This window comes from Aeromicrobium erythreum (assembly GCF_001509405.1).
GTDB classification, from domain to species: domain Bacteria; phylum Actinomycetota; class Actinomycetes; order Propionibacteriales; family Nocardioidaceae; genus Aeromicrobium; species Aeromicrobium erythreum.
The window spans coordinates 2,596,748-2,821,278 of record NZ_CP011502.1 but is presented as its reverse complement, the minus strand read 5'-3'; the positions used below and the strand labels follow the sequence as shown (position 1 = coordinate 2,821,278).

General features: G+C 72.0%; 219 protein-coding genes, 4 tRNA genes, 3 rRNA genes and 2 pseudogenes (1 of these 228 cut by a window edge). 145 read left to right on the top strand and 83 right to left on the bottom strand.

Features of this window, described 5'->3' with window-relative positions:
- The 10 genes from Aeryth_RS13360 to Aeryth_RS13315 all read left to right on the top strand — a co-directional run.
- Positions 1–477, top strand: partial view of an ATP-binding cassette domain-containing protein gene (locus tag Aeryth_RS13360; protein WP_067859646.1) — the 3' portion only. It extends 471 nt beyond the left edge of the window; only the last 477 of its 948 coding nucleotides appear in the window; its start codon lies off the left edge, out of view; its stop codon occupies positions 475–477.
- Complete coding sequence (locus Aeryth_RS13355) at positions 474–1,292, top strand: ABC transporter permease (protein ID WP_067859644.1); 819 nt, start codon at positions 474–476, stop codon at positions 1,290–1,292. The genes Aeryth_RS13360 and Aeryth_RS13355 overlap by 4 nt, the downstream gene beginning before the upstream one ends.
- A gap of 66 nt (positions 1,293–1,358) precedes the next feature.
- A complete protein-coding gene (locus Aeryth_RS13350; RefSeq protein ID WP_202967671.1) occupies positions 1,359–2,672 on the top strand; it encodes a GAF domain-containing protein in 1,314 nt (437 codons plus the stop codon).
- A 1,142-nt stretch (positions 2,673–3,814) separates the two neighbouring features.
- Complete coding sequence (gene adh / locus Aeryth_RS13345) at positions 3,815–5,338, top strand: aldehyde dehydrogenase (protein ID WP_067859641.1); 1,524 nt, start codon at positions 3,815–3,817, stop codon at positions 5,336–5,338.
- Between the two features lie 97 nt (positions 5,339–5,435).
- Positions 5,436–5,849 (top strand): DUF779 domain-containing protein, encoded by a 414-nt coding sequence (locus Aeryth_RS13340; RefSeq protein WP_067859640.1) that lies wholly within the window; start codon positions 5,436–5,438, stop codon positions 5,847–5,849.
- A gap of 115 nt (positions 5,850–5,964) precedes the next feature.
- Positions 5,965–8,283, top strand: a complete 2,319-nt coding sequence (locus Aeryth_RS13335) for a fibrinogen-like YCDxxxxGGGW domain-containing protein (RefSeq protein ID WP_067859639.1) — start codon at positions 5,965–5,967, stop codon at positions 8,281–8,283.
- Between the two features lie 136 nt (positions 8,284–8,419).
- A complete protein-coding gene (locus Aeryth_RS13330; protein ID WP_067859638.1) occupies positions 8,420–11,245 on the top strand; it encodes a fibrinogen-like YCDxxxxGGGW domain-containing protein in 2,826 nt (941 codons plus the stop codon).
- Between the two features lie 10 nt (positions 11,246–11,255).
- Positions 11,256–11,960, top strand: coding sequence for a CDP-alcohol phosphatidyltransferase family protein (locus Aeryth_RS13325; RefSeq protein WP_067859637.1), 705 nt, complete (start codon positions 11,256–11,258; stop codon positions 11,958–11,960).
- Entirely contained in the window at positions 11,957–13,276 is a 1,320-nt protein-coding gene (locus Aeryth_RS13320; RefSeq protein WP_067859635.1) for an O-antigen ligase family protein, read from the top strand. The genes Aeryth_RS13325 and Aeryth_RS13320 overlap by 4 nt, the downstream gene beginning before the upstream one ends.
- Entirely contained in the window at positions 13,269–14,750 is a 1,482-nt protein-coding gene (locus Aeryth_RS13315) for a lipopolysaccharide biosynthesis protein (protein WP_083516448.1), read from the top strand. Before Aeryth_RS13320 ends, Aeryth_RS13315 begins: the two co-directional genes overlap by 8 nt.
- Positions 14,751–14,782: 32 nt before the next feature.
- Here the strand turns inward: Aeryth_RS13315 and Aeryth_RS13310 are convergent, their stop codons facing one another.
- Positions 14,783–16,027 carry a Wzz/FepE/Etk N-terminal domain-containing protein gene (locus tag Aeryth_RS13310; RefSeq protein ID WP_067859629.1) on the bottom strand — a complete coding sequence of 415 codons (1,245 nt, stop codon included), beginning with the start codon at positions 16,025–16,027 and terminating at the stop codon, positions 14,783–14,785.
- Between the two features lie 243 nt (positions 16,028–16,270).
- On the opposite strand from Aeryth_RS13310, the gene Aeryth_RS13305 reads away from it, so the two are divergent.
- The 11 genes from Aeryth_RS13305 (at position 16,271) to Aeryth_RS13255 (ending at position 27,888) form a co-directional block, all read left to right on the top strand.
- Positions 16,271–17,038 carry an RNA polymerase sigma factor gene (locus Aeryth_RS13305; protein ID WP_067859621.1) on the top strand — a complete coding sequence of 256 codons (768 nt, stop codon included), beginning with the start codon at positions 16,271–16,273 and terminating at the stop codon, positions 17,036–17,038.
- 17 nt (positions 17,039–17,055) lie between these two features.
- Positions 17,056–17,979: a glycoside hydrolase family 16 protein gene (locus tag Aeryth_RS13300; protein WP_067859618.1), complete on the top strand. Its 924-nt coding sequence runs from the start codon at positions 17,056–17,058 to the stop codon at positions 17,977–17,979.
- A gap of 117 nt (positions 17,980–18,096) precedes the next feature.
- Positions 18,097–18,546, top strand: coding sequence for an FAD synthase family protein (locus Aeryth_RS13295; RefSeq protein WP_236749743.1), 450 nt, complete (start codon positions 18,097–18,099; stop codon positions 18,544–18,546).
- Positions 18,543–19,502: a glycosyltransferase family 2 protein gene (locus Aeryth_RS13290; protein ID WP_067859615.1), complete on the top strand. Its 960-nt coding sequence runs from the start codon at positions 18,543–18,545 to the stop codon at positions 19,500–19,502. Before Aeryth_RS13295 ends, Aeryth_RS13290 begins: the two co-directional genes overlap by 4 nt.
- A 1-nt stretch (position 19,503) precedes the next feature.
- Positions 19,504–19,953, top strand: coding sequence for a glycosyltransferase family 28 protein (locus Aeryth_RS13285; protein WP_067859612.1), 450 nt, complete (start codon positions 19,504–19,506; stop codon positions 19,951–19,953).
- On the top strand, positions 19,950–21,890 hold the full coding sequence (locus tag Aeryth_RS13280; RefSeq protein ID WP_067859610.1) for an exopolysaccharide biosynthesis polyprenyl glycosylphosphotransferase: 1,941 nt from the start codon (positions 19,950–19,952) through the stop codon (positions 21,888–21,890). The genes Aeryth_RS13285 and Aeryth_RS13280 overlap by 4 nt, the downstream gene beginning before the upstream one ends.
- A gap of 74 nt (positions 21,891–21,964) precedes the next feature.
- Positions 21,965–23,557 (top strand): AMP-binding protein, encoded by a 1,593-nt coding sequence (locus Aeryth_RS13275; protein ID WP_067859607.1) that lies wholly within the window; start codon positions 21,965–21,967, stop codon positions 23,555–23,557.
- A 1,583-nt stretch (positions 23,558–25,140) separates the two neighbouring features.
- The gene (locus Aeryth_RS13270) at positions 25,141–25,524 is read left to right on the top strand and encodes a type II toxin-antitoxin system PemK/MazF family toxin (RefSeq protein ID WP_236749742.1); all 384 of its coding nucleotides are present in this window, start codon (positions 25,141–25,143) and stop codon (positions 25,522–25,524) included.
- The gene (locus Aeryth_RS13265) at positions 25,521–26,522 is read left to right on the top strand and encodes a YihY/virulence factor BrkB family protein (RefSeq protein ID WP_067859604.1); all 1,002 of its coding nucleotides are present in this window, start codon (positions 25,521–25,523) and stop codon (positions 26,520–26,522) included. Before Aeryth_RS13270 ends, Aeryth_RS13265 begins: the two co-directional genes overlap by 4 nt.
- Positions 26,523–26,567: 45 nt before the next feature.
- The gene (locus Aeryth_RS13260) at positions 26,568–26,963 is read left to right on the top strand and encodes a cold-shock protein (RefSeq protein WP_067859601.1); all 396 of its coding nucleotides are present in this window, start codon (positions 26,568–26,570) and stop codon (positions 26,961–26,963) included.
- A 79-nt stretch (positions 26,964–27,042) separates the two neighbouring features.
- On the top strand, positions 27,043–27,888 hold the full coding sequence (locus tag Aeryth_RS13255) for a dioxygenase family protein (RefSeq protein WP_083516446.1): 846 nt from the start codon (positions 27,043–27,045) through the stop codon (positions 27,886–27,888).
- Positions 27,889–27,890: 2 nt separating this feature from the next.
- Here Aeryth_RS13255 and Aeryth_RS13250 read toward each other — a convergent pair whose 3' ends face one another.
- The gene (locus Aeryth_RS13250; RefSeq protein WP_083516445.1) at positions 27,891–29,414 is read right to left on the bottom strand and encodes an MFS transporter; all 1,524 of its coding nucleotides are present in this window, start codon (positions 29,412–29,414) and stop codon (positions 27,891–27,893) included.
- Between the two features lie 103 nt (positions 29,415–29,517).
- On the opposite strand from Aeryth_RS13250, the gene Aeryth_RS13245 reads away from it, so the two are divergent.
- The gene (locus tag Aeryth_RS13245; protein ID WP_067859598.1) at positions 29,518–30,252 is read left to right on the top strand and encodes a DUF3027 domain-containing protein; all 735 of its coding nucleotides are present in this window, start codon (positions 29,518–29,520) and stop codon (positions 30,250–30,252) included.
- A gap of 18 nt (positions 30,253–30,270) precedes the next feature.
- Here the strand turns inward: Aeryth_RS13245 and Aeryth_RS18360 are convergent, their stop codons facing one another.
- Positions 30,271–30,675: a DUF2530 domain-containing protein gene (locus Aeryth_RS18360; protein ID WP_236749741.1), complete on the bottom strand. Its 405-nt coding sequence runs from the start codon at positions 30,673–30,675 to the stop codon at positions 30,271–30,273.
- Positions 30,676–30,767: 92 nt separating this feature from the next.
- On the opposite strand from Aeryth_RS18360, the gene Aeryth_RS13235 reads away from it, so the two are divergent.
- The 3 genes from Aeryth_RS13235 to Aeryth_RS13225 all read left to right on the top strand — a co-directional run bounded on the left by Aeryth_RS13235 (position 30,768) and on the right by Aeryth_RS13225 (position 33,923).
- Positions 30,768–31,859, top strand: coding sequence for a YncE family protein (locus Aeryth_RS13235; RefSeq protein WP_067859596.1), 1,092 nt, complete (start codon positions 30,768–30,770; stop codon positions 31,857–31,859).
- A gap of 77 nt (positions 31,860–31,936) precedes the next feature.
- Positions 31,937–33,376, top strand: coding sequence for an NCS2 family permease (locus Aeryth_RS13230; RefSeq protein ID WP_193786268.1), 1,440 nt, complete (start codon positions 31,937–31,939; stop codon positions 33,374–33,376).
- A 22-nt stretch (positions 33,377–33,398) separates the two neighbouring features.
- Positions 33,399–33,923, top strand: coding sequence for a gamma carbonic anhydrase family protein (locus Aeryth_RS13225; RefSeq protein WP_067859592.1), 525 nt, complete (start codon positions 33,399–33,401; stop codon positions 33,921–33,923).
- A 128-nt stretch (positions 33,924–34,051) separates the two neighbouring features.
- Here Aeryth_RS13225 and serC read toward each other — a convergent pair whose 3' ends face one another.
- Entirely contained in the window at positions 34,052–35,161 is a 1,110-nt protein-coding gene (gene serC / locus Aeryth_RS13220; RefSeq protein WP_083516444.1) for a phosphoserine transaminase, read from the bottom strand.
- A 101-nt stretch (positions 35,162–35,262) separates the two neighbouring features.
- Between serC and Aeryth_RS13215 the strand changes: the two genes are divergently transcribed.
- On the top strand, positions 35,263–37,131 hold the full coding sequence (locus Aeryth_RS13215) for a methylmalonyl-CoA mutase family protein (protein WP_067859587.1): 1,869 nt from the start codon (positions 35,263–35,265) through the stop codon (positions 37,129–37,131).
- A 62-nt stretch (positions 37,132–37,193) separates the two neighbouring features.
- Positions 37,194–39,311: pseudogene (gene scpA / locus Aeryth_RS13210) on the top strand (methylmalonyl-CoA mutase); the annotation flags it as partial.
- Positions 39,312–39,373: 62 nt separating this feature from the next.
- Here scpA and Aeryth_RS13205 read toward each other — a convergent pair.
- Entirely contained in the window at positions 39,374–39,661 is a 288-nt protein-coding gene (locus tag Aeryth_RS13205) for a hypothetical protein (protein WP_067859579.1), read from the bottom strand.
- A gap of 114 nt (positions 39,662–39,775) precedes the next feature.
- Between Aeryth_RS13205 and meaB the strand changes: the two genes are divergently transcribed.
- The 3 genes from meaB to Aeryth_RS13190 are packed head-to-tail and all read left to right on the top strand — an operon-like array spanning position 39,776 to position 42,063.
- Positions 39,776–40,747, top strand: coding sequence for a methylmalonyl Co-A mutase-associated GTPase MeaB (gene meaB, locus Aeryth_RS13200; RefSeq protein ID WP_067859577.1), 972 nt, complete (start codon positions 39,776–39,778; stop codon positions 40,745–40,747).
- 10 nt (positions 40,748–40,757) lie between these two features.
- Positions 40,758–41,453 (top strand): SurA N-terminal domain-containing protein, encoded by a 696-nt coding sequence (locus tag Aeryth_RS13195; protein WP_144433787.1) that lies wholly within the window; start codon positions 40,758–40,760, stop codon positions 41,451–41,453.
- 10 nt (positions 41,454–41,463) lie between these two features.
- A complete protein-coding gene (locus Aeryth_RS13190; RefSeq protein ID WP_067859572.1) occupies positions 41,464–42,063 on the top strand; it encodes a nucleoside triphosphate pyrophosphohydrolase in 600 nt (199 codons plus the stop codon).
- 8 nt (positions 42,064–42,071) lie between these two features.
- On the opposite strand, the gene Aeryth_RS13185 is transcribed toward Aeryth_RS13190, so the two are convergent.
- On the bottom strand, positions 42,072–42,743 hold the full coding sequence (locus tag Aeryth_RS13185; protein WP_144433786.1) for a hypothetical protein: 672 nt from the start codon (positions 42,741–42,743) through the stop codon (positions 42,072–42,074).
- A gap of 295 nt (positions 42,744–43,038) precedes the next feature.
- Here Aeryth_RS13185 and Aeryth_RS13180 point away from each other — a divergent pair, with 295 nt between their 5' ends.
- The 4 genes from Aeryth_RS13180 to Aeryth_RS13165 all read left to right on the top strand — a co-directional run bounded on the left by Aeryth_RS13180 (position 43,039) and on the right by Aeryth_RS13165 (position 46,342).
- Complete coding sequence (locus Aeryth_RS13180; protein WP_067859568.1) at positions 43,039–43,620, top strand: M23 family metallopeptidase; 582 nt, start codon at positions 43,039–43,041, stop codon at positions 43,618–43,620.
- 352 nt (positions 43,621–43,972) lie between these two features.
- A complete protein-coding gene (gene eno / locus Aeryth_RS13175) occupies positions 43,973–45,250 on the top strand; it encodes a phosphopyruvate hydratase (protein ID WP_067859566.1) in 1,278 nt (425 codons plus the stop codon).
- Between the two features lie 2 nt (positions 45,251–45,252).
- Complete coding sequence (locus Aeryth_RS13170; protein WP_067859564.1) at positions 45,253–45,819, top strand: FtsB family cell division protein; 567 nt, start codon at positions 45,253–45,255, stop codon at positions 45,817–45,819.
- Positions 45,812–46,342, top strand: coding sequence for a DUF501 domain-containing protein (locus Aeryth_RS13165; protein WP_067859559.1), 531 nt, complete (start codon positions 45,812–45,814; stop codon positions 46,340–46,342). The genes Aeryth_RS13170 and Aeryth_RS13165 overlap by 8 nt, the downstream gene beginning before the upstream one ends.
- Here the strand turns inward: Aeryth_RS13165 and Aeryth_RS13160 are convergent.
- Both Aeryth_RS13160 and Aeryth_RS13155 read right to left on the bottom strand, forming a co-directional pair.
- Complete coding sequence (locus Aeryth_RS13160) at positions 46,284–46,955, bottom strand: response regulator (protein WP_067859557.1); 672 nt, start codon at positions 46,953–46,955, stop codon at positions 46,284–46,286. The two genes, Aeryth_RS13165 and Aeryth_RS13160, sit on opposite strands and share 59 nt — an antisense overlap.
- Positions 46,952–48,538, bottom strand: coding sequence for a sensor histidine kinase (locus Aeryth_RS13155; RefSeq protein ID WP_144433785.1), 1,587 nt, complete (start codon positions 48,536–48,538; stop codon positions 46,952–46,954). The genes Aeryth_RS13160 and Aeryth_RS13155 overlap by 4 nt, the downstream gene beginning before the upstream one ends.
- Positions 48,539–48,658: 120 nt before the next feature.
- On the opposite strand from Aeryth_RS13155, the gene Aeryth_RS13150 reads away from it, so the two are divergent.
- A complete protein-coding gene (locus tag Aeryth_RS13150) occupies positions 48,659–50,014 on the top strand; it encodes a cation:dicarboxylate symporter family transporter (RefSeq protein WP_067859553.1) in 1,356 nt (451 codons plus the stop codon).
- A 67-nt stretch (positions 50,015–50,081) separates the two neighbouring features.
- Positions 50,082–51,002, top strand: coding sequence for a Ppx/GppA phosphatase family protein (locus Aeryth_RS13145; protein ID WP_067859551.1), 921 nt, complete (start codon positions 50,082–50,084; stop codon positions 51,000–51,002).
- On the opposite strand, the gene Aeryth_RS13140 is transcribed toward Aeryth_RS13145, so the two are convergent.
- Positions 50,999–51,532, bottom strand: a complete 534-nt coding sequence (locus Aeryth_RS13140) for a TetR/AcrR family transcriptional regulator (RefSeq protein ID WP_067859549.1) — start codon at positions 51,530–51,532, stop codon at positions 50,999–51,001. The genes Aeryth_RS13145 and Aeryth_RS13140 overlap by 4 nt on opposite strands.
- Positions 51,533–51,590: 58 nt before the next feature.
- Here Aeryth_RS13140 and Aeryth_RS13135 point away from each other — a divergent pair, with 58 nt between their 5' ends.
- Positions 51,591–52,052: a PaaI family thioesterase gene (locus tag Aeryth_RS13135; RefSeq protein WP_067859545.1), complete on the top strand. Its 462-nt coding sequence runs from the start codon at positions 51,591–51,593 to the stop codon at positions 52,050–52,052.
- Positions 52,053–52,098: 46 nt separating this feature from the next.
- Here the strand turns inward: Aeryth_RS13135 and Aeryth_RS13130 are convergent, their stop codons facing one another.
- The 3 genes from Aeryth_RS13130 to Aeryth_RS18480 form a co-directional block, all read right to left on the bottom strand.
- Positions 52,099–53,442: an HNH endonuclease signature motif containing protein gene (locus Aeryth_RS13130; protein ID WP_067859542.1), complete on the bottom strand. Its 1,344-nt coding sequence runs from the start codon at positions 53,440–53,442 to the stop codon at positions 52,099–52,101.
- 80 nt (positions 53,443–53,522) lie between these two features.
- Positions 53,523–53,870 carry a TraR/DksA family transcriptional regulator gene (locus tag Aeryth_RS13125; RefSeq protein ID WP_067859540.1) on the bottom strand — a complete coding sequence of 116 codons (348 nt, stop codon included), beginning with the start codon at positions 53,868–53,870 and terminating at the stop codon, positions 53,523–53,525.
- Positions 53,867–54,292, bottom strand: coding sequence for a DUF1232 domain-containing protein (locus Aeryth_RS18480; protein ID WP_067861783.1), 426 nt, complete (start codon positions 54,290–54,292; stop codon positions 53,867–53,869). Before Aeryth_RS18480 ends, Aeryth_RS13125 begins: the two co-directional genes overlap by 4 nt.
- Before the next feature lie 65 nt (positions 54,293–54,357).
- Here Aeryth_RS18480 and Aeryth_RS13115 point away from each other — a divergent pair, with 65 nt between their 5' ends.
- Positions 54,358–55,296 carry an NAD(P)-dependent oxidoreductase gene (locus Aeryth_RS13115; RefSeq protein ID WP_083516633.1) on the top strand — a complete coding sequence of 313 codons (939 nt, stop codon included), beginning with the start codon at positions 54,358–54,360 and terminating at the stop codon, positions 55,294–55,296.
- A gap of 85 nt (positions 55,297–55,381) precedes the next feature.
- Positions 55,382–56,248, top strand: a complete 867-nt coding sequence (locus Aeryth_RS13110) for an aldo/keto reductase (protein WP_067859531.1) — start codon at positions 55,382–55,384, stop codon at positions 56,246–56,248.
- 52 nt (positions 56,249–56,300) lie between these two features.
- Here the strand turns inward: Aeryth_RS13110 and Aeryth_RS13105 are convergent, their stop codons facing one another.
- The 3 genes from Aeryth_RS13105 to Aeryth_RS13095 all read right to left on the bottom strand — a co-directional run bounded on the left by Aeryth_RS13105 (position 56,301) and on the right by Aeryth_RS13095 (position 58,115).
- Positions 56,301–56,723 (bottom strand): hypothetical protein, encoded by a 423-nt coding sequence (locus Aeryth_RS13105; protein WP_067859529.1) that lies wholly within the window; start codon positions 56,721–56,723, stop codon positions 56,301–56,303.
- 101 nt (positions 56,724–56,824) lie between these two features.
- Positions 56,825–57,022 (bottom strand): hypothetical protein, encoded by a 198-nt coding sequence (locus Aeryth_RS13100; protein ID WP_067859527.1) that lies wholly within the window; start codon positions 57,020–57,022, stop codon positions 56,825–56,827.
- Positions 57,023–57,035: 13 nt separating this feature from the next.
- Entirely contained in the window at positions 57,036–58,115 is a 1,080-nt protein-coding gene (locus Aeryth_RS13095; RefSeq protein ID WP_144433783.1) for a hypothetical protein, read from the bottom strand.
- 187 nt (positions 58,116–58,302) lie between these two features.
- Here Aeryth_RS13095 and Aeryth_RS13090 point away from each other — a divergent pair, with 187 nt between their 5' ends.
- On the top strand, positions 58,303–60,684 hold the full coding sequence (locus tag Aeryth_RS13090) for an AAA family ATPase (protein ID WP_067859524.1): 2,382 nt from the start codon (positions 58,303–58,305) through the stop codon (positions 60,682–60,684).
- A 27-nt stretch (positions 60,685–60,711) separates the two neighbouring features.
- On the opposite strand, the gene Aeryth_RS13085 is transcribed toward Aeryth_RS13090, so the two are convergent.
- The 3 genes from Aeryth_RS13085 to Aeryth_RS13075 form a co-directional block, all read right to left on the bottom strand.
- Positions 60,712–60,912 carry a hypothetical protein gene (locus Aeryth_RS13085; RefSeq protein WP_067859521.1) on the bottom strand — a complete coding sequence of 67 codons (201 nt, stop codon included), beginning with the start codon at positions 60,910–60,912 and terminating at the stop codon, positions 60,712–60,714.
- The gene (locus tag Aeryth_RS13080) at positions 60,909–61,925 is read right to left on the bottom strand and encodes a hypothetical protein (protein WP_144433782.1); all 1,017 of its coding nucleotides are present in this window, start codon (positions 61,923–61,925) and stop codon (positions 60,909–60,911) included. Before Aeryth_RS13080 ends, Aeryth_RS13085 begins: the two co-directional genes overlap by 4 nt.
- Before the next feature lie 231 nt (positions 61,926–62,156).
- A complete protein-coding gene (locus tag Aeryth_RS13075; protein WP_067859518.1) occupies positions 62,157–62,567 on the bottom strand; it encodes a hypothetical protein in 411 nt (136 codons plus the stop codon).
- A gap of 140 nt (positions 62,568–62,707) precedes the next feature.
- Between Aeryth_RS13075 and Aeryth_RS13070 the strand changes: the two genes are divergently transcribed.
- From Aeryth_RS13070 to Aeryth_RS13060, 4 genes are all read left to right on the top strand, one after another.
- The gene (locus Aeryth_RS13070) at positions 62,708–63,205 is read left to right on the top strand and encodes an O-acetyl-ADP-ribose deacetylase (protein ID WP_067859515.1); all 498 of its coding nucleotides are present in this window, start codon (positions 62,708–62,710) and stop codon (positions 63,203–63,205) included.
- 22 nt (positions 63,206–63,227) lie between these two features.
- Positions 63,228–63,300: transfer RNA gene (locus Aeryth_RS13065), tRNA-Leu, on the top strand.
- 68 nt (positions 63,301–63,368) lie between these two features.
- A complete protein-coding gene (locus tag Aeryth_RS18560; protein ID WP_417864632.1) occupies positions 63,369–63,626 on the top strand; it encodes a WYL domain-containing protein in 258 nt (85 codons plus the stop codon).
- A gap of 12 nt (positions 63,627–63,638) precedes the next feature.
- Positions 63,639–65,531, top strand: coding sequence for an ATP-dependent nuclease (locus Aeryth_RS13060; protein WP_067859512.1), 1,893 nt, complete (start codon positions 63,639–63,641; stop codon positions 65,529–65,531).
- A 417-nt stretch (positions 65,532–65,948) separates the two neighbouring features.
- Here Aeryth_RS13060 and Aeryth_RS13055 read toward each other — a convergent pair whose 3' ends face one another.
- The 5 genes from Aeryth_RS13055 to Aeryth_RS13035 form a co-directional block, all read right to left on the bottom strand.
- Positions 65,949–67,583 carry an MFS transporter gene (locus Aeryth_RS13055; RefSeq protein WP_067859509.1) on the bottom strand — a complete coding sequence of 545 codons (1,635 nt, stop codon included), beginning with the start codon at positions 67,581–67,583 and terminating at the stop codon, positions 65,949–65,951.
- Positions 67,580–68,203, bottom strand: a complete 624-nt coding sequence (locus tag Aeryth_RS13050; protein WP_067859497.1) for a TetR/AcrR family transcriptional regulator — start codon at positions 68,201–68,203, stop codon at positions 67,580–67,582. The genes Aeryth_RS13055 and Aeryth_RS13050 overlap by 4 nt, the downstream gene beginning before the upstream one ends.
- Before the next feature lie 121 nt (positions 68,204–68,324).
- On the bottom strand, positions 68,325–70,853 hold the full coding sequence (hrpB, locus tag Aeryth_RS13045) for an ATP-dependent helicase HrpB (protein WP_067859495.1): 2,529 nt from the start codon (positions 70,851–70,853) through the stop codon (positions 68,325–68,327).
- Between the two features lie 48 nt (positions 70,854–70,901).
- Entirely contained in the window at positions 70,902–71,717 is an 816-nt protein-coding gene (locus Aeryth_RS13040) for a hypothetical protein (protein ID WP_067859488.1), read from the bottom strand.
- On the bottom strand, positions 71,704–72,390 hold the full coding sequence (locus tag Aeryth_RS13035; RefSeq protein WP_067859484.1) for a MerR family transcriptional regulator: 687 nt from the start codon (positions 72,388–72,390) through the stop codon (positions 71,704–71,706). Before Aeryth_RS13035 ends, Aeryth_RS13040 begins: the two co-directional genes overlap by 14 nt.
- Positions 72,391–72,535: 145 nt before the next feature.
- Between Aeryth_RS13035 and Aeryth_RS13030 the strand changes: the two genes are divergently transcribed.
- The 5 genes from Aeryth_RS13030 (at position 72,536) to Aeryth_RS13010 (ending at position 77,162) form a co-directional block, all read left to right on the top strand.
- On the top strand, positions 72,536–72,949 hold the full coding sequence (locus tag Aeryth_RS13030) for a hypothetical protein (RefSeq protein WP_144433781.1): 414 nt from the start codon (positions 72,536–72,538) through the stop codon (positions 72,947–72,949).
- Positions 72,950–73,026: 77 nt separating this feature from the next.
- A complete protein-coding gene (locus tag Aeryth_RS13025) occupies positions 73,027–73,587 on the top strand; it encodes a hypothetical protein (RefSeq protein WP_067859477.1) in 561 nt (186 codons plus the stop codon).
- Positions 73,588–73,596: 9 nt separating this feature from the next.
- Entirely contained in the window at positions 73,597–74,004 is a 408-nt protein-coding gene (locus Aeryth_RS13020) for a hypothetical protein (protein WP_144433780.1), read from the top strand.
- A 268-nt stretch (positions 74,005–74,272) separates the two neighbouring features.
- Positions 74,273–76,603, top strand: a complete 2,331-nt coding sequence (locus Aeryth_RS13015) for a transketolase-like TK C-terminal-containing protein (protein ID WP_067859471.1) — start codon at positions 74,273–74,275, stop codon at positions 76,601–76,603.
- A 70-nt stretch (positions 76,604–76,673) separates the two neighbouring features.
- Positions 76,674–77,162: an Lrp/AsnC family transcriptional regulator gene (locus tag Aeryth_RS13010; RefSeq protein WP_067859468.1), complete on the top strand. Its 489-nt coding sequence runs from the start codon at positions 76,674–76,676 to the stop codon at positions 77,160–77,162.
- A gap of 11 nt (positions 77,163–77,173) precedes the next feature.
- Here Aeryth_RS13010 and Aeryth_RS17700 read toward each other — a convergent pair whose 3' ends face one another.
- Entirely contained in the window at positions 77,174–77,782 is a 609-nt protein-coding gene (locus Aeryth_RS17700; protein ID WP_158509212.1) for a TetR/AcrR family transcriptional regulator, read from the bottom strand.
- Between the two features lie 109 nt (positions 77,783–77,891).
- Between Aeryth_RS17700 and Aeryth_RS13000 the strand changes: the two genes are divergently transcribed.
- The 5 genes from Aeryth_RS13000 to Aeryth_RS12980 all read left to right on the top strand — a co-directional run bounded on the left by Aeryth_RS13000 (position 77,892) and on the right by Aeryth_RS12980 (position 83,448).
- Complete coding sequence (locus Aeryth_RS13000) at positions 77,892–78,863, top strand: fumarylacetoacetate hydrolase family protein (protein ID WP_202967670.1); 972 nt, start codon at positions 77,892–77,894, stop codon at positions 78,861–78,863.
- Positions 78,864–78,881: 18 nt separating this feature from the next.
- A complete protein-coding gene (locus tag Aeryth_RS12995) occupies positions 78,882–79,529 on the top strand; it encodes a VOC family protein (RefSeq protein WP_067859459.1) in 648 nt (215 codons plus the stop codon).
- Complete coding sequence (locus Aeryth_RS12990; protein WP_236749740.1) at positions 79,514–81,340, top strand: FAD-dependent monooxygenase; 1,827 nt, start codon at positions 79,514–79,516, stop codon at positions 81,338–81,340. Before Aeryth_RS12995 ends, Aeryth_RS12990 begins: the two co-directional genes overlap by 16 nt.
- A 58-nt stretch (positions 81,341–81,398) precedes the next feature.
- Complete coding sequence (locus Aeryth_RS12985; protein ID WP_067859454.1) at positions 81,399–82,661, top strand: uracil-xanthine permease family protein; 1,263 nt, start codon at positions 81,399–81,401, stop codon at positions 82,659–82,661.
- Between the two features lie 94 nt (positions 82,662–82,755).
- The gene (locus tag Aeryth_RS12980; RefSeq protein WP_067859452.1) at positions 82,756–83,448 is read left to right on the top strand and encodes a VldE C-terminal domain-containing protein; all 693 of its coding nucleotides are present in this window, start codon (positions 82,756–82,758) and stop codon (positions 83,446–83,448) included.
- Positions 83,449–83,588: 140 nt separating this feature from the next.
- On the opposite strand, the gene Aeryth_RS12975 is transcribed toward Aeryth_RS12980, so the two are convergent.
- Both Aeryth_RS12975 and trmB read right to left on the bottom strand, forming a co-directional pair.
- Positions 83,589–83,951, bottom strand: a complete 363-nt coding sequence (locus Aeryth_RS12975; protein WP_067859449.1) for a DUF3052 family protein — start codon at positions 83,949–83,951, stop codon at positions 83,589–83,591.
- A 19-nt stretch (positions 83,952–83,970) separates the two neighbouring features.
- Positions 83,971–84,720: a tRNA (guanosine(46)-N7)-methyltransferase TrmB gene (gene trmB / locus Aeryth_RS12970; protein ID WP_067859446.1), complete on the bottom strand. Its 750-nt coding sequence runs from the start codon at positions 84,718–84,720 to the stop codon at positions 83,971–83,973.
- A 36-nt stretch (positions 84,721–84,756) separates the two neighbouring features.
- Between trmB and Aeryth_RS12965 the strand changes: the two genes are divergently transcribed.
- A complete protein-coding gene (locus Aeryth_RS12965) occupies positions 84,757–85,302 on the top strand; it encodes a DinB family protein (RefSeq protein ID WP_067859443.1) in 546 nt (181 codons plus the stop codon).
- A gap of 132 nt (positions 85,303–85,434) precedes the next feature.
- On the top strand, positions 85,435–86,286 hold the full coding sequence (locus tag Aeryth_RS12960; protein WP_067859440.1) for a Bax inhibitor-1/YccA family protein: 852 nt from the start codon (positions 85,435–85,437) through the stop codon (positions 86,284–86,286).
- Positions 86,287–87,878: 1,592 nt separating this feature from the next.
- Here Aeryth_RS12960 and Aeryth_RS12955 read toward each other — a convergent pair.
- On the bottom strand, positions 87,879–88,790 hold the full coding sequence (locus Aeryth_RS12955) for an SGNH/GDSL hydrolase family protein (RefSeq protein WP_067859437.1): 912 nt from the start codon (positions 88,788–88,790) through the stop codon (positions 87,879–87,881).
- A gap of 87 nt (positions 88,791–88,877) precedes the next feature.
- Here Aeryth_RS12955 and Aeryth_RS12950 point away from each other — a divergent pair, with 87 nt between their 5' ends.
- The gene (locus Aeryth_RS12950) at positions 88,878–89,570 is read left to right on the top strand and encodes a tyrosine-protein phosphatase (RefSeq protein ID WP_067859434.1); all 693 of its coding nucleotides are present in this window, start codon (positions 88,878–88,880) and stop codon (positions 89,568–89,570) included.
- Between the two features lie 16 nt (positions 89,571–89,586).
- On the opposite strand, the gene Aeryth_RS12945 is transcribed toward Aeryth_RS12950, so the two are convergent.
- On the bottom strand, positions 89,587–90,084 hold the full coding sequence (locus tag Aeryth_RS12945; RefSeq protein ID WP_236749739.1) for a GNAT family N-acetyltransferase: 498 nt from the start codon (positions 90,082–90,084) through the stop codon (positions 89,587–89,589).
- 128 nt (positions 90,085–90,212) lie between these two features.
- Here Aeryth_RS12945 and Aeryth_RS12940 point away from each other — a divergent pair, with 128 nt between their 5' ends.
- On the top strand, positions 90,213–91,031 hold the full coding sequence (locus tag Aeryth_RS12940; protein WP_067859425.1) for an SDR family NAD(P)-dependent oxidoreductase: 819 nt from the start codon (positions 90,213–90,215) through the stop codon (positions 91,029–91,031).
- 52 nt (positions 91,032–91,083) lie between these two features.
- Here the strand turns inward: Aeryth_RS12940 and Aeryth_RS12935 are convergent, their stop codons facing one another.
- The 8 genes from Aeryth_RS12935 to msrA all read right to left on the bottom strand — a co-directional run bounded on the left by Aeryth_RS12935 (position 91,084) and on the right by msrA (position 95,550).
- A complete protein-coding gene (locus Aeryth_RS12935) occupies positions 91,084–91,527 on the bottom strand; it encodes an Hsp20/alpha crystallin family protein (RefSeq protein WP_067859422.1) in 444 nt (147 codons plus the stop codon).
- A 122-nt stretch (positions 91,528–91,649) separates the two neighbouring features.
- Positions 91,650–92,210: a mismatch-specific DNA-glycosylase gene (locus tag Aeryth_RS12930; RefSeq protein WP_067859419.1), complete on the bottom strand. Its 561-nt coding sequence runs from the start codon at positions 92,208–92,210 to the stop codon at positions 91,650–91,652.
- Positions 92,207–93,427: an MFS transporter gene (locus Aeryth_RS12925; protein WP_067859416.1), complete on the bottom strand. Its 1,221-nt coding sequence runs from the start codon at positions 93,425–93,427 to the stop codon at positions 92,207–92,209. Before Aeryth_RS12925 ends, Aeryth_RS12930 begins: the two co-directional genes overlap by 4 nt.
- Positions 93,428–93,546: 119 nt before the next feature.
- On the bottom strand, positions 93,547–93,981 hold the full coding sequence (locus Aeryth_RS12920; protein ID WP_067859413.1) for a CBS domain-containing protein: 435 nt from the start codon (positions 93,979–93,981) through the stop codon (positions 93,547–93,549).
- A gap of 159 nt (positions 93,982–94,140) precedes the next feature.
- The gene (locus Aeryth_RS17975; protein WP_158509211.1) at positions 94,141–94,302 is read right to left on the bottom strand and encodes a hypothetical protein; all 162 of its coding nucleotides are present in this window, start codon (positions 94,300–94,302) and stop codon (positions 94,141–94,143) included.
- Between the two features lie 50 nt (positions 94,303–94,352).
- The gene (locus tag Aeryth_RS12915; RefSeq protein ID WP_144433777.1) at positions 94,353–94,604 is read right to left on the bottom strand and encodes a hypothetical protein; all 252 of its coding nucleotides are present in this window, start codon (positions 94,602–94,604) and stop codon (positions 94,353–94,355) included.
- A gap of 4 nt (positions 94,605–94,608) precedes the next feature.
- Positions 94,609–94,806: a hypothetical protein gene (locus Aeryth_RS12910; protein ID WP_067859407.1), complete on the bottom strand. Its 198-nt coding sequence runs from the start codon at positions 94,804–94,806 to the stop codon at positions 94,609–94,611.
- Between the two features lie 93 nt (positions 94,807–94,899).
- The gene (gene msrA, locus Aeryth_RS12905) at positions 94,900–95,550 is read right to left on the bottom strand and encodes a peptide-methionine (S)-S-oxide reductase MsrA (RefSeq protein WP_067859405.1); all 651 of its coding nucleotides are present in this window, start codon (positions 95,548–95,550) and stop codon (positions 94,900–94,902) included.
- Positions 95,551–95,639: 89 nt separating this feature from the next.
- Here msrA and Aeryth_RS12900 point away from each other — a divergent pair, with 89 nt between their 5' ends.
- Together Aeryth_RS12900 and ilvA are read left to right on the top strand one after the other, a co-directional pair.
- A complete protein-coding gene (locus tag Aeryth_RS12900) occupies positions 95,640–96,755 on the top strand; it encodes an AI-2E family transporter (protein ID WP_067861780.1) in 1,116 nt (371 codons plus the stop codon).
- Positions 96,756–96,806: 51 nt separating this feature from the next.
- Positions 96,807–98,000 (top strand): threonine ammonia-lyase, encoded by a 1,194-nt coding sequence (gene ilvA, locus Aeryth_RS12895; RefSeq protein WP_067859402.1) that lies wholly within the window; start codon positions 96,807–96,809, stop codon positions 97,998–98,000.
- Between the two features lie 22 nt (positions 98,001–98,022).
- On the opposite strand, the gene Aeryth_RS12890 is transcribed toward ilvA, so the two are convergent.
- The 3 genes from Aeryth_RS12890 to Aeryth_RS12880 form a co-directional block, all read right to left on the bottom strand.
- Positions 98,023–98,667 (bottom strand): TetR/AcrR family transcriptional regulator, encoded by a 645-nt coding sequence (locus Aeryth_RS12890; RefSeq protein WP_144433776.1) that lies wholly within the window; start codon positions 98,665–98,667, stop codon positions 98,023–98,025.
- Between the two features lie 76 nt (positions 98,668–98,743).
- Entirely contained in the window at positions 98,744–99,244 is a 501-nt protein-coding gene (gene greA, locus Aeryth_RS12885; protein ID WP_067859396.1) for a transcription elongation factor GreA, read from the bottom strand.
- A gap of 82 nt (positions 99,245–99,326) precedes the next feature.
- Positions 99,327–99,704, bottom strand: a complete 378-nt coding sequence (locus Aeryth_RS12880; RefSeq protein WP_067859394.1) for a DUF4307 domain-containing protein — start codon at positions 99,702–99,704, stop codon at positions 99,327–99,329.
- A 104-nt stretch (positions 99,705–99,808) separates the two neighbouring features.
- Here Aeryth_RS12880 and mca point away from each other — a divergent pair, with 104 nt between their 5' ends.
- Together mca and Aeryth_RS12870 are read left to right on the top strand one after the other, a co-directional pair.
- A complete protein-coding gene (gene mca / locus Aeryth_RS12875; RefSeq protein WP_067859391.1) occupies positions 99,809–100,681 on the top strand; it encodes a mycothiol conjugate amidase Mca in 873 nt (290 codons plus the stop codon).
- A 34-nt stretch (positions 100,682–100,715) separates the two neighbouring features.
- The gene (locus tag Aeryth_RS12870; RefSeq protein WP_067859388.1) at positions 100,716–100,964 is read left to right on the top strand and encodes a hypothetical protein; all 249 of its coding nucleotides are present in this window, start codon (positions 100,716–100,718) and stop codon (positions 100,962–100,964) included.
- Here the strand turns inward: Aeryth_RS12870 and Aeryth_RS12865 are convergent.
- Positions 100,951–101,391 (bottom strand): hypothetical protein, encoded by a 441-nt coding sequence (locus Aeryth_RS12865; protein ID WP_144433775.1) that lies wholly within the window; start codon positions 101,389–101,391, stop codon positions 100,951–100,953. The two genes, Aeryth_RS12870 and Aeryth_RS12865, sit on opposite strands and share 14 nt — an antisense overlap.
- Positions 101,392–101,565: 174 nt before the next feature.
- Between Aeryth_RS12865 and Aeryth_RS12860 the strand changes: the two genes are divergently transcribed.
- Positions 101,566–103,584: a thioredoxin domain-containing protein gene (locus tag Aeryth_RS12860; protein ID WP_067859382.1), complete on the top strand. Its 2,019-nt coding sequence runs from the start codon at positions 101,566–101,568 to the stop codon at positions 103,582–103,584.
- Between the two features lie 284 nt (positions 103,585–103,868).
- On the opposite strand, the gene Aeryth_RS12855 is transcribed toward Aeryth_RS12860, so the two are convergent.
- A complete protein-coding gene (locus Aeryth_RS12855; RefSeq protein WP_067859379.1) occupies positions 103,869–106,436 on the bottom strand; it encodes a DEAD/DEAH box helicase in 2,568 nt (855 codons plus the stop codon).
- On the bottom strand, positions 106,433–107,134 hold the full coding sequence (gene trhA / locus Aeryth_RS12850; RefSeq protein WP_083516439.1) for a PAQR family membrane homeostasis protein TrhA: 702 nt from the start codon (positions 107,132–107,134) through the stop codon (positions 106,433–106,435). Before trhA ends, Aeryth_RS12855 begins: the two co-directional genes overlap by 4 nt.
- A 44-nt stretch (positions 107,135–107,178) precedes the next feature.
- Here trhA and uppS point away from each other — a divergent pair, with 44 nt between their 5' ends.
- The 7 genes from uppS (at position 107,179) to Aeryth_RS12815 (ending at position 117,449) form a co-directional block, all read left to right on the top strand.
- The gene (gene uppS / locus Aeryth_RS12845; RefSeq protein WP_083516438.1) at positions 107,179–107,952 is read left to right on the top strand and encodes a polyprenyl diphosphate synthase; all 774 of its coding nucleotides are present in this window, start codon (positions 107,179–107,181) and stop codon (positions 107,950–107,952) included.
- A gap of 2,330 nt (positions 107,953–110,282) precedes the next feature.
- Positions 110,283–111,632, top strand: a complete 1,350-nt coding sequence (locus Aeryth_RS12840) for a PhoH family protein (RefSeq protein WP_067859375.1) — start codon at positions 110,283–110,285, stop codon at positions 111,630–111,632.
- 85 nt (positions 111,633–111,717) lie between these two features.
- Positions 111,718–112,956 carry a sugar ABC transporter substrate-binding protein gene (locus Aeryth_RS12835; protein WP_144433774.1) on the top strand — a complete coding sequence of 413 codons (1,239 nt, stop codon included), beginning with the start codon at positions 111,718–111,720 and terminating at the stop codon, positions 112,954–112,956.
- The gene (locus tag Aeryth_RS12830; RefSeq protein WP_158509210.1) at positions 112,953–113,933 is read left to right on the top strand and encodes an ABC transporter permease subunit; all 981 of its coding nucleotides are present in this window, start codon (positions 112,953–112,955) and stop codon (positions 113,931–113,933) included. Before Aeryth_RS12835 ends, Aeryth_RS12830 begins: the two co-directional genes overlap by 4 nt.
- Complete coding sequence (locus Aeryth_RS12825) at positions 113,930–114,898, top strand: ABC transporter permease subunit (protein ID WP_067859366.1); 969 nt, start codon at positions 113,930–113,932, stop codon at positions 114,896–114,898. Before Aeryth_RS12830 ends, Aeryth_RS12825 begins: the two co-directional genes overlap by 4 nt.
- Complete coding sequence (locus Aeryth_RS12820; protein WP_067859362.1) at positions 114,895–116,106, top strand: ABC transporter ATP-binding protein; 1,212 nt, start codon at positions 114,895–114,897, stop codon at positions 116,104–116,106. Before Aeryth_RS12825 ends, Aeryth_RS12820 begins: the two co-directional genes overlap by 4 nt.
- The gene (locus Aeryth_RS12815; RefSeq protein WP_067859359.1) at positions 116,103–117,449 is read left to right on the top strand and encodes a DUF2079 domain-containing protein; all 1,347 of its coding nucleotides are present in this window, start codon (positions 116,103–116,105) and stop codon (positions 117,447–117,449) included. The genes Aeryth_RS12820 and Aeryth_RS12815 overlap by 4 nt, the downstream gene beginning before the upstream one ends.
- A 1,255-nt stretch (positions 117,450–118,704) precedes the next feature.
- On the opposite strand, the gene Aeryth_RS12810 is transcribed toward Aeryth_RS12815, so the two are convergent.
- The 3 genes from Aeryth_RS12810 to Aeryth_RS12800 form a co-directional block, all read right to left on the bottom strand.
- Positions 118,705–120,102, bottom strand: a complete 1,398-nt coding sequence (locus tag Aeryth_RS12810; RefSeq protein WP_067859356.1) for a class II fumarate hydratase — start codon at positions 120,100–120,102, stop codon at positions 118,705–118,707.
- Between the two features lie 157 nt (positions 120,103–120,259).
- Positions 120,260–121,960 carry a fumarate hydratase gene (locus Aeryth_RS12805; protein WP_144433773.1) on the bottom strand — a complete coding sequence of 567 codons (1,701 nt, stop codon included), beginning with the start codon at positions 121,958–121,960 and terminating at the stop codon, positions 120,260–120,262.
- A gap of 22 nt (positions 121,961–121,982) precedes the next feature.
- The gene (locus Aeryth_RS12800) at positions 121,983–122,606 is read right to left on the bottom strand and encodes a polyamine aminopropyltransferase (RefSeq protein ID WP_067859351.1); all 624 of its coding nucleotides are present in this window, start codon (positions 122,604–122,606) and stop codon (positions 121,983–121,985) included.
- Positions 122,607–122,715: 109 nt separating this feature from the next.
- Between Aeryth_RS12800 and Aeryth_RS12795 the strand changes: the two genes are divergently transcribed.
- Positions 122,716–123,072, top strand: coding sequence for a VOC family protein (locus Aeryth_RS12795; protein ID WP_067859348.1), 357 nt, complete (start codon positions 122,716–122,718; stop codon positions 123,070–123,072).
- A 31-nt stretch (positions 123,073–123,103) separates the two neighbouring features.
- Here Aeryth_RS12795 and Aeryth_RS12790 read toward each other — a convergent pair whose 3' ends face one another.
- The gene (locus Aeryth_RS12790; RefSeq protein WP_067859345.1) at positions 123,104–124,003 is read right to left on the bottom strand and encodes an alpha/beta fold hydrolase; all 900 of its coding nucleotides are present in this window, start codon (positions 124,001–124,003) and stop codon (positions 123,104–123,106) included.
- 65 nt (positions 124,004–124,068) lie between these two features.
- Here Aeryth_RS12790 and Aeryth_RS12785 point away from each other — a divergent pair, with 65 nt between their 5' ends.
- Complete coding sequence (locus tag Aeryth_RS12785; protein WP_067859342.1) at positions 124,069–124,677, top strand: GrpB family protein; 609 nt, start codon at positions 124,069–124,071, stop codon at positions 124,675–124,677.
- A gap of 9 nt (positions 124,678–124,686) precedes the next feature.
- On the opposite strand, the gene Aeryth_RS12780 is transcribed toward Aeryth_RS12785, so the two are convergent.
- From Aeryth_RS12780 to Aeryth_RS12755, 6 genes are read right to left on the bottom strand one after another with little or no spacing between them, the layout of a single operon-like run.
- Complete coding sequence (locus tag Aeryth_RS12780) at positions 124,687–125,406, bottom strand: class I SAM-dependent methyltransferase (RefSeq protein WP_236749738.1); 720 nt, start codon at positions 125,404–125,406, stop codon at positions 124,687–124,689.
- A gap of 46 nt (positions 125,407–125,452) precedes the next feature.
- Positions 125,453–126,460, bottom strand: coding sequence for a class II fructose-bisphosphatase (glpX, locus tag Aeryth_RS12775; protein ID WP_144433772.1), 1,008 nt, complete (start codon positions 126,458–126,460; stop codon positions 125,453–125,455).
- 29 nt (positions 126,461–126,489) lie between these two features.
- Positions 126,490–127,545, bottom strand: coding sequence for a sulfate/molybdate ABC transporter ATP-binding protein (locus tag Aeryth_RS12770; protein WP_067859339.1), 1,056 nt, complete (start codon positions 127,543–127,545; stop codon positions 126,490–126,492).
- Positions 127,542–128,387, bottom strand: a complete 846-nt coding sequence (locus tag Aeryth_RS12765; protein ID WP_335338723.1) for an ABC transporter permease — start codon at positions 128,385–128,387, stop codon at positions 127,542–127,544. Before Aeryth_RS12765 ends, Aeryth_RS12770 begins: the two co-directional genes overlap by 4 nt.
- Positions 128,384–129,154: a molybdate ABC transporter substrate-binding protein gene (gene modA / locus Aeryth_RS12760; RefSeq protein WP_067859336.1), complete on the bottom strand. Its 771-nt coding sequence runs from the start codon at positions 129,152–129,154 to the stop codon at positions 128,384–128,386. Before modA ends, Aeryth_RS12765 begins: the two co-directional genes overlap by 4 nt.
- Positions 129,151–129,540: a TOBE domain-containing protein gene (locus Aeryth_RS12755; protein WP_067859333.1), complete on the bottom strand. Its 390-nt coding sequence runs from the start codon at positions 129,538–129,540 to the stop codon at positions 129,151–129,153. Before Aeryth_RS12755 ends, modA begins: the two co-directional genes overlap by 4 nt.
- Before the next feature lie 80 nt (positions 129,541–129,620).
- Between Aeryth_RS12755 and Aeryth_RS12750 the strand changes: the two genes are divergently transcribed.
- On the top strand, positions 129,621–130,151 hold the full coding sequence (locus tag Aeryth_RS12750) for a DUF4245 domain-containing protein (protein ID WP_067859331.1): 531 nt from the start codon (positions 129,621–129,623) through the stop codon (positions 130,149–130,151).
- Here the strand turns inward: Aeryth_RS12750 and Aeryth_RS12745 are convergent.
- A complete protein-coding gene (locus Aeryth_RS12745; RefSeq protein WP_067859329.1) occupies positions 130,130–130,372 on the bottom strand; it encodes an exodeoxyribonuclease VII small subunit in 243 nt (80 codons plus the stop codon). The genes Aeryth_RS12750 and Aeryth_RS12745 overlap by 22 nt on opposite strands.
- The gene (xseA, locus tag Aeryth_RS12740; RefSeq protein ID WP_067859327.1) at positions 130,362–131,576 is read right to left on the bottom strand and encodes an exodeoxyribonuclease VII large subunit; all 1,215 of its coding nucleotides are present in this window, start codon (positions 131,574–131,576) and stop codon (positions 130,362–130,364) included. The genes Aeryth_RS12745 and xseA overlap by 11 nt, the downstream gene beginning before the upstream one ends.
- A gap of 189 nt (positions 131,577–131,765) precedes the next feature.
- Between xseA and Aeryth_RS12735 the strand changes: the two genes are divergently transcribed.
- From Aeryth_RS12735 to Aeryth_RS12725, 3 genes are read left to right on the top strand one after another with little or no spacing between them, the layout of a single operon-like run.
- Complete coding sequence (locus Aeryth_RS12735; RefSeq protein WP_067859325.1) at positions 131,766–132,755, top strand: 4-hydroxy-3-methylbut-2-enyl diphosphate reductase; 990 nt, start codon at positions 131,766–131,768, stop codon at positions 132,753–132,755.
- A gap of 18 nt (positions 132,756–132,773) precedes the next feature.
- A complete protein-coding gene (locus tag Aeryth_RS12730) occupies positions 132,774–133,670 on the top strand; it encodes a serine hydrolase domain-containing protein (protein WP_067859323.1) in 897 nt (298 codons plus the stop codon).
- On the top strand, positions 133,667–134,131 hold the full coding sequence (locus Aeryth_RS12725) for a hypothetical protein (RefSeq protein WP_067859321.1): 465 nt from the start codon (positions 133,667–133,669) through the stop codon (positions 134,129–134,131). The genes Aeryth_RS12730 and Aeryth_RS12725 overlap by 4 nt, the downstream gene beginning before the upstream one ends.
- 27 nt (positions 134,132–134,158) lie before the next feature.
- Here the strand turns inward: Aeryth_RS12725 and ggt are convergent, their stop codons facing one another.
- Positions 134,159–135,988, bottom strand: a complete 1,830-nt coding sequence (gene ggt, locus Aeryth_RS12720; RefSeq protein WP_067859319.1) for a gamma-glutamyltransferase — start codon at positions 135,986–135,988, stop codon at positions 134,159–134,161.
- 135 nt (positions 135,989–136,123) lie between these two features.
- On the opposite strand from ggt, the gene Aeryth_RS12715 reads away from it, so the two are divergent.
- The gene (locus tag Aeryth_RS12715) at positions 136,124–136,564 is read left to right on the top strand and encodes a YdeI/OmpD-associated family protein (RefSeq protein ID WP_067859317.1); all 441 of its coding nucleotides are present in this window, start codon (positions 136,124–136,126) and stop codon (positions 136,562–136,564) included.
- Here Aeryth_RS12715 and Aeryth_RS12710 read toward each other — a convergent pair.
- The 3 genes from Aeryth_RS12710 to Aeryth_RS12700 are packed head-to-tail and all read right to left on the bottom strand — an operon-like array spanning position 136,554 to position 138,228.
- Positions 136,554–137,384 (bottom strand): class I SAM-dependent methyltransferase, encoded by an 831-nt coding sequence (locus Aeryth_RS12710; RefSeq protein ID WP_067859313.1) that lies wholly within the window; start codon positions 137,382–137,384, stop codon positions 136,554–136,556. The two genes, Aeryth_RS12715 and Aeryth_RS12710, sit on opposite strands and share 11 nt — an antisense overlap.
- A 1-nt stretch (position 137,385) precedes the next feature.
- Entirely contained in the window at positions 137,386–137,835 is a 450-nt protein-coding gene (locus Aeryth_RS12705; RefSeq protein ID WP_067859310.1) for a DUF6542 domain-containing protein, read from the bottom strand.
- Between the two features lie 60 nt (positions 137,836–137,895).
- Entirely contained in the window at positions 137,896–138,228 is a 333-nt protein-coding gene (locus Aeryth_RS12700) for an antibiotic biosynthesis monooxygenase family protein (protein ID WP_067859307.1), read from the bottom strand.
- 54 nt (positions 138,229–138,282) lie between these two features.
- Here Aeryth_RS12700 and Aeryth_RS12695 point away from each other — a divergent pair, with 54 nt between their 5' ends.
- From Aeryth_RS12695 to Aeryth_RS17695, 6 genes are all read left to right on the top strand, one after another.
- The gene (locus tag Aeryth_RS12695) at positions 138,283–138,852 is read left to right on the top strand and encodes a GNAT family N-acetyltransferase (protein ID WP_083516436.1); all 570 of its coding nucleotides are present in this window, start codon (positions 138,283–138,285) and stop codon (positions 138,850–138,852) included.
- Positions 138,853–138,863: 11 nt separating this feature from the next.
- A complete protein-coding gene (gene ychF / locus Aeryth_RS12690) occupies positions 138,864–139,952 on the top strand; it encodes a redox-regulated ATPase YchF (protein WP_067859303.1) in 1,089 nt (362 codons plus the stop codon).
- A gap of 107 nt (positions 139,953–140,059) precedes the next feature.
- Positions 140,060–140,293 (top strand): FitA-like ribbon-helix-helix domain-containing protein, encoded by a 234-nt coding sequence (locus Aeryth_RS12685; RefSeq protein ID WP_067861765.1) that lies wholly within the window; start codon positions 140,060–140,062, stop codon positions 140,291–140,293.
- Positions 140,290–140,709: a type II toxin-antitoxin system VapC family toxin gene (locus Aeryth_RS12680; RefSeq protein WP_067859301.1), complete on the top strand. Its 420-nt coding sequence runs from the start codon at positions 140,290–140,292 to the stop codon at positions 140,707–140,709. The genes Aeryth_RS12685 and Aeryth_RS12680 overlap by 4 nt, the downstream gene beginning before the upstream one ends.
- Before the next feature lie 23 nt (positions 140,710–140,732).
- Complete coding sequence (locus Aeryth_RS12675) at positions 140,733–141,071, top strand: glyoxalase superfamily protein (protein WP_067859298.1); 339 nt, start codon at positions 140,733–140,735, stop codon at positions 141,069–141,071.
- A 604-nt stretch (positions 141,072–141,675) separates the two neighbouring features.
- Positions 141,676–142,842 (top strand): hypothetical protein, encoded by a 1,167-nt coding sequence (locus tag Aeryth_RS17695; protein WP_144433770.1) that lies wholly within the window; start codon positions 141,676–141,678, stop codon positions 142,840–142,842.
- Positions 142,843–142,908: 66 nt separating this feature from the next.
- Here Aeryth_RS17695 and Aeryth_RS12665 read toward each other — a convergent pair whose 3' ends face one another.
- Positions 142,909–143,394, bottom strand: a complete 486-nt coding sequence (locus Aeryth_RS12665; protein ID WP_067859292.1) for a DinB family protein — start codon at positions 143,392–143,394, stop codon at positions 142,909–142,911.
- Positions 143,395–143,451: 57 nt separating this feature from the next.
- Here Aeryth_RS12665 and rnhA point away from each other — a divergent pair, with 57 nt between their 5' ends.
- Entirely contained in the window at positions 143,452–143,913 is a 462-nt protein-coding gene (rnhA, locus tag Aeryth_RS12660; protein WP_067861763.1) for a ribonuclease HI, read from the top strand.
- Between the two features lie 206 nt (positions 143,914–144,119).
- On the opposite strand, the gene Aeryth_RS12655 is transcribed toward rnhA, so the two are convergent.
- Complete coding sequence (locus Aeryth_RS12655; protein ID WP_067859289.1) at positions 144,120–144,440, bottom strand: hypothetical protein; 321 nt, start codon at positions 144,438–144,440, stop codon at positions 144,120–144,122.
- A gap of 47 nt (positions 144,441–144,487) precedes the next feature.
- Entirely contained in the window at positions 144,488–145,726 is a 1,239-nt protein-coding gene (locus Aeryth_RS12650; RefSeq protein WP_144433769.1) for a YibE/F family protein, read from the bottom strand.
- A gap of 27 nt (positions 145,727–145,753) precedes the next feature.
- Here Aeryth_RS12650 and Aeryth_RS12645 point away from each other — a divergent pair, with 27 nt between their 5' ends.
- Both Aeryth_RS12645 and Aeryth_RS12640 read left to right on the top strand, forming a co-directional pair.
- Positions 145,754–146,536 carry a phosphotransferase gene (locus tag Aeryth_RS12645; protein ID WP_236749737.1) on the top strand — a complete coding sequence of 261 codons (783 nt, stop codon included), beginning with the start codon at positions 145,754–145,756 and terminating at the stop codon, positions 146,534–146,536.
- A gap of 62 nt (positions 146,537–146,598) precedes the next feature.
- On the top strand, positions 146,599–147,489 hold the full coding sequence (locus tag Aeryth_RS12640) for a bile acid:sodium symporter family protein (protein ID WP_067859280.1): 891 nt from the start codon (positions 146,599–146,601) through the stop codon (positions 147,487–147,489).
- On the opposite strand, the gene Aeryth_RS12635 is transcribed toward Aeryth_RS12640, so the two are convergent.
- Together Aeryth_RS12635 and Aeryth_RS12630 are read right to left on the bottom strand one after the other, a co-directional pair.
- Positions 147,431–148,177 (bottom strand): YqjF family protein, encoded by a 747-nt coding sequence (locus tag Aeryth_RS12635; RefSeq protein WP_236749736.1) that lies wholly within the window; start codon positions 148,175–148,177, stop codon positions 147,431–147,433. The two genes, Aeryth_RS12640 and Aeryth_RS12635, sit on opposite strands and share 59 nt — an antisense overlap.
- Before the next feature lie 10 nt (positions 148,178–148,187).
- Positions 148,188–149,792: an ABC-F family ATP-binding cassette domain-containing protein gene (locus Aeryth_RS12630; RefSeq protein WP_067859277.1), complete on the bottom strand. Its 1,605-nt coding sequence runs from the start codon at positions 149,790–149,792 to the stop codon at positions 148,188–148,190.
- A 224-nt stretch (positions 149,793–150,016) separates the two neighbouring features.
- Between Aeryth_RS12630 and Aeryth_RS12625 the strand changes: the two genes are divergently transcribed.
- Together Aeryth_RS12625 and Aeryth_RS12620 are read left to right on the top strand one after the other, a co-directional pair.
- Positions 150,017–150,451, top strand: a complete 435-nt coding sequence (locus Aeryth_RS12625) for a cupin domain-containing protein (RefSeq protein ID WP_067859273.1) — start codon at positions 150,017–150,019, stop codon at positions 150,449–150,451.
- A gap of 24 nt (positions 150,452–150,475) precedes the next feature.
- A complete protein-coding gene (locus tag Aeryth_RS12620; RefSeq protein ID WP_067859270.1) occupies positions 150,476–150,760 on the top strand; it encodes a hypothetical protein in 285 nt (94 codons plus the stop codon).
- Between the two features lie 73 nt (positions 150,761–150,833).
- Here the strand turns inward: Aeryth_RS12620 and Aeryth_RS12615 are convergent, their stop codons facing one another.
- Complete coding sequence (locus Aeryth_RS12615) at positions 150,834–152,948, bottom strand: prolyl oligopeptidase family serine peptidase (protein ID WP_067859267.1); 2,115 nt, start codon at positions 152,946–152,948, stop codon at positions 150,834–150,836.
- Between the two features lie 93 nt (positions 152,949–153,041).
- On the opposite strand from Aeryth_RS12615, the gene mshB reads away from it, so the two are divergent.
- The 3 genes from mshB to Aeryth_RS12600 all read left to right on the top strand — a co-directional run bounded on the left by mshB (position 153,042) and on the right by Aeryth_RS12600 (position 156,578).
- Complete coding sequence (gene mshB / locus Aeryth_RS12610) at positions 153,042–153,956, top strand: N-acetyl-1-D-myo-inositol-2-amino-2-deoxy-alpha-D-glucopyranoside deacetylase (RefSeq protein ID WP_067859264.1); 915 nt, start codon at positions 153,042–153,044, stop codon at positions 153,954–153,956.
- A complete protein-coding gene (locus tag Aeryth_RS12605) occupies positions 153,953–154,306 on the top strand; it encodes a hypothetical protein (protein ID WP_067859261.1) in 354 nt (117 codons plus the stop codon). The genes mshB and Aeryth_RS12605 overlap by 4 nt, the downstream gene beginning before the upstream one ends.
- A gap of 160 nt (positions 154,307–154,466) precedes the next feature.
- The gene (locus Aeryth_RS12600) at positions 154,467–156,578 is read left to right on the top strand and encodes a VanW family protein (protein ID WP_067859258.1); all 2,112 of its coding nucleotides are present in this window, start codon (positions 154,467–154,469) and stop codon (positions 156,576–156,578) included.
- Between the two features lie 56 nt (positions 156,579–156,634).
- Here the strand turns inward: Aeryth_RS12600 and Aeryth_RS12595 are convergent, their stop codons facing one another.
- Together Aeryth_RS12595 and Aeryth_RS12590 are read right to left on the bottom strand one after the other, a co-directional pair.
- Positions 156,635–158,296 carry a phospho-sugar mutase gene (locus Aeryth_RS12595; protein WP_067859255.1) on the bottom strand — a complete coding sequence of 554 codons (1,662 nt, stop codon included), beginning with the start codon at positions 158,294–158,296 and terminating at the stop codon, positions 156,635–156,637.
- Positions 158,297–158,330: 34 nt separating this feature from the next.
- On the bottom strand, positions 158,331–159,122 hold the full coding sequence (locus Aeryth_RS12590; protein ID WP_067859252.1) for a purine-nucleoside phosphorylase: 792 nt from the start codon (positions 159,120–159,122) through the stop codon (positions 158,331–158,333).
- 201 nt (positions 159,123–159,323) lie between these two features.
- Here Aeryth_RS12590 and Aeryth_RS12585 point away from each other — a divergent pair, with 201 nt between their 5' ends.
- Positions 159,324–159,506, top strand: coding sequence for a hypothetical protein (locus tag Aeryth_RS12585; protein ID WP_158509209.1), 183 nt, complete (start codon positions 159,324–159,326; stop codon positions 159,504–159,506).
- A 119-nt stretch (positions 159,507–159,625) separates the two neighbouring features.
- On the opposite strand, the gene Aeryth_RS12580 is transcribed toward Aeryth_RS12585, so the two are convergent.
- Together Aeryth_RS12580 and Aeryth_RS12575 are read right to left on the bottom strand one after the other, a co-directional pair.
- Complete coding sequence (locus tag Aeryth_RS12580) at positions 159,626–160,444, bottom strand: aldo/keto reductase (RefSeq protein WP_067859247.1); 819 nt, start codon at positions 160,442–160,444, stop codon at positions 159,626–159,628.
- A 110-nt stretch (positions 160,445–160,554) separates the two neighbouring features.
- A complete protein-coding gene (locus tag Aeryth_RS12575) occupies positions 160,555–161,673 on the bottom strand; it encodes a citrate synthase 2 (RefSeq protein WP_067859244.1) in 1,119 nt (372 codons plus the stop codon).
- A gap of 80 nt (positions 161,674–161,753) precedes the next feature.
- Here Aeryth_RS12575 and pdxH point away from each other — a divergent pair, with 80 nt between their 5' ends.
- On the top strand, positions 161,754–162,410 hold the full coding sequence (gene pdxH / locus Aeryth_RS12570; protein ID WP_067859241.1) for a pyridoxamine 5'-phosphate oxidase: 657 nt from the start codon (positions 161,754–161,756) through the stop codon (positions 162,408–162,410).
- A gap of 3 nt (positions 162,411–162,413) precedes the next feature.
- On the opposite strand, the gene Aeryth_RS12565 is transcribed toward pdxH, so the two are convergent.
- Complete coding sequence (locus Aeryth_RS12565; RefSeq protein WP_067859238.1) at positions 162,414–162,692, bottom strand: hypothetical protein; 279 nt, start codon at positions 162,690–162,692, stop codon at positions 162,414–162,416.
- A gap of 50 nt (positions 162,693–162,742) precedes the next feature.
- Here Aeryth_RS12565 and Aeryth_RS12560 point away from each other — a divergent pair, with 50 nt between their 5' ends.
- Complete coding sequence (locus Aeryth_RS12560) at positions 162,743–163,999, top strand: MFS transporter (RefSeq protein WP_202967669.1); 1,257 nt, start codon at positions 162,743–162,745, stop codon at positions 163,997–163,999.
- A 72-nt stretch (positions 164,000–164,071) separates the two neighbouring features.
- Here the strand turns inward: Aeryth_RS12560 and Aeryth_RS12555 are convergent, their stop codons facing one another.
- A complete protein-coding gene (locus Aeryth_RS12555; protein ID WP_067859233.1) occupies positions 164,072–164,791 on the bottom strand; it encodes a hotdog family protein in 720 nt (239 codons plus the stop codon).
- Between the two features lie 66 nt (positions 164,792–164,857).
- Positions 164,858–166,213 carry a cryptochrome/photolyase family protein gene (locus tag Aeryth_RS12550; RefSeq protein ID WP_067859230.1) on the bottom strand — a complete coding sequence of 452 codons (1,356 nt, stop codon included), beginning with the start codon at positions 166,211–166,213 and terminating at the stop codon, positions 164,858–164,860.
- A gap of 46 nt (positions 166,214–166,259) precedes the next feature.
- Between Aeryth_RS12550 and Aeryth_RS12545 the strand changes: the two genes are divergently transcribed.
- The gene (locus tag Aeryth_RS12545; protein ID WP_067859227.1) at positions 166,260–166,949 is read left to right on the top strand and encodes an iron-dependent transcriptional repressor DtxR; all 690 of its coding nucleotides are present in this window, start codon (positions 166,260–166,262) and stop codon (positions 166,947–166,949) included.
- A gap of 48 nt (positions 166,950–166,997) precedes the next feature.
- On the opposite strand, the gene Aeryth_RS12540 is transcribed toward Aeryth_RS12545, so the two are convergent.
- From Aeryth_RS12540 to Aeryth_RS12530, 3 genes are read right to left on the bottom strand one after another with little or no spacing between them, the layout of a single operon-like run.
- Positions 166,998–167,903 (bottom strand): NAD(P)H-binding protein, encoded by a 906-nt coding sequence (locus Aeryth_RS12540; RefSeq protein WP_067859224.1) that lies wholly within the window; start codon positions 167,901–167,903, stop codon positions 166,998–167,000.
- A gap of 2 nt (positions 167,904–167,905) precedes the next feature.
- Complete coding sequence (locus Aeryth_RS12535; protein WP_067859221.1) at positions 167,906–168,712, bottom strand: DUF1295 domain-containing protein; 807 nt, start codon at positions 168,710–168,712, stop codon at positions 167,906–167,908.
- Entirely contained in the window at positions 168,709–170,016 is a 1,308-nt protein-coding gene (locus Aeryth_RS12530) for an SAM-dependent methyltransferase (RefSeq protein ID WP_067859217.1), read from the bottom strand. Before Aeryth_RS12530 ends, Aeryth_RS12535 begins: the two co-directional genes overlap by 4 nt.
- Positions 170,017–170,144: 128 nt before the next feature.
- On the opposite strand from Aeryth_RS12530, the gene Aeryth_RS12525 reads away from it, so the two are divergent.
- The 4 genes from Aeryth_RS12525 to Aeryth_RS12510 all read left to right on the top strand — a co-directional run bounded on the left by Aeryth_RS12525 (position 170,145) and on the right by Aeryth_RS12510 (position 174,222).
- Entirely contained in the window at positions 170,145–170,594 is a 450-nt protein-coding gene (locus Aeryth_RS12525; protein ID WP_067859214.1) for a PGPGW domain-containing protein, read from the top strand.
- Positions 170,595–170,604: 10 nt separating this feature from the next.
- Positions 170,605–171,810, top strand: coding sequence for a S8 family serine peptidase (locus tag Aeryth_RS12520; protein WP_067859211.1), 1,206 nt, complete (start codon positions 170,605–170,607; stop codon positions 171,808–171,810).
- Positions 171,807–172,769: a 1-aminocyclopropane-1-carboxylate deaminase/D-cysteine desulfhydrase gene (locus Aeryth_RS12515; RefSeq protein WP_067859208.1), complete on the top strand. Its 963-nt coding sequence runs from the start codon at positions 171,807–171,809 to the stop codon at positions 172,767–172,769. Before Aeryth_RS12520 ends, Aeryth_RS12515 begins: the two co-directional genes overlap by 4 nt.
- Before the next feature lie 88 nt (positions 172,770–172,857).
- Positions 172,858–174,222, top strand: a complete 1,365-nt coding sequence (locus Aeryth_RS12510; protein WP_067859206.1) for a dihydrolipoyl dehydrogenase family protein — start codon at positions 172,858–172,860, stop codon at positions 174,220–174,222.
- A gap of 3 nt (positions 174,223–174,225) precedes the next feature.
- On the opposite strand, the gene Aeryth_RS12505 is transcribed toward Aeryth_RS12510, so the two are convergent.
- Entirely contained in the window at positions 174,226–175,218 is a 993-nt protein-coding gene (locus tag Aeryth_RS12505; protein WP_067859203.1) for a DNA topoisomerase IB, read from the bottom strand.
- A gap of 84 nt (positions 175,219–175,302) precedes the next feature.
- On the opposite strand from Aeryth_RS12505, the gene Aeryth_RS12500 reads away from it, so the two are divergent.
- A complete protein-coding gene (locus Aeryth_RS12500) occupies positions 175,303–176,274 on the top strand; it encodes a CE1 family esterase (RefSeq protein WP_067859200.1) in 972 nt (323 codons plus the stop codon).
- 142 nt (positions 176,275–176,416) lie between these two features.
- Here Aeryth_RS12500 and Aeryth_RS12495 read toward each other — a convergent pair whose 3' ends face one another.
- Positions 176,417–177,817 (bottom strand): short-chain fatty acyl-CoA regulator family protein, encoded by a 1,401-nt coding sequence (locus Aeryth_RS12495; RefSeq protein ID WP_067859197.1) that lies wholly within the window; start codon positions 177,815–177,817, stop codon positions 176,417–176,419.
- A gap of 177 nt (positions 177,818–177,994) precedes the next feature.
- Between Aeryth_RS12495 and aceA the strand changes: the two genes are divergently transcribed.
- From aceA to Aeryth_RS12475, 4 genes are all read left to right on the top strand, one after another.
- Positions 177,995–179,287: an isocitrate lyase gene (gene aceA / locus Aeryth_RS12490; protein WP_067859194.1), complete on the top strand. Its 1,293-nt coding sequence runs from the start codon at positions 177,995–177,997 to the stop codon at positions 179,285–179,287.
- Positions 179,287–180,900: a malate synthase A gene (gene aceB / locus Aeryth_RS12485; protein ID WP_067859191.1), complete on the top strand. Its 1,614-nt coding sequence runs from the start codon at positions 179,287–179,289 to the stop codon at positions 180,898–180,900. Before aceA ends, aceB begins: the two co-directional genes overlap by 1 nt.
- Positions 180,897–181,148 (top strand): NAD(P)-binding protein, encoded by a 252-nt coding sequence (locus tag Aeryth_RS12480; protein WP_067859188.1) that lies wholly within the window; start codon positions 180,897–180,899, stop codon positions 181,146–181,148. Before aceB ends, Aeryth_RS12480 begins: the two co-directional genes overlap by 4 nt.
- 95 nt (positions 181,149–181,243) lie before the next feature.
- A tRNA-Arg gene (locus tag Aeryth_RS12475) sits at positions 181,244–181,316 on the top strand.
- Positions 181,317–181,476: 160 nt separating this feature from the next.
- Here Aeryth_RS12475 and Aeryth_RS12470 read toward each other — a convergent pair.
- Positions 181,477–182,655 (bottom strand): PQQ-dependent sugar dehydrogenase, encoded by a 1,179-nt coding sequence (locus tag Aeryth_RS12470; protein WP_083516434.1) that lies wholly within the window; start codon positions 182,653–182,655, stop codon positions 181,477–181,479.
- Positions 182,656–182,788: 133 nt separating this feature from the next.
- Here Aeryth_RS12470 and Aeryth_RS12465 point away from each other — a divergent pair, with 133 nt between their 5' ends.
- The 4 genes from Aeryth_RS12465 to Aeryth_RS12450 all read left to right on the top strand — a co-directional run bounded on the left by Aeryth_RS12465 (position 182,789) and on the right by Aeryth_RS12450 (position 185,159).
- Positions 182,789–183,073, top strand: a complete 285-nt coding sequence (locus Aeryth_RS12465; protein ID WP_067859182.1) for a gas vesicle protein GvpO — start codon at positions 182,789–182,791, stop codon at positions 183,071–183,073.
- A 131-nt stretch (positions 183,074–183,204) separates the two neighbouring features.
- On the top strand, positions 183,205–183,978 hold the full coding sequence (locus tag Aeryth_RS12460) for an HAD-IIA family hydrolase (protein ID WP_067861756.1): 774 nt from the start codon (positions 183,205–183,207) through the stop codon (positions 183,976–183,978).
- A gap of 100 nt (positions 183,979–184,078) precedes the next feature.
- A complete protein-coding gene (locus Aeryth_RS12455) occupies positions 184,079–184,975 on the top strand; it encodes an NAD-dependent epimerase/dehydratase family protein (RefSeq protein ID WP_257721378.1) in 897 nt (298 codons plus the stop codon).
- Positions 184,965–185,159: a hypothetical protein gene (locus tag Aeryth_RS12450; RefSeq protein WP_067859176.1), complete on the top strand. Its 195-nt coding sequence runs from the start codon at positions 184,965–184,967 to the stop codon at positions 185,157–185,159. Before Aeryth_RS12455 ends, Aeryth_RS12450 begins: the two co-directional genes overlap by 11 nt.
- 17 nt (positions 185,160–185,176) lie before the next feature.
- On the opposite strand, the gene mscL is transcribed toward Aeryth_RS12450, so the two are convergent.
- Both mscL and Aeryth_RS12440 read right to left on the bottom strand, forming a co-directional pair.
- A complete protein-coding gene (gene mscL / locus Aeryth_RS12445; protein ID WP_067859173.1) occupies positions 185,177–185,560 on the bottom strand; it encodes a large conductance mechanosensitive channel protein MscL in 384 nt (127 codons plus the stop codon).
- 91 nt (positions 185,561–185,651) lie between these two features.
- Positions 185,652–186,254, bottom strand: a complete 603-nt coding sequence (locus tag Aeryth_RS12440; protein WP_067859170.1) for an SAF domain-containing protein — start codon at positions 186,252–186,254, stop codon at positions 185,652–185,654.
- Positions 186,255–186,332: 78 nt separating this feature from the next.
- Here Aeryth_RS12440 and Aeryth_RS18350 point away from each other — a divergent pair, with 78 nt between their 5' ends.
- Positions 186,333–186,482 carry a hypothetical protein gene (locus Aeryth_RS18350; RefSeq protein ID WP_236749904.1) on the top strand — a complete coding sequence of 50 codons (150 nt, stop codon included), beginning with the start codon at positions 186,333–186,335 and terminating at the stop codon, positions 186,480–186,482.
- Positions 186,483–186,544: 62 nt separating this feature from the next.
- Here Aeryth_RS18350 and Aeryth_RS18555 read toward each other — a convergent pair.
- Positions 186,545–186,589: pseudogene (locus Aeryth_RS18555) on the bottom strand (hypothetical protein); the annotation flags it as partial.
- Positions 186,590–186,753: 164 nt separating this feature from the next.
- Here Aeryth_RS18555 and Aeryth_RS12435 point away from each other — a divergent pair.
- Positions 186,754–188,190 carry a hemolysin family protein gene (locus Aeryth_RS12435; protein ID WP_083516432.1) on the top strand — a complete coding sequence of 479 codons (1,437 nt, stop codon included), beginning with the start codon at positions 186,754–186,756 and terminating at the stop codon, positions 188,188–188,190.
- Entirely contained in the window at positions 188,183–189,226 is a 1,044-nt protein-coding gene (locus Aeryth_RS12430; RefSeq protein WP_067859168.1) for a hemolysin family protein, read from the top strand. Before Aeryth_RS12435 ends, Aeryth_RS12430 begins: the two co-directional genes overlap by 8 nt.
- Here the strand turns inward: Aeryth_RS12430 and Aeryth_RS12425 are convergent.
- On the bottom strand, positions 189,223–189,849 hold the full coding sequence (locus Aeryth_RS12425; protein WP_083516431.1) for a 5-formyltetrahydrofolate cyclo-ligase: 627 nt from the start codon (positions 189,847–189,849) through the stop codon (positions 189,223–189,225). The genes Aeryth_RS12430 and Aeryth_RS12425 overlap by 4 nt on opposite strands.
- 47 nt (positions 189,850–189,896) lie before the next feature.
- Here Aeryth_RS12425 and Aeryth_RS12420 point away from each other — a divergent pair, with 47 nt between their 5' ends.
- The 34 genes from Aeryth_RS12420 to Aeryth_RS12255 all read left to right on the top strand — a co-directional run bounded on the left by Aeryth_RS12420 (position 189,897) and on the right by Aeryth_RS12255 (position 222,676).
- Positions 189,897–191,237: a UTP--glucose-1-phosphate uridylyltransferase gene (locus tag Aeryth_RS12420; protein WP_067861750.1), complete on the top strand. Its 1,341-nt coding sequence runs from the start codon at positions 189,897–189,899 to the stop codon at positions 191,235–191,237.
- 80 nt (positions 191,238–191,317) lie between these two features.
- Positions 191,318–192,565, top strand: coding sequence for a molybdotransferase-like divisome protein Glp (gene glp / locus Aeryth_RS12415; protein ID WP_236749735.1), 1,248 nt, complete (start codon positions 191,318–191,320; stop codon positions 192,563–192,565).
- Between the two features lie 64 nt (positions 192,566–192,629).
- Entirely contained in the window at positions 192,630–193,058 is a 429-nt protein-coding gene (gene moaC, locus Aeryth_RS12410; RefSeq protein ID WP_083516627.1) for a cyclic pyranopterin monophosphate synthase MoaC, read from the top strand.
- On the top strand, positions 193,055–193,582 hold the full coding sequence (locus Aeryth_RS12405; RefSeq protein ID WP_067859162.1) for a MogA/MoaB family molybdenum cofactor biosynthesis protein: 528 nt from the start codon (positions 193,055–193,057) through the stop codon (positions 193,580–193,582). Before moaC ends, Aeryth_RS12405 begins: the two co-directional genes overlap by 4 nt.
- Positions 193,579–194,193, top strand: coding sequence for a GNAT family N-acetyltransferase (locus Aeryth_RS12400; protein WP_067859159.1), 615 nt, complete (start codon positions 193,579–193,581; stop codon positions 194,191–194,193). Before Aeryth_RS12405 ends, Aeryth_RS12400 begins: the two co-directional genes overlap by 4 nt.
- Before the next feature lie 87 nt (positions 194,194–194,280).
- Positions 194,281–195,219: a divisome protein SepX/GlpR gene (sepX, locus tag Aeryth_RS12395; RefSeq protein WP_067859156.1), complete on the top strand. Its 939-nt coding sequence runs from the start codon at positions 194,281–194,283 to the stop codon at positions 195,217–195,219.
- A 64-nt stretch (positions 195,220–195,283) separates the two neighbouring features.
- A tRNA-Ala gene (locus Aeryth_RS12390) sits at positions 195,284–195,356 on the top strand.
- 717 nt (positions 195,357–196,073) lie between these two features.
- A 16S ribosomal RNA gene (locus tag Aeryth_RS12385) occupies positions 196,074–197,592 on the top strand.
- Between the two features lie 351 nt (positions 197,593–197,943).
- Positions 197,944–201,049: ribosomal RNA gene (locus tag Aeryth_RS12380) — 23S ribosomal RNA — on the top strand.
- 75 nt (positions 201,050–201,124) lie between these two features.
- A 5S ribosomal RNA gene (gene rrf / locus Aeryth_RS12375) occupies positions 201,125–201,241 on the top strand.
- Together the 16S, 23S and 5S rRNA genes form the textbook arrangement of a ribosomal RNA operon.
- Before the next feature lie 66 nt (positions 201,242–201,307).
- The gene (locus Aeryth_RS12370) at positions 201,308–202,345 is read left to right on the top strand and encodes a tetratricopeptide repeat protein (RefSeq protein ID WP_144433768.1); all 1,038 of its coding nucleotides are present in this window, start codon (positions 201,308–201,310) and stop codon (positions 202,343–202,345) included.
- Positions 202,346–202,451: 106 nt separating this feature from the next.
- Positions 202,452–202,802 carry a single-stranded DNA-binding protein gene (locus tag Aeryth_RS12365; RefSeq protein WP_067859153.1) on the top strand — a complete coding sequence of 117 codons (351 nt, stop codon included), beginning with the start codon at positions 202,452–202,454 and terminating at the stop codon, positions 202,800–202,802.
- Between the two features lie 10 nt (positions 202,803–202,812).
- Positions 202,813–203,811, top strand: a complete 999-nt coding sequence (locus tag Aeryth_RS12360; protein WP_067859150.1) for an HAD-IIA family hydrolase — start codon at positions 202,813–202,815, stop codon at positions 203,809–203,811.
- A gap of 4 nt (positions 203,812–203,815) precedes the next feature.
- Positions 203,816–204,070: a hypothetical protein gene (locus tag Aeryth_RS12355; RefSeq protein WP_067859147.1), complete on the top strand. Its 255-nt coding sequence runs from the start codon at positions 203,816–203,818 to the stop codon at positions 204,068–204,070.
- On the top strand, positions 204,067–204,900 hold the full coding sequence (locus tag Aeryth_RS12350; protein WP_067859144.1) for a TlyA family RNA methyltransferase: 834 nt from the start codon (positions 204,067–204,069) through the stop codon (positions 204,898–204,900). Before Aeryth_RS12355 ends, Aeryth_RS12350 begins: the two co-directional genes overlap by 4 nt.
- Entirely contained in the window at positions 204,897–205,829 is a 933-nt protein-coding gene (locus Aeryth_RS12345) for an NAD kinase (protein WP_067859142.1), read from the top strand. The genes Aeryth_RS12350 and Aeryth_RS12345 overlap by 4 nt, the downstream gene beginning before the upstream one ends.
- Positions 205,829–207,514, top strand: coding sequence for a DNA repair protein RecN (recN, locus tag Aeryth_RS12340; protein ID WP_067859138.1), 1,686 nt, complete (start codon positions 205,829–205,831; stop codon positions 207,512–207,514). The genes Aeryth_RS12345 and recN overlap by 1 nt, the downstream gene beginning before the upstream one ends.
- A 79-nt stretch (positions 207,515–207,593) precedes the next feature.
- On the top strand, positions 207,594–208,763 hold the full coding sequence (gene steA / locus Aeryth_RS12335; RefSeq protein WP_067859135.1) for a putative cytokinetic ring protein SteA: 1,170 nt from the start codon (positions 207,594–207,596) through the stop codon (positions 208,761–208,763).
- Entirely contained in the window at positions 208,764–209,612 is an 849-nt protein-coding gene (locus tag Aeryth_RS12330; RefSeq protein WP_067859132.1) for a copper transporter, read from the top strand.
- Between the two features lie 146 nt (positions 209,613–209,758).
- Positions 209,759–211,465 carry a CTP synthase gene (locus tag Aeryth_RS12325; RefSeq protein ID WP_067859129.1) on the top strand — a complete coding sequence of 569 codons (1,707 nt, stop codon included), beginning with the start codon at positions 209,759–209,761 and terminating at the stop codon, positions 211,463–211,465.
- Positions 211,462–212,070 carry an NUDIX domain-containing protein gene (locus Aeryth_RS12320; protein WP_083516429.1) on the top strand — a complete coding sequence of 203 codons (609 nt, stop codon included), beginning with the start codon at positions 211,462–211,464 and terminating at the stop codon, positions 212,068–212,070. Before Aeryth_RS12325 ends, Aeryth_RS12320 begins: the two co-directional genes overlap by 4 nt.
- 10 nt (positions 212,071–212,080) lie before the next feature.
- A complete protein-coding gene (xerD, locus tag Aeryth_RS12315; RefSeq protein ID WP_067859127.1) occupies positions 212,081–213,016 on the top strand; it encodes a site-specific tyrosine recombinase XerD in 936 nt (311 codons plus the stop codon).
- Positions 213,017–213,135: 119 nt separating this feature from the next.
- The gene (locus Aeryth_RS12310; protein ID WP_067859124.1) at positions 213,136–213,984 is read left to right on the top strand and encodes a ParA family protein; all 849 of its coding nucleotides are present in this window, start codon (positions 213,136–213,138) and stop codon (positions 213,982–213,984) included.
- On the top strand, positions 213,969–214,337 hold the full coding sequence (locus tag Aeryth_RS12305) for a hypothetical protein (RefSeq protein ID WP_067859121.1): 369 nt from the start codon (positions 213,969–213,971) through the stop codon (positions 214,335–214,337). The genes Aeryth_RS12310 and Aeryth_RS12305 overlap by 16 nt, the downstream gene beginning before the upstream one ends.
- The gene (locus tag Aeryth_RS12300; RefSeq protein WP_067859118.1) at positions 214,334–215,194 is read left to right on the top strand and encodes a segregation and condensation protein A; all 861 of its coding nucleotides are present in this window, start codon (positions 214,334–214,336) and stop codon (positions 215,192–215,194) included. The genes Aeryth_RS12305 and Aeryth_RS12300 overlap by 4 nt, the downstream gene beginning before the upstream one ends.
- Positions 215,187–215,987, top strand: coding sequence for an SMC-Scp complex subunit ScpB (gene scpB, locus Aeryth_RS12295; RefSeq protein WP_083516428.1), 801 nt, complete (start codon positions 215,187–215,189; stop codon positions 215,985–215,987). The genes Aeryth_RS12300 and scpB overlap by 8 nt, the downstream gene beginning before the upstream one ends.
- Positions 215,984–216,718: a pseudouridine synthase gene (locus tag Aeryth_RS12290; protein WP_067859115.1), complete on the top strand. Its 735-nt coding sequence runs from the start codon at positions 215,984–215,986 to the stop codon at positions 216,716–216,718. The genes scpB and Aeryth_RS12290 overlap by 4 nt, the downstream gene beginning before the upstream one ends.
- Positions 216,715–217,767 (top strand): prephenate dehydrogenase, encoded by a 1,053-nt coding sequence (locus Aeryth_RS12285; RefSeq protein WP_067859112.1) that lies wholly within the window; start codon positions 216,715–216,717, stop codon positions 217,765–217,767. The genes Aeryth_RS12290 and Aeryth_RS12285 overlap by 4 nt, the downstream gene beginning before the upstream one ends.
- Before the next feature lie 36 nt (positions 217,768–217,803).
- Positions 217,804–218,475, top strand: a complete 672-nt coding sequence (cmk, locus tag Aeryth_RS12280; RefSeq protein ID WP_067859109.1) for a (d)CMP kinase — start codon at positions 217,804–217,806, stop codon at positions 218,473–218,475.
- The gene (locus Aeryth_RS12275) at positions 218,472–219,194 is read left to right on the top strand and encodes a lysophospholipid acyltransferase family protein (protein ID WP_067859106.1); all 723 of its coding nucleotides are present in this window, start codon (positions 218,472–218,474) and stop codon (positions 219,192–219,194) included. Before cmk ends, Aeryth_RS12275 begins: the two co-directional genes overlap by 4 nt.
- Positions 219,187–220,533, top strand: a complete 1,347-nt coding sequence (gene der, locus Aeryth_RS12270; protein ID WP_067859104.1) for a ribosome biogenesis GTPase Der — start codon at positions 219,187–219,189, stop codon at positions 220,531–220,533. Before Aeryth_RS12275 ends, der begins: the two co-directional genes overlap by 8 nt.
- A gap of 111 nt (positions 220,534–220,644) precedes the next feature.
- Entirely contained in the window at positions 220,645–221,466 is an 822-nt protein-coding gene (locus Aeryth_RS12265; RefSeq protein WP_083516626.1) for a pseudouridine synthase, read from the top strand.
- Positions 221,467–221,516: 50 nt separating this feature from the next.
- Positions 221,517–221,593 (top strand) — tRNA-Pro (locus Aeryth_RS12260).
- A gap of 528 nt (positions 221,594–222,121) precedes the next feature.
- On the top strand, positions 222,122–222,676 hold the full coding sequence (locus Aeryth_RS12255; protein ID WP_144433767.1) for an acid shock protein: 555 nt from the start codon (positions 222,122–222,124) through the stop codon (positions 222,674–222,676).
- Positions 222,677–222,781: 105 nt separating this feature from the next.
- On the opposite strand, the gene Aeryth_RS12250 is transcribed toward Aeryth_RS12255, so the two are convergent.
- Together Aeryth_RS12250 and Aeryth_RS12245 are read right to left on the bottom strand one after the other, a co-directional pair.
- The gene (locus Aeryth_RS12250) at positions 222,782–223,528 is read right to left on the bottom strand and encodes an NADPH-dependent F420 reductase (protein WP_417864628.1); all 747 of its coding nucleotides are present in this window, start codon (positions 223,526–223,528) and stop codon (positions 222,782–222,784) included.
- Positions 223,529–223,535: 7 nt separating this feature from the next.
- Positions 223,536–224,501 (bottom strand): MsnO8 family LLM class oxidoreductase, encoded by a 966-nt coding sequence (locus tag Aeryth_RS12245; protein WP_067859085.1) that lies wholly within the window; start codon positions 224,499–224,501, stop codon positions 223,536–223,538.
- Positions 224,502–224,531: the final 30 nt, after the last annotated feature.

Genomic DNA, 224,531 nt, shown 5'->3' with positions numbered 1-224,531 from the left:
GGGCTCGACCCGCAGGGCATCACCTGGCTGCGCCAGCTGTTGCGCCACCTCGCGGGGGAGGGGCGCTCGGTGTTCGTCTCGAGCCACCTGCTCCAGGAGATGGCGCAGCTCGCCGACGAGGTCGTCGTCGTGGGCCGCGGGCGCCTCCTCACGAGCGGTCCCGTCAAGGACTTCGTCGAGCACGGGGGGACCGCCGAGGTGCTGCTGCGCACTCCCGACCTCGGCGTCCTCGCGCCGGCCATCGTCGCCGCCGGCGGGACCCTCACCCCCGACGACGACGGTCTGCAGCGCGTCACCGGCCTCGACGCCGCCCGGGTGGGCGACCTCGCGCACCAGCACGGCGCCCGCGTGCACGAGCTGACGGTCCGGCGCGCCACCCTCGAGGAGGCGTTCCTCAACGCCACCGGCCTCGACGAGGAGTACCGCGGGGCGATCACCGCCGACCGTCCGGCCGGCGAGGCGGGGGGTGCCCGATGACCGACGCGCTCCGCTACGAGATCACCCGCCTGCGCACCATCCGGTCCACCTACTGGATCCTCGGCGTCGCCTTCGGGTTCCAGCTCCTGCTGACCGTGCTCATCGCCTGGAACCTGCCCGAGACGGGGCCGCTGTCGGGCGGCGACCAGACCTTCGCGATCCTCGTGACCGTCGGCGCCACCCTCGGCGTGGCGCCGCTGTTCATCGCCTACGTGATCGGCCTGCTCGGGGTCTTCTCCATGGGGCACGAGTACCGCCACGGCATGATCCGCGCGACGCTCACCGCCCTGCCCAGCCGTCTGCACGTCATGCTCGCCAAGGTGGTCACGACGGCCGTCCTCTCCCTCGTGGCGGCCCTGGTCTGCGTCGGCATCGCGCTGCTCAGCGCCGTGCTGTTCGGCGTCGGACTGCCGAGCGTCGGCGGGCTGCGCGACATCACCGTCGGCACCGTCCTCTACACGACCCTGTTCTCGCTCTCCGGCCTGGCGTTCGCGACCCTCACCCGCAACCAGACAGGTGCCGTCGCGCTGCTCCTGCTCGTCCCCTCGCTTGTCGAGGGCCTGGTCAAGGCGGTCGTGCTGGCCATCAAGGCGTCCTCGGGCGACCCGACGAGCCGCGGCGGCATCGTCGACATCCTCAAGTTCCTGCCGTACGACGCGGGCGGACAGATGTACACGCGGGTCTCGCTCAACGACGCGTTCCAGGTGTTCGGCTACAAGCCGTTCGGCGCGGTCGGCGGCGGCATCACGATGACGGTGTTCGTCGTCGTGCTCCTCGTGCTGGCCACCCTCGCGTTCCAGCGCCGCGACGCCTGAGCACCTGGCGGACGGAGTCCGTCGTCGTCCCTTCTGGGCGTGAGCCGCGTCACGTACACTCGCGGCATGGCACGCACCTCCGAGCCGCGCGCGAGGCACCACGGACGTGACCTCGCGATGCCACCGGGCTCGGACCCCGACGCACTCTCGCGCCGGCTGCGGCGGGCCCACGAGGAGTTCCTGGCCTCCGGCGCCACCGACGCACCGCTCCGCGACGTCGTGCGGGAGTCGTGGCAGCGCAGTCTCGCCGAGGGCCTCGACCCCGAGACCGACCTTCCGCGCATCACGCTCGACGACGACGCGCTGCGCGAGATCCGCGAGCACCACCCCCTCGCGGCCGGGCTCCCGGTCATCCGGCGGCTCCTGGTCGAGTCGGCGGGGGAGGCGGGCCTGCTCGTCGCCGTGAGCGACGCCGCCGGCCAGCTGCTGTGGGTGGAGGGCGCGGCGTCGCTGCGCTCGCGGGCGGAGTCGATGCACTTCGTGCCGGGCGCCGACTGGAGCGAGACGAGCGCCGGGACGAACGCGCCCGGCACGGCCCTGGCGATCGAACGGCCCGTGCAGATCTTCGGCCCCGAGCACCTCGGGCGCCAGGTGACGCCGTGGAGCTGCTCGGCGGCGCCCATCCACGACCCCGACACCGGCGCGGTGCTCGGCGTCCTCGACGTGACCGGAGGTCCCGAGGTCGCGACGGCCCAGGGACTCGGGTTCGTGCGGGCGACCGCCGCCGCGGTCGAGGCCGAGCTGCGCATCGCACGCCTGCAGCCGGCTACCGCACCGCTGCACGTGACGAGCGGATGGTCGGCACCACGCCTCGACGTCCTCGGCGTGCACGGCGCGACGTTGCAGGTCGGTCCGCTCACCTCGCGGCTGAGTCGCCGGCACAGCGAGCTCCTCCTGCTCCTGTCGCGGGCCCCCGACGGCATGACGGCCGCGGAGCTGGGCGTGGCGCTCAGCGACGACGACCAAGCGCCGGTGACGATCCGCGCGGAGCTGTCGAGGCTGCGCGGGGTCCTCGGACCGCTCGAGCTCGCGTCGCGGCCCTACCGCCTGCGCAGCGCGGTGCGCACCGACGTCGACGAGGTCCGCGACCTGCTGCGCGACGGACGTCTGCGCAGCGCCGTCGCCGCCTACCGCGGCCCGGTGCTGCCGTCGTCGACCGCTCCCGCCGTGGAGGAGCTGCGCGACGACCTGCACCTCGAGCTGGTCTCCGCTCTCCTGGCCTGCGACGACGCCGACGCGCTGCTGTCGTTCGCGGACACGCCCCACGGTCGCGAGGACCTCGGCGTGTGGTCGCGGGCGCTCGAGATCCTCCCCGTCTCCTCCCCACGCCACGCCCAGGTCGCGGCCCACGTCGACAAGCTCGACCGCGCCTTCGGCTGACCCCGGGCACCGCGTCCCGCTGGTCGAGTGCCTCCACGAGCGCCAGCGAGGGGAGGTGTATCGAGACCACTCCCAGCCGTCGCTGGGGGTTGGCTCGCGCTGGGCTGTTGCCGGGTGGTCTCGATACGCAGGGACCTCGCAAGCTCGTCCCTGCTACTCGACCAGCGGAATTCACCGCTGGTCGAGTGCCTCCACGAGCGCCAGCGAGGGGAGGTGTATCGAGACCACACCCAGCGGTCGCTGGGGGTTGGCCTGCGCTGGGCCGTTGCGGGGTGGTCTCGATACGCAGGGACCTCGCAAGCTCGTCCCTGCTGCTCGACCAGCGGAATCCACCGCTTGTCGAGTGCCTCCACGAGCGCCAGCGAGGGGAGGTGTATCGAGACCACTCCAGGCCGTCGCTGGGGGTTGGCCCGCGCTGGTCCGTTGCGGGGTGGTCTCGATACGCGGCCACGGCGCTCCTTCGTCGCGCGTGCCGCTACTCGACCAGCGGAATCCACCGCTGGTCGAGTGCCTCCACGAGCGCCAGCGAGGGGAGGTGTATCGAGACCACTCTGGGTGGTCGCTGGGGGTTGGCTCGCGCTGGGCTGTTGCCGGGTGGTCTCGATACGCAGGGACCTCGCAAGCTCGTCCCTGCTACTCGACCAGCGGAATCCTTTGCTGGTCGAGTAGTCGACGCTGCGACGGAGGAGCTGGCGGAGACGTATCGAGACCACTCTGGGCTGTCGCTGGGGGTTGGCTCGCGCTGGGCTGTTGCCGGGTGGTCTCGATACGCAGGGACCTCGCAAGCTCGTCCCTGCTACTCGACCAGCGGAATCCTTTGCTGGTCGAGTAGTCGACGCTGCGACGGAGGAGCTGGCGGAGACGTATCGAGACCACTCTGGGCTGTCGCTGGGGATTGGTTCGCGCTGGGCGGTTGCCGGGTGGTCTCGATACGCATTCAAGGCGCTCGTTCCGCCCCCGCAAGCGGGAGGTGCCCCCAGCGCGTGGCCGCTGCTCGACCAGCGGAGCGTGTCACTGGTCGGACGACTCGACCAGCGGTACTCCCGACGTTGCAGCGGGTGCAACGTCGGGACAACGTCGTTGCAACGAAGCTGTGACTAGCGTCACTCGCACCAGATCCCACCCCGCGAGGAGTCACTTCCATGAGCGTGTTCGCCCAGCCCGGGACCGACGGTTCCGTCGTCTCCTACAAGCCCCGCTACGACCACTGGATCGGCGGCGAGTACGTCGCCCCGTCCAGCGGCCAGTACTTCGAGAACGTCTCGCCCGTGAACGGGAAGGTCTTCACCGAGATCGCGCGGGGCAACGCCGACGACATCGAGAAGGCACTCGACGCCGCGCACGCTGCCGCCCCCGCGTGGGGCAAGACGTCGGTCGCCGAGCGCGCCAACATCCTCAACAAGATCGCCGACCGCATCGAGCAGAACCTCGAGATGCTCGCCGTCGGCGAGACCTGGGACAACGGCAAGCCGGTCCGCGAGACCCTGGCCGCCGACCTGCCCCTCGCCGTCGACCACTTCCGCTACTTCGCCGGCGCGATCCGCGCGCAGGAGGGGCACCTGTCGCAGATCGACGACGACACCGTCGCCTACCACTTCCACGAGCCGCTCGGCGTCGTCGGACAGATCATCCCGTGGAACTTCCCGCTCCTCATGGCCGTCTGGAAGCTCGCCCCGGCGCTGGCGGCCGGCAACGCCGTCGTCCTGAAGCCCGCCGAGCAGACGCCGGCGTCGATCATGCTGCTGATGGAGCTGGTCGCCGACCTGCTCCCGGCCGGTGTCGTCAACGTCGTCAACGGCTTCGGTGCCGAGGCCGGCGCGCCGCTGGCCTCCAGCAGCCGCATCCGCAAGATCGCGTTCACCGGCGAGACGACCACGGGCCGGCTGATCATGCAGATGGCCAGCCAGAACCTCATCCCCGTCACGCTCGAGCTCGGCGGCAAGAGCCCCAACATCTTCTTCGAGGACGTCGCCCGCACCGACGACGCGTTCTACGACAAGGCTCTCGAGGGCTTCACGATGTTCGCGCTCAACCAGGGCGAGGTGTGCACGTGCCCGAGCCGCGCGCTCATCCAGAACTCCATCCTCGAGCAGTTCCTGCCCGCCGCGACCGACCGCACCAAGCTGGTCAAGCAGGGCAACCCGCTCGACACCGACACGATGATCGGCGCGCAGGCCAGCAACGACCAGCTCGAGAAGATCCTGTCCTACATCGACATCGGCGTGCAGGAGGGTGCCCGAGTCATCACCGGCGGCGAGCGTGTCGACCTCGGCGGCGACCTCTCGGGCGGCTACTACGTGGCGCCGACGATCTTCCAGGGCCACAACAAGATGCGGATCTTCCAGGAGGAGATCTTCGGTCCGGTGGTCTCGGTCACCGGGTTCGAGGACTACGACGACGCCATGAGCATCGCCAACGACACGCTCTACGGGCTCGGCGCCGGCGTGTGGTCGCGCGACACGAACACCGCCTACCGCGCGGGCCGCGACATCCAGGCCGGCCGCGTGTGGACGAACTGCTACCACGCCTACCCGGCGCACGCCGCGTTCGGCGGTTACAAGTCGTCCGGCATCGGCCGCGAGAACCACTCGATGATGCTCGACCACTACCAGCAGACGAAGAACCTCCTCGTCTCGTACTCGCAGAACGCCCAGGGCTTCTTCTGAGCCCACGGTGACGTCGCGGCCCGGCCCCTCCACGAGGGGTCGGGCCCCCGGCGTTCCCGCACCCGACCTCGTCCGTCCCGCCCGAGAGGTGACCACCATGTCCGAGCAGCCGACCGCGGCCACCCGCGTCGACGTCAGCCCCGACGCCGCCGCGCTGCTGCGCACCCTGCGCGCCGAGCAGGCGAAGCCACTCATGTTCCACCAGTCCGGTGGGTGCTGCGACGGGTCGGCCCCCATGTGCTACACCCAGGGGTTCTTCCTGACGGGACCGTCCGACGTGCACCTCGGCGACCTCGACATCGGCGCGAGCGACGTCGACCCCGACGGTCTGGTGCCGGTGTGGATCTCGCGCGAGCAGTTCCGGTACTGGTCGCACACGCACATCACCATCGACGTCGTCCCGGGACGCGGTGCCGGCTTCTCGCTGGAGGGCCCCACGGGGCATCGCTTCATCATCCGGTCGCGGGTGTTCACGGAGGAGGAGACCGCCGCGCTCGCGCCCGTCGACTGAGCGCGACGCACGGACGTCCGCACCCGCGTCATGATCGGGGCGCTGATGGTTCCTACCCCGTGGAGCGCGGTCTCCCCCCATCCCCCCGACGACCGTGCCGCCGGAGAGGACCCCCATGCGTCGCCCCCGCACGTGCTCAGCCCTGCTCACCTGCACCCTCGTCGTCGCCAGCCTGGTGGCTGCGCCGTCGGTGGCGAGCGCGGCTCAGGGGGTGCCGGACGGGTCGAGCGCAGCGTCGGCGGCGGCGTCGTGCTGGGAGGTCAAGCAGGTGGCTCCGTCGTCTCCCGACGGGCTCTACTGGTTGCTGACGCCGCAGCTGCGGACGCCGACGCAGTTCTACTGCGACATGACGACCGACGGTGGTGGCTGGGTCCTGGTGGGGCGTGGTCGCGACGGGTGGACGTGGGACGGTGACGCGCAAGGCACGACCGCGCAGGTCGCCTCACCGATCAACGGCCAGGCCGCGTTCTCGCCGCGCAAGCTGTCCGCGGCGACCATCGACGCGCTGCTCGGCGGTCATCGGGTCGACCAGCTCACGGACGGGGTGCGTCTGCGTCGCGCGAAGGACGCCGGCGGCACGGCGTGGCAGGAGGTGCGGTGGCGGCTGCGGTCCATGGGGTCGTGGTCGTGGGCGTTCGGCGCCGGCCACCCGCTGACCGGCTCCTCCTTCGACGGGGTCCAGTTCTCGGGGCAGACCACCCGCGACGCCGGCACGACGTCGACGGCCGCGGCCGAGCGGCTGCGCCGCGTGTGGACCTTCGAGTCCGCCGACAACGGCTGGGTGCGCGGCTTCGGCTACGGGAGCGCGGTGACGGGCTCGACCTCGTCCAGCAGCGCGCTCTACGCGACCCGCTCGGGCTACGCGACGCCGTTCACGCAGGTCTTCGTGCGTCCGCGACTGCGCCAGGCGGACCTGTCGTTCGCGGCGGTGCCTGACAGCGGGACGGCGGCGGTCACGGCGCTGCCCGTGGCCCGCAGCAGGTCGCTGCCGCAGTCGTGGGGCGTGACGGGCACGGGTGCGGGCGGCACGGGCGAGCTGGCCACGGAGGTGCAGGCCTTCGCCCAGGTCGGCGACGTCATGTACGTGGGCGGCAACTTCACGACCGTGCGCAACCAGGACGGGTCGCGCAAGGTCGCCCAGGCGTACCTCGCCGCGTTCCGGGCCTCGACGGGGGAGTGGATCTCCTCGTTCAGGCCGAAGCTGGACGGCCAGGTGCGCGCGTTGAAGGCGCTGCCCGACGGCCGGCTCGCGCTCGGTGGCGACTTCACGCGCGTCGACGGCCAGCGTCGCTCCAGCCTGGCCGTCCTCACCGCGAAGCGGACCCTCGACCGCACGTGGACCACGGGCGTCGAGCGACGCGGCGGCGACCGTCGGGCCTCGGTGCGCACGCTCGACGTCGCCGGCGGCCGGCTCTACCTGGGCGGACGCTTCTCGCACGTCGTGCGTGGCACGGGTGCCGCGGCGCTGCCGTACGCCGCACGGGTCGTGCTGCCGAGCGGACGCGGCGACAGCCAGTGGCAGCCGCACCTGAACGGCACCGTGGCCGACCTCGACGTGTCCACCGATAGTCAGCGCGTCTACCTGGCCGGCTACATGACGCGCAAGGGCGGCGCGACCGTGCGCAACGCGGTGGCGGTCACGACCTCGGCGGCGCGGCTCGTCTCACCGGCGTGGAGCCCGACGTTCAGCACCAAGCGCTCCGCGACCTACCAGCAGGCGGTCCAGCAGGTCGGGTCGCTCGTGTGGCTCGGCGGCTCGCAGCACAGCATGTTCGCCTACGACGCCCGCACGCTCGCACTGCGCAGCCCCAGCATCACCAAGGCCGGTGGCGACCTGCAGGCGATCGGCAGCGACGGCCGGGTGGTCTACGGCGGGTGCCACTGCGGCGACTGGGTGTTCGAGGGCACGTCGAGCTGGGACTCGTGGTCCACCGGCCAGAACCCGGTGCCCTGGCGCCAGGCGGGCAAGATCTCGCTGCTCGGGGCGTGGGACGCGGCGTCGGGTGCGTTCGTGAGCACGTTCGCCCCGCGGTGGAAGTCGCGCGGCGGCTACGGCGTCTGGGCCGTCGAGGTGGCCAAGGACGGCACCCTCTGGGCCGGTGGCTCCATCCAGACGAGCATCCGCGAGGGCGGCTCCAACCAGTTCTCCGGCGGCTTCGCGCGGTTCGCGGCCCGGCCCTCCCGGGCCCCGGCAGCCCCCACGGCGCCGGCGGTGTCGCTGCAGGGCTCGACGGCCACGGTCTCGTGGTCGGCCTCGGCGGGCGACGGCGTCCGGTACGAGGTCCTGCGGGGCGACCGGGTCGTGGCCGTCTCCTGGGCGACGTCGGTGCGCGTGCCCGACTCGGGCCCCGACGACCGGTTCTTCGTGCGTGCGAGCGACGGCCAGGGCAACTGGTCGGCCTCCACCCGCGTGGTACGCGCCATCGGGTCCTGAACCGCCCCGTCGTGTGAGGCGACCCACCGCCGCCGGTGGGCACTGCCGCGTCATGAGGCCGGCTCCGCCCACTCTCCCTCCCCGTGAGCCCCTGGCCCACGCCCCTCTCGTCCCCTTCGATCCCGCGAGGACAGTCGTGCACCTCAAGACCTCCCTGACGGCCCTGGTCGTCTCCGCCACCACCGTCGCGAGCCTGGCGGGGGTGCCGTCGGCGGCAAGCGCGGCGCAGGGGGTGCCGGACGGGTCGAGCGCAGCGTCGGCGGCGGCGTCGTGCTGGGAGGTCAAGCAGGTGGCTCCGTCGTCTCCCGACGGGCTCTACTGGTTGCTGACGCCGCAGCTGCGGACGCCGACGCAGTTCTACTGCGACATGACGACCGATGGTGGTGGCTGGGTCCTGGTGGGGCGTGGTCGCGACGGGTGGACGTGGGACGGTGACGCGCAGGGCACGACCGCGCAGGTCGCCTCACCGGTCACCGGCCAGGCCGCCTTCCGGCCGCGCCGGCTCTCGTCGGCGACCATCGACGCGCTCCTGGACGGTGGCGCGGTCGACGCGCTGCCCGACGGCGTCCGCCTGCGACGCGCCAAGGACGCGCAGGGAAGCGCGTGGCAGGAGGTCCGCTTCTCCCTCCGCTCGCTCGCCTCGTGGTCGTGGGCGTTCGGCGCCGGCCACCCGCTCACCGGCTCCTCCTTCGACGGGGTCCGGTTCTCGGGCCAGACCACGCTCGACTTCGGCACGAACGACGGCGGTCGCCAGAACTTCCGCCGGGTCTGGACGAACGAGTACAGCGGGAACGGCTGGGTCCGCGGCTTCAACTACAACTCCGCGGTCCAGGGCACTACCGACGCCTCGAGCTACCTGTACTCCAAGGGCACGGGCGACGCCACGCCGTTCACGCAGGTCTACCTGCGGCCCCGGCTGCGTCAGGCCGACCTGTCGTTCGCCGCGGTGCCCGACAGCGGGACGGCAGCCGTCACCGCGCTCCCCGTCGCTCGCAGCGGCTCCCTGGCCCAGCCGTGGGGCGTCACCGGGACCGGCGCGGCCGGCACCGGCGAGCTCGCCACCGAGGTGCAGGCCTTCGCCCAGATCGGCAACGTCATGTACGTGGGCGGCAACTTCACCACCGTCCGCAACCAGGACGGGTCCCAGAGCGCGGCGCAGTCCTACCTCGCCGCGTTCGACGTCTCGACGGGCGCATGGATCTCCTCCTTCCGGCCGACGTTCGACAACCAGGTGCGCGCGCTGAAGGCGCTCCCGGACGGCCGGCTCGCCGTCGGCGGCGACTTCACCAGCGTCAACGGCCAGAGACGCACCGGCCTCGCCGTGCTCGACACCGCCGGCACGCTCTCCCCGTCCTGGAGCACCGTCGTCGAGAACCGTGGCAGCTCGGGCAAGGTCAGCGTGCGCAGCCTCGACGTGTCCGACGGGCGGCTCTACGTCGGCGGCAGCTTCACGCACCTCGTCAAGGGCACGTCGTCGTGGTTCGCGCGCAACGCCGGACGCATCACCCTGTCGACCGGGAACGGCGACGGGCAGTGGAACCCCAACCTCAACGGCGCGGTCGCGTCGCTCGACGTCGACGACGACGGCAGCCGCGTCTACCTCGCCGGGTACATGACCGCCTCGGGCTCCACGGCCGTCAAGAACGGTGTCGCGATCAGCACCGCGGCCGGGGCGCCCGTCACCGACCCGGCGTGGAACCCCACCTTCAGCACGTCCGGAGCCACGTACCAGCAGGCCGTCGAGCAGGTCGGCTCGAAGGTGTGGCTGGGTGGATCGCAGCACAGCATGTTCTCCTACGACCGCTCCACCCTGGCGCTGCAGGACACGAGCATCACGAAGTCCGGCGGCGACCTGCAGGCGATCGGGAGCAGCGGCCGGGTGGTCTACGGCGGGTGCCACTGCGGCGACTGGGTGTTCGAGGGCACGACGAGCTGGGACACCTGGGGCGTGGGGCAGAACCCCGTCCCCTGGCGCCAGGCCGGCAAGATCTCCCTGCTCGGGGCCTGGGACGCCGCGTCGGGTGCGTTCGTGAGCACGTTCGCCCCGCAGTGGAAGTCGCGCGGCGGCTACGGCGTCTGGGCCGTCGAGGTGGCCAGCGACGGCACCCTCTGGGCCGGCGGGTCGATCCAGACGAGCGTCCGCGAGAACGGCTCCAACCAGTTCTCCGGCGGGTTCGCGCGGTTCGCGCAGCGACCGTCGACGGCGCCTGCAGCACCGTCGGGCCCGGCGGTCTCGTTGGAGGGCTCGACGGCCACGGTCTCGTGGTCGCCGTCCTCCACCGCCGGGGTGCGCTACGAGGTCCTGCGCGACGACCGCGTGGTCGCCGTGACGTCGTCGACGTCCGTCCAGGTGCCCGGCTCCGACGTCGACGACCGGTTCTTCGTCCGCGCAAGCGACGGTCAGGGCAACTGGTCCGCCTCGACGTCGGTCGTGCGTCCGACGGTGAGCAGCACCGTGCTCCCCACCGGGGCCACGTGGGCCTACTGGTTCGACGACGCGAACGCCGTCGACCCGGCCTGGACGAGCGACGGCTTCGACAGCTCCGGCTGGCGGCGCGGAGCCGCGCCGCTCGGCTGGGGCGGGAGCTCGATCGCGACCGACGTCGACGTGCCCGCGGGCACCCGGCGGGCGGTCACCGCCTACTACCGGACCGGCTTCGACCTCACCGACGTCGACGCGTTCACCCGCTACGTGCTCACCACCCGCGCCGACGACGGCGTGCTCGTGCGCGTGAACGGGGTCGAGGTGGCGCGCGTCAACCTGCCCAGCGGGTCACTCACGTCGACCACCTACGCCACGTCGGCGCCCAGCACCACGGCGGCGACGGCCTCGCCCGTGCGCGTCGACCTGCCGTCGTCGGCGCTGCGCGACGGGACCAACGTCGTCACCGCCGAGGTTCACTCCAACTACCGGTCCACGCCGAACGCGAGCCTCGACGCGTCCGTCGTGGCGTCGCGCTGAGGTCCGCGCCGTGACCGCCCTCGACGTCCGCACCTCCTGGGACCGCCTTGCCGCGGCGCAGAAGGACGGTGCCGGCGTGCCCTTCTACATGCGGGTGGTCAACCGCAGGCTCGGCCGCGGGGTCGCGGCCCTCGCGCACCGCGTCGGCGCCTCGCCCGACCAGGTCACCGCCGTCAGCGCGGCTCTCGTGGTGGCGGCCCTCGTGCTGCTGGTCGTCGTCCCGCCGATGCTCCTGGCGGCCGTGGTCGTCGTGCTGCTGCTGCAGGCCGCGTTCGCCTTCGACGCCGCCGACGGCCAGCTGGCGCGGCTGCGTGGCGGCGGGTCGCGGGCGGGGGAGTGGCTCGACCACACCGTCGACGCCGCCCGCACCCTCGCCGTCCACCTCGTGGTGGCCGTGGCGCTCCTGCGGCACACCGACCTCGACCCCGCGTGGGCCCTGCTGCCGCTCGGCTACGCGTTCGTCGCGTCGGTGCGGTTCTTCGCGCAGATCCTGGCCGAGCAGCTCGTGCCCGACCGCGGGGCACGCGCCGCGGCCGCTGGACGCTGGTCGTCGGTGGTGCAGCTCCCCGCCGACGTCGGCGTGCAGAACCTCGTGTTCCTGCTGTGGCCGGTCACCCCCCTCTTCCTGCTCGGCTACGGCCTCCTGGCCGCGGCCAACCTCCTGCTGATGGTCATGACGTTGCAGCGGCGCCTGCGGGCGCTGCGGGCGCTGTGACCAGCGCGGCGGCCCCGCCCGTCGACGGAGCGGCCGGCGCCGCACCGAGCAGCCTTCCCGACGCCGTCCCCGCGCCGCGGCTGCCGCCCGACCCGCTCCCTGCCTGGCCGCTGCTGACCATGCTCTGGGGGTTCCCCGTCATGTGGCTGCTCGGCGTCACCGTCGTGCCCGGAGCCGTCACCCTGGCGCTCGTCATGCTCGGGTTCCTGCTGGCGCGCCGGTGCGCGATCTGGGTCCCCGGCGTCGGCGCGATCGTCGGGCTCTGCCTCTGGATGCTCGCGTCGTCGGTCATGATCGACACCGGACCGCGCCTGCTCGGCTTCGCGTTCCGCCTCGCGATCATGGCCTTCGTCGCGATCGCCTTCGTCTACGCCGTCGCGGCGCGCACGCGGCTCACCCGGGCCAGGATCGTCCACGGACTGACGTTCCTGTGGTTCTTCGTCATCGTCGGCGGGCTGCTCGGCATGCTGCTGCCCGAGACCCGCCTCACGACGCCGGTGGGGATGCTGCTGCCCGGGTCGATCGCCGAGAACTCCTACGTCCGCGACCTCTTCTTCCCGCCGTTCGCCGAGGTGCAGCACCCGTGGGGCGCCCCCGAGGCCTTCGTCCGCCCGTCCGCGCCGTTCCCGTACGCGAACAGCTGGGGCGTCGCGATCCTCGTCCTCACCCCGGTCGCGCTGGCCTGCTTCCTCTCCACCCGGTCGTTGCTGCTGCGCGCCGCGATCCTCGTGGGCGCGGGCGTCATGGTCGTGCCGGCCATGGCGACGTCGAACCGCGGCATGTTCGCGGCCCTCGCGCTCGCCGGGGTCTACGTGCTCGTCCGGTACGCCCTGCGCGACCGCGCGGCTCCCGTGGTCGCCCTGGCCGTGCTCGGGCTGCTCACCGGCGCGGTGCTGATGTGGCAGGGCCTCCTCACGCAGTTCGAGGTCCGGCAGGAGTACGGCCAGTCCAACGGTGCCCGGTTCACCCTGTACGCCGAGACCATCCAGCGGACGCTGCAGTCTCCGCTGCTCGGCTTCGGGGCCCCTCGCCCGTCGGCCGAGCAGGCGCTCTCGGTCGGCACCCAGGGATACGTGTGGACCCTCATGTTCAGCTTCGGCTTCGTCGGGCTCGGCCTGTTCCTGCTGTTCCTCTGGGGCTCGACGTGGCGCACCCGCGCCTGCCGCGACGACGTCGACGTGGCCCTGCACGCGACTCTCGTCGTCTCGAGCCTGGCCATCGTCGTCTACGGCCTCGACATCGTGCAGCTGCTCGCCATCGCCCTCGTCGCCGCCGTCCTGCTGCGTCGGCGCTACGGTCTCGACGCCGATGACTGAGGCGGTGGCAGGGCCGACGACGGCGGGAGCGCGCTCGGGCCTCGGCGCGGCCGCCGTCGCCAACCTGGTGGGTGGCGCGCTCGGCGCCGTCGTCAACCTCGTGCTCGCCGCCCTCGTCGGTCGCCACCTCGGCGTCGAGGGCTCGGGCGTGTACTTCCTGGTGGTCGCGGTGTTCGTCGTGGTGGCCAACACGGCCGAGCTCGGCGCCGACACCGGACTCGTCCGGTTCGTCGCGGCGACCCGGGCCCGGGGTCGGGCCGAGGACACCGGCTGGGTGGTACGCACCGCCGTCGGACCCGTGCTGGTCGGCGGTGCGCTCGTCGTGCTCGTGGGGGTCCCCCTCGCGCTCGCGACCGCGCCCGACGGCCTGGCCCCCGCGGTGGTCGTCGCCGCTGTCCCGCTCGCCGTCCTGGCCTCGCTGACCGCCCTCGCCCTCGGGGTCTCCCGCGGTGCCGGCGACACGCTGACCTACCCGCTGCTGCAGAACGTCCTGCTGCCCGCCGGTCGCGTGGTCGCGGTCGGGGTCGCCGTCCTGGCCGGGTGGGGAGTCAGCGAGGTTGTGGCGGCGTGGTTGCTGCCGGTGCCGCTCGTGCTCGTGGTCGCCATCGCGCTCGCCCTGCGGCACGTCCCACGCACGCGGACCCCGCGTCGCGCCTACCCGGGCTTCTGGGGATTCAGCGCGGCACGGGGGGCCACAGCGTGCGTCGAGGTCGTCCTCGAGTGGGCCGACGTCGTGGTCGTCGGCGTGCTCGCGTCGCCGGCCGAGGCCGGCGTGTACGCCGTGGTCACGCGCTGCGCCCGTGCGGGCGAGGTCGTGCAGCAGGCGGCGCGCATCGCCGTCGGGCCGGCGATCAGCAGCGCGTCGGCCCGCGGCGACACGGCGCTCGTGGGACGTCTGTACGGCGTCGTCACCGCCGCCATGGTGTGGGCGGCCTGGCCGTTCTACGCCGTGCTGGCGGTGTTCGCCGAGCCCGTGCTCTCGATCTTCGGCCCCGACTTCACCTCGGGCGCGACGTCGCTGCGCGTCCTCGCGGTTGCGATGGCGGTGGCCACCGCCGCGGGCGCCGTCCAGAGCGTGCTGCTCATGGCCGGGCGCAGCAGCTGGCAGCTCGCCGACAAGACCGGGGCGCTCGTGCTCGACCTCCTCCTGCTGGCGCTGCTCGTCCCGCACTGGGGCATCGAGGGCGCGGCCGTCGCCTGGGCGGCGACCATCGTCGTCGACACCCTCGTCGTGGGCTACCAGGTGCAGGTGTTGATGGGCGTGCGCCCGCCGTGGCGACCGATCCTCTGGGCGGCCGCCCTGCCCGTCGTGCTCGTCCTCGTCCCGAGCGCGCTCGCGCTGCTGCTGTGGGGCACGTCGTGGACGGTGGCCGTCACCACGACCGCCGTGGTCGCCATCGTCCACGTCGTCGTGGGCGTCGTGGCGCGCGAGCGGCTCGGCCTCGTCGCTTTGGCCAGGCTCCGGGCCGTCTGACCCACCGGGCCCGGGCCGCTCCCGGGTGCTGCTCAGCGGCGCGGGAGCAGGACCGTCAGGGCGACGTCGACGCCCTGCACGGCCAGCAGGCTGCGCACGCGACGTGCCGCGACCGCGTCGTCGTCGACCGACCGCGCCAGCACCACGTGGTCGACACGGGTGCCAAGGGTCGCGACGAGGGCGTCGGAGGCCAGCGCGGAGGAGTCGACGACCACGAGCTCGCCCGCCCAGGTCGCCTTCTTGCGGTCCGTGGGCCAGCCGCGCGCGATCTTGCTCTCGAGCAGGGCCGACGCGTCGACGTGCCGCACGGGCAGGCCGCGGCGGCGCAGCGCCTCGGCCAGGCCCTCTCCCGACTGGGTGCCGACGGACCCGTCGACGAGGAGCGTCACGGGACCGTCGGCCGGCGCGGTCGCTGGGAGGTCGAGCATGAGCGCGGCGACGTCCCAGGTGTCCTCCGGGCTGGCGTCGGCCGTGCCGTCGAGCACCGCCGAGCCCTGCCCCGTCCCGAGGTCCTGCGGGCTGGCGATGACGCCGGGATCCGGCGCGCGGTCCCGACGGGTCAGCGCGACCGGGACGGCCACGAGGAGACCGAGCGCGAGGCCGGCCACGCCGAGCGGCAGCACGCCGAGCGACGACGGAGCGGACGGGGTGGCCGGTGCGCCGAGCACCCGGCCGGGCGACGTGTCGACCGTCGCCAGCTCCGCGGCGCGGGTGCCCAGCGTCTTCGCCTCGGTGAGGATCGACTCACGGGCGGGGGAGTCCTTCGGGTAGCGGTCGGCCGAGTCCTCGAGCATGTCGATGCGGTCCCAGGTGGCCTCCTGCAGCTCCTGCACCGTCGTGGCCGCGGCCTCGCCGCGCACGGTGAGGAACGCCTCGGCCACCGCACGCGACCCGGCCGCCGCCGCCCGCGGCGTCGACGCCGTGTAGGCGATGTCGAGGACGGCCGTGTCGGGCGGGTTCGTCACCGACACCCCGCTCCTCAGGGCGCCCGCCGACGTGTCGAGGTCGTCGGCGGCGGCCGTCAGCACGTCGCCGGACGTCACCAGCTGGGCGTCGGTCGCGACGTCGAGCGTCGGGCTCGATCCGCTGGAGGGGCTGACGTCGACCGGCACGACCCGCACCGACGTGGTGGCGGTGTACGTCACGGGCAGCAGCACCCAGGCGAGGACGCCGAGCAGGACGCCGACCACCGCACCCAGCGCGAGCACGCGCCAGCGTCGGCGCAGGGTGCCGGCGAGCTCACTGAGCTGGGCGGGCTGAGGTGGTGCGGACTGCATGCAGGAGCTCCTCGGGTGCGGGACGTCATGCACTGGGAGCGACGACGGCCTCGTTCATGACGCCGCGGGCGGGCGTCCGTGCCTGTGAGTTGAGCCATTGACCCGCTGTCTCACCCGGTTACTATGGCCGAGTTGCAACTGCCTGTGTCACGAACGCGGGCAGTCCCGGCCGGAGACCGTCACCACGGTGGAGGGCGGGGAACGATCCAGGGGAAAGTTCAGATGTCCATCGATGAATCGCGCATGTCTGCGCGCGCGTCCGGCGTAGAGCTGGACGACGCGCACCTGCTGTCCCTCGCGCGGGACGGCGACGACGACGCCTATGCCGAGCTGTTCCGCCGGTACCGGCCCGTGGCCCTGCGCCTCGCCCGGCGCCTCGGCGCACCGACCGAGGCCGAAGACACCGTGTCCGAGGCGTTCGCCCAGGTGCTCGGCCAGCTCCGCCGCGGTCTCGGTCCCGAGCGTGCCTTCCGCGCGTACGTGCTGACCTCGGTCCGCCACGAGGCCGCCCGACGGGGACGGCTGCGCCAGCGCGTCCAGCCGACGGACGACCTCGCGACGATCGACACCGCGGTGCCGTTCGGGCACGGACAGCTCGACACGTTCGAGCGCGACCTCGTCCGGTCCGCCTTCGCGTCGCTGCCCGAGCGCTGGCGCACGGTGCTCTGGTACCTCGACGTCGAAGGACTCAAGCCGCACGAGGTCAGCGACCGGCTCGGTCTCACGGCCAACGGCGTCTCCGCGCTCGTGTACCGCGCCCGCGCCGGGCTCCGCGAGGCCTACCTCGCGCAGCACGTCGCCGCCGACGGCGTCGAGGCCAGCGACGAGTGCCGTCAGCTGCGTCCCCGGCTCGCGTCGCTCGTGCGGCGCACCGTCGGCATGCGCGAGCAGAAGCGCATCCACGTCCACCTCGAGGCTTGCCCGTCCTGCATGGCCAGCTACCTCGAGCTCGAGGACGTCAACGCCCGCGTCGTGGCCCCGCAGCAGGCCGTCGCCGGCGTCCGCGCCTGACGTCCGCAGGCCACCGGGTGCGTCGCAGGGTCCTGCTCGTCGTGGTGCTGCTCGCCCTCGCGGCGGGTCTGCTCGTGACGGTGCGGCTGGTCGGGCCGGGAGGCGGCCTTTCCGACGCACCGACCGCCGACGCGGTGCCCTGCCGGACCGGCGACGTCGACCGGCTCGACCTCTCCGACCCTGCGCAGGGTCGGCTCGCGTGGCACGACGAGTTCTCCGGCACCCGCGTCGACCCCGACCGCTGGACGGTCCGCGACGACACGACGCTGTCCTTCGACCAGGCCCGCATCCGGGCCGACGCCGTCGAGGTGCGCGGCGGGCGCCTGCGCATCACCGCCCGGTCCGACCCGGCCGGCGACACCTCCGGCGAGCGTCCCGTCAGCACGGGCTACCTCGACACGATCGGCCACTTCGCCCAGCAGCACGGACGGTGGGAGGTGCGGGCTCGGCTCCCCGTCGAGCCCGGCCGCTCGCGGGCGCTCTGGCCGGCCTTCTGGCTGCGGGCCTCCGACCTGCCCGGCGAGATCGACGTCGTCGAGGCGTGGGGCACCCCCACCTCCCGGCAGCGGAGCGCGATGTCCGAGCAGTACGCCTGGACCGTCCACGAGGACACCACCGCCCCTCCCGGGTACCGGCGGGTCGGCGGCTGGGGGCGGGCCGCGGAGCCGCTCGCCGACGGCTTCCACACCTACGCGGTCGACTGGACGCCCGGCTGCCTGCGGTTCTCGCTCGACGGCCGCACGACGGGCTTCGTCGACCTCGACCGCGAGCCGCGCCTGCGCCGAGCGCTCGACGGTCCGGTCGACATCCGGCTCAACCTGCAGGTCGGCAGCAGCTACTGGGGCCGCCTCGATCCCGAGCGCCCGGGCACCACCGGGCTCCCGGCCACCTTCGAGATCGACCACGTCCGGGTCTTCCGTCCTCGTCCCGCCCGGGACTGAAGTCCTGACTTCGCGTTCGTGACCTGAGACACGCCCGAATCGGCCTCGTCCTGCGTCACGCGCCCACGCTCCTCCGCTCTCCAGGCATGCACGAACGTCCAGGGGATCGGAGAACCGGTGAGCATCACGCGCACGACCTACGGGGTGGGATACGCCAGCGGCGTGTTCGACATGTTCCACGTCGGCCACCTCAACCTGCTGCGCCGGGCACGGCACCGCTGCCGCCACCTCGTGGTCGGCGTCGCGAGCGACGAGTACGTCGAGATCCTCAAGGGTCGCCAGCCCGTCGTGCCGTGCGACGAGCGCATCGACATCATCTCCGCCCTCGGCATCGTCGACGAGGTGGTCATCGACCGCTCCGAGGACAAGCGCATGGTGTGGGAGCAGCGGCCCTTCGACGTGATCTTCAAGGGCGACGACTGGCAGGGCACGCCCAAGGGCTACCGGCTCGAGCGCACGATGGGCGAGATCGGCGTCGACGTCGTCTACTACCCGTACACGCGGCAGACGTCGAGCACCATGCTCCGCGCCCATCTCACCGGTGCCGAGCTGGAGGGGCTCGCGTGAGCGTCGACAGCGCGGTCGAGGCGCTCGACGCCGCGACGACCCCGTACGCACCGCCCGTCACCGTCGTCGTGCCCACCCACGACCGCCCGACGCTGATGGCCGAGGCCGTGCGCAGCGTCCTGCTGCAGGAGTACGCCGGACCGGTCGAGGTCGTCGTGGTCTTCGACGCCTGCGAGCCGGTGCTGCCCGACGTCGCGCTGCTGCCGGGCCAGAGCCTGCGCGCCGTGGTCAACGACCGCGTCCGCGGCCTCGCCGGCGCCCGCAACACCGGCATCCTGGCCGCCAGCCACCCGTTCGTCGCCTTCCTGGACGACGACGACACCTGGCTACCGGGCAAGCTGGCCGCCCAGATGCCGCTCTTCCGCGACCACCCGGACGCCCGGCTGGTGGCCACCGCGATGCAGGTCGACGACGGCGAGCGCCTCACCGACCGGCTCGTCCCCGCCGACGTCGTCTCGCACGCCGAGCTCGTGCGCGAGCGGTTCGGGGGCCTGCACTCCAGCAGCTTCGTGTTCCGGCGCGACGCGCTCGTCGACGAGATCGGCATGATCGACGAGGACCTCCCGCGTGGCTACGCCGAGGACACCGACGTGCTCCTGGCGGCGTCGCGGCTCGCGCCCGTGCGACTCGTGAACGAGCCCCTCGTACGGGTGCGCTGGCAGGGCCAGTCCTACTTCTTCGGGCGCTGGGCCGACTACGCCGCCGCGCTCACCTACCTCCTCCACAAGCACCCGCAGTTCGCCGACGACGACGCGGCGCACGCGCGGATGCTCTCGCAGATCGCGTTCGGCGAGGTCTCCTCCGGTCAGCGTCGGGCCGGCCGCCGGCACGCCCGGCAGGCCCTGGCGCTGCGACCCACCACCCTGCGCGCCTGGCTGGCGCTCGCCGTCGGTCTGCGTCTGCTGACGCCCGGCGCCGTCGTCACCGTCGCGCGACGCTTCGGAAAGGGCATCTGACATGCGCATCCTCATCGCCTGCTCCTCCGGCGGACACCTCGCCCAGGCCCTCGCCCTCGAGCCCTGGTGGGGCGAGCACGAGCGGCTCTGGGTCACCGGGCCCACCGAGGACGCCCGGCTGAAGTTGCGCGACGAGCGCGTCATCGAGTGCGCGTGGCCGACGCAGCGCAACCTGCCGAACCTCGCCCGCAACATGGTGCTGGCCCGCCGGGTCATCGACGAGTGGCGTCCCGACGTGGTCTTCAGCACCGGCGCCGCCGTCGCCGTGCCGTTCCTGCGCCAGGCGCGCCGGGTCGGCGCCCGGTCGATCTTCCTGGAGACGATCGACCGCATCGACAAGCCGTCGCTGACCGGACGGCTGGTGTACCCGTTCGTCGACGAGTACCTGACGCAGTGGGACCAGCTCACCGAGAAGCTGCCGCGCGCGCAGACCGTCGGCCTGGTGCTGTGACCGAGCCGCTCAGCGTCGTCGCGAGCGTCGGCACCTACCACCACCCGTTCGACCGCTTCGTCGACTGGCTGGAGCCGTGGGCCGACGCGCAGGAGGCCGCCGTGGTCTTCCAGCACGGCTCGACCCGACCGCTGGGCAGGGCCGACAACCGCACCATGATGGCGCCCGACGAGCTGCTCGAGCACTACCGGCGCGCCGACGTCGTGGTGCTCCAGGGCGGTGCCGGCGGCGTCATGGACGCACGCCGCGCCGGTCGCATCCCGATCGTCGTGCCCCGCGTGCCGGTCGACGACGAGGTCGTCGACGACCACCAGGTCGTGCTCAGCCGACGGCTGGCCGAGATGGGGCTCGTGCACGTCGCGGAGTCGCGCGAGCAGCTGCACCGGCTGCTCGACGAGGTGGCCGCCGGCACGCTGCGCACCCGGTCGGAGGAGCTGCAGCCGACTGCCGGCGTCCTCGAGGCCACCCGGCTGCTCGGCGACCTGCCCGAGGCGCGCCGTGACGCCGAGGGGCGCACGCGCCTGGGCGTCCCGCGCAGCACCCGGGCCCCCGCAGGTGAGGAGTTCCTCGCCGCCCGCGCCCAACGTCGTCGCAGCGGCATGGTCCGGGCCGTCGCCGACGCCGTGCGGCAGGGACTGGTCGGCTACCTCCTGACCTTCACGACGGCCCTCGCGCTCGCCGTCCACTTCGGGCTGGACGGCGACGTCGGCCGCGCCGTCGTGGCCGGCGTCGGGGCGTGGCTCGTCTACAGCTGGCTCGCGCAGCCCGCGGCCGAGCGCGCCAGCTCGCTCACCCCGGTCGTCCGCCTGCTCGGCGTCGTCGGCGCGGCGGTCGTGGCCGGTCTGCTGCTCGGCGTCCAGAGCACGCCCGACCTGCGTCGCGGCCTGCTCGCGGTGCTGGCCGCCGCCCTCGTGTTCGTCGGCTACGGCGTCGCGCACCGTGTCGTCCGGCGTCGCACGCCCACGGTCCTGGTGGGCGAGGAGCGTCGGGTCCGCCGTCTGACGGACCACTGGGCCGGCCGGCGCGACGTCGACGTCGTGGCCTCGTGCGTCTGGCGCGGCGATGCGGAGTCCGTGCCCCTCGGCTCGCCGGGGTCGCTGTCGCGGATCGTGCCCGACGTCATGGCGACCGTCTACCGCCAGCGCGCCCGGTCCGTCGTCATCGCCTCCGACCACGCGCTCACCACGCCCGCGCTGCGCCACCTGGCCTGGGCGCTGCAGCGCGCCGACGTCGAGTGCCTGGTGCTCGCCGACATGGAGGACCACGTCGAGTACATGCGTCCGCGCATGGTGGCCGACCAGCTGGCGCTGACCATGCGGCCTCCCAACGAGCACCTGGTGTCGGTCGCGGTCAAGTCAGTCGTCGACCGCACGGCCGCGCTCGTCGGCCTGGTGGTCCTGTCGCCGGTGATGCTCGCCGTCGCCCTCGCAGTGCGGCTCACGTCGGCCGGACCGGTGATCTTCCGCCAGGAGCGCACCGGACGCGACGGGACACCGTTCACGATGCTGAAGTTCCGCACCATGGTCGTCGACGCCGAGGAGCGGCTCGACGAGCTCGTCGTCCGCAACGAGGGCGCCGGCCCCCTGTTCAAGCTCGACGACGACCCCCGGGTCACGCCCGTCGGACGCGTCCTGCGTCGCACGTCGCTCGACGAGCTCCCGCAGCTGGTCAACGTGCTGCTCGGCCACATGTCGCTCGTCGGCCCTCGGCCCGCCCTGCCGCGCGAGACGGCGCAGTACAGCCAGTGGGTCTGGCGACGGCTGCACGTGCGCCCCGGACTCACCGGCCTGTGGCAGGTCAGCGGTCGTTCGCAGCTGAGCTGGGAGGAGTCGATCCGGCTCGACCTGCAGTACGTCAACACCTGGAGCCTGCGCCTCGACGCCCGGATCCTGCTGCGCACCGTGCGCGCCGTGCTCGTACGTGACGGCGCTCTCTGAACCCGCCACGCGGTGTCACCCACTGTTACTGTGACGTTTCCTGACGTGACGAGACCGAGGAGCCGCCGGACCGCATGAGTGACATCGCCTACAAGCTGAAGGTCCTGCGACAGATCGGCCTCCTCAAGGTCCAGCCGCCCCACCGGCTCCTCAAGGCGGGCATCAAGCTCGCCACCTGGGGCCCCGGCTTCCCGTCGGCTGTGGCCGCGGCGGCCGCCCGCTTCCCGAACCAGACCGCGATCATCGACGACGCCGGCGAGATCACGTGGGCCGAGCTGCGCGACGAGATCAACCAGACGACGGCCGCGCTCAAGGCCCGCGGCGTGCAGGTCGGTGACGCGGTCGCGCTCATGGGACGCAACCACCGCTGGATGGTGGTCTCGATGGTCTCGATCATGCAGATCGGCGCGAAGGTGCTGCTGCTCAACACGATGGCCAGCGCCTCCCAGCTCGGCGAGCTCACGCGACGCGAGGGCGCCAAGTTCGCCATCGTCGACCAGGAGTTCCTCAAGGTCACGTCCGAGATCGACCGCGACCTCGTCGTCGTGGCGTGGGCCGACGACGACTCCCACGGCCTGCCGACCCTGTCGGGCCTCGCCGAGGGGCAGCCGACCGACGACCACAAGAAGCCGTCCAAGCCGGGCGGCATCGTCATCTTCACCTCCGGCACCACCGGGCTGCCGAAGGGCGCGAACCGCAAGGAGCCGGAGAACCTCGACCCGCTCCTCACCTTCTTCGGGTCCATCCCGTACCACGGCAACTCCACGGTCGTGCTGGCCGCGCCGCTGTTCCACTCGTGGGGCCTCATCAACTTCGGGTTCGGCCTCTCGACCGTCCCGACCTACGTCCTGCGCCGCAAGTTCGATCCCGCGCAGGTCCTCGAGGACATCGACCGGTACAAGGCCGAGGTGCTCGTCGTCGTGCCGCTGATGATGCAGCGTCTGGTGAACCTCGACCGCGAGGTGGCCGACCGCTACGACGTCTCCAGCCTGCGCATCACCGCCTCGAGCGGCTCGGCGCTCGCCGGTGACCTGGCGATCGACTTCATGGACCGCTTCACCGACTCGGTCTACAACTTCTACGGCGCCACCGAGACCGGCTGGGTGTCCATCGCCTCGCCGGAGGACCTGCGCGCGGCACCCGGCACCGCGGGTCGCGTGCCGTGGCGCACGGTCGCGAAGATCCTCGACACCGACGGCAACGAGCTGCCGCCGGGCGAGACGGGTGTCATCTACGTCGGCAACGAGATGCAGTTCGGCGGCTACACCGACGGCAACACCAAGGACTTCCGCGACGGACTCATGCACACGGGCGACCTCGGCTACTTCGACGAGGACGGCCGCCTGTTCGTGGCGGGCCGCGACGACGACATGATCATCTCCGGCGGCGAGAACGTGTTCCCCCGCGAGCTGGAGGACGCGCTCATCGGCCACCCGTCCATCACCGACGTCGTGGTCGTCGGCGTGCCCGACCCCGACTGGGGCCACTGCCTTGCCGCCTACGTGGTGGTCAAGGACGGCGCGTCGCTCGACGAGGACGAGGTCGTCTCCTACGCCAAGGAGCGGGTCGCCCGCTTCGCCGTGCCGCGTCGGACCAAGTTCCTCGACGAGCTGCCCCGCAACCCCACGGGCAAGGTCATGAAGCGCGAGCTCCCCGAGTTCGACTGACCCCGAGGGCGCTCCGCGCCCGAGCGGGTCAGTCGGGTCGAGTGGTGCACGCCGAAGGCGTCCCGCTGTATCGAGACCTGGCAAGCGTCCAGGCCCCGGTGCCTCCACCTGCCCCGCGCCGAGCCGTTGCCGAGTGGTCTCGATACGCAGGGACCTCGCAAGCTCGTCCCTGCTACTCGACCAGCGGAACGTTTCGCTGGTCGAGTAGCGCGGAGCCGCGAGGGACGAGCGTGCTCCGGGCGTATCGAGACCACTCTGGGCTGTCGCTGGGGGTGGGATCGCGCTGATCGGTTGCCGGGTGGTCTCGATACGTCAGGACTTCGCAAGCTCGTCCTGACTACTCGACCAGCGGTGGGTTTCGTTGGTCGAGTAGTCGACGCCGCGACGAAGGAGCTGGCGGAGGTCGAGACCACTCCACGCTGTCGCTGGGGGCTGGCCCGCGCTGGGCTGTTGCCGGGTGGTCTCGATATGCGGCCACGGCGCTCCTTCGCCGCGCGTGGTCGCTACTCGACCAGCGGAACGCTTCGCTGGTCGAGTAGCGCGGAGCCGCGAGGGACGAGCGTGCTCCGGGCGTATCGAGACCACTCCAAGCGGTCGCTGGGGGCTGGTCCGCGCTGAGCCATTGCCGGGTGCTCTCGATACGCACCGACGTGCTCGCTGGCGCTCGCCGTCGCCGCTACTCGACCAGCGATCGCGCTGGTCGAGTAGCGCGGAGCCGCGAGGGACGAGCGTGCTCCGGGCGTATCGAGACCACTCCAGGCGGTCGCTGGGGGTTGGCCCGCGCTGGGCTGTTGCCGGGTGGTCTCGATACGTCAGGACTTCGCAAGCTCGTCCTGACTACTCGACCAGCGGTGGGTTTCGTTGGTCGAGTAGTCGACGCCGCGACGGAGGAGCTGGCGGGGACGTATCGAGACCACTCCAAGCGTTCGCTGTGGGTTGGCCCGCGCTGGGCTGTTGCCGGGTGGTCTCGATACGCAGCCACGGCGCTCCTTCGTCGCGCGTGGGCGCTACTCGACCAGCGGAACGCTTCGCTGGTCGAGTAGCGCGGAGCCGCGAGGGACGAGCGTGCTCCGGGCGTATCGAGACCACTCTGGGGTGTCGCTGGGGGCTGGTTTGCGCTGATCTGTTGCCGGGTGGTCTCGATACGCGGCCACGGCGCTCCTTCGTCGCGCGTGGCCGCTCCTCGACCAGCGGAGGACTTCGCTGGTCGAGTAGCGCGGAGCCGCGAGGGACGAGCGTGCTCCGGGCGTATCGAGACCACTCTGGGGTGTCGCTGGGGGCTGGTTTGCGCTGATCTGTTGCCGGGTGGTCTCGATACGCGGCCACGGCGCTCCTTCGTCGCGCGTGCCGCTACTCGACCAGCGGAGGACTTCGCTGGTCGAGTAGTCGACGCCGCGACGTAGGAGCTGGCGGAGGCGTATCGAGACCACTCCAGGCAGTCGCCGGGGGTTGGCTCGCGCCGATCTGTTGCCGGGGGTCTCGACGTCAGGGCTTCGCAAGCTCGTCCTGACTACTCGACGAGCGGAACCGTCCGCGGATCCCGTCGTCAGGCCCGTGCCGCAGGCGTGTGGGAGGCTGTCGCCGTGGACCTGACGTATGCGCCGAAGCCCGACGGACGGCCCGATCCGGGGGAGATCGTGTGGACCTGGGTGCCGTACGAGGACGACCCCGCGCAGGGCAAGGACCGCCCGGTCCTGGTCGTCGGACGCGACGGCGCGCGGCTCGTCGGGCTGATGCTCACGTCGAAGGACCACGACCGCGACGCAGCCCAGGAGGCGCGTGACGGTCGCTTCTGGCTCGACATCGGGTCCGGGCCGTGGGACGCGCAGGGCCGACCCAGCGAGGTGCGGGTGAACCGGCTCATCGACGTCGACCCCGACGCGGTGCGTCGCGAGGGTGCCGTGCTCGACGAGCCCCGGTTCGCGGCGGTGCTCGCGGCCGCGGCAGAGCACCTCGAGCTGGCATGAGCGCCGTCGACAAGGTCGACCGCTTCCAGCGTCGGCACCGGTTCGTCGGGCTGCCGCTCGCGGTGATCTACAAGTACTTCGACGACCAGGGCCCCTACCTGGCGGCGATCGTCACCTACTACGCGTTCGTCGCGGTGTTCCCCCTGCTGCTCATCTCGACGTCGATCCTGGGCTTCGTGCTGCAGGGCGACCCGCAGCTGCGCGAGAGCCTGCTGAACACGGCGCTGAGCCAGTTCCCGATCGTCGGCGACCAGCTCGGCAGCGAGCAGGGCCTGCAGGGCAGCACGACGGCGATCGTCGTGGGTTCGATCGCGGCCCTCTACGGTGCGATGGGGCTCGGCCAGGCCGCGCAGAACGCCGCGAACATCGCGTGGTCGGTCCCGCGCAACAGTCGCGCCAACCCGTTCCTCATGCGGCTGCGGAGCCTGATCTTCCTCGCCATCGCCGGCATCGGCATCCTCGTGCTCGCCGTCGCGACGTCGGTGCTGGCCAACCCCGACGCGTTCGGGGGACTCGTCGGGCCCGCCACCGGGTGGATCGTGCGCGGTACCGGCTTCGTGCTCACCGCCGCGATCTTCGTCGGTCTCTTCCGCCTGGTGAGCGCGGGACGGGCGCACACCCGCTCGGTGCTGCCCGGCGCGATCTTCGCCGCCGTCGGCTGGCAGCTGCTGCAGCTGGCCGGCAACTCCTACGTGACGCGCGTGATCAACCGCGCGAGCCAGACGGTCAACCAGACGTTCGCGCTGGTCCTCGGGCTGCTCGCGTTCATCTTCGTCGCGGCCGTGCTCGTCGTCATGGCGCTGGAGCTCAACGTGGTGCTGCGCCGACACCTGTACCCCCGCGCGCTGCTGACGCCGTTCACCGACAACGTCGAGCTCACCGAGGCCGACGAGCGCGCCTACACGGCCTACGCGAAGGCGCAGCGGCACAAGGGCTTCCAGGTGATCGAGGCTCGTTTCGAGAAGGACGAGGACGAACCGCCGGGCACCACGCCCTAGGCTGGTCCCGCACCCCTCCGATCCCCCCGACAGAAGGACACGCGCATGCCCACGGGCAAGGTCAAGTGGTACGACACCGAGAAGGGCTTCGGCTTCATCAGCAGCGACGAGGGCGGCGACGTCTACGTCCGCTCCGACGCGCTGCCCGCCGACGTCACCGCCCTGAAGTCGGGCACGCGCGTGGAGTTCGGGGTGGCGCAGGGCCGGCGCGGCGACCAGGCGCTCCAGGTGCGCGTGATCGAGGGCTCGGCTCCCGTCTCGCGCACGCAGGCCCGCGCCCGGCGCAAGAAGCCGGAGGAGATGGTGACGATCGTCGAGGACCTCATCCGTCTGCTCGACGGGCTGGGGGAGGGGTACCGGCACGGCCGTCACCCCGACGCCCGCTCCGCCAAGCCGGTCGCCCAGCTGCTGCGCGCGCTGGCCACCGAGCTCGACGGGTAGTCCCGGGCCCTGGTGCGCGGGGCTCGCGCCGCGTACCCTGGTAGTTGAAGCATCTACTACCTGAGCACGGGAGCACCGCGTGACCACCATTCCCTCGGGCCCACGGGTCGAGCACCGCCTGAGCGACCTCGAGCAGCGGCTGCGGCCCAGCGAGCGCATGCCCGTGCTCTTCGTGGGCCACGGCAACCCGATGCACGCCATCCGCGAGAACCACTACACCCACACGTGGACGGTGGAGGGGCAGCGGCTCCCGGAGCCCCAGGCGATCGTCGTCGTGAGCGCGCACTGGCTGACGCCGGGGCGCACGCACGTGACCGACGCACCGCGCAACCGCGTCATCTACGACTTCGGCGGCTTCCCGGAGGAGCTCTCGCGCGTCCAGTACGACACGGTCGGCGACCACGAGGTCGCCCGCGTGCTCGCCCATCGCCTCGCGGAGTACGAGGCCGCCCTCGACAGCCAGTGGGGCCTGGACCACGGCACCTGGTCGGTGCTGAAGTACCTCGCTCCCGCACCCCAGGTCCCCGTCCTGCAGATCAGCATCGACGACACCCTGCCGCTGCCGCGGCTGCACGAGCTGTACGGCCGCCTGCGCCGCCTGCGCGACCAGGGCGTGCTGTTCATCGGCAGCGGCAACATCGTGCACGCGCTCGGCCGCGCCCGCTGGGAGCCGGAAGCGCCGGCGTGGGACTGGGCGGAGCAGTTCGACGCCGACACGGCCGCCGCCCTGACCGACCGTCGTCTCGACCAGCTGCTCGACCCGTACGGGACCTGGCGGGAGGCGCGGATCGCCGTGCCCACCGACGAGCACTACCGGCCGATGGTCGCGGCGCTCAGCCTGCTGCACCCCGAGGAGGAGGTCCGCTTCTTCAACGCCTCCATCGACATGGGCTCGATCGGGATGCGCAGCTTCGTCACCGTCTGACGTCAGGGCGCAGGCGGCGGCACCGGACCGACGGGCTCGGTCGGGAGACGTCGCGCCAGGTGCGCCTGGCGCAGCACGAACACGCCCCACGCCACCACGACGCCGGCCGTCACGAACATGGCGAGGGCCACGTCGGCGTCGAGCGTGAACAGGCCGATGCCGATGAGTCCGCCGATCACCCACGACAGCTGCAGCAGCGTCTCGGAGCGCGCGAACATGCTCGTGCGCACCTCCTCGCCGATGTCACGCTGGATGAGCGCGTCGAGGCTGAGCTTGCCGAGCGACTGGCAGAGTCCGACGGTCAGGCCCAGCAGCGCGGCCACCGGCCAGCGGAAGAACGCCGCCGCCACGACCAAGGCGACGATGTCGACGAGCAGCACGACCAGCACCACGCGGTGAGGGCTGCGGGAGCGGGTCCACGAGCCGATGACCACGCCGAGCGTGTTGCCGGCGCCGGCGGCCCCGATCACGAGGCCCATGAGGATCGTCGCGTTGCCCGTCCACCCCAGCGAGGCGGGCGGCTCGCGCAGCGTGAACGCCATGAAGATGGTGAGGAAGCCCGTGATGAGCCGGAGCCCGGCGTTGCTGCGCAGCGCGTCGACGACGTGGCGCGAGACCGTGATGCCACGCTTGGCGGGCCGGCCGCTGAGGTCGGACAGGTCGACCTGCTCCTCGCCCTCGCTGGAGTCGACGCGCGCGGGCAGCAGAATCGCGAGCACGGTGCCCACGACGAACAGGACGAACGCGTACCGCAGCGACCACTCGGCGCCGATCGCGGCGGCACCCACGGCGAGCGGTGCCGAGACAGCCGCGGCAGCCGTGCCGGTGAGCGAGATCCGGGAGTTGGCCTTGACCAGCGTGAACTCCTCGGGGAGCAGCCGGGGGACGGCCGACGCGCGGGTCACGCCGTAGGCCTTCGAGGCCACCAGGCAGCCGAGGGCAGCGAGGTAGAACGCGGGCGACTCCTCGGCCACGGCCCCGGCGAGCACCCAGCAGCAGAACGCGCGGATCGCGAGCGTGCCACCGATGGCCCACCGCCGGCCGCGACGGAACCGGTCGAGGAACGGGCCGATCAGCGGGGCCACGAACGCGAACGGCAGCATCGTCAGCACAAGGAAGAGCGCCACCTGGCCGCTGGCCTGCTCCGTCGGCACGGTGAAGAACAGGGTGCCCGCGAGCGAGACCGCGACGGCCGCGTCGCCGGCGGTGTTGAAGGCGTGCAGCTCGAGCAGACGCGACAGGCCCGACTCGCCCGCGCCACCGGCGTGGGTGAAGCGGCGCGCACCCGCGACGGCTCCGGCGCCACCACGGGCCACCGTGCGCCCGGTGCGTCGCAGGCCCGACGCGACCTTGGCGCCGCGACGAGGCGGAGGCGTGCCGGTGTCGGCCCCGGTCGGTGCCTCCTGGTCGGGGCCGAGGTCGTCGAGCGTGTCCCGGTCGCCGGCCGTGCCAGCGGCACGACTGCCGGAAGGACCCGGCCAGTCGGGGCCGGGCGTGCGATCGTCTCCGTCGCTCGTCGGGGCCATGACCACATCCTGCCCCACCCTGTCCCGCCCGACCGGGTGAGCCTCGTCCCGTGTCGGGCACGGGGGTTGGCGGCCGGCTGGACCCATGAGGGACAATCGAGCCATGAGGACCCACCCCGCCCTGGGCGCCGCCCACGACGTGGCCCGCGCCGCCCTGCTCGAGGCCACCGACGAGTCGGCCGTGGGCGAGCACCTGAGGGTCGTCGACGACGGCGAGCGGCTCGCCACGCACCTGTTCGCCTGCACCGGCCCCGGCTACCGCGGCTGGACCTGGGCGGTCAGCCTGTCCGCGGGTGTCGAGGACGACGCGGTCACGGTCAACGACGTCGTCCTGCTGCCCGGCGACGACGCCGTAGTCGCGCCCGCCTGGACGCCCTACCGCGACCGCATCAAGCCCGGCGACCTCAGCCCCGGCGACGTCCTGCCGCCCGAGGAGGACGACGCGCGCCTCGTGCCCGCCTGGTCGGCCGGCGACCACCTCGACACCGTCGACCGCGCCTTCGCACGCGAGGTCGGCCTGGGTCGTGCCTGGGTGCTCTCCCTCGAGGGGCGCGACCTCGCCGCGCAGCGCTGGAACGACGGTGAGCAGGGCCCCGACAACCCCATGACCAAGCAGGCCCCGGGCACGTGCGACTCCTGCGGCTTCCTCGTCAGCCTCGCCGGACCGCTCTCCGACCGGTTCGGCGTGTGCGCCAACGGCTCGGCGAACGACGACGGTCGCGTCGTCGCCCTCGACCACGGCTGCGGCGCGCACTCCGGCGCGCGGCTCAGCCGGTCCGCCGGTCCGCAGAAGCTGCCGCCGCCGGTGTGGGACACCGTCGACGTCGACGAGCTCTAGCCGCCCGTCGGGCTCTCGTCAGCCGTCGCGGCGTCGGCCGGGCTGGTGCCGCAGGGCGTTGCGACGCAGTCGGCAGTACTCGATGCCGAGCAGGCCGAGGCCGAAGCCGGCGATCGCGGTCCAGAGCCACCACGTGCGGCCCTGCTCCTCGAGCGTGCCCAGGAACGGGACCAGCGCCACGGCCACCACGCCCCAGAGGATCGTGCCGACCGTCATCGTGCGGACGCCGTCGAGGTCCATCGGCTCGACCTGGGCGACCTTGTGCGTCGTGCGGCCGATCTCGAGCTCGGTGACCTCCGGCCGGCCCAGCTCGTGGCGGCGTGCCGCGCGCTCCAGACGTTCGCGCTCGCGGTGCCCGAGCTTGCGCTCGACCGTCTCCGGGCCGTCGCCGTCGCGCAGCGTCCACTCCGACTCGTCGCTCACCGGACCAGGGTAGCGTTCCCGTCCGGGCGCCCGCCGGCCCGTGACGGACCGCACCCGTGCGTCCCCTGCGGGCCGCTGGGAGGATGGAGCCGATGAACCCCCGTCGTCGCCGGCTGCTGTTCCCGGCCCTCCTCGTGGTCCTGCTGGTCGTGGCCGCCGTCGTCTCGCTCGCGCGCGACGCCGACGCCCGCCCGCTGGATCCCTCCAGCCTGGGCGCCCTGCCGGCGCCCGCGACGCTGTCGCGCGCCGACGACGAGACCGCCGTGGCGGCCCGGGTGGTCAGCACCGTGCGCGACCCTCGCATCTCCGAGTCGAGCGGTCTCGCCGTCAGCGCCGTGCACGACGACCTCGCCTACACCATCAACGACTCGGGCAACGCCGACGTCGTCTACGCGGTGCGCATCTCCACGGGCGAGGTCGTCGGCACGACCACCGTCAGCGGGACGCCGTGGGTCGACACCGAGGCCATGACCCTGCACGACGGGAAGCTCTGGATCGGCGACGTCGGCGACAACTCCGCCCAGCGTCGCGACACCGCGATCTACGCCATCGACGAGCCTGGTCCGGGCACGCACGCCGCGCGCTCGACCCGCTACCCGGTGGGCTACTCCGACGGCCCGCACGACGTCGAGTCGCTCGCCGTCGACGGCGACGGCCGGTTCCTGCTCGTGACGAAGGACCTGCTGTCGGGCCAGGTGCTCCGCTTCCCGGACGCGCTCTCGACGCAGCGCACCAACGTGCCAGAGCCCGTCGGCGACCCGACCCTCCTCATGGCGACCGACGCCTCGACCAGCCCCGACGGCCGCTACGTCGTCGTCCGCAACTACATCGCCGCCGCCGTCCTGAACGCCTCGGACCTCTCCCTCGTGCGCACCGAGGCGCTGCCCGAGCAGCCCCAGGGCGAGACGCTCGCCTTCGAGCCGTCGGGTGGCTCCTACCTCATCGGCAGCGAGGGCAGCCCCTGGCAGCTGCAGCGCGTCGGCTTCTCGGCCGAGCGGGCCGGCGCCGCCGTGCCGTCGGCCACCCCGACCCCCACGGCGACGACGCCCGCCGCCGCGACGACGCCCAGTGCACCGGCGCCGACCGAGCTGGGCCGCCCCTGGTTCGCGGTGGCCGTCGGCGGTCTCGCGGTCCTGCTGCTCGCCGCGTTCGGCGTGTGGATCACGCGCCGCGACGACGACTGAGCCGGTCCCAGCGACCGGACGTCCACGAGACGGGGACGGCTCGGGGCCGGACGCCGCGGTCTGGCATGCTGCGGGCCATGACGACCGTGCTCGAGCGCCACTTCAAGATCGCCGCCCGCGGCTCCAGCGTCGGCCGGGAGGTGCGTGGCGGGGTCGTCACGTTCCTCACGATGGCCTACATCATCGTGCTGAACCCGATCATCCTGGCCGGGGTCCCGGACGCCGACGGGAACTTCCTCGGCGGCGGCAGCGAGCCGGGGTCGGGCTTCACGACCATCGCCGCGTGCACGGCCCTCGCCGCCGGCGTGCTGAGCATCCTCATGGGCGCGGTCGCGAACTTCCCGCTCGCGATCGCCACCGGCCTCGGCCTGAACGCCTTCGTCGCCTACTCCGTCGCGTCGCAGATGACGTGGGCCGACGCGATGGGCCTCGTCGTCATCGAGGGTCTCGTCATCCTCCTGCTCGTGCTGACCGGCTTCCGGAAGGCGGTCTTCGACGCCGTCCCCGCGCAGCTCAAGACGGCCATCGCCGTCGGCATCGGGCTCTTCATCACGCTCATCGGCCTCGTCGACGCCGGGTTCGTGCGCACCACCGGCAACGCCGCGCCGCCGATCGGGCTCGGCATCGGCGGCGAGCTGGCCGGTTGGCCCGTGCTCGTCTTCTGCCTTGGCCTGCTGCTCATGATCGCGCTCCACGCGCGCGGCGTGCCCGGCGCGATCCTCATCGGCATCCTCGCGACCACCGTGCTCGCCGGTGTCGTGCAGGCGATCACCGACACCCCCGGCGGCGGTGGCGATCCCACCTCCAAGGGCTGGAACCTCAACGTCCCGTCGCTGCCCGACACCATCGTCCAGACGCCCGACTTCAGCCTGCTGGGACAGTTCTCCCTGCTGGGCTCGTTCGAGCGCGTCGGCGTCGTCGCGGCGTCGCTGCTGGTCTTCACCCTCCTGCTCGCCGACTTCTTCGACACGATGGGCACGATGACGGCCATCGGCGCCGAGGCCGGCCTGAACGACGAGGGCGGCTCGCCCGAGGGCGCCCAGCGGATCCTCGTCGTCGACTCCATCGCGGCGGCCGCCGGCGGTGCGGCGGGCGTCTCGTCGAACACGTCCTACATCGAGTCAGCGGCGGGCGTCGGCGACGGTGCGCGCACCGGACTGGCGAGCATCGTCACCGGGGTGCTGTTCCTGCTGGCCACGTTCTTCGCGCCGCTCGTGCAGCACATCCCGAACGAGGCCGCCGTACCCGCCCTCGTGCTCGTCGGCTTCCTCATGATGTCGCAGGTGACGGGCATCAGCTGGGACGACCCCGACATCGCCATCCCGGCGTTCCTCACCATCGTCCTCATGCCGTTCACCTACTCCATCACCGCGGGCATCGGCGCCGGCTTCATCGCCTGGGTCGTGCTGCGGGTGACGCGTGGCCGGATCGCGTCCATCCATCCCCTCATGTGGGTCGTGACGGCGCTGTTCGTCATCTACTTCGCGATCGACCCGATCACCCGCTGGCTGACCTGACACGCTGGCTAGGGTCGGGGTCATGCTGATCGACCTGGGTGACGACCGACGTCCGCGCGTGGCCGAGACCGCCTTCGTAGCCCCGAACGCCACCCTGGTGGGCTCCGTGCTGCTCGAGGAGGGTGCGAGCGTCTGGTACGGCGCCGTGCTGCGGGCCGACAACGAACCGATCACGGTCGGCCCCCGCTCGAACGTGCAGGACGGCTGCGCCTTCCACGTCGACCGCGGTCATCCCGTGGTGCTCGGCGAGGGGGTGTCGGTCGGCCACAACGCCGTCGTGCACGGCGCCACGGTCGAGGATCACTGTCTCGTCGGCATGGGCGCCGTCGTCATGAACGGGGCCGTCATCGGCAGCGAGTCGCTGGTGGCTGCCGGAGCCCTCGTGACCGCCGGCATGCAGGTGCCGCCCCGTTCGCTCGTCGCGGGCGTACCCGCCAAGGTGCGCCGTGAGCTCAGCGACGCGGAGGTCGAAGGGTTGCACCGCAACGCCCGCATCTACGAGGAGCACCGCGAGCTGCACCGCGGCGCCACCGTCGTCACCCCCTGACCCACCCCTCCGTCCGGTGCGCGTTTGCGTGGGGCCCCACGCAAACACGCAGATGCGCGCGATGTTTGCGTGGGGCGGAGCTGGTTTGCGTGGGGCCCCACGCCAACAGGCTCGGGTGCGGGGGCTGGTCAGAGCCGCTCGACGACCCAGTCGATGCAGGCGGTGAGGGCGCTGACGTCGTCGGGCTCGACGGCGGGGAACATGCCGACGCGGAGCTGGTTGCGACCGAGGCCCCGGTAGCCGTCGAGGTCGACGACGCCGTTCTCGCGGAGGACGCCGGTGAGGTCCTTCTGCGGGACCGACGCGTCGAGGTCGATCGTGCCCACGACGAACGAGCGCTCGGTGGGGGCGGTGACGAACGGCGACGCGAACGTCGAGGCCTCGGCCCACTCGTACAGCCGCGCGCTGGAGTCGCGCACACGCCGTGCCGCGAAGTCCATGCCGCCCTGCTCGTTCAGCCAGCGCACCTGCTCGTCGAGCAGCACGAGCGTGGCGACGGCGGGCGTGTTGTACGTCTGGTCCTTGCGCGAGTTCTCGATCGCGGTGGGGAGGTCGAGAAAGGCGGGCACGTAGCGGCCCGAGGCGGCGATGCGCTCCGCACGCTCGACGGCGGCGGGCGACATGACCGCGATCCACAGCCCGCCGTCGGAGGCGAACGACTTCTGCGGCGCGAAGTAGTACACGTCGGTCTGCGCGACGTCGACCGACAGGCCACCGGCCGCCGACGTCGCGTCGACGAGGACGAGGGCGTCGGGGTCGGCGTCGGGCACGCGCTCCACCGGGACCATGACGCCGGTCGAGGTCTCGTTGTGGGCCCAGGCGTACACGTCGACGTCGGGGTTCGCGCGGGGGAGGGGGTGGGTCGACGGCGCCGACTCGAGCACGTCGGGCTCCTGCAGGAACGGGGCTCGCGCGGCGGCCGTCGCGAACTTGCGGCTGAACTCGCCGTGCACCAGGTGCTGGCTGCGACGCTCGACCAAGCCGTGCACGGCGGCGTCGAAGAAGGCGTGCGAGCCGCCGAGGCCGAGCACCACCTCGTAGCCGTCCGGCAGCTCGAGCAGGTCGCCCAGACCGCGTCGCACGGAGGCGACGACGTTCTTCACCGGTGCCGCCCGGTGCGACGTGCCGAGCAGCGACGACCCCGTCGCGGCGAGCGCCGCGAGGGCCTCGGGGCGGACCTTGGAGGGGCCCGAGCCGAATCGTCCGTCCTGGGGCAGCAACCTGGCGGGGATCTTCACCAGCCCATCCTCTCAGCCCTCCCAGGGCTGCTCCAGCCCCCCACCGTCGGGTTCGTCACATGAGGTGGCCGGGCTCACACGCCCGCCCTACGATGCCCCCTATGGCATCCGACCTCGGCTCCGGCGTGGGCCCCGAGGCAACGGTCGCTGTCCCCCTCGCCGACGGTGTCGCCCCCGACGTCGCCGCGTGGGAGAAGGCCACCGCTGCTGTCCTGCGCAAGACCAAGAAGCTCGCCGACGACGCCCCCGACGCCGACGTGTGGGGTCTGCTGACCCGTCGCACGCTCGACGGCATCGGCGTGACCCCGCTGGGCACCCCGGCCCTCACGGCCGACCTGCCGGAGACCGGGCTGCCGGGCCAGGCGCCGTTCACGCGCGGCAGTGCGGCGACCCGCGAGCTCGACGGCTGGGACGTGCGGGCCTGGTTCACCGACCCCGACCCCGACGTCACGGCCGAGCAGGTCGTGACCGACCTCGAGAACGGTGCCAACTCGCTGTGGCTCAGCGTGGGCGACGGCGCCATCCCGACCAGCGCGCTCGCCCGCGTCCTGGAGCCGGTCTTCGTCGACCTCGCGCCCGTCGTGGTGGAGGACCCGACCGACCCGCTCGCCGCCGCCCAGGCGCTCGACGCCGTGCTCGACGACAAGGCCGTGGCGCCCGCGCCCGGCACCAGCTACGGCGCCGACCCGCTCGGCGCGCACGCCCGCACCGTGCTGGGCATCGGCCTGGAGGGCGCGGTCACCGACCCCGCGGTGGCCGTCGAGGTGGCGCACCTCGCGCAGCGTCGCGGCGCGCGCGGCATCGTCGTCGACGCCACCGCCGTGCACGACGCCGGCGCGTCCGACGTGCAGGAGCTCGCCTACAGCCTGCTCGCCGGTGCCGCCTACCTGCGGCTGCTCGTGGAGGCCGGCCTCGACGTCGACGCCGCCGCCGACCAGCTCGACGTGCGGCTCGCCGCCACCGACGAGCAGTTCCCGACCATCGCGAAGCTGCGCGCCGCCCGCCGCACCTGGGCCCGGCTCCTCGAGCTGAGCGGTGTCGCAGAGACCGGACGCGGCCAGCGTCAGCACGTGGTCACGTCGCGGCCGATGATGGCCTCCTACGACCCGTACGTGAACATGCTGCGCACCTGCGTGGCGACGTTCGCCGCCGGCGTCGGCGGTGCCACGAGCGTGACCGTGCTGCCGTTCGACGAGCCGCTCGGCCTGCCCGAGGCGTTCAGCCGGCGCATCGCGCGCAACACGTCCAGCCTGCTCATCAGCGAGTCGCACGTGGCGCGGGTGACCGACCCCGCCGGCGGCTCGCACGCCGTCGAGAAGCTCACCGACGACCTCGCCCGCTCCGCCTGGGAGCTGTTCGGCGAGCTCGACGCCGCCGCGTCCGACGGTGGTCTCGTCGCGGCGCTGGAGGTCCTGCGGCCCAAGGTCGAGCAGACGGTCTCCGACCGCGCCCTCGACATCGCCCGCCGCAAGCGTCCCGTCACGGGCGTCTCGGAGTTCCCGAACCTGCACGAGGAGCTGCCGCAGCGGCGCCCGTACGGCCGCACCCAGCCGGTGCTGCGGTACGCCCGCGAGTTCGAGGCCATGCGCGACGACCGCGCCGCGCAGCCCGTCTTCCTCGCGACCCTCGGCCGCGTCGCGCAGCACACCGCGCGCGCGACCTTCGCCGCGAACCTGTTCGCCGCCGGCGGCATCGACACCGTCACCGCCGGCGCGACCGACGGCGTCGAGGCCGTCGTCGAGGCCTACCGGCAGGCCGACGCCCCCGCCGTCGTCTGCCTCGCGGGCCCCGACCCGCTGTACGCCGAGTGGGGTGGCGACCTCGTCGCGGCCCTGCGCGAGGCCGGCGCGCGCCACGTGGTGCTCGCCGGCAAGCCCGAGAGCGTCGACGCCGACGTGGACGACTCCTGCGCGGCCGGGCTCGACGCCCTGGCCTTCCTGCGCCGCACCCGAGAGGAAGTGACGGCATGACGATCCCCGCCTCGTTCGCCGGACTGCCGCTGGACCCCGACGAGCCCACCACGCCCGACCCCGCCGCGTACGCGGCCGCGGTCGACGGCGCCGAGCCGTGGGACGCCCCCGAGGGCATCGCGGTCAAGAACCTCTACACCGCCGACGACCTCGCCGACGTCGACGCGCTCGACACCTACCCGGGCCTCGCGCCGTTCCTGCGCGGTCCCTACCCGGCCATGTACACGACCCAGCCGTGGACGATCCGCCAGTACGCCGGGTTCTCGACCGCCGAGGAGTCGAACGCGTTCTACCGCCGCAACCTCGCCGCCGGCCAAAAGGGCCTCTCGGTCGCCTTCGACCTCGCGACGCACCGCGGCTACGACTCCGACCACCCGCGCGTGAAGGGCGACGTCGGCATGGCCGGCGTCGCGATCGACTCGATCTACGACGCCCGCCAGCTCTTCGACGGCATCCCGCTCGACGAGATGAGCGTCTCGATGACCATGAACGGCGCGGTGCTCCCGGTGCTCGCGCTCTACATCGTGGCGGCCGAGGAGCAGGGGGTGACGCCGGAGCAGCTCTCGGGGACCATCCAGAACGACATCCTCAAGGAGTTCATGGTCCGCAACACCTACATCTACCCGCCGGCGCCGTCGATGCGGATCATCTCCGACATCTTCGCGTACACGGCGGCGAAGATGCCGCGGTTCAACTCCATCTCCATCTCCGGGTACCACATCCAAGAGGCCGGGGCGACGAACGACCTCGAGCTCGCCTACACGCTCGCCGACGGTGTGGAGTACATCCGCGCCGGGCTCGACGTCGGCCTCGACATCGACGCGTTCGCGCCGCGGCTCAGCTTCTTCTGGGCCATCGGCATGAACTTCTACATGGAGATCGCGAAGATGCGCGCCGCCCGTGCCCTGTGGGCCCGGCTCGTGCGCGACTTCGACCCGAAGAACCCCAAGAGCCTCAGCCTGCGCACGCACAGCCAGACATCGGGCTGGAGCCTCACCGCGCAGGACGTGTTCAACAACGTCCAGCGCACCTGCATCGAGGCGATGGCCGCCACGCAGGGCCACACCCAGAGCCTGCACACGAACGCGCTCGACGAGGCGATCGCGCTGCCGACGGACTTCAGCGCGCGGATCGCCCGCAACACGCAGCTGCTGCTGCAGCAGGAGTCGGGCACCACCGGCGTCATCGACCCGTGGGGCGGCTCCTACTACGTCGAGAAGCTGACGCACGACCTCGCGAACCGCGCCTGGGCGCACATCCAGGAGGTCGAGAAGGCCGGCGGCATGGCCAAGGCCATCGAGGCGGGCATCCCCAAGATGCGCGTCGAGGAGGCGGCCGCCCGCACGCAGGCACGCATCGACTCCGGCCAGCAGGCCGTCATCGGCGTCAACACCTACCGCCTCGCCGACGAGGACCCGCTCGACGTGCTCAAGGTCGACAACGCGTCGGTCTACGCCCAGCAGGTGGCGAAGCTCGAGCGACTGCGCGCCGAGCGCGACCCGCAGGAGGTCGAGCGCGCGCTCGACGCCCTGACGGCCAGCGCCGAGCGTGGCGCCAGCCGCGACGGCTCGCTCGACGGCAACCTGCTCGCCCTGGCCGTCGACGCGGCCCGCGCGAAGGCGACGGTCGGCGAGATCTCCTACGCGCTCGAGAAGGTCTACGGGCGCCACCAGGCCGTCATCCGTACGATCTCCGGTGTGTACCGGACCGAGGCGGGCCAGGGCGGCAACGTCCAGAAGGTCATCGACGCCACCGAGGCGTTCGAGAAGGCCGAGGGTCGACGCCCGCGCATCCTCGTGGCCAAGATGGGCCAGGACGGCCACGACCGCGGCCAGAAGGTCATCGTCACGGCGTTCGCCGACATGGGCTTCGACGTCGACGTCGGACCGCTGTTCTCCACGCCCGAGGAGGTCGCGCAGCAGGCCGTGGACGCCGACGTGCACATCGTCGGCGTCTCGAGCCTCGCGGCGGGCCACCTGACGCTCCTGCCGGAGCTGAAGAAGGCGTTGGCCGAGCTCGGCGGCGAGGACGTCATGGTCGTCATGGGTGGCGTCATCCCGCCCGACGACGTGCCGACGCTGAAGGAGATGGGCGCTGCCGAGGTGTTCCTGCCCGGCACGGTCATCGCCGACTCCGCGCTCAGCCTGCTCGAGCGGCTCCGCGCGAGCCTGCAGCACTAGATGGTCGGTTCGTCCGAGGTAAGGCTGGCGCCGCGTCTCATCGCGAGACGCGGTGCTCGCCGTCAGGCCGCGCCGTCGCCGAACACTCGCTTCGTGAGGACCTGCACGTCACGATCGAGGTACCTGATCTCGGTACGCACCGAGGCGAACTCGGCCTGCATCTCCGTGCGCAGCGAGCCGATCTCGGTCCGGACAGAGCCGATCTCGGTCCGGACAGAGCCGATCTCGGTCCGGACGGACCCGATCTCGGTGCGGATGATGCGCACGAACATGGTCGACATGAGCGTCAGCATCCCGAACAGGGAGGTGCCCAGGATGCCGATCGCCGTCCAGACCTGCGGCTCGTTCACATGGATCACTCCTCCAGTGTCGTCGGTCGACTGCGATGCTTCCAGTGCGATGGAGGTCGGTCCAGGCGATCTCCACGATCTGCGTGGAGCGCTTGACGCCGAAAGGAGCATCTGATGGTCGACGTCGAGAAGCTCGCCGCCGACGTCCTCGACGGACGTCGTGCGGGGGTATCGCGCGCCATCACCTTGGTCGAGTCGAGCCGCGCCGACCACCGCGCCGCGGCCCGGGAGCTGCTCGCCGCGCTCGCGCCGCACGCCGGGGGAGCGGTGCGGGTCGGCATCTCGGGCGTGCCCGGTGTCGGCAAGAGCACGTTCATCGAGGCGCTCGGCACGCACCTCGTGGAGCAGGGCAACCGGGTCGGGGTGCTCGCCGTCGACCCGTCGAGCGTGCGCACCGGCGGCTCCGTCCTCGGCGACAAGACCCGCATGGCACAGCTCGCCGTCAGCCCGCAGGCCTACATCCGCCCGTCGCCGAGCGCGGGCACGCTCGGCGGAGTCGCCCGCGCGACCTCCCAGGCGATGACCGTCCTCGAGGCCGCCGGCTACGACGTCGTCCTCGTCGAGACCGTCGGGGTCGGCCAGTCCGAGATCACCGTCGCGGGCATGGTCGACACGTTCCTGTTCCTCACCATCGCCCGCACGGGCGACCAGCTGCAGGGCATCAAGAAGGGCATCCTCGAGATCGCCGACGTCATCGCCGTCAACAAGGCCGACGGCGAGCGTGCCCGGGAGGCCGAGGTGACCGCCAAGGACCTCGCGGGAGCCCTGCGCCTCGTGTACGCAGGCACCCAGGGCTGGGTGCCACCGGTCGTCACCTGCTCGGCGCTCGAGCACCAGGGCATCGACACCGTCTGGAACCGGCTCGTGCGGCACCGCGAGTTCCTCGGCCAGCGCGGCCTGCGCGAGAAGCGCGCCCAGCAGCAGCTCGACTTCACGTGGGCGCTCGTGCGCGACGAGCTCGACCAGCGCCTGCGCACCGACGAGGGCGTCGCGCGGGTACGCGACGAGGTGCGCGAGGCGGTGCTCTCGGGAGAGCTGCCCGCGGCCAGCGCCGCGGACCTCATCCTCGAGGCGTACGACCAGTAGTCTGGCCGCCATGAGGTCGCGCCCTGTGATGCCCGTCACCCGTCGACGGTCCCGGTCCGCCGGGGCCCTGGTCCCGCCGCTCACGCTGTCGGCCGTCCTGCTCGCCGGCTGCGGCGGGTCGATCAGCCCGGGCGCCGCCGCCACCGTCGACGGCACCACCATCACGATGGCCCAGGCCGACCGCACCGCCGACGTCCTCTGCGAGGTGTCGCTGTTCTCCGCCGCCCAGTCCGGCGGCGGGAGCACGATCGACAACGCCGACGTACGACGCCAGGCCGTCAGCGAGCTGGTGAGCGGCGTCGTCGCCCGCGAGGTGGCGGCCCGCGAGGGCATCCGCGTGCCCCGCAGCGCGTACGTGTTCACCGGCGAGCAACGCGCCCAGGTCGAGCAGGCCCTCCCCGACGTCGACGTCGACGAGGCGGTGCGGGTGCTCGAGGCCGGGCAGCGCACCTACGCGATCGCCGAGAAGCTCGGCGAGGCCGCCACCGGCCAGCGCGCCGACGACACCAACGCCCAGCAGCTGCAGCAGGCCGGGCGCAGCGTGCTCGCCGACGCCCTGCGCAAGGCCGACGTCAGCATCGACCCCCGGTTCGGTCTCGGCGACGACGGCCAGCAGGTGGCGGCCACCGGCTCGCTGTCGGTCCCTGCCGCTGCCGACACCCGCGACCGTCCGCTGATCGCGCCGGCCACGCAGCGGTGCTCGTGAGCAGCCGCCCGTGAGCGACCCGCGCCCCGGCGAGCGGCTGCTCGACCTCGTCGCCGTCATGGCCCGGCTGCGCGCCGAGTGCGCCTGGACGGGGCAGCAGACCCACGAGAGCCTGAGCCGCTACCTGCTCGAGGAGACCTACGAGACCCTCGAGGCGCTCGACGACGGCGACACCGACCTGCTCCGCGAGGAGCTCGGCGACCTCCTCATGCAGGTCGTCTTCCACGCCGCCGTCGCCGCCGACACGGGGGAGGGGTGGGACGTCGACGACGTCGCCGCGGGGATCACCGACAAGCTCGTGCGGCGCAACCCGCACGTCTTCGCCGACGGCACTGCCCGCACTCCCGAGGAAATCGACGCCGCCTGGCAGGCGGTCAAGGCGCAGGAGAAGGCGGCATCGGGAGCGCGTGAGGCGCACCCGCTCGACGGCATCGCCCGCGACCTGCCGGCCCTCGCCACGGCCCGCAAGGCCCTCGACCGCGTCCCTGACCTCGACACCAGCGGCGACGACCTCGGCTCCCGGCTCCTGCGTCTCGTCGCCGAGGCCCGCGAGCAGGGCGTCGACGCCGAGGAGGCGCTGCGCCGCGCCGTCCGCGACCGGCTGGCGTGACGTCCTGCTCAGCACATGAGCGAAGGCACGAACCAGGTCGCCAGCGTGAGGTCGGAGTCGAGGGAGCTCCGCCAGCCCAGGGTCGACACCTCGATCTCGGGACGTTGGCGGGAGACGAACTGTCCCCCGCTCCGACAGACCCCGTGGCGACGCTGGAAGTCCATCTCCACGCGAGCGAAGTCTCCGGCGCCCAGCGTCTCGTCGACCACGTACGCGGCGTCCTGGCGCTCCTCGCCCACGGCTCGCACGGCGGCGCCGGTCCCCTCGTCCGAGACCACCCAGTCGTCCCTCGTCGAGGGCTCGTCCGCCCATCCGTAGAACCTGACGGCGCGGACCTTCACCGGGATCGACCCCCTGTTGGTCACGTCGAGGACCATGGTGCACTGCATGTCTCGCGTGTCGACGGTGAGGAAGAAGCCGGGATCACGCGGCTCGCCCCGCTCCGCGAACGCAGCCGTCGAGGTGGCGTCCTTGCCGGGGATCTGCGTGGTGTCGACCACCCAGGGCATCGGTCGGTACGCGTCGTCCGATGGTCTGATGCACTGGAGCGACGCCGGCGTCACGCGGACGTCGACAGCGGCGCGCGTCGACAGGACGTAGGTGACGCCGACACCCACGAGCAGCAGCACTGACAGAGCGGCGCAGGCAACGCCGACGAGTCGTCCACGGGTCCAGGTCATGCTGGATGCTCCCACGCGCGTCGGGACCGCGTCCGCGATATCGATTCTCTCCGCGCAAGCTCGCCGCGCTTGTCCACGACGAGTCCTCCTACCTGGCAAAGCAGTGGCGACTCCGGGCCCTCTCGAAGGGGCAGACCTGCTCATCGACACCGTGCTCATCGACAGGGATCGACCAAGTCCTCCAACGTCTTCGCTACTCGTCCAGGCGACGAGGATCTCGCAGCAGTTTCGCAGCGCTCGTCGCAACGATCGTGACCACAGACGACGCTTCTACTCAGACGAGGATGGAATCCCCATGCGCAAGATCACCACGGTGCGAACGGCTGCAGCGACACTGGCGCTCTGCGCCGCCGCCGGGCTCACGACCGCAGCCACCGCCGCTGCAGCGCCCGCGAGCGGCTCCAACGACCCGGGCGCCAACCGTCCGGCCCTCGAGGTCCCTTTCCCCTGCGGCGACGTGTGGAGCGGCCAGACGCGGGGCGCTGACGACCCCCACCCCCACAATCCGCTCTTGGCCATCGACTTCAACCTTCCAACCGGAGGTGACAGCGACTTGGGCCGGTGGGTCCAGGCCAGCAATGCCGGCACAGTCACCTTCGCCGGCAACAAGGGCCCGGGCTACGGCAACACGGTCGACATCTACCACAAGGGAGGCTGGTCGACGCGGTACGCGCACCTGAAGGAGATCGCCGTGGACAAGGGCCAGGTCGTGACAGCAAGGACCGGCATCGGCCGCGTCGGCAAGAGCGGGGGCCAGCCGTCCGCACACCTGCACTACGAACAGCGCTGGAACAACGACGACCAGGTCATCTACTTCGGCAACACCAAGGCGAAGTACTGGGGCACGACGAACTACACGCGCAAGACTCTCTGCTGATACCACCCTCCCGCGCGCGGCCCGAGATGACGCCTGTCGCGTGCGGGAGACCGGCCACGACCGACGTCTCGACCGCGACAGCACACGCCCACCGTGCCCGTCGTGGCCGACATCGTCGAACGAGAGCGTCCTCCCGCGCTGGGAGGACGCTCTCGTCGGCCGCGTCGACATCAGAGCCGCGGGCAACAGCCCACGACGACGAGACCACCCCCGGCTGTCCCGAGGATGGCAAGTACAACGATGCCGAACCCGTCGACTATCCCAAGGATGTCGACCGCCTCGCCTGTCACGGACGGACGGCCACCGGCACTAGGCTGGGCACCGACCGCACCACCACAGCAGCAGGAGCAGCATGGCCAGCATCGAAGCCGTCGGAGCACGCGAGATCCTCGACTCGCGCGGCAACCCCACCGTCGAGGTCGAGGTCGCCCTCGACGACGGGACCATCGGACGCGCCGCCGTCCCCTCCGGTGCCTCCACCGGCCAGTTCGAGGCCGTCGAGCTGCGTGACGGTGGCGACCGCTACCTCGGCAAGGGCGTCCGCAAGGCCGTCGAGGCCGTCAACACGACCATCGCCGCCGAGATCGTCGGCTTCGACGCCGACGACCAGCGCGCCGTCGACGCCGCCATGATCGCCCTCGACGGCACGCCCAACAAGGCGAAGCTCGGCGCCAACGCCATCCTCGGCGTCTCCCTCGCGCTCTCCAAGGCCGCCGCCGACTCCGCCGGCCTCCCGCTGTTCCGCTACGTCGGCGGCCCCAACGCCCACGTGCTGCCCGTCCCGATGATGAACATCCTGAACGGTGGCGCCCACGCCGACTCCAACGTCGACGTCCAGGAGTTCATGATCGCGCCGATCGGCGCGCCCACGTTCGCCGAGGCGCTGCGCCAGGGCACCGAGGTCTACCACGCGCTCAAGTCGGTCCTGAAGAAGGACGGCCTGTCGACCGGCCTCGGCGACGAGGGCGGTTTCGCCCCGAGCCTGCCGTCCAACCGCGCCGCGCTCGACCTCATCGCCACGGCCGTCGAGAAGACCGGCCTCACGCTCGGCACGGACATCGCGCTCGCGCTCGACGTCGCCAGCTCGGAGTTCTTCGAGAACGGCAGCTACACCTTCGAGGCCGCGCCCAAGACCTCCGGGGAGATGGCCGACTACTACGCCGAGCTCGTCGCCGCCTACCCGATCGTGTCCATCGAGGACCCGCTCGACGAGGAGGACTGGGACGGCTGGGTCGCGCTCACCGAGCGCATCGGCGACCAGGTCCAGCTCGTCGGCGACGACCTGTTCGTCACCAACGTCGAGCGGCTCACGCGTGGCCTCGAGCAGGGCGCCGCGAACGCGATGCTCGTCAAGGTGAACCAGATCGGCTCGCTCACCGAGACGCTCGACGCTGTCGAGCTCGCCCACCGCCACGGCTTCAGCAACATGATGAGCCACCGCTCGGGCGAGACCGAGGACGTCACGATCGCCGACCTCGCCGTCGCCACCAACTGCGGCCAGATCAAGACCGGCGCCCCCGCCCGCTCCGACCGGGTCGCCAAGTACAACCAGCTCCTGCGCATCGAGGAGGCCCTCGGGTCCGCCGCGGTGTACGCCGGCGCGTCGGCCTTCCCGCGCCTCGCGCTCTGAGCATGGCCGGCTCCCGCGGACCCGGACGACCCACCCCCAGGACACGACGTCCTGCGGGGCGGCCGTCCGGTGCCGCGGGGGCCAGCCGCCCCGGCCCGACCCGACCCCGGTCGGGCACGACCACCGCCCGCGGCGTCGGGTCGCGGTTCACCACCCGCGCTGTCCTGCTGCTCGCGGTGCTGCTCCTGCTGCTCGCGTCGTACACGTCGGCGCTGCACGCGTGGTGGCAGCAGCGCGGCGAGGTGCAGCAGCTGAAGGCCGAGATCGCCACCCGGCAGGCGTCCATCGAGGACCTCGGCGACACCAAGGCGCGCTGGAACGACGACGCCTACGTCCGCCAGCAGGCGCGTGAACGGTTCGGCTGGGTCATGCCCGGCGAGGTCGGCTACCGCGTCATCGGCGCCGACGGCACCGTCGAGGGCGACGCGCCCCGGCTCGACGACCCGCCGGACCCCACCCAGAAGCAGTGGTACGACACGCTGTGGGGCAGCGTCGAGGCGTCCGGACGCACCTCGTCGGCCCAGCAGCCCGTCCCCGACCCCGACGAGGTGCTGAAGAACCGTGACTGACCCGAGCCCGAGCGACCTGCAGATCGTCGCCGAGCAGCTCGGGCGGCCCGCCCGCGGTGTCCTCGGCATCGCCGCGCGCTGCCCGTCCGGCCACCCCAACGTGGTGCGCACCGAGCCGCGGCTGCCCGACGGCACGCCGTTCCCGACGCTCTACTACGTGACCTGCCCGAGGCTCGCCGGCGCCATCGGCACCCTCGAGGCGTCCGGCCTGATGGCCGAGATGAGCGAGCGGCTCACCCACGACGCCGACCTCGCCGACCACTACGCACGGGCCCATGCCGAGTACCTCGCCGAGCGGGAGGCCGTCGCCCACGTGCCCGAGATCGACGGCATCAGCGCCGGCGGCATGCCCACGCGGGTCAAGTGCCTGCACGTGCTCGTCGGCCACGCCCTCGCCAAGGGCCCTGGCGTCAACCCGCTCGGCGACGAGGCCGTCGAGCTGCTCGGCGACTACTGGGGCAGCTCTAGCTGCGCCCCGGCCGGTACTCGACCTCAGGACGACCAGCCCGACCCAGGCGCGTGACCCGCGCGACCTCGCCGGTCTCGGCGAGGTGCTCCAGGTAGCGGCGCGCCGTCACCCGTGACGAGCCCAGGTGCTCGCCGACCTCGCTCGCCGACGACGGACCGTGCTCGGCCAGGACCGCGCGTACCTGCTCCAGCGTCTCCGCGCCCAGCCCCTTCGGCAGGGCGGGTCGGGACGTGTGCCGCAGCGACTCGAGCATCCGGTCGACCGCAATCTGGTCGAGGTCGTCCGAGCCCTGCAGGCCCTCGTGGAAGGTCCGGTAGGCGAGCAGCCGCTCGCGCAGCGCGCCGAACGCGAAGGGCTTGATGAGGTAGCCGACCACGCCCTGCGCCACCGCGTCGCGCACCACCTCCGCGTCGCGCGCCGACGTCACGGCGATCACGTCGACCCGGCTGCCGGCCGCCCTCAGCCGGCGCAGCAGCTGCAGGCCGTGACCGTCGGGCAGGTGCATGTCGAGCAGCACCAGGTCGACCGGCTCCTCCCGCAGCACCCGCGCCGCGTCCTGCGCCGACATCGCGACGGCGACGAGCTCGAAGCCCGGCACGTCGCGCACGTACTGCGCGTGCGCCTGCGCCGCGACCCTCTCGTCCTCGACGACCAGCGTGCGGATCACGCGTCCTCCCCGATCTCCACCTCGACCATGGCCCCGCCGAGCGCACCCGAGCCGACGCGCACGCTACCGCCGTGGCGGCGCACCACCTGACCCACCAGCGCCAGACCCAGGCCTCGGCCGTGCAGACGGTCGTCGACCTTCGTCGACCAGCCCCGCTCGAAGACCTGCTCGCGCGCGTCCTCGGGGATGCCGGGGCCGGAGTCCTCGACCACGACATCGAGGTGCGTGTCGCTGGCGTGCAGGTGCACCGCCACGGTCGCGTCCGCCGTGCCCTGCGCCGCGTCGATCGCGTTGTCGAGCAGGTTGCCCAGCACCGTCACCGCGTCGTGCGGGCCGAGCGGGAGCCCCGTGACGGCGGAGCCCGGGTCGACGTCGAGCCGCACGCCGCGCTCGTGCGCCTGCGCCGACTTGCCCAGCAGCAGCGCCGACACCACGGGCTCCTCGACCGCAGCCACCATCTGGTCGGTCAGCCCCTGCGCCAGGCGCATCTCGTGCGTCGCGAACTCGACCGCCTCCTGCGTGCGGCCCATCTCGACGAGGGAGACCATCGTGTGCAGCCGGTTCGCCGTCTCGTGGCTCTGCGACCGCAGCGAGTCGGCCAGGCTGCGCACGGTGTCGAGCTCGGCCGTCACGCCCTGCAGCTCCGTGCGGTCGCGCACCGTGAGCACCGTGCCGACGTCGCGACCCTCCCAGCGGGCGCGCGCCGCGTTGACGATGAGCACGCGGTCGGCGAGCGCCACCACGACGTCGGAGAGCGGTCCGCCCGCGCGCACCGCGTCGGTCAGCGTGGGTTCCAGGCCGAGCTCCGCGACGTCGCGGCCTACCGCCCGCGACGCCTCCACGTCGAGCAGACGCTCGGCCTCGCGGTTCACGAGGCTCACCCGGCCGCCGGAGTCGACCAGCACGAGTCCCTCGCGCACCGCCCGCAGCACCGCGTCGTAGTACTCGTACATGCGGGTGATCTCCTGCTCGCCGAGCCCGTGCGTCTGGCGGCGCAGGCGCCGGTGGATGAGCCACGCGCCGAGGATGCCCACGAGCGCGGCCAGCGCGGCGGCGCCGAGGATCCGGGGGAGCGCGTCGACGACCTCGTCGCGCTGCTTCGCCGTGCGGATCCCGACCGACACGAGCGCCACGACGTCGTCGTCGCCGGCCCCCGCGCGCACCGGCACGACGGCCCGCACCGACGGTCCGAGCGTGCCGACGTACTCCTCGCTGTACGTCCGGCCCGCCTGGGCCTGGGTGATCGACCCGAGGAAGCGCTTGCCGATGTTGGCCGGGTCGGGGTGGGAGTAGCGGATGCCGTCGCGCGACATGATGACGACGAAGTCGGTGCCGCTGTCGCGACGCACCTGCTCGGCGAACGGCTGGAGCGTCGTCGACGGGTCCGTCGTGCGGACGGCCTCGCGCACCGTCGGGGAGTCGGCGACCGCGACCGCGAGGTCGAGCGCGCGCTGGCGTGCCGAGGCCGTCGCGTCGGCGCGGGCGTCGAACCAGGCGGCGGCCACGCCACCGAGCACCAGCACGCACACGACGACGACCTGCCAGAGCAGGATCTGGCGCGCGACGGACGACGGGCGGGGCACGACCGCATCGTCCCACCTCGACGAAGCCGCTGTGACCGCGGTCACCGAACTCTATGTACGCAACGGTGACCCGGGTCACGTGACCGGGCACGGTGGGCAGGTCGTCCCAGAGGAGGAACCATGACCAGCACCACCCCGCAGGCGCGCACCCGGCGCGACCGCACGCACTACCTCTACATCGCGGTCATCGCCGCGGTGCTCGCCGGCATCGCCGTCGGCTTCGCGGCGCCCGACTTCGCGAAGGAGCTCAAGCCGCTCGGCGAGGGCTTCGTCAAGCTGATCAAGATGATGATCGGCCCCGTCATCTTCTGCACCATCGTGCTCGGCGTCGGCTCGGTCCGCAGCGCCGCGCAGGTGGGCAAGGTCGGCGGCATGGCGCTCGGCTACTTCATCACGATGTCGACGTTCGCCCTGGCCATCGGCCTGGCCGTCGGCAACATCCTGCACCCGGGCGAGGGCCTGCAGATCACCCCGGAGGGCGCGGCGAAGGCGGCCGAGTCCGCGGGTGGTGAGAAGCAGACGACCGCCGAGTTCATCCTGCACATGATCCCCGACACGATGGTCTCCTCCCTCACGTCCGGCGACGTGCTGCAGGCGCTGTTCGTCGCCCTGCTCGTCGGCTTCGCGCTGCAGGCCATGGGTCGCGCCGGCGAGCCGATCCTCGTCGGCGTCGGCTACCTGCAGAAGCTCGTCTTCCGCGTGCTCGCCATGATCATGTGGCTGGCCCCCATCGGCGCCTTCGGCGCGATCGCCGCCGTGGTCGGCGAGACCGGCATGGACGCCCTGCGCAGCCTCGCCGTCCTCATGGTCGGCTTCTACATCACGTGCTTCCTGTTCGTCTTCGGCATCCTCGGCGCGCTGCTCAAGGCCGTCACCGGCATCAACATCTTCAGCCTGCTGAAGTACCTGGGTCGTGAGTTCCTGCTCATCGTGTCGACGTCGTCGTCGGAGTCGGCCCTGCCGCGCCTCATCGCCAAGATGGAGCACGCGGGCGTGCACCAGTCGACCGTCGGCGTCGTGGTGCCGACCGGCTACTCCTTCAACCTCGACGGCACGGCAATCTACCTGACGATGGCGACCCTGTTCGTCGCGTCGGCCACCGGCGACCCGCTGAGCTTCGGCGAGCAGCTCTCCCTGCTGCTGTTCATGATGATCGCCTCCAAGGGTGCGGCAGGCGTGACCGGTGCCGGTCTCGCGACGCTGGCCGGCGGCCTGCAGTCGCACCGCCCCGACCTCGTCGACGGCGTCGGTCTCATCGTCGGCATCGACCGCTTCATGTCCGAGGCGCGTGCGCTGACGAACTTCGCCGGCAACGCGGTCGCGACGGTGCTCATCGGCACCTGGACCCACTCGATCGACCGGCAGAAGCTCGACGCCGTCCTGGCCGGCGACGACCCGTTCGACGAGACGACGATGGTCGACGACGACCACGGCTACACGCCCCGCAAGGACGAGGAGCTCGACGTCGCACGCTGACGCGACGTGGGACGACCCACAGGGCCCGGACACCGTCCGGGCCCTGTGTCGTCGGTAGGGTCGGGCCATGCCGGATGCCCTCCGCGTGGCCGCGATGGACTGTGGGACGAACTCGTTGCGCCTGCTCGTCACCGACGTGCGTGGCGACCAGAAGCGCGACGTCGTGCGCGAGATGCGGGTCGTCCGCCTCGGGCAGGGCGTCGACGAGACCGGTCGCTTCCACCCCGACGCGCTGGAGCGCACGCTCGCCGTCACCCGCGAGTTCGGCGAGCTGACCACCGTGCTGGGCGCCGAGCGGGTGCGCTTCTGCGCGACGTCGGCCGCCCGTGACGCGTCGAACGCCGAGGAGCTGAGCGACGGCGTGCGTTCGGTGCTGGGCATCGACCTCGAGGTGCTGTCGGGCGAGGAGGAGGCCCGCGCCTCGTTCCTCGGGGCGACGCGCTCGCTGGCGGGACCGGCCCTCGTCGTCGACATCGGCGGCGGCTCGACGGAGCTGGTGGTCGGTGCCGACGGCGACGTCGGCTGGTCGCACTCCTTCGACGTCGGATCGGTGCGGCTGACCGAGCGGTTCCTGCGCAGCGACCCCGCCTCGATCGACGAGGTGACCGCACTCGAGTCCTACCTCGACGACGTGCTGACACCCCGGCTGTCAGGGCTCGACCCGGTGAGCACCCTCGTGGGGGTGGCGGGGACCATCACGACGGTCGCCGCCCACGCCCTGGAGCTCCCGTCGTACGACTCGTCGCAGATCCACGGCGCCCGCATCTCCGTCGACGACGTCCGCACCGCCTGCCTGTCGCTGCTGCGCATGTCGGTGGCGGACCGTCGCGCCCTGCCGTTCATGCACCCGGGTCGCGCCGACGTGATCGGCGCCGGCGCGATGATCCTCGACGCCGTCCTTGGCTCCGTCCCCCTCGCCACCGACGAGGTGCTGGTGAGCGAGCACGACATCCTCGACGGCATCGCCTGGGGCGCGGCAGCCTCCTAGGCAAGCAGGCGCCGCACCTGGTGGCGTGCCTCCTCGAGCGCCGCCGGGTCCTGCGCCGCGCGCGAGCGCAGCACCGCCCCCTCCACGGCGCTCAGCACGAAGCCGGCGAGCCCGGCGTCGCCCACCTCGTCGGCCAGGCGTCGGTGCAGGCGCGCGAACACCCCGTCGGCTGCGGCGCGGACGAGCGGGTCGGCGTCGACGGCCGCAGCGGCCACCGGGCAGCCGCGCTCGCCGCCGTGCCGGGTGATCTCGCGCGACCACCAGTCGAGCAGGGCCTCGACCATGGCGGCTCCCCGCGTCGAGGCGCCCGCGTCCGGGCCGCGGTCCGCCACGCGCTCGAGGTGGTCGCCGGCCACCCGCACGGCCTCGGCGACCAGCTGGCCCTTGCCGCCGGGGAAGTGCTGGTAGATCGACGCTCGGGCCGTCCCGCTGCGCTCGAGCACGTCAGCCAGCCCGGTGCCGTGCACGCCCCGCTCGCGGACCAGGTCGATGGTCGCGGCAACGAGCCGGTCTCGAGGTCCTGGGGGCATGCATCCATCATAGACCGATCGGTCTATATGCTGGTGGTTCCCGATCGAAGGAGTCGTCATGTCCGCTCTCTCCGCGGAGCAGCTCGAGCACCTCCAGCGTCTGAGCGGCCTGGAGTTCCTGCGCACCGCCTTCGCGGCGGAGGACCGTCCGCCGTTCATCGGTGACCTGCTGGGCCTGGAGGTGGAGTCGTTGGAGGAGGGTGCGGTGGCGTTCTCGGTGCCGACGAAGGCGACGTTCGCGAACCCGCTCGGCTCCTTGCACGGCGGCATCTGTGCGACGCTGCTGGACTCGGTGATGGGGTGCGCCGTCCACTCGACCCTCGAGGCCGGGGTGGGCTACGGCACGCTCGAGCTGAAGGTGAACTACATCCGGACGGTGCCGGTGGACGGCGCGCGTCTCGTGGGCACGGGCCGGACGATCCACGTGGGCCGCCAGGTGGCGACGGCGGAAGGCTCGATCGTCGACGCCTCCGGCCGTCTGGTCGCCCACGGCACGACCACCTGCATGATCTACCGCTGACCGGCGACGTATCGAGACCACTCGGCGGGGTCGTGTGGTGGTGAGGTCAGGGTCGGTAGCGGTGGTTGCGGTGCCAGGTGCTCGACCCGGGCAGGCGCCACTCGACGACTCCGTCGGTCGGGTTGATGCGTCCGGCCCAGCCTTGGTCGTGGACGCGGTGGTGGTGGAAGGTGCACAGCAGTGCGCCGTCCCTGATGTCGGTGGTTCTCGATATCGCATGGGGTGTGAGGTGGTGGCTCTCGCACCACCTCGGGTCCCGGTCACACCCCGGGGCCGTGCAGCCACCGTCCCTGCGTTCGAGCGCTCTTCGTGACGACTGGTTGAAGTACCGGTTCGCCGACCCGAGGTCGAGGGGGAGCGAGCGTCCGTTGAGGACCATGGGGACGAGCTGGGCGGTGCACGCGAGCCGGCGGGCCTGCTCGGCGGAGATGCGGGTGCCGTCCGAGAGTCCGGCGGCCTTGAGGCCACCCATCAGCGTGTTCAGGTCGAGGTTGACGGTGACCACGGCGGAGACGCCGCCGTTGGAGGGCAGCCGGTCGGCGGGCAGCAGCTCGACGAGGGAGGCGAACGCGTGGCCGAGGCGCTGGGGGTAGGACTGGCCGAATCCCACCTCGTCGTGCTCGCCGGTGGCGGCGTTGACGGTGCCGACCTTCTGGTGGGGTGCGGCGAGGGCGTCGAGGGCGGTCTTGAGCATGACGGCCTGAGCCTCGGGGAGGGTGAAGCGACCGGTGTACGTGCCGTCGCGGTTGTCCCACATCGAGAAGCTGGTCTTCGCGCGGGCCTGCTCTTCCTGCTGGCGCAGGAGCGTGTCCTCGTCGGCGTCGACCTCATCCTCAGAGGTCTTGTAGGCGTCGGTGATGCGTCGGGCCCGTGCTCGCAGGTCCTTCAGGGTGAGCTTCTGCGCGTCCTTCAGCAGCGTGCGTTCGCAGGTGTCGCGCTGGGCGTCGAGCACGTCGTCAGGCAGTGAGGCCAGCGCCCGGGCGATGACGTCGGCCTGCTTGGCCGTGATGTCACCGGCCGCGAGGGCGGCCTCGGTGTGCGTGGTCTGCTCCTCGATCCGGTTCGCGGTGTTGACCAGGTCGGACGCGCCGTGCCGGTCACCGCCAAAGTCGATCGAGATCGTCGCGCCGGTGGAGGTCCCGGTCCCGGTACCGGGACTGTCGTTGCCGGAGTCGTTCCGTGCTGTCTGCCGCGCCTTCTCGAGGACTCGGGCGGCGGCCATCGTGTGGGCGCTGATCCGCGCCTCGACCCTGGCCAGCCGGGTGAGCAGGTCACGCGCGACCGCGGGGTCCGTGCCGGCCCAGCTCGACGTGGGCGTGGCGTCCAGCGTGCCCTCCAGGGCCCGCACGCACGCCTCGATCATGCCGGTCTCGAGTGCGGTGACGGCCATGCTTCCCCCTGATGTCTCCTGCCATTCTATCGAGCAGGATCACGAACAAGCAAGTACCTGTTCGATAAAACATCGAGAATCTATCGGTCGCCTCGTGCCGCGCACCGCACGCACCGCGCAGTCGCCGGGAGGGCCTCGAGCCGGCCCTCCCCGATCGGGCGACCGCACACCTCGCAGACGCCGTAGGTGCCGTCCTCCACCCGGCGCAGGGCCGACTCGACGGCGGCCAGGCGGCGGCGGGCGCTGTCGGCAGCGTGGTCGGCCTGCGACCGCTCGAAGGCGATCGTGGCTCCCTCCGGGTCGTGCTCGTCGTCGACGTTGGACCCCTCGCGGGCGGCGACGATGCCGGCGACGTCGGCGTCGCGCGACGTGATCGACGCGAGCAGGCGTCGACGCTCGTCCTCCAGACGTGCGGCCGCGTCGGTCACGACGCAGCCCCCGACGTGACGCCGGCGAGGCGCAGGACGGCGGCGAGGCCGACGTCGGTGCCCGGCCAGTGGCGCTCGATGGCCTCGGGCCCGGCGAGCCGCACCACCGACCTCAGCACCAGCGCGACCACGACCACGTCGTCGGCGTACCCGACCACCGGGATGACGTCGGGCACGAGGTCGATCGGCAGCGCCAAGTAGAGGAGCAGCGCGCCCAGCCGCACCCGGACGCCGCGCGGTAGGGACGGGTCGCGGGCGAGGCGGTGCGTGAGGCGGACGAGGTCGGGCACGAGGCGCAGCAGGTCGCGCAGGTCGACCCGCTGCGACGTGCGTCGTGCCGCGACCCACAGCAGCCCGACGAGGACAGCCCAGAGCAGCACGAGGCCGCCGACCACGGCCGCGACGACGCTCCAGGTGCTCATGCAGCCACGGTAGGTGGGCGCACCGACGGCGTGCACGTCGGCGAGGGACCGGCATGATCGGACCCATGCCCGTGCAGCTGAGCCTCCCCGACGACGAGACCCGCGACCTGTTCACCGACCTGGAGTCCGACGGGACGGCCGAGCTCCACGTGTGGGACTTCGCCGGACCACCCCCGGCCGACGTGGTGCTCGACCTCGCCGTCCGTCCGTACGTGCTCACCGGCGACCTCTCCGTCCTCGACGCCGACCGCATCAAGGCCGTGCAGGCGCAGTCGCTCGGCTACGACGACGCGATCGGCCACGTGCCCGACGGCATCACCTGGTGCAACGCGGTCGACGTGCACGAGGAGCCGACCGCCGAGCTGGCCGTCGCGCTCACCCTGGCGTCGCTGCGCGGGCTCGACGACTTCGTGCGCAACGCCGCCCGCGACGACGACCGGTGGGACAAGGGCACGGCCCGACCCGGCCTGCTGGGCAAGCGGGTGCTTCTGCTCGGCGTCGGCGGCATCGGCCACCAGGTCGAGCGCCGCCTCGACGGGTTCGGCGTCGACCTCGTGCGGGTCGCGTCGTCGGCGCGTGACGACGAGCGCGGCCACGTGCACGGCATCGACGAGGTGCACGACCTCCTGGCCGATGTCGACGTCGTGGTCGTCGCGGTGCCCTACGGCGAGTCGACGCACCACCTCGTCGACGACGCCTTCCTCGCCGCGATGCAGGACGGCGCCCTGCTGGTGAACGTCGCGCGCGGCAAGGTCGCCGACACCGACGCGCTCGTGCGGCACGCCACGTCGGGCCACGTGCGCCTCGCGCTCGACGTCGTCGACCCCGAGCCGCTGCCCGACGACCACCCGCTGTGGACCATCCCGGGCGTGCTCGTCGCGCCCCACGTCGGGGGAGCGGTGGCGACGCGGCTCGAGCGCATCGAGCCCCTCGTGCGGGAGCAGGTGCGACGGATCGCGGCGGGGGAGCCACTGCTCAACGTCGTCGACGTGTCAGGTTCCTGACGGCGCTCGGCTGGCGCGCTCGCGCACGAGGCGTACGGTCGAAGGTGAAGGTTCAACGACGTCCATCGACCCTCAGGAGGACCCAGTGCAGCAGTGCACCATCGGCACCGCGACCGTCAGCGCGATCGGACTCGGCGGCATGCCGATGTCGATCGAGGGGCGGCCTGACCGTGAGCGCTCGATCGCCACGATCCACGCCTCGCTCGACGCCGGCGTGACCTTCATCGACACCGCCGACGCGTACCACCGCGACGCGAACGAGGTCGGTCACAACGAGGAGCTCATCGCGGAGGCGCTGAAGGGCCACGCGGCCGGCAAGGACGTGCTCGTCGCGACGAAGGGCGGCCACCTGCGTCCCGGCGACGGCTCGTGGACGCAGAACGGCCACCCCGACTACCTCAAGGACGCTGCGAAGGCGTCGGCGAAGCGGCTCGGCGTCGAGTCGATCGGGCTCTACCAGTTCCACCGTCCCGACCCGGAGGTGCCGTACGCGGAGTCGATCGGCGCGCTGAAGGAGCTGCTCGACGAGGGCGTCATCCAGCAGGCGGGCATCTCCAACGCCACGGTCGCGCAGATCGACGAGGCCAACGAGGTGCTCGACGGCCGGCTCGTGTCGGTGCAGAACCAGTTCAGCCCGGCGTTCCTGTCGAGCCGCGACGAGCTGCGGCACTGCGCCGAGATCGGCGTCGCGTTCCTGCCCTGGAGCCCGTTCGGCGGCATCAAGAAGGCCGGTGACTTCGGCTCCGACCACTCGGCGTTCCAGGAGGTGGCCGACGCGCGTGGCGTCAGCCCGCACCAGGTCGCGCTCGCCTGGCACCTCGCCCAGGCGCCCGTCGTGGTCCCGATCCCCGGCGCCTCGCGTCCGGAGTCGGCGAAGAACTCGGCCGAGGCGGCCGACCTCGAGCTCACCGACGACGAGCTCACGACGATCGAGTCCGGCCTCGACGCCTGACGTAGTCCCTAGCGCGGCCCTGTCCTCCCTGGGGGGCGGGGCCGCGGTGCGTTCAGGCGCCGGCGCAGCGCGAGATGTCGTGACGTGCGCCGTCGCGCTGCCGCTGGTCGAGGCAGCGGCGCAGGCGAGAGAACGCGACCGTCCGGGGGTCGCAGACCTGGAGCGCGTCGAGGACCCTCGTCCGCGCCGGCTCCTCGTCGAGGACGCCGTGCCAGGTGGCCCACTGCTGCTCGTCGAGCAGGTCGATGGCCGCGACGGCGAGCTCGTCCTCCAGCAGCTGCAGGTAGCGAGGGTCCGCGCGGATCTCGAGCGGGTCGCTGCCAGCCCGATGGATGTCGTCGGCGATCTGCCAGTACCGCCGCACGTACACGCCGCTCGCGGAGGCCCTCGACGCCCGCTTGATGTCGACCAGCTGCTTGAGGCCGACGGAGGCCACGAGGAGGAGGCCGAGCAGGAGCAGCGTCGCAGTGTCCACGCGCCGAGCGTAGTGGGTGGGACGTCCAGGTCCTCGGCTCCTCCACGACGCCCGGCGGCCCCGCCCTCGGGGGAGGACGGGGCCGTCGGGGGAGTCGAGCGCTACGTCGCGGGCGGCTCGTCGGCCGGCCGACGGGCGCGCAGTCGACGCACCACGTAGACGACCAGCAGGTAGATCGCGATGACGCAGCCGAGCGTGTAGGCGCCCGACGCCGCCTCGTCGCTGTCGACGTAGCCGATCACGACGCACGTGACCGCGGTGACGGCGAGCACGCCGATGTAGTCGTCGATGGTCTTCATGACGCGGTGCCCCTTAGAAACAGTTGTCGATGACGCCCTGGACGGACGCGATCTCGAGCAGGACGGCCTGCGCCTCCTTGCCCACGCCGTCGCGCTTGAACACCTTCCGGAAGGCGTACTTGGCCGACGACGACCGGCCGTAGCCCGCCTTGCGGTAGGCCTTGTACGCCTTGCGCAGGGCGCGGTAGGCCTTCTTCGCACCGCCCACGGCCTTGATCGCCGCCTTCACCTTCGCCAGCTTGGCGACGAGGAAGATGTTGCTGATGACGGCGATGACGATCGAGCGGACGCACGCGGCCGCGCCGGTCGCGAGGGCCGAGCGGTCGGTGCGCGGGTCGAAGACCGCGGGGCTCGCCTCGGTGGAGTCCGCGTCGGACACGGACTCCTCGCGGGCCAGGCCCTGGTCGGCGAGCCAGGCGTCGATGTCGTCCTGCGTGGTGGTCTCGGCGTCGGGGATCTGCTCGATCAGCGCGAAGCCGTCCTCGACGCCCGCGCCGACGTCGCTCTGCGGGTCGGGGTCGGCGTACCAGCCGAGCACCTCGACCTTGACGTCGATGTCGGTGCGCGAGGAGTTCTGGATCTCGATCGTGCCGTCCTGCGAGAGGGTCGTCGCGAAGGTCTCGGTCGAGACGTAGCTCGACGCGGGGGGACGTTCGATCCACATGACGTCGCCGGCCAGCTCGGGGTCGCGGACCGCGAGCACGCCGGCGTCCTTCTTGGTCAGCCAGCGGCCGCTGATCTTGAGCCGCGCGCCGAAGGCGTCGGCGGGCACGGTGCCGACCCCGCCGATGGTGATCTGCTGCGTGGTCGAGCGACGGATCGGTTCCCAGCCCGAGCCGCCCGGGTAGACCGGCGCCGGTGTGGGGGTGGTGGAGGTCAGGTCGCCGTTGAGAGGGAGTCGCTCGTCGGACGGGTCGGTCGTGTCGACGGTGCGGGTGGACCCGTCGTCGATGCGCTGCGTGGTGGGTCCGACGGAGGTGTCGGACGCGCCGTGCAGGACGGGGGGACGGGTGGACGGGGCCGCGAGCAGGCTGGCGAGCACCGCGGTGGCGGTGACCGTCGTGACCGCGGTCAAGGGGGCGGAAGGGGGCATGGGGGCCGCTCTCTCGTGATCGGGCGCCACCGGGTGAGCGGCGCTGCGATCGCGACACTCGCAGGGCCGACAGCCCTGGCGCGCCCTTCTCTCGATCTCCTGAAGAAGCCTTCCCAAACGGCGCGACATCCGGTATCGACACCCGTTCCCTCGCCCTCACCGACGCCCAACGTGGCACCCTGGCCCCGTGCCCGACCTGACCATCACGCCGGAGATCGAGCGGGCGCTGGAGCTCCTCGAGTCGGGCAGCCACCTGTTCCTCACGGGCAAGGCGGGCACGGGCAAGTCGACGCTCGTGCGGCACTTCCTGGAGACGACGGAGCGCCGTGTGGTGGTGGCCGCGCCGACCGGCATCGCCGCGCTGAACGTCGACGGCTACACGATCCACCGGCTGTTCGGCTTCCGCCCGACCACGACGCTCGACGACGTCCGCTCCGGCACCTACCGGCCGGGCCGTTTCACGAAGGCGATCCGCGGGCTGCAGACGCTGGTGGTCGACGAGGCGTCGATGGTGCGGGCCGACGTGCTCGACATGGTCGAGGCTGCGCTGCGTCGCTTCGGGCCGCGGGAGGGCGAGCCGTTCGGCGGAGTGCAGGTGGTGCTCGTCGGCGACCTGCTGCAGCTGCCGCCGATCGTCGGCGAACGGGAGACCGAGTTCTTCCGCACCCACTACGACACCGAGTACTTCTACTCCGCGCACTGCTTCGACCGCGACGCGTTCCCGACCGTGGCGCTCACGACCGTGTTCCGTCAGCTGGGCGACGACACGCTCACCGGGCTGCTCAACGCGGTGCGCGAGGGGGTGCTGCTGGAGCAGGCGCGCGAGGAGCTGAACAGCCGCGTCGACCGCGACTTCGAGCCGCCGGAGGACGAGCTGTGGCTGACGCTCGCGCCGTCGAACTCGATCGTCACGGCCCGCAACCGGGAGCGGCTGGAGCGGCTGCCCGGCGACGTCGTCACGAGCGTCGCGCGGGAGAGCGGCGACCTCGGCGGCTTCGACCCGCCCACCGACACGGTGCTGCGGCTGAAGGTCGGAGCGCAGGTCATGATGCTCACCAACGACCCGAGCGACCGGTGGGTCAACGGCTCGCTCGCGCGCGTCGTGGACATCGAGGCCGACGACGTCTCGGGCGACGTCGAGCTGGAGGTGGAGCTGGCCGACGGCTCGGTCGTCACGGTCGATGAGTACACGTGGGAGGTGACGCGGCCGGTCGTCGAGGGCGGCACGCTGACCCGCGAGGTGGTGGGCACGTACCGGCAGCTGCCGTGCCGGCTGGCGTGGGCGATCACGATCCACAAGAGCCAGGGGCAGACGCTCGACCGGCTCGTCGTCGACCTGACGGGCGGGGTGTTCGCGACCGGCCAGGTGTACGTGGCGCTGAGCCGGGCGACGTCGATGGCGGGGCTGGTGCTGAAGCGGCCGATCGAGCCGCGGCACCTTCGCACCGACCGTCGGGTCACGCGGTTCCTGTCGGGCGAGGTGGCGCGCACGGCGCCGGACCGCTTCGCGTCGCTCGGGGTCTGCTTCGTCGGCGACGAGGGCACGTTCTCGCGGCCCCGTCCGGTGGAGCTGGCGGTCGCGTTCGACGACGGCACCGCGGTGAGCACGCTCGTGAATCCCGAGCGCGACCTCGCCGACGCGCGCGCCCGGTTCGGCATCTCCGCCGACGACGTGCTGCTGGCGCCGACCCTGCCGGAGGCGTGGGCCGTGCTCGCGCCGCTGCTCGAGGGGGTCACGCTCGTCGGCTCGCGCGTGGACGACGCGCTCGGCAAGGTCGACTTCGAGCTCAAGCGCCTGCAGCACGTGGTGCCGATGGGCTTCGGCGTCGAGCTGCCGTTCGGCGGGCTGTCGTCGGCGGAGCGGATGGCGATGTCGTCGGGCCGTGCGGCCGACCAGGCGAGTGCGGCACTGTCGGCGTTCACGCGGATGCGCGACGAGGGTCTCGCCGTGGCTGCCAGCACGCCGTTCGAGCCGGCCGAGGGCCTCCCCGACCCGAGCTACCTGCTCACCCGCGACCCCGACCTCCCGCCCCCGTCGACCGACCGCCTGCCCACCCTCTCCGCCCTGGTGGAGGCCAGCGTCGGGGTGAGCGCGGCGCTGCTCGGCGGTGCTCCGGCCCAGTCGGGGGAGCGCCCTCCGCGGGTGGTGGCCGACGCCGTGGTGGCGCGGCTGGCCAACGTCGCGACGAAGGCGTCACGCCTCTCGCCCCAGCTCGTCGAGCGCCTGCGCATGGTCGAGGACCTGCTCGACGAGCGGTTCGTCGACGACCTGGTCGAGACCGTCGCGGCAGCCACCCCGTCGGCGTCCGACGTCCTGCAGCCCGGCGCGCGGGTGTGCTTCACGGGCACGGCGACGTCGCCGTCGGGCCGGACGTACGGGCGCGACGAGATGGAGCGCCTCGCCCGCGACGCCGGCCTCGTCCCCGCCGCCAACGTCACCAAGACGAAGTGCGACCTCCTCGTCGTCGCCGAGGTCGGCACCCAGTCCGGCAAGGCGCGCAAGGCCCGCGAGTACGGCAAGCCGGTGATCTCCGCCGACGAGTTCTTCGCCTGGCTCGGCGTGGTCTGACGACCCCGTCGGGATGGTGCGGTCGGCTCAACCTGGGGGGCGCTTGTCCATCCGCGCCTGGATGACGAGCCCGATGAACGATCCGACCACCATCGTCGCGACGATCAGCCAGAAGTCGTCGGTCAGGAACATCGCGACCAGGCCGGGCCCGACGATCGCTGCCACGAGGATCATGGAGGCGCCGAAGAACGTGGTGGTGGCGTCGTGGTGCGGGGGTGTCTTGGTCACAGGAGCTCCTTGATGATTCCTCCGCCGCAGTACACCGCGCCGAACAGGCCGAGACGGCGGACCATGAACTTCGCTGCCTTGTTCGGCGAGCTGACCAGCTGCAGGAGCGCCTCGGTGCTGAGTGTGAGACCCAGGCACACCTTGAAGAGCTTCTTGAACTTCTTGATCCACTTCTTGCTCCATTTCGGGTCTGCCGTGATCCCGTAGCTGAAGTCGCCCGCCTTGTGCTCCACGACCTGGGTGAGCGTGGTGCCGCTGACCTCGTAGTGGGTGGGGACGGTCCTGCCGGCCGCGTCGTAGGCCCAGGGAGACTCGAAGCGGCCGAGCGGTTCCTTGCCGTTCCCGAACACCCAGACGCTGCCGTCCTGCTCGTCCAGCACGAGCCGTTCGGCGTCGCCGCCCAGCTCGAACGGGTAGCGCTCAGGAGCATCGGCGGAGTCGATCGCGATGGCTGCGCGTACTCCGTCGGCGGTGGGCTGGACGGCGACGCGGCTGTCGTCGAGCTGTCCGCTGTAGACGCGGGTGAGCTCGTCGTCGGCGACGTGCCCGTGGCCCTTCGCTGGCGTGTCGATCGTGACGGTCCCGCCGACGCCGGCCGCGACGATCTCACTCTCGCCCGACGTCGGGATGTCAACCTCAGTGTTGTGCTTCGCGGCAGTCGAGCCCGCCCTCGTCGTGCCGTCGGAGATCGCATGCGTGAACGACTCCGTCGCGTCCTCTCTCAATGCGGCACCCGCACTCACCCCGGTGACGCACACGAGCGCCAGGGTCGTCCCGGTTACGACACCACTCGTGAGAACAGGTTTCGACCTCTCGATCCTGGCGTCTGGTCGCGTGATCTTCACGGTTCGGTTTCGGGACCATTTGGATCGGTCGGCAACGCTCCATGCGACCCACAGCGTGACGGCAGCGGCCGCTGCGACGGCTTCAGCGGTTCCGTTCGACGGCCACAGTCCGATGCTGGCGGCGACGGTGACGGCGGCGACCATCGCGCGACTCTTGGTGACGCTCATGCAGCTCTCCCTCGACTCTCGTGCTCGCCGATCACGCTGCCGGAGGGACCACCGCTCGCGCGAGCGCGCGGCCCCGTCTTCTCGAGTTAGTGAAGAACTCTTCCGATACGGGGCTTCATCAGGTAATGGCGGAGTGAATCGTGTGCTGCTCGGGCCGCCAAGGCGCGCAGGGCCTGTCGGAAGGGCACCTCGGCCGACGAGTTCTTCGCGTGCGTCGGCGGCTTCTGACCGTCAGGAGTCGACTGAGGGCGCGGGCACCGACCGGCGCCTGAGGCGAGGGCGTCCGTAGAAGGCCCAGACGAGGTAGGCGGCGACCGCGGTGCCGACCCAGAGGGCGCCGTCCGCCGCAGCCTCGGCGCGCGCGACGTAGCGCAGGAGGGGCTGGCACATGACCACGACGAAGAGGATGTTCAGGCAGTCGTCGACACTCAGGTCGTCGCGTCGGGCAGCTGAGCCGTCCGCGGGTGCGCGTCGCGCGTCCCGTCGAGGTCGACCGACGACCACCCAGGCCGCCCAGGCGGCGACGGCCGCGGTAGTGACGGCCGCCCCGAGACCTTCGGCGCGTCCGGCGACGGCCCACACGGTGGCCGCGCTGGCGGCAGCCGCCACGATGACCGCGCCGTGCGCTCGCTTGACGTCCACGAATCTCCCTCCGGGCACGCGTCGGTCGGTGCTCCTCGGCAAGACTGCCACTCTCCGCCGACGCCGGCGGTGACCCCGGCCGCACCTCTCGAACTCGTGAACGACGCTTCCTCCACCGCCGTGGGTGATGTAGTAGGGGGATGGAACTCGAGGTGGTCCAGGGCGACATCACGGCCCAGGACGTCGACGCCGTGGTCAACGCGGCGAACCGTGCCATGCGTGGCGGGGGAGGGGTGGACGGCGCGATCCACCGCGCGGGCGGCCCGGAGGTGCTGGAGGACTGTCGCCGCCGCTTCCCCCACGGACTCGAGACGGGTCGCGCCCGCTGGACGACGGCAGGCCGCATGCCGGCGAGGTGGGTGATCCACGTCGTCGGACCGAACCACAACCGCGGCGAGCGGGACAGCACGCTCCTGACCTCCTGCTACGCCAACGCGCTGACCGTGGCCGACGAGCTCGGCGCCACGTCGATCGCGTTTCCGCTGATCAGTGCGGGCTCCTACGGCTGGCCGTTCGACGACGCCGTCGCGGCAGCCGTCGACACGCTCCGAGCCACCCCCACGCAGGTCGCGTCAGCCCGCCTCATCGCCTACGACGCTCGCGCGCACGACGCGATCGCGCAACGCCTCTCAGCCTGACCACCACCTAGGCTGGCCCAGCGCTCCCGTAGCCCAATGGCAGAGGCAGGCGGCTTAAACCCGCCCCAGTGTGGGTTCGACCCCCACCGGGAGCACGTATGTACTGGACCGCGCGCCTCAGCAAGATCGCACGGGTGATCCTTGGAAAGTGCACAATCGGCAGATGACCCCATTTGAAACGATTACTCAAGAAGCTCGAGCATCGCGGACTGTGCTGATTGAAGCCTACGAGTCGGACGGCACCGTCGAAACCCGAGAGATCGAGCCTTACAGTCTTCGACCGGGCGCACCGGGGAAGTCCGAGCGACTGTACGGCTTCTGTTTGAAGCGCGAGGCGGTGAGGTCCTGGACTGTAGATAACATCGTGCGCGCCGAGCCGACAGGCAACGAGTTCGCTCCGCGTTGGCCCGTCGAGTTGTAGAGCGCGCTGGTCATGCGGATCGAGTCCGTCACTATCAAGGCTTTCAGATGTCTCGAAGACGTCACGGTCGAGTTCGACGACGTGACTACCCTGGTGGGGCCGAACGGGGCCGGAAAATCGACCGTGCTGCGCGCACTCGACTGGTTCTTCAACGGGGCCAGCGCTGCTGCCATTGGCATCGAAGATTGGAGCCACGGTCGGGAGGATCAAACGTTATCTGTGCGCGTGACGTTCTCCGATATTCAAGATGCGGACCGCGCTGTCCTGGGTCGTTATGCTCCGGAGGCGGCAGCGCGCTTTACTGCCTGGAAAGAACGTCGGCCTGACGGAGTCGAGAAGATGTCTGCGAACCTCAAGGCCTACCCGCCATTCGATCGCATCCGCTTGATCGCCAACAAACTCCAGCAACGAAGCGCCTTCAACGAGCTGGCTGGAGGACTGGGTTTGGAGCGTGCATCGAATGCTCAACAGGTCAATGATCGGATGCGCGTTTGGGAGAGCGAACATCTAGATCAGTTGGAAGATGCTGCGGAGGAGCTTCAGACGAACTTTTTCGGATTCAATGGGGCGAGCAAGATGGCTGGCATCTTCGATTTTGTGCTGATCACGGCCGATCTTCGGGCCGCCGATGAGGTGCATGATGCCCGCGGAACGATTCTAGGTCGGATCTTGGAACGTAAACTCGATCGAACGGTCGCCGACGAAGAACTTGAAGCTCTTGCAATCGAGACAGCCGCAAAGCAGGATGAAATTTACCAACGGCACTTCGAGACAGACCTGGAAGACATCTCTGCGCGACTAACGAATGCCGTCGGACAATTCTCTTCAGGTCACGAGGTGCGTGTGGAGCGCACGGCCTTCGATTCCCCATCTGTTCGAGCGAGGTTCAGTGTGGCTATCTCCGAACAAGATCTGGTAACCACGGTCGACCGTCAGGGCCACGGTTTTCAGCGCACACTCCTTATATCCGCGCTCAAGATGCTCGCCGAGTTCGGGTCTGATTTCACGGATAAGGGTGTGATATGTCTTGCCATCGAGGAACCGGAGCTTTTCCAGCACCCATCGCAGGCCATGGCCTTCGCTTCGGTCCTTCGGAAGTTGGCGGAGGACCCCGGCCAGGGAGTCCAAGTTTCTTATGCGACCCATAGCCCACACTTCATCAAGGCCGGACGGTTCTATCAGGTCCGCAGGCTCACAAGGCCTGTCGATCCTGAGACTCGCGCGCTTCGTGGCACTCGCGTCAGTGCAACGTCGGTCGACGATGTGGTGGCGCGCCTCGACGGACTCGTCGGACGAGATATGGTTGAGCGGCAACTCGACTCGATCGCTACCTACCGGCTTCCGGACGCACTCTTCGCTAACGCTGTCGTCCTGGTGGAGGGGGCAACGGACCGAGCCGTGTTGCAGGGTGTGGGTGACCGAGTAGGTGAGGTCCCACTTTCGACTGATGGCGTGGTCATCGCAGAGGTCGGAGGAAAGGACTCGATCTTGATTCCTCTCGCGGTGCTGCAGGCCCTGGAAATTCCTGCGTACGTGATGTTCGACGGGGATGGGGACTTAGAAGAGCGGATGCTCAAACACGGTCGCTCCGACGATGATCGTGCCATAGCAGTCGATCGAAATCGACAAACCAACGAGAGGCTTCTCAGCTACCTGGGCGAGGACGAACGGCAGTTTTCTGGAGACGATCTTGTACGCGAATCCTGTGCTGTCTTCGGCTCAACTCTCGAGGGGGTTCTTCAGACCTGGCCTGAGTGGCTCATGGAGGTTGAGAGGATGCAAGACGAAGGCGTTGCCACGAAGAAGAACAACGTGGCATACCGATTCGCGACTGCAACATGCGGCGGCGAAGTGCCCGACATTCTGCAGGAGATCATTGAGAGAGTTCGTCGACATACTCTTTAGCGCGTGAGGGTGCGGCTCTGCCGAGAGCGAGCAGCGGTCGAGGGCGTCTTCGCTTGTGCGGGGCACGGACTGGGTCAGGACGTCTTCGAGTACGATGCGGTGTTCCGCAGCGATCGAGGCTCCAGGTGACCACCTTCTCGCAGCGACGCTCGTACGGCGACTGACCTCCTCATGCTGCCAAGTCGCGACGGACCGTCCGCCGCGGGGCCACCGGGTTCCCGTCAGGATCGAGTGAGGTCGCGGGAATGTCAGCGGCGCGATGAACTTCAGATGCGGTCGACGGCGTCGCACATCCGCCGGGCCCGTCGGTGCGTGCATCTCCTTTGAGCTCGCACACCTAAGACCGCTCCCCATGACGGCTCTCTACTCAGCACCCGGCTGCGACATCGGGTCGGGGCCGACTCTGACCTTTCGAGATCAGATCGCGACGCCCTCCGGCCCGTCCGTCGCGAGCTCGTCGTGCTTGACGTTGAGCAGGACCCAGATGATCGCCGAGGCGGTCCAGATCATGAAGGCGCCGACGAGGAACGCGTGGGTCGCGCCCTCGGTGAAGGCGGCCTGGCCGATGAGGGCGCTCAGGCGGTCGGCGGCGTCGGGGGAGGGTGCGGCACCCGACCCGGACGCGGCCTGGAGGGCGCCGCCGATCTCCTCGCCGCGGTTGGTGGAGAAGTGCAGGGCGACGGTCGAGAGGGCGGCTAGACCGATGGCGCCACCGACCTGCTGCATGGTGTTGAGCACGCCCGAGCCGATGCCGGACTCCTCCGAGGGGATGCCGTGCACGGCTACCAGGGTCATTGTCACGAATACCAGGCCCATGCCGAACGCCATCAGGATGATGAACGGCGCGATGGCGGTCCAGTAGTTCACGTCGTCGCTCAGCGAGCCGCTGCCGCCGGCGATGCGCAGCAGGTGGGCGGGGCTGTCGTCGACACTGATCCGCGAGAAGCCGAACAGGGCGATGCCGGCCAGGATCGTGCCGGTCCCGGCGATGAACCGCGGGTCCATGCGGGCGATCAGCTTCGACGACAGGGTCGCGCCCATGACGATGCCGACCGTGAACGGCAGGAACGCGAAGCCGGTGTGCAGCGGGCTGTAGCCGAGCACGTTCTGGACGAACAGCGACAGGAAGAAGAACATCGCGAACATGGCCGCCGGCGTGATCATCATCGAGGCGAACGCGACTGACCGCGCGCGGCTGGCGAAGATGTTGAGGGGAAGCAGCGGGCTCTTGACCGAGCGCTCGATCACGATGAAGCCGACGAGCAGCACCGCCGCGACGACCAGCGGCACGATGGTCGAGGTGTCGCCCCAGCCGTAGCGCTCGTCGCCGGCGCGGGACAGGCCGAAGACCAGTGCGGCCAGACCGAGGGTCCCGCTCAGGGCGCCGGGGATGTCCAGCGGCAGGCGCTGCGGCTTGCTCTCGGGCAGGAAGCGCGGCGCCAGGAACGCCGCCACGAGGCCGATCGGCACGTTGATGAGGAACGTCAGCCGCCAGCCCTCGAGGCCACCGAGCTGAAGCCCGGTGAGCCAGCCGCCGAGGATCAGGCCGATGGCGGCGCCCACGCCCGACAGGGCGGCGTAGACGCTGAAGGCGCGGTTGCGCAGGGGGCCCGCGGGGAAGGTCGTCGTGATGAGCGCCAGGGCGGCGGGAGCGGCCAGCGCCGCGCCGATGCCCTGCAGCCCGCGCGACGCGAGCAGCATCGGCTCGTTCTGCGCCAGGCCGCCGAGGGACGAGGCGACGGCGAACACGACGAGTCCGGTCATGAAGATCCGGCGGCGACCGTAGAGGTCGGCCAGCCGTCCGCCGAGGAGCAGCAGGCCGCCGAACGCGAGGGCGTAGCCCGTGACGATCCACTGCAGGTTCGCCTGGCCGATCTTCAGGTCGGTCGCGATGTAGGGCAGGGCGATGTTGGCGATCGTCGCGTCGAGCACGACCATCAGCTGCGCGATGCAGATGATGACCAGCGCCCAGCCCAGCCGGCGGTTGGTCTCGGGCGTGAGGTCCTCCGGCTCGGTGAGGTGCCTCCCGGCGTCGGGGGTGGTGTCGGTCATGAGGGGTCCTTGGGGGTCTGGTCGGGGGAGTGGCGCAGGACGGCGGGGAGGATCACCTGGTCGATGACGGCGGTGATCTTCTCGGGGGTGGGCACTTCGCCCAGGACGAACTCGCGGTGCAGCACGATGCCGGCCAGGGCCGACCCGACGATGTCGACATCGACGTCGTCGCGGATCTCACCACGCTCGCGGGCCCGGTCGAACAGCTCCCGGGCCGCCTCGATCTTGGGTCCGAGGAACCGGGCGCGGAAGCCCTCGGCGAACTCGGTGTCGCGGCCGAGGGCCGTGAGCACGCCGCTGAAGATCGAGATCTGGCGCTCGTCGGTCAGGCCGCCACGGCCGCAGTGCGAGGCGATGAGATCGCCCCGCAGGGTGCCGGTGTCGGGCAGGGCTGCGAGGGGGCCCTTCTGGGCGAGGACGGCCTCGAGGACGAGGCTGGCCTTGGTGTCCCAGCGGCGGTACAACGTGGCCTTCGACGCTCGCGCGGCCGAGGCCACGGCGTCCATCGTCAGGCGGTCGTAGCCGACGTCGGCCAGGACGTCGAGCGCAGCCTCGAGGATCTCGTGCTCACGCTCGCCCTCCACGCGAGGACGGGCGGCTGCGGCTTCGGCCGGGGTCATGGTGCTCCTGGTGCGACGAACGCGGATGAAACGAAACGGTATCGTTCTGTCCGATGGTACGGACCTGTTTCATCGGAGCGCAAGTCCGGAGCGGCGACCTACGTCGACGCGCGGCCGGGCGTCAGCGCTGGTCGCGCGTCGGCTTCGTCCGTCGGGTCGCGGGTGCACTGCGGGGATCGTCGGGCCAGGCGTGCTTCGGGTACCGGCCGCGCAGGTCGGCCCGGACGCCCGGGTAGCCGTTGTCCCAGAAGGAGTCGAGGTCGGCGGTGACCGCGGCCGGGCGACGCGCGGGGGAGAGCAGGTGCAGCAGCACGGGGACCCTGCCGTCCGCGAGTGTCGGCGTCGTGGTCCAGCCGAAGACCTCCTGCAGCCGGACGGCCAGCACGGGCTGCTCCTGGGCGTAGTCGATCCGCACGCTCGATCCGCTGGGAACCTCTACCCGCTCGGGTGCCAGCTCGTCGAGCCGGCTCGCCTCGGGCCAGGGGAGGACGGCGCGGAGGGCCGAGGTGACGTCGATGCGGCGGAGGTCCTGGGCGGAGCGGACGCGCGCGAGCTGCGGCCCGAGCCACGACTCGAGGGTCTCGGTCAGCGCGTCGTCGCTGACGTCGGGCCACGGGGCGCCGATCGCGCGGTGGAGGAAGTCGAGACGGGCGCGGAGGGTGGTGGCCGACTCCGACCAGGTGAGCAGGTCGATGCCCTCGGTCTCCAACGCCTCCCGGATGGCTGCGGTCACCGCGTCGGCGGGCGGGTCCTTGACCGGGACCGACGAGAGCTCGATCGCGCCGAGCAGCGTGCGGCGGCGCGCCCGCACCCGACCGTCGGCCCAGGTGACGTCGTCGACCTCGGTCCACGACGAGCCCGCGGCCTCTAACGCCAGATCTTCGGTGAGGGGCGCGGCCGAGCGGATGCGGGCCTCGCGCTCCCCGGACCGTCGGTTGGCGTCGGCGACGGCCAACCACTCCAGGCCCGCCAGCGGGCTGGGGTCGCGGGGGTCGAAGGCGGCGCCGGTGCCGCCGGTCATCAGGTACGCCGAGCCGCCCCGGCGCTTGCGGGCGATGCGGTCCGGGTGGGCGAGAGCCACGACCAGGCCGACGGCGACGTCGTCGGTGAGCGACCGCGCGCCGGTCGCCTCGTTTGCGTGCTCCTTCGCGATGGCCTCGAGCCGTTTCACCTGCTCGCGCCACGGCCCCGACCGATGTGCTGACCGCAGCGAGCGGAGCGCGGCGACGAGGTCGCCGCCGGGTGCGCGGACGTCCTCGCCCAGCATCGCCACCACCTCGGCCGCGCGCCGGGCCCCGACGAGCGGCGACCCGTCGATGAGCGCTCGCGCCAGGCGCGGGTCGACGGGCACGCCCGCCATCACGCGGCCGCGGGCGGTGGCTCGTCCGTCGTCGGTGGTCGCGCCGAGCTCGATGAGCGTCTGCCGTGCCGTGGCCAGGGCGTGCTCGGGTGGCGGGTCGAGCAGGGCCAGGTCGCGCACGTCGTCGTTGCCCCAGCAGGCGACCTCCAGCGCGAACGCGGTGAGGTCGGCGGTGGCGATCTCGGGCTCCGGGTGGTCGGCCAGGCGGGCGTGCTCCTCCTTCGACCAGCAGCGCAGCACGGCACCTGGTCCGAGGCGTCCGGCGCGTCCCGCCCGCTGCTCCGCTGCGGCCTTGCTCACCGCGACGGTCACGAGCGACGACAACCCGCGACGGTGGTCGGTGCGCGGCTCCCGCGAGAATCCGGCGTCGACGACGACCCGCACGCCCGGCACGGTCAGTGACGACTCCGCGACCGCGGTCGAGACGACGACCCTGCGACGTGGACCCTCGCTGAGCGCACGGTCCTGCTCCGCGCCCGGCAGGCGTCCGTGCAGGGGGTGCACGTCGGCGTCGACGTCGTGCAGCCGTCGCATGGCCGCGTCGACCTCCGCGACACCTGGCACGAAGACGAGGACGTCCCCGTCGTGCTCGGCGAGCGCGCGGCGGACGGTCGCGGCGACGTGGTCGTGGAAGGCCGGGTTGATGCCGCGGTCGTCGGTGCGACGCACGCCAGGAGGCGCTGGACTCCAGACGGACTGCACGGGGTGCAGCGCGCCCGGGATGTCGACCACCGGCGCAGGCTCCTTCTCGGCGGAGGCGAGCAACGCCGCGGTCCGCTCGGCCTCGACGGTGGCCGACATCGCGACGAGGACGAGGTCGTCGCGCAGGTTGGCGCGCACGTCGACGAGCAGCGCGAGGGTCAGGTCGGCGTCGAGGTGGCGCTCGTGCACCTCGTCGAGCACGACCGCCCCGACGCCGGCCAGCTCGGGGTCGTGCTGGATGCGTCGCAGCAGGAGCCCGGTGGTGACGACCTCGACCCGCGTGCGCCGACTCGACTTCCGGTCGCCGCGGACGGCGTACCCGACGGTCTCGCCCACCGGCTCGCCGAGCAGGTGCGCCAGCCGTCGCGCGGCGGCGCGGGCCGCGATCCGGCTCGGCTGCGTGACGACCACGCGACCCTCGACGGCCACCGCGACGGCAGGCGGGACGAGCGTCGTCTTGCCGGTCCCGGGAGGAGCGTGGACCACTGCGACGCCCCGACCTCGCACCGCCTCGTCCAGCGCACCCAGCCCCGTGACGACCGGCAGGTCGGGCGGTGCGGCGAGGAGGCTGTGGAGCGGGTCGGACACAGTCGCAGTCTGCCTGAGCTCGAGCCTCTGACGGCGGCCTGATCCAGGTCAGGCTTCCTCCGTCAGGATCTCCAGCGCCGTCTCGGCGTCGATGCGGTGCCTGCCGGTGACGACAGTCCACGCAGCGCTGCTGGCGTCGAGGTGGGCGCGAAGCCTCAAGAGCCGAGACCGGTCCGAGCCGGCGAACGTGTCACGTTCAGCGAACGGATCGTCGAGGCACGCGAGCAGCGATACTGCGTCGCGTAGGTGGCGCTCCGGGTCGCGAGAGTCGGCTGTGTAGGCAGCGGCCTTCAGGATGAGTGCGCCGAAGACGCTCGGCACCGAGACGGTCGTGATGGTGCCGGGCTCGATCTCCATCCGCGCGTTCACGGTTCGGCGTAGCGCCTGCGTGCCGCCTTCGATGCGGATCATCTCGCGTCCCGCGAGACGTTCGGTGACACGGGGAGCGTGGTGGTCGGAGAGCAGGACGTCCACGACTTCCTCGCTGTCCTCGCCCTGACGGCTGGAGACCAGGTCGATCGCGGTGTTGTCTCTGACGAACCGATGAGCCGTGTTGTGCCGGGGGTCGACGGCTGGGCGCAGCTCGTATCCGAGGGAGCGCAGCGCCGCCGCGGTCTCGGACGCCACCCCGCGGGTGGTCTCGACGTGCAGCACGATGTCGACGTCGTTGGTGGGTCTGACGACGCCCAAGCCGTGATGGATGCAGTGCAGCTGCGTCATGAGTCCACCGATCAACGTCCACCGGTCCGGCGGCAGCACCGAGGCGATCTCGGCGACGTTCGGCCATGGATCCGGCCAGCCGCCCGTCGAGGCGGCGACGTCGATGGAGGCGCGCTGGACGCCTCCGTCCTCACCGGCCGGCATTTTCTCGGAAGAGCTCGAGTCGCTGGGTCAGGTGCTGTTCCCCGACGCCGCGTTCGCGCGGGTCGAGGGAGGTGGCGGCATCGGCTGCGGCGAGCGTCCTGTTGAATCGAGCGAGGTACGCGACGAAGTCGAGGTCCATCGAAGTGCAGCGCAGGGTGATGGGTCCTGCAGGGTCCCTTCGGAGCCTGAGGCGCTGGACCACGCTGGTGAGCGCTTCGGTTCCCAGGTATCCGTCGACGACGTCGTCGCTCTCGACGAGCCCGAGCCGTCGTCGTCCCGGGACGACGATCTGCTCGCGCACGCGGTCTGAGACGGAGCGATGACCGGACCACGTGGTGACGGCGGCACGGTCGCGCAACCTGAGCGCCAGCTCGCCCGGGTCGGTGATGCCGATCAGAGTGGCGCGCAGCCGGTACCTCTGCGTGTCGCCGAGACCGAGTGGTGCTGCTCCGGAGAGGAGTGCGATGGCTCCCCATGCGGTGTGTTCTGCCCAGGTCCGCGTGCGGCCGCTGCCTCGCTCGGCTCTGTAGCGTTCCACCGACGTCCGGTCGAAGATGCCGCGGGCTACACGGGTGATCTCGCCCTTCTCCGCGATGAGCCGGACCTGACGCGCCTCGACCCCCAGGAGCTCTGACACCTCCTGGACCGTCAGGAGCTCGTCGCGAGTGGACATGACAGAATAGTGCCGCTTCCGGTGATGATCTGTAAAGACTCCGATGACTTCAAGCGCTTGACGCGTCGTCGAGGTGCCTGCGCTTGTGCCGCCGCTGATGTGCTGGCGAACCGTTCCGGGGCTTGGCAGGACTAGCGTGAGACGCATGGGTCGAGGTCGATACATCCCGCCGATGGATCCGAGCGTCGGGCCGGTGGAGGAGCTGCTCGACGCGGCAGCGTCGCGGACGACGGGCGAGGTGGAGCGGCGGGCGGGGCGTGTCGTTGCCTCGCACGCGCTCTGGCTGTGCGCCTGCGAGACCTTCGACGACGCTCCGACGTGGTTGATCTACGCCGTCGGCGACGACGGGGTCGGGTGGCAGCGCGTCCCGGAGCAGGTGGACGTCGAGGACGTGGTCGACGCGGAGCACCTGACCGGCTGCCACCCTGATCCTGAGGGAGTGCTCGTCTGGCTCCGCAGCGAGCGGCCCAGGCCCTGGCGTCGCGGTCGGGGCGACTTCCCGGAGGACTCGTACGTGTACGACGAGCTGAACCGCAGGATCTTCCGCGGTGAGGTCTAGCTGATCGAGCAGATGGGGCAGGTGTGCGGCGTGTCCGAGGCGGAGGCCTGCAGGTCGCCGGCAGCGATACTGGCCCGATGAAGCCCCAGAAGGTGCGCCGACGTCTCGAGCAGGCCGTCAGCAGTGGGCGCGTGATGAACCTGGCGCGTGACGAGCTCGGCCAGGACGACAGGGGCTTCATCCTGAGTCTCTCGGACCACTGGGTTGCCCTGCAGGTGCTCGCGGACGGTGTCTTCGTCGACGGTGTGGTCCTCCTGCGCGTCCAAGACATCTCTGCCGTGCGCGACGCACACAGCGCCTACGTCGCGCGAGCGCTGGAGCGCCTCGAGCAGTCTTCTGCCTCGTTCGCGATCCCGACCGGGGCCGACGCTCGCGATCTCGTCGTCCTGGCCGCGGAGCTGCACCCCTTCAGCGCCTTCGCGCTCGCGGACGACGGCGACGAGGCGCTGATGATCGGCCGCCTCGTGAAGGCCGGCAGGCGACGGGCGAGGCACCGGTTCATCGACGTCGACGGCACCTGGGCCGACGCCGACGACCGGTGGAGGTACGACGAGATCGTGATCATCCACGTCGGTGGTCGCTACATCGACGCGCTCGCGGGATTCGGCGATCCTGGTCTCGCCGACCTCGCCCCCTAGCCTGAGCGCATGCCCTCCCGCCGACGCGTCCCGCCGATGGACCCCAGCGTCGGGCCGGTGGAGGAGCTGCTCGACGCGGCAGCGTCGCGGTCGACGCACGAGACCGACCGGCGGGCGGGTCGTCTCGTGGTCTCGCACGCGGTGTGGCTCTGTCCCTGCGACGCAGTCGACGAAGCGCCGACGTGGCTGGTCTACGCCCGCGGTGACGACGGCATCGGATGGCAGCGGATCGACGATGGGGTCGACCTCGGCGACGTCGTGGAGGCCCAGTACCTCTCCGGCTGCCACCTCGACCCGGACGCGGTGCTCCTGTGGTTGCGTGGCGAGTGGCCGAGGCCGTGGGGTCGAGGCGTCGGCGACGACCCGAAGGGAGCGGACGTCTTCGACGAGCTGCAGCGCAGGATCCTCGCCCCGTAGGACCGCACCGTGTCACTGAGCCTACGCCAGTGATCCGTGCACGTCGCGTGTGAATCAGTCTCTCTCGACGCGTGAGCGAGCAACGATCGGTCGTCCCAAGAAGCATCCGCCCTCGATCATGGCGCGCCGCCGCGCAGTCACCCCACCCTGGACCTCCGGGCGATCCCCGGACGCCGTCGCGGTACGCCACGTGGTCGTGGACGCGGGCCCAGAAGGCTCGCGGCGACCCGCTGGGCGACCGCCCGTCCTGCGACCGAGCGAGGCCCCGATGACCGAGCTGCTCCCTGCCCCCACGTCCGCCGACACCTCCGCGACCCTGCGGGAGGTGGCCGAGCGCGTGCGGTGGATCGCCACCGCCATCGTCGACGCCGCCAACCACGGGCGGCCCAACGCGTCGGGCGTGAAGGTCGGCGGGCACCAGGCGTCGAGCGCGTCGATGGTCGACATCATGACCGCCCTGTGGTTCTCCGAGCTGGAGCGCGACGACAGGGTGTCGGTCAAGCCGCACGCGTCGCCGGTGCTGCACGCCGTCAACTACCTCCTCGGCGACCTCGACGCCTCCTACCTCAGTCGGCTGCGGGAGAAGGGCGGGCTGCAGAGCTACCCCAGCCGGCTCAAGGACCCCGACACCGTCGACTTCTCCACCGGCTCCGTCGGCATCGGCGCGACCGCTGCGATCTGGGCCGCGCTCGCGCACCGCTACCTCGACTCGCGCGTCCCCGACGTCGCCCCCGCGGGACGATTCATCAGCCTCGTCGGCGACGCGGAGCTCGACGAGGGTGCCGTGTGGGAGGCCGTCGCCGACCCTGCCGTCGCCGGGCTCGGCGAGGTGCTGTGGGTGGTCGACGTCAACCGCCAGTCGCTCGACCGTGTCGTGCCCGACGTTCAGGTCCACCGCCTCGAGGGGATGTTCGAGGCCGCGGGCTGGCAGGTGCTCACCCTGGCGTGGGGCCGGACGATCACGTCCCTCTTCGAGCGCCCCGGAGGCGCCGACCTGCGCCGCCGGCTCGAGTCGATGCCCAACGAGGAGTACCAGCGGATGCTGCGCGCCGACCCGGCCGAGCTGCCCGACCGCATCCTCGGCGACGACGCCAGCGCGGAGCTGACGGCGCTCGTCGGGTCGCTGTCCGTCGCCACCCTCGCCGAGGCCGTGCGCGACCTGGGCGGGCACGACCTCGACCTCCTCGTCGACACGTTCCGCCACGTCGACACGCACCGACCGACGGTCGTCCTCGCCTACACGATCAAGGGCCGCGGGCTGCCGATCGAGGGCCACCCGGCCAACCACTCCGCGCTGCTCACCGAGGAGCAGATGGACGCCTACGCTGCGGAGGTCGGTGCCGACCGCGCCGACCCGTGGCGGGCGTTCGAGCCCGGCTCCGCCGCCGACCAGCTCTGCCGCCGACGGGGTGAGGCGCTGCGCCGCGAGCCCGTCGCCACACCGACCGTCGACGCCCTGCCCGTGGCCCTGGGCCGGTCGCACCGCGCCCCGGTGTCGACGCAGGCCGCACTCGGCCGGTTCCTCGTCGACCTCACGCGCGAGGCGCCCCAGGTCGCGGGGAAGGTCGTCACCTGCAGCCCCGACGTCGCCTCCTCCACCAACCTCGGCGGCTGGATCAATAAGACCGGTGTCTGGTCGGCGCAGGACCGACGCGACTGGTTCGCCGACGACGCGCAGCGCACGCTGCGCTGGGCCGAGGGCACCGGAGGTCAGCACATCGAGCTCGGCATCGCCGAGGTCAACCTGGTGGGCCTGCTCGGCGAGCTCGGCACCACCTGGAGCCGGTGGGGCGAGCGGCTCATCCCGCTCGCGACGCTCTACGACCCCTTCGTCGCCCGGGCGCTCGAGCCGTGGTCGTACGGCATGTACTCCGGCGGCCAGTCGATCCTGGTCGGCACGCCCTCGGGCGTCACGCTCGCGCCCGAGGGCGGCGCGCACCAGTCGATCACCACCCCGTCGATCGGGCTCGAGCAGCCCGGCTGCGTCGCGTGGGAGCCGGCGTTCGCGCAGGACCTCGAGTGGTGCCTGCTCGCGGCGATGGGCCAGGTGGGCCGGCCCGACGGCACGTCGGCGTACTTCCGACTGTCGACCCGTCCGCTCGACCAGACGGCAGCCCGCCTCCCCGACGACCCCGACCTGCTCGAGCGACGTCGACGGCACGCCGTCGCGGGCGGCTACCGGCTGGGCGACCAGGCGGGAGGCGACGACGTGACCCTCGTCGGCGTCGGCGCGATCATGCCCGAGGTGCTGGCCGCCGCCGACCGGCTCGCGTCCGTCGGCGTCCGGGCGGGCGTGGTGTGCCTCACCAGCCCCGACCTCGTCTACCGCTCCTACGACGCGCGCGGTCGCGTGGGCGCGCACCACGCGAGCGACATCGCCGAGGTGCTCTTCCCGGCCGCGCACCCCGCGCCGCTCGTCACCGTGATGGACGGCCACCCGCACACGCTGTCGTTCCTCGCCGGCCTGCGAGGCGACCGGCTGGTCGGGCTGGGTGTGCGCGAGTTCGGCCAGTCGAGCGACCTCGACGACGCGTACCGCCTGCACGGCATCGACACCGCCTCCATCGTCGATGCCGCGCTGACCCTCGCCGGACGGTGACCGTCCGCCGGCACCCGTGGTCGGGCGCGGGCCTGCCCTACCCTGGGTGCCTCCGACAGGGAGGTGCGTGATGGCGCAGGCCGGTGACGGGTCGCGGGCGACCCCACGGGCGGCACGTCTCGACGACGTCGACCGCCGTCTGCTCGACCTGCTGCGCCGCGACGCGAGGGCGCCGGTCAGCGAGCTGGCGCGGGCGGTGAACCTGTCGCCCGGCCCGGTCAGCCGCCGGATCGACCGCCTTGAGCGGATCGGCGTGATCAAGGGCTACGTCACCGTCGTCGACGACCGGGCCGCCGGCGACCTCGACGCGTTCACCGAGATCCGGCTCACCGGCGACACCGAGACCGGCGAGCTCGAGCAGCTCCTACGCGGGATCGAGGAGGTGCAGAACGTCTTCACCATCGCGGGCGACCCCGACGTGCTCGTTCGGCTGCGCGTGCACGACGTCGACCACCTGCAGCGGGTGGTCAACCGCATCCGCCGCACCGGACGCACCACGCACACGAAGACGCTCATCGTCATGCGCGACTGGGCGCGCGGCGAGGACCTCGACGACTGACCGAGGAGCCGTCAGGCCGGCGGCTCGGGGAGCACGTCGAGGCTGGTGAGCAGCACGTCGACCGCCCACGTGGTGAGCGTGCCGACGTCGAGCGTGTCGTCGGCCGCCACCTCCTCGGCGCACGTGTCGAGCACGGCCACCCAGCTGCTCATCGCCACCCGGTGCAGGGGGGAGAGCGGCTGGGGCAGGCCGACGACGTCGGCCACGGTGGCCGCGCCCTCCAGGCGCGCCTCGCGCAGCAGCTGCCGCACCTCCGGCTGCGCCGCGGCCGCACCGTGCAGGAGTGCGAGGTACCCCTCGCGGTAGGTGGCGAGGAACTCCAGGTGGCGTCCGACGAAGCCCTCGAGCCGCTCCCGGACGGTGGTCTCCTCGGGGCGGGGCGCCTGGTACGCGCTCACCTCGGCGAGCACCTGACGCAGCGCCTCGGCCGCGATGCCGCGCTTGCCGCCGAAGTAGTACGACACGAGCCCGTGCGCCACGCCCGCCCGCGCCGCGACGTCGCCGACGCCCACGTCGTCGTAGCCGCGCTCCACGAACAGGGCGATGGCGGCGTCGAGGAGGGCCTGGCGCCGGTCCACGCGAGGAGGTCGCGGCGTCCGTCCCTGCTCCTGCGTCGTCACGCCACCACAGTAGGCCACCCGCCTCGAGATTGACGAGTGGTCAAGTTCTTGACTCGTGATCAAAATACGTCGTATGGTCGGGAGGAGAGCCGCCGACGAAGGAGCACCTGTGGCGACCAACCTGCTGCGATACCGGACGGGGCCGTCCGCCGGCGCGACCTGGGGCGTGCTCGACGGCGACGGCTTCGTCGCGCCGCTCGACGGTGCCTACGCCACCACCGGCGACCTCGTCGAGCACGGCGAGGACGACTGGCGCGCCCGCGCCACCGAGGCCGGCTCGGTCGCGCTCGACGACGTCGAGGTGCTCTCGCCGGTCACCACCCCGTGCCGCGTGATGTGCCAGGGCGTGAACTATCGCGAGCACGCGATCGAGTCGGGGATGGACCCCGACGCCCTCGACTTCAACCTGTTCTTCGACAAGACCGACGCGTCGGTCACCGGACCGTTCGACGACGTCGTGCGGCCGGCCCACGTACGCCTGCTCGACTACGAGATCGAGATGGCCCTGGTGCTGCGCAGCCGCGTGCGCGGGCCGGTCACCGTCACGCGCGAGAACCTCGCCGACCACGTCTTCGCCGTGACCGTCGCCAACGACCTCTCCGCCCGCGACGTCCAGCTGCCGCAGGGCCAGTTCCTCAAGGGCAAGAGCTACCGCGGGTTCTGCCCGGTGGGTCCGTACCTCACCGTCCTCGAGCGCGACGAGATCGGCCTCGTCGACGAGCTCGACCTGACGCTCGCGGTCAACGGCGAGGTGCGCCAGCACGACAGCACGCGTCACCTGCTCCACAAGCCGGCCGAGACCCTCACCGAGCTGAGCACCTTCTGCGACCTCGACCCCGGCGACCTGCTGCTCACCGGCACGCCGTCCGGGATCACGGCGGGGTCGCCGCCCGCCGTCGTGCGCCGGCTGGCCACCGCCATCCTCGGCGAGCGTCGGCTCTGGCAGGCGTTCGTGCGCACCAACCTGAAGAAGCCGTACCTGGTGCCGGGCGACGTCGTCACGGCGTCCATCAGCCACCCGCTGGGAGCCGCCGACCTCGGCACCCAACGCACCGCCATCGTCGCCCCGCGCGACGTCTGACGCCCCGAGAGGACGACCATGGCACCACAGGACGAGCGCACCGCCGAGCGCACCCCCGGTCCCTGGGACGAGGCACCCGACTTCGTCGCCCACTGGGTGGTCAAGACGGCGCGGCGGCGCGAGATGACCGAGTGGTACGCCACCGTCTTCGGCGCGCGCGTCGTGCACGAGGACTCCGAGCTCACGTTCCTGAGCTGGGACCACGAGCACCACCGGCTGGCACTGATCGGCGTGCCGGGCTTCGTGCGGTTCCTGTTCCCGTTCGCGCGGTACCGCCGCAAGGTCTACGGCGTCGACCACCTCGCCGTGCAGTTCCTCTCCATCGAGAAGCTGCTCGACACCTACGAGCGGCTGAAGGGTCGCGGGATCGATCCCGTCTGGGCCATCAACCACGGTCCGACGACGTCGCTCTACTACGAGGACCCCGACGGCATCCGCCTGGAGTTCCAGGTCGACAACTTCCCGACGATCGAGGAGACGGCCGCCTTCTTCGGCACCGAGGCGTTCGAGAAGAACCCGATCGGCACGATGTTCGACCCCGACTACCTGCTCGCGCGGCTGCGCCGGGGCGACGACCCCGCCGACCTCCTGGTGCCGGGCGCGGGCACCCCGCCGGGGCAGAAGCCGCGGACCAACAAGAAGACGATCACGTGGAAGACGCTCTGACGGTGCCCGGCCCGCCCGTGACGATCGTCGGTGCGGGCGCGGCCGGCTCGACCCTCGCCCTGCTGCTGGCCCGCCACGGCATCGCCACCACCGTCCTCGAGCGTCGACGTCAGCCGCTGACGCACCCCGCGGCCCACGTCGTGAACGCGACGTCGCTGGAGATCTGGGAGAAGGCCGACCCCCTGCTCGCGTCGACCGTGGCCGCGCTGAGCCCGCCGCTGTCCGAGCTCGGCACGATCCGCTGGGCGTCGGACCTGCACGACCCGATCGCCGACCTCAACTTCCTCGACGACGCCGACGAGGTGGCTGCCGTCCGGACGTACAGCCCGTACCTGCGATCGCACGTGGGCCAGCACCAGCTGATGCGCGAGCTGTGGGCCGCGCTCGACCGTGCGCCGCTCGTGACGTTCGTGCGCGGTGTGGAGGTCGAGGACCTGAGCGTCCTGCCCGACGGCACGCAGCGCGTCGGGCTGACGTCCGAGCTCGGTCACGAGGACGTCGACAGCGCGTTCGTCGTGGCGGCCGACGGTGCCAACAGCCGACTCCGCGACGTCGCCCGTCTCCGGCTCGAGGGGCCCGTGCTCGCGCGCATGGGCAGCGCGTTCTTCCGCGCCCCTGGTCTCTACCCGGCCGGTGCGACCCGACCGTTGCTCACCTGGATCTACCGGCCCGACTTCGCCGGCGTGATGATCGCCCACGCCGACGACTGCTACGTGCTCATGACGGTCTACCTGCACCCGGGGCAGGAGGTCGCGCAGTCGAGCCGGACGTACTGGGAGCGGATGGTGCCCACCATCCTCGGCCGCGACCACGACGTCGAGATCCGCTCCACCGGCACGTGGGAGATGACCTCGCAGGTCGCCACCTCGTTCCGGCGTGGGCGCCTGCTGCTCGTCGGCGACGCGGCGCACCGCTTCCCGCACACGGGCGGCTTCGGGCTCAACAGCGGCGTGCAGGACGCCGACAACCTGGCCTGGAAGCTCGACGCCGTGCTGAGCGGCGAGGCGAGCACGTCGCTGCTCGACACGTACGAGCAGGAGCGGCGACCGGTCGTCGAGCGGTTCGCGGAGTACAGCGTCGCGAACCACCTGCGGCTCGACGAGGTGACGAAGGTCGTGGGGGTGACCAACCGCTCGCTCCGGCAGGCCACGCGTGCCGTCAGCAGCCCGCCGCTCTCGTGGTTGCCGGCCCGCGTCATGGCGCCTCTCGCCGAGCGCGCCACGCGCCTGCAGCTCGGACGCACGGCGGCCCTGCGGGGCACCACGGCGGCCGGCGAGCGAGCACGTCAGCACGTCGTCGACGCGGTGCCGGGCCAGATCGAGCACTTCGTGGCCACCGGGCTGGAGTTCGGCTACGCCTACGGGGGTCGGCTGGTGGACCGCGAGCCCGGCGAGCAGCCCGTGGTCGACGAGGGCGTCCTGCGGCACCGCCCCACCACCTGGCCGGGCTGCCGCCTGCCGTACCTGCCGCTCGACGACGGACGCTCCGTCCACACGCTCGTCGAGGACCGCGGGCTCACCCTGCTGACGTTCGACCCCGACGCATGGGAGTCGTGGGTCGAGGCAGTGGGGGAGCGCCTGCCCGTCCCGGTCGTGGTGCGGGAGGTGCGACCGGCCGGCCCGCGCCCCGACGCGGTCCGGCTCCTCGAGGTGGGGGAGCGCGGCGCCGTCGTGGTGCGCCCCGACGGCCACGTCGTCTGGCGCTCCGGTCAGCCTCCCCTGCAGTCGGGCGTGCGGCTGGCGCTGTTCCTGCACCGGTCGTGGGGGCCCGTCTGGTCGGGCTCCGCGGCGCGCGCCACGGCGGCCCGCTGACCTCACGGGACGCCAGGGCGGTGCGCGACGAGACCCGTCGTTCCGCCAGAATCCCTCCATGCCCCTGAACTGGACCCTGCACCACGACGGCAAGACGATCCCCGACGGCGAGATCGTCCGGCCTGGCGAGCGGCTGACGTGGCCGCGGACCATCGGGCTCGGTGCGCAGCACGTGGTGGCGATGTTCGGCGCGACGTTCCTGGTGCCGACGATCACCGGGTTCCCGGTCACGGCCACGCTGTTCTTCTCCGGCCTCGGCACGATCCTGTTCCTCGTCCTCACGCAGAACCGGCTGCCCAGCTACCTCGGGTCGTCGTTCGCGTTCCTCGCGCCGATCGGCGCGGTCGCCGCGTCGGGTGCGTCGATCGAGGTGGCCATGTTCGGGATCCTCGTCACGGGCGTGCTCCTCGCCGTGGTGGGGGCGATCGTCGTCCGGACCGGCATCGGCTGGATCAACGCCCTCATGCCGCCCGTCGTGGCAGGCTCGATCGTGGCGCTCATCGGCTTCAACCTCGCGCCCACGGCGATCAAGAACGCCCAGGCCGGGCCGTGGATGGCGGTCGTCACCCTCGTCGTCCTCGTGCTCACCGTCGTCGTGTTCAAGGGGCTCGTCGGACGGCTGTCGATCATCGTCGGCGTGCTCGCCGGCTACGTCTACGCAGCCGTCACGGGTGCGCTCGACTTCCAGCCCGTCCGTGACGCGAAGCTGTTCGGGCTGCCCGACTTCAGCACCCCCGAGGTCAGCTGGGTCTTCATCCCCGCGTTCCTCCCGGTGGTGCTGGTGCTCATCGCCGAGAACGTCGGCCACGTGCGCAGCGTCGCGCAGCTCACCGGCGACGACACGATCAACGAGCGCACAGGCCGCGCGCTGCTGGCCGACGGCATCGCGACCACCATCGCCGGTGCCGGCGGCGGGTCGGGCACGACGACCTACGGCGAGAACATCGGCGTCATGGCCGCCACGCGCGTCTACTCGACCGCGGCCTACTGGGTGGCCGGCGCCATCGCGATCCTGCTGTCGTTCTCGCCGAAGATCGGGGCGCTCATCAACACCATCCCGACGGGCGTGCTCGGCGGTGTCACCATCGCGCTCTACGGCCTCATCGGCATCGTCGGCATCAAGATCTGGATCGACAACCACGTCGACTTCTCGGTGCCGGTCAACCAGCTCACCGCCGGCGTCGCCCTCGTCATCGGCATCGGCAACCCCGAGCTGAAGGTCGGCGACATGGTCTTCAACGGCATCGCCCTCGGCACCATCGCCGCGCTCGTCGTGTTCCACGTGATGACGGCCATCGAGAAGCAGCGCCAGCGGGCCTGACGCCTGGTTCGCAGTCGCGTCGCAGCGGTCTCGCAGCCACGGCGACGAACCTCTGGCGGGTGGGCGGACGGACCGGCCACGCGAAGGAGGACCGATGTCCACGTTCCGACAGAAGCTGCTCACGACCCTTGCCGCGGTCGTCGCGCCCCTGGCCCTCGTGGCCGCCCCGGCTGCGTCGTCGCAGGCTGCCGAGACCGATGCCGCCAGCGGCCGGTGGGTGACGGTGAAGCCCGGCTACGACCCGAGCCAGATCGGCCCCGGAGACAACCGCGTCACCCGTGGGGGGATCGACGGACTCGGGAGCAACAGGTCGACCTACTGCGCGGGCAAGACACAGCCCGGCACGATCCGACTCAAGAACTACCTGCAGCACTACTTCCCGACGACCCGCGCCAGCGGCCTCTACAACTGCCGCAAGATCGCCAACAGCAACGAGTGGAGCCTCCACGCCGAAGGTCGCGCGGTCGACCACTTCCTCAACGTGAACAACGCGGCGCAGAAGAAGGCCGGCGACGCGATCCTCTACGCGTTCACCAAGAAGGACAAGAACGCGGTGCCCGCCGGCCTGGCGCAACGGTGGGGCGTGCAGGAGATCATCTGGAACTGCAAGATCTGGACGGCGGCCCGCGCCGACGAGGGTGTGCGCGCCTACGGACCGTGCAGCACCAGCTCGAGCCCCACGATCCGCCACGAGGACCACGTGCACATCGCGCAGCACCGCGTGGGTGCGGCCGAGGGCACGACCGCGTACACCGGCTACCAGGTGTGGCTGCCCGACGCCGTGTAGGACGGGCCTGGCCGGAGGAACGTCGACGTCGTGCTCCGGGAGTCTCAGCGGTGGCTGGCGCGCGTCATCGAGCCCGCGTGACGCGCGCCGGCCACCGCCACGACGCGCCCCGCGACCTCTCTGCCGCCGTCGGGGCGCCGTCAGTCCTGCGCGAGCCGCATCGCGGCATGGGTCTCGTCGAGCAGGAGGGGTGCGGTGGCTCCCCAGCCGTGGTCGTGCACCGCCTCCGCGACGGCCTCCGGCGACACCGTGGCCATCGGGAAGCAGGCCCACACGAGCGGAACGGTGGACAGCCGCGGCAGCGCGTCGTCGAGCTGGTCGGTCAGGACGTCGAGGTCGTCGGCGAGCAGCACGGTCGCGTCGAGGTCGTCGGCGTCGTGGTCGAAGACCTCCACGCCCTCGGGCAGCGGACGCAGCAGCGACGTCACCGCCGTCGTCCCGCCCACGGCCCACACGCGGAAGCCGTCGCCGATGCCGAGCAGGTCGGCGGTCGTCTCGCTCATCGCGCCAGTCTAGGGTCGCTCAGCGCGTCGGCCGGGCCGCGAGGTCGTGGATCACGCGCCCCTTCGCGAGGCCCTTCTGCTCGAACTTCGTCAGCACCCGCCCCTCGAACCGCTCGACCGGACCGCCCTCGACGTGCGGGCTCTCCGCCACCACCTCGGCCATCTGCTCGCCGTAGTCGGCCCAGTCGGTCGCGAGTCGCCACGTGCCCTCCGGCTCCAGCACGCGCGCGACGAGCTCGGTGAAGGGGACGGTCACGAGGCGCCGCTTGTGGTGCCGCTTCTTGTGCCACGGGTCGGGGAACCAGGTCCACAGCTCGTGCACCGACCCCGGCTCCAGCGCGGTCGCCAGCGTCTCGGTGGCGTTCGCGACGGCCAGCCGCACGTTCGTCACGCCGGTCGCACGGGCCTGCACGAGGGTCTGCGCGACGCCGGGCGCCCACACCTCCAGTGCCAGGAAGTTCCAGTCGGGGTGGCGCTCCGCGGCTGCCACGACGTTCTCGCCGCGTCCGCTGCCGATCTCGACGACGAGCGGGGCGTCGCGCCCGAACGTCGACGCAGGGTCGATCCGCCAGTCGGGGTCGACCGACGTGCTCGGGCCGGCGCGGGGCACGTCGAGCACGTAGGCCTCGGCCAGCTGGTCCCACGCCGCCTGCTGCTTCTCCGTCAGACGCCCTCCGCGTCGCGTGAACGACACCGGCTCGCGGCGGTAGCGGGGCGCCTCGTCGGCGGAGGTGGCGGGATCTTGCGGCAGGTCGGCAGCGTCGGGCATGGCTCGAACCCTAGGACGTCCGCCACGATCGTCGGCATGAGCACCACCGACGCCTCGCGCGACCCCGCCATCGTCCCTGACGACAAGGACTGGACGTGGGTGCTCCGTGAGCCCTGCCCCGAGTGCGGGCTCGTGACGGGTGAGGTCGAGGCCGCCGCCGTCGGCACGCTCGTGCGCGACTCGCTGTCCCGCTGGCGGCGGGTGCTCGACCGGGCCGACGTCGCTCGGCGTCGTCGCCCGGACGTCTGGTCCGACCTGGAGTACGCGTGCCACGTGCGCGACGTTCTCTCGGTCATGCACGACCGGCTCCGCCTCATGCTCCTCGAGGACGACGCACGCTTCGCGAACTGGGACCAGGACGCCACGGCCGTCGACGACGACTACGCCGGCCAGGTCCCTGGCGACGTCGCGCGCGCGCTCACGTCGGCGGGGGAGCGGCTCGCGGCAGCGGTCGACGCCGTGCCGGCGGACGCCTGGGGCCGCACCGGGCAGCGGAGCAACGGCTCGACCTTCACCGTGGAGACCCTCCTGCAGTACCTCTGGCACGACGTCGCGCACCACCTCGTCGACGTCGACGCGTGACCTCGCCCTCCCTTTGGTTTCAGGAAGAAACCAGTCCGGATCGGGATAGATTCGCGCATCTCCCTCGTTATGTAGGGTGAGGTCACATCGACCTCCTCAGAAGTGCTGAGTACTGATTCCCTGGAGGGAACCATGCAGAGCAACAACCCCGTGTTCAACCGATCCGAGGGGTTCAACGGCCGTGGTGCGGCCACGACCCGCTCGGCAGATCCGTCACAGTGGAAGATCGACCTCGACGGCTCGGCCTCGCAGCCCAGCCCGACCCACACCACGGGCCGCGGCACGGGCTTCATGACCATCGAGTCCACGGTCGAGAAGACCGCGCTCACGCTCGGTGTCGTCGTCGCCACGGCCGCAGCGGCCTGGTTCCTCATCGGCGACATCTCCACCGACCAGGCTGCGGTGCAGAAGGCGTTCGGCTTCGCGTTCGCCGGCGCGATCGTCGGCTTCGGCCTCTCGCTGGTCAACTCGTTCAAGAAGATCATCAGCCCGGCGCTCGTCCTCGCGTACGCCGCCGCCGAGGGTGTCTTCGTCGGCGCCTTCTCCAAGGTCGTCTCCGGCTACGTCGGCGACCCGACGATCGTGTTCCAGGCCGTCCTGGCCACCATGGTCGCCTTCTTCGCCACGCTCGGTGCCTACAAGTTCTTCAACATCCAGGTCACCGACAAGTTCCGCAAGGTCGTCACGATCTCCATGTTCGCCTTCGTCGGCGTCATGCTGGTCAACTTCGTCCTCAGCATCACGGGCGTCCTCGAGTCGGGCGGCCTGCGCGGCATGACCGGCCTCGGCCTCGTCGTCTCGGCGATCGCCGTCGTGCTGGCCGTCTTCATGCTGATCATGGACTTCGACTTCGTCGAGCGCGGCGTCGAGGCCGGTCTCCCGGAGCGCGAGTCCTGGCGTGCGGCCTTCGGCCTCACGGTCACGCTGGTCTGGCTCTACATCGAGATCCTGCGCATCCTCGCCATCCTGCGCGGACAGGACTGACACCCGCAGCACCCGACCGACGGCCGGTCACCCCTCGGGGTGGCCGGCCGTCGGCGTTCCCGCGGTCGACCAGCGATCACGCTGGTCGAGTGCCGCCACGAGCGCCAGCGAGGGGAGGTGTATCGAGACCACTCTGGGCTGTCGCTGGGGGGCGGTTCGCGCTGGGCGGTTGCGGGGTGGTCTCGATACGCAGGGACTTCGCAAGCTCGTCCCTGCTACTCGACCAGCGGAACCTGCCGCTGGTCGAGTGCCTCCACGAGCGCTAGCGAGGGGAGGTGTATCGAGACCACTCTGGGCTGTCGCTGGGGGCTGGGTCGCGCTGAGCTCTTGCCGGGTGGTCTCGATACGTCCGAGCCTCGCAAGCTCGCTCGGACTACTCGACCAGCGAGAACCTCCGCTGGTCGAGTGCCTCCACGAGCGCTAGCGAGGGGAGGTGTATCGAGACCACTCTGAGCTGTCGCTGGGGGTCGGTTCGCGCTGGGCGGTTGCGGGGTGGTCTCGATACGCAGGGACTTCGCAAGCTCGTCCCTGCTACTCGACCAGCGGAACCTGCCGCTGGTCGAGTGCCTCCACGAGCGCTAGCGAGGGGAGGTGTATCGAGACCACTCTGGGCTGTCGCTGGGGGCTGGGTCGCGCTGAGCTCTTGCCGGGTGGTCTCGATACGTCCGAGCCTCGCAAGCTCGCTCGGACTACTCGACCAGCGAGAACCTACGCTGGTCGAGTGCCTTCACGAGCGCTAGCGAGGGGAGGTGTATCGAGACCACTCTGAGCTGTCGCTGGGGGTTGGGTTGCGCTGAGCCGTTGCCGGGTGGTCTCGATACGCGGCCACGGCGCTCCTTCGTCGCGCGTGCCGCTACTCGACCAGCGGAACGCTGCGCTGGTCGAGTGCCTCCACGAGCGCCAGCGAGGGGAGGTGTATCGAGACCACTCCAAGCGGTCGCTGGGAGCCGGTTCGCGCTGGGCCGTTGCCGGGTGGTCTCGATACGCAGGGACCTCGCAAGCTCGTCCCTGCTACTCGACCAGCGGAACGTGCCGCTGGTCGAGTAGTCGACGCCGCGACGAAGGAGCTGGCGGAGGCGTATCGAGACCACTCCACGCCGACGCTGGGAGCCGGTTCGCGCTGGGCTGTTGCCGGGTGGTCTCGATACGCAGGGACCTCGCAAGCTCGTCCCTGCTACTCGACCAGCGGAATCCTTTGCTGGTCGAGTAGTCGACGCTGCGACGGAGGAGCTGGCGGAGACGTATCGAGACCACTCCACGCCGACGCTGGGAGCCGGTTCGCGCTGGGCTGTTGCCGGGTGGTCTCGATACGCAGCACGACGCTCCTTCGTCGCGCGTGCCGCTACTCGACCAGCGGAACGCTGCGCTGGTCGAGTGCCTCCACGAGCGCCAGCGAGGGGAGGCGTATCGAGACCACTCCAAGCGGTCGCTGGGGGTCGGTTCGCGCTGGGCCGTTGCCGGGTGGTCTCGATACGCAGGGACTTCGCAAGCTCGTCCCTGCTACTCGACCAGCGGAACCTGCCGCTGGTCGAGTGCCTCCACGAGCGCCAGCGAGGGGGCGTATCGAGACCACTCCAGGCGGTCGCTGGGGGTCAGCGGCGGCGGAGGATGCGGGCCCAGCGGCCGTCGCGGGTGACCTCGGTGCCCTCGCGCTCGCCGGCGCGCTCCGCGGCGTCGGTGAGCGACATCGTGCCGGGGGAGCCGCCGAAGTGGGCGACGGCGAAGTCGCGGTCGCGCTCGCGCCAGGCCGCGGCGAGCGACGGCACCAGCACCGACACCATGTTGGCGTAGCCCGTCTCCGACGGGTGGAAGCGGTCCTCGCCGAACATCACGTCGTACTTCTCGGTGAACAGGACGCCCAGCAGACTGCCCAGCGAGACCGCGCGACCACCGGCCCGCACCACGGCGACCGTCTGCTTGCGGGCGAGCGCACGGCTCTTGCGGCGGGCGATCCAGCGCAGCGGCTGCGGGATCGGGCGCACCGTCCCGAGGTCGGGACACGTGCCCACGACCACCTGCGCGCCACCGTCGACCAGGCGCCGCACGGCCGAGCCGAGCAGCCGTGTCGACTGGTACGCGGGCACGCGGTGGGTCACGTCGTTCGTGCCGATGATGATCACGACGAGGTCGGGGTCGAAGTCGCCGGCCGCCTCGATCTGGTCGCGCAGGTCCGACGTCACAGCACCGACCACGGCCTCGGAGCGGATCTCGACCTGCGCGTCGAGGACGTGCGCCAGACCGATGCCGAGCATCGCCGGCGGGGTCGCGTCGGCACGGCTCATGCCGTACCCGACGGCGGCCGAGTCGCCCAGCACCAGGCAGCGGACGGGATCGCGGGGGAGGTCCTCGCCGTACACGCCGTCGGCGCGCGGGGGCCGGGCGTCGGTGACGCCGATCGCCCGCTTGGCGACGACGATCTCGCCGAAGACGACGCCCCAGTAGCCGGCGACGGCGGCGAGCCCTCCGACCGCGACCTGGGACGCGATCTTGTTCGGGGCTCTCACGTCGCCATGCTAGAGGTCCGCGCGACGGCGGGCGCCCCCAGGCGCCGCCCGACGGGGGTGTGGGTGCTCACACCTACGATGAGCCGCGTGAGCGTCACCCTCCCGAACTTCCGCGACGTGGGCGGCGTGGTCGGCCACGACGGCGCCACCGTGCGCACCGGTCTGCTGCTGCGCAGCGGCGTCCCCGAGCCCACCGACACCGTGCCCGACGGCACGCCCTGGCCGCCCGCCCTCGTCGTCGACCTGCGCTCCTCGATGGAGCACGGCGGGCCGCACCCGCTCGCGCCCCTTGGCCCGCGGGTCGTCACCCTGTCGCTGCTGTCGTCGCTCGCTCCCGGCTGGCACGAGGACACGCCGACGCTGACGCACCTCTACGGCAAGGTCCTCGACACCGCGGGCCCGTTGCTCGTCCAGCTGGTCGACGAGGTCGCGAGCACGGCGGCCGAGGGCGGAGCGTCCCTGGTGCACTGCGCGGCAGGCAAGGACCGCACCGGCATCTCCGTGGCCCTGCTGCTGCGGCTGCTTGGCGTCCCGCGCGACGACGTCGCCGCCGACTACATGCTGACCGAGCACGCCACCGCCGCGATCGACGCGCGGCTGCGCGCCCCGGGCTCGGACCACCCGCCGGTGCCTGCGGCCTTCCTCACCGTGCCGCGCGAGGCGATCGAGCACGTCCTCGACCGCTGGCAGCAGCACCCCGGCGGTGTCGACGCGTGGTTCGCCGCGGTGGGTGGCGACGCCGGCACCGTCGAGCGGTTGCGCACCGCGTTCCTCGCCTGAGGCGGGCGTCCCGAGCTCAGGACTCTGCGAGGCGCGCGATCGTCTTGCCGGTCAGCCGGTACGCCAGCCACTCCTCCTGCGGCACGGCCTCCAGCGACTCGTAGAACCGGATCGCGGGGGAGTTCCAGCGCAGCACGTCCCACTCCACGCGCGAGTAGCCACGCTCGGTCGCGATCCGCGCGAGCGCGGTGAGCAGGCCACGTCCGATGCCGCTGCCGCGCCGGGTGGGCCGCACGTAGAGGTCCTCGAGGTGGATGCCGGGCACGCCGTCCCAGGTCGAGAACGTCCGGTACCAGAGGGCGAAGCCGACGACCCGGCCCTCTCCGGACTGCGCGACGAGGGCGTGGGCCGGCGGGTCGGCACCGAACAGCGCCTCGTAGAGCTGCACCGACGTCATCCGTGCCTGGTCGACGGCCTTCTCGTAGTCGGCGAGCTCACGCACCATGGCGACGATGTCGGCCACGTCCTCGGGGCGGGCCTCCCGCACTCCGGGCGGCATCAGCAACGTCGTCACGCGACGAGCGTAGGGCCGAAAGACCCAGGCCGTGCGGTGAACGAGTCGCGAGGGTTGCCTCGTGCGGGCGGCGTGCCCTACGCTCATTTCGGATACCGACGGTATCTGGACTCGAGAGGACGCAGCGCATGACCCACTACAGCCACAAGGTCGCCGTCGTGACGGGGGCCGCCTCCGGCATCGGGCGTGCGCTCGCGGTCGAGCTCGGCCGACGCGGCGCCACGGTCGCCGTCTGCGACGTCGACGCCGCCGGACTGGCCGAGACGCAGCGCCTCGTGGAGGCCACCGGCGCGCGCGTGCGCGGCGACCTCGTCGACGTCGCCGAGCGTGAGCGCGTCGAGGAGTACGCCCGCGACGTCGTCGCCGACCTCGGTCGCGTGAACCTGGTCTTCAACAACGCAGGCATCGCCTACTCCGGCACCGTCGAGGAGATGTCGTACAAGGACGTCGAGAAGATCATGGACGTCGACTTCTGGGGCGTCGTCCACGGCACGAAGGCCTTCCTGCCGCACCTCGTGGAGTCCGGCGACGGTCACGTCGTCAACATCTCCAGCATCTTCGGCATGTTCTCGATGCCGTCGCAGAGCGCCTACAACGCCGCCAAGTTCGCGGTGCGCGGGTTCACCGAGTCGCTGCGCCAGGAGATGGCGCTGGCCCAGCGACCGGTCAAGGTCACGTGCGTGCACCCCGGCGGCATCGCCACGAACATCGCCCGCAACGCCGACCAGGCCGAGGGGCGCGACCACGACGAGCTCGCGCGGTCCTTCGACAAGGTGGCCCGCACGTCGCCGGAGAAGGCGGCGCAGGTCATCCTCGCGGGCGTGGAGAAGGGCAAGGCGCGCGTGCTCGTGGGCGCCGACGCCCACGTCCTCGACCTCTCGGTGCGACTGCTCGGCTCGCGCTACCAGAGCGTGTTCGCGGCCGCCGGGCGCCGACTCGGCCTCTGACGTGCAGCGCCCCCGCCACCAGGGGTGACGGGGGCGCTGTGCGCGGATGGGATCAGCCCTGCGTGATCTCGATCCGGGTCGGCTCGGTGCCGGCGAACACACCGGCCACGCGGACCGACAGGATGCCGGCGTCGTAGGAGGCGCTAATGGCGTCGGCCGTGACGTGGCCGGGGAGCCCGAAGGTGCGCTCGAACGAGCCGTAGCGGATCTCGCTGATCCGGCGGCTGTTCTCGCCGTCCTCCTCGGTGCGCTGGTCGCGACGCTCGCCCTTGACGACCAGGCGTCCGCCGGTCACCTCGACGGAGACGTCGTTCGAGACGTCGATGCCGGGAAGCTCGAGCCGCACGACGACGTCGTCGCCGTCACGGACGGTCTCGACGGCGGGCGTGAAGTCGAGGCGGGCTGCCGAGCCCTGGGTCGGGCTGAACGCGCTGCGGACCAGCGAGTCGAACTCGGCGAAGGGGTCACGGCGGGTGAAGACGGAGACGTTGCTCATGATGGTCCTCCTGGTGGGTCGTTCGGTCCGGCCACCGCGACCGGACATCCAGTTCAACTTGAGTCTAGTCGACTCAATTCCCCTGACAAGGACCGTGTGCGTTCGCCGATGGCGAACGACGGTCAGGGCAACGTCGGGACGTCGTCGAGCGGCACGCCGGCGGCCTCCGCGACCTCGCGGTAGTCGCGGGCGAGGGAGTCGATCGTCGCGTGCGCGTTGAGTCCGCTGGGGTTGGGCACGACCCAGAGCTCGGCCCCCTCGAGGTCGTGCGCCTGGCGGCCGAGCCGGGCCCGCCGGTCGGCGAACGCGACCCGGTAGCTCGTGACGCCGGCCACGGCGACCACCCGCGGACCGTGCGCGCGGACGGCAGCGGTGACGCGCTCACGACCGGCGCGCACCTCCTCGTCGTCCAGCTCGTCGGCCCGTGCCGTGGGTCGGGGCGAGAGGTTGGTGATCCCGACGCCCCGCTCGACGAGGACGGGCGCCGCCAGCTCGGGCGTCCTCGCCGCCTCGGGCAGGACACCGGCGCGGCGCAGGGCTGGGTAGAAGCGGTTGCCCGGGTGCGCGAAGTGGTACCCGGTGCGGGCGGTCAGCGGACTGGGGTTGATGCCGACCAGCAGCAGGCGCATGCCCGGGCCGGCGAGGTCGGCCACCTCGGGCAGGTCGTCGAGCGACTCGCTCACGACGCGACGGCCACCGGGGCCTCGACCTCGGCGGCGCGCTGCTCGGCGCGCGAGCGCAGCCCCATCACGGCCGCCGCCGTGCAGGCGACGGCGACCGTGACCATGAACGGCGCGAAGATCGTCCGCGGGGTCCAGATCGTGGCGGCCCAGCCGGCGAGCACCGTCGGCACGGCCATGGCGCTGTAGGCGAGCACGTAGAACGCCGACATGACCTCCCCACGGTGGGCCGACGGCACGTGCTGGGTCAGGTGGCGCAGCGACCCGCCGAACGCGAGGCCGAAGAACAGGCCGACGAGCGTCGAGGCCGCGGCGATGCCCCAGGCATGGCCCCATGCGACCGCGGGCACGCAGAGCACGAGGGAGGCGGCGGTGCCGAAGTCGCCGACGATGGCGCTCGTGCGGGCGGGCCAGCGCGCCCCGACCGCCTGGCTGAGGGCCGACGCCGCGGCCGACGCGGCGACGACCGCCCCGCCGAACAGCACCGACGTGGCACCGATGGCCTCCGACGCGATCCGCGGGTAGAGCGACAGGAGCACGCCCAGCACCGACCACGACGCCATCACGCCCAGGGCCGAGAACCGGAAGTGCGCGGCGATCTCGCGCGGGACGCGAGGCCGTGCCACGTGCAGGCGGACGGCGCGCTCCTCCGTGTGCGGCTCGCGCATGACGAGCAGCCCCAGCAGGAGCACTGCGACGATGCCGGCGAGGATCGCGTAGGGCAGCACCGTGGGAGCGGGCCCACGGTCGACGATGAGCGACACGGCGACGAGCACGACCGCGATGCCGCTGTTGAACACGACGCCGGTGATCCGGCCGGTGCGGTCGCCCTCGTCGGGCCGCAGGTCGAGCAGGGCGGCCGAGGCGACGACCACCACCGCACCGACGCCCAGGCCGTGCAGGATGCGGGCGCCCAGCAGCCACACCACGGAGTCGGCCGCCATGAACAGGCCGAGGCCGGCGAGGATCAGCAGCGCGGCGACCATGAGCACCGGACGTCGGCCGTAGCGGTCGGAGATCGACCCGGTGACGAGCACGGCAGCGAGCGCTGCGACGGCGTAGACCGCGAACACGATGGTCGTCGTGAGCGGCGCGAAGCCCCACTCCTGCGCGTAGAGCGCGTAGAGGGGCGCGGGCGCACCGGAGACGCCGAGCGAGACGGCGACGAGGGCCAGGAGCATGCCGAACGCCCACCGCTGGACGGGCCGGGTGGTGGTCATGGGTCTCCTCGGAGCAGGTCGACGGCGGGCGGGCGGCCGACGCGTCGGGCCCGAACGGCGACAACGTCGACGCAGGTCGTTGCATTCCCGAACCAGTGGGCCGTCGTGCGGAGTCCCTCCTAGACGGGGCGCTCGCTCGCGCGGGACGCGCGCCGGGCCTCGACGCCCGCGTCGGAGCAGAATCCCCGACCGTGCCGCTTCAGGCACAGCAGCCCGACGAGGGCGCCTGCGGCGTCGACGACGGCGAGCCGGCGCGACCGGGACTGCTCGAGGAGCTCGCGGGCCTCGTCCAGCGTGGTGCCGACCCGCACGGTGCGACCCTCCAGCCGGGCATGGACGAGGGCAGGCTGGTCGTTCCTGGCGTCGTCCGGGACGTCGCCCTCCACGATCACGCCGCGCAGCAGCGCCCCCTCGACGACGAGGATCGCGTGCAGGTGGTCGTCGCCGAGCACCTCACGGGCGTCGCCGACGGTCAGGCTCATCGGCCACGACTTCGGCCGGCGCAGCATCGCGTCCTCGACGACGGGGGAGGGGCGCCCGACGGCTGCGGTCACGTCAGACCCCGTCAAGGGCTGGGGCAGGTGTCGACAGGTGTGGCACGGTCCCTCCCTCGACTCGGGTACCCCCATCTCATCCCATCTGCGCGCGCATCACATCTCGACGAGGCGATCGCGCCCAGTCGGGCATGCGCCGATCCTCGTGAGCACAGGCCGTCAGCGGCGGATCCAGTGCGACGCCTGCAGGAACACGATGGTCGGGAACGCGACCACGATGGCGCCGAGCCAGGCGTTCTCGCCGAGGAAGAAGGAGACGACGAACAGGACCAGCAGCAGGACGGACGCGACGTCGGCGCGGTTCGGGCGGTCGGGGCTCATGGCCATGTTCTACACCGACCGGCGTCGGATCGGAACGTCCGTCCCACTCCTCAGCGCAGCCGGTGGCGCTCGTGGGGAGGGAGATCGTCGATCCACCGCTGGAGCGCCCGCAGGCCGAGACGGGCCCCGACGAGCAGGATGGCCGTGACCAGCAGGTGGAGCGTGACGAGGCCCGCGACGACACCGATCAGGATGGACAGCCACCCGGCGGTGGTGACGACCCCGGCCCACAGGGCGACGGCGACGACCAGCTCGACCGCGAGGGCCAGGACGCCCTCGCGCACCGCTGCCCGGTCCCGCATCGACTCACAGCCCGTCGCTCGTGTGCAAGGCGGCGGTGAAGACCAGGGCGACGGTGGTGAGCGCGAGCACGAGGGTCAGGGCGAGGAGCAGGAAGCCGTTCGCCGCACGTCGCCCGAGCGCGGCGTCGAGGACCCGGTACGCAGCCAGGCCGGCCACGAAGGTGGCGAGCACGCCGAGGAGGATCAGGATGCCGATGTCCACGGCGCGAGCGTAGGGCAGGCGCTCGCCGTCGCGGTGCAGAAACGACGAGGTCCCGCCACGCGTGGGCGTGACGGGACCTCGCTCCGGCAGCTCTCAGGCGTACGAGACGCCCGTGGCGTGCAGCGGGCAGTAGCCGAACGGGTTCTTCGCGAGGTACTGCTGGTGCAGCTCCTCGGCGTAGTAGTAGTCCTGCAGCGGCTGGATGGCCGTGGTGATGCGGCCGTAGCCGGCCTTGGTCATCTGCTCCTGGTAGCGCTCGCGCGACTCCTCGGCCTGGCGCTGCTGCTCCTCGCTCGTGGTGAGCAGGACGGAGCGGTACTGGGTGCCGCGGTCGTTGCCCTGACGCATCCCCTGCGTGGGGTCGTGGTTCTCCCAGAACACCTTGAGCAGGTCGGCGTAGCTCACCTTCGCGGGGTCGAACACGATGCGCACGACCTCGGCGTGACCGGTGCGGCCGGTGCACACCTCCTCGTAGGTGGGGTTCGGGGTCAGGCCGCCGGCGTAGCCGACCGACGTCGACCAGACACCGGGAACCTCCCAGAACGTCTTCTCCTCGCCCCAGAAGCAGCCTAGCCCGACGACCGCGACCTCGAAGCCGTCCGGCACGACGCCGGAGTCGAGCGGGGTCTCGATCGGGGTGCCGAGCACACGGTGCGTGGTGCCGACGGCGAACGGACGCTCGGAGCGTCCGGGCAGGGCGTTTTGCGCGTCGGGGAGCTCGGTCTTGCGGGTTCCGAAGATCATCGGATCACTCTCCTTGGGTCCACCGGGGTCAACGACACTGCGCGGCTGGCTGTTCCCGCTAGTGTCGGTCCTGTGACGGGAGCATGCAGGTGAGCACGCGGCCGGAGATCCCTGTCGGCGTGGAGATCGCGACGGCGTGGGCGTGGCGTCTCCTCGTCCTCGGCGTCGCCGGCTACGCGCTCTACTGGCTGCTGAGCTTCTTCTCCGAGGTGACCGTCCCCATCGCGGTGGCGCTGCTCGGCACGGCGCTCACGATCGGTGCCGTCGACTGGCTCGACCGTCGCGGGCTGCCGCGTCTCCTGGCCACGGCGATCGTCGTCCTCGTCATGCTCGGCGGGTTCTTCGGGCTGCTCACTCTGGTCGGGCAGCAGCTGTCGACCCAGTTCTACGACCTCAAGGCGCAGGTCATCGCGGGCATCGCCCAGGTGCAGGACTGGGCCCAGAACGGACCCCTCGGGCTGAGCGAGACCCAGCTCGACCGCTACGTCGACCAGGTCGAGGACGCCATCCGCACCTTCGGGGAGCGGGCCGCGGTCGACCAGCTGGCCGCCGTGGGCACCACGCTGACGCACTTCGTCGCCGGCTTCTTCATCGCGCTGTTCGCGTCGTTCTTCTTCCTCTACGAGGGCAACCGCATCTGGGCGTTCGCCGTCGCGCTCTTCCCGCGGTCGGCGCGTGCGAAGGTGCACAGCTCCGGCGAGACGGCCTGGGCCAGCCTCACCAGCTTCGTCCGAGCCACCGTGCTGGTCGCCCTCACCGACGCCATCGGCATCGCGGTCTCCGCGTGGCTGCTCGGTGTGCCGCTGGCGTTCGCCATCGGTGTCCTCGTCTTCCTCGGCGCGTTCGTCCCGATCGTCGGAGCGCTCGTGTCCGGCATGGTCGCCGTGCTCGTGGCGCTGGTGGCGCAGGGCCCGATCGTCGCGCTGATCATGCTGGCCGCGGTGGTGGCGGTGCAGCAGTTCGAGTCGCACGTGCTGCAGCCGTTCCTCATGGGCCGCTTCGTCGCGGTGCACCCGCTGGCGATCATCATCGCCATCGCCGCCGGCATCACCGTGTCCGGCATCGTCGGCGCGCTGGTGGCCGTGCCGCTCGTCGCCTGCCTGAACGGCATCGTGCGCCACCTCGTCGAGGAGTCGGGCACACCCGTCGCCGACGACGGACTCCCCGAGGACGACCCGCCCGAGGTCAGGGCCGAGCAGGCCTGACGCCTGCCGTCGCCTGTCGGGGGACCGGACGTGAGCGCCTAGGCTGACGTCATGGTCGACCTGAGGGACGTCGAGGCCGCGCGCGACCTGCTCGCGCCGGTGGTGGAGCGCACGCCGATGGCGCACTCGCGGTGGCTCAGCCAGCGGGTGGGCACCGACGTGCACCTCAAGTGCGAGAACCTGCAGCGCACCGGATCGTTCAAAATTCGCGGCGCCTACGTGCGCATCGCCGGACTGTCCGACGCGGAGCGTGCCCGTGGCGTCGTCGCGGCGAGCGCCGGCAACCACGCGCAGGGCGTCGCCCTGGCGGCGCAGCTCCTCGGCACCCGCGCCACGATCTTCATGCCTGACGGCGCGGCCCTGCCGAAGGTGGCCGCGACCCGCGGCTACGGGGCCGACGTCGAGTTCGCCGGCACGGGCGTCACCGAGGCGCTGGTGCACGCCAAGGCGTTCGCCGAGCGCACGGGTGCCGTGCTGATCCACCCCTTCGACCACGAGGACGTGCTCGCCGGCCAGGGCACCGTCGGGCTCGAGATCATCGAGCAGCTGCCGGAGGTCAGCACCGTCCTCGTGCCGCTCGGGGGCGGGGGACTCGCCGCGGGCATCGCGCTGCTGCGCGAGCGCCGACCCGACGTGTCGGTCGTCGGCGTGCAGGCGGCCGACGCCGCCGCCTACCCGGGCTCGCTCGCCGAGGGCCACCCGGTCGCGGGCGTGATGGGCCCGACGATGGCCGACGGGATCGCCGTCGCCGAGCCGGGGCTCATCCCCTTCGAGGTGATCGCCAAGGAGCTCGACGACGTCGTCACCGTCAGCGAGGACGCGATGAGCGCCGCGCTCATCGGCCTGCTCGAGCGCGCCAAGATGCTGGTCGAGCCGTCCGGCGCCGCAGGCGTGGCGGCGCTGCTCGACGACCCCGACCGGTTCGCCGGCCCCGTCGTGCCGGTCCTGTCGGGCGGCAACATCGACGCCCTGCTCCTGCTCGACGTCATCCGGCACGGTCTCGCGGCAGCGGGCCGGTTCATGCAGCTGCGGGTCAGGTTCTCCGACCGTCCTGGCGAGCTCATGCGCCTGCTGACCGACCTGGCGGCGCTGCAGGTGAACGTGCTCGACGTCGCGCACGACCGGGCGGCGGATTCCCTCGGCGTGCGCGAGGTCGAGGTGGCCGTGCAGGTCGCCACCCGCGGGCCCGACCACGCGGCCGGCGCGCTGCAGCGGCTCGCCGGGCTCGGGCACCGGCTCGTCTGAGCCCCGTCGTCGAACCCCGTCGTCAGGGACGCACGACGGGCAGGGTGCGGCGCAGCCAGGCGCGGTACTGCTCGTCGGTGTACCCGTAGTCGCGCACGAGGGTCGTGTACGTCTCCGCGGCCGACACCAGGTTGACCTGCACCGTCAGCGCCCACACCTCGGCCTCGTCGACGGGCGGGAGGATGCCGAGGTCGAGCATCCACCGGGTCGTGACCTCGAACGACTCACCCTTCAGGCGCACGAGCTCGGCGAGACCCTCGGCGACGACCGGCTCGAACTGCGCCGTCGCGCGCAGCGCGGTCCAGAGGTCGGCCGAGCGGGCGTGCCCGTCGGCGAGGAAGGCGATCATCCCTTCGAGACCCTCGTCGCGGTCGGTGAGAGCCAGGACGTCCTGGGCGGTCGAGGCGTCGAGCAGCGACACCCAGTCGCCCGTCCCGGCGTACCGGGTGCGGAACGCCTCCAGCAGCAGGTAGGCCTTGCTGCCCACCGCGACGACCGAGTCGACCGACACTCCGGCCTGCGCCGCGATGCTTGCGAGCGTCGTGCCCACGAAGCCGCGCTCGGCGAAGCCGGCCGCGGCCGCCTCGATCACCCGACGTCGCGTCTCGGCAGCGCGCCGGGCACGCAGGGGTGAGGAGTAGCCCCGTTTCCCCGCGTCGACGCTCATGCCCTGGAACCTACCCTCGCCGCCGAGGATGACGAAAGGCCGGCTCCACGACGGGAGCCGGCCTTCGGTCAGGTGCTCAGAACGGCTTGGCCTCGACGATCGAGACCGTCAGCGTCTTGCCGTTGGGCGCCTCGTAGGAGGCGTCGTCGCCCACCTTCTTGCCGAGGATGGCGGCGCCGAGCGGCGAGGTGGGGGAGTAGACGTCGAGGTCGACGGCGGAGTCGAGGCTGAGCAGCTCACGCGAGCCGAGCAGGAAGCGCTCGACCTCGTCGTCACCGGCGAAGGTGACACCCACGACCATGCCGGCCTCGACGATGCCGTCGTCGGCCGGCTTCTCGCCGACCTCGGCGCGACGCAGCATGTCCTCGAGCTGCTGGATGCGGGCGTTGGCCTTGCCCTGCTCCTCGCGGGCGGCGTGGTACCCGCCGTTCTCCTTGAGGTCGCCCTCGTCGCGTGCGGCCGCGATCTTCTCGGTGATGTCGGGCATGACGACCTCCTTGAGGTTCGCCAGCTCGCCCTTCAACCGGTCGTACGCCTCCTGGGTGACCCAGATGGTCTCGGTGCTGGACTGCGACATGATGCAACCTCCTGGCGACATGCAGGTGAAGACAAGCGGAACCCCAGGCGTCGAGCCCGGGGTTGAACGACCACCCTAGCAGTCAGTCCAAGACTTGGCACGTCCTCACGACGGCGGTGACCGCCTCGCGCTCGGTGGTGATCGGCACCGTCACACGGGTGCGCTCGCGCCGGCCGGCGGGGACGTCGATGGTCCGCTCGCCGACGACGGAGTGGTCGAGCGCCTGCGCGTAGAGCGTGCAGCGAGCGGCCACGGGGTCGGGCCGACGCACGTCGAGCGTGGCCACCACCCGGGTGGGCGACTCGACCGTGTACCCGTGGATCTCGCCGGAGACCGGGTCGGTGTCGAGCGCGACCCACGCCGCCCACGCGACGCCGACGAGCACACCGACGGCCGCGACCGTGGGCCACAGCCAGCGGCCGCGGGTGCGTCGGCCGTAGCGTGCGTCGAGGGTGCTCACCCCTCGATTGTTCCAGGCGCCCCCACGGCGCCGGGTGCCGCCGTCGTCGCTCCAACGACGGGCCCCGCGCCGCATCGTGCTCCGTCCGATGGAAGACTGGCCGGGTGACCGAGAAGCTGCGCCTCATGCACGTGCACGCGCACCCCGACGACGAGTCGAGCAAGGGTGCGGCGTCGACCGCCCGCTACGTCGCCGAAGGGATCGACGTGCACGTCGTCACCTGCACGGGTGGCGAGCGCGGCAGCATCTTGAACCCGCAGTTCAAGCACCCGGGCATCGAGGACAACCCCGAGCTCATCACGGAGATCCGTCGCGAGGAGATGGACCGTGCGCGCGAGATCCTCGGCGTGAAGCAGGACTGGCTCGGCTTCGTCGACTCGGGGTGGCCCGAGGGCGACCCGAAGCCGCCCCTGCCGGAGGGCTGCTTCGGGCTGGTCCCGGTCGAGGAGGCGGCGGTCCCGCTGGTGCGCCTGGTGCGCTCGTTCCGTCCGCACGTGCTCACGACGTACGACGAGAACGGCGGCTATCCCCACCCCGACCACATCAAGTGCCACGAGATCAGCGTCTTCGCCTACGAGAAGGCGGCCGACCCGACCTGGCACCCCGAGCTCGGCGAGGCCTGGCAGGTCAGCAAGCTGTACTACCACCTCGGTTGGAACTGGCAGAAGCTCACGGCCATCTCCGAGGCGCTCGAGCGGCACGGCCTGGAGAACCCGTACGCGGAGCGGATGAAGGAGTGGGAGCGCAAGCCCGAGGACGAGGCCCGGCTCACCACGCGGGTCGAGTGCGCCGAGTACTTCCCGGTGCGCGACGCCGCACTGCTCGCCCACGCCACGCAGATCGACCCGGACGGCTGGTTCTTCTCGGTCCCCAACGAGGTGCAGGCCGAGGCGTGGCCCACGGAGGACTACCAGCTCGTCGACTCCAAGGTCGAGACGACGGTGCCGGAGGACGACCTCTTCGCCGGACTGCGCTGACGTCGCCGGCGCCGCTGCCCCGTAGGATGACGGCATGAACGAGCTCGTGACGTACCTGGTGACGGCCGAGCGGCCGCGTGGTCTCGACCCGAACATCGTGCGTCCCGGCTGGCTCGCCCTCGGGATCGTCGCGCTGCTCGCCGTGGCCGTGTTCTTCCTGGCCAAGTCGTTCGCGAAGCACACCAAGCGTGCGGCGCAGCCCTGGGAGGGCGACGCCGACGAGACGACGTCGTCGACCTCGCGCGGCCGCTCGACGGACGAGGGCCCGGTCAGCCGAGACTGACGCGCGGCCGGCCGGCGCGCACGAGAGCGCGTGCGCCGACGGCGATGACGACGAGGCACAGCCCGATCAGGGCGACGAACGGCAGGCTCGGCTGGTCGGCCGTCACCGAGCCTTGGTCCTCGTTCGCGAAGCTGACGACCGTACCGACGGCCAGAGCGGTGGCGTAGGTGGCCGCGGTCGCGGCATCCACCACGACTCCCGCAGCCCAAGGCTGCCCCGTCGCCGCCGCGCACACGACCCACGCGATCCCGGTCGTGACGCCCGCCGCCACGAGCACACCAGCGAGGAAGACGGCGTGCTGCCCGACTCCGATCGGGTCCTGGAAGGCGTAGGCGAAGAAGAACGCCACGGGGAGCAGGATGCCCCCGAGGACGACGGACAGCGCCGCCGCTCCCACAGTCGTCGACCAGACCTGGGTGGGTGTCATGGGCGAACGGTACCGGGACGAGGCGGATCATCGACCGCTCTGGGCGCTGGCGATCGAACGCTTCTGCGTTGATGCCGGGATCCCGTAGCAAACGCAGCATCCTCGACCCTCCCGCGTCGCCGCCCCTCACCCGCGTCGCGCGCGAGGTGGGCGCGTGCCTGGCAGGGTTGAGGTGTGCCGAACCGACTCAGCGCCGCGACCAGCCCGTACCTGCTGCAGCACGCCGACAATCCCGTCGACTGGTGGGAGTGGGGGGAGGAGGCGCTCGCGCTCGCCGCGTCGCTCGACCGCCCGATCCTGCTGAGCGTCGGCTACGCCGCGTGCCACTGGTGCCACGTGATGGCGCACGAGTCGTTCGAGGACCCGGCGACGGCGCAGTTCATGAACGACCACTTCGTGAACGTGAAGGTCGACCGCGAGGAGCGGCCCGACGTCGACGCGGTGTACATGCGCGCCACGCAGGCCATGACCGGCCAGGGTGGCTGGCCCATGACGGTCGTGCTGGCGCCGTCGGGCGAGCCGTTCTTCGCCGGCACCTACTTCCCGCCGGAGCCGCGCCAGGGGCACCCGGCGTTCACGCAGGTGCTGCAGGCCCTGGCCGACGCGTGGGAGAACCGCCGCGACGAGGTGATGCAGGTGGGTGCCGACGTGCTCGCGCACCTGCGTGAGACCGTCGACGCGGGTGGCTCGGCCCTGGACGCCGAGACGCTCGACGCCGCGCAGGCGGTGCTGTCGAGCCAGCACGACGACGAGGCAGGCGGCTACGCCGGCAGCCCCAAGTTCCCGCCGTCGATGGTGCTGGAGGCGTGCCTGCGTCACTGGGCGCGCACGGGGACCGAGCGCTCGCTGGAGATGGTGCGCACGACGTGCGAGGCGATGGCGCGCAGCGGCACGTACGACCAGCTCGGCGGCGGGTTCGCCCGCTACGGCGTCGACCGGTACTGGCAGGTGCCGCACTTCGAGAAGATGCTCTACGACAACGCGCAGCTGCTGCGGGTCTACCTCCACTGGTGGCGCGCCGAGCTGGCCTCCGGCGACGAGCGACGTCAGGGGTTCGCGCGCCGGGTGGCCGCCGAGACCGCCGGCTTCCTGCTCGCCGAGCTGGGCACGCCCGAGGGCGGCTTCGCGTCGGCGCTCGACGCCGACAGCGCCGACCCGAGCGGCGCGGTCCACGAGGGCGCCTACTACGCCTGGAACCCGAACCAGCTGATGCGGCTGCTCGGCGCCTCCGACGGCGCGTGGACGGCGCGGCTCCTCGGCGTCACGGGCGCGGGGACGTTCGAGCGCGGCTTCTCGACCCTGCAGCTGCTGGAGGACCCCGACGACCCGGACCGGTGGACGACGATCCGGGCGCGGCTGCTCGACGCGCGCTCCCAGCGGACCCGACCGGCGCGCGACGACAAGGTCGTGGCCGCGTGGAACGGCCTGGCCGTGATCGCCCTCGCCGAGGCGGGCGTGCTGCTGGAGGACGAGCGGTACACCGAGGCAGCCGTGCAGGCCGCGACCCTGTTGGCCGACGTGCACCTGCGCGACGGCGGCCACGTCCTGCGCGCGTCGCGCGACGGGGTCGCAGGTGAGCACGCCGGGGTCCTCGAGGACCACGCGACCGTCGCCGAGGCGTTCGTGGCGACTCTGGGTGTCACGGGCGACGCGGTCTGGCTGGAGCGGGCGCAGGTCGTGCTCGACCGCGTGCTCGACCACTTCGGCGCCCCCGACGGCGGCTTCTTCGACACCGCCGACGACGCCTCCGACCTCGTCGTGCGGCCGCAGGACGCCTCCGACAACGCCTACCCGTCCGGCACGTCGGCCGCGGCGCACGCCTTCGTCGCGCTGGCCGCCGTCACGGGCGAGCCGCGTTACCGCGAGGCCGCCGAGCGCGCGGTGCGCGCTGCGGCGCAGCTGGGGGAGAAGGTGCCCCGGTTCGCGGGCTGGACGCTGGCCGCGGCAGAGGCCCTGCTGGCGGGCCCGGACGAGATCGCCGTGGTCGGACCCGACGCCGGGGAGCGCGAGGTCGTGCACCGGGCCGCGCTGCTGCGCACGTCGCCGGCCGTGGTCGTGGCCGCGGAGACGGCGACGCCTGCCGTGCCGCTGCTCGCGGAGAGGGTCGCGGTCGACGGTCGGGCCACCGCCTACGTGTGCCGCGACCACGTGTGCGCGCTGCCCGTCACCGACCCGGCGGCGCTGCTGCCGTAGTGGCTGCGGCGGTCCGCGTCAACCCTTCTTCAGGTTCCGTGAACGACGCTACCGGTGGTCGGCGCCCACCCGTACGGTCGAGGCACGAGACGGATACGTAGCGCGGCCCGCACGGGCCACGCCGCGTCCTTGAGCTCCGGCGTCGGCCTGCCCCACCCCCGAGGGGCCCGGCGCCGGACCTGTGCCTCGAACCTCGGTGTTGAGGTGCTCCAGGGGAGTGGCACGGGCACGGGGCCGTCGGCGACGCCCTGCCGAGCGTCGCCGACGGTGCCCGCTGACGAGCCTCAGGCGGGGCCGACGTCGGTGATCGTCACGACGGCCTCGCCGGCCGCGTCGCTGGCGTCGAGGTCGACCTCAGCGGAGATGCCCCAGTCGCGGTGACCCTCGGGGTCGTCGAACGTCTGCCGCACCCGCCAGCGCCGTCCGTCCGGCCCGTGCGCGACGGTGATGTCGAGGAGCTTCGGGCCCCGCGCCTCGGGCCCGGTGCCGAGGTGGTCGTACTCGGCCCGGTAGGCGGTGAGCGCCTCGCGCCACGCGTCGGCGTCCCACCCGGCCTCGCCATCGAGGTCGCCGAGCGCGTCCCAGCGGCCGAGCGCCGCGAGCTCCACCCTCCGGAACAGCGCGTTGCGCACCAGCACCCGGAACGCGCGCTCGTTCGCCGTGACCGGACGGATCGTCTGCTCGCCGTCGGCCACCGCGTGCGCGCGGTCGAGGCTCTCGGGGTCGGCGGGGTTCACCAACGCCTCCCACTCGTCGAGCAGGCTCGAGTCGGTCTGGCGCACCAGCTCGCCGAGCCAGGCCGTCAGGTCGGTCAGCTCCTCCGTGCGCGCCGCCGCGGGGACCGTCCGCTCGAGCGCCTTGTATGCGTCGGACAGGTAGCGCAGCACCATGCCCTCCGACCGCGCGAGACCGTAGTCGGACACCAACTCGGAGAACGTCATGGCGCGCTCGGCCATCTCGCGCACGACCGACTTCGGTCGCAGCGGGTGGTCGGCCACCCACGGGTGACCCTGGCGGTAGGTCTCGTACGCCGCCTCCAGCAGGTCCTGCAGCGGCTTCGGGTGCTCGACCTCCTCGAGCAGCTCCATCCGTTCGTCGTACTCGACGCCGTCGGCCTTCATCTGCGCCACGGCCTCGCCCCGCGCCCGGTGCACCTGGGCGGCGATGATCGGGCGCGGGTCCTCCAACGTCGCCTCGATGACCGACACCACGTCGAGCGCGTACTCGGGCGACTCGACGTCGAGCAGCTCGAGCGTGGCCACCGCGAACGGCGAGAGGGGCTGGTTGAGCGCGAAGTCGCGCTGCAGGTCGACGGTGAGGCGCAGCGTGCGTCCCTGGTCGTCCGGAGCGTCGGTGCCTTCTGCCGCCCCGGGCCCGGCACCCCCGCCGATCCGCTCGACGACCCCGCCGGCCACCAGCGCCTCCACGATCTCGCGCACCCGACCCTGCAGCCGCTCGACCTCGTCGGGGCGCACCACGCTCTCCTCGATGAGGTGGTCGAGCGCAGCGACCGCGTCGCCCGGACGCTGCACGACGTCGAGCACCATCGCGTGGGTGATCTGCATGCGTGGGACGAGGGGCTCGGGCGTGCCGTTCACGAGCTTGTCGAACGTGGCCTCGTTCCACGACACGTGCCCCTCGGGCGCCTTCTTGCGCTGCACCTTGCGCAGCTTCTTCGGGTCGTCGCCGGCCTTCGCGATGGCCTTCGCGTTCTCGATGTCGTGCTCGGGCGCGAGCACCACCACGTGGCCGACGGTGTCGTACCCGGCGCGCCCGGCCCGGCCCGCGATCTGCGCGAACTCCCGCACCTGCAGCTGCCGCTGGCGTCGACCGTCGTACTTCGTCAGCCCGCTGAACAGCACCGTGCGGATCGGCACGTTGATGCCGACGCCGAGCGTGTCCGTGCCGCACACGACCTTGAGCAGACCCTGCTGCGCGAGCCGCTCCACCAGGCGTCGGTAGCGCGGCAGCATGCCCGCGTGGTGCACGCCGATACCCATGCGCACCAGGCGCGACAGGGTCTTCCCGAACGCCGACGTGAAGCGGAAGCTGCCGATCGCCTCGGCGATCTCGTCGCGCTCCGCCCGCGTCGCGAGGGCGACGCTGCTGAGCGCCTGCGCACGCTCCAGCGCTGACGCCTGCGTGAAGTGCACGATGTAGACGGGCGCCTGTCCGGTCTGCACGAGCTCGGTCACGACGTCCTGCACCGGCGAGATCACGTACTCGTTCACCAGGGGGACGGGCCGTTCTGACGACGCCACGAGCGCGGTGTCGCGACCGGTGCGGCGGGTGAGGTCCTCGCGCAACGCGGTGGTGTCGCCGAGCGTCGCCGACATCAGCAGCGCCTGCGCCCGCGGCAGCTCCACGAGCGGCACCTGCCAGGCCCATCCGCGGTCGGGGTCGGCGTAGAAGTGGAACTCGTCCATCACCACCAAGCCGATGTCGGCGGCGGCACCCTCGCGCAGCGCCAGGTTCGCCAGCACCTCCGCCGTCGCCACGACCACGGGCGCGTCGGCGTTGACGGAGGCGTCGCCCGTGAGCATGCCGACGTCCTCGGCGCCGAACACCTCGCAGAGGTCGAAGAACTTCTCGCTCACCAGCGCCTTGATCGGAGCCGTGTACACGGCGCACTCGCCACGGGCGAGGGCGCCCGCGATCGCCGCCGTCGCCACCAGGCTCTTGCCGGAGCCCGTCGGCGTGGCGAGCACGACGTTCGAGCCCGACAGCAGCTCGAGGACCGCTTCCTCCTGCGCCGGGTACATGCTCATCCCGCGCGCGTCGACCCACGCCTCGACGGCGTCGAACACGTCGTCGGGGGTGGCGGCGTCCGGGACGTGGAGCGCGGGGCTCACCGCTGCTGGTAGGCGAGCAGGCTCACGCCGATGTAGTGCACGATGAACGCGGCGATCGTGAGCGTGTGGAACACCTCGTGGAAGCCGTACCAGCGCGGGAACGGGTCGGGCCACTTGAAGCCGTAGACCAGCGCGCCCAGCGTGTACAGACCGCCGCCGACGATCATGAGGACCAGCACCGCGGTCGAGGCCTGGTCGACGAACTCACCCCAGTACAGCACCGCGGCCCAGCCGAGCAGCACGTACAGCGGCACGTAGATCCAGCGCGGCGCGCCCACCCAGAACACGCGGAACGCGACACCGAGCAGCGCCCCGCCCCACACGAGCGACAGCATGATCACGGCCTGCCGGGTGTCGAGCAGCAGCAGGCTGAACGGCGTGTACGAGCCGGCGATGAGCAGGAAGATGTTGGCGTGGTCGATGCGCTTCCACACGATGCGAGCCTCGTCGGACCAGGTGCGCGTGTGGTACAGCGCCGAGCAGCCGAACAGCAGCAGCGCGCTCACCATGAAGATCGCGACGCCGGCCCGCACGAGCGTGTCGTCGGCGATCACCATCATCACGAGGAAGGAGATGAAGGCGAGGGGTGCGGTCCCCGCGTGGAGCCAGCCGCGCAGCCTCGGCTTGATCTCCTCCAGGTTGTCCCGGATGCGGTCGGACACCTCGTCGGTCGTGGCTTCGAGATCGGTCCGTGGCATAGAGGGAAGAGTAGCCCCTCGGCCTGAGCATCCGATGTGATGAGATGAGGTCCATGGGTCTGAGCCAGGTCGCCTACGGCGCGTACGAGCGGCGGCTCCTCAGACGCCTCGATCCCGATCGCCTGCCACGCCACGTCGGCGCGATCGTCGACGGCAACCGACGCTGGGCGAAGGACGCCCGCATGGGCCTCGACCAGGGCTACCGGGCGGGTGCGGCGAAGGTCGATGAGTTCCTCGACTGGTGCCACGAGCTGGGCGTCGGGACGGTCACGTTCTGGGTGCTGTCGACCGACAACCTGCAACGCCCCGAGGCGGAGCTGGCGAGCATCCTCGACGCGGTCGAGGACCTCGTCGGACGGCTCGCCGAGGACGGACGCTGGCACGTGCGGCTCATCGGCAACCTCCAGCTACTGCCCGCCGACTCCTCCGCGCGTCTGCAGCGCGCCGCCGCGGCGTCGCCGTCGGGCGAGGGCCTGATGCACGTCAACGTGTGCGTCGGCTACGGCGGACGGCAGGAGCTGACCGACGCCATGCGTGCCCTCCTGCTCGCGGAGGCGGCCAAGGGTCGCACGCTGGAGGAGGTCGCGGCGACGCTCGAGGTCGACCACATCGCCGACCACCTGTACACGAAGGGCCAGCCCGACCCCGACCTCGTCATCCGCACGTCGGGCGAGCAGCGGCTGTCGGGCTTCCTGCTGTGGCAGAGCGTGCACAGCGAGTTCTACTTCTCCGACGTCCTCTGGCCCGCCTTCCGCCGCGTCGACCTCCTCCGCGCGATGCGCTCCTACGCCGCCCGCGAGCGCCGCTTCGGCGCCTGAGCTGTCGCTGGTCGAGTAGTCGACGTCGCGACGACGGAGCTGGCGGCGGCGTATCGAGACCACTCCAAGCGGGCGCTGGGGGGTTGGTTCGCGCTGGGCTGTTGCCGGGTGGTCTCGATACGTCCGACCGGGGCTCCTTCGTCGCCGGTCGGACTACTCGACCAGCGGACCCCACCGCTGGTCGAGTGCCTCCACGAGCGCCAGCGAGGGGAGATGTATCGAGACCACTCTGGGCTGTCGCTGGGGGTCGGTTCGCGCTGGGCTGTTGCCGGGTGGTCTCGGTACGCAGCGACGTGCTCGCTGGCGCTCGCCGTCGCCGCTACTCGACCAGCGATACCGCTGGTCGAGTAGCGCGGAGCCGCGAGGGACGAGCGTGCTCCGGGCGTATCGAGACCACTCTGAGCTGTCGCTGGGGGTTGGTTCGCGCTGGGCTGTTGCCGGGTGGTCTCGATACGTGGCGACGTGCTCGCTGGCGCTCGCCGTCGCCGCTACTCGACCAGCGGTGGGTGTCGCTGGTCGAGTAGCCGACGTCGCGACGAAGGAGCAGGCGGCGGCGTATCGAGACCACTCTGGGCTGTCGCTGGGGGCCGGTCCGCGCTGGGCCGTTGCCGGGTGGTCTCGATACGTCCGACCGGGGCTCCTTCGTCGCCGGTCGGACTACTCGACCAGCGGACCCCACCGCTGGTCGAGTGCCTCCACGAGCGCCAGCGAGGGGAGATGTATCGAGACCACTCTGGGCTGTCGCTGGGGGTTGGTTCGCGCTGGGCTGTTGCCGGGTGGTCTCGATACGCAGCGACGAGCTCGCTGGCGCTCGCCGTCGCCGCTACTCGACCAGCGGTGGGGTCCGCTGGTCGAGTAGTCGACGCCGCGACGGAGGAGCTGGCGGCGGCGTATCGAGACCACTCTGGGCTGTCGCTGGGGGTTGGTTCGCGCTGGGCTGTTGCCAGGTGGTCTCGATACGCAGCGACGTGCTCGCTGGCGCTCGCCGTCGCCGCTACTCGACCAGCGGTGGGTGTCGCTGGTCGAGTAGTCGACGTCGCGACGGAGGAGCTGGCGGCGGCGTATCGAGACCACTCCAAGCGGGCGCTGGCGGTTGGTTCGCGCTGGGCTGTTGCCGGGTGGTCTCGATACGCAGCGACGTGCTCGCTGGCGCTCGCCGTCGCCGCTACTCGACCAGCGGTGGGTGTTGCTGGTCGAGTAGTCGCCTCCGCCGAGGGACGAGGCGTGAGGTGACGTATCGAGACCACTGCACGCCGACGCTGGCGGTCGGTTCGCGCTGGGCTGTTGCCGGGTGGTCTCGATACGCAGCGACGTGCTCGCTGGCGCTCGCCGTCGCCGCTACTCGACCAGCGGAACCTTCCGCTGGTCGAGTGCCTCCACGAGCGCCAGCGAGGGGAGGTGTATCGAGACCACTCTGGGCTGTCGCTGGGGGTTGGTTCGCGCTGGGCTGTTGCCGGGTGGTCTCGATACGCAGCGACGAGTTCGCTGGCGCTCGCCGTCGCCGCTACTCGACCAGCGGTGGGTGTCGTTGGTCGAGTAGTCGACGTCGCGACGGAGGAGCTGGCGGCGGCGTATCGAGACCACTCCAAGCGGGCGCTGGGGGGTTGGTTCGCGCTGGGCTGTTGCCGGGTGGTCTCGATACGCAGCGACGAGTTCGCTGGCGCTCGCCGTCGCCGCTACTCGACCAGCGGTGGGTGTCGTTGGTCGAGTAGTCGACGTCGCGACGGAGGAGCTGGCGGCGGCGTATCGAGACCACTCCAAGCGGGCGCTGGGGGGTTGGTTCGCGCTGGGCTGTTGCCGGGTGGTCTCGATACGCGGCGACGTGCTCGCTGGCGCTCGCCGTCGCCGCTACTCGACCAGCGGAACGTTTCGCTGGTCGAGTAGCCGACGTCGCGACGGAGGAGCTGGCGGCGGCGTATCGAGACCACTCCAAGCGGGCGCTGGGGGGTTGGTTCGCGCTGGGCTGTTGCCGGGTGGTCTCGATACGCGGCCACGGCGCTCGTTCCTCGCGCGTGGCCACTACTCGACCAGCGGAACATTCCGGTGGTCGAGTAGCGCGGAGCCGCGAGGGACGAGCGTGCTCCGGGCGTATCGAGACCACTCCACGCCGACGCTGGGGCTGGGCCCGCGCTGGCGGGATGCGCGGAGTGGTGGGTGCGCAGAGTTCATCTCGGCGTTACATGACGCGCAGCGTGTCGCCGCGCCCGGGCACGGGGGCGGACGTACGTTGCGAGGGTGTTGATGCTCGCCCCGGAGCCCAGCCGCCCCACACCCACCGAGTAGGGAAGGGCCGGCGCAGGGGCGCGCGGGTTCTTCGCAGGGAGTCAGACATGACTGTCAAGCAGCCCGTCAGCGCCGCCGCCACCTCCGCCGAGGCAGTCCGCACCTACGTCCTCGACACCAGCGTCCTGCTGGCCGACCCAGGGGCGGTGCATCGCTTCCACGAGCACGAGGTCGTCATCCCGGTCGTCGTCATCACCGAGCTCGAGGGCAAGCGCCACCACCCCGAGCTCGGCTACTTCGCCCGCACGGCACTGCGCTTCCTCGACGACCTGCGCGTCCAGCACGGCATGCTCGACGTCCCCCTGCCCATCGGCACGGAGGGCGGCACGATCCGCGTCGAGCTGAACCACACCAACCCCGAGGCCCTGCCCGCCGGCTTCCGCCTCGGCGACAACGACACGCGCATCCTCGCCGTCGCGAAGAACCTCGCCGACGAGGGGCGCCACGTCACGCTCGTCTCCAAGGACCTGCCGATGCGGGTCAAGGCGTCGGCGGTCGGCCTGTCGGCGGAGGAGTACCGCGCCGAGCTGGCCCTCGAGTCCGGCTGGACCGGCATGCGCGAGCTCGAGGTCGACTCCGCCGACCTCGACGCGCTGTATGAGGAGGGCAGCCTCGACGTCGCCCTCCTGGACGACGAGACCGCGCGCGACCTCCCGTGCCACACGGGGTTGGTGCTGCTGTCGGACAAGGGCAGCGGGCTCGGCCGGATCACGCCCGACAAGCGGGTGCAGCTGGTCCGCGGCGACCGCGACGCGTTCGGCCTGCACGGCCGCTCGGCCGAGCAGCGCGTCGCGCTCGACCTGCTCCTCGACCCCGAGGTCGGGATCGTGTCGCTCGGTGGCCGCGCCGGCACCGGCAAGTCGGCGCTCGCGATCTGCGCGGGCCTCGAGGCGGTCATGGAGCGCCGTCAGCACAAGAAGGTCGTCGTGTTCCGTCCGCTGTATGCGGTCGGCGGGCAGGAGCTCGGCTACCTGCCGGGCAGCTCCGACGAGAAGATGGGGCCCTGGGCGCAGGCCGTGTTCGACACCCTCGGCGCCGTCGCGTCGCCGCACGTCGTCGACGAGATTCTCGACCGCGGGATGCTCGAGGTCCTGCCGCTGACCCACATCCGGGGTCGGTCGCTGCACGACGCGTACGTCATCGTCGACGAGGCGCAGTCGCTGGAGCGCAACGTGCTCCTCACGGTGCTCTCGCGCATCGGCGCGAACTCCAAGGTGGTCCTGACCCACGACGTCGCGCAGCGCGACAACCTGCGCGTCGGACGCCACGACGGCGTCGTCGCGGTGGTCGAGAAGCTCAAGGGCCACCCGCTGTTCGCGCACGTCACCCTCACCCGGTCCGAGCGGTCGCCTGTCGCCGCGCTGGTCACCGAGATGCTGGAGGACATCGGCATCTGACGCCCTCCTGGAGGCGGATGCGGACACCGCGTGCCGGACGTCGCAACGACGTCCGGCACGCGGTCTGCTGTGGCAGAGTGACCCCGTGACCAGGAGGGGCGTGTCCGCGGCGTTCGTCGCTGCCTCCATGCTGCTCGCGGCCGCCTGCGGCGGCTCACCCGACGAGGACGCCGTCGACGACGTGCCCGTGCTGCACTGGTACGTGGGCCCCGAGCGCGCCGACGTCGACGCGCTCGCGCAGACCTGCAGCGAGGGCTCCGGCGGCGACTACCGCATCGAGGTCGAGCGGCTGCCCGACGACGTCGAGGAGCGGCACGCGACGCTGATGCGCCGGCTGCTCGCGAAGGACGACTCGATCGACCTGTTCAGCATGGACACCGCGTGGAGCGCGGAGATGGCGGCCGCGCAGGTGCTCGCGCCCGTCCCGGAGGACCTCAAGACCCCGTTCGCGCAGGACGTCGCACCGGCCGCGCTGCGCTCGGTGACGGTCGACGGGCTGGTCGTCGCCGCGCCCTGGACCTTCGACCCGTGGCTGCTGTGGTGGCGGGGCAACACGGCCGAACGGGCCGGGCTCGACACGACCAAGCCGGTCTCGTGGGACGACCTGCTGACGGGTGCCGAGCGCACCGGTCGCCAGGTGCTCGTCGACGACCCCGACGGCGAGGGCCTCGCGGCGTGGGTGGACGCGCTCGTCGCCGGCGCCGGTGGCACGCTGCTGAAGGGCGCCGGACGCAGTCCTGAGGTGGGTCTGGACTCCGCGGCCGGCCGCACGGCCGCCCGCATCGTGAGCCGGCTGGGCCGGTCCGGTCTCGGCGCCGATCCGTCGGTCGACGCCGCTGAGGGGCTCGCGCGCCGCGGGGGGTTCGTGCTCGCGCCCAGCTCGTTCGTCTCCGACCCTGCCGTCGCACCCGTGGCCAGCGACCTGCAGTGGGCGGCGTTCCCCGAGGTCGACGGCACGCCGGCCGCGCCCAGCACGGGGGTCGCGCTCGCCGTGCCGTTGTTCGCGCCCGACACGTCGCTGTCGTACGAGGCGATCTCGTGCCTGACCTCCGACGACCTCCTCGCCTCGGTCATGACCGGCTCGGGGCACAGCGCGGCGCGTGTGAGCACCTACGACCTCGATGCCGTGAAGGCCGGGTATCCGCTCGCCGACGTCACCCGTCCGGCCGTCGACAGCGCGGTCACGCTGCCGTCCACCCCGTACTGGATGCAGGCGCGGGCGGCGCTCGTGAAGACGTGGACGCCGATCTCCTCGGTCGGGTCGGCCACCCCGCGCCGTTCCCAGGCGGCGGTCCGCGACGCCGTCGCCGGGAGGCTGCCGTGAGCACCGAGCAGCCCGTCCAGCCCCAGCAGCCGGAGCCGGCCGACGTGGTCGAGACGTCGACGGCCGTGACCGCGGACGAGGAGCACGACCTCGCCCCGATCGGTCCGGCGCCCACGCGGCGACGACGCCGTCGTCGTGCAGCGGCGTCGCCCCGACGCCGACGCTCGGGCTGGCCGCTGCTGGCGCCGACGGCGCTGGTCCTCGCGGCCCTGACGCTCTGGCCGCTCGGCCTCCTGCTCTGGACCTCCCTGCGGCGCTCGTCGAGCACCGTCGGCGACGACACTTTCGTGGGGCTCGACAACCTGACCGGCCTGCTCGGCGACCGCTCCTGGTGGCTCGCCGTGTCGGTGACGCTGCTGCTCGTCGTCGTGGCCGTCGGCGTGCAGCTCGTGCTCGCCTCCGTCGTGGCCGCGAGCATCCGTCGGCTGCGCCTGCCGCTGGCCGTGGTGTCGGTGCTGCTGCTCGCACCGTTCGCGCTGCTGCCCGTCGTGACGGCCTCGGTGTGGCGCGACGCCGTCACCTCGGGCGTCGGTCCCGCGTGGTTCGGCTACGACGGCGGGTCGAGCGCTGCGGCGGCGTTCGCCGTGGTGGCGGGCGAGGTCTGGCGCGGCACGGGCGTGACGGCGGTGATCCTGCTCGTCGGACTCACGCGCGTCGACCGTCGGCTCATCGACTCGGCCGTGGCCGACGGCGCCACCTCGTGGCAGCGGCTCCTGCGCGTCACGTGGCCCGCCGCCGCGCCGGCCGTGGCGGTGGCCGTCCTCTACCGCGCGACGGACGCGCTCCGCGCGCTGGAGGGTCCGCTGCTCGCGGCGCCCTCCGGCGGGGTGCGCACCGTGCCCGTGCTGACGTGGGAGACGACCTTCGAGAGCTTCGAGCGAGGTCTCGGAGCAGCCTCCGGCGTCCTGCTGTTGGTGCTGGCGGGCCTGGTCGCAGCCGTCCTCGTCGCCGTCCTGCGACCCGGGAGGCGTGCGTGAACCCCACCGTCCGCTCCCGGCTGTGGGCCGCCGGCACCGCGTTCGTCGTCGGCTTCGTGCTCGCCAACGTCGGCGTCCTCGTCGTCACGGGCGCCGACCGCTGGCTCTGGGTCGCCGTCGCGGCCGTCCTCATGGGCACGGGCGCCGTCGGCGTGCTCGTCGCCGACACCCGCCGTCGGCTGTCGCTGTGGGCGGTGCTCGGTCTCGAGCTGGCCGTGGTGGGCACCGTCGCGCCCTTGTGGTGGACCGCAGCCGTCGCCCTCACCCCGTCGGGCACGGCGGCGACGTCGATGCTCCCGTCGAGCCCGCGCTGGTCCGTCCTCGGCGACGCGCTGCGGCGCGACGACGTGCGCGAGGCCGCGCTCACCAGCGTCGTCGTCGCCACCGCGGCCACCGTCGTCGCGATGCTCGTCGCCGTCCCGGCGGCCTACGCGCTGGCGCGTCGTCGGGTGCGCGGGGGTCGGGCCGTCCCCGTCGTCGTGGTGGGGGTCCTGCTGCTGCCGCTCGTCGCCTTCGCCGGACCGTGGTCGGACACGGCCGACGCCCTCGGCCTGCTCGGCTCCCGCTGGGCGGTCGCGCCGGTCCTGCTGCTCGTCGCCGTCCCGCTGGCCGTCTTCCTCAGCATCCCCGTCCTGCGCGACGCCCCGTGGTCGCTGCGCGACTCGATCCGCAGCGACGGCGCCGACCGCCGGCAGGAGCTGCGCGCGTTCGCCGTGCCGGTGCTGCTGCCCGACCTGCTCGTCGTCGCCGCCCTCGTGTGGGTGCTGTCGGCCCAGGACGTGGTGCTCGGCGCCGCCCTGGGACCCACGCCAGACGCCCGCACGCTGCCCGCCACCCTGCTCCTCGGGCAGGTGCCGCCCGCGCAGGCCGCGGCGGTCGGGCTGCTGTGGCTGCTGCCCGTCATCGTCCTCCTCGCGGTCGCGCCCCGCCGCGTCCGCCGCCTGATCGGAAGGGACCACCCATGACCTCGATGGAGCTGAGGGGCGTGCGCCTGGACGCCCTCGACGGCACGCCGCTGCTCGACGGGCTCGACCTCGTGGTGCCCGACGGCAGCACGACGGCGCTCTGCGGCCCGGCCGGCGCCGGCAAGTCGGCCGTGCTTCGCGTGCTCGTGGGCCTGGAGGAGCAGACCGAGGGCGACGTGCTGCTCGACGACATCGTCGTGAACGCGGTAGGCCCCCGCGACCGTGACCTCGCGCTCGTGCTCCAGGACTACGTGCTCCACCCCCATCTCGACGTCCACGACAACCTGGCCTTCGCGACCCGGCTGCGCCGCGGGTACGACAAGGTGGCGCTCGCGGAACGGATCGACGAGGTCGCCGCCTTCCTCGCCCTCGACTCGCTCCTCGACGCCAAGCCCGCCGAGCTCGAGCCGGCCCAGCGTCAGCGCGTCGCCATCGGCCGTGGGCTCGTGCGCGACGCCCTGGGCTACCTGTTCGACGACCCGTTCAGCGCGCAGGCCGACCGGGTCCGCACGCACGTCCGGTCGGTCACCCTGCAGTGGCAGCGCGACGAGGGTCGGACGTCGCTGTTCACCACGTCGCGCCCCGACGAGGCGCTCACCCTCGCCGACCGCGTGGCCGTCATGCACCGCGGCGTCGTGCACCAGACGGGGACGCCCGACGAGGTCTACGCCGACCCCGCCGACCTCTTCGTCGCCGCCTTCCTCGGGCAGCCCGCGATGAACCTGCTGCCGGCCACGGTCGAGGACGGCCGTCTCGTGACGCCGGTCCTGACCATCCCGCTCGACGCCGCGGCGCGGGACGCCCTCGGCGATCGCAGCCACGTCGTCGTGGGGGTGCGCCCCGAGCACTGCGAGGAGGCGGCACCCGCTGCCGACCCGGCCCCGACCGACGCCCCCCTGACCGCCGGCGCGATCGCGGCCCAGGCCGAGGCCGAGACCAAGGTCGAGGTCGTCGGCGAGGTCGACGACGTCGAGTGGCGCGGCGGCACGCAGCTCGTCTACGTCGGGTACGACCTCGACGACGACGTCCAGGCCATGCTCGAGGACGTCGAGGACGAGCTCGACTTCGACCTCTTCCAGAACTTCTTCGTCGCCGAGTTGCCGGCCGCCGACCGCCGCCGGGCGGGCGACACGGTCCGGCTGGCCGTGCCGCGCTCGCAGGTGCTGGTGTTCGACGTCGCGACCGGCGCGCGCCTGCGCGGGTCGTGAGCGCGCGCCTCGGGACCGTCGCACGGTCCCTGCCGTCCCTCTGGGCCCTGCTGTGCACGGCCGCCTACACGACGCTGTCGCTGCTGCGGTTCCGCCGCTTCGACCCCACCTCCTGGGACAACGCGATCTTCGAGCAGGCGATCCGCGGCTACGCGCACCTCGGACTGCCGATCGTCGACATCAAGGGCCCGGGCTTCAACATCCTCGGCGACCACTTCTCGCCGATCACGGCGCTCGTGGCGCCGTTCTACCGGCTGTGGCCGTCGGCCCAGACCCTGCTCGTCGCGCAGGCCGTGCTGATCGGGGTGTCGGTGCTGGTCGTCAGCCGGCTGGCGGTGCGGCACGCCGGTCCGTGGGCGGGCGCGATGCTCGCCGTCGCCTACGGCATCTCCTTCGGCATCTCCGCGGCCGTGCAGTCGGACTTCCACGAGGTCGCGTTCGGCGCCCCGCTGCTCGCGCTGGCAGGCTCGGCGTACCTCGACCGCCGCTGGAACGCCGTCGTGGGCTGGTCGCTGCCGCTCCTGCTCGTCAAGGAGGACATGGGCGCGACGGTGCTCGTCATCGGGCTCGTGCTCATGCTCGCCGGCGAGCGTCGTCGTGGCACGCTGCTCGCGGCGGCCGGCGTGGTGAGCGCGGCGCTCGTCGTGCTCGTCGTGCTGCCGTCGGTGAACCCCGGCGGCGTCTACGACTACGCGTCCAGCGTCGGGGGCGACCGCGGCGTGGTCGCGACCCTGCTCGACGAGCCGGGTCGCAAGGCCCTCACGGTGCTGGTGACGCTCGCGGTGACCGGTCTGGCGGCGCTCGGGTCGCCCTGGGTGCTGCTCGTGCTGCCGACGTTCGCGTGGCGCTTCGTCGGCGACAACCCGTACTACTGGGGCACCGACTGGCACTACTCGCTGCTCCTCATGCCGATCGTGTTCGTCGCGGCCGTCGACACCATGCGGCGCTACCCGCCCGTGCGGTGGACGGCGGTGCCCGCGCTCGTCGTGTCGCTCGCGCTGCTGCCGTCGACGCCGCTGTGGGCGCTGACCCGGGGGGAGACGTACGAGGTGCCCGACCGCGCGGCGGTCGCCCAGCGCGTGGTCGACATGGTGCCCGACGGCGCGTCGGTCGTGACCGACATCGGCGTCATCACGCACCTCGCCACGGACCACGACGTCTACTGGCTCGGCACGGTCGGCACCGCCCCGCTCCCCGACGGCGAGCCGGAGTACGTCCTGCTCGACCAGTGGGCCGGCGTCGGCTCGCCCCCGGACGCCCGCACCTGGGCCGAGCAGACCTTCGGCGGCACCTGGGTGACCGTCTGGGACGCCGACGGCTACCAGCTCGCCCGCCGCGCCTGAACGCGGTGCCGCTGGGATTGGCCTGCGCTGGGCCGTTGCCGGGTGGTCTCGATACGTCAGGACTTCGCACGTTCGTCCTGACTGCTCGACCGGCGGCGGGTTGCGCTGGTCGAGTGCCTCCACGAGCGCTAGCGAGGGGAGGTGTATCGAGACCACTCTGGGCTGTCGCTGGGGGTTGGGTCGCGCTGGGCCGTTGTCGGGTGGTCTCGATACGTCAGGACTTCGCAAGCTCGTCCTGACTACTCGACCAGCGGCGGGTTCCGCTGGTCGAGTAGCGCGGAGCCGCGAGGGACGAGCGTGCTCCGGGCGTATCGAGACCACTCTGGGCTGTCGCTGGGGGTTGGGTCGCGCTGGGCCGTTGCCGGGTGGTCTCGATACGCAGGACTTCGCAAGCTCGTCCTGACTACTCGACCAGCGGATCCTGCCGCTGGTCGAGTAGCGCGGAGCCGCGAGGGACGAGCGTGCTCCGGGCGTATCGAGACCATTCCAAGCAGACGCTGGTGGTTGGGTCGCGCTGAGCCGTTGTCGGGTGGTCTCGATACGTCAGGACTTCGCAAGCTCGTCCCTGCTACTCGACCAGCGGATCCTGCCGCTGGTCGAGTAGCGCGGAGCCGCGAGGGACGAGCGTGCTCCGGGCGTATCGAGACCACTCTGGGCTGTCGCTGGGGGTTGGCCCGCGCTGATCCGTTGTCGGGTGGTCTCGATACGCAGGACTTCGCAAGCTCGTCCCTGCTACTCGACCAGTGGATCCTGCCGCTGGTCGAGTGCCTCCACGAGCGCCAGCGAGGGGAGGTGTATCGAGACCACTCTGGGCTGTCGCTGGGGGTTGGGTCGCGCTGAGCCGTTGCCGGGTGGTCTCGATACGTCAGGACTTCGCAAGCTCGTCCTGACTACTCGACCGGCGGATCCTGCCGCTGGTCGAGTAGCGCGGAGCCGCGAGGTACGAGCGTGCTCCGGGCGTATCGAGACCATTCCAAGCAGACGCTGGTGGTTGGGTCACGCTGAGCCGTTGTCGGGTGGTCTCGATACGTCAGGACTTCGCAAGCTCGTCCTGACTACTCGACCAGCGGCGGGTTCCGCTGGTCGAGTAGCGCGGAGCCGCGAGGGACGAGCGTGCTCCGTGCGTATCGAGACCACTCTGGGCTGTCGCTGGGGGTTGGCCCGCGCTGAGCCGTTCGCGGGTGGTCTCGATACGGCGACGCGGCGTTCGTTCCTCACGCGCGGCGCCTGCTCGACCAGCGGAGCTGGACGCTGGTCAGGGGTGGGTCATGCTCATGACGTCGAGGGCGGCGTCGAGCTCGGCCTCGGTCAGGTCGCCGCGCTCGACGTAGCCGTCCTCGACCACGACCTCGCGGATCGTCTTGCGCTCCTTGACGGCCTTCTTCGCGACCTTCGCGGCGTTCTCGTAGCCGATGTGGCGGTTGAGGGGCGTCACGACCGAGGGGCTCGACTCCGCCAGCTCGAGGCAGCGCTCGACGTTGGCGGTGATGCCGTCGACGCACCGGTCGGCGAGCACGCGCGAGGTGTTGCCGAGCAGCCGGATCGACTCCAGGACGTTGCGTCCGATGACGGGCAGCTGCACGTTCAGCTCGAACGACCCCGACGCGCCGGCGTAGGTGATGGTCGCGTCGTTGCCGATGACCTGCGCGCAGACCATGAGCGTCGCCTCCGGCAGGACGGGGTTCACCTTGCCGGGCATGATGCTCGACCCGGGCTGCAGGTCGGGCAGGTTGATCTCGCCCAGGCCGGTGCGCGGGCCCGAGCCCATCCAGCGCAGGTCGTTGCAGATCTTCGTGAGGCTGACCGCGACCGTGCGCAGCGCGCCGGACAGCTCGACGATCCCGTCGCGCGCGCCCTGCGCCTCGAAGTGGTCGGTGGCCTCGGTGATCGGCAGGCCGGTGTCGGCGGCGAGGATCTCGATGACGCGCTGCGGGAAGCCGGCGGGGGTGTTGATGCCGGTGCCGACGGCGGTGCCGCCCAGCGGGACCTCGGCGGCCGACGGCAGCGCACGCTCGACGCGGGCGATGCCCTTGCGCACCTGCGCGGCGTAGCCGGCGAACTCCTGGCCGAGCGTCACGGGCGTGGCGTCCATCAGGTGCGTGCGACCCGACTTGACGACCTCGGCGAGCTCCTCGGCCTTGCGCTCGAGCGACTGCGCGAGGTGGTCGAGGTCGGGCAGCAGCTGGTTGACGGTCGACGCCGTCGCGGCCACGTGGATCGACGTCGGGAAGACGTCGTTGCTCGACTGCGACGCGTTGACGTGGTCGTTCGGGTGCACGTCGCGACCGAGCGAGCGGGTCGCGAGCGTGGCGATGACCTCGTTGGTGTTCATGTTGCTCGACGTGCCGGAGCCGGTCTGGAAGACGTCGATGGGGAAGTGCGCGTCGTGGGCGCCGCTGGCCACCTCCTGCGCGGCCGCGACGATCGCGTCCGCGAGGTCGCCGTCGAGGATGCCGAGCTCGGCGTTCGCCCGGGCGCACGCGGCCTTGATCTGCGCGAGCGCCTTGATCTGGGCCGGCTCGATCGGGGTGCCGGAGATCGGGAAGTTCTCGACCGCGCGCTGCGTCTGGGCCCGCCAGAGAGCGTCGGCGGGGACCCTCACCTCACCCATGGTGTCGTGCTCGATGCGCCAGGCCGTGTCGTTCTCGCTCATGCCCCCACGCTAGCGCGAGCCGTCCGGACGGCGACCCGGCCGCCCACCCGCTGAGCGTGACGTTCGCGGGCTGCATCCGCCCCATCCGCCCCGCGAACGTCACGCTCAGCGGGGTGGCGGACGTCGCGAAGGGGTGGGAGGGCGCGGGGGAGGCGGGTTACTGGGCCGAGCGCACCCGCAGGCCCGTGACGGGCACGGTCACCGTCCCCGACGGGTCGGTGAAGAAGTCGTTGCCCTTGTCGTCGACGACGATGAAGGCCGGGAAGTCCTCGACCTCGATCTTCCAGACCGCCTCCATGCCGAGCTCGGGGTACTCGATGACCTCCTGGCTGCGGATGCAGTCCTGCGCGAGCCGGGCGGCGGGTCCGCCGATGGAACCCAGGTAGAAGCCGCCGTAGGCGTCGCAGGCCTCGGTCACCTGCTTGCTGCGGTTGCCCTTGGCGAGCATGACCAGCGACCCGCCTGCCTCCTGGAAGCGTCGCACGTAGGAGTCCATGCGGCCTGCGGTGGTGGGGCCGAACGAGCCCGACGCCATGCCCTCGGGCGTCTTGGCCGGTCCGGCGTAGTAGACGGGGTGGTCCTTGAGGTACTGCGGCATCGGCTCGCCCGCGTCGAGCCGCTCGGCGATCTTCGCGTGGGCGATGTCGCGGGCGACGACGAGCGGGCCGGTGAGCGACAGGCGCGTCTTCACCGGGTACTGCGACAGCTGCGCCCGGATCTCGTCCATCGGCCGGGTCAGGTCGACCTGCACGACCTCACCGCCGCTGATGTCCTCGGCCACGCCGGCGTCGGGCATGTACTGCGCGGGGTCGGTCTCGAGCTGCTCGAGGAAGACGCCCTCGGGGGTGATCTTGGCGCGGGCCTGACGGTCGGCCGAGCACGAGACGGCGATGGCGACCGGGCACGACGCGCCGTGGCGCGGCAGGCGCACGACGCGGACGTCGTGGCAGAAGTACTTGCCGCCGAACTGGGCCCCGATGCCGAAGGACTGGGTGAGCTCGAAGACCTGCTGCTCGAGCTCGACGTCGCGGAACCCGTGCGCGCTCATCGAGCCTTCCGTGGGCAGCTCGTCGAGGTAGTGCGCGGAGGCGTACTTGGCCGTCTTGAGGGCGAACTCCGCCGACGTCCCGCCGATGACGACGGCCAGGTGGTAGGGCGGGCAGGCCGCGGTGCCGAGGCTCTTGATCTTCTCGTCGAGGAACTCCAGGAGCCGTGTGGGGTTCAGGATCGCCTTCGTCTCCTGGTAGAGGAAGGACTTGTTGGCCGAGCCGCCGCCCTTGGCCATGAACAGGAACGAGTACTCCGGCGTCGGCTTCGTGCCGGGGGAGGAGTAGAGCTCGATCTGGGCCGGCAGGTTGGTGCCGGTGTTCTTCTCCTCGTAGGTGGTGAGCGGTGCGAGCTGGCTGTAGCGCAGGTTGAGCTGCGTGTACGCGTCGTGCACGCCGCGGCTGATCGCCTCGGCGTCGTCGGCGCCGGTGAGCACGCCCTCGGACTTCTTGCCCATGACGATCGCGGTGCCGGTGTCCTGGCACATCGGCAGCACGCCGCCGGCGGAGATGTTGACGTTCTTCAGCAGGTCGAGCGCCACGAAGCGATCGTTGCCCGACGCCTCGGGATCGTCGATGATCTTCCGCAGCTGCGCGAGGTGCGCGGGCCGCAGGTAGTGGCTGATGTCGTGCATCGCCTCGGCCGTGAGCCGGCGCAGCGCCTCGGGCTCCACGTGCAGGAACGTGCGGGTGCTGCCGTCGGGGAGCACGACCTCGGAGGTCGAGACGCCCTCGGTCGTGACGAGGCGGTACGGGGTCTCGTCAGGACCCGTCGGGAGCAGGTCGGAGTACAGGAAGTCTGCGTCGGCCACGGGCAGACGATAGCGTCCGCGCTCAGCGCGCGCGGCCGGTCAGCACCCAGTAGTGCTCGGAGCGTCCCTGGAGGTCGACGGGGACGGCGACCGCCCCGACGTCGTCGAGCAGGGCCGCGAGCCGTGCGCGCAGGGGGGCAGAGTCGGCCATCGACCAGACGGCCAGGGTCCCGCCGGGCCGCAGCACGCGGGCGGCGTCGGCGAGACCGTCGGCCGCGTACACGGCGGCGTTCGTCTCGTGCACGAGGAAGTCGGGACCGTTGTCGACGTCGAGCAGGACGGCGTCGAGGGACGCGTCGGGCTGCGCGGCGACGACGTCGCGCACGTCACCGACCGCGACGGTGCAGCGCGGGTCGTCGAGGACGGCCGGGCCGGCCCCGGCGCCTGCGCGCACGGCCGCCACGACGTCGGCGTGCAGCTCGGCGACCACCAGACGCTCGACATCGCCGGCCAGGAGCGCCTGGGCCGTGTAGCCGAGGCCGAGCCCGCCGACGAGCACCTCGCGGGCGCCGAGGTCGAGCACGAGCTCGGCGAGCAGCCGTTCGCTGGACGTCTCGACGTCGTCCATGACGAACACGCCGTTGACCCGCAGCTCCGTGGCACCGTCGGCCCGGACCCGCACCACGACCTCGGCTGCTTCGTCCACGTCAGGGACCCTAGGCCAGACCCACGATGCGGAGCACCATCGCCCGGTCCGGGTGCAGATGACGGCGATGGCGTGCCGAAACGTCGGGGGAGGGGCCTAGCGTCGGGTCATGGCACACACCCACCACGGCATCGACTACATCGAGATCCCGGCGCCCGACCTCGCCGCCGCGCAGCAGTTCTACGGCGACGCGTTCGGCTGGCGCTTCACCGACTACGGACCCGACTACGTCGGCATCCAGCGCGTCGAGGGGGAGGGCGAGGCGGGCGGGTTCGACCCCACCGGCACGCCGTCGACCACCGGTCCTCTCGTCCAGCTCTGGTCGGCCGACCTCGAGGCGACCCGCGACGCAGTCGTCGAGGCCGGCGGCACGGTCGTCGACGACGTGTTCGCGTTCCCCGGCGGCCGCCGCTTCCACTTCACCGATCCCGCCGGCAACCGGCTCGGTGTCTGGAGCGACGTCTAGTCCGCTGGGTGTCCCGCGTCGGGGAGCGTGGTCAGGCGTGCTGGGCGCGCTCGACGGTGCGGACGATCGCCTCGACGATCTGGTCGTAGAGCTGGCTCGGGAGGTCGTGGGCCATGCCCTCGATCTCGACGTGCTCGGAGCCCCGCAGCGCCGCGGCCGTCGCCTTCCCGCCGGACCGGTGGACCAGCGGGTCGCGCGTGCCGTGGATGACGGTGGCGGGGACGTCGAGCCTGGCGAGGTCGGCCGTGCGGTCGGGCTGGGTCAGGATCGCCATCACCTGGCGCGTCACCCCGCTCGCCGACCAGCCGCGGTCGTAGGTCTCGTAGGCGCGGTCGCGCGCGAACTCGGGGTCGGTCGGGTAGTCCGGCGACGCGATCATCTGGGTGCCTCGCAGCGAGCGCTCCACGTACTCGTCGCGCGTGTGGCCGGCCTTGCTGAGCAGGGCGGGCAGCAGCTTGGGGTTCTGGTAGCCGACGGTGCGCCGGCCCGTGGTCGACATGATCGACACGAGCGAGCGCACCCGCTCGGGGTGCGCCACCGCCATCGTCTGGGCGATCATGCCGCCCATCGAGACGCCCACGACGTGCGCGGCCTCGACGTCGAGGTGGTCGAGCAGCCCGAAGGCGTCGTCGGCGAGGTCGCCGATCGTGTACGGCGGCGTGGTGAGGCCGACCAGCGCCTTCGCGAGGTCGATCCGGCTCACGCGGTGCTGGCGCAGCTTGGTGGAGCGGCCGGTGTCGCGGTTGTCGTAGCGCACGACGAACAGCCCGTGCGCGACGAGCTGCTCGCAGAACGCGACGTCCCACCACCCCATCGGGCCGCCGAGGCCCATGACCAGCAGCACGGGAGGGTCGGCGGGGTCGCCGAACGTCTCGTAGCAGAGGTCGATGCCCGACGGCAGGTGCGCGAACTGTTCTCCGGAGCCGGCCATGCAGGTGATGGTACGAGGAGTCGGGGGCTGGGGCAGGCCGGACGAGACCGGATACGGTCGTCGACGTGGCCACGCCCGAGGAGATCGTCCGCTTCGACGAGGTCGAGCCCCCGCCCGGGGCGTCACCGTGGGTCGAAGGGGCCGGGCCCGGACGCGACGTCGTCGTGGTCGAGCCCGACCCTGCCTGGACCGAGCAGGCTGCCCGGCTCGTCGACACCGTGGAGGCTGCGCTCGGCAGGACCGCCGTGAGCGTCGAGCACGTCGGGTCGACGTCGGTGCCGGGCCTCGCGGCCAAGCCGCTGCTCGACCTCCTCCTCGTGGTGCCCGACCCCGACGACGAGGACGCCTACGTGCCGGCGCTGGAGTCGCAGGGCTTCCGGCTCGTGGTCCGTGAGCCGTGGTGGCAGGGCCACCGTCTGCTGCGCCACCACGACACGCGCACCAACCTGCACGTCTTCCACGCGGACGGCGCGGAGGTCGCGCGCATGCGGATGTTCCGCGACTGGCTGCGCACCCACCCCGACGACCGCGACCTCTACGCCGACGCCAAGCGCGCCGCGTCGGCGGCGGCGCGCGACGCCGGCGAGCACGTCATGCAGTACAACGCCCGCAAGCAGGACGTGGTGCGCGCGATCCACGCCCGCATGTTCGCGGCGCACGGGTACCCCGTCTGACGCCGGTGCTCAGGAAGGTCTGCGGAACAGCGCGGTGAGCAGGAACGCCTCGCCGAAGCGACCCGTGCCCCGCTGCTCGCGCATGGGGCGGACCTCGACGGGCTCGAGGTCGTCGAAGATCCACCGCAGGTCGTCGGCGGTGAACGCGATCCCGCCCTCGAGCCCGCCGCGCAGGTAGAGCTGTTCGTCGGGCGCCCCCGTGCCCATGAAGCCGTCGTGGAAGCACACGACGCCGAACCAGCCGCCGGGAGCGAGCACGCGGTCGAGGAGGCGCCGGTAGGCGACGCGACGGTGGGGCGGCAGGTGGTGCAGGCAGCCGGAGTCGTACACGAGCTCGTAGGGCCCGGCGAGCACGTCGCCGACGCCGCCGAACGCGTCGCCCACGTGGTACCGCGGCGACGCGTTGGCGTGGTCCTCCTGCTCCCGCGCCCACGCGACCGCGGTCGCCGAGAGGTCGACGGCATCGACGGCGGCGCCGACGGACGTCAGGTAGCGGCTGTTGCGGCCCGTCCCGCAGCCGAGGTCGAGGGCGCGTCGGGGCCGCACCTCGCCCGCCTCGACCCAGGCGGCCAGGTTCTCGTCAGGGGCGTCGACGAAGAACGGCACGGGCCGGGACCGGTCGGTGTAGAAGTCGTCCCACCAGGCCGCGCCGGCGCCGTCGGTCCAGCGGTCGGCGGTCGACGTGAACAGGTCGTCCATGAGCGCGAGCACGTCGTCGACACTGCGCACGTGCCGCGCCCGTGGTCGCTCCTGCACCTCGACGCCCGACGTCGGCTCAGCGCTCGTAGTCGATGGCCGAGTAGGCCTTGAGCTTCGTCAGCTGGTGCTCGCTGGTGATCTTGCGGATCGTGCCGCTGCGCGAGCGCATCACGAGCGACTCGGTGAACGCCTTGCCCTTGGCGTAACGGACGCCGTCGAGCAGCTCGCCGTCGGTGATGCCGGTGGCGACGAAGAAGCAGTCGTCGGCGACGACGAGGTCGTCGGTGAGCAGCACCCGGTCGAGGTCGTGCCCGGCGTCGATCGCGCGCTGGCGCTCGTCGTCGTCGGTGGGCGCGAGCCGACCCTGGATGACACCGCCGATCGCCTTGATGGCGCAGGCCGTGATGATCCCCTCGGGCGTGCCGCCCGTGCCGACGAGCAGGTCGACGCCGGTGTCGGGGCGCGCCGCGACGATGGCACCGGCCACGTCGCCGTCGCTGATGAACTTGATGCGCGCACCCGCGTCGCGGATCTCCTGCACCAGGGCGGCGTGGCGGGGCCGGTCGAGCACGCAGACGGTGACGTCGCTGTTGCTGATGCCCTTGGCCTTGGCGACGAGGGCAATGTTCTTGGACACCGGGAGGCGGATGTCGACCTGGTCGGCGGCCTCCGGGCCGGCCACCAGCTTCTCCATGTAGAAGACGGCCGACGGGTCGTACATGGACCCGCGGGGCGCGACGGCCATGACCGAGATCGCGTTGGGCATGCCCTTCGCGCACAGGGTCGTGCCGTCGATCGGGTCGACCGCCACGTCGCACTCGGCGCCGGAGCCGTCGCCGACCTGCTCGCCGTTGAACAGCATGGGCGCCTCGTCCTTCTCGCCCTCGCCGATGACGACGACGCCGTCCATGGTGACGGTGTTGATGAGGCTCCGCATCGCGTTGACGGCGACGCCGTCGGCGCCGTTCTTGTCGCCGCGCCCGACCCAGCGACCGGCGGCCATGGCACCGGCCTCCGTGACACGGACGAGGTCCAGGGCGAGGTTGCGGTCCGGGGCTTGGGCGGCGGGCTGCAGGCTTTCCACGCTCCGCACCCTACCGGCGTCGGCGCCGGTCAGAGGCCGTGCACCTGCACTTCGCTCGCCTTGACCACCAGGTGGACGCGTCGACCGGGCTCCAGGAGCAGGTCGGCGACGGCGTCGACCGTCACGTCGGCACTGACGACGTCGGTGCGCACGAGTGCTCGCCGACCACGCGGCTCGACGGCCGTGACCGTGGCCGGCCAGACGTTGCGGGGGCTGCCGGCGGGCGCCTCCAGGTGCACGGCGACGGCGGCCGGGTCGAGCACGGCCACCGCGGGCGCCCCGGCCGGGGGCGTGGAGCCGGAGGCGTGGACGACGAGTCCCTCGGGCGTGTGCAGGCCCGGTGACGTCGCCGTGCCGCGCAGCAGGTTGAGCCCGGCGAGCTCGGCGGCGAAGACGCTGCGCGGCTGCTCGAGCACGCGCTGGGTGGGGCCGACGTCGACGACGCGGCCGTGCTCGACGACGGCCAGCGTGTCGGTGAGCAGCAGGGCGTCCAGCACGTCGTGGGTGACGAGCACGGCGGTGCGGCCGGCGTCGCGACGTCGACGCAGCACCTGCGCGAGGATCGTGCGCAGCTGCGGGACGACGGCGGCGTCGAGCGCGGCCATCGGCTCGTCGAGCAGCAGCACGCCAGGATCGGGGGCGAGAGCGCGCGCGAGGGCCACCCGCGCTGCCTGCCCGCCCGACAGCGTGCCGGGCCGCCGGTCGGCGAGGTCGGTGCACCCGAGCTCGGTCAGCCGGTCGTGGGCGATCCTCTCCGCCTCGGCGCGCGAGGCCCCACGGCTGCGCGGCCCGAAGGCGACGTTCGCGACGACGTCGAGGTGGGGGAACAGCAGCGGCTCCTGCGCGAGCAGCCCGACCCCGCGTGCGTACGGCGGCGTCCACCGACCCGTCGCGGTGTCGACGAGCACGTGGCCGTCGACCTCGAGGCGGGCGTGCGGGGGTCGCAGCGTGCCGGCGAGCGCCGCGAGCACGGTCGACTTGCCTGCGCCGTTGGGTCCGACCAGCCCCAGCGTGCTGCCGGCGGCGACGTCGAGCGCGAGGTCGACGTCGCGCTCGGGCACCTGCAGGCGCAGCGCGATGCTCATGAGCGACCCTCGCGGCCGCGCACGAGCACGATGACGAGCACGGCCACCACGACGAGCAGCAGGGAGAGCGCGACGGCGGCGTCGGGGTCGGTCTCGCGCTGCAGGTAGATCTCGAGCGGCAGCGTCCGCGTGACCCCCTGCAGGCTGCCCGCGAAGGTGATGGTGGCACCGAACTCCCCGAGCGCCCGCGCGAAGGCGAGGACCGCGCCCGACACAAGTCCGGGCAGGACGAGCGGCAGGCTGACCCGGCGCAGCACGGTCGAGGGCCGGGCCCCGAGCGTCGCCGCGACGGTCTCGTAGCGGTGCCCGGCGGTGCGCAGGCTGCCCTCGAGGCTGATGACCAGGAAGGGCAGCGCCACGAACGTCTGGGCGAGGACCACGGCCGTGGTCGAGAACGCGACTTGCACGCCGAGCACCTCGAGGCTCGACCCGAGCAGGCCGCGGCGCCCGAAGGTCGCGAGCAGGGCGATGCCGCCGACGACGGGCGGCAGGACGAGGGGCAGCAGGACGAACGCGCGCAGCAGGGCCTGCCCCGGGAACCGGGTGCGGGCGAGCACGAACGCCATCGGCACGCCCAGCAGCACGCAGAGCACGGTGGAGGCCGCGGCGGTGCGCAGGCTGAGCCACAGCGCCGCGCGCGACGACTCCGACGTCAGCAGCGCCGGGAGGTCCGACCAGTCGACGCGGGTGAGCAGCGCGACGACGGGCACGACCACGAGCGCGGCACCGAGCGCCGCGGGCAGCCAGACCCACCGGGGGAGGTCGCCGGCCGTGCGCTGGGTGCGTCGGGCCCCCGTGCCCCGCTGCACGTCGGGCGCGAGCGGCGCGCCCCCAGGGCTCACGGTCGGGCGAAGCCGGCCGCGCGCAGCACCTTCTGGCCCTGCGAGCCGGTCACCAGCTCGACCCAGTCGCGGGCCAGGCTGGGCTGCTTGGCGTCCGAGAGCACCGCGATCGGGTAGGTGTTGACGACCTGTGAGGCCTGCGGCACGTCGACGGTGCGGACGTCGTCGCCGGCGCCCTTCGCGTCGGTCACGTAGACGAGCCCGGCGTCGGCCTCGCCCGACGTCACCTTCGTGAGCACGTCGGTGACCGACTGCTCCTCGCTGTCGGGCGCCAGCGTGACGCCGGCGGCGGTGGCGAGCTTCTGCGCGGCGCTGCCGCAGGGCACCTGCGGCGCGCAGACCACGACGTCGAGGTCGGGGTCTGCGAGGTCGTCGAGCGACGTGACGTCGCCCGGGTTGTCCGGAGGCGTGACGATCACGAGCGTGTTCGACGCGAAGTCCTGGGGGTCGCCGGCCACGAGGTCGTCGCCGACGAGCGTGTCCATGTTCTTCTCGTCGGCGGAGGCGAAGACGTCCGCGGGCGCGCCCTCGCTGATCTGCGAGACGAGGTCGGAGGAGCCGCCGAAGCTCAGCTGCACGGTGACGCCCTCGTTCGCGGCCTCGAACTCCTTCGCCAGCTCGGTGAAGGTGCCCTTGAGCGACGCCGCGGCGTAGACGACGAGCGTGCTGTCGACGTCGGCCCGCGGGTCGACGGCGTCGTCGTTGCCGCACGCGGCGAGGGGGAGCAGCAGGGCAGCGGCGGCTGCGGCGGTCGCGAGCCTCTTCATGACGAGACCTCCAGGGAGACGTTGGTGGACTTGACGGTCGCCCAGGCGACGCTGCCGGGCTCGAGCCCGAGCGCCTCGACGGACTCACGGCTGACGAGGGAGACGACGCGGTACGGGCCGCAGACCAGCTCGACCTGCGCCATCACCGTGTCGGTGGTGATGCGGGTGACGATCCCGCGCAGATGGTTCCGGGCGCTCGTGTGCTCGGGCCCGTGGTCGGGCGTCGCCGCGTGCTCGGCGGCGAGACGCGCCAGCTCGGTGCCCTCGATGCCCGCCCGGCCGTCGACGTCGACCGGGCTGAACCGACCCTGCTGCTGCCAGCGACGTAGGGTGTCATCGCTGACGCCGATCAATGCTGCGGCGTCGGAGAGCTTGTGCACGACCATGCTGCGGAGCGTAGCCGCACTCGCGGCCGTGTGCCGATGAACGGGCCGCGTCTGCGGCGAGATCACTTCCTGGAGGACGCATGGCCGGCTCGAGTCGCGGCAACCCGAAGCTCGGCGACATCATCCGGTCGGTCGGCGTGCTCGGTGTCGGCCTGCTCGTCGTCTGGGGGGTGGCGCACCTCTTCTACGGCAACGCGCCGAAGGAGCCGCAGGTGCCGGCGGTCGACTACGCGGCGGTGCTGCCCGGGGCCGAGCGCGAGACGGGCGCCGACCTGCTCGCGCCCACGTCGCTGCCCGAGGGCTGGAAGGTGACGTCGTCGCGGGTGCGTGAGGAGGTGTGGAGCCTCGGCACGCTGACCGACGACCAGCGCTTCATCGGCATCCAGCAGGCGCCGGGCGCCGAGGAGGCCACGGTCGAGGAGCTGGTGCCGGGCAGCGAGCGCGTCGACGAGGTCGAGATCGGCGACCAGACCTGGACGCGCTGGTCGTCGCCCGACGACGAGACCACGTACTCGCGCGTGGTCCCGGGGCCGCGGGAGGACACGACCGCCGTCGTGACGAGCGACGTCGACCGCACGACGCTCGAGCGCTACGTCGCGTCGCTGTCCTGAGCCTCGTCGTCACCGCGGGCGGCGCGGTCGAGGCGCTCGCGCGCGCCGTCGAGCCAGCGCTGGCACACGGTGGCGAGCTGCTCGCCGCGCTCCCAGAGCGCGAGCGACTCCTCGAGGCCGACGCCGCCGGTCTCGAGGCGCTGCACCACGGACACCAGCTCCTCGCGAGCCTGCTCGTAGGAGAGGTCGAGGGTGGTGTCGGGCTCGGGCTCAGTCGGCATGCGGGGTCTCCTCGGTGCGGTCGGTCGTGACGTGGGCGCTGCCGTCGGCGAGGCGCACCACGAAGGCGGCGGGCACGTCGGCCACGGAGGTGAGCACGTGCCCGTCGGTGGTCTGCGCGACCGCGTAGCCGCGCTCGAGGGTGGCGAGCGGCGACAGCGCCCGCACGCGCGCGAGGTGGTGCCCGACGGTGTCGTGCTCACGGTCGAGCCGGTGCCGCAGGGCGCGGTCGGCGCGCTCGCGCAGGTGGGTGAGCGCGTCGTGCTGCGCGTCCACGAGCACGTGCGGCGCGGCGAGGACGGGGCGTGAGCGCAGCTGCGCCAGCCCGTGCGCCTCGCGGTCGACGAGGGTCGTGACCGCCCGACGCAGCCGCGAGCGGGCGTGGGCGAGCCGGTCCTGCTCCTCGGCGGCGTCGGGGACCACGCGCTTGGCGGCGTCGGTGGGCGTGGAGGCGCGGACGTCGGCGACGAGGTCGAGCAAGGGCGTGTCCTGCTCGTGGCCGATGGCGCTGACCACGGGCACCCGGCAGGCGTGCACCGCGCGCACGAGCGACTCGTCGGAGAACGGCAGGAGGTCCTCCAGCGACCCTCCGCCGCGGGCCACGACGAGCACGTCGACCTGGGGCGCGAGCTCCTGCACGGCGGCCACGACGTCGCGCGCCGAGCCGGCCCCCTGCATGAGGGCGTGCCGGACGACGAACCGGACGCCCGGCCACCGCAGGCGGGCGTTCTCGAGCACGTCGCGCTCGGCGGCCGAGGCGCGTCCGGTGACCAGCCCGACGGTGCCGGGCAGGAACGGCAGCGGCTTCTTGAGCCGGACGTCGAAGAGCCCCTCGGCGGCGAGCAGCTGCTTGCGTCGCTCGAGCTGGGCGAGCAGCTCGCCCTCGCCGGCGGGTCGGATCTCGCGCACCTGCAGGGTGAGCGAGCCGTTCGGCTCGTAGAACTCCGGCCGCGCGTGCACGACCACCCGCGCGCCCTCGGTGACGGGCGCGGCGGACGCGTCGAGGACGGACACGTGGCAGGTGGCGCGGATCGAGAGGGTGGCCCGCAGGTCGCGGAGGACGAGGAAGCAGACGCCGGGCCGTCGGGTCAGCTGCGCCACCTCGGCCTCGACCCAGATCGCCCCCAGCCGCCCCACCCATTGCCCGATCAGCGTCGACACCTGCCGCAGGGGCGCGGGGGAGTCCGCCGTCGTGTCGAGCGCCATGCGCCTCAGCCTAGGAGGTGGGAGATTCCCAGGTCGCCCTGGGAATCTCCACCGGGCACGGTTTCCTCAGCGGAGCACGGAATGCTCTCCGTGCTCCGCTGAGATTCCCGTGCCTCGACGAGGCGGTCGGCGGCTGGCGGGGTCGCGCCGACGGGCTCGCGGTCTGTCGCCGGTCGGTACGATGCACCTATGACGACCCACGTGGACCTCGGCATGCCCCCCGTCGGTGGGAGCGTGCTCCTCGCCGACCCGCGCGGCTACTGCGCCGGCGTGGACCGCGCGGTCATCACCGTCGAGAAGGCGCTCGACCTCTACGGGGCGCCGGTGTACGTCCGCAAGCAGATCGTCCACAACAAGCACGTCGTCAACACGCTGGCCGAGCGCGGAGCGGTGTTCGTCGAGGAGCTCGACGAGGTGCCCGAGGGCGCCACGGTCGTGTTCTCCGCCCACGGCGTGTCGCCGATGGTGCACGAGCAGGCCGCCGAGCGCGGTCTCAAGACGATCGACGCCACGTGCCCACTCGTCACCAAGGTCCACCACGAGGCCCGCCGTTTCGCCGCCGAGGACTACCGCATCCTGCTCATCGGACACGCGGGCCACGAGGAGGTCGAGGGCACTGCGGGCGAGGCGCCCGAGCACATCACCCTCGTCGAGAGCCCGGACGACGTCGACGCGCTCGAGTTCCCCGAGGGCACCCGGCTGTCGTGGCTCTCGCAGACCACCCTGAGCGTCGACGAGACGATGGAGACCGTCCGCCGGCTGCGCGAGAAGTTCCCGCAGCTGGAGGACCCGCCGTCCGACGACATCTGCTACGCCACCCAGAACCGCCAGGTCGCGGTCAAGGAGATCGCGAAGGACGCCGACCTCGTCATCGTCGTCGGGTCCTCGAACTCCTCGAACTCGGTGCGCCTGGTCGAGGTCGCGCTCGAGGCGGGCGCGTCGGCGTCCTACCGCATCGACGACGTCAGCGAGCTCCAGGAGGAGTGGCTCGACGGTGTCGAGACCGTCGGCGTGACGTCGGGAGCCTCGGTGCCCGACGACCTGGTCCAGGACGTCCTCACCTACCTCGCCGAGCACGGCCACCCCGACGCGGCCGCCGTGCGCACCGCCGACGAGACCCTCACCTTCGCCCTCCCGCCCGAGCTGCGCCGCGACATGAAGGCCGCCGGCAAGGTCTGAGACCGACGTGGTGGGCGGATGAGCAGACGGACCAGCACGGCCGCCCTGCTCCTCGCCGGCGACGAGGAGTACTGGCGGGCGTCCGGATGGCACCGCGGCGACGCGCCGGTCCGGTGGGGCTCGGTGTCGAAGGTCCTGACGGCCGGGCTGGCCCACGCGATGGTCGAGCGCGGCACGTGGGCCTGGGACACGAGGGTCGAGGAGGTGCTTGACTCGACGTCGCCGATCACCGTGGCCGAGCTCGTCCGGCATCGGTCGGGGCTGCCGCGCACTGCGCCAGGTCAGCGCCGCGAGCTCCTCGATCCCTACCGGCGGTGGACGCGAGAGCGGTTCGATCACGACGTGCTGCCCGAGCTCGACGCGCTCGTCGACCAGCGTCGTCGGGTGGTGGGCGAGTACTCCAACCTCGGCTACGCGGTGCTGACGCGGATGCTGAAGGAGGTCGGCGGACCGTGGCTGGAGCAGGTGCGGAGCACGCTCGTCGAGCCGGCCGGTCTCGACCCGACCGCGTTCGACGTCGCCCGGAGGACCGGTGAGCGTGACGACGTCGTCGAGGCGCTGAGCATCTGGGGCCGCCCCCTCGACGAGTGGGTGATCGGCGACGGCCCGTTCGTCGGGGCGGCGGGTCTCGTGGCCACCCTCGACGACATGGCGGCGCTCGTGCGGGCCTCGGCCGACGGCGGCCTGCTCGATCCCTCTCGGCAGCCCCACGCATGGCGGGTGGACGACGGCCTGGCCGTCCACCACGGCGCTCTCATGCGCTGCGGTGCGGTGGTGGCGTGGCGTCCCGCCACAGGGATCGTGGGGGTGGCCAGCGCCGTCGGCGGACGGGCGGCCTTCGCCGACCGAAGGGCGGCGGACGTGCTGGACCAGCTGGCGTCCGCAGCGGCGTCTGAGGAGGGGGAGATGTCATGAGCGAGCACCGCATGGCCTGGCTGGTGACCACCGACGACGCGGTGGCGGTCGGCGACCCGTGGCGCGATCACGTGCTGCTCACGACCGAGGGGCTCGTGCACCGACGGCTCGACGTCGATGCCGAGGCGATGGTCGACGAGGCGACGTGGTCGTGGGCCGACGTCACCGACCTGCTCGTGTCCGCGCCGACGAGTCGCACGTCGAAGCCCGGACTCTGGGCCTTTCTCAGGGCTGCGGCAGCTGAGGCCACAGGTTGGGGCAGCACCCTGTCGTCGGTCGAGGTGGCGGTGCGCATCGTTCATGCCGATGGCACCGACGCGCTGCTGCTCCTCGACGGCCACACGGGGGGCGGGTACCCCGCCGAGGACCAGGAGGAGGCGCACGCCATGTTGCGGCGCGTGCTGGAGGACCCCGGCACTCTCCCGCAGATTCGGAACCTCATCGCCCAGCCTGACGCGTGAGGTGGGCGATGAGGTTCCGAAACGGGGCTAGCGGCGGTCGGGTCGCACCACCAGCGCGGTGCCGCCACCGCGACGCTGCGGCTCGGCGACGGCGGTGAGGCGGCCGCGGCGGTCCTGCTCGATCGCAGCCACCGCGCCGATCTCCGCCTGCGACGTGAACGCGTCGCCCGACGGCGTCAGCTGCTGGCCGAAGGGGGCGAGCAGCCCGCCGTACTGCTCGATGAAGGCCGGCTCGGCGGGCGTGACGGCCGCGTTGCGCTGCGACGCGCGTGGCGCGGCGACCGCCTGCGGCAACGTCATGCCGAGGTCGATGCGGTTGAGCAGCACCTGCAGCACCGTCGTGATGATGGTGGCACCGCCCGGTGAGCCGACCACGTACTTCACCCGGCCGCGGTCGAGCACGATCGTCGGCGACATCGACGAGCGCGGCCGCTTGCCGGGCTCGATCCGGTTCGGGTCCTTCGGGTCGTACACGGCCGTGAAGTCGGTGAGCTCGTTGTTGAGCAGGAACCCGCGCCCCGGCACCGTGATCGCCGAGCCGCCGGTCTGCTCGATGGTCAACGTGTAGGACGCGGCGTTGCCCCAGCGGTCGACGACCGAGAGGTGGGTGGTGGAGATGTTCTCGGTGTCCGGCTTCTCCTCGGCGGCCCGGGTGGTGCAGGGGTCGCCGTCGAGCGCTCCCGCCGCCACCGGCCGCTGCGACGCCTGCGTGGGGTCGATGGAGCAGGCCCGCGAGTCGGCGAAGCGCTGGCTGAGCAGGGTGCGGACGGGGACGTCGGGGACGTCGCCCACGTACGCCGCGCGGTCGGCGAACGCCCGCGCCGACGCCTCGAGGAACAGGTGCAGCGACGAGCCGAGGCGGGCGCCGCCGCCCAGGCGGTAGCCCTCGAGGATGTTCAGCGCCTCGCCGACGGCGATGCCGCCCGACGACGACGGGGCCATGCCGTACACGTCGAGACCGCGGTACCGCGCGTGGGTCGGCGCCTGGCGGTCGACCCGGTACGTCGCGAGGTCACGCTCGGTCAGGGAGCCGGGAGGTGCCGGCAGGTCGGACGCGGGGTCCTTCGGCGGCGCCTGGACCGTGCGCGCGACGTCGCGGGCGACGGACCCGGTGTAGAAGGCGCGCGGCCCCTTCGCCGCGATCAGCGACAGCGTGCGGGCCAGCTCGGGGTTGCGGAAGGTGCTGCCGACCTGGGGCGCGTCGCCGCCGGGCAGGAACAGCCGGGCGGTGTCGGGGAAGGCCGCGAACCGGTCCTTGTTGTCGAGCGTCTGGCTGCGGAACGTCCGGTCGACCATGAACCCCCGCTCGGCGAGCTTGATGGACGGGGCGAGCGCCTGGCGCAACGACCAGCGACCGTGGTCGCGTAGGGCGGCCTCCCAGGTGGCGGGGGTGCCTGGCACGCCGACGGCTACGCCGGAGGAGACGAGCTCGGGCGTGAACCGGTACGGCTTGCCGGTGGAGGGGTCGATGAATGCGTCGCGCGTGATGCCGGCGGGCGCGGTCTCGCGACCGTCGATGGTGCTGACCTTCTTGCGCTTGGCGTCGTAGTAGACGAAGTAGCCGCCGCCCCCGATGCCCGCGCTGTACGGCTCCGTCACACCGAGCGCGGACGCGGTGGCGACCGCGGCGTCGGCCGCGTTGCCACCGCGACGCAGCACCTCCAGACCCACCTTCGAGGCCTCCGCGTCGACGGAGGCCACGGCACCGCCGGACCCGTAGGCGGTCGGCGACGCCACAGGTGGTCGCGACGGCCGCGGCCCGGCGTCGGCGGGTGTCGTGGTGGCGACGAGCGCGCTGGCCGCGAGAGCTCCTGCGGCGAGCCCGGTCACGGCGCGGACGGTCAGTCGTGCGGTCATGGTGCGGCCTCTTCCCCCGAGGACGGCCCGGTGCGGGCCCGGTCCGCCCCACGGTAGGCAGTAGGTCGGACACGGGCAACTGGTCCCCACGGTCCCGCATCGGTCCTACGCTGGGCCCGACCCCAGGAGGAGATCATGAACGAGCTGCACCTGACGACCACGCTGGAGCCGCGTGGGCCCGCCGCCGCGATCGTCCTGTCCGACGAGCAGGTCGCCGTGCTCGGTGACGCGAAGGCCTTCCCCGTGGTCGTGACGATCGGCGCCTCGACCGCGCGCCTGCGGCTCGCCCGCATGGGTGGCGAGAACCTCGTGGGCCTCAGCAAGGCGGCGCGCGCCGAGCTCGGTGTGGAGGTGGGGCAGGAGGTCGACGTCGTGCTGCGCCCCGACGACGCGCCGCGCGAGGTCGAGGTGCCTGCGGCCCTGGCCGAGGCGCTCGACGCTGCCGGTCTGCGGGCCGCTTTCGACGCCCTGGCCCCGTCGCGACGCAAGGAGCACGCTCGCAGCGTGGCCGACGCGAAGGGTGACGACACCCGCGCGCGCCGCGTGCAGAAGGTGCTCGACGCCCTCAGCGGCTGAGCATCGCGACGATCGTGAAGCTGGCCGCGAGCCGCTCCGGTCGGTCGGTGAGCCGGTGCTCGCCCGGGAGGTCGGGGTGCGGCGACATGAACCCGGGCAGCGGCACCCAGGGCACGGAGTCGTGCTCGAGGACGGTCTCCAGCGTCATCCCGTGGGCGAGCAGCGCGGTGAGGATCTCGGCGAGGCCGTGCGACCACTCGTGCGACGGCAGCCCCGGCAGCGAGTGGTCGTCGGGGTCGACGTAGGACGCGGTGTCGGTGAAGACCAACGGCCGCACGTGCTCGGCGTACGGGTAGACCATCTCGATCCGCCCGTCGACGACCTCGAGCGTGCCGAGCATCGGGTGGCAGTCGCGGAAGACCAGGCGTCCACCCGGGCGCAGCAGCGCCGCGACGGTGGCCGCCCAGCGGTCGATGCTCGGGAGCCAGCACACGGCGCCGATACCGGTGTAGACGACGTCGAAGGCGCCGCGTCCCAGGACGTCGGGCGCGGCGTGCACGTCGGACTCGACGTAGGTGATCTCGGCACCGACGTCGGCCGCGAGGCGTCGGGCCTCGTCGAGGGAGGCGGGGGAGAGGTCGAGGCCGGTGACGCGTCCGCCGAGCCGGTGCAGGCTGAGGGTGTCGGTGCCGATGTGGCACTGCAGGTGGACGACGTCGAGCCCGGTGATGTCGCCGAGCCGCGGCTGGTCGAAGCGGACGACGTCGCTGATGGCGTGCGGGTCGCGGCGGTACCGGTCGAGGTCGTAGGACGTCGAGGCGGCGTGTCGCGCGGCGCGGCTGTCCCACATGGCTCGGTTGAGCCGCTGGTACTCCTCCACGTCAACGCATCCGGCGGGTGCGGCGGGGGTGGTGCGGGTCGAGGAGGATGCGCGCGACGATGGTCAGCAGCGCGAGCCCGTGGCCCACGAGGAGCGTGACGCCCCGGTCGATCGTGCCGGTGAGCGTGCGACCGAACCAGCCGGTGCCCTCCGGCAGCCCCGCGACCTCGACCGCGTCGGGCGACAGCGCGGCCGCGAGCCCCACGCACACGACCAGCAGGATCGGTGGCAGCACGCCTGCGGGCAGCAGCGAGCGGACGTCGATCGCGAGCGGCACGGTGACCGCGGTGAGCACGAAGCCCACCGAGAACACCGCACCGAGCCGACCGTCGGTGCTGACGTCGAGCAGCGTGACGAGCAGCAGCGCCACGAACGCGAGCAGGATCGTCCGGCGGGCCCCGACGTCGTTGGGGGCCAGCCCGACGCGTGTGGTTGCCACGGTGGCGGCCATGGACCCGACGCTAGGCCATGACGCCGACAGAACCGTGGCAACGCGCTGGAACGGCGGGCGTCAGGCGTGTCCGGGCGAGCCGCCCGCGACGGTGTAGCTCCAGAGCTCGCTGTGCGAGGCGACCGGCTGGGGCTCCTCGCCGCCGGCACGCTCGGACTCCGACCGGTGCCCGTGCGCGAACGCCGGGGACTGCAGCCAGGCCTGGAACGACTCCTCGTCGCGCCAGCGGGTGACGACGAGCCACTGCTCGCGGTCGTCGGTCGGCTTCAGCAGCTCGAAGCCCTCGAAGCCCTCCGACCCGTCCACGGCACCGGCGCGGGCGGCGAACCGGTGCGCCAGCTCGTCGCCGTTCTCGGCGGGGACGGTGATCGCGTTGATCTTGATGACGGTCATGGGCCCATCGTCGCACCGGCGTCCACGCCCGCAGGGCGCGGATAGGCTCGGCGCATGCTTCCCGACCGCGTCGAGACGGAGCGGTTGCTGCTGCGGCCGTTCGAGCCGGACGACGCCGGTGCGCTGTTCGGCTGGTTCTCGCTGCCGGAGGTGGCTCGGTGGAGCGGCACCGGCGAGCCCATGCGCGACGTCGCGGAGGCAGAGGCGCGGATCGCGCGCATGCCGGAACGAGCCGGCTCGCACCCGGCGGCCGGGATCCTCGCGGTCTGTCCCGACGAGGCGCTGCCCCCGGTGGGCATGGTGATGCTCGTGCCGATCCCCGCCTCGGCAGGCCGGGAGCGCGGCCACGGTGCGGGCGACTGGGAGGTCGGCTGGCACCTGCACCCGCGCGCCTGGGGCAGGGGCTACGCGACCGAGGCGGCGTCGGCGCTCCTGGAGCGTGCCGCGTCGGCCGGGCTGCCCCGCGTGGTCGCGGTGACGCATCCGGACAACGCACCCTCGCAGGCGGTCTGCCGCCGGCTCGGCATGAGCGACCTCGGACTGCGCGACGACTGGTACGACCGCACGCTGCGTGCCTTCGCCCTGCCTCTCCCGGCGGTCGGGACCCCCGCCCCGCACCAGTAGGCTGGTGCCTCGTGGCACTCAGCATCGGCATCGTCGGACTCCCCAACGCGGGCAAGTCGACCCTCTTCAACGCCCTGACCAAGAACGACGTCCTCGCGGCGAACTACCCGTTCGCGACGATCGAGCCGAACGTCGGCGTGGTCGGCGTCCCCGACTCCCGGCTCGACAAGCTCGCGGAGATCTTCGGGTCGGCCAAGATCCTGCCCGCGACGGTCCAGTTCGTCGACATCGCCGGCATCGTGCGCGGTGCGTCGGAGGGCGAGGGCATGGGCAACGCGTTCCTGTCGCACATCCGCGAGTCCGACGCGATCTGCCAGGTCACCCGCGTGTTCCGCGACGAGGACGTCACGCACGTCGACGGCAAGGTCGACCCGGGCAGCGACATCGAGACCATCTCGACCGAGCTGATCCTCGCCGACCTGCAGACCGTCGAGAAGGCGGTGCCGCGCCTGGAGAAGGAGTCGCGCAAGGACAAGGAGCTCGTCGCGCAGCTGGAGGAGGCCCGCAAGGCCCAGACCGCGCTGGAGTCGGGCACGGGCGTGCTGAACGCGGGTCTCGACCTCGCGCTGCTGCGTGACCTGCACCTGCTGACCGCGAAGCGGTTCCTGTTCGTGTTCAACTGCGACGCCGACGAGCTGGCCGACGAGGCCCTCAAGCAGAAGATGCGCGACCTCGTCGCCCCCGCCGAGGCCGTGTTCCTCGACGCGAAGAGCGAGGCCGAGCTGGTCGAGCTCGGCGACGACGAGGAGGCCGAGGCGATGCGTGCGGAGATGCTCGCCGAGATGGGCGTGGAGGAGCCGGGCCTCGACGCGCTGGCCCGCGTCGGCTTCGCGACCCTCGGCCTGCAGACCTACCTGACGGCGGGCCCGAAGGAGGCGCGCGCCTGGACGATCAAGCAGGGCGCGACCGCCCCCGAGGCCGCCGGCGTCATCCACACCGACTTCCAGAAGGGCTTCATCAAGGCCGAGATCGTCTCCTTCGACGACCTCGTCGCCGCCGGGTCGATGAACGACGCCAAGGCAGCCGGCAAGGTCCGGATGGAGGGCAAGGACTACGTGATGGCCGACGGCGACGTGGTGGAGTTCCGCTTCAACGTGTGAGCCACGGATGGTCGAGGTCGAGCACGGCTGGCCGGCTCGCGTCGACGGATGGCAGGTCGCGTCTCGCTGCTATCATCGTTGATAGCAGCGAAGGGTAGGTGGTCGCGGTGACCTCGATCGTGGTCCGCGGGCTGGAGGAGTCCGTCAAGAAGCGTCTCGCCGAGCAGGCGCGGGAGAACGGCAGGTCGATGGAGGCGGAGGCCCGCGACATCCTCACGCGAGGCACACGTCGCCCCCACATCGGGCTCGCCCTGCTGCGGGCGGGGCAGGAGGCGGGCGGGTTCGACGACGTCGAGCTGCCGGGTCGCACCGACGAGGCCCGCGCGGCGGACCTCGAGTGATCGTCCTCGACACCAACGTCGTCTCCGAGGCCCTGCGGCGTCAGCCCGACGAGCGCGTGCTCGCGTGGCTGGAGTCGCTGACCGACGACGTCGCCATCACGGCGGTCACCCTCGCCGAGCTGCTGGCAGGCGTGCGCAGGCTGCCGGCCGGTCGGCGCCGCACGAGCCTCTCGGTCGCGATCGACGCCGCGGTCGAGCCGTACCGCGAGACGCGGGCGATCCTGCCGTTCGACGACGCCGCTGCCGGCGAGTACGCGGAGGTGCTGGCGACGCGCGAGCGCGACGGTCGCCCCATCCACACGGCGGATGCGCAGATCGCCGCGATCTGCCGCGTCGCGAGCGCCACCTGCGCGACGCGGAACGTCGCCGACTTCGACGGCACCGGAATCCGGCTCCTCGACCCCTGGACTGCCTGACTCAGCGGTGCGACGCTCGTCCCATGAGCCGCCCACCGGTCCAGGCCGTCCCGATCCTGCGCGTCCTCGACGTCGACGCGTCACTGCCCTGGTGGATGCGGCTCGGTTTCGCCGAGGAGTTCCGCCACGTCTTCGAGCCCGGCCTGCCGCGGTTCGTCGGCGTCGCGCGCGACGGGTGCCGGGTGTACCTGTCCGAGCACGCGGGTGACGCGCCCGGGCCGGCGCTGGTCTACCTGTGGGTGCCCGACGTCGACCGGATCGCCGCCGACCTGGGCGCCGACGTCGAGCAGGTTCCCTGGGCGCGGGAGTGCGAGGTCACCGACCCCGACGGCAACCGGGTCCGGGTGGCGACGGCGACCTGAACCCGGTGACGGACGCAAGGTTCTGCGCCTGTGCGCGCCGGTCCGAACGATGCTGCGTTCGCGGCTGTTTCCCTCTCGAGCAAGCGTGGCCTCTGACTCAACGCTGCATCAGCTCCTCGGGAGAGGACGCCGTCGCAGCAGGGCAGCGAGGAGGGTCGGATCGTCACACGTGAAGGTCTTGTGTCCGTTCCGGGCTGGCGAAGCCATGGATCGCTGCTTCGCCGGCCTGGCTGACGTTGGCAACTGATCACTCTATCCTCGCGCCATTGCTCCAAAGCCGCAGCGACGCAGTCGTTCTGTCTGTTGGAGGCGTAGACCGGGCTGCTTATCGACGCGCGGCAGTCGAGACGACAACAACCGCCACAACGAGTTGTGGCGGTTGTTTGAGAATAGCAACGCCCGTAGGACGCAAGCTTCTAGCCGCCTTGGAGGCGACCGGACTACTGTACCGGTCATGCCAGCAGTTAAGCAAAGGGACTCGCCCGATGCGAGTGAGTCATCTCGATCCGTATCTGACTCGGTCGTCTTCTGGCTCGTGACCGCGGCCTTGGTGCTTGCCGGTGGTACTTGCACGCTTCTAGCGCTTGTTCTGCCGGAGGCACAGGTGATCGCTCGTGCGGTCACGACTACGCTGGGCGTGCTGCTGACGGCGGTTGGAGGCATCTACGCGTCCTACGCGTTGACCAGATCCTCTACGGCGCGCGAAATCGAGGCCAGCTACAACGGCTACCTGACGAGTGCGGCTATCAGCATCGCGCATGTGTACTCGACCCTGCAGCACGCCACAGCCTCCAGAAGGTCAGGGGCATACGTACACGAAGAGACTTACCAAGAAGCAATCATCATGAGCGCGGAAGCACTGCTAACCCAGTTCGACGCGGTTACCCGCCTCAGTGGCTCGGTCGGCGACGGGTTGGTCGAGAAGAAGCAGGAGCTCGACTCTATGAGAGCCGGCCTCTTCGAGCGCACGTCTGGAACCGTGGAAGCTATGGTCTCACTGGACCTACGCGGCCGCACACCAACACCCGAGCCCGTCAACACCCGCTGCCCGCGGTGCTCCACCCGCGTGGCATCGCTGCTTGCCCTCCGAGCGGGCTGGACAAGCAAGACAACCTGCAGTCACTGTCGTGCCACTTTCAATGTCCACCGACGTAGCGACATGAGTGTTTACGCCGGCCGTGTCCATGGCGAAGCGCCGTCGTCCCGCTCGGTCTCTGAGGCCGAATCCGGCATGACTTGCGACGGGACAGTCGAGGGTCAAATGCCTGCGGCCAGAAAAGAGGTCCACGAAGGCGATCCTTCGAAGACGGTCGCTGAGCCCCGGAAGCAATCTTTCACGTGCCCTAGTTGCGGAACCGTCATTGCTGGCTCCTTCCAGCGTGCTTCAGGACGAAGAGAGTTTCTGCGTACCTGTCTTCGTTGCTTCCAGTTTATTGAGTTGGACGCTGCGACACTCGACGTAGTTGGATCCCAGCAGGTGTCGTTGCATGCAGGCGCAGTGGTTGGTCGCGAGGCTAGCTATGCTCTGACGCCTTGCCCAGAGGACGATTTTCAGTTGCGCGCCTCCTTCAGTGTGGAGAAAGATGAGCGCTGGTTCGCGGTGTGCGTTCCCCATCGGCGCATAGTGGCCATCGAGCGGTCCGACTATGCCTCTTGGCTGCATCGAGAGGATCCTGAGTACTACCAACAGCGATCGGCCTATGAGCAGAGCGGTGGCAAGCGGATCATCTCGCCGGCACTCATAGAGGACGACCAAGCTTACGCAGAGTAGTTTGCACCGCGCCTGCTTTCGAATTTCCCCAAGTGAAGGCCATCTCGAATCGACATCGGTCCGGCATCATTTGACGCCCTGCCTCCGCCGCGCGAGCAGCTGCTCGACGAGGATGTCGCCGTGCCCGGCGTGGCGAGCGAGCTCGGCGATCATGTGGGCGTAGACGTAGCGCAGCGAGACGGGTCCGTCGTGCCACGGCCAGGTCTCGTCGAGGTCGTGGGCGGCGGCGACGGCGCGGGAGATGTCGCACGCCTCGTCGAAGTCGGCGCGGACCGATGCGATGGTGTCGTCGTTGGTGAGCACGAAGCTGTCGGCCGGTGCGGCGGGGAGGCCGAGACGCTCGCGCGGGACGCCCGCCACCCGGGAGTGGAACCAGACGCGCTCGACGAACACCGCGTGCTTGACGAGCCCGAGCACCGTGGTCGCCGACGGCACCAGCCGGGTGCGCGCCTCGGTGTCGTCGACCTCGTCGAGCAGCAGCGCGATCTCCGCCCGCTGCACGTCGAGCAGCCCCTCGAGCACGGAACGTTCGTCGGCGGTGTGCAGGCTCATGGCGTCACGGTACGACCGGCGAGGGCTCGACGACCAGGTGCGAGGATGGTCGACGCCATGACGACCGCACCCTCCACCGTCCCCGTCCTCATCCACACCGACGGCGGCTGCAAGCCGAACCCGGGCCCGGGAGGCTGGGGTGCCGTGCTGCGCTACGGCTCGCACGTCCGGGAGATGTGCGGTGGCGAGCGCGAGAGCACGACCAACAACCGCATGGAGCTGATGGCACCGATCATGGCGCTGGAGACGCTCAACCGACCCTCCACGGTGCACCTGTTCACCGACAGCGCCTACGTGCGCGGCGGCATCACGTCGTGGATGACGGGCTGGGAGCGCAACGGGTGGCGCACCTCGACGAAGCAGCCGGTCAAGAACGTCGACCTCTGGAAGCGGCTCAAGCAGGCCTGCGAGCGGCACGAGCTGGAGTGGTTCTGGGTCAAGGGGCACTCGGGCGTCCCCGACAACGAGCTGGCCGACCAGCTCGCGACGCGCGGCCTGCGCGAGGCCATGCGCGTCTGAGGAGGGGCTGCGTCAGCGACGACGGCCGTTGGCGCGCAGCGCGTCCAACGCCTGCGCACCGACGAACACGTAGAAACCGAGCGTGCTGGCGACGATCGTGCGGGCGGTGGTCATGACTCGACGGTAGGCCGGTTTCGTGACGTGCGCCTCTCGAGCGCCTCGCGACGGGTGGAGCACCCCACGCGACGAGCCCTGCGTCGAGGGCCTCAGTCGTCCTCGGGCGGCCGGGTGAGCCGGATCGAGCGAGGGGATCCGTCGGGGTTGCGCCGCACCTGGCCGTGCCGCAGCTCGTCGTCCTCGTCGGGGGAGGGCATCACGTGGGCAGCACGCTTCTGACGTTCGAGCTCCTCGGCGGCGTCGGCGCGCGACGGGCTGAAGAAGTTGTCCATGACGCCCATGCCGTTGCCCATGGTGCCGAGACCGTCGCGACCGCCGGGCTGGTCGAGGGAGCGCTGGAACAGCCACAGCCCCACGACGAGCGCGACCAGCACGCCCACCCCGAACAGCACGACGCCGACCCACTCCATGGCGCGAGCCTACGCGGGGCCGGCGACCGCGGCAGGCGTGCCGACGGTCACGACGTCGCGCGACGTCGGCCGGCGGGTCGGGCCGGGGTCAGCGGCTCGTCCTCCGCAGGCGGGGCCAGGGCGACGGCGATGGCCGTGGTCACCGGGACGGCGAGGACAAGCCCGATCGCGCCGACGAGGGTGCGGACGATCTCCTGGCCGAGCTCCTCGGTGGTCGCCATCTCCCCGAGGGGTCGCGAGTAGGCGGAGATGAGCAGCAGCACCGTCATGGCCGAGCCGGCGTAGGCGAAGACGAGCGTGTAGACGCTCGAGGCGATGTGGTCGCGGCCGATCCGCATGGCCGACATGAACAGCTCCCGGGCGCGGGCGGTGGGCTGCAGGGCCCGCATCTCCCACACCGCGCTCGCCTGGGTGACGGTCACGTCGTTCAGGACGCCGAGCCCGGCGATCACCATGGTCGCGGCCACGACGCCGGACATGGAGAGGGTCGGCACGGTGGCCACGAGCGTGCGGTCGTCCTCGGAGCCGATGCCCGTGAGGCTGGCCCAGTCGGTCGCGAGCGCCCCCATCAGCGCGGTGCCGATGATGCCGAAGTAGGTGCCGAAGAGCGCGCTGGTCGTGCGGATGCTCACGCCATGGGCCAGGTAGAGCACGACCGTCATGATCACCGTCGAGCCGACGATGGCCACCGGGAGGGCCGACTTCCCCGCGAGCAGGGCGGGCAGGATGAACTGCATCAGCGCGACCAGCGTGACGCCGATGCCGACGAGCGCGAAGAGGCCGCGCCACCGCGCGACGGCCACCACGAGGACCGCGAACGCGATCGCCAGCGCCTGCAGCGGGAAGGTGCGCTGGAAGTCGTAGAACTCGAACGTCGCCGGCTGGCCCTGGGGTGCGATGCGCAGCACCTCGATCTCGTCGCCCGTGTCGATCCCGGCCTGGTAGCGCGCGGAGTCGAGGGTGAACGTGGCGTCGCCGTCGTCGGTCTCGGCGGTCACCTTGGCGCAGTCGCCGTCGACGGTGGGCTGGTTGTCCGGCCCCACGCCGCCGGACCCGCAGTCGAACGGCTTGACCGCGGTGACGGTGCCGTCGAGCAGGGTCACGCCCTCGCCGCTGAGGGGGTTGGGTGCCTTGGGCACCTGCGACGACGACGGCCAGAGCACGACCATCGCGACGATCGCGGCCACCGAGATGGCGCCGACCACGACGGCGAGCGTCGCGGCGAGGCCCTGACGGGGCGGTCCGACGTCGAGGTCGTCGTGGGAGTGTGCGTGTCCGTGAGCCACGGGGGATAGCGTGCCACGATGACCCACGTGGACGACGCACCAGACGCCGACGGCCCCGACGTCGAGCACCTCCCGGGCGCGGTCGGGGGCGCGCTGCGCATCGGCCGGACGGTCCGCAGGCCGACGGGTCCGTGGACGCCGGCCGTGCACCGCCTGCTCGCCTTCCTCGCCGACGAGGGCCTCGGCGGCGTGCCGAGGGTCGAGGGTCTCGACGACCAGGGCCGAGAGGTCCTGAGCTACGTCGAGGGTCGCGGCGTGCCGGTCGACGACGAGGTCGTGCTCGACACCGTGCTCGTCGAGGCGGTCACCTGGCTGCGCGGGTACCACGACGTCGTCGAGGGCTTCCGGCCCGAGGAGCCGTTGCGCTGGCGGGGGACGGGGGAGGAGCCGGTGACGCTCGCGCCCGACCAGGTCGTCTGCCACCACGACCCCGGCGCCTACAACTGGATCGTCCAGAGCGGCCACTTCGTGGCGATGATCGACTGGGACATGGCCGGGCCAGGGCGGGCCATCGACGACCTCGCGTTCCTCGCCTGGACGGGCGTCCCGCTCTACCGCGACATCGGCGTGGAGGAGACCGCCCGCCGTCTCGACCTCGTCGTGGAGGCCTACGGCGAGTGGGGTCCGATGACGTTGCTGGACGCGGTCGTCGAGCGCATGACGACGGCGAGCGAGCGGATCGCGGCCGGCATCGCCCGCGGCGACGCGGGCATCGCGAACCTGCAGAAGGTGGGCGAGCCGCAGCGCACCCGCGACCGCGTCGCCGCCTTCCGGGAGCGCGTCCCGGCCATCCTCGACGCCCTGCCGTAGCCGTCCGCCCGGCACGCGACGCGGAGGGTGGGAGAGTGACGTGCATCACTCTAGGGTGAGGCATGGACTCCGCACTCTCCACGGTCGGCCTACCCGTCGCCCTCGGCATCATCATGCTGGGGCTCGGCCTCTCGCTCACGCCCGAGGACTTCCGTCGGGTCGGGCGCCACGCGAAGGCGGTGGTGGTCGCGCTGGCGTGCCAGCTGCTCCTCCTGCCGCTGCTCTGCTTCGGCCTCGTCACCGCCTTCGACCTCGACCCCCTGCTCGCCGTGGGCATGCTGCTGCTGGCGGCGTCGCCCGGCGGGACGTCGGCGAACCTCTACAGCCACCTCTTCCGGGGCGACGTCGCGCTCAACGTGTCGCTGACGGCGATCAACTCCGTCGTCGCGATCGGCACGCTCCCGCTGATCACCAACCTCGCGATCGCGCACTACGGTCTCGACGACGAGGTCTCGCTGCAGTTCCGGAAGGTGTTCGAGGTCTTCGTGGTCGTCCTGGCGCCCGTGCTGCTCGGCATGCTGGTGCGGCGCCGACGGCCGGAGCTCGCGGCCCGTGCCGACCGTCCGGTGCGCACCGCGTCGGCCGTCATCCTGCTCGTGCTCGTCCTCGGGATCCTCGCGAGCACCGGCTCCGACGCGGGCGACTACCTGCGCCAGGTCGGGCTCCCCGCCGCGCTGTTCTGCGTGGTGAGCCTCGTGGTCGGGTTCGCGGTGCCCCGCCTCGTCGGGCTCGGCCCGGCGCAGGCGGTGGCCAGCTCGTTCGAGATCGGCGTGCACAACGCGACGCTGGCCATCTACGTCGCGGTCGAGGTGCTCGGCGAGACGGCGATCTCGGTGCCCGGCGCGGTCTACGGCGTGCTGATGTTCCCGCTCGCGGCGCTGTGGGGCGTGCTGCTCACCCGGCGGCTGCTGCCCGCGCCGGCACGCCACGGCGCGGGAGCCCGAACGTCGTGAACGTGCCGGGCGACCACAGCACCGACGCCGGCGCCGTGCCTGCCAGGCCGGGGAAGCCGGCGGCCTCCAGCAGCGTGTCGTCGAGCGAGGTCAGCTCGGCGCGGTGCAGCGGCCAGGCGGTGTGCGTGTTCGGCACCCACCACGTGCGTCCGAGCACCCGGGTGTGCAGCCCGAAGCGAGCCGTGACGAAGTGCTCGAGCTCGCTCGGCTCCTCCAGGCGTTCGCCGGGCCGCACCTCGATCCGACCGCCCGCGCCCCGTGGTCCGGGCCAGCGTCGCGACGTCGTGTAGCGGTGCACACCGTCGTGCTCCTCGACCCGCATCCGCGCCCAGGTGTACGGCGTGCCGAAGACGAGCCGGGCGAGTGCCGACACGACGAGCCGGGCCGACTCCAGCGACAGGAACACGACGCCGTGACGTCCGGTGTCGTCCACCGAGTACAGACGCACGTTCGTCTCGTGGAACGTGCCCAGCCACGGGACCGCCGGCCCGCGCCCGAAGCCCGCGTGCTGCATCCGGAACGGGATCAGGCCCACGTACGACCGACCGTCGAGCACGTCGGGCCGGACCCCTGCCGGCATGAACGGCGCGACGACGTCGGGGTCGACGGCCCAGTGGACGAAGGCGATGTCCGCCCACGTCTGTCGCATGAGCCGGGGTCCGTGCAGGGCAGGTCCGTCGGGGTCCACGGGTCCAGTGTCAGGCCAGCGGGACCACCTCGCCGGGTGAGGGAAGCTCCACGCGACGGTCGAGGCCGAGGTCGTCGAGGAACCGCTCGTCGTGGCTCACCACCAGCAGGGCGCCCTCGTAGCCGCGCAGCGCGTCGACCAGGTGCCCGACGCTGACCAGGTCGAGGTCGTTGGTGGGCTCGTCGAGCAGCAGGAGCTGCGGCGCGGGCTCCGCCAGCAGCACGCACGCCAGGGCGGCCCGCAGGCGTTCGCCACCGGACAGCGTGGCGACGACACGGTCGGCGTCGCGTCCACGGAACAGCAGCCGAGCGAGTTGGGCGCGGGCCGTCTGGGGCGGGACGTCGGGCGCTGCTCGGCGGACGTTGTCGACCACGCTGGCCTGCTCGTCGGGGAGCGCCGGGCGCTGCGCGAGGTGCCCCACGGGCACGCCGACGCGGACGCTGCCGGCCTTCGGGGCGAGCTCGCCGAGCAGCACCTGCAGCAGCGTCGACTTGCCGCTGCCGTTCGGGCCCACGAGGGCCACCCGCTCCGGACCTCGGAGATGCAGGTCGAGCGCCGTGCCGACGCGCGGCAGCACGAGGCCGTCCGCGACCACCACGTCGCGACTCCGGGGGACCGCGGTGGCGGGCAGCTCGAGTCGCACCTCGCGGTCGTCCCGGACCCGCTCCTGGGCGGCGTCGAGTCGCGCCCTGGCCTGCTCGACGTGGTCCTCGTGCGCGCCGCGGAGGCGTCCCGCCGAGACCTGCGCCTGCATCCGTCGACCGTGCGCGACGATCTTCGGCACCCGCTTCTCCGCCTCGGCCTTTGCGGCAGTGCGGGACCGGCGGTCGAGCTTCGTGCGAGCCTCCACGAGCTCGCGCTGCTGACGCCTGACGTCGGCGCGGGCATCGCGCACGGCGCGTCCGGCCGCGTCCTGCTCGGCGTCGAGCACCTCCTCGTAGACGGAGAACCCGCCGGTGACCGTACGGACGGTGCCGGCGTGCACCTCCACGATGCTGTCGACGTGCTCGAGGAGCTCGCGGTCGTGGCTCGCCACGAGGGCCACGCCACCGAATCCGTGCAGCGCCTCGGCCAGGTGTGCACGGGCGCGACGATCGAGATTGTTCGTCGGCTCGTCGAGCAGGAGCACGTCCGGGCGGCGCAGGAGCCGAGCGGCCAGCGCCAGCAGCACCAGCTCGCCGCCCGAGAGGCTCGCGGCGTCGCGGTCGAGCCCGACCCGGGGGAGCCCGAGCCGGTCGAGCCAGGCGCGCGCCCGCTCCTCGACGTCCCAGTCGTCGCCGACGGCGTCGAAGTCGCGGGGGTCGGTGCTCCCGGCCTCGACGGCTCGCAGGGCCGTGAGGGTGTCGGCGACGTCGAGCACGTGCGCGACGCTGAGTCCGCGTACCGAGGGCACGGGGTCCTGCGGCAACAGCTCGACGGTGCCGCCGACCGCGACGACCCCCTCGGTGGGCGTCAGGTCGCCGGTGAACAGCCGGAGCAGGGTCGACTTGCCGCTTCCGTTCGTGCCGACGAGGCCGTGGACGCCGGGTCCGAGGTCGAGGTCGACGTGGGCGAGCACGGTGGTGCCGTCGGGCCAGGTGTGGGTGAGGTGGTGCAGGGACAGGGTCGCGGACATGGGGCCTCCGGGGAGATCGCGGGCGGGCGGGGCTGCGTGAGCCGCGCGGGCGCGCGTCGTCAGGAGGTCACGACGGAAGGTCCTCGCAGGGACCGGGTGCTGCCGTGAAGGAGGTCGACGAGACGCGCTGACGTCGAAGGACGTGCGCTGGGCTCGGACCTCAGAGCTTCACGGTGGCGGATCACCTCGCGGGTAGGGGACCTCCAGGCTACTACCGTGCAGCCATGACCGCCAAGGCCTCCGACGTCCCCAGCACTGCCGCCCGCCTCGCGCTGGAGCCGCACCCGGAGGGCGGGTGGTACCGCCAGACGTGGCGCTCGCCGGTCGACGTGACGCTGCCCGACGGTCGCGTGAGACCCACCGCGACCCTGATCTGGTTCCTCCTGCCGGCCGGCGACTCCTCCGCCTGGCACCGGGTCGCGTCGGACGAGCTGTGGCTGGCCCACACGGGCGAGGTCGCCCTAGAGCTGGGCGGCTCCGGAGCCGTGCCGGAGGCCGTCGAGCGGCATGTGGTCGGGGTCGGCGCCACGCAGGTGTCGCAGCTGCTCGTGCCGGCGGGCGTCTGGCAGCGGACGCTTCCGGGCGAGCAGGAGGCGCTGGTGAGCTGCGTGGTCTCGCCCGGCTTCGACTTCGACGACTTCGCCCTGCACGAGGGCTGACCCGACGTCCTACGATCGGGGGCCATGGACGAGATCTGGTTCGACGAGCGCGACGACGCCGCGGAGCTCGTGAAGGCCCTCGAGGCCGAGGGCTACACGGTGACCGCCCGGGCCGAGGGCTTCGCGGGCGAGGACGACTCCGAGGACCGCGCCTGGGCGGTCGTCGTGGAGCCGTTCGACGAGCGCGTGGTCGACATGGTCGACGTGTACGGCGGCTGGCTCCCGGGCGACCCGCGTCGCGCCGACACCGCCCCGCCCGCGGTCCCCGACCTCCCCACCGCTCCCAAGCGCCTCAAGCGCGAGCAGTAGGACCGGCCCTTGCGTTCTGTGGACCTTCTGACGATCACCGCGGCGAGGACCGTCATCAGGTCCGCAGGACGCGTCAGGCGTCGAGGTGGGTGCGCAGGAAGTCGACCTGGAGCAGCTTGAGGTTCTCCGCGACGACCTCCTGCGGGGTCATGTGGGTGACGCCCGACAGCGGCAGCACCGTGTGCGCCCGACCTGCGGCGAGCAGCGCCGAGGAGAGCCGCAGGGTGTGCGCGGCGACCACGTTGTCGTCGGCCAGCCCGTGGATGAGCATGAGCGGTCGCTCGAGCCGCTCGGCGAGGGGCATCAGCGAGTTGCGGTCGTAGACGTCGGGCTGCTCGTCGGGGTGGCCCAGGTAGCGCTCGGTGTAGCAGGTGTCGTAGAGCCGCCACTCGGTCACGGGCGCGCCGGCGACGGCCGCGTGGAACACGTCGGGCCGGGCGAGCACCGCGAGCGCCGACAGGTAGCCGCCGTACGACCAGCCCGTGATGCCCACGCGCGAGGTGTCGACGTCGTCGGGCCAGCGCTCGGCGACGCCGGCGAGGGCGTCGACCTGGTCGTCGAGCGTCACCGTGGCGAAGGAGTCGAGCACCTCGCGCTCCCACGCCTTGCCGCGCCCGGGCGTGCCGCGACCGTCGGCGACGACGACGCAGAAGCCCTGGTCGGCCAGCCACTGGGCCTCGAGGAACATACGGGCCGACGCGAGCACGCGCTGGGCGTGCGGTCCGCCGTAGGGGTCCATGAGGACGGGCAGGCGACGCGACCCCGGCACGTGGTCGCGCGGGAACAGGACGGCGGCGCGCAGCTGCCGGGCGCCGACCGACACCATCGTCACCGCGGGGTCGAAGGGAGCGGGCTCGGCCACGACGCGCAGCTGCGACACGGCGTCGGAGCCGTCGCGGTGCACCGTGAACGTCGTGCCCACCGTGTCGAGCGCCGACCGGCTCACCACCGTGGTGCCACCGCCGACCGCGGCCCCGTGCACGGCCTGGCCCGACGTCAGCGGCTCGACGGAGCCGTCGAGGCCGACGCGCACGACCTGCACCTCGGTGGGCTCCTGCGACGCGGTCACGACGACGGCGTCGGGGTGGGTGCTGACGATGCCGCGCACCTGCCAGCCCCGCGGGCCGACCGGGGTCCCGTCGACGACGACCTGGCGCGCCTCCTCCCCCGGCGCCCCTGTCACGTCCTCGACGGAGACCAGCCGGCCACCGGCCGCGTACCGCGGCGCGCTCAGCACCTCGACCCACGCCTCGTCGGTGAGGGTGCGGAGGGTGCGCGTCGAGCCGTCGGCGATGTCGACCGCGAGCACCCCCGCGGTGCGCTGGTCGCGGGTGAGGACCTGCAGCACGGGTGCGCCGTGCTCGGTCCAGGTGACCGAGGCCAGGTACTCGAACCGCTCGTGGTCCCATCCGACCTCCGTGCGCTGACCGTCGAGCGTGACGTGCCAGAGGGTGACGTCGCTGTTGGCGGTGCCGGCGGCCGGGTAGCGCTGCTCGACCGGCGCGCGGTCGGGGTGCTCGGGGTCGGCCACGTGCCAGGTCGCGACCGGGGCGTCGTCGTACCGCTCGACGAGCAGCGACTCGCCGTCCGGCGCCCACCAGAACCCGCGGAAGCGGCCCATCTCCTCGGCGGCGATGAACTCGGCCTGCCCCCACACCTGCGTCGGGGTGTCCGGCGTGGCCAGGGCCGTGTCGGCCGGCTCGGTGCTCGACGCGCCTCCCGGCAGGTCGACGACGCGCAGTGCTCCGTCGGCCGCGTAGGCCACGCGTCGACCGGTCGGGTCGACCCGCGGGTCGATCACGCCGTCGACAGTCGGCAGCTCGTGCACCTCGCCGGACGCCAGCTCGACCGCCCAGGCGCGACCCGAGAGCGCGAACGACGCCCAGCGTCCCGCCGTGTCGGTCGCGTACCCGACGACGCCCGCACCCTGCTCGCGCGAGCGCTCCCGCCGGGCCCGCTCCGCCGCCGACAGCTGCTCGCCGTCGGCCAGCAGCGCCGCGGGGTCGACGAGCACGCGCTCCTCGCCCGTCGCGACGTCGTGCGCCCACAGCGCACCGGTGCGCGAGACGCCGTCGGCGGTGCGCACGAACCACACGGTCGAACCGTCCGGCGAGACGGTGAGGTCGCGCGGGATGCCGAGGGTGAACCGGGCGGTGCGGGCGGCGAGGCGAGGGTAGGAGACGCTCATGCGCCCATCCCATCATCCGGACCGTCGGGGGCCGGCATCACCCGCTCGCCTCGCCCGACCGTCGGGTGCCCGGCCCGCCGATACGCTGGCCCCATGGCCCTGCCCGACCGTCGTCTCCTGCTCGTCCACGCCCATCCCGACGACGAGACCATCAACAACGGCGCCACGATGGCGAAGTACGTGAGCGAGGGCGCGCACGTCACGCTGGTCACCTGCACGCTGGGCGAGATGGGCGAGATCCTCGTGCCCGAGCTCGAGCACCTGGCCGCCGACCGCGACGACGCGCTCGGCGAGCACCGGCTCACCGAGCTGACCGAGGCGATGCGGCTGCTGGGCGTCACGGACTTCCGGCGGCTCGGCGGCGACGGCCGGTTCCGCGACTCCGGCATGAAGTGGGGCGACGACGGCAACGCCACGGCCGCCGACGACATCCACGAGAACGCCTTCTGGCACGCCGACCTGCTCGAGGCGACGAACGAGCTGGTCGCCGTGATCCGCGAGGTCCGTCCCCAGGTGCTGGTGACCTACGACGACTTCGGCAACTACGGCCACCCCGACCACGTGCAGGCGCACCGCGTCGCGCACTACGCCGTCGCGCTCGCCGCGGCCCGCTCCTACCGCCACGACCTCGGCGACGCGTGGGACGTCGCCAAGGTCTACTGGACGGCGATGTCGGCCCGGGCGATGCGCGAGGGCATCAAGGAGATCCGCGAGGCCGGCGACCTGCAGTTCATGGAGGGGCTCGACCCCGACCACCTGCCACCCTTCGCCATCGACGACGACGACCTCGACGCCGAGATCGACGGCAGCCCGTGGGTCGACGCGAAGCTCGACGCCATGCGTGCCCACGCCACGCAGATCTCGGTCGACGGGCCGTTCTTCGCCCTCTCCAACGACGTGGCGTTCCGCGCGTGGGGCACCGAGCACTACCGCCTGGTCAAGGGTGTCGCGGCACCCGTGCCCGGCACGTCGTTCGAGGACGACCTCTTCGCCGGCACGGGCGTGTGAGCGTGCGGGCGGTCCTCGCCCGCGCCGGCGTGCTGCTGCTGGGCGCGTGGGTCGGTGCGCTCGGTGCCGTCGTGCACCGCATGACGGTGGACGTGGGCGGCCTCGACGTCCCGTGGGGGCTCGTGCTCGCGCTCGTGGCCACGCTGGCCACGGCCGTCGCGTGCGACGGCCTGGTGCGGGTCGGTGCGGCGTGGTTCGGCTTCGGCTGGACCCTCGTCCTGCTGCTCCAGCAGGTGCAGTCGACGGGCTCCTACCTGGTGGCCTCGGACACCCTGGGGTGGACCTTCACGATCGGCGGACTGGGGCTCTGCGCAGCCGCGGTCGTGGTCGCGCCTCGCCTCGCCAGGTGAGCGCGGTGCGGGGCCGCCGGGGTCGCTCCGTCATCATGGGAGGAATGCGACCAGCGCCGACGGGCGTGACGCAGGGGTCGATCCTCTGTTGTACTACCGGTCGCACGGGGCACGATCGCGCGATCGTCGCCGCAGAGCCGACCACCCGAGGGAGCCAGGCATGAACGACGAGCGACCGGAGTCGCCCGACGTGGAGGGTACCGACGAGGGACACCTCGACGAGACCGTCTCCGACGCCGATGTCGAGCCGGTGGTCGAGTCCGACGAGCTCGACCTCGACGACGCCCCGACCCAGAGCTGGTCGCTCGCCGACCACGACGCCCCCCGGGCTGGGGGCGAGCGGTCCGGGGACGAGGGGTCCGAGGGCGAGTGGACCGAGGACGAGGCGGAGGTCGCCGAGTCGTCAGCGCCGGCCGAGGCCTTCGAGGACGTCGACGACGCTACGCAGGACGACGCATCGCTCGCGGCGGCACCCCCGCCGCACGCGGTGGACCCCGACGGCTGGTCCGACGAGCCCCCGACCGGCGACGGCGACGCCGGCTACCCGGGCGACGAGGGATCCGGGCGGCACTGGGGACGCTGGGCGCTCGTCGCCGTCGTCGTCCTGCTGGGCGGTCTCTACGTCGGTGGCTACCTGCTCACCGGCAGCCGGCTCGCCGCCGGCACCACCATCGGCGGCGTCGACGTCGGCGGCATGTCGCCCGCCGGCGCACGCTCGACGCTGGAGAAGGAGCTGGGCCCGAAGCAGGACGACCCGGTCGTCCTGGTCCACGGCGACGAGCGCTTCGAGGTCACGCCGTCCGACGCCGGTCTCGCGCTCGACGTCGACGCCTCCGTCGACTCCGCAGGCGGTGCGCGCAGCTGGGACCCACGCGACATGGTCGCGCTCGTGGTCGGCAGCCGCAACCGCGCCCCCGTGCTCGACGTCGACGAGAAGGCGCTGCGGTCGGCCGTCCAGGGCATCGGCGAGGCCGTCGACGTGCCCGTCACCGAGGCCCTCATCACCTTCCCGAACGCCACGCCGCGGACGCGCCAGCCCAAGGACGGGCTCACCATCCGCACCGCCGACACGGCGCAGCTCATCCAGGACGAGTACCTGGTGCAGGACGAGCCGGCCAAGGTCCCGACGGCCGCGGTCGAGCCCGCCGTCGACGTCGCAGGCCTGCGCGAGGCGGTCTCCTCGATCGCCCGGCCGGCCGTCGCGGCACCGGTGACCATCCGGGTCGGCCGGCAGAAGGTCGAGCTGCCCGTGACCGCCTACGCGCCGGCCCTGCGCGTCGAGCCCGTCGACGGCGCGATGACCCCGGTCATCGACCCGGAGCGGCTCGCCGAGCCCCTCACCGACGCCACCACCGGCATCGGGCGCAAGGCGGTCGACGCCACGGTGGAGATCCGTGGCGAGCGCCCCGTGGTCGTGCCGGGCAAGGAGGGCATCGGCCTGCAGCCGAAGGAGATGGCCGAGAAGCTCGTGCCGGTGCTCACGCGCAGCGGAGCCGAGCGCGCCGTCACGGTCGAGGCCAAGGTCGTCGAGCCGGAGTTCACGACCGAGGACGCCAAGGCCCTGCGCATCACCGAGAAGGTCAGCGAGTTCACCACCGAGTACCCGCACGCCGAGTACCGCAACATCAACCAGGGCCGAGCCGCGCAGCTGCTGGACGGCACCATCGTCGAGCCGGGGGAGACGTTCTCCTTCAACGACACCGTGGGCGAGCGGACGGCGGCGAACGGCTTCACCAGCGGCTCGGTCATCAACGGCGGTCGCTTCCGCGACGAGCTCGGCGGTGGTGTGTCGCAGGTGGTCACCACCACCTACAACGCCGCCTTCTTCGCCGGGCTCGACGACGTGGAGCACCACCCGCACGCGTTCTACATCGACCGCTACCCGGTGGGCCGTGAGGCGACCGTCTACTTCGGGTCGCTCGACCTGCGTTTCCGCAACAACCTCAAGAGCGGCGTGCTCATCCGCTCGTTCGTGCAGCCGAGCTCGCCCGGCGGCGTCGGCCGCACGACGGTGCAGATCTGGGGCACGAAGGAGTTCGACGTCGAGGCGGGCCAGTCCGAGCGGCGCAACTTCCGCACCGGCCAGACGCGCTACGACGACTCGGCCTCCTGCGCACCCCAGGGTGCGTTGCCCGGCTTCGACATCGACATCTACCGCACCCTGCGCAAGGACGGTCGCGTCGTGAAGCGCGAGACCGACACCGCCGTCTACCAGGCGGCCGACCGCATCATCTGCGGCAAGAAGCCGGAGCCGAAGAAGGACGACGACTGAGACCCGCCTGACGGGTCGCGGCGACGCCCGAGCGAGAGGCGCCGCCGCCCGCTCGGTCAGGCAAGGCCGAGGGCCGTCGCGAGGTCGGAGCGCAGCGCCTCCAGGGTGGCGTCGGCCTGCTCGCGCGACACCTCGACGGAGTCCTGCACCGACACGACGACCTCGATGTAGCACTTGAGCTTGGGCTCAGTGCCCGACGGGCGGCAGATGATGCGCGCCGAGTCGATCGCGGGTCCGTGCGGGGCGGCCTCCGTCGCCGGCGGCAGAGCCAGGGCGAGGCGGATCCCGTCGGTGGGCGGGAGGCCCGCGTACCCGTCGGCGAGGTCGTCGACGGCCGTCACCTCCAGGCCGCCCAGCAGTCGCGGCGGCGTGGTGCGCAGCGTGCTCATGGCGTCGGCGATGATCGACAGGTCGTCGACGCGCACCGACAGCTGGCCGGTCGCGTGCAGACCGTGCTCGCGGTAGAGGTCGTCGAGCAGGTCGAGGAGCGTGCGCCCCTCGGCCTTCAGCTCCGCCGCCAGCTCGAGCACCGCGAGGATCGCGGACACGCCGTCCTTGTCGCGCGCGACGTGCGGGGCCACGCTGTAGCCCAGCGCCTCCTCGTAGCCGAACGCGAGGTCGCCGATCTTGCCGAGCCACTTGAAGCCGGTGAGGGTCTGCTGCCAGCGTCGGTCGTGCGCCTCGGCCTGGCGGCCGAGCATGTCGGAGGAGACGATCGACGAGCCGTACGTGCCGTCCACGCCGCGGCGCAGCAGCAGCTCGGCCAAGAGCACTCCCGTCTGGTCGCCCGTGAGCATCCGGAACGCCTCACCGTCCCTGACCCCCACGGCGCAGCGGTCGGCGTCGGGGTCGTTGGCGACGATGACGTCGGCCCCGACCTCCGCCGCGAGCTTGAGCGCGAGGTCCATCGCGCCCGGCTCCTCGGGGTTCGGGAACGCGACGGTGGGGAAGTCGGGATCGGGGTCGCCCTGCTCGGGCACGACGTGCAAGGCGGGGAACCCGGTGCGTCGCACGACCTCGACGAGGGTGTCGCGTCCGACGCCGTGCATCGGCGTGTACACGGCGACGACGTCGCGTGGGCCGTCGTGCGCGAGGTCGACGACGGCCTGCACGTAGGCCTCGGCCACGTCGGGGCCGCAGACGGTGTAGTCGTCGCTGCGGGGCAGCTCGTCGACCCGGCCGACCTCGTCGATGAGCGCGGAGATGTCGGTGTCGGCCGGCGGCACGATCTGGCTGGAGTCGCCAAGGTAGACCTTGTAGCCGTTGTCCTGCGGGGGGTTGTGCGACGCCGTCACCATGACGCCGGCCGAGCAGCCGAGGTGCAGGATGGCGTGGGCGAGCACCGGCGTCGGCAGGTGCACGGGCAGCAGGTAGGCGCGCACGCCCGCCGCCTGCATGATCTCGGCGGTGTCGCGGGCGAACACGTCGGAGTTGTGCCGCGCGTCGTACCCCACGACCACCGACGGCTCCCCGTCGACCTCACGGCGCAGGTACGCGGCGAGACCTGCGGCGGCCTTGGCGACGATGACGCGGTTCATCCGGTTCGGACCGCCGCCGAGGGCGCCGCGCAGCCCGGCGGTGCCGAACTGCAGACGGCTGCCGAAGCGGTCCTCGAGCGCCGCGGTGTCGTCGGCGTCGACGAGGGCCTGCAGCTCGGCTCGGGTCTGCGGGTCGGGGTCCTGGCTGATCCAGTCGAGTGCGAGGTCGACGACGGACATGGGTGCTCCTCGGGGCGTGGGTGGCCGGTCAGGCTCAGATGCGGGGGATGACGTCGGCGAGCAGGGCGCCCATGCGGCTCGCGGCCGCCTTCCCGGCCTCGAGCACCTCCTCGTGGTTCAGGGGTTCGCCGGAGATGCCCGCGGCGAGGTTGGTCACCAACGACAGGCCGAGCACCTCGAGGCCGGCCTCACGGGCCGCGATGGCCTCGAGCGTGGTCGACATGCCCACCAGGGTTCCCCCGATCGCGCGGACCATCCCGATCTCGGCCGGCGTCTCGTAGTGCGGTCCAGGGAACTGCACGTAGACCCCCTCGTCGAGCGACGGGTCGACCTCGCGGCAGAGGGCGCGCAGGCGGCTCGAGTACAGGTCGGTCAGGTCGACGAAGTTCGCGCCCTCGATGGGGGAGGTGGCCGTCAGGTTGATGTGGTCGCTGATCAGCACGGGGGTACCCGGGGCCCAGCGCGGGTCGAGCCCGCCGCAACCGTTGGTGAGCACGACCGTGCGCACGCCCGCGGCCGCTGCGGTGCGCACGCCGTGCACGACGGCGGCCACGCCCTTGCCCTCGTAGAAGTGGGTGCGGCCCAGGAACACCAGGGCGCGACGCTCGCCCACCTGCACCGAGCGGACGGTGCCGCCATGGCCCGCGACCGCGGGGGCGCTGAATCCGGGCAGGTCCGCGAGCGCGATCTCGTGGTCGGGGGTGCCGAGCGCGTCGGCGGCGGGCAGCCAGCCCGAGCCCATGACGAGGGCGACGTCGTGGGCCGCCCCTCCGGTGCGTTCGGACAGGGCATCCGCGGCGGCGCGGGCGAGGTCTGCGGTGGTCACCGTCCCACCCTACGAGACGTCGCGGTCGGGGCATCCGCAGCCGGCCGCGCACCGGACGCCCGGCGTTCCAGGCGCGAGCGACGTCCGCGCCACGAGAAAATGATGACTACGAGGGTCTAGTCCCAAAGGACTAGTTCGGTGTAGTCTCCTGCTACCAGGACGACGGAAGGAACCACGGTGTCGACGAACCGCACGCGCTCCATGATCGCCTCAGCCGGTGCCGCCGCCCTGTTCGCGATGGCTCCGGCCGCCGCGGACGCGACCGTCCAGGGAATCCAGCCGCTCGGCCAGGGCATCCAGCCCCTGGGCGAGGGCATCCAGCCGCTCGACGACACCGCCGGCATCCAGCCGCTGGTCGCGGGACTGGTGCCTGACGCCGGCTGACACGACGTCCGACCTGTCGGGGGACGGGTCGGCGGTGGAGCATCTCGGGGGGATGGTCCATCACACACGACGAGACCCTGGCCGTTCGGGGGGATGGCCAGGGTCTCGTCGCGTGCGGGTCAGTTGAACTCGGCCGGGTCCGGGCCGGTGCGCTCGTCGCGGTTGATCGCGCTGATGCGCTGCAGCTCCTCGTCGGAGAGCGTGAGCTCGGTGGCGGCGAAGTTCTCGGCGATGCGCGACGGCGTCACCGACTTCGGGAAGACCACGTTGTCGAGGGCGAGGTGCCACGCCAGCACGACCTGTCCAGGCGTCGCGTCGTGCGCCTGTGCGATCTCCACGACCGCGGACTCGTCGAGCACCTCGCCCTGGGCCAGCGGGCTCCACGCCTCGGTCACGATGTCGTGCTCGGCGTGGTAGGCGCGCAGCACGTCCTGGGTGAGGGCCGGGTGCAGCTCGATCTGGTTGACCACCGGGGTGGTGAGTCCCTCGTCGGCGAGGCGCTGCAGGTCCTGCACGCGGAAGTTCGAGACGCCGATCGAGTGCACGCGGCCGTCGGCCTTGAGCTGCTCGAAGGCCTTCCACGTGTCGACGGAGGTGTCGTGCGCGGGCGTCGGCCAGTGGATCAGGTAGAGGTCGAGCGTGTCGATGCCGAGGCGGCCCATGCTGGCGTCGAAGGCGCGCAGCGTGGACTCGTGGCCCTGGTCCTCGTTCCACAGCTTCGTGGTCACGTAGACCTCGTCGGCGAGGCCCGTGGCCTTCAGGGCGGCGCCGACACCCTCCTCGTTGCCGTAGATCCGGGCGGTGTCGATGTGGCGGTAGCCGACCTCGAGCGCCTGCTCGACGGCCGCCTGGGTGTCGGCGGGGTCGATCTGGAACACGCCGAAGCCGACCTGCGGGATCGTCGTGCCGTCGTTGAGTGCGATGTCGCGTACGGTCATGTCTTCCACCGTAGGGGCCTGCTGGTGATGCGCAGCCCGAGCCGCGACGACGACGGCGCCCGCCCCGACGTGGTCGGGACGGGCGCCGTGTGCTCGCGCGGGGCGTGGGGTCAGCGGTCGGCCCAGGCCGGGTTCCAGCCGTCGACCTCGTCGGCCTTGCGCTCCGCCGGACCGACGTAGATCGACGAGGGACGGATGAGCCGGCCCTTCTTGTACTGCTCGAGGATGTGCGCGCTCCAGCCGGCCGTGCGGGCCGACGTGAACATCGCGGTGAACATGTTCGGGGGCACCTCGGCGAAGTCGAGGACGATGGCCGCCCAGAACTCGACGTTGGTCTCGAGCACGCGGTCGGGGCGACGGGCGCGCAGCTCGGCCAGGGCGGCCTGCTCGAGAGCCTCGGCGACCTCGGCGCGCGGCGCGTTCAGCTCCTTGGCCGTGCGGCGCAGGGTGCGGGCACGGGGGTCCTCGGCGCGGTACACGCGGTGCCCGAAGCCCATGAGGCGCTCGCCGGAGTCGAGGAGCTGCTTGACGTAGCCCTCGGCGTCGCCGGACTTCTCGACCTGCTCGATCATGTGCAGCACGCGCGAGGGCGCGCCACCGTGCAGCGGTCCCGACATGGCGCCCACCGCGCCCGAGAGGGCGGCGGCGACGTCGGCGCCGGTGGAGGCGATCACGCGTGCGGTGAAGGTGGAGGCGTTCATGCCGTGCTCGGCAGCGGACACGAGGTAGGCGTCGATGGCCTTGGCGTGGTCGGGGTTGACCTCGCCGCGCCAGCGCATCAGCATGCGCTCGACGATCGTCTCCTGCTCGTCGATGACCGCCTGGGGCACCATCGGCAGGCCGACGCCGCGCGCCGCCTGGGCGACGTAGGACAGGATCATGACGGCGGTGCGGGAGAGGTCCTCGCGGACCTGCTCGGGGGTCTGGATGTCGTACAGCTGGCGCAGGCCCCAGGCCGGCGCGGTGAGCGCGATGGCGCTCTGCACGTCGGCGCGGATGTCGCCGGAGTGCACCGGGATGGGGAACGGCTCGGCGGGCGGCAGGCCCGGCTCGTAGTGGCCGTCGACGAGGAGTCCCCAGATCTTCTCGAACGGCACGCGGCCGACGAGGTCGTCGATGTCGACGCCGCGGTACCGCAGCGCGGACCCTTCCTTGTCGGGCTCGGCGATCTCGCTCTCGAACGCGACGACTCCCTCGAGCCCGTGGTGCACCTGTACGTCATCAACCATGTCTGCATTCTGCCCTGAGCCATGAGCACCCGGCACGGCGAGTCCTGCTGGCTGGTCCGGGCGGCGCTAGCGTGACCCGCATGGAGCGTCCGATCGACCACGACCGTCTGGCTGCGATGCGCAGCGAGTACGAGGAGGGCGGGCTCGACGAGGCGCAGGCGGGCGACGACCCGTTCGACCTGCTGGCCCGGTGGCTGCGGGACGCCGTCGACGCGGGGGTGCCGGAGCCGAACGCGATGGCGCTCGGCACGGCCACCCTCGACGGTCGCCCGTCGGTGCGGATCGTCCTCATGAAGGGCCTGGACGAGCGCGGCGTCACGTTCTTCACGCACTACACGTCGCGCAAGGGCAGCGAGCTCGAGGCGAACCCACGGGCGGCCGCCACCCTGCTGTGGCACCCCGTGCAGCGCCAGGTGCGGCTGGAGGGGTCCGTGCAGCGTCTGCCGGCGGCCGAGAGCGACGCCTACTTCGCCAGCCGACCGCACGGCGCCCAGGTCGGCGCCGTCGGCTCCCACCAGTCCCGACCCGTCACCGACCGGAGGGCCCTCGAGGCCCAGGTCCGGGCCGCGGAGGACGCGGCGGGCGACGGCGAGGTGCCGCGACCGTCGACGTGGGGCGGCTACCTCCTGGTCCCGGAGACGATCGAGTTCTGGCACGGTCGGCGCAACCGGGTGCACGACCGGCTGCTGTACCGCCGCGACGTGGGGGGCTGGGAGCGTGTGCGTCTCCAGCCGTAGGCGTCAGAGGTAGAGCGCCGCCGCGGCGAGGGCCGGGAGCAGGCCGAGCAGGGTCCACGGCGACACGGGGGAGAGGCGGTGGACGAGGCGCCCGGCGGACACCGCGGCGATGCCGAGGGCCGCCATCACGCCGACGAGCACCAGCGCCGCGTCGTGCCGCTCGTCGGCGAGCATCGCGACCGCGGCGGTGAGGGCACCGAGCGGGAAGCACGAGACGGCGAGCACCAGCAGGCTGATGATCCACTGCTGCACCTTCTGCGTCGACATCGGTGCGCGGGCCATGGGGGCATCCTGCCAACCGGCGGGTCCGGGCCATGCGTCAGGATCGTTGCGTGAGTCGACTGTCCGGGGTGCTGACCGACGTGCGTCCGCTGCGGGCCTCCCCGGCGTACCGACGGCTCTGGATCGGCCAGACCGTGTCCGCCTTCGGCCAGCAGATGACGATCGTCGCGATCGCCTTCGAGGTCTACTCGCTGACCCGCTCGTCGTTCTCCGTGGGCCTGATCGGGCTCGCCGGGCTGCTGCCGCTCGTGCTCGGCGGTCTGTACGGCGGTGCGCTCTCCGACGCCTTCGACCGACGCCGGGTGGCGCTCATCTCGGCGTTCGGGCTGTGGCTGTGCTCGATGGCACTCGTCGCGCACAGCCTCGCCGGCATCGACTCCGTGGGGTTCCTCTACGGGCTGGTGGCCGTGCAGTCGGCGCTGTTCGCGGTGAACCAGCCCGCTCGCTCGGCGATGCTGCCGCGGCTGCTCCCGGCCGAGCTGCTGCCGGCCGCGAACGCGCTGGGCATGGCAGCCACGAACCTCTCCTTCACGGCCGGGCCGCTGCTCGGCGGCGTCCTCATCGCGTGGAAGGGCGTCGACGCCGCCTACGTGGTCGACGTCGTGCTGTTCGTCGCCGCGCTGTACTCGCTGTCGCGGCTCCCGGCCATGCCCCCGACGTCGCAGCAGGGCTCGCCCGGCCTGCGGTCGGTGGTCGAGGGGCTGCGCTTCCTCGGCACCGCGCCGAACGTGCGCATGACGTTCGTCGTCGACCTCTTCGCCATGGTGCTGGCGCAGCCCCGGGCACTGTTCCCGGCGCTCGCCGTCACGGTGTTCGCCACGGGGCCGGAGACCTTGGGGCTGCTGCAGGCGGCGCCCGGGATCGGTGCCGTGGCCGCGTTCCTCGTCTCCGGCTGGGTCAGCCGGGTCCACCGCCACGGCGTGGCCGTCGTCGCGGCCGTGTGCGTGTACGGCACGGTCGTGGCCCTGGCCGGCGTCTCGGTGTTCTCCGGCGCCTCGCTGCTGTGGCTGTGCGTGCTGATGCTGGCCTGCTCCGGTGCGGCCGACATGGTCAGCGCGGCCTACCGGTCGACCATCCTGCAGACCGCCGCCCCCGACGAGATGCGAGGTCGGATGCAGGGGGTGTTCATCGTCGTCGTCGCCGGTGGACCGCGACTCGGCGACTTCGTGATGGGCTCGCTCGCCGGTCTGGCCGGCGAGGCGTGGGCGATGACCGTCGGCGGAGCGCTCTGCGTGGCCGCGACGGCCTGGTTCGGGCTGCGGTCGCGAGGCTTCCGCGCCTACGACGCGCGCAACCCCACCCCCTGACCAGCCCTCCCACCCCGCTGACCGTGACGATGTGGCCCTGGATCCGGGGGATCCGGGGCCACGTCGTCACGGTCAGGAGAAGCGGGCGAGGTCGATCTCGATCCACACCTGCTCGGCGCGGCCGAGCAGCTCGCCGTCGGTGGTGTGCAGGGCGGTGGCGGTGCGGAACTTGCGACCGTCGCGCTCGCGCAGCAGGCCGGACGCGACCAGCGGCTCGCCCGCGGCTGGGCGTCGCAGCACCTGCGCCGTCATGCGGCCGAGCACCATCGCCTGCGCGGTGAAGTCGGCGGCCCAGCCGCCCGGGCAGTCCAGCGCCGCCCAGGTGGTCGGCACGTCGAGGAGCCCGTCGTCGCCGGCCACGCCCGGGTCGGGCGTCCACGTGCCTGCCGTGCGCCGGCCGTCGCCCACCGGCCCCGTGAAGAGCCGGAGGCCGTCTCCGGCCTCGCGGGCCGTGCCGCAGGTGAAGCACCGGTCGAACGGGTGCAGCGTGAAGCCGGGGTAGGACGCCACGCCGGCCTCGGCCTCCTCGGCCGACGGCGCGGGCAGGGGGTCGTGCTCGAACGTGCCCGCGGCCGCCTCGCCGATGAGTGCGCCGCCGGCGGTCACCAGGCGCACCTCGTCGGGGTGCTCCTCCCACGTGAGCGGCACCTCCAGCGGCGGCGGCTGGCGCAGCGTGGCCGTCACGACCTCGTCGCCGTGCCGCTGGGTCTGCTCGTGGGCCAGCAGCCCGCTGACCCACCCGCCGTTGCCGGAGTGCTCGGGACCGTTGTACCTGCGCGGGATCGTCGTCACCGCCCCACCGTAACCACCGACCTGCCCGTGACCCAGGACCGTGAGCCCGGGACCGTGAGCCCAGGATCAGGAGCGCAGCTGCGCGTAGCGGCGCAGGGACTCCTCACGCTCCTCGGCGTGGTCGACGATGGGGGCGGGGTAGTCGGCCGGCGGCTCGTCCAGCTTCCACGGCTCGTGGACGAACTTCTTCGGCACGTCGCGCAGCTCCGGCACCCAGCGTCGGACGTAGGTCCCGTCGGGGTCGAACTTCTTGCCCTGCGACGTCGGGTTGAAGATGCGGAAGTACGGCGACGCGTCGGTGCCGCATCCCGCGACCCACTGCCAGCCGTGCTGGTTCGACGGCGGGTCGGCGTCGACGAGCAGGTCGAGGAAGTGGTCGGCGCCCACGGTCCACTCCAGGTGCAGGTCCTTCACGAGGAAGCTGGCGACGATCATGCGCACCCGGTTGTGCATCCAGCCCTCGGCGAGCAGCTGGCGCATGCCGGCGTCGACGATCGGGAACCCGGTGCGTCCGTCCTTCCACGCCTGCAGGTCCTCGCCCGGCTCGTCGTAGTCCATCGCCTCGAACCGCTTGTCGTAGTAGCCGGCGAGCGTGTCGGGGCGGTGGTGCACGACGTCGGCGTAGAACTCGCGGAACGCGAGCTCGCGCGCGTACGCCTCGGCCCCCTTGCTGCCTCGCTCGGCGAGGTCGGCGAGCATCGTGCGCGGGTGGATCGTGCCCCACTTCAGGTGCACCGACATGCGCGACGTCGCGTCGCGGCCGGGCAGGTCGCGCAGGTCGTCGTACTCGTCGACCTGGTCGAGGTACTCGCGCCAGCGACGCCGGGCGGCGTCCTCGCCCAGCGGCGGGAGCGTGACGCCCTCGGGCGGGTCGACGTCGGGGATCTGCTTGGTGCGCACGTCGGCGCGGATCCACGGCACCGACCGCACGCCGGGGGCCGGCGCGCGCCAGCCGTGCTGCTGCCAGGCGCGGTAGAAGGGCGTGAAGACGCGGTACGGGCTGCCGTCGTCCTTCGTGACCCGTCCCGGTGCGACGGCGTACGACGAGCCCGTGCGCACGAGGGCGACGTCGTCGTCGGCGAGGGCCTTCTCGACCCGGTCGTCACGGTCCTTCTCGTACGGGCCGTAGTCGGCGGCCACGTGCACGCTCGTCGCCCCGACCGCCCGGGCGACGCGGGGCACGACCTCCCACGGCTTGCCGTGCACGACCGTGAGCCCGCCGACGCGCTCGTCGAGGTCGCGCAGGAGCGCCATGAGGTAGGCCAGGCGGGTCCGACCGTTCGGTCCCCAGTAGTGGTCGTCGAGCACGAACATCGGCACGACCCCGTCCGGACCCGCCTCGATGGCCTCGCGGAGGGCGGGGTTGTCGTTCAGCCGGAAGTCGGAGCGGAAGCAGATCACGGAGGTCGACACGGTTCTCATCCTCACGCGTGCACGGGCTGTCTGCACGCCATGGAACAATGGGCGCGTGAGCGAGCTGATCGACACCACCGAGATGTACCTGCGCACCGTCTTCGAGCTGGAGGAGGAGGGCATCGTCCCCCTGCGCGCGCGCATCGCCGAGCGTCTGCACCAGAGCGGCCCGACGGTCAGCCAGACCGTCGCCCGCATGGAGCGCGACGGCCTGCTCACCGTCGAGGGCGACCGTCACCTCGAGCTGTCCGACAAGGGCCGCGCCCTCGCCACCCGCGTCATGCGCAAGCACCGCCTCGCGGAGCGCCTGCTCACCGACATCATCGGTCTGGAGATCGAGTTCGTGCACGAGGAGGCGTGCCGCTGGGAGCACGTCATGTCCGAGCAGGTCGAGCGCCGCCTGGTCGAGCTGCTCGAGCACCCCACGGAGTCGCCGTACGGCAACCCGATCCCCGGCCTCGACGAGCTCGGCGAGACCGTCGACCCCTCCCTGTTCCTGCACGGTGTCGAGCCGCTCACCCGGGCGGTCCGCGGTGGCGACGAGCCGGTCCGCCGGATCGTGCGTCGCATCGCCGAGGAGCTGCAGAAGGACACCGAGGTCATGTCGGTGCTGCGCCGGGTCGGCGCGCTGCCCGGCAACGACGTCCTCGTCTCGCGCGGTCACGACGGCGTCGTCGTCGCCCGCCAGGGCGAGACCGCCGAGGTCGACGCCGACGCCGCGGTGCACATCTTCGTCAGCGAGTAGCCGCTCCGGGCCTGGCCCGCACGGTCAAGCCCTACGACGACGCGACGCTCAGGCGTTCGCGCGCCGCAGGGCCTCCTCGACACCGGTCGGGCCGCCCACGGGCGGGCCCACCAGCGTCTCGAGGTCGCGCTCGGTGCACACCATGTCGAGACTGAGGCTGTGCACGAGGGCCGCGTTCAGCGAGCTCGACCCGGGCGCGAGCGTCCCGACGACCAGGCTGAACGTGTGCGGCAGCAGCACGGGGAACAGCAGCGCCGGAGGACGACGACGGCCCGACGCGTGCGCGTGCGCCTCCAGCAGCTCCCGGTAGCTCATGACGTCGGGACCGCCCACGTCGAAGCCGCGGTTCACGTCGTCGTCGAGGTCGGTGACGGCGACGAGGTAGTGCAGCAGGTCGTCGAGCGCGACCGGCTGCATGTGCCGGCGCAGCCACGTCGGCCCCACCACCACGGGCAGCAGCCGGGTCGCGACCTCCATGAGGTCGAACGACGCCGACCCACGTCCGATGACCATGCCCGCGCGCAGGACGACGGCGGGCACTGCACCGGCGAGGAGGATCTGTGCGACCTCGTCGCGCGACGCGAGGTGCTCGGTCGGCTCGCTGCCGGCCGGAGGGCGCAGGCCGCCCAGGTAGACGATGCGGCGCACGCCGGCCCGCTCGGCCGCGGCGGCGAACGTCTGTGCCATCTCGCGGTCGGCGGCTGCGTAGTCGTCGCCGTCGGACATCGCGTGCAGGAGGTAGTGAGCCACAGATACGCCGTCGAGCGCCCGCTCCAGCGACGCCGCGTCGGTCGCGTCGCCGCGCACGACCTCGACGTGCTCGACCCAGCCGGCGTCGGGCAGCCGGGCCGGGTCGCGCACGAGCACGCGCACCTCGCGGCCGAGCTCGACGAGTCGCGCGGCCAGGTGGGCGCCGACGAAGCCGGTGACCCCGGTGACGAGCACCGGCGCCATGCTCAGGCCTTCTTCGGGGGCAGGGGGATGAAGCCGCTCGTGCGACGCACGTAGTCGTCGTAGCCGGGCTTGCTCTTGCGCATGCCCTTCTCGTTGTTCGCGGCCCCGGTGACCTTGGTGAGGAAGATCGTCATGGCGATCGGGCTGACGACCGTGGCGACACCGGCCCACGACGACGCGGCGACCAGCCAGATGCCGGCCCACACGCAGGCGTCACCGAAGTAGTTCGGGTGCCGGGTGTAGCGCCAGAGCCCCTGGTCCATGATCTTCCCCTTGTTGTCGGGGTCCTTCTTGAACTGGGCGAGCTGCCAGTCGCCGACGGCCTCGAAGAACAGGCCGACCGCCCACACGACGACGCCGAGCCACCCGAGCCAGCCGACGACGCCGAGGTTGTTCATGCCGACCATGACCGGGGTGGCGACGAGGAACATCGCGATGCCCTGCGGCAGGAACACCCGGGTGAGCGCGACCTGCGCGAACGAGCGGCCGTCGGCCTCGGCCAGCTCGGCGTAGCGCGGGTCCTCGTCCTTGCCGCTGTTGCGGTGGTACAGGTGCGCGGCGAGGCGCAGGCCCCACAGCGTCACGAGGACCAGCAGGAGGAGCTGCGGCGCGGGCATGCCGTCGCCGGCGTTCGTCACGAAGACGGACACGACGGCGACGAGCACGAACCCGAGGGGCCAGGCGGTGTCGACGACGGTGAGCTTCTGCACGCGCACGGAGATGGCCATGCAGACGCCCATGAAGACGACGACGGTCGCCAGCCCGATCGCGAGCGTGAGCAGGCTGTGCGAGCCGTCGTTGGCGATCATGCGAGCCACTCCAGCGGAGTCAGCGGCATGTCGGAGCGTCCGGCCGGCGACGCCTTGACGGCGAGGATCTGGTCGACACCCATGCGGTTCTCCTCGAACGCGAGCGACCCGCCCGCCAGGTAGAGGCGCCACACGCGAGCGGTCTCCTCGCCGACGAGCGCGACCGCGGTGCCCCAGTTCTCCTCGAGGTTGCGGGCCCAGCCGGCGACGGTCATCGGGTAGTGCTCGCGCATCGCCTGCACGTCGCGGATCTCCAGGCCAGCCCCGGCGATGAGGCCGATGGTCTTGGCGATCGGCTTCATGTGCATGTCGGGGGCGATGTAGGTCTCGATGAACGGGCCGCCGCCGGGACGGTCGCCGACCTGGTCGTTGCTGCGCGACATCTGCTGGATCAGCACGCGGCCGCCGGGACGCAGGTAGCGGTGGATCGACTCGGTGAACACGACGTACTCCTCGTCGCCGACGTGCTCGCCCATCTCGATCGAGGCGATCGCGTCGATGGTGCCGTCGGCCACGCCAGCCCCCGCGAGGTCGCGGAAGTGGCGCAGGCTCACCTCGACGCGACCCTGCAGCCCGCGCTCCGCGGCGCGCTTCATGACGAAGTCGCGCTGCTCGTGCGACAGGGTGACGCCCGTGACGTGGACGCCGTAGTGCTCGGCGGCGTGCAGGCTGAGCGAGCCCCAGCCCGAGCCGATGTCGAGCATCCGCATGCCGGGGCGGAGGCCGAGCTTGCGGCACACGAGGTCGAGCTTGGCGGTCTGCGCCTGCTCCAGCGACCAGGTCGGGTCGGCGTGGAAGCCGCTCGAGTAGGCCATCTGCGGGTCGAGGACGAGCTCGTAGAAGTCGTTGGAGAGGTCGTAGTGGTGGCTGATGGCGGCGCGGTCGCGCTCGCGGCTGTGCAGCTCGCCCGTCAGGTTCGACTCGGCGGCCGGTGCCTTCGGACGTCGACCGATCGCGCCGAGCCGCACGGCCAGCCAGGCGCCGCGCAGCGCGTGCCGGGCCTTGATGCGCGGACGCGCGGCGTTCGCGTCGGCTGCGCGGGCGTCGCGGACGGCCTCCCACATGGTCCGCAGGCCGTCGGCAAGGTCGCCCTCGATGTCGAGGTCGCCCTGCACGTACGCGCGGGCGACGCCCAGCTCGCCGGGGGAGTACAGCACGTGGCGGACCGCGCGCTTGTCGCGCAGCACCAGGACGGGTGCGTCCTCGGGACCGGCCTCGCTGCCGTCCCACAGTCGCAGTCGGACGGGGAGGGTCATGCCGAGGGCGTCCTCGGCGAGGGAGTGCAGCGCAGCAGCCTTGTTCATGGGGTCAATCCTGGTCCGGTCGGGTCGGCCCCGCCAGCCGGGGTCCGCGAGGGTGGTTCGACGCCGTCGGCGTCGGGGATCGGTGGGCGTCGGGTGCCGCGGCTGGGGCCGTGCGGCATCCTGAGCGCATGGAAGGTCGGGCCCGCGATCAGGGCGTGGTGGAGCGGGTCGTCACGGAGGTGCTCGGCTGGGCGGTCGTCGTCATCGGCATCATCCTCTGGCCGTTGCCGGGTCCTGGTCTGCTCATCATCCTCGCGGGCATCACGATCCTGGCGCGGCAGCACGCGTGGGCGCGGCGGGTGCTGGACCCCCTGCGCGAGAAGGCGGTGGAGGCGGCCCGGTTCGGCGTGGCCACCTGGCCGCGCATCGTCCTGAGCGCGCTCGGCGGCGTCTGGCTCGCCGTGCTCGGTGTCGTGTGGTGGGTGAGCCCGACGATCCCGGAGTTCGAGGTGCTGGGCGTCGGCTTCGGTCCGCGGCTGCCCGCGGCGGGCTGGGCCACGGGTCTCGGCCTGGTCGCGTCGGCCTTCGCGGCGTGGGGTCTGCTCGTGTACAGCGTGCTGAGGTGGCGGGAGCGGTAGTCTCCGGCGCGTGACCTCACGCACACGCAGCGTCCGGACGACCGCACTGGCGGCGGTCGTCGCGGTCCTGGCGGGCACGGCCTTCGTGCCCGCGGCGGCCGCGCCGCAGGTGGACTCGACGCGGGGCGCGGCGGCGCGCATCGTCGCCTCCGCCCCGTCCGGGGGAGCGTTGCGGGTCGTCACGACCGTGACCGCACCCGACGGTCGACCCGTGGTGCGCACCGTGCGCGTGGCCGATCGCGCCCAGGCGCAGCGGGTGGTGGCCGCCCAGCTCGACGACCCGTCGACGGTCACGGTCTCGATGGCGCAGCCCGTCGGCGCGCTGCGCTCGAACGACACGCTGCGCGGTCGGCAGTGGGCGCTCGACCGGCTCCAGGCGGAGACGCTGTGGCGCCGGGCCGACGGTCGCGCCACCCGCTCCACCCCGCGCGCCGTGGTCGCCGTCGTCGACACGGGCGTCGACCGCACCCACCCCGACCTGCGCGGCAACGTCATGCGAGGCGTCGACGTGCTCAGGGGTGGGACCGTCAGCGGCGACCCCAACGGGCACGGCACGCACGTGGCGGGGATCGTGGCCGCGGTCGCCGGCAACCGTCGGGGCGTCGCCGGGCTGGCGCCGCGCGCGGCGGTCCTGCCGATCCGCGTGCTCGGTGCCGACGGGCGGGGCTCGAGCGACGACGTCGCGCGGGGCGTGCTGCTCGCCGTCGACCGCAAGGCGCAGGTGGTCAACCTCTCGCTCTCCGCCGGCACCGACGACCCTGCGCTCGCGCGCGCCGTGGCGTACGCGCAGCGCAAGGGCGTGCTCGTCGTCGCCGGCGCGGGCAACAGCGGCTGTGGGGTGCTGTTCCGTCCGGTCCAGTACCCGGCGGCCTACCCCGGCGTCGTGGGGGTCGGTTCGGTCGACGCCGACCTCAGGGGCTCGTCGTTCAGCAGCTGTGGCTCGTGGGTCGACGTGGTGGCTCCGGGTCGGGGCATCTGGTCGACCGTGCCGCGCGAGGACCGGCTGTCGTGCCGCGACGTCTACTGCGCCCTGAGCGGCACGTCGATGTCGTCGCCCTACGTCGCCGCGGCGGCCGCGCTCGCGATGAGCCGACGCGGGCTCATTGCGCAGCGGGTCGCGGCGCGGCTCGAGGAGACCGCCCGCGACCTGGGTCCCCGCGGCAAGGACCAGACGTTCGGCGCGGGCCTGCTCGACGCCCGGCGGCTGGTCGGATGAGCCTGCTCCTGCGCCGGTTCCCGGGCGCCGACCTGCCGTGGACGCGGCTGGGTCGCGGCCCGACGCCGGTGCGTGAGCTCGACGGCTTCTGGCTGAAGGACGAGTCGGTCTTCGGCGACGGCGGCTGGGGCGGCAACAAGGTCCGCAAGCTGGAGTGGATCCTGCCCGACGTGCGACGTCGCAAGCGCGGGACGCTGCTCACGGTCGGCGGTATCGGCACGCACTGGGGCCTCGCGGCGGCGCTCTACGGACGCGAGGAGGGCCTGCGCGTCGTGCTGGGGCTCGTCGACCAGCCGGTCGATGACCACGTGCGCGAGCAGACCCGCCGCCTCGACGCGTCCGGTGCCGTGGTGCACCGCTTCCGCTCCGTGGCCCGGCTGCGGGCCGCGGCCCCGTTCCTGCTGACCCGCTACGCCGACGGGCTGCGGACCCCCGCCTACCTGCCGGCCGGCGGGTCGTCGCCCGTCGGCACGCTGGGCTACGTGGAGACGGCGCTCGAGATCGCCGAGCAGGTGCGGTCAGGTCTGCTGCCCGAGCCGGCGACGGTGGTGACGGCGGTCGGGTCGGGCGGCACGGCAGCGGGCCTGACGCTCGGCCTGCGGATGGCGGGGCTGCGCTCGCGGGTGCTCGGCGTCGTCGTCAACGACTCCTTCCGCCTCGACGCGGTGACGGTCGCACGGCTGGCCGACGACACCGCGTCGTTGCTGCGCACCCGCGGCGCGCTCGTCGACGTCCGCGTCGGGCCCGACGACCTCGACGCCGACCACGCATGGCTCGGCGCGACCTACGGGGCGTCCACCCCGGAGAGCGAGGCCGCCCTCGCCTGGGCCGCGGAGCAGGGCCTGCACCTCGAGCCGGTCTACACGGCGAAGGCGCTCGCCGCCGTCCGGGCACGTTCGGCGGCCGGCCCGGTGCTCTTCCTGCAGACCCACGGACCTCGCCCCCAGTCGCGGTCCTAGCTGCGCCCCCAGTCGCGCCCCCAGTGCGCCACGACGGTGCACCGCCGGCCCGCTGGCCGGTGTCGTCGGTCTGGCCCAGGATGGGGGCATGACGACCTGCGACGTGGTGGTGATCGGACTCGGACCCGGCGGCGAGGCACTGGCGTCCCGGCTGGCGGGGGAGGGCCTCGACGTGGTCGCCGTCGAGTCCGGTCTGGTCGGCGGCGAGTGCCCCTACTGGGGCTGCATCCCCTCCAAGATGTTCATCCGTGCCGCCGGTGCGGTCGCGGAGACGCGACGTGCGGCCGAGCTGGCCGGCGCGGCCACCGTCGAGCCCGACTTCTCCGTCGTCGCGCGGCGCATCCGTGAGGAGGCCACCGACGACTGGGACGACACCGTCGCCGCGGAACGCCTCGAGAGGTCGGGTGCGCGCCTGCTGCGCGGGCACGGCCGGCTGGCGGGGCCGCGGGTCGTCGAGGTCGACCTGTCCGGCGGCGGCACCACGCGCGTCGAGGCGCGACGCGGCGTCGTGCTCAACCCGGGCACCCGTGCCTCGGTGCCGCCGATCGACGGCCTGGCCGACACGCCCTTCTGGACGAACCACGAGGCGCTGGAGGCGTCGGTGCTGCCGGCGACGCTCGCGGTCGTCGGGGGCGGTCCGATCGGGCTCGAGCTGGCCCAGGCGTTCGCTCGGTTCGGCAGCGAGGTCACGGTGGTCGAGGTGGGCCCGCGCATCCTCGGCCCCGAGGAGCCGGAGGCGGCCGACGTCCTGCGCGGCGCGTTCGAGCGCGACGGCATCGACGTCCGCGAGGGCGAGCGCATCGTCTCCGTGTCGCACGACGGACAGCAGTTCACGCTCGAGCTCGCGTCGGGCACGCTGCACGTGGAGCAGCTCCTCGTGGCTGCCGGACGCACGCCGCAGATCTCCGACATCGGCCTCGACACCGTCGGCCTCGACCCGACGGCCCGCTCGATCGACGTCGACGACGCGATGCAGGCGGCCGACGGCCTGTGGGTCGTGGGCGACGTGGCCGGCCGCGGCGCGTTCACCCACGTCTCGATGTACCAGTCCGACCGCGCGGCGCGAGCCGTGCTCGGCGAGACCCTCCCCGAGTACGACGCCTCGTTCCCGCGCGTCACGTTCACCGACCCCGAGGTCGGCGGGGTCGGACTCACCGAGAAGCAGGCCCGCGAGCAGGGGATCGACGTCAGGGTCGCGACCACCGACCTGGCGCAGAGCTCGCGCGGCTTCACGCACGGTCCGGGCGCCGAGGGCGTCGTGAAGCTGGTGCTCGACGCCGCGCGCGGCGTGCTGGTGGGCGCGACGGTCGTCGGTCCGACCGGCGGCGAGACCGTCTCGGGGCTCGCCGTGGCGGTGCGCGCCGAGGTGCCGGTGTCCACGCTGCGCAACTCCGTGTACGCCTACCCGACGTTCTGGCGCGCGGTCGAGAGCGCGCTCGGCGAGCTCGACTGAGCCTCAGGCCTTGCCGAGCAGCTCCAGCACCTGCTTCTCCAGGGTGCGGCTGACCGGCTCGCCGGGGGCGACCGGCCGGTGGCCGCCGGCGACCACGACCCCGTCGCCGAAGAGGTCGACGACGCGCGGGTCCACGTAGGACGAGCGGGCGACCGCGGGGGTGTTGCCGAGGTGCTCGGCGACCTCGCGCATCGCCGCGGCGACCGACTTCTTGCGGGCGGTCTTGGTCGACGCGTCCGACGACGACAGCGCGGCCGCGGCGATCACGGTGCCTCGCCAGGTGCGGAAGTCCTTGGCCGAGTACTCCTCGCCCAGCACCTCCTTGACGTAGTCGTTGACCGCCGTCGCGCCCAACGTCGACCACCCGTCGCCGCCCCGGTACGCCAGGAGGACGTCACCGCCGGTCCGTCGGCGACGCAGCGGCTCGAGGGCCGCGATGAGCCGTTCGTCGCGCAGCGAGACCTCCAGGTCCTGACCGCTCTTGGCGACGTACTCGAAGACGAGCGAGTCGCCGTCGCGGCGCACGTGCTGCTTCTCGATCGTCGTCAGCCCGTAGCTGCCGTTCTCGTCGGTGTAGCGGTCCGAGCCGACGCGGAAGATGCCGAGGTCGAGCAGGCAGAAGGCGAGCGCCGCGGTGCTCCGCAGGGTCGCGTCGTCGGCCACCTCCTCGCGCGCTGCGTCCCGCGCCTCGAGCAGGGCGGTGGCGAAGCCCTCCATGTGCTGGAACTTCTCGGCGTCGCGGCGCTCGCGCCAGGCCGGGTGGTACAGGTACTGGCGGCGTCCGGCGTCGTCGGTGCCGACGGCCTGGAGGTGACCGTTCTCGGCCGGACAGATCCACACCTTCGTCCAGGCGGGCGGGATCACGAGCTCCTTGCAGCGCGCCACGTCGATCTCCTCCAGCGGCGCGCCGTCCTGGTCGAGGTAGCGGAATCCGCGGCCGTGCTTGACGCGGGTCCAGCCGACCATGGACGGTGACGTGCGACGCAGGCGGACCATGCTCCGACCGTAGGCGGGGCGTCGCAGGGCCGCGAGCCGAGCGGTCGTGCGGTCGGGTTCGTGGCGAGCAGGCAGACTACGAGGGTGCGAGCTCTCGTCGCGGTCGTCGCGTTGTCCCTGACCCTGGCCGCCTGCACGCGCGACGGCGACGCCGGCCGCGCCGAGCCGTCCGCGTCCGCGACGCCGACGGCCTCCGCGTCCGTCGGCGACGCGAAGGGGTGCGGCAGCGTCCCCGACGACGTCACCGGAGGCACCCGCGACGTGACCCGCACGATTGACGTCGACGGCTCGGAGCGGTCGTACGTCGTGCACGTCCCGCCCGGCTACGACGGCCGACGGGCCCTGCCGGTGGTCTACCTCTTCCACGGGCTGGGCAGCAACGCCCCGCAGGTGCTCACCTACTCCGGCTTCCCGACCGTGGCCGACGAGCGCGACTTCATCGTCGTGGCGCCGCAGGCGCTCGAGCCCCGCCGGGAGTGGGACGTCATGGCCACGGCCGACCAGCCCCGCTCGGACGCGGCCTTCTGGCTGCAGCTGAGCGAGCAGCTCGGCGACGAGTGGTGCGTCGACGCCGACCGTCAGTTCGCCGCGGGCATGTCGAACGGGTCGGCAGTGGTCTTCGCGATGGCCTGCCGCGGCGTCTACCCGTTCCGCGCCTACGGCGGCGTCGCGGCGACCTTCTACGACCAGGCCGCGTGCGGCGACGCGCCGCCGACGTCGTTCATCTACTTCCACGGGACCGGCGACGAGGTGGTGCCGTACCAGGGCGGCGAGACCCCGATCTTCCCCGTCCGCGCGGTGCAGACGGTGCTCGGTGACTGGGCCGGCCACGACGGCTGCGCGCGCGAGCCGCGCCGTCAGGACGTCGCGTCCGACGTGGTCCGCGAGACCTGGCGGGGGTGCTCCGACGGCAGCCGGCTGCAGGCCTACGTGATCGACGACGGTGGTCACACCTGGCCCGGCGCGGGTTTCGAGGTCCCGGTGCTGGGCAAGACGACGTCGTCCATCGACGCCACGAGGCTCATGGCCGACTTCTTCGGGCTGAAGGCCCCCTGACCTCGACCGCGGCCGTCGCAGGCCTCGCCGTGGGAGGGTCGCGAGCACTACCGTGAGGAACGGCTTCCCCCGCGTCAACCCCTGGAGGGCCTCGGGCCCGGGCGCGGGGGAAGCTCGCCTCGACGGTGACGAGGCCGGGGGGTCAGGCCCGCCGGCCGACGCCGTAGGGGTCGAAGGAGCTGCGCCGCTCGTCGACCTGGAGCGGACGACCGATCGGCGGCGCCGCACGCTGCGGGCAGCGAGGGCGGTCGCACGTGCGGCAGCCGGGACCGATGGGCATGACGTCGGGCTCGGTGAGGTCTAGCCCCGCGCTGTAGACGAGCCGTCCCGCCTGGCGCAGCTCGCAGCCCAGCCCGATGACGAAGGTCTTGGCCGCGCTGCCGTAGCCGCCGCGTCGGCGGGTGACGGTCCGGGCCATCCACAGGTAGCGCTGCCCGTCGGGCATCTCCGCCACCTGCACGTCGACCTGCCCGGGCGAGGCGAAGGCGTCGTAGACGTTCCACAGCGGACAGGTCCCGCCGCTGCGCGAGAAGTGGAAGCCGGTGGCCGACACCCGCTTGGAGATGTTCCCCGCCTTGTCGACACGCACGAAGATGAACGGCACGCCGCGCAGCTCGGACCTCTGGAGCGTGCTGAGCCGGTGCGCCGCGGTCTCGTAGCCGACGCCGAAGTGCTCGGCCAGCACCTCGACGTCGTAGCGCAGCCGCTCGGCGGCGCGGAAGAACGGGCGGTAGGGCAGGATCAGCGCCCCGGCGAAGTAGTGCGCCAGGCCGATGCGCGCCAGGGCGCGGGTGGTGTCGTCGGGCCACGTCTCGGCGTCGATCACGGTGTCGAGGACGTCGCCCGCCTCGAGGTAGGCCAGCTGCGTGGCCATGCGGAACGCCTGCTGCCCCGGGCGGAGGTCCGGCGCGAGGCGCAGCGTCCGGGTCGCGTCGTCGTACTCGAGCGTGCTGCGCGCGTCGGGCTCGGTGGTCGCGACGGTGACGCCGTGCGCCGACTGCAGGTGACGTCGCAGGTGGTGACGCACCTCCAGACGTCGCGTCCCGATGGACCGTGCGAGGTCCTCCGCGGCGCGGTCGACAGGGTCGATGTAGTTCTGGTGGCGGTAGAAGAAGTCGCGGACGTGCTCGTGCGGCATCAGGGCCTGCGCCGCGGTGCGACGGTCCGTGACGGCCTCCAGGTGCGCGACGGCGTCGCGGTAGCGCCGGTGCAGCTGCACGATCGCCTCGGCCACCTCGGGCATGGACCCGGCGACCTGCTGCAGGTCCGACAGCGGCAGGCCGGTCGCGCCGCCGGCCTCGGGGAGCGCCTCCCGCAGCTCCGCGAGCTGGCGCGCGGTGTCGCGCGGGCTGAAGAACGCCGGGTCGACACCGAACACCTCGGTGAGCCGCACCAGCACGGTCACCGTCAGCGGGCGGGTGTCGTGCTCGATCTGGTTCAGGTAGCTGGCCGAGATCGCCAGGATCCGGGCGAGCTCGACCTGGCTGAGCCCGCGCTCCTCGCGCAGCCGACGCAGTCGCGCACCTGCGTAGAGCTTGTCCATGCGCTCACCGTAGGCGATCTGTGAAAGGTCGAGCCTTCGCAATCTTGGCAAAAGGGACGCTCTTGGTTGTCAGAACCTGGCGGCCTGCGTGCCTTCACCTCGACCGCCGCGGCCGCTGCACTGGATCGCGAGACGCCCCGGATCACCCGGACCGGGAGCACTGCACCAGGAGCGACGATGACGAACCAGAACCCCGCCCCGACCGCCGAGCAGCTCGACGCCGCCTGGGCGTCCGACCCGCGGTGGGCGACCGTGAAGCGTGACTACACCGGTGCCGACGTCGTGCGCCTGCGCGGCACCGTGCAAGAGGCGCACACGCTCGCCGACCTCGGCGCGCGCAAGCTGTGGGACTACGTGTCCGGCCAGGTCGAGGGCGTCGACTACGTGAACGCGCTCGGCGCCCTCACCGGCAACCAGGCGGTCCAGCAGGTCCGCGCCGGTCTGCGCGCCATCTACCTGTCGGGCTGGCAGGTCGCCGCCGACGCCAACCTCGCCGGACAGACCTACCCCGACCAGAGCCTGTACCCGGCCAACTCGGTGCCCGCCGTCGTGCGCCGCATCAACAACGCCCTGCAGCGCGCCGACCAGCTCGAGCACGCCGAGGGGCAGGTGACCCGCGACTGGTTCGCCCCGATCGTCGCTGACGCGGAGGCCGGGTTCGGTGGTCCGCTCAATGCCTACGAGCTGATGCGGGCGATGATCGCCGCCGGCGCCGCGGGGGTGCACTGGGAAGACCAGCTCGCGAGCGAGAAGAAGTGCGGACACCTGGGCGGGAAGGTCCTGGTCCCGACCCAGCAGCACGTCCGCACCCTCAACGCGGCGCGGCTCGCGGCCGACGTCGCCGGCGTGCCGACCGTCGTCATCGCCCGCACGGACGCCCAGGCCGCGACGCTCCTCACCAGCGACGTCGACGAGCGCGACCGTCGCTTCCTGACCGGTGGGCGCACGTCGGAGGGCTTCTTCGAGGTGTCGAACGGCATCGACCCGTGCATCGACCGTGGCATCGCCTACGCCGAGTACGCGGACCTGCTGTGGATGGAGACGTCCGAGCCGGACCTCGAGCTGGCGCGCCAGTACGCGGAGGCGATCAAGAAGGAGCACCCCGACCAGCTGCTCGCCTACAACTGCTCGCCGTCGTTCAACTGGAGGAAGCACCTCGACGACGCGACCATCGCGAAGTTCCAGCGCGAGCTCGGCGCGATGGGCTACACCTTCCAGTTCATCACCCTGGCCGGCTTCCACGCGCTCAACCACTCGATGTTCGACCTCGCCCACGGCTACGCGCGCACCGGCATGAGCGCCTACGTCGAGCTGCAGGAGCGCGAGTTCGGCGACGAGGTGCGCGGCTACACGGCCACGAAGCACCAGCGGGAGGCGGGCACGGGCTACTTCGACGCCCTCAGCACGACCATCAACCCGGCGTCGTCGACCACGGCGCTGACCGGGTCGACCGAGGAGGCGCAGTTCTGATGTGTGCACCCACGCGCAACGACATGCAGGTGCTCGGCCCGGTCGGGCCGCGCGACCACGAGGTGTTCAGCGACGGCGGGCTCGGCATCCTGCGCATGCTGCACGACCGGTTCGACGGACGTCGACGCGAGCTGCTGCGTCTGCGTCGCGACCGGGACTTCGCAGCCGCTCCGGGCGGAGGCCCCGACTTCCTGCCCGAGACCGCCGGCGTCCGCGAGGACCCGTCCTGGCGGGTGGCGGGAGCCGGTCCCGGCCTGGAGGACCGGCGGGTCGAGATCACCGGACCGGTCGACCGCAAGATGACGATCAACGCGCTGAACTCCGGCGCCCAGGGCTGGCTGGCGGACTTCGAGGACGCGACGAGCCCGTCGTGGCGCAACGTCGTCGACGGCCAGCTCAACCTGCACGACGCGGTCAGCCGGGTCATCGAGCACGAGGAGAACGGCAAGCGGTACGTGCTGGACGACGGTCCGCTGGCGACGATCATCGTGCGCCCGCGGGGCCTGCACCTCGACGAGGAGCACCTGCGGATCAAGGGTGCACCCATCGCCGGCGCGCTCTTCGACTTCGGTCTCTACGTCCACCACAACGCCAGGCGGCTCATCGAGCAGGGCACGGGTCCGTACTTCTACCTGCCGAAGCTCGAGAGCCACCTCGAGGCACGCTGGTGGGACGACGTGTTCACCCGCACCGAGCAGTGGCTGCGCATCCCGCACGGCACGATCCGCGCGACGGTGCTCATCGAGACGCTGCCCGCGGCCTTCGAGATGGAGGAGATCCTCTACGAGTTGCGCGACCACGCCGCCGGGCTCAACGCCGGCCGCTGGGACTACATCTTCAGCACGATCAAGAACCTCGGGGCCGACCCCGCCTACGTGCTGCCCGACCGAGCCGACGTGACGATGACCGTGCCGTTCATGCGCGCCTACACCGAGCTGCTCGTGAAGACGTGCCACCGCCGAGGCGCGCACGCCATCGGGGGCATGGCGGCCGTCATCCCGAGCAGGGACGAGGACCGCAACCGCGACGCCCTGGCCAAGGTCCGGGCCGACAAGGAGCGGGAGGCGGCCGCCGGCTACGACGGGTCGTGGGTGGCGCACCCCGGCCTGGTCGCGACGTGCCGCGACGCCTTCACGGAGGTGCTCGGCGACCGGCCGAACCAGGTCGACCGGCAGCGTGACGACGTCGAGGTGTCGGCCGCCGACCTGCTCGACGTCGCGGCCACGCCGGGCGAGGTCACGGCGCAGGGCCTGCGGGCGAACGTCTCGGTCCTCGTCCGCTACGTCGACGCGTGGCTCGACGGCCGCGGTGCGGTCGGGCTCGACGGGCTGATGGAGGATGCCGCGACGGCGGAGATCTCGCGCTGTCAGCTCTGGCAGTGGTGCCGGCACGCGACCCCCATCGACGGGGGTGGCGTCGTGACGCGCTTCCGCGTGGCGGCGCTGCTGGAGCAGGAGCTAGACGCGTTGGAGCGGGTGGGTCGACCGCCGGAGCGCATCGAGGCGCTGCGCCACGTCGTGCGGCGGGGTGCGCTCGGGGACGACCTCCCCGCGTTCCTCACCGACGACGCCTACCGACGTTTCCTCGTGACCCGCGAGGAGGCGGCGGCGTGAGCGACCTGCTCGCGACCGGCGTCCTCGGCGGCGACCTGACGGGTTCGGTCGCCGCCGAGGGGTGCGCCCGCGCCGGCCACGACGTGCTCCTCGTCGAGGCCGGCGCGAGCGCGCGGGACGGAGGCCGCGACCGGGTCGCGGCCTCCGTGACCCGTGCGGTGGAAGAGGAGGCCGACGGCGGGACCGACGTGCGCCTTCCTGGTCGCACGAGAAGCCGCCGACCCCGGCGCTCACCCTCCGCGTCCTGACGCCGGAACCGGAGCTCGGCTCACGCCCCGCGGCCCCGCGACGTCGGCCCGGTACGCTGCACTGGGCGCGTCGCGGTGATCGCACGCACCCGCGGGCCCCCGTAGCTCAGGGGATAGAGCAACGGTTTCCTAAACCGCAGGTCGCAGGTTCGAATCCTGCCGGGGGCACAGACGGTCGCGGAACGCTTTTGAGGGCCGGTGGCTGTGCGGAAGGTCGAAGGATGCTGCGTCGGTGTCGGGATCCCGTCGCGAACGCAGAAGCGTCCGACCTCCAGCGCACCGACGCAGAGTCCTGCGTGACCTTGGCTTCGGGCGAGACCCGCCGGCCTCACCCCCGCGGCGCCACCCGCAGGATCTTGTCGTCCGAGCCGTTCGAGGTGGTCACGTACAGCACCCCGCCCGGACCCCGCTGCACGCCGCGCAGCCGGCCGTAGGTGCCGGAGAGCTCCGACGGGGTGTACTGACGCACCAGGCGACGGCTGCTGTCGAAGGTCAGCAGGCGCAGGCTCGTGCCCTTGAGGGTCGCCACCGCGAGCGCGCCGTCGAGGCTTCCCCAGCCCGACCCGCTCACGAAGTCGGCGCCGCTGGTCGCGACCGTCGACGTGCCCGACCTCCACGCCGCCTGGCGCTGCGTGCCCGGGAGCGAGTCGTCGGTCATCGGGGAGTTCGCGCCCTCGTTGTAGTCGGGGTCGCCCGACGCGCGAGGGACCGGGTTCCACCCGTAGTTGCCGCCCTTGACCAGCACGTTCACCTCGTCGTCGCGGTAGGAGCCCTGCTCGACCGACCACATCTGGCCCGTCGACGGCTGACGCACGACGCCCTGCACGTTGCGGTGGCCGTACGTCCAGACCCGACGCTGCATCGCCGTGCGGGCCGACGCCCACGGGTTGTCGTCGTAGCCCCTGCCGGTCGTCGCCGAGACGCGCAGCACCTTGCCACCGCCGGACGTCAACGACTGCGGGATGCCGCCGCGGGCAGCGTCGCCCGTGCCGATGAACAGCGAGTCGGCCTTGCCCCGGCGCAGCGCGCAGCCGCCGTGGCGGCCCGTGCTCGACGGCAGGCCGACCACGACGTTGCGCACGAACGTCGCGCGGCCCGCGGACCGGTCCAGGCGCCACGCGACGACCCGGACGTCCCGCACGTCGCCCGAGCGGTAGCCGTGGCACGTGTAGAAGACGCCGCTGCGGGCGAAGTCGGCGGACTTCTCGATGCCCATGAGGCCGGTCTCACCGCCCGACCACATGCCGGCCGGACGCGACAGCACGACCGTCGAACGTCCCTGCGGGTCGCGCAGCGTGACCGACAGCCGGTCGCGCTGGGTGTAGAGCATCGACCCGTCGGGCAGGAAGGTGAGCGCCCAAGGATGCTGCAGACCTGCCTGCACCACGCGCACGTCGAGGGGTGGCGGGTCGGCTGCCGCGGTGGCGGCCGGTGCTCCTCCTGCGAGGGTGGCGGAGGCGCAGAGCGCCCCGCCGAGGACGGCCGTGACCACGCGTCGGGCTCTCATCGCCTCAGTATCCGCCTCCTGGCGCGATCTGCCAGCGCGCGAGCCGTTCACCCGTGCGTCGTCCGCTCGACGCGCGCCTGCGGCCGTGCCGTCGTACGCTCGCCGCACCTGCATCAGCACCCGTGGAGGGACCATGTCCCGTTCGACCGAGGACGCCTGGACCGTCGTCGTGTACGAGGTCAGCGGCGTGCCCGAGCAGCAGGACATCCTCGCCGACTTCCACACGGCTGCCATGAGCGGTGTCGTCGCCCTCGGCACCCAGGGCGACCTCGGGACCTACGTGGTCGTGGAGTGCCGCACCGACGACGACGCGTGGCTCGTCGAGGCCGTGGTGCACCAGATCGACCCGCACGCGCACCGACGCAGCGAGCACCCGCACCGGCCCGTCGTGGGTCCCGCCGTGCCTGCCGACGGCTGACGCTCCACGTGCGCCGGGCTGCGACGCCGCCCGCCTAGGATGGAGACCGACCCGTCGCCGGACGGGTCGCACCGACGATCCCGCCCGCAGGAGCTCCCTTGACCAAGCCCGTCGCCTCGTGGCTCACCGACATGGACGGCGTGCTCGTCCACGAGGAGCGCGCCATCCCGGGCGCGGCCGAGTTCATCGCGGCGCTGCGACGTCACGAGCGGCCCTTCCTCGTGCTCACCAACAACTCGATCTTCACCCCGCGCGACCTTCGTGCGCGCCTCCACGCGGCGGGCCTCGACATCCCGCAGGAGTCGATCTGGACCTCGGCGCTGGCCACCGCGAAGTTCCTCAGCGAGCAGCGTCCGGAGGGGACGGCCTACGTGATCGGCGAGGCTGGGCTGACCACCGCGCTGCACGACGTCGGGTACGTCATGACCACGCGGGACCCGGAGTACGTGGTGCTGGGCGAGACGCGCACCTACTCCTTCGAGGCGATCACCAAGGCCATCCAGCTCATCGAGAGCGGCGCGCGGTTCATCGCCACCAACCCCGACCCGACCGGCCCGTCGCCGTCGGGAAGCCTCCCTGCCACCGGCTCGGTCGCCGCGCTCATCACCAAGGCCACGGGGGTCGAGCCGTACTTCGTCGGCAAGCCCAACCCGCTCATGATGCGCACGGCGCTCAACCGGATCGAGGCGCACTCCGAGACGACGGTGATGATCGGCGACCGGATGGACACCGACGTGCTGTCCGGGCTCGAGGCGGGCCTGCGCTCCATCCTGGTCCTCACCGGCTCGACGGCGCCCGGACAGGTGGAGCGCTTCCCGTTCCGACCGACCCGCGTCGTCGACTCGATCGCCGACGTGGTCCCGCTCGTGACCGAGCTGGCAGAGGGCGACGCGGACGGAGCCTGACGGCTCGTCGGGTATTCTGGTCCGATCACGTCGCCCGATCGGCGGTCGTGAGAACGTCCACGCACGACGGAACATCACCCGACGTCACGGAGCCAGAACGTTGAAGGTCTTTCTCACCGGAGCCAGCGGAGTCATGGGGCGGTCCACCACGACCGCCCTCGTCGCCGCCGGCCACGAGGTCGTCGGGCTGGTGCGCTCCGAGCGTGCCGCCCGCGTCGCCGAGGCGCACGGGGCGAGACCGCACCGCGGCACCGTCTTCGACGTCGACGCCATGGCGACGGGCATGCAGGGCTGCGACGCCGTTGTGAACTTCGCGGGCCGCATGCCCGTGGGTCTCGCGATGCTGCGACCCGGTGCCTGGCGCCAGAACGACCGCATCCGCGCGGTCGGCTCGCGTCGGGTGGCCGAGGCCATGCTGGCCGCGGGTGTCCCGCGGCTCGTGCAGCAGAGCCGCTCGTCGATCTACGCCGACGGCGGTGACGCCTGGATCGACGAGCTGGCGCCCGTCGAGATCACCCGCGACACCGACACCGTGGCCGAGGCCGAGCAGCACGCCCGGGCCCTCGGACGTCGTGGCCGCGACGTGGTCGTGCTGCGCTTCGGCCAGATCGTCGGGCCCGATCCCGGCTCCCGATGGCTGCTGCGGCGCGCCCGGTCGGGTCGGCCCACCGGCTGGGGCGAGCCGTCGTCGTGGGTGCACCTGGTGCACGTCGACGACGTCGGCACGGCCGCCGAGGCCGCGCTGACCGCGCCGGCCGGGGTCTACAACGTGGGCGCGGAGCCGTGCCGTCGCGAGGACCTCGCCGAGCAGCTGGCGCTCGCCGGCGGACGACGCGGCGGTCGCTTCCACCACCGCGTCACGCAGCGACTGGCGGGGGTGCGGCTGGAGACCTTCGGACGCTCGCAGCGCATCACCTCCCAGCGCTTCGGCGACCGCGCCGGCTGGCACCCGATGTTCCCGAAGCTCACCCCGGACTGGTTCGACGGTGTCCTCTGACGACCTGACGTCCGACGCCGACCGTCAGGCGGCCGAGCAGGCCCGTCGGCGCCGCGCGGCCCTGCTGCTGGGCGACCTGCTGCCCGACACCACGCGCGACGAGCGCGGCGACGACGGGACGTCCGCCGGCTCGCGTCGCGACGACGAGCTGCTGCGGGACGTCCCGCCCCACCACGGCGGCTGAGCCCGGACCTGCCGGTCTCAGGGGGTCTGGCGCTGCAGCGCGTCGCGGATCTCCCGGAGCAGCTGGATGTCCTCGCTGACCCCGGCCGGCTCCTCCTCCTTGCCGCGCGCGAGCCGCTCGTTGATCGTCTTCATGGGCACCACGACGACGAAGTAGACGACCGCGGCAGTGAGCACGAAGGTGATGACGGCGGTGATGAAGGCGCCGTAGGTGAAGTTCTGGCCGTTGACGGTCAGCACGCCACCGGCCTTGCCGCCGCCGCTGACCAGCCCGATGAGCGGGTTGATGAACGACGTCGTGAACGCGGTGACCAGCGCGGTGAATGCGGTGCCGATGACGACGGCCACGGCGAGGTCGACGATGTTCCCGCGGAGCAGGAAGTCCTTGAATCCCTTGATCATGTGTCCCCCTAGGACGTCGGTGAAGGTCGTCCCCGAGCCTAGGGGTTCGCGACGACGTCGCGCGGCGTCCCACCCATCGGGCGAGGCGCGGTCAGTCGTCGCCCGCCTCGACCACGACGCTCAGCTGCGCCTCCACGCCCACGCGTGCGAGCTCCAGCGCGGTCCGGCGGGGGACGGTGAGCCAGAGGATCGGGGCGTCGGGGTCCTCGAGGTCGGGCACGGCGGCGACCACTGCGCCCGAGGCCGCCACGGACGCGCGCGGGCCGCCCGCTCCCGCCGCCACCGCCAGCACCTCGACCCGGTCGCCCACGCGCACGGCCTGGCCGCTCGTCGCGTCGGCCAGCCGCACGGCCGTCACGACGTGCCCCGGCGGCAGGCCGTCGACCGGTCCGGCCGCCAGGAGGCGGACGTCGGTGAACGCCTCGCCCCGACGCATCGGCCCGCCGACCCGTCGCCCCTCGAGGTCGTCGGACGACAGCAGGTGCTGGGGCGCCGCCCCTGCCGGCAGCAGCGAGGAGGTGACGTCGTCGGCGGAGAGCACCGTGCCGCTGGCGAGGTCGCGGGCGGCGACGGCCACCTCCACCTGGTCGGGCGGGCGGCGCACCGACGTGAGGGCCAGCAGCACCGCGAGGGCGGTGCACAGGGCGGCGAGCAGACGACGGTGCTCGAGCAGCGAGGAGCGCAGACGGTCCATCCGCGCACGCTAGGCAGCGGGCCGGACCCCGATCCAGCGCGTCTCCACAGGGGAGCGGGTCAGGCGGCGGAGCCGCCCGTGGACGACGAGCCGCTGCCCGAGGTCGACGTGCCGGACGACGTGCCCGAGGAGGAGCTCGACGACGTGCTCGACGACGAGGAGGAGCTCGAGGAGGACGAGCTGGAGGTGTCCGACGACGTCGTCGTGCTGCGGCTGTCGGTGCGGTAGAAGCCCGACCCCTTGAACACGACGCCCACCGCGTTGAACACCTTGCGGAGCCGGCCCTGGCACGCGGGGCACTCGGTCAGCGCATCGTCGGTGAACGACTGGTGCACCTCGAGCGCGTTGCCGCACTCGGTGCACTGGTACTGGTAGGTCGGCACGGTCTTCTCTCCTGGATGTCACCGGTCGGCGGGTGCCGCTCCGGCACGAGGTCTCCGACGTCAAAGGGTACAGTTCCCTGCATCGTGACCGACCCTGACTCATCCGGGACCCCGTGATGACCGAGCTCCTCCTCCTGGGACTCTCGTTCCTCCTCATGCTCGCGTGCGGCGTCTTCGTGGCGGCCGAGTTCTCGTTCGTGACGGTCGACCGCGCGACGGTCGAGCGCGACGCCGAGCGCGGCGACGCGGGCGCGGCCGGCACCCTCAAGGCGCTGCGCAGCCTGTCGACCCAGCTCAGCGGGGCGCAGCTGGGCATCACGATCACCAACCTGGCGATCGGGTTCCTCGCCGAGCCGGCCATCGGGCGGCTCGCGCGCGGACCGCTGGAGGACCTCGGCGTCACCGGCGGGGCGCAGAGCGCCGTCGCGTACGGGCTCGCGCTCTTCCTCAGCACCGTCGTCACGATGCTGGTCGGCGAGCTCATCCCGAAGAACCTGGCCCTCGCCCTGCCCCAGCGCGTGGCCGCCGTCGCCCAGCTGCCGCAGCGGGTGTTCACGCGCGTGATGGCCTGGCCGATCCGGTTCCTGAACGGCACGGCCAACCGCACCTTGCAGCGCATGGGCGTCGAGCCGCAGGAGGAGCTGCGCTCGGCCCGCTCGCCGGTGGAGCTGCGCTCGCTCGTGCTGCGCTCCGCCCGCGAGGGTGCCATCGACGACGAGACGGCCGACCTCGTGGCGCGCAGCATCGCGTTCGGTGACCGCACCGCCGCCGACGTCCGCACGCCCCGGGTCCGCGTGCACTTCCTCGACGCCCGCGACACCGCGCTCGACGTCATCGAGGCGGCCCGCCAGACCGGGCACTCACGGTTCCCGGTCACGGGCCGGTCGCCGGACGACGTCGTCGGCATCGTGCACGTGAAGCAGGCCGTCGCGGTCGACCCCGACCGACGTCGCGGCGTCCGTCTCGGCGACCTGGCCGGCCCCGTGACCACCGTGCCCGACAGCCTCGAGCTCGACCCGCTGCTGGCCCTGCTGCGCGAGCAGGGGATGCAGATGGCGGTCGTCGTCGACGAGTTCGGCGGGACCGACGGCATCGTCACCCTCGAGGACCTCGTCGAGGAGATCGTCGGCGAGGTGCTCGACGAGCACGACCGCGTCGCGAGCCGCAGCCGCCACCGTCCCGACGGCGCCTGGTCGCTCTCGGGTCTCCTGCGGCCCGACGAGGTGCTCGAGCAGACCGGGGTGGCCCTGCCCGAGAGCGAGGACTACGAGACGATCGCCGGCCTGCTGCACGCCGAGCTCGGTCGTCTCGGCGTGCGCGGCGACGTCGTCCACCTGCAGGTCGATCCGACCCCGGACGACGAGGACGACGACCCCGAGCCGCTGGACGTCTCGCTCACCGTCGAGCGCATGGAGGGCCGGCGGATCGACCGCGTGACCCTGACCGTGCAGGCCCCCGACGGTGCTGCTGCCGAGACCGGCTCGAGCAGGGCCGCCGAGCCGACCGCCGGCCCGGCAGCCGACCCGACCGGGGGCGGTGACGTCCGTGGGTGACTGGGTCGGGGTCGGGCTGACGTTCGTGCTGCTCGCCCTCAACGCACTGTTCGTGGCCGCGGAGTTCGCGCTCATCTCGGCCCGACGGACCCAGCTCGAGCCCCTGGCGCAGGCCGGGTCGCGCACGGCTCGGCTGGCGCTCAAGGCCGTGGAGAACGTCACGCTCGCCATGGCGGCCGCACAGCTCGGCATCACCATCTGCTCGCTCGGGCTCGGCGCCATCAGCGAGCCCGCGCTCGCGCACCTGATGGAGCCGGCCTTCGAGCTCGCCCACGTGCCCGAGAGCCTCGTGCACCCGATCTCGTTCGTGATCGCGCTGTCGGTGGTCGTGTTCCTGCACGTCGTGTTCGGCGAGATGGTGCCCAAGAACCTCGCGCTCGTGCAGCCCGACCGCGCCGCCCTCGTGCTGGGCCCGTTCATGCTGCTCGTCATCGCCGTGCTGCGGCCGCTCGTGGTGATGCTCAACGGCATCGCCAACCTGGCGGTCCGCCTGCTCGGCGTGCAGCCGGTGGAGGAGGTCGCCTCCACCTACTCCCACGACGAGGTCGCGGGCCTCGTCGACGAGTCGCGCCGCGAGGGTCTGCTCGACGACGACGAGTACGGTCTCGTGCAGGGTGCCCTGGAGTTCCACGACGGGCGGGTCGAGCAGGTGCTGCTGCCGCGCGACGGGCTCGTGACCGTCGCGCCGGAGGCGACGCCGGCCGACGTCGAGCGGGCCTGCGCCGACACCGGCTTCTCACGCTTCCCCGTCGTCGACGCCGACGGCGACCTCGCCGGCTACCTGCACATCAAGGACGTGCTGGAGACCGACGACGCCGCGCGCCGCGCCCCCATCGCCGACAAGTGGCTGCGGCCGCTGTCGACCGTCGGGGCGGGGTCGGGGCTCTACGAGGCCCTGCGGGTCATGCAGGCCAAGGGCTCCCACATGGCGCGGGTGGCCGACGGGTCCGGCCAGGTGCTCGGCGTGATCATGCTCGAGGACGTGCTGGAGGAGCTGGTGGGCGAGATCCGCGACACGGAGCGGCTCGGGAGCTAGGCCGGCGCCTCGGGCACGCGGAACACGCCGTTCTCGGTGACCACCACGTCGACCGGCAGGTCGTGCGGCTCGTGCGGCACCTCGGTCAGGAGCTCCTCGGCGTGCACGACGGCCACCAGCAGCGGCCGACGCCGGCGGGGGAGAACGGCGAGGGCGCGGTCGTAGTAGCCGGCGCCCCGGCCCAGACGACGTCCGGCGTGGTCGACGGCCAGCGCGGGCAGCACGACGACGTCGACGGAGGCGAGCGCGTCGTCGGGGAGCGTCGCGCCCACTGGCTCGTCGACGCCGAGCCGCGAGCGGGCGGTCGGGGCCGTGGGGTCGTGCGGCGCCCAGGCGAGGGAGCCGTCGCTCCGGCTGACCGGCACGAGGACCTCCACGCCACGCTCGAGCAGGCCCGCGAGCAGCGCCTCCGTGCCCGGCTCGCCGGGCATCGAGCGGTAGGCGGCGACCCGACGGGCGCGGGCCACCGAGGGCAGCGCCAGCAGGTGGGCGGCGACCGCGTCGTCGACGGCTCGGCGCTGCTCGAGGTCGCGACGGCGGCGCGCCTCCAGCAGTCGCGGACGCACCGCCCGCTTCTCCTCGGCGGCCGCGTCGTTCCGCTGGCGCGCGCCCGGACGGTCCATACGTCTAGCCTAGGCGCGTGGACGGACTCGAGCTCGCACGGAGCACCATGGAACGCGCCGGCGTGGCGGCACCCGCGATCGAGGTCTTCAGCGACTTCTACCGTCAGCTCGAGGGCGGTGCCACGGGCCTCGTCCGCGAGGCCGACGTCGACCCGCTGGTCGACGTCGACCGGGCCGCCGACGTCACCTTCGACCTCGACGCGCAGCGCGAGGCCGCCGCGGTGACGGCCGTCATCAAGCTCAACGGCGGGCTCGGGACCTCGATGGGCATGGACCGGGCCAAGAGCCTGCTGCCCGTCCGCTCCGACCTCACGTTCCTCGACATCATCGCCCGCCAGGTGCTCCAGGTCCGGCGCGACCTCGACGTCACGTTGCCCCTGCTGTTCATGCACAGCTTCCGCACGCAGGACGACTCGCTGGCACGGCTGCGGCAGCACGAGGGCCTCGAGGTCGAGGGCCTGCCGCTCGACTTCCTGCAGAACCGCGAGCCGAAGCTGCGCGCCGACGACCTCACCCCGGTGCAGTGGCCCGCCGACCCGGCGCTCGAGTGGTGCCCGCCGGGGCACGGCGACCTCTACACGGCGCTGCTCGTCTCGGGCGTGCTGGAGCAGCTCGTGGCCGCCGGCTACCGGTACGCCACCGTCTCCAACGCCGACAACCTCGGCGCGGCGCCCGACCCGTCGATGATGGCCTGGTTCGCCTCGACCGGAGCGCCGTACGCCGCCGAGGTGTGCCGGCGCACGCCCGCCGACGTCAAGGGCGGCCACCTCGTCGTCCGGCGCGCCGACGGACGCCTCGTGCTCCGCGAGACCGCGCAGACGGCCGACGACGACGCGGCGCTCGCCGCCGACGCGGACCGGCATCCTTTCTTCCACACGAACAACCTGTGGTTCGACCTGCCTCGACTGCTCGACACGCTCACCGAGCGCAACGGCGTGCTCGGCCTGCCGCTCATCCGCAACGAGAAGACCGTCGACCCCACCGACAAGACGTCGCCGAAGGTCGTGCAGATCGAGTCGGCCATGGGTGCCGCCGTCGAGGTCTTCGACGGCGCCACCGCCATCGAGGTCGAGCGCTCGCGGTTCCTGCCCGTGAAGACCACCAACGACCTCCTGCTGCTCCGCTCGGACGTGTTCGGCCTGGGCGACGACAGCCGCCTGCGCGCCACCGTCGACCCGCGGCCGCTCGTCGACCTCGACCGCCGCTTCTACACGACCATCGCCGACTTCGACGCCCGCATCCCGCACGCCCCGTCGCTCGCCGGGGCCTCGTCCCTGACGGTGCGCGGCGACTGGCACTTCGGGCGCGACGTGGTGGTCACCGGCGACGCGACCCTGGACGACGACGGCACGGCACGCAGCGTCCCGCAGGGTGCCCGGTTAGGCTGACGCCCATGTCTTCCGACGCAGGGAACGAGGCCGCTCCGCCCTCCGGCGACGCTGCTCCACCCCGGGGACCGCGTCCGCGCGTGCGTCCGGAGAGCGTGCCCGACGGCTTCCTGACCGTCGAGGACCACCTCGAGAAGATCCTGCGCGGCATCGGCCCGCTCGAGCCGTACGACCAGCCGGTCGTCGAGTCGCTCGGCCTGCCGCTGCACGCCGACGTGCACGCCCCGATCTCCCTGCCCCGCTTCGACAACTCCGCCATGGACGGGTACGCCGTCCGCGCCGAGGACCTCGCCCAGGCCACGTCGGCCACGCCCGTCGAGCTGCCGGTCGTGGCCGACATCTACGCCGGGTCGAGCCGGCCGTTCGCGATCTCCCCGGGCACGGCCGTCAAGATCATGACGGGTGCGCCGGTCCCGCGCGGTGCCGACGCCGTCGTGCCGTTCGAGGCCACCGACCGTGGCAACGCGCGGGTGCGGTTCACCGAGGCGGTGCGCGAGGGCCAGCACGTCCGTCGGGCCGGCAGCGACGTCGGCCAGGGCGACCTCGTCCTGCCGGCCGGCACCGTCGTCGGTCCGCGCGAGGCTGGCCTGCTGGCCTCGCTGGGCCTGGGAAGGGTCGCCGCCCGACCGCGACCGCGCGTCGTGGTGCTGTCCACCGGCAACGAGCTCCGCGAGCCGGGCGCCCACCTCGACTTCGACTCCATCTACGACGGCAACAGCTACATGCTCGCCGCCGCCGTGCGCGCGGCAGGCGCGATCGCCTACCGCGTGGGCGCCATCGGCGACGACCCGCGCACCTTCCGACGCACGCTGTCCGAGCAGCTCGTCCGCGCCGACCTCGTGGTCACGAGCGGCGGCATCAGCGAGGGCGAGAAGGACGTCGTCAAGGAGACGCTGTCGGCGCTCGGGACGGTCGCCTTCCCGAAGGTCGCCATGCAGCCGGGCAAGCCGCAGGGCTTCGGCACGATCTTCGACGAGCAGACCCCGATCATCACGCTGCCCGGCAACCCGGTCTCGGCCTACGTGTCCTTCGAGGTGTTCGTGCTCCCGGCCATCCGCCGGCTCATGGGCCTCACGCCGTACCGGCGGCCCATGGTGCACGCCGTGCTCACCCAGGACATCGCCTCCATCCCCGGACGCCGCCAGTACGTCCGCGGCGTCTTCGAGGTCACCCACCGCGGCGCCAAGGTGACTCCGCTCGGCGGCCACGGGTCGCACCTGCTCGGCTCCCTCGCCCAGGCGAACGCCCTGATCGTCGTGGGTGAGGACGAGACCGCCCTGAACCTGGGCGACACGGTCCGCACCCTCGTCCTCGACAGGCCGTTCTGACGTGACCGGTCCCGAGCCGTCCGCAGCGCGGCTGACGCACGTCGACGAGACCGGGGCGGCCCGGATGGTCGACGTCGGCGACAAGGACGTCAGCCGCCGCACGGCGACGGCGCGCGGGCGCGTCGAGGTGTCCGCCGAGGTCGTGGCCCTCCTGCGCGGCGAGGGCGTGCCGAAGGGCGACGCGCTCGGCGTCGCGCGGGTCGCCGGCATCATGGGCGCCAAGCGCACGCCCGACCTCGTCCCGCTCTGCCACCCGATCGCGATCAGCGGCGTCGAGGTCGACCTCCACGTCGCCGACGACGCCGTCGAGATCACGGCCAGCGTCCGCACCACCGACCGCACGGGCGTCGAGATGGAGGCGCTGACGTCGGTCACCGTCGCCGCCCTGACCGTCGTCGACATGGTCAAGGCCGTCGACAAGCGGGCGCGCATCACCGACGTCGAGGTCGTCGCCAAGGCCGGCGGCCGCAGCGGCGACTGGGACGTCCGATGAGCGCGCCCACCGACAGCCGACGCGGCGCCGTCGTCGTCGCGTCGAACCGCGCGGCCGCGGGCGTCTACGAGGACACGACCGGACCGCTGCTCGTCGATGCGCTCCGCTCCTGGGGCCTCGAGACCGCCGACGCCGCCGTCGTGCCCGACGGCGACCCGGTTGGACACGCCGTCGCCGACGCCGTGGCGTCGGGCGCGGCCGTGGTGCTGACCACCGGCGGAACCGGCATCAGCCCCACCGACCGCACGCCCGAGGTCACGCGGCCTCTGCTCGACCGCGAGCTGCCCGGCCTGGCCGAGGCGCTGCGTGCCGCGGGGGTCGCCAAGGGTGTCCCGACCGCGGTGCTCTCGCGAGGTCTGGCCGGCGTGGCCGGGAGCACCCTCGTCGTCAACCTGCCCGGCTCGCGTGGGGGCGTCAAGGACGCCATCCAGGTGCTCGCCGACGTCGTCACGCACGCCGTCGACCAGCTGGCCGGCGGCGACCACGCCGGCCCGGACCACCCGGGACCACGGGCGACGGCATGAAGGGCTGGCCCGTCGAGCTCACGCACGGCGACGTCGGCGTGCGGCCCTTGCGGCGCTCCGACGCCCGCGCCTGGGCACGGCTGCGGCGGGCCGACGTCGCGTGGCTGTCACCCTGGGAGGCCACGCTGCCGCCAGGCGGGGGAGCGGCACCGCTGTCGTACCGGGCGATGATCGTGACGCAGCGGCGTCGCGCGCGGCAGGGTCGGGCGATGCCCTTCGTCGTCACCTGGCGCGGCGAGATGGTCGGCCAGGTCACGGTCAACGGCATCTCGTGGGGCTCCGCCCGGTGGGCGAGCATCGGCTACTGGATCGCGCGACGTCACGCCGGCCGGGGGATCACGCCCGTCGCCGTCGCCCTCGTCGTCGACCACCTCCTCGACACCGTCGGTCTGCACCGGGTGGAGATCTCCATCCGGCCGGAGAACGAGGCCAGCCTGCGCGTCGTGCAGAAGCTCGGCCTCGACGAGGTCGGGCTGGCGCGCGGCTACCTGCACATCGACGGCGCCTGGCGCGACCACCGGGTCTTCCAGGTGCTCGCCGACGACCGTCCTGGCCGGCTGCTGGAGCGCGTGACCCGCGACGACGAGGCGCGACGTCGGTCGCCATCGTGAGTCACGCCTGCCACATCCGTCACAAACTTCACGCGACACACGACTGACCTGCGGAGATTCCCTCGGCGGGCGACCTACGGTTGATCCGTGGGTGCCAATGGACTGATCGTCGCGTTCGTCGTCGCCGTGTGGGCGGCGTACTTCGTGCCGCTCGTCCTGCGTCGGTACGACGAGGCGAGCTCCTCGGAGTCCCTGGAGTCGCTCAGCCCGTTGAGCCGCGTCATCTCCCGTCGCGGCCACGGCGAGCCGACCGAGGACGCCACCGACGAGGTGCCCCTCTCGGCGCCGGTCGACACTCCCACGAACGCCGCCGAGCCGACCCCGAAGGCCCCCACCGTGACCGAGACCCCGACCGCCCGCCGTGACGCGCCGACCCGCCGCGCCGCGGTCGTCGCCGCCCGTCGCCGCCGTCGCACGCTGCTGACCCTGCTGACCGCGCTCGCCGTGGTGGGTGGGCTCGCCGGCTTCTCCGTGGTCTCGCCGGTCTGGGTGGCCGCACCGGCCGCCCTGGTGGCGGCCTGGCTCGTCGCCTGTCGCGTGCAGGTCAGGGCCGAACGTGGCATCAGCCGCCCGGCGACCGAGCGTCGTCCGCTGTCCTCGCGGCTGCCGTCCGTCAAGCTTCCCGCGCGCGACACCACCGCGGAGCGCGCCTCGCGCCGCGCCGCGCCGCGCACGCCCGACGAGGAGCACACCGTCGTCGTCTCGCACCAGTTCGAGGACGTCGAGCCCGACCGCAAGCACGTCATGGAGAGGGCAGAGCTGCCGGCCGACGCCCTCGAGGAGAAGCTGCAGATCGCGGTGCCGTCGGTCAGCACCGCTGGCACCGCCCTCTGGGACCCGCTGCCGGTCACGCTGCCCACCTACGTCACCAAGCCGCGCGTCGGCCGCACCGTCCGCACCATCGACTTCGACGCCCCGGGTGCCTGGACGTCGGGTCACGTGGAGGGCGAGGACGTGGAGCTGCCGGGTCGCGCCCGGTCCGCGCAGGCGGCTCCCGAGACGTCGCGTCGCGCGTCGGGCGAGTAGCCGTCAGAGCCGTCCGGACCCCCTGCGGGACGAGACGGCACGGGTGCTAACCTGATCCAGACCTGGGGCATTGGCGCAGTTGGTAGCGCGCTTCGTTCGCATCGAAGAGGTCAGGAGTTCGAATCTCCTATGCTCCACCCGCATCACGAAGAGCCTCCCGGCATAGCCGGGAGGCTCTTCGTCGTTCCCGGCGACATCGCGCTCTCCTCCTCCGTCCATCGAGCGGGGTCATGCGGCTACGTGCGCGTCAGCGACGCTCGGCTCTCGCGACGTCACGCGCCGCGCGCGACCGAGACGGGGCCCGTGCAGCTCCTGCGTGGCGTGGTGCGTGCACCCGCTCGCAGCTCGATGCCGTCGTTCCAGGGTTTTCGGGACCTCCACGACCGAGCGGGACCCGCAAGGAGGGGGGTGGTTTGACGACCCCAGGAGGGGGTGTGTAATGTTCTTCTTGTTGCACCGCACGACGGGGCGCAAGGCCAGAAGGCCGGGTGTCCGGTGGGTGTGACCCGCTTGAACCGAAACGATCAATGCCAGGTTCGTCTGGAGACTGATCGCTGACAACGGCGAGCGAGGACTGGAAGACCGCGAGCTTGTCTCGCCCGAACCAGTCAGGTAGGTTTGACCAGCCCCTGGTGGGTGGGCCCTGATGTGGGTCTGTCTGGTGGGTGTGCGTCTGATGTTTGAGAACTCAACAGTGTGCTAAAAGTCGACGAGAAGTAATCAGTTTTACCCCCGTCGGCAGGTATGGTGCCTCTTTTTGGGGTGTTGTGTGTGTCGCGGTGGCAATTCCGACAATTTTGACTGTCAGCAGTCAGTTTGCCGGGTCATTTTGATGTTGGCCCCTTGTGGGGTTTTCAACGGAGAGTTTGATCCTGGCTCAGGACGAACGCTGGCGGCGTGCTTAACACATGCAAGTCGAGCGGTAAGGCCCTTTCGGGGGTACACGAGCGGCGAACGGGTGAGTAACACGTGAGCAACCTGCCCTTCTCTTTGGAATAAGCGTTGGAAACGACGTCTAATGCCGAATATGACCCCCTGTCGCATGGTGGGGGGTGGAAAGCTCTGGCGGAGAAGGATGGGCTCGCGGCCTATCAGCTTGTTGGTGTGGGTAATGGCCCACCAAGGCGACGACGGGTAGCCGGCCTGAGAGGGTGACCGGCCACACTGGGACTGAGACACGGCCCAGACTCCTACGGGAGGCAGCAGTGGGGAATATTGGACAATGGGCGAAAGCCTGATCCAGCAACGCCGCGTGAGGGATGACGGCCTTCGGGTTGTAAACCTCTTTCAGCAGGGACGAAGCGAGAGTGACGGTACCTGCAGAAGAAGGACCGGCCAACTACGTGCCAGCAGCCGCGGTAATACGTAGGGTCCGAGCGTTGTCCGGAATTATTGGGCGTAAAGGGCTCGTAGGCGGTTTGTCGCGTCGGGAGTGAAAACTCAGGGCTCAACCCTGAGCGTGCTTCCGATACGGGCAGACTAGAGGTATGCAGGGGAGAACGGAATTCCTGGTGTAGCGGTGGAATGCGCAGATATCAGGAGGAACACCGGTGGCGAAGGCGGTTCTCTGGGCATTACCTGACGCTGAGGAGCGAAAGCATGGGGAGCGAACAGGATTAGATACCCTGGTAGTCCATGCCGTAAACGTTGGGCGCTAGGTGTGGGGACCTTCCACGGTTTCCGTGCCGCAGCTAACGCATTAAGCGCCCCGCCTGGGGAGTACGGCCGCAAGGCTAAAACTCAAAGGAATTGACGGGGGCCCGCACAAGCGGCGGAGCATGCTGATTAATTCGATGCAACGCGAAGAACCTTACCTGGGTTTGACATATGCCGGAAAGCTGCAGAGATGTGGCCCCCCTTGTGGTCGGTATACAGGTGGTGCATGGCTGTCGTCAGCTCGTGTCGTGAGATGTTGGGTTAAGTCCCGCAACGAGCGCAACCCTCGTCCTATGTTGCCAGCACGTGATGGTGGGGACTCATAGGAGACTGCCGGGGTCAACTCGGAGGAAGGTGGGGATGACGTCAAGTCTTCATGCCCCTTATGTCCAGGGCTTCAAGCATGCTACAATGGCCGGTACAAAGGGCTGCGAAACCGTAAGGTGGAGCGAATCCCAAAAAGCCGGTCTCAGTTCGGATTGGGGTCTGCAACTCGACCCCATGAAGTCGGAGTCGCTAGTAATCGCAGATCAGCAACGCTGCGGTGAATACGTTCCCGGGCCTTGTACACACCGCCCGTCACGTCATGAAAGTCGGCAACACCCGAAGCCGGTGGCCCAACCCTTGTGGAGGGAGCCGTCGAAGGTGGGGCTGGCGATTGGGACGAAGTCGTAACAAGGTAGCCGTACCGGAAGGTGCGGCTGGATCACCTCCTTTCTAAGGAGCTTTTGGCTCGCCGCAGTGTCGGTGGGTCCATATGTGCTGGTCGTGGGCGAATGTCCTGCGCAGTGCAGCTCACTAGTGGACGTCGATTAGTTGGCCGGTCGTTGACTGGTGCTTGTCAGTACACCTCTTCCTTCGGGTGGGGGCAGGAACCTCGAGTATCTGGTGGCGGTCGCGCTTAGCACACTGTTGGGTCCTGAAGGATCAGCCGTTGGTTGGGTCTTCTTGGACCGTTCTTCCCGGTGAACCGCCCGCGTGTTGGTGGGTAGGCGTCGGATCGGAGTGCGGGACCGGACGTATCTTGAGAACTTCACAGTGGACGCGAGCATCTTGTAGCAATGTATGTAACAAGCTACTAAGTGCACATGGTGGATGCCTTGGCATCGAGAGCCGATGAAGGACGTTGGAGTCTGCGAAAAGCCCCGGGGAGGTGACAACCGACCTGTGATCCGGGGATGTCCGAATGGGGAAACCCACCTGGAGGAAAGTCCAGGTACCTGCGCCTGAACACATAGGGCGTGTGGAGGGAACGCGGGGAAGTGAAACATCTCAGTACCCGCAGGAAGAGAAAACAACCGTGATTCCGGAAGTAGTGGCGAGCGAAACCGGAAGAGGCTAAACCCTAGTGATGTGATAGCCGGCAGGCGTTGTCACTGGGGGGTCGTGGGGCCGAACTGCTGAGACTGCCGTATCAGCGAAGAGTCATAAACCATGAGTGAAGACGAGACCGACTGGAAAGTCGTGGCATAGAGGGTGATACCCCCGTAGTCGTAAGCTCATGGCTCTTGTTCGTTACCCCGAGTAACACCGAACCCCTGAAATTCGGTGTGAATCTGGCGGGACCACCCGTTAAGCCTAAATACTCCTCGATGACCGATAGCGGACTAGTACCGTGAGGGAAAGGTGAAAAGTACCCCGGGAGGGGAGTGAAAGAGTACCTGAAACCATGTGCATACAATCCGTTGGAGCTCTTCCTTGTGAAGGGTGACAGCGTGCCTTTTGAAGAATGAGCCTGCGAGTTAGCGTGGTGTAGCGAGGTTAAGGCGAGGGCCGTAGCCGTAGCGAAAGCGAGTCCGAACAGGGCGTTTGAGTTGCACCATCTAGACCCGAAGCGGAGTGATCTATCCATGGGCAGGTTGAAGCGCGGGTAAGACCGCGTGGAGGACCGAACCCACCTAGGTTAAAAACTGGGGGGATGACCTGTGGATAGGGGTGAAAGGCCAATCAAACTCCGTGATAGCTGGTTCTCCCCGAAATGCATTTAGGTGCAGCGTTGCGTGTTTCTTGTCGGAGGTAGAGCACTGGATGGGCTAGGGGGCCTACAAGCTTACTGAACTCAGCCAAACTCCGAATGCCGATAAGTGAGAGCGCAGCAGTGAGACTGCGGGGGATAAGCTCCGTAGTCGAGAGGGAAACAGCCCAGACCATCAGCTAAGGTCCCCAAGAGATTGCTAAGTGGAAAAGGATGTGAAGTCGCAGAGACAACCAGGAGGTTGGCTTAGAAGCAGCCACCCTTGAAAGAGTGCGTAATAGCTCACTGGTCAAGTGATTTCGCGCCGACAATGTAGCGGGGCTCAAGCAATCCACCGAAGCTATGGCATTCGCGCATGAACCAGGCCTTCGTGGTCCAGGTGCGTGGATGGGTAGGGGAGCGTCGTGTCGCGAGTGAAGCGGCGGGGTAACCCAGTCGTGGACGCGACACGAGTGAGAATGCAGGCATGAGTAGCGAATGAGGAGTGAGAAACTCCTCCACCGGATGACCAAGGGTTCCAGGGTCAAGCTAATCTTCCCTGGGTAAGTCGGGACCTAAGGCGAGGCCGACAGGCGTAGTCGATGGACAACGGGCTGATATTCCCGTACCGGCACTGAAGCGACCCTGCTGAATCCAGTGATGCTAAGTGCCCGAAACCGGTTTCCAGCTCCTTCGGGAGCATTAACCGGCAGAGCGCATGACCCGAACTGGTACTAGGCAAGCAATGGTGTGACGCAGGAAGGTAGCTCAACCGCGGCGATGGTAGACCGCGGCCAAGGTCGTAGGGCGAACGGTAGGCAAATCCGCCGTTCATGTGCCTGAGAGCTGATGGGGAGACGTTTTAGTCGAAGTGAGTGATCCTATGCTGCCGAGAAAAGCATCTAGCGATGTTTCAGAGCCGCCCGTACCCCAAACCGACTCAGGTGGTCAGGTAGAGAATACTAAGGTGATCGAGTGAATCATGGTTAAGGAACTCGGCAAAATGCCCCCGTAACTTCGGGAGAAGGGGGGCCGGATTCGTCAGTGGACTTGCTCCACGAAGCGTTGAAGGCCGCAGAGACCAGGCCCAAGCGACTGTTTACTAAAAACACAGGTCCGTGCTAAGTCGAAAGACGCCGTATACGGACTGACTCCTGCCCGGTGCTGGAAGGTTAAGGGGACGTGTTAGCGCAAGCGAAGCACAGAACTTAAGCCCCAGTAAACGGCGGTGGTAACTATAACCATCCTAAGGTAGCGAAATTCCTTGTCGGGTAAGTTCCGACCTGCACGAATGGAGTAACGACTTGGGCGCTGTCTCAACCATGAACTCGGCGAAATTGCACTACGAGTAAAGATGCTCGTTACGCGCGGCAGGACGGAAAGACCCCGGGACCTTTACTATAGTTTGGTATTGGTGTTTGGTTCGACTTGTGTAGGATAGGTGGGAGACTGTGAAGCTCGGACGCCAGTTCGAGTGGAGTCATCGTTGAAATACCACTCTGGTCGTACTAGATATCTAACCTAGGTCCGTTATCCGGATCAGGGACAGTGCCTGATGGGTAGTTTAACTGGGGCGGTTGCCTCCTAAAATGTAACGGAGGCGCCCAAAGGTTCCCTCAGCCTGGTTGGCAATCAGGTTTCGAGTGTAAGTGCACAAGGGAGCTTGACTGTGAGAGTGACAGCTCGAGCAGGGACGAAAGTCGGGACTAGTGATCCGGCGCTGGCATGTGGAAGCGGCGTCGCTCAACGGATAAAAGGTACCCCGGGGATAACAGGCTGATCTTCCCCAAGAGTCCATATCGACGGGATGGTTTGGCACCTCGATGTCGGCTCGTCGCATCCTGGGGCCGTAGCAGGTCCCAAGGGTTGGGCTGTTCGCCCATTAAAGCGGCACGCGAGCTGGGTTTAGAACGTCGTGAGACAGTTCGGTCCCTATCCGCCGCGCGCGTAGGAAACTTGAGAAAGGCTGTCCCTAGTACGAGAGGACCGGGATGGACGAACCTCTGGTGTGCCAGTTGTTCTGCCAAGAGCACGGCTGGTTGGCTACGTTCGGAAGTGATAACCGCTGAAAGCATCTAAGCGGGAAGCACGTTTCAAGATGAGGTTTCCCACTGGTTTACCAGGTAAGGCCCCCAGCAGACCACTGGGTTGATAGGCCGGAAGTGGAAGTGCAGCAATGCATGGAGCTGACCGGTACTAATAGGCCGAGGGCTTGTTTCACTACAACAAGAGCATGCGCGTCCACTGTGAGGTTCCCGAGATATGAGTCGGGAACGATTGATATCTCCATAGAGTTTCGGCGGCCATGGCGAAGGGGAAATACCCGGTTACATTCCGAACCCGGAAGTCAAGCCCTTCAGCGCCGATGGTACTGCGCGGGAGACTGCGTGGGAGAGTAGGACGCCGCCGGACAATCATTACGCACAAGGCCGCCCCCACTGGGGGCGGCCTTGCTGCATTTCACCAGGAGTACAAGGAATGAACCAGTCCTCTGGACGCGGCCCGAACCGCCCCCGCAGACCCGCCGAGACCCGCGGCAGCAGCAGGCCCGGCAAGCCGAGCGACCGGGGCGGCAGCAAGCCCGCCGACACCCGCGGAGGCAAGCCCGCCGAGACCCGCGGCGGCGGCAAGCCCGCCGACCGGCGTGGCGGCAAGCCCGCAGACACCCGCGGCGGCGGCAAGCCCGCAGACACCCGTGGCGGCAAGCCCGGGGAGCGTCGTGGCGGCAAGCCCGGGGAGCGTCGTGGCGGCAAGCCCGGCGACCGTCGTGGCGGCCCGGCCCGCAACCGCGACCGCGAGGAACGCACCGTCGACCAACAGACCTACGACGGACCCCCCATCCCCGACGACATCGCCGCCACCGACCTGGACCGCTACGCCCGCGACCAGCTCTCCAACCTCCCCGCCAAACTCGCCGACCGCGTCGCCCGCCACCTCATCATGGCCGGCCTCCTCCTCGACGAAGACCCCGAAACCGCCTACGCCCACGCCCTCGCAGCCCGCGCCCGCGCACCCCGCAACGCCCTCATCCGCGAAGCCTGCGGCGAAACCGCCTACGCAGCCGGCCACTACGCCCAAGCCCTCGCCGAACTCCGCGCCGCCCGCCGCATCAACGGCCAACACCTCTACGCCCCCATCATGGCCGACTGCGAACGCGCCCTCGGCCGACCCACCCAAGCCCTCACCTACGACACCCCCACCACCCGCAACCACCTCGACCAAACCGGCAACATCGAACTCACCATCGTCATCGCCGGCGCCCGCCGAGACCTCGGCCAACACCAAGCCGCCCTCCAACTCCTCCAAACCGAACCCCTCCACACCACCACCCGCGCCCCCTGGGCCACCCGCCTCAAATACACCTACGCCGACACCCTCCACACCACCGGCAACACCCACGAAGCCCTCCAATGGTTCCACCGCGTCATCGCCACCGACCCCCACCACACCACCGACGCACCCCAACGCATCACCCAACTCGAACACGAACTGGCGGCGCAGGAGGACGGAAAGTGAGTGGCCTGGACGGGTCGTCCACAGGCGTGCCGACGCAGCGCTGACGCAGTCCACAGGCCGTCAGGACGCCGTCGTCGTCGAGTCGACGAGCGGCCACGCTGGGGGGATGACGCAGCAGCCATCGCACCAGAACCTCGTCTCCCTGATCGGCCGGGTGTCCGGCACACCCGAGCAGCGGACCCTGCCGAGCGGCGACGAGATCGTCACGTTCCGCCTGGTGGTCCGCCGCGACCCGCCTCGGGCAGGGGCGCGCGCTCGGTCGCGGCAGACCGTCGACACGATCGAGTGCGTCGCGTGGACGGCGCGCCTCAGACGGACCGTCACGCGACTGGAGGATGGCGCGACCGTCGCGGTGACCGGGTGCCTGCGACGCCGCTTCAGCCGTGCGGCCGGCGGTGGCCAGAGCTGGTACGCCGTCGAGCTGGCCTCGTGCAGTGCGGTGGCCGCCGCTCAGTAGTCTCGGAGGCATGCCTCTGCTGACCAGCGACGTGCCGCTCTGCGAGGCTCACGACCTCGTCATGCTCGACCTCGACGGCGTCGTCTACGTGGGGGCCGACGCCGTCCCGGGTGCGTCCGACGCGCTGGAGCGTTGCGTGAGCCACGGCGCACGCATCGCCTACCTGACCAACAACGCCGCGCGGCCGGCCGGTGAGGTGGCCCAGCACCTGCGCGACCTCGGGATGCCCGTGCACGACGACGGTGAGGTCGTGACCTCGGCGCAGGCCGTGGCCCGCATGATCGCCGCCGACCTGCCGTCGGGCTCGCGGGTGCTGGTCGTCGGTGGACCCGGGCTGCGCGAGCCGCTCGAGGCGGCCGGACTCGTCTGCGTCGACTCCGCGGAGGACGACCCTGCGGCCGTGGTGCAGGGGTTCCACCGAGACATCGGGTGGCGACACCTCGCGGAGGCGGCGTACGCGGTCGCCGCCGGTCTCCCGTACTACGCCAGCAACCTGGACCTCAGCATCCCGACACCACGGGGCACGGCGCCCGGCAACGGCACCCTCGTGCGCGCCGTCGTGGCCGCCACCGGACGGGAGCCCCTCGTCGCCGGCAAGCCCGAACGTCCCCTCTTCGACGAGACGCTGCGCCGGACCGCTGCTCAGCGCCCCCTCATGGTCGGCGACCGCGTGGACACCGACATCGACGGCGCCACGCGGGCGGGCATCCCGGCGCTCGCCGTCCTCACCGGCGTGAGCGACCTCGCGGAGCTGGCGGCGCTCGCGCCCGAGCGCCGCCCGGGCTACGTCTCCCACGACCTGCGCGGCCTGGTCGACCACCACCTCGCCGTGGTCGTCGACGGGGACACCTCCCGGTGCGGCGACTCCACCGCAGAGCGCAGGGACGGCACGGTCGTGCTGACGGGCGGCGACCCCGCCGCCACCACCTCGGTGCGCGCCGTCCTCGGCCTGGCCTGGTCCGCCGTGGACGCCGGGCACGACGCGCCGGACGTGCGTCTGGGAGGATGACACGGTGACCGAGCACCACGACCCCGCGAGCCAGGCGTCCGCGCCGTCGCCCGCGGACGACGGCGTCGACCCGGTGGCAGCGCTCGTCGTGCAAGCGCAGGAGGCCTGTGCCGACCATCCCGAGCTGCTGGTCCTGGTCGAGCAGCTGGAGCGGCTCGAGGAGGTCGAGCTGGCCCGTCGCCCCGAGGTGCTCGACGCGGTGCACCGCACCCTGCGCGAGGTGCTCACGGGGGCGAGTCGGCCGGGCCGCTCCGCGTGAGCCGGCGGGTCCGGCTCGACGCGGAGCTCGTGCGCCGCGGGCTCGCGCGCTCCCGCGACCACGCCGGTCAGCTCATCGCGGACGGCAAGGTGCTGGTCGGCGGCCAGCGGGCGGCGAAGGCGGCCACGCAGGTAGGAACCGACCAGGCCGTCGTCGTCCGGGAGGACGACGACCCCGGATGGGCCTCCCGCGGCGCGCACAAGCTGCTCGGGGCCCTCGAGGTCTTCGAGCCGCAGGGACTGCAGCTGCAGGGTCGGCGCGTCCTCGACGCCGGTGCCTCCACCGGCGGGTTCACCGACGTGCTGCTGCGCCGCGACGTGCGCGAGGTCGTGGCGGTCGACGTCGGCTACGGCCAGCTCGTCTGGCGGCTGCGCGACGACCCGCGCGTCCAGGTGCACGACCGCACGAACGTGCGCAGCCTGACCCGCGAGGACGTCGGCGGCGCCGTCGACGCGGTCGTCTCCGATCTGTCGTTCATCTCCCTTACCGTGGTGATGCCCGCGTTGACCGCCGTCTGCCAGGAGGAGGGCGACATCGTGCTGATGATCAAGCCCCAGTTCGAGGTGGGCCGCGGCAACCTCGGCAAGAACGGGGTCGTGCGCGACCCCGACCTGCACGCCGACGCCGTGCTGCGCGTCTGCGAGAGCGGGCTCGAGCAGGGGTGGGGCACCCATGGGCTGGCGGCCAGCCCGCTGCCCGGACCTGCGGGGAACGTCGAGTACTTCTGCTGGCTGCGGCGCGACCCCGAGCCCTCGGTGCCCGACCGGTCGGCCGTCGCCGACGTCGTCGCCCGTGGACCGCTCGCGACGGCGGACGGGGACGACGCATGAGCGAGCGCCGCGTCCTGCTCATCGTGCACACCGCGCGCGCGGAGGCGACGTCGCTCGCGGCGCGCCTGGCCACCGATCTGCGCAGTGCCGACATCGGCGTCTGCGTGCTCGAGTCCGACCGCGACGACCTCGTGGCGGCCGGGATCGGCGAGGTCGGCGTGATCCCCGCCCAGGAGGGCGCGGCACACGGCTGCGAGCTCGCGGTGGTGCTCGGCGGCGACGGCACCATCCTGCGCGCCACCGAGATCTGCCGCGGCACCCAGACGCCGGTGCTGGGCGTGAACCTGGGGCACGTCGGGTTCCTGGCCGAGGCCGACGTCGACGACCTGCAGGCCGTCGTGCAGGGCGTCGTGGACCGCACCTACCGGGTCGAGGAGCGGCTGACGATCGAAGTGACGGTCAGCGTCGGGGACGAGGTCGTCGCGACGAACTGGGCGCTCAACGAGGCCACGGTCGAGAAGGCCTCGCGCGAGCGCATGCTCGAGCTGGTCGTCGAGATCGACGACCGACCGGTGTCGCGTTGGGGGTGCGACGGCGTCGTGTGCGCCACGCCCACCGGCTCGACCGCCTACAACTTCAGCGCCGGCGGGCCGATCGTGTGGCCGGAGGTCGAGGCCCTCCTGCTGGTCCCGATCAGCGCGCACGCCCTCTTCGCGCGGCCGCTGGTCGTCTCGCCGAACTCGACGCTCGCGGTCGAGGTCATGGGGGAGATGACGGCGGGCGTGCTCTGGTGCGACGGGCGTCGCGCAGCCGACCTCCCGCAGGGTGCCCGGGTGGAGGTCCGACGCTCGGACACGCCGGCCAGGCTCGCGCGGCTGCACGAGGCGCCCTTCGCCGACCGCCTCGTCCGCAAGTTCGACCTGCCCGTCGCCGGCTGGCGCGGCGCGGCGGAGCAGCGTCGCCTCGGGCGACGGGTCGAGGACGTCTGATGTGGCAGCACCTGCGACTCAGCTCGCTGGGCGTCATCGAGTCCGCCGAGCTCGAGCTCGACGCGGGCTTCACCGTCATCACCGGTGAGACCGGTGCGGGCAAGACGATGGTCGTGACAGCACTCGGTCTGCTGCGTGGCGGGCGTGCCGACGCGGGCCTGGTGCGGCACGGCGAGCGTCAAGCACGGGTCGAGGCGAGCGTCGAGGTGCCGGGTGGGTCTCCGGTCGTGCGCGCGGTCGAGGACGCCGGCGGCACGGTCGACGACGACGTCGTCGTGCTGGGCCGGGTGCTGTCGGCGCAGGGCCGCTCGCGTGCTGTCGCGGGCGGCGCGACCGTGCCGGCCGCGGTGCTCTCCGACGTGACCGACGCCCTCGTGGCGGTGCACGGACAGTCCGACCAGCACCGGCTCCTGCGCGGGTCTGCCCAGCGCTCGGCGCTCGACGCCTTCGCGGGGGACGCGCTCGCCGCGCTCTCCGAGGAGTACGCCCCGCGGTACGCACGACTGCGCTCCGCGCGGGCGCGCCTGGGGGAGCTGCGCCAGCACGGGCAGGAACGGGCCCGCCAGCTCGACCTCCTCCAGCACGGACTCGCGGAGATCGCCGACGTGGAGCCGCGGGAGGGCGAGGACGAGGAGCTCGTCACCGAGGAGGGACGGCTCGCCCACGCCGAGGCGCTGGTGCAGGCCGCGTTGACGGCGCACGAGGGTCTCGCCGGCGACCATGGCGCCGCCGCGCGCGACGTCGTCGCCTCCGGCTCGGCGGCCCTGCAGGACGTCGCCGGGCACGACCCCGAGCTCGACGACATGGCGCAGCGGCTGCGCGAGGTCGGCATCCTGCTCGACGAGGTCGCCGCCGACCTGAGCGCCTACGCGCACGGCGTCGAGGTCGACCCCGCCCGGCTGGCCGCGGTGCAGGAACGTCGTGCGGCCCTCGCGGCCCTCCAGCGCAAGTACGGCCCCTCCCTCGCCGACGTGCTGGCCTGGCAGGAGAAGGCCGCCGCCGAGGCTGGGGAGCTCGACCACGACGACCAGGCCATCGCCGACCTCGAGGCGGAGGTCGAGGCACTCGAGCCCCAGGTGCTGGACCTTGCGCACCGCATGAGCGAGGTGCGCCGGGAGGCCGGTGCCCGGCTCGCGGACCTGGTGGGGGAGGAGCTCACCCAGCTGGCCATGCCGTCGGCGCGGCTCGAGGTCGCCGTCAGCGTGCCCGAGGACGCCGTTCCCGCGGCCCACGGCATCGACGACGTCGAGCTGCTGTTCGCCGCGAACAACGGCTCCGCGCCACGCCCGCTGGCGAAGGGGGCGAGCGGCGGTGAGCTGTCGCGCCTCATGCTGGCGCTCGAGGTGGTCCTGGCCGACCAGGGCACCGTGCCGACGCTCGTGTTCGACGAGGTCGACGCGGGCATCGGCGGACGCGCTGCGGTCGAGGTGGGCCGCCGGCTCGCCCGGCTGGCCGAGGGCCCGCAGGTGCTGGCGGTGACGCACCTGCCCCAGGTCGCAGCCTTCGCGCACCACCACTTCCACGTCATGAAGGACGACGACGGCAACGTCACGAGCAGCAGCGTCGTGCGGCTCGACGGCCAGGCGCGCGTCGACGAGCTGGCGCGCATGCTCGCCGGCCAGGACGAGTCCGAGGCCGCGCAGGCGCACGCGCGCGAGCTGCTGGAGCTGGCCGGACGTCTCTGAGCCGGCCCGGCCGACGCGCCGGGACGCGCCGACCCGACCTGCCAGGAGGGCCGGGGTGCGCGTGCCACGATGGACGACGATGTCTCGACGCACCCGATCCACCGACGACACGACCGACGACATCGTCGGGGTCGTGCGCTTCGCCCGCGCCGGTGACGGTGCCGCCAAGTCGCTCCGCGCGGGCGACATCGCCGTCGTCGACCTGCCCGACCTCGACCGCGCCCAGGCCGACGCCCTGGTGCAGCGCAAGGTCCGCGCGGTGCTGAACGCGGCGGAGTCCTCGACCGGTCGCTACCCCAACTCCGGTCCGCAGGTGCTGGCCGACGCCGGCATCGCGCTCGTCGACCACGTCGGTGCGGGCATCTGGACCCGGCTGCGCAGCGGCGACACCGTGCGCATCGCCGACGGCAAGATCTTCAAGAACGAGGTGCTCGTCGCGCAGGGCCAGATGGTCGACGACGCGACCCGCTCCGAGCGGCTCGGCGCCGCGGAGCGAGAGCTCGCGACGAAGCTGGGCTCGCTCACGGCGAACGCGTCGGACCACCTCGAGCGCGAGCGCGCCCTGCTGCTGGAGGGCGCACGGGTCCCGCGCCTCGACGCCAAGCTGCGGGGTCGGCCCGTGGTCGTCGTCTCGCGCGCCTACCAGTGGGAGCACGACCTCAAGGCGATCCGTCGCTGGATCCGCGACTCCGGCGCGGTCGTCGTCGGTGTGGCCGCCGGCGCCGACGCCCTGCTCGAGACCCGCATCAAGCCCGACGTCGTGATCGGCCATCTCCAGGACCTCTCCGACCGTGCCCTGCGCAGCGGCGCCGACGTGGTCGTCGTGAGCCCGTCGGGACGCACCGACGGCGCGGAGCGCTTCGAGCGCGCGCACGTCGACGTGACCGTGTTCCAGGCGACGGGCTCGGCAGCCGACCTCGCGATCCTGCTGGCCGACGCGAACGACGCGCCGGTCGTCGTCGAGGTCGGGGCGCCGCGCGGTCTCGTCGAGTTCCTCGAACGAGGCACGGCCGACGTCGCGAGCTCCTTCGTCACGCGGCTGCGGACGTCGGCGACGCTCGTCGACGCGCACGCCGTGGCCCACTTCACCCGCCGCACGATGCCTGCGTGGCCCGTGCTGCTCATCCTGCTCGCGGGCGTCCTGGCCGTCGTCGCCGCCGTGGGCACGACCCCCACGGGCGCCGACTGGTACGCCGTGCTCGGCGAGCGCCTGGCCGACCTCCGCACCTGGCTCGAAGGACTGCTGTAGATGATCACCTTCCGGTACCACCTCGTCTCGATCGCCGCCGTCCTGCTGGCCCTGGCCGCGGGCGTCGCGCTCGGCGCCGGCGCGCTCGACGGCCGTTTCGCCCCCGACCGCGAGCAGGGCTCGTCGTCCGGTGGCGACTCCGCGCTCGTGTCGTTCGAGAACGGGTACGCGGCGCGCACGTCGACCGGCCTCATCGAAGGCACCCTCGACGACCGGTCCGTCGTGCTGCTGACCCTGCCGGGTGCCGACGCCGAGCAGGTCGCAGGCGTCCGTCGCAACCTGGAGAGGGCGGGTGCGGCGATCACTGGCACGGTCGCGCTCACCAGCAAGCTCGTCGACCCCGCCAACCGTCAGTTCGCCGAGAGCGTCACCGAGGAGGCGGCACCCGACTCCTCCGGCGAGGGCTACGCGCGCGTCGGCGCGGCGCTGGGACGGTCGCTGCTCGGCCGTGCCGGCCGCGAGCTCGACCAGACCGCACGCACGACCGCGTCGGCCTTCGAGGAGGGCGGACTGACCTCGGCCAGCGCCGCACCCGAACGGTTCGCCGGTCAGGCCGTCGTGGTCGCGGGCCCGTCGCGGCTCGGCGACTCCGCCGAGGTCGTCACCGGTCTGCTGCGCGCGCTCGCCGGCACGAGCGACGGCACGCTGCTCGCCGGTCCGTCGGCGTCCAGCCTCGACGGCGGCGCGGTCGACGTCGTCCGCCGCGAGGCCTCCCAGGTCTCGACCGTCGACGTCACCGACTCCGCCGCCGGCCGGGCCGTCACGGCCCTCGCCCTCGCCCGCGTGGCGGCCGGCGAGACGGGTGCGTGGGGCACCTCCCGCAGCGAGGACGGCTCCGTCCCGCGCTAGTCCGGCGCCTGGTCGCCGCGCCGCCCCGGCTGGTCATGGCCGCCGCGGCGAGGGGCTACACTGGAATCCCGTGGAGCAGTGACGACCACGGCACCTGCCGTCGGTCCCGCTGAGCCGCATCCAGGCCCACGACCACGGGAGTCACCTTGCAGGGCAGCGCCGTCACCAAGCACGTCTTCGTCACCGGAGGCGTCGCCTCCTCCCTCGGCAAGGGGCTCACCGCCTCCTCGCTCGGCCGGCTGCTGAAGTCCCGGGGACTGCGGGTCACGATGCAGAAGCTCGACCCGTACCTCAACGTCGACCCCGGCACCATGAACCCGTTCCAGCACGGCGAGGTCTTCGTCACCGACGACGGCGCCGAGACCGACCTCGACATCGGCCACTACGAGCGCTTCCTCGACGAGGACCTCGTGGGGCGCGCCAACGTGACCACCGGCCAGGTGTACTCCGACGTGATCGCGCGCGAGCGTCGCGGCGACTACCTGGGCGACACCGTCCAGGTGATCCCGCACATCACCAACGAGATCAAGGACCGGATGCTCTCGATGGGCGGGCCCGACGTCGACGTCGTCATCCACGAGATCGGCGGCACGGTCGGCGACATCGAGAGCCAGCCGTTCCTGGAGTCGGCGCGCCAGGTGCGCCACGAGATCGGCCGGGGGCACGTGTTCTTCCTGCACGTCTCGCTCGTGCCCTACATCGGCCCGTCCGGTGAGCTGAAGACGAAGCCCACGCAGCACTCGGTCGCCGCGCTGCGCTCGATCGGCATCCAGCCCGACGCGATCGTCTGCCGCTCCGACCGCGAGATCCCCGAGTCGGTCAAGCGCAAGATCTCGTTGATGTGCGACGTCGACACCGAGGCCGTCGTCACCGCCAGCGACGCCGCGTCGATCTACGACATCCCGAAGGTCGTGCACCGCGAGGGCCTCGACGCCTACGTCGTGCGCCGCCTCGACCTGCCGTTCCGCGACGTCGACTGGACCGAGTGGGACGCCCTGCTGCGGCGCGTGCACCAGCCGGCCGACGAGGTCACCATCGCGCTCGTCGGCAAGTACGTCGACCTGCCCGACGCCTACCTCTCCGTGGCCGAGGCCCTGCGCGCCGGCGGCTTCGCGAACGACACCAAGGTCCACCTGCGGTGGGTGCCCTCCGACGAGTGCGCCACCGAGTCGGGGGCAGCGCGCCACCTGGCCGACGTCGACGGCATCTGCGTGCCGGGCGGCTTCGGCATCCGGGGCATCGAGGGCAAGGTCGGCGCCCTGCAGCACGCCCGCACGCGGGGCATCCCGACGCTCGGCCTCTGCCTGGGCCTGCAGTGCATGGTCATCGAGCACGCCCGCCACGTCGCCGGCATCCCGGGCGCGAGCTCGACCGAGTTCGACCCCGACGCGAGCGACCCCGTGATCGCGACGATGGCCGAGCAGCACGCGTTCGTCGAGGGTGCGGGCGACCTGGGCGGCACCATGCGCCTCGGCCTCTACGAGGCCGCGCTGGCCCCGGGCAGCGTCGTCGCCGGCGTGTACGGATCCGACAAGGTCGAGGAGCGGCACCGTCACCGCTACGAGGTGAACAACGGCTACCGCGACCGCCTCGAGGCGGCAGGGCTCGTGTTCAGCGGCACCTCGCCCGACGGGACGCTCGTGGAGTTCGTCGAGCTGCCCGCCGACGTGCACCCGTTCTACGTGGCCACGCAGGCCCACCCGGAGCTGCGCTCGCGGCCGACGCGCCCGCACCCGCTGTTCGCCGGACTGGTCAAGGCTGCGCTCAAGCGTCAGCGCGAGACGCGTCTGCCGGTGGAGGTGCCGGTGCCCGGTGCCGACGTGGTCGAGGGCGCCGACGCGCCGACGTCGTGAGCCCGCACCCCACGCTGCCGGGCGTCCTGGTCGACGAGGTCGCCGACCGGGACGAGTCCTGGCCCGTCGCGTCCCACGAGCAGGTCTTCACCAGCGGCTACCTCGACGTCGAGGTCGACGCGATCGTCGACCCGCGCGGCGACGAGCACCGACGCGTCGTGGTGCGCCCGCAGGGTGCCGTCGGCGTGCTCGCGCTGGACGAGGACGACCGGCTGCTCCTCGTCGTGCAGTACCGGCACCCGGTCGGAGCACGCCTGGTCGAGCTGCCCGCGGGCACGCTCGACGTCGCGGGGGAGGAGCCGCAGGAGGCCGCCGCGCGCGAGCTGGCCGAGGAGGCCGACGTCGTCGCGGCCGACTGGGCGCCGCTGCTGTCGATCGTCTCGAGCGGCGGCTACTCCAGCGAGGTGTGCCAGGTCTTCCGCGCGACGGGTCTGCGCCCGGTCCCCGAGGACGAGCGCACCGAGCGCCACGCCGAGGAAGCCGACATGGAGCAGTGGTGGGTCCCCTTCGAGTCCGTCGTCGACGCCGTGCTCGACGGGCGGGTCCGCGACGCGACGATGTGCGCCGCGGTGCTCGCTGAGGCGGCCCGCCGCGCCCGCGGCTGAGCCGGCGACCATGAGCGACGCCGGCGACCTCGACCGCGCCGTCCAGGACTACCTGGGCCACCTCGGCGTGGAGCGGGGTCTCGCCGCGAACACGCTCGGCAGCTACCGGCGCGACCTGCGCCGCTACCGCGAGCACCTGCACGGTGCCGGCGTCCACGACGTGGCCGACGTGGCCGAGACCGACGTGCTGGCCTTCCTCGCCGCGCTGCGTACCGGCGACGAGGAGCACGCCCCCCTCGGTGCCTCGAGCGCCGCCCGGGCGGTCGTCGCGGTGCGGGGGTTCCACAAGTTCTGCCTGCGCGAGCAGCTCGTCGCGACCGACGTGACGGCGGCCGTGAAGCCGCCCCGGCCCGCCTCACGGCTGCCGAAGGCGCTGCCGCTCGACCAGGTCGAGGCGATCCTCGAGGCGGCCGGCGCGGCAGGGACGAGCCTGGCCAAGCGCGATCGAGCGCTGCTGGAGGTGCTGTATGGCACGGGGGCGCGCATCTCCGAGGCCGTCGGTCTCGACGTCGACGACCTCGACCTGGACGAGGGCACCGCCCTGCTGCGCGGCAAGGGCGGCAAGCAGCGCATCGTGCCGGTGGGCTCGTACGCGGCGGCCGCGCTGGGCGACTACCTGACCGTCGCGCGACCCGGGCTCGTGTCGGCCACCGGACGCGGCGGTGCGGCGCTGTTCCTGAACGCGCGCGGGGGTCGGCTGAGCCGCCAGAGCGCGTGGACGGTGCTGTCGCGCGCCGCGCGCGCAGCCGGCGTCGACGCGGACGTCTCGCCGCACACCCTGCGGCACAGCTTCGCGACCCACCTCCTCGACGGCGGGGCCGACGTCCGCGTCGTGCAGGAGCTGCTCGGGCACGCCTCGGTCACGACGACGCAGATCTACACGCTGGTGACGGTCGACCGGCTGCGCGAGGTCTACGCGACGTCGCACCCTCGCGCCGTCGACTGAGCAGGAGCGCCGGGAGAGCGGACCCGACCGGCGGGCCAGGCGCGCGGGGACGCCCGTCGAGCGCGGTACAGTGGCCCGACGATCGCCGGGCGGCGACCGGCCGCGGCGTAAGGAGACTGATGAGCGACGAACTCGGACCCACCGGACGCCCCGCGCCCGACTTCCCCGAGCCGTCACCGCGCCAGGGCGGCCGACCCGCGCAGATCATCGCGATGTGCAACCAGAAGGGTGGCGTCGGCAAGACGACGACCACCATCAACCTGGGTGCGGCGCTGGTCGAGGCCGGACGTCGTGTGCTGCTGCTCGACTTCGACCCGCAGGGCTCGCTGACGGTCGGGCTGGGCTTCAACGCCCACGACCTCGAGCAGTCGATCTACCACGTGCTGATGGACCGCGAGCTGACGCTCAAGGACATCGTCCTCGAGACGTCGGTGCCCGGGCTCGACCTCGTGCCCGCCAACATCGACCTCTCCGCCGCCGAGATGCGTCTCGTGACCGAGGTGGGTCGCGAGCAGGTGCTCGCCCGCGCGCTGCACCCGGTCCTGCACGACTACGATGTCGTGCTGATCGACTGTCAGCCGTCGCTGGGCCTGCTCACCGTGAACGCCCTGACGGCGGCCGACGGCGTGATCATCCCGCTGGAGTGCGAGTACTTCGCGCTGCGCGGCGTGGCGCTGCTCAAGGAGACGATCGAGAAGGTCCGCGACCGCACCAACTTCGACCTGCGCATCATCGGCCTGCTCGGCACCATGTACGACGGCCGCACGCTGCACGGTCGCGAGGTGCTGCAGACGCTCGTGCAGGGCTGGGGCGACCTCGTCTTCCACACCGTCATCCGACGCACCGTCAAGTTCTCCGACGCGACGGTCGCCGGCGTGCCGATCACCGAGTACGCCGCCAGCTCACCGGGTGCCGACGCCTACCGCCAGCTCGCCCGGGAGGTGCTGCACCGATGCCCCGACGCGTGAGCATGCCGGGGGCGGACGAGCTGTTCCGCCCCACGGCGCCCTCCGCCCGCTCGCGTCGTCCCGCACCCGACCCGAGCGTGGAGCCGACCCAGGCCGAGCAGGAGCGCACGGAGTCCGCTGCTCCCGCAGCACCGCGCGACAGCGGACGCATCAAGCACGACGAGAAGATGACGGTCTACGTGACGAGCGAGGAGCTGCTCGCGATCGAGCAGGCCCGGCTCCAGCTGCGCAGCAGCGTGCGGCGCAACGTCGACCGCGGCCGCCTCGTGCGGGCCGCGATCGCCCTGGCGCTGGAGGACCTCGAGACCCGCGGCGACGACAGCGACCTCGCCCGGCGGCTCGGCTCGGCATGAGCCTGTCGGCCGACACCGCGCAGGCCCCGGAGGCGGACGGCTTCCGCGTCGACGTCGGGGTCTTCGACGGGCCCTTCGACCTCCTGCTGTCGCTCATCTCCAAGCACCAGCTCGACATCACCGAGGTCGCGCTGTCGACCGTGACGACGGAGTTCATCGCCTACGTCCGCGAGCTCGGGGGCGACCTGGAGCAGACGACGCAGTTCCTCGTCGTCGCCGCCACGCTGCTCGACCTCAAGACGGCGCGGCTGCTGCCGCAGGCCGACGTCGAGGACGAGGAGGACCTCGCCCTGCTGGAGGCGCGCGACCTGCTGTTCGCCCGGCTCATGCAGTACCGCGCCTTCAAGCAAGTGGCGAGCTTGCTCGCCGACCGGCTGGCGACCGAGGGCAAGCGCTACCCCCGCCAGGTCGGGCTCGAGCCGCGGTTCGCCGCGCTGCTGCCCGAGGTGGTCTTCTCGATCGGGCCCGACGAACTCGCGGCGCTCGCCGCGCGGGCCCTGCAGCCGAGGCCCGAGCCCGTGCTGTCGCTGGCCCACCTGCACGCCCCGACCGTGAGCGTGCGGGAGCAGGCGCACCTCGTCGTCGACCGGCTGCGCCGCGAGCGCACCACCACCTTCCGCGCGCTGACCGCCGACGCGGACCTCATGACGACCGTGGCGCGCTTCCTGGCCCTGCTCGAGCTGTTCCGGGAGGGCGTCGTCGGCTTCGACCAGGCCAGCCCGCTCGGCGACCTGCACCTGCGCTGGACCGGCGGTGACGACGACGTCGACATCGACGTCGGCGACGAGTTCGACGGTCACACCGCCGACGACGGGATCACCCCCGCCCTGACCATCCCGGAGGACGACGATGCCTGACGCCACGCCCGACGCGAGCACCGCCGAGGCGCCCGTCGACGAGACGGTGCAGCTCGCGGAGCAGGGGGGGCAGCCCACGGACGGGTCGCTGCGCGGCCCGCACGAGCTGGAGCTCGAGCTGCTCGCGCTGCGTCCGGCGCTGGAGGCGGTGCTGATGGTCGCCGACCAGCCCCTCGACCACCTGACCCTCGCGCAGGCGGTGGGACACCCGCCCGTGGAGGTGCAGGCCGCGCTCTCCGAGCTGGCAGCCGAGTACGACGAGCAGGGACGCGGCTTCGAGCTGCGCCACGTCGGCGGCGGCTGGCGCTACTTCACGCGCGAGGCCTTCGCGCCGGCCGTCGAGCGGTTCGTGCTCGACGGCCAGCAGGCCCGGCTCACCCAGGCGGCGCTCGAGACGCTCGCCGTCGTCGCGTACCGCCAGCCCGTGAGCCGCTCGCGGATCTCGGCGATCCGCGGTGTCAACGTCGACGGCGTGGTGCGCACGCTGGTCACGCGCGGGCTCCTGGAGGAGGCCGGCACCGACCCCGAGAGCGGGGCGCACCTGTACCGGACCAGCAGCTACTTCCTCGAGCGGATGGGGCTCGCGTCGCTCGCGGAGCTCCCCGACATCGCGCCGATGCTGCCGGACATCGAGGACATGGAGGACGACCTCGTGCCCCCGAGCGGCTCCGACGATGCGACAGCGGAGGTCGCCGACGGGCTCGACACCGACGACGCAGACTCGTCCACCCCAGGCTCGTCCACGCCAGACTCGTCCAGCCCGGACGCGACCGAGGGGGAGGGGACCTCGTGAGCGAGGCCGAGGGCATCCGCCTGCAGAAGGTGCTTGCGCAGGCCGGGGTCGGCAGCCGCCGCCGCTGCGAGGAGCTCATGGCGACCGGCCGGGTCGAGGTCAACGGCGAGGTCGTCACCCAGATGGGCATCCGGGTCGACCCGCACACCGATCTCGTGCGGGTCGACGGTCGGCGCATCCCGCCGCCGTCGGACCACGCCTACCTCGTGCTCAACAAGCCGCGCGGCGTCGTCTCGTCGATGGCCGACGAGCAGGGCCGCCGCGACCTGACGGAGTTCGTGGCCGGACGCGACGAACGCCTGTTCCACGTGGGTCGCCTCGACACCGACACCTCGGGCCTGCTGCTGCTCACCAACGACGGCGACCTCGCCCACCGGTTGGCGCACCCGTCGTACGAGTTCACCAAGACCTACGTCGCCCTCGTCGACGGCGCGGTCGGCGACGCGGTGGGGCGGCGGCTGCGCGACGGCATCGAGCTCGAGGACGGCCCGGCCGCCGTCGACCGCTTCGTCGTGAAGGACCGTTCCCGTGGTCGCTCGCTGGTCGAGCTCGACCTGCACATGGGGCGCAACCGGATCGTGCGACGCATGCTCGCCGCCGTCGGCCACCCGGTCGTGGAGCTGACGCGCACGACGTTCGGACCGATCCACCTCGGGAGTCTCGGGGTGGGACGCTCGCGCGAGCTGACCCGCGAGGAGCTGGGGGACCTGTTCGATAGCGTGTCCCCATGACGTCGCTGCCCCCGACCCTCGTCGTCGGGTGCGGCCTCATCGGCACCTCCGTGGCGCTCGCGCTGCGCGAGCACGGCATCGACGTCCACCTGCGCGACCGCGACCCCGAGCACGTCGCCGCCGCGGTCGAGCGGGGCGCGGGCAGCGCCGAGCCGGTGCACGACCCGGCGCTCGTCGTCGTCGCGGTCCCCCCACGGGCCACCGCCGCCGCGGTGCGGGAGGCGCTCGAGACCTACCCCGCCGCCGTCGTCACCGACGTGGCGAGCGTCAAGGGCAGCGTCGCGCGCGACGTCGCCGGGGGAGCCGGCCTCGACCGCTACGTGGGCAGCCACCCGATGGCCGGGAGCGAGCGCTCCGGACCGCTGGCGGCCTCGGCGCGGCTGTTCGAGGGACGACCCTGGGTCATCACGCCCGCGGCCGGCGCCACCGACGCCGCCGTGCGGCTGGTCGAGGAGGTCGCCGTGATGCTGGGCGCCGTGCCGACCGTCATGGACGCCGACACGCACGACCGTGCCGTCGCGCTCGTGTCGCACGTGCCGCAGGTGCTGTCGACGCTGACCGCCGCGCGTCTCGTGGACGCGCCGCCCGCGCACCTCGCCCTGGCGGGCCAGGGGCTGCGCGACGTCACCCGCGTCGCCGGCAGCGACCCCGCGCTCTGGCGCGACATCATCACCACGAACGCCGAGGAGATCGGCGCCGTGCTCACGGCCGTCCGCGACGACCTCGACACCCTGATCGACGCGCTCCGCGACCGCGACGTGGTCGGCGGCGTGCTCGAGGCCGGTCGCGTCGGCACCCGGGCCATCCCCGGCAAGCACGGCGGCGAGCCCGTCGAGCTGGTCGTCGTCAACGTGCAGGTGCCCGACACCCCCGGGGCGCTGTCGCGCCTGTTCGCCCACGTGGGCGAGTCGGGCGTCAACATCGAGGACCTGCGCATCGACCACGAGCTCGGTCGCCCGGTGGGACTCGTCGAGATCGCGGTCGCCGCCGACCGTGCCGACGAGCTCGTCGCCCGGCTCACCGAACGCGCGTGGTCCGCCTACCGTTGATCCGTCAATCCACCCCTCTCCGAGGAGCCAGCACCTGTGAGCACCCCCTTCGTCGTCGCCGTCGACGGTCCGTCCGGATCGGGCAAGTCCAGCACCGCACGGGGCGTGGCAACGCGCCTGTCGCTGGCCTACCTCGACACGGGCGCGATGTACCGCGCGGTCACGTGGGCGCTGCTGCAGCGTGGCACCGACCTCGGCGACCCCGCCGCCATCGCGCGTGACGCGGTCGACCTGCGGCTGGAGTCGGGTACCGACCCGCAGGCGCCCACCATCGCCGTCGACGGCGCCGACGTCTCCGAGGCCGTCCGCGGCGACGACGTGAACGCCCACGTGAGCCCGGTGGCGGCAGTGCCTGAGGTGCGCAGCATGCTCGTCGACCAGCAGCGCGCGATCATCGCCGAGGCCACGGGCGGCATCGTCGTGGAGGGTCGCGACATCGGGTCGACGGTGGCTCCCGACGCCCCGGTGAAGGTGTTCCTCGTCGCCGACGCTCAGGCGCGTGCCGCACGTCGGGCGGCGGAGCGAGGTGGGGCCGACGAGGCCGCGACCGCCGCGTCGCTGGCCGCCCGCGACGCCATCGACTCCACCCGCGCCACGTCGCCGCTGACGCGTGCCGACGGCGCCGTGCAGATCGACGGCACCCATCTCACGCTCGACGAGGTCGTCGACGCGGTGGTGCAGCTGGTCGAGGAGGCCCGGACGACGTGACCGAGCCCCTGGTCGGCGCCGGCGCCCCGGCGTACGCGCCGCGTGCCCTGCCGGAGGCGGGACTGCGGTCGCTGCGCCCGGTCGTGCGCCGCTCCGTCCACCGGCAGTGGGACGTGCGCCAGCGCGGCGCGCACCACGTGCCCGTCGCGGGCCCGGTCATCCTCGCCAGCAACCACGTGGGGTGGCTCGACGGCCCGCTGCTCATCCTGTGCGCCCCGCGCCACGCGCACGCACTCGTCAAGCGGGAGGCCTTCGAGGGTCGCACCGCCCGGGTCCTGCGCCTCGCCGGCCAGATCCCGGTGCGGCGCGAGGAGCGCGACGTCGGCGCCCTGCGCACGGCGGCCGGTGCGCTCGCGGCCGGCCAGTGCGTCGTCGTGTACCCGGAGGGCCAGCGCGGCGCGGGTGACGTGCGCCGGACCAAGGACGGCGTCGCGTGGCTCGCGATGGTCTCCGGCGCGCCCGTCGTGCCGGTGGCGCTGTTCGGCACGCGGGCGCCGGGCGGGCACCCGGAGAGCAGGCCCGCGCGGGGCGCGCGGATCGACGTCGTCTACGGTGAACCCTTACGGATCGCGCCCGTTCCGTGGCCCCGCACCCGGGCCCACGTGGCCGAGGTCGGGCGCCGGATCACCGATCACCTGCGGCACCACGTCGAGTGGGCCGCGGACACCGGGCACCTGCAGCTGCCCGGCCCCCTGCCCGAAGGAACTGCCGATGTCTGAGTCCACCGCGCCGCGCGGCGACGCGCCCCTGCCCGTCCTGGCGGTCATCGGACGGCCCAACGTCGGCAAGTCGACGCTCGTCAACCGCATCATCGGCCGCCGCGAGGCCGTCGTCGAGGACGTCCCCGGCGTCACCCGCGATCGCGTGCCCTACGACGCGGAGTGGAACGGCAAGGCCTTCACCGTGGTCGACACGGGCGGCTGGGACCCCGACGCCCGCGGGCTCGCGGAGCGGATCGCCGCGCAGGCCGAGGTGGCCGTGCAGGCCGCCGACGCCGTCCTGTTCGTCGTCGACGCCACGGTCGGCATCACCGACGCCGACGAGGCGGTCGTGCGGATCCTGCGCGCGGCGAAGAAGCCCGTGGTCCTGGCAGCGAACAAGGTCGACGACCAGCGGGGCGAGCTCGAGGCGGCGTCGCTCTGGAACCTGGGGCTCGGCGAGCCGTACCCCGTCTCCGCGCTGCACGGTCGCGGCAGCGGCGACATGCTCGACGCCGTCCTCGCCGCGCTGCCCGACGCGCCCGAGGAGCGGGAGTCCGAGATCGGCGGTCCGCGCCGGGTCGCCATCGTCGGCAAGCCCAACGTGGGCAAGTCGAGCCTGCTGAACCAGCTCGCGGGGGAGTACCGGGTCGTCGTCGACGACGCGTCCGGCACGACCGTCGACCCCGTCGACGAGCTGGTGGAGCTCGGTGGACGCGAGTGGCGGTTCATCGACACCGCCGGCATCCGCCGCCGGGTCCGCGAGGCGTCGGGGCACGAGTACTACGCGAGCCTGCGCACGTCGACGGCGATCGAGCGCGCCGAGGTCGCCGTCGTCATCGTCGACGCGAGCATGCCGTTCACCGAGCAGGACATCCGCATCGTCTCCTCGGTCGCCGAGACCGGCCGCGCCCTCGTCGTCGCGTTCAACAAGTGGGACAAGGTCGACGAGGAGCGCCGCTACTACCTGGAGCGCGAGATCGAGCGCGAGCTCGTGCAGGTGCAGTGGGCCCCGCGCATCAACATCGCCGCCCGCACCGGCTGGCACGTCGACCGGCTCGTGCGCGCGCTCGACGCCGCCCTCGAGGGCTGGGAGACGCGCATCGGCACCGGGGCGCTGAACTCCTTCCTCGGGCGGCTCGTCGCCGAGCACCCCCACCCCGTGCGGGGCGGCAAGCAGGCCAAGATCCTCTTCGGCACGCAGGCCTCGACCGCTCCGCCGACGTTCATCCTCTTCACGTCGGGGAAGCTGGAGGCGGGCTACGTGCGCTTCGTCGAGCGTCGGCTGCGCGAGGAGTTCGGCTTCGTCGGCACGCCGATCCACATCCAGCAGCGTCCGCGCGAGAAGCGCAAGCGCTGACGGGACGGGCTCGTGCCGCCGCGTTCGCCCCTGCCGCCGCGCCACGGGCTCGGCGCCGCCTGGGTGCGCACGCCCGACCACGACCGCACCCGGCCCTCGCCCGCCCCGACCATGGGCGCCTGGTTGCGCCAGAGGCTGCCCGAGCGCGTCGGGGTCGAGGAGCTGCTCGCCGAGGGTCGGTTCGTGCTCGACGACGGGACGCCGCTCACGGGTGAGGAGCCCTACCGTCCGCACACGTTCGTGTGGTTCCACCGTGCGCTGCGCGACGAGCCGGAGGTGCCGGGCACGATCGACGTGCTGCACGAGGACGAGCGGCTGCTGGTGGTCGACAAGCCGCCGTTCCTGGCGACGATCCCGCGCGGACGGCACGTGCGCCAGAGCGTCACGGTGCGGCTGCGCGACAGCCTCGACCTGCCGGAGCTGACGCCCGCGCACCGTCTGGACCGCGTGACGTCGGGCGTGCTGGTGCTGGTGAAGGAACGGCGGTGGCGCGGCGCGTACCAGCAGCTGTTCGCCGAGCGCGCGATGCGCAAGACGTACCTCGCCCTCGCGCCCTACGACCCGTCCCTGGAGCTGCCGACGACCGTGCGCGACCACGTGCGCAAGGACCGTGGGACGCTGCGCGCCGAGGTCGTGCCGGACGCCCCCGTGAACGCGGTGACGCACGTGGAGCTGCAGGAGGTCCGGGGCGACGAGGCCGTGTACCGCCTCCGCCCCGAGACCGGCCGCACCCACCAGCTGCGCCTGCACCTGTGGGGGCTCGGCGTGCCGATCGTCGGTGACCCGCTGTACCCCGACGTGCTCGACGTCGCGGTCGACGACATGACCACACCGTTGCAGCTCCTGGCCCACGAGGTCGCCTTCACCGACCCCGTCGACGACGCCCCGCGTCGCTTCACGAGCCGCCGGGCCCTGCCCCTCGCGAGCGCCTGAGGCCAGGTGGGGTCGCGGCGAGCGCGTACGGTAGGCTGGCTCAGGTTGTTCGGGCTGTAGCGCAGCTTGGTAGCGCACCTGACTGGGGGTCAGGGGGTCGCAGGTTCAAATCCTGTCAGCCCGACCACTCTGATGTCTCAAGACATCGGCAAGCCCCGAACCCACGGATGTGGGTTCGGGGCTTGTGGTTTCTGGGGCTGGTAGTCGCGTTCGGGGTCGATGACGCGTCGTCCCCCGTTTCGGACACTTCCGGGTGCCCCCGAGCCAGTGGAGTGCCCCGGAAGTGTCCAAGACGCGAGGAGATCGGTGCGGTTTGATCCTCCCCCCAGCAGCGTGACCGGAAGTGTTGCCTATGTCTTGGGACATGCCTTGCCGATGTCCTGAACCAGCACACCGTCAGCCCGACCACGACGACGTCCGAGGACGTCCCACACTCCCGGACCTGCGGAAGCGGGTCCGGGAGTGTCGTGCTTTCGGCTCGCAGTACCTACGGGTGTCTCGCCGGCCGGGTCCTGCGGCGGGGCGGCCCAGTACGCAATCCCGTGCACGGCAGCACGCAGATCGCCCGGATCCAGGGATGCCGCGCTCGTGGTGACGACGCTTGCCGCGTGAGCCCGTCCGGGCCCGCGTACGTCCACCTCGTGTAGGAGTCATCATGATCGTTTCCCGTACGTTCTCGGCGGGCTTGGTCGCCGCCGTCGTCTGCTCCCTCGTCGGGACCGCCTCCGTGGCGAACGCCGCCGAGACGAAGGCCCCCGCGGCGAAGAGCGCCGTGACCCAGAAGGCCGCGGCGAAGGCGGTGGTCCGGCACCCCGAGATCGTCGTCAAGGCGCAGTCCGGTGTGGGCCAGCGTGGCTTCGTCGTGCGCAACCAGGGCAACACGACGGTCCCGGCCGGCACGCAGTTCACGTTCCACTCCAACCGGGCGGTCGGGATCGGCCTGTTCGGCGACCCGCAGATCCAGGAGGACTGGGCCATCGGTGTCCTCGGATCGGGCTACGACGGCGACGTGTACCTCAAGGAGCCGCTGCTGCCCGGGCAGAGCAGGACGTTCCTTCTGTCGACGGTCGAGGTCTCGGCCTTCAGCCAGTGGAGCTTCGAGCTGTCCGACCCGCGGACGGCGGCGCTGGACACGAACTACGCCAACAACAAGGCCGGCATCCGCTGCGCCCTCGTCGTCCTGGGGCTGCCTGCCTGCAGCGTCTCCTGACCTCGAGACCCCTGTCGGCTGGCGAGGCTCCCGGACCGCAGGGTCCGGGAGCCTCGCCATGTCCAGGTCAGCGCGGCGTCACACCGAGCAGGAGCGGGTCGAGCGTCACATGTCGCGGTAGCGCTGCGCCGCGTCGAGCTTCTCCTGCAGCAGCTCCGGCGTGACCTGGCGGCCCGACTCGGGCGTGAAGTCGGCGTCCGGGGTCTGGTAGAGCCCGGCGTAGGCGGCGGTGTCGCGCTGGTAGCGCCAACCCTCGGAGAGCGGGCCGACGTCGTGGGCGTCGTAGCCGATCGCGTCGAGGAAGTCGGTGACGACCTGCTTGGCGTCGGCGTCGTCACCGGCGATGGCGAGCACCGACCGCTCGGGGTCGCCGTGGGGGCGCGCGAGGCGGGCGAGGTGCTCGAAGTAGATGTTGTTGAACGTCTTGACGACCTTCGACTCCGGCAGGTGCTCCTGCGTGAGCTCGCTGGTGGTCGTCGACTCGTCGTCGAGGCGTGCCACCTGACCGTCGCGCTCGGGGTAGTAGTTGTTGGTGTCGATGACGACCTTGCCGCGCAGCGGGTCGACGGGGACGTCGGGTAGTGCCTTGAGCGGCACCGTCACGACCGCGAGGTCGGCCGCCTCCGCCGCCTTTGCCGGGGTCGCCGTGCGCGCCCGCGGGCCGAGCTGCTCGACGAGGTCGCGCAGGGTGTCCGGTCCGCGCCGGTTGCTGAGCACGACGTCGTAGCCCGCGTCGACGGCCAGCCGTGCGACCGTGCTGCCGATGTTTCCACTGCCGATGAGTCCGATGGTGGTCATGACGTCCTCAACACCGTGTTCGTGCCGGACCTTCCCGGAACCACCTCGGACCAGCGCGACCTCAGACCAGGGCGCGCAGCGCGGCGTCGGCGGCGCGCAGGGCCTCGCGGTCCCACGTCGACGTCGACGCCAGCAGCTCGTCGGCGCCGGTGCGCTCAGCCAGCTGCTCGAGGGCCCGGCGGACCGTGCCGGCGTCGCCAGCGACGGCCTGCTCGAGCGACGTCTCGACCCTGCGGCGCACCTGCTCGGGCCACTCCTGCGCGCGGATGGCCGCGGGCGACTCCAGGGGCTCGAAGACGCCGGTGCGCCGGGACTGCGCCATCGCCCACGCCTCCGGGAGGGCGAGCTCGCGGGCGGTCGCGACGTCGTCGGTGACGAGCACGTCGAGCGAGACCAGCACCTGCGGCGCGTCGGCGTCGGGCGAGGGTCGGAAGTCGCGGCGGTACGCGGCGAGCGCCGACGGCAGCTCGTCGGACCACAGCGCCGGCCCGCCGACGACCACCGGTAGACCCAGCTCGGCCGCCAGGGTCACGCCGTGTCCCGTGGCCAGCAGGTACACCGGGACCGGGCCGCCCGCGGGACGCACGGTCACCGCACCGCGACCAGCCAGCAGGTCGCGCAGCTCGCGGACGTCGTCGGCGAACCGGTCGGCGGCGTCGGGGGTCTCCCGCAACGCCTTGCGCACCGGCGCGGTGAAACCCGACGACCGGCCGAGCCCGACGTCGACGCGGCCCGGGTGCAGCGCCTCGAGCATGCGCACCTGCTCCGCGACGACGATCGGCTGGTGGTGCGGGAGCATGATGCCGCCGGACCCGATGCGGATGCGCGACGTCGCCGCACCCACCGCGGCCATCAGGACGGGAGGCGCGCCGCTCGCGATGCCGGGCACGGCGTGGTGCTCCGCCACCCAGAACCGGTCGTAGCCGAGCTCCTCGGCCCAGACGGCACGCGCGACACTGCCCGTGAGTCCCTCCGCGTCGGGATGTCCGGCGCGGGTGCGGGAACGGTCGAGCAGGGAGAGCCTCACGCAGGTCCCAACGCTGCGAGGGCGCCGCAA

What these genes read in the sequence shown, in the direction of transcription:
- Aeryth_RS12730 (WP_067859323.1), top strand. Translation starts at nt 132,774, where the DNA reads ATGAGCAGACGGACCAGCACGGCCGCCCTGCTCCTCGCCGGCGACGAG.
- Aeryth_RS13080 (WP_144433782.1), bottom strand. Translation starts at nt 61,925, where the DNA reads ATGAGCGTCACCAAGAGTCGCGCGATGGTCGCCGCCGTCACCGTCGCC.
- Aeryth_RS13100 (WP_067859527.1), bottom strand. Translation starts at nt 57,022, where the DNA reads ATGAAGACCATCGACGACTACATCGGCGTGCTCGCCGTCACCGCGGTC.
- xerD (WP_067859127.1), top strand. Translation starts at nt 212,081, where the DNA reads ATGAGCGACGCCGGCGACCTCGACCGCGCCGTCCAGGACTACCTGGGC.
- Aeryth_RS12540 (WP_067859224.1), bottom strand. Translation starts at nt 167,903, where the DNA reads ATGGCGCCGGTGCTCGTCACCGGGGTCACCGGCTTCGTCGGCGCCCAC.
- Aeryth_RS12265 (WP_083516626.1), top strand. Translation starts at nt 220,645, where the DNA reads ATGGGCGCCTGGTTGCGCCAGAGGCTGCCCGAGCGCGTCGGGGTCGAG.
- Aeryth_RS12870 (WP_067859388.1), top strand. Translation starts at nt 100,716, where the DNA reads ATGAACGAGCTCGTGACGTACCTGGTGACGGCCGAGCGGCCGCGTGGT.
- steA (WP_067859135.1), top strand. Translation starts at nt 207,594, where the DNA reads ATGTCTCGACGCACCCGATCCACCGACGACACGACCGACGACATCGTC.
- Aeryth_RS12360 (WP_067859150.1), top strand. Translation starts at nt 202,813, where the DNA reads ATGCCTCTGCTGACCAGCGACGTGCCGCTCTGCGAGGCTCACGACCTC.
- Aeryth_RS12255 (WP_144433767.1), top strand. Translation starts at nt 222,122, where the DNA reads ATGATCGTTTCCCGTACGTTCTCGGCGGGCTTGGTCGCCGCCGTCGTC.
- Aeryth_RS13040 (WP_067859488.1), bottom strand. Translation starts at nt 71,717, where the DNA reads ATGCCGGCCGGTGAGGACGGAGGCGTCCAGCGCGCCTCCATCGACGTC.
- Aeryth_RS13140 (WP_067859549.1), bottom strand. Translation starts at nt 51,532, where the DNA reads ATGCCCCCAGGACCTCGAGACCGGCTCGTTGCCGCGACCATCGACCTG.
- Aeryth_RS12470 (WP_083516434.1), bottom strand. Translation starts at nt 182,655, where the DNA reads ATGAGAGCCCGACGCGTGGTCACGGCCGTCCTCGGCGGGGCGCTCTGC.
- trhA (WP_083516439.1), bottom strand. Translation starts at nt 107,134, where the DNA reads ATGCCACGGACCGATCTCGAAGCCACGACCGACGAGGTGTCCGACCGC.
- Aeryth_RS12995 (WP_067859459.1), top strand. Translation starts at nt 78,882, where the DNA reads ATGGCACCACAGGACGAGCGCACCGCCGAGCGCACCCCCGGTCCCTGG.
- Aeryth_RS12985 (WP_067859454.1), top strand. Translation starts at nt 81,399, where the DNA reads ATGCCCCTGAACTGGACCCTGCACCACGACGGCAAGACGATCCCCGAC.
- ilvA (WP_067859402.1), top strand. Translation starts at nt 96,807, where the DNA reads ATGGTCGACCTGAGGGACGTCGAGGCCGCGCGCGACCTGCTCGCGCCG.
- aceA (WP_067859194.1), top strand. Translation starts at nt 177,995, where the DNA reads ATGACGAACCAGAACCCCGCCCCGACCGCCGAGCAGCTCGACGCCGCC.
- Aeryth_RS13235 (WP_067859596.1), top strand. Translation starts at nt 30,768, where the DNA reads ATGAACCCCCGTCGTCGCCGGCTGCTGTTCCCGGCCCTCCTCGTGGTC.
- Aeryth_RS12535 (WP_067859221.1), bottom strand. Translation starts at nt 168,712, where the DNA reads ATGATCGCCAACGACGGCTCGCACAGCCTGCTCACGCTCGCGATCGGG.
- Aeryth_RS12980 (WP_067859452.1), top strand. Translation starts at nt 82,756, where the DNA reads ATGTCCACGTTCCGACAGAAGCTGCTCACGACCCTTGCCGCGGTCGTC.
- Aeryth_RS12935 (WP_067859422.1), bottom strand. Translation starts at nt 91,527, where the DNA reads ATGAGCAACGTCTCCGTCTTCACCCGCCGTGACCCCTTCGCCGAGTTC.
- Aeryth_RS13315 (WP_083516448.1), top strand. Translation starts at nt 13,269, where the DNA reads ATGACTGAGGCGGTGGCAGGGCCGACGACGGCGGGAGCGCGCTCGGGC.
- Aeryth_RS12915 (WP_144433777.1), bottom strand. Translation starts at nt 94,604, where the DNA reads ATGCGGGACCGGGCAGCGGTGCGCGAGGGCGTCCTGGCCCTCGCGGTC.
- Aeryth_RS13350 (WP_202967671.1), top strand. Translation starts at nt 1,359, where the DNA reads ATGGCACGCACCTCCGAGCCGCGCGCGAGGCACCACGGACGTGACCTC.
- Aeryth_RS12530 (WP_067859217.1), bottom strand. Translation starts at nt 170,016, where the DNA reads ATGAACAAGGCTGCTGCGCTGCACTCCCTCGCCGAGGACGCCCTCGGC.
- Aeryth_RS13025 (WP_067859477.1), top strand. Translation starts at nt 73,027, where the DNA reads ATGAAGCCCCAGAAGGTGCGCCGACGTCTCGAGCAGGCCGTCAGCAGT.
- Aeryth_RS13305 (WP_067859621.1), top strand. Translation starts at nt 16,271, where the DNA reads ATGTCTGCGCGCGCGTCCGGCGTAGAGCTGGACGACGCGCACCTGCTG.
- Aeryth_RS12515 (WP_067859208.1), top strand. Translation starts at nt 171,807, where the DNA reads ATGAGCCTGCTCCTGCGCCGGTTCCCGGGCGCCGACCTGCCGTGGACG.
- Aeryth_RS13185 (WP_144433786.1), bottom strand. Translation starts at nt 42,743, where the DNA reads ATGACCTGGACCCGTGGACGACTCGTCGGCGTTGCCTGCGCCGCTCTG.
- Aeryth_RS12505 (WP_067859203.1), bottom strand. Translation starts at nt 175,218, where the DNA reads ATGGTCCGCCTGCGTCGCACGTCACCGTCCATGGTCGGCTGGACCCGC.
- Aeryth_RS17975 (WP_158509211.1), bottom strand. Translation starts at nt 94,302, where the DNA reads ATGAGCCCCGACCGCCCGAACCGCGCCGACGTCGCGTCCGTCCTGCTG.
- Aeryth_RS12600 (WP_067859258.1), top strand. Translation starts at nt 154,467, where the DNA reads ATGAACGACGAGCGACCGGAGTCGCCCGACGTGGAGGGTACCGACGAG.
- Aeryth_RS12435 (WP_083516432.1), top strand. Translation starts at nt 186,754, where the DNA reads ATGACCGAGCTCCTCCTCCTGGGACTCTCGTTCCTCCTCATGCTCGCG.
- Aeryth_RS13285 (WP_067859612.1), top strand. Translation starts at nt 19,504, where the DNA reads ATGCGCATCCTCATCGCCTGCTCCTCCGGCGGACACCTCGCCCAGGCC.
- Aeryth_RS12345 (WP_067859142.1), top strand. Translation starts at nt 204,897, where the DNA reads ATGAGCGAGCGCCGCGTCCTGCTCATCGTGCACACCGCGCGCGCGGAG.
- Aeryth_RS13150 (WP_067859553.1), top strand. Translation starts at nt 48,659, where the DNA reads ATGACCAGCACCACCCCGCAGGCGCGCACCCGGCGCGACCGCACGCAC.
- Aeryth_RS12425 (WP_083516431.1), bottom strand. Translation starts at nt 189,849, where the DNA reads ATGGACCGTCCGGGCGCGCGCCAGCGGAACGACGCGGCCGCCGAGGAG.
- Aeryth_RS12975 (WP_067859449.1), bottom strand. Translation starts at nt 83,951, where the DNA reads ATGAGCGAGACGACCGCCGACCTGCTCGGCATCGGCGACGGCTTCCGC.
- Aeryth_RS13115 (WP_083516633.1), top strand. Translation starts at nt 54,358, where the DNA reads ATGCCCGTGCAGCTGAGCCTCCCCGACGACGAGACCCGCGACCTGTTC.
- Aeryth_RS12695 (WP_083516436.1), top strand. Translation starts at nt 138,283, where the DNA reads ATGCTTCCCGACCGCGTCGAGACGGAGCGGTTGCTGCTGCGGCCGTTC.
- Aeryth_RS12575 (WP_067859244.1), bottom strand. Translation starts at nt 161,673, where the DNA reads ATGGTTGATGACGTACAGGTGCACCACGGGCTCGAGGGAGTCGTCGCG.
- Aeryth_RS13230 (WP_193786268.1), top strand. Translation starts at nt 31,937, where the DNA reads ATGACGACCGTGCTCGAGCGCCACTTCAAGATCGCCGCCCGCGGCTCC.
- Aeryth_RS12625 (WP_067859273.1), top strand. Translation starts at nt 150,017, where the DNA reads ATGACCGCCAAGGCCTCCGACGTCCCCAGCACTGCCGCCCGCCTCGCG.
- Aeryth_RS13245 (WP_067859598.1), top strand. Translation starts at nt 29,518, where the DNA reads ATGAGGACCCACCCCGCCCTGGGCGCCGCCCACGACGTGGCCCGCGCC.
- meaB (WP_067859577.1), top strand. Translation starts at nt 39,776, where the DNA reads ATGGTCGACGTCGAGAAGCTCGCCGCCGACGTCCTCGACGGACGTCGT.
- recN (WP_067859138.1), top strand. Translation starts at nt 205,829, where the DNA reads ATGTGGCAGCACCTGCGACTCAGCTCGCTGGGCGTCATCGAGTCCGCC.
- Aeryth_RS12300 (WP_067859118.1), top strand. Translation starts at nt 214,334, where the DNA reads ATGAGCCTGTCGGCCGACACCGCGCAGGCCCCGGAGGCGGACGGCTTC.
- Aeryth_RS12965 (WP_067859443.1), top strand. Translation starts at nt 84,757, where the DNA reads ATGAGCACCACCGACGCCTCGCGCGACCCCGCCATCGTCCCTGACGAC.
- Aeryth_RS12400 (WP_067859159.1), top strand. Translation starts at nt 193,579, where the DNA reads ATGAAGGGCTGGCCCGTCGAGCTCACGCACGGCGACGTCGGCGTGCGG.
- Aeryth_RS12630 (WP_067859277.1), bottom strand. Translation starts at nt 149,792, where the DNA reads ATGTCCGCGACCCTGTCCCTGCACCACCTCACCCACACCTGGCCCGAC.
- Aeryth_RS12620 (WP_067859270.1), top strand. Translation starts at nt 150,476, where the DNA reads ATGGACGAGATCTGGTTCGACGAGCGCGACGACGCCGCGGAGCTCGTG.
- Aeryth_RS13250 (WP_083516445.1), bottom strand. Translation starts at nt 29,414, where the DNA reads ATGGCCCCGACGAGCGACGGAGACGATCGCACGCCCGGCCCCGACTGG.
- modA (WP_067859336.1), bottom strand. Translation starts at nt 129,154, where the DNA reads ATGAAGAGGCTCGCGACCGCCGCAGCCGCCGCTGCCCTGCTGCTCCCC.
- Aeryth_RS13055 (WP_067859509.1), bottom strand. Translation starts at nt 67,583, where the DNA reads ATGACCGACACCACCCCCGACGCCGGGAGGCACCTCACCGAGCCGGAG.
- Aeryth_RS13050 (WP_067859497.1), bottom strand. Translation starts at nt 68,203, where the DNA reads ATGACCCCGGCCGAAGCCGCAGCCGCCCGTCCTCGCGTGGAGGGCGAG.
- Aeryth_RS12640 (WP_067859280.1), top strand. Translation starts at nt 146,599, where the DNA reads ATGGACTCCGCACTCTCCACGGTCGGCCTACCCGTCGCCCTCGGCATC.
- ggt (WP_067859319.1), bottom strand. Translation starts at nt 135,988, where the DNA reads ATGACCGCACGACTGACCGTCCGCGCCGTGACCGGGCTCGCCGCAGGA.
- Aeryth_RS13335 (WP_067859639.1), top strand. Translation starts at nt 5,965, where the DNA reads ATGCGTCGCCCCCGCACGTGCTCAGCCCTGCTCACCTGCACCCTCGTC.
- Aeryth_RS12440 (WP_067859170.1), bottom strand. Translation starts at nt 186,254, where the DNA reads ATGGACCGTCTGCGCTCCTCGCTGCTCGAGCACCGTCGTCTGCTCGCC.
- Aeryth_RS12675 (WP_067859298.1), top strand. Translation starts at nt 140,733, where the DNA reads ATGAGCCGCCCACCGGTCCAGGCCGTCCCGATCCTGCGCGTCCTCGAC.
- Aeryth_RS12790 (WP_067859345.1), bottom strand. Translation starts at nt 124,003, where the DNA reads ATGGCCGGCTCCGGAGAACAGTTCGCGCACCTGCCGTCGGGCATCGAC.
- Aeryth_RS12495 (WP_067859197.1), bottom strand. Translation starts at nt 177,817, where the DNA reads ATGGACAAGCTCTACGCAGGTGCGCGACTGCGTCGGCTGCGCGAGGAG.
- Aeryth_RS18560 (WP_417864632.1), top strand. Translation starts at nt 63,369, where the DNA reads ATGACCCCATTTGAAACGATTACTCAAGAAGCTCGAGCATCGCGGACT.
- Aeryth_RS12865 (WP_144433775.1), bottom strand. Translation starts at nt 101,391, where the DNA reads ATGACACCCACCCAGGTCTGGTCGACGACTGTGGGAGCGGCGGCGCTG.
- Aeryth_RS12735 (WP_067859325.1), top strand. Translation starts at nt 131,766, where the DNA reads ATGACGACCCACGTGGACCTCGGCATGCCCCCCGTCGGTGGGAGCGTG.
- Aeryth_RS13010 (WP_067859468.1), top strand. Translation starts at nt 76,674, where the DNA reads ATGGCGCAGGCCGGTGACGGGTCGCGGGCGACCCCACGGGCGGCACGT.
- aceB (WP_067859191.1), top strand. Translation starts at nt 179,287, where the DNA reads ATGTGTGCACCCACGCGCAACGACATGCAGGTGCTCGGCCCGGTCGGG.
- msrA (WP_067859405.1), bottom strand. Translation starts at nt 95,550, where the DNA reads ATGATCTTCGGAACCCGCAAGACCGAGCTCCCCGACGCGCAAAACGCC.
- Aeryth_RS12705 (WP_067859310.1), bottom strand. Translation starts at nt 137,835, where the DNA reads ATGGCCGCCACCGTGGCAACCACACGCGTCGGGCTGGCCCCCAACGAC.
- Aeryth_RS13030 (WP_144433781.1), top strand. Translation starts at nt 72,536, where the DNA reads ATGGGTCGAGGTCGATACATCCCGCCGATGGATCCGAGCGTCGGGCCG.
- Aeryth_RS12465 (WP_067859182.1), top strand. Translation starts at nt 182,789, where the DNA reads ATGTCCCGTTCGACCGAGGACGCCTGGACCGTCGTCGTGTACGAGGTC.
- Aeryth_RS12715 (WP_067859317.1), top strand. Translation starts at nt 136,124, where the DNA reads ATGAACGAGCTGCACCTGACGACCACGCTGGAGCCGCGTGGGCCCGCC.
- trmB (WP_067859446.1), bottom strand. Translation starts at nt 84,720, where the DNA reads ATGCCCGACGCTGCCGACCTGCCGCAAGATCCCGCCACCTCCGCCGAC.
- Aeryth_RS12595 (WP_067859255.1), bottom strand. Translation starts at nt 158,296, where the DNA reads ATGTCCGTCGTCGACCTCGCACTCGACTGGATCAGCCAGGACCCCGAC.
- Aeryth_RS13060 (WP_067859512.1), top strand. Translation starts at nt 63,639, where the DNA reads ATGCGGATCGAGTCCGTCACTATCAAGGCTTTCAGATGTCTCGAAGAC.
- mscL (WP_067859173.1), bottom strand. Translation starts at nt 185,560, where the DNA reads ATGATCAAGGGATTCAAGGACTTCCTGCTCCGCGGGAACATCGTCGAC.
- Aeryth_RS12305 (WP_067859121.1), top strand. Translation starts at nt 213,969, where the DNA reads ATGCCCCGACGCGTGAGCATGCCGGGGGCGGACGAGCTGTTCCGCCCC.
- Aeryth_RS12655 (WP_067859289.1), bottom strand. Translation starts at nt 144,440, where the DNA reads ATGGAGTGGGTCGGCGTCGTGCTGTTCGGGGTGGGCGTGCTGGTCGCG.
- Aeryth_RS18480 (WP_067861783.1), bottom strand. Translation starts at nt 54,292, where the DNA reads ATGAGCACCTGGAGCGTCGTCGCGGCCGTGGTCGGCGGCCTCGTGCTG.
- Aeryth_RS12310 (WP_067859124.1), top strand. Translation starts at nt 213,136, where the DNA reads ATGAGCGACGAACTCGGACCCACCGGACGCCCCGCGCCCGACTTCCCC.
- Aeryth_RS12615 (WP_067859267.1), bottom strand. Translation starts at nt 152,948, where the DNA reads ATGAGCGTCTCCTACCCTCGCCTCGCCGCCCGCACCGCCCGGTTCACC.
- Aeryth_RS12810 (WP_067859356.1), bottom strand. Translation starts at nt 120,102, where the DNA reads ATGAGCGAGAACGACACGGCCTGGCGCATCGAGCACGACACCATGGGT.
- Aeryth_RS12750 (WP_067859331.1), top strand. Translation starts at nt 129,621, where the DNA reads ATGGCCGGCTCGAGTCGCGGCAACCCGAAGCTCGGCGACATCATCCGG.
- Aeryth_RS12820 (WP_067859362.1), top strand. Translation starts at nt 114,895, where the DNA reads ATGACCTCGATGGAGCTGAGGGGCGTGCGCCTGGACGCCCTCGACGGC.
- Aeryth_RS12755 (WP_067859333.1), bottom strand. Translation starts at nt 129,540, where the DNA reads ATGGTCGTGCACAAGCTCTCCGACGCCGCAGCATTGATCGGCGTCAGC.
- Aeryth_RS12370 (WP_144433768.1), top strand. Translation starts at nt 201,308, where the DNA reads ATGAACCAGTCCTCTGGACGCGGCCCGAACCGCCCCCGCAGACCCGCC.
- scpB (WP_083516428.1), top strand. Translation starts at nt 215,187, where the DNA reads ATGCCTGACGCCACGCCCGACGCGAGCACCGCCGAGGCGCCCGTCGAC.
- Aeryth_RS13260 (WP_067859601.1), top strand. Translation starts at nt 26,568, where the DNA reads ATGCCCACGGGCAAGGTCAAGTGGTACGACACCGAGAAGGGCTTCGGC.
- Aeryth_RS12795 (WP_067859348.1), top strand. Translation starts at nt 122,716, where the DNA reads ATGGCACACACCCACCACGGCATCGACTACATCGAGATCCCGGCGCCC.
- moaC (WP_083516627.1), top strand. Translation starts at nt 192,630, where the DNA reads ATGGTCGACGTCGGCGACAAGGACGTCAGCCGCCGCACGGCGACGGCG.
- Aeryth_RS12285 (WP_067859112.1), top strand. Translation starts at nt 216,715, where the DNA reads ATGACGTCGCTGCCCCCGACCCTCGTCGTCGGGTGCGGCCTCATCGGC.
- Aeryth_RS13145 (WP_067859551.1), top strand. Translation starts at nt 50,082, where the DNA reads ATGCCGGATGCCCTCCGCGTGGCCGCGATGGACTGTGGGACGAACTCG.
- Aeryth_RS12580 (WP_067859247.1), bottom strand. Translation starts at nt 160,444, where the DNA reads ATGACCGTACGCGACATCGCACTCAACGACGGCACGACGATCCCGCAG.
- Aeryth_RS12585 (WP_158509209.1), top strand. Translation starts at nt 159,324, where the DNA reads ATGATCGCCTCAGCCGGTGCCGCCGCCCTGTTCGCGATGGCTCCGGCC.
- Aeryth_RS12770 (WP_067859339.1), bottom strand. Translation starts at nt 127,545, where the DNA reads ATGAGCATCGCGCTGCGCCTGCAGGTGCCCGAGCGCGACGTCGACCTC.
- mshB (WP_067859264.1), top strand. Translation starts at nt 153,042, where the DNA reads ATGGCCCTGCCCGACCGTCGTCTCCTGCTCGTCCACGCCCATCCCGAC.
- xseA (WP_067859327.1), bottom strand. Translation starts at nt 131,576, where the DNA reads ATGGCGCTCGACACGACGGCGGACTCCCCCGCGCCCCTGCGGCAGGTG.
- Aeryth_RS12330 (WP_067859132.1), top strand. Translation starts at nt 208,764, where the DNA reads ATGATCACCTTCCGGTACCACCTCGTCTCGATCGCCGCCGTCCTGCTG.
- Aeryth_RS13020 (WP_144433780.1), top strand. Translation starts at nt 73,597, where the DNA reads ATGCCCTCCCGCCGACGCGTCCCGCCGATGGACCCCAGCGTCGGGCCG.
- Aeryth_RS12960 (WP_067859440.1), top strand. Translation starts at nt 85,435, where the DNA reads ATGCAGAGCAACAACCCCGTGTTCAACCGATCCGAGGGGTTCAACGGC.
- greA (WP_067859396.1), bottom strand. Translation starts at nt 99,244, where the DNA reads ATGTCGCAGTCCAGCACCGAGACCATCTGGGTCACCCAGGAGGCGTAC.
- der (WP_067859104.1), top strand. Translation starts at nt 219,187, where the DNA reads ATGTCTGAGTCCACCGCGCCGCGCGGCGACGCGCCCCTGCCCGTCCTG.
- Aeryth_RS13015 (WP_067859471.1), top strand. Translation starts at nt 74,273, where the DNA reads ATGACCGAGCTGCTCCCTGCCCCCACGTCCGCCGACACCTCCGCGACC.
- Aeryth_RS12665 (WP_067859292.1), bottom strand. Translation starts at nt 143,394, where the DNA reads ATGAGCCTGCACACCGCCGACGAACGTTCCGTGCTCGAGGGGCTGCTC.
- Aeryth_RS12745 (WP_067859329.1), bottom strand. Translation starts at nt 130,372, where the DNA reads ATGCCGACTGAGCCCGAGCCCGACACCACCCTCGACCTCTCCTACGAG.
- rnhA (WP_067861763.1), top strand. Translation starts at nt 143,452, where the DNA reads ATGACGACCGCACCCTCCACCGTCCCCGTCCTCATCCACACCGACGGC.
- Aeryth_RS12510 (WP_067859206.1), top strand. Translation starts at nt 172,858, where the DNA reads ATGACGACCTGCGACGTGGTGGTGATCGGACTCGGACCCGGCGGCGAG.
- Aeryth_RS13225 (WP_067859592.1), top strand. Translation starts at nt 33,399, where the DNA reads ATGCTGATCGACCTGGGTGACGACCGACGTCCGCGCGTGGCCGAGACC.
- Aeryth_RS13340 (WP_067859640.1), top strand. Translation starts at nt 5,436, where the DNA reads ATGTCCGAGCAGCCGACCGCGGCCACCCGCGTCGACGTCAGCCCCGAC.
- Aeryth_RS13180 (WP_067859568.1), top strand. Translation starts at nt 43,039, where the DNA reads ATGCGCAAGATCACCACGGTGCGAACGGCTGCAGCGACACTGGCGCTC.
- Aeryth_RS13035 (WP_067859484.1), bottom strand. Translation starts at nt 72,390, where the DNA reads ATGTCCACTCGCGACGAGCTCCTGACGGTCCAGGAGGTGTCAGAGCTC.
- adh (WP_067859641.1), top strand. Translation starts at nt 3,815, where the DNA reads ATGAGCGTGTTCGCCCAGCCCGGGACCGACGGTTCCGTCGTCTCCTAC.
- Aeryth_RS13095 (WP_144433783.1), bottom strand. Translation starts at nt 58,115, where the DNA reads ATGCCCCCTTCCGCCCCCTTGACCGCGGTCACGACGGTCACCGCCACC.
- Aeryth_RS13135 (WP_067859545.1), top strand. Translation starts at nt 51,591, where the DNA reads ATGTCCGCTCTCTCCGCGGAGCAGCTCGAGCACCTCCAGCGTCTGAGC.
- Aeryth_RS13310 (WP_067859629.1), bottom strand. Translation starts at nt 16,027, where the DNA reads ATGCAGTCCGCACCACCTCAGCCCGCCCAGCTCAGTGAGCTCGCCGGC.
- Aeryth_RS13355 (WP_067859644.1), top strand. Translation starts at nt 474, where the DNA reads ATGACCGACGCGCTCCGCTACGAGATCACCCGCCTGCGCACCATCCGG.
- Aeryth_RS12940 (WP_067859425.1), top strand. Translation starts at nt 90,213, where the DNA reads ATGACCCACTACAGCCACAAGGTCGCCGTCGTGACGGGGGCCGCCTCC.
- Aeryth_RS12420 (WP_067861750.1), top strand. Translation starts at nt 189,897, where the DNA reads ATGGAACGCGCCGGCGTGGCGGCACCCGCGATCGAGGTCTTCAGCGAC.
- Aeryth_RS12405 (WP_067859162.1), top strand. Translation starts at nt 193,055, where the DNA reads ATGAGCGCGCCCACCGACAGCCGACGCGGCGCCGTCGTCGTCGCGTCG.
- Aeryth_RS13215 (WP_067859587.1), top strand. Translation starts at nt 35,263, where the DNA reads ATGGCATCCGACCTCGGCTCCGGCGTGGGCCCCGAGGCAACGGTCGCT.
- pdxH (WP_067859241.1), top strand. Translation starts at nt 161,754, where the DNA reads ATGGAGCGTCCGATCGACCACGACCGTCTGGCTGCGATGCGCAGCGAG.
- Aeryth_RS13070 (WP_067859515.1), top strand. Translation starts at nt 62,708, where the DNA reads ATGGAACTCGAGGTGGTCCAGGGCGACATCACGGCCCAGGACGTCGAC.
- eno (WP_067859566.1), top strand. Translation starts at nt 43,973, where the DNA reads ATGGCCAGCATCGAAGCCGTCGGAGCACGCGAGATCCTCGACTCGCGC.
- Aeryth_RS13195 (WP_144433787.1), top strand. Translation starts at nt 40,758, where the DNA reads ATGAGGTCGCGCCCTGTGATGCCCGTCACCCGTCGACGGTCCCGGTCC.
- Aeryth_RS12700 (WP_067859307.1), bottom strand. Translation starts at nt 138,228, where the DNA reads ATGACCGTCATCAAGATCAACGCGATCACCGTCCCCGCCGAGAACGGC.
- Aeryth_RS12925 (WP_067859416.1), bottom strand. Translation starts at nt 93,427, where the DNA reads ATGACCACCACCCGGCCCGTCCAGCGGTGGGCGTTCGGCATGCTCCTG.
- Aeryth_RS13170 (WP_067859564.1), top strand. Translation starts at nt 45,253, where the DNA reads ATGGCCGGCTCCCGCGGACCCGGACGACCCACCCCCAGGACACGACGT.
- Aeryth_RS12565 (WP_067859238.1), bottom strand. Translation starts at nt 162,692, where the DNA reads ATGGCCCGCGCACCGATGTCGACGCAGAAGGTGCAGCAGTGGATCATC.
- Aeryth_RS12460 (WP_067861756.1), top strand. Translation starts at nt 183,205, where the DNA reads ATGGACGGCGTGCTCGTCCACGAGGAGCGCGCCATCCCGGGCGCGGCC.
- Aeryth_RS12365 (WP_067859153.1), top strand. Translation starts at nt 202,452, where the DNA reads ATGACGCAGCAGCCATCGCACCAGAACCTCGTCTCCCTGATCGGCCGG.
- Aeryth_RS12840 (WP_067859375.1), top strand. Translation starts at nt 110,283, where the DNA reads ATGACTGTCAAGCAGCCCGTCAGCGCCGCCGCCACCTCCGCCGAGGCA.
- uppS (WP_083516438.1), top strand. Translation starts at nt 107,179, where the DNA reads ATGAGGTCCATGGGTCTGAGCCAGGTCGCCTACGGCGCGTACGAGCGG.
- Aeryth_RS12725 (WP_067859321.1), top strand. Translation starts at nt 133,667, where the DNA reads ATGAGCGAGCACCGCATGGCCTGGCTGGTGACCACCGACGACGCGGTG.
- Aeryth_RS13275 (WP_067859607.1), top strand. Translation starts at nt 21,965, where the DNA reads ATGAGTGACATCGCCTACAAGCTGAAGGTCCTGCGACAGATCGGCCTC.
- Aeryth_RS13265 (WP_067859604.1), top strand. Translation starts at nt 25,521, where the DNA reads ATGAGCGCCGTCGACAAGGTCGACCGCTTCCAGCGTCGGCACCGGTTC.
- Aeryth_RS12525 (WP_067859214.1), top strand. Translation starts at nt 170,145, where the DNA reads ATGGAAGGTCGGGCCCGCGATCAGGGCGTGGTGGAGCGGGTCGTCACG.
- Aeryth_RS13130 (WP_067859542.1), bottom strand. Translation starts at nt 53,442, where the DNA reads ATGGCCGTCACCGCACTCGAGACCGGCATGATCGAGGCGTGCGTGCGG.
- Aeryth_RS12890 (WP_144433776.1), bottom strand. Translation starts at nt 98,667, where the DNA reads ATGAGCGTCGACGCGGGGAAACGGGGCTACTCCTCACCCCTGCGTGCC.
- Aeryth_RS12550 (WP_067859230.1), bottom strand. Translation starts at nt 166,213, where the DNA reads ATGAGAACCGTGTCGACCTCCGTGATCTGCTTCCGCTCCGACTTCCGG.